General features: G+C 66.2%; 206 protein-coding genes and 5 tRNA genes (2 of these 211 cut by a window edge). 127 read left to right on the forward strand and 84 right to left on the reverse strand.

What is annotated here, in order from left to right; translation table 11 throughout:
- On the reverse strand, positions 1-498 hold the 5' portion of the coding sequence (gene yihA, locus PO605_RS13655; RefSeq protein ID WP_047473552.1) for a ribosome biogenesis GTP-binding protein YihA/YsxC. 273 nt of this gene lie to the left of the window's left edge; only the first 498 of its 771 coding nucleotides appear in the window; its start codon is at positions 496-498; its stop codon lies beyond the left edge, outside the window.
- A 218-nt stretch (positions 499-716) separates the two neighbouring features.
- Positions 717-2,171 (reverse strand): glucose-6-phosphate dehydrogenase, encoded by a 1,455-nt coding sequence (gene zwf / locus PO605_RS13660; protein WP_272206550.1) that lies wholly within the window; start codon positions 2,169-2,171, stop codon positions 717-719.
- A gap of 154 nt (positions 2,172-2,325) precedes the next feature.
- Here zwf and pgi point away from each other — a divergent pair, with 154 nt between their 5' ends.
- Complete coding sequence (pgi, locus tag PO605_RS13665; protein ID WP_047473556.1) at positions 2,326-3,870, forward strand: glucose-6-phosphate isomerase; 1,545 nt, start codon at positions 2,326-2,328, stop codon at positions 3,868-3,870.
- Positions 3,871-3,893: 23 nt separating this feature from the next.
- Here pgi and PO605_RS13670 read toward each other — a convergent pair whose 3' ends face one another.
- The gene (locus PO605_RS13670; protein WP_026062015.1) at positions 3,894-4,796 is read right to left on the reverse strand and encodes an SMP-30/gluconolactonase/LRE family protein; all 903 of its coding nucleotides are present in this window, start codon (positions 4,794-4,796) and stop codon (positions 3,894-3,896) included.
- 231 nt (positions 4,797-5,027) lie between these two features.
- On the opposite strand from PO605_RS13670, the gene PO605_RS13675 reads away from it, so the two are divergent.
- From PO605_RS13675 to PO605_RS13730, 12 genes are all read left to right on the forward strand, one after another.
- Complete coding sequence (locus tag PO605_RS13675; RefSeq protein ID WP_047473560.1) at positions 5,028-6,338, forward strand: ABC transporter substrate-binding protein; 1,311 nt, start codon at positions 5,028-5,030, stop codon at positions 6,336-6,338.
- A 35-nt stretch (positions 6,339-6,373) separates the two neighbouring features.
- Positions 6,374-7,231, forward strand: coding sequence for a carbohydrate ABC transporter permease (locus tag PO605_RS13680; RefSeq protein WP_016445524.1), 858 nt, complete (start codon positions 6,374-6,376; stop codon positions 7,229-7,231).
- Between the two features lie 4 nt (positions 7,232-7,235).
- A complete protein-coding gene (locus tag PO605_RS13685) occupies positions 7,236-8,057 on the forward strand; it encodes a carbohydrate ABC transporter permease (protein WP_026062016.1) in 822 nt (273 codons plus the stop codon).
- Positions 8,058-8,080: 23 nt separating this feature from the next.
- A complete protein-coding gene (locus PO605_RS13690) occupies positions 8,081-9,133 on the forward strand; it encodes an ABC transporter ATP-binding protein (protein ID WP_047473565.1) in 1,053 nt (350 codons plus the stop codon).
- Between the two features lie 62 nt (positions 9,134-9,195).
- On the forward strand, positions 9,196-10,635 hold the full coding sequence (gene dalD, locus PO605_RS13695; RefSeq protein ID WP_047473575.1) for a D-arabinitol 4-dehydrogenase: 1,440 nt from the start codon (positions 9,196-9,198) through the stop codon (positions 10,633-10,635).
- A gap of 1 nt (position 10,636) precedes the next feature.
- Positions 10,637-11,605, forward strand: a complete 969-nt coding sequence (locus PO605_RS13700) for a carbohydrate kinase family protein (RefSeq protein ID WP_047473577.1) — start codon at positions 10,637-10,639, stop codon at positions 11,603-11,605.
- Positions 11,606-11,666: 61 nt separating this feature from the next.
- Positions 11,667-12,599 carry an AraC family transcriptional regulator gene (locus PO605_RS13705; protein ID WP_047473579.1) on the forward strand — a complete coding sequence of 311 codons (933 nt, stop codon included), beginning with the start codon at positions 11,667-11,669 and terminating at the stop codon, positions 12,597-12,599.
- A 279-nt stretch (positions 12,600-12,878) separates the two neighbouring features.
- On the forward strand, positions 12,879-13,529 hold the full coding sequence (locus PO605_RS13710) for a c-type cytochrome (RefSeq protein WP_016445530.1): 651 nt from the start codon (positions 12,879-12,881) through the stop codon (positions 13,527-13,529).
- 139 nt (positions 13,530-13,668) lie between these two features.
- Positions 13,669-15,852: a cytochrome c biogenesis protein ResB gene (locus tag PO605_RS13715; RefSeq protein ID WP_272206551.1), complete on the forward strand. Its 2,184-nt coding sequence runs from the start codon at positions 13,669-13,671 to the stop codon at positions 15,850-15,852.
- Positions 15,849-17,186 carry a c-type cytochrome biogenesis protein CcsB gene (ccsB, locus tag PO605_RS13720; protein ID WP_272206552.1) on the forward strand — a complete coding sequence of 446 codons (1,338 nt, stop codon included), beginning with the start codon at positions 15,849-15,851 and terminating at the stop codon, positions 17,184-17,186. Before PO605_RS13715 ends, ccsB begins: the two co-directional genes overlap by 4 nt.
- A gap of 192 nt (positions 17,187-17,378) precedes the next feature.
- Entirely contained in the window at positions 17,379-18,359 is a 981-nt protein-coding gene (gene msrP, locus PO605_RS13725) for a protein-methionine-sulfoxide reductase catalytic subunit MsrP (RefSeq protein ID WP_016445533.1), read from the forward strand.
- 13 nt (positions 18,360-18,372) lie between these two features.
- On the forward strand, positions 18,373-18,993 hold the full coding sequence (locus tag PO605_RS13730) for a sulfite oxidase heme-binding subunit YedZ (protein WP_026062808.1): 621 nt from the start codon (positions 18,373-18,375) through the stop codon (positions 18,991-18,993).
- Here PO605_RS13730 and PO605_RS13735 read toward each other — a convergent pair.
- Positions 18,990-19,817: an MBL fold metallo-hydrolase gene (locus PO605_RS13735; protein WP_272206553.1), complete on the reverse strand. Its 828-nt coding sequence runs from the start codon at positions 19,815-19,817 to the stop codon at positions 18,990-18,992. The genes PO605_RS13730 and PO605_RS13735 overlap by 4 nt on opposite strands.
- A gap of 91 nt (positions 19,818-19,908) precedes the next feature.
- Positions 19,909-20,190 (reverse strand): LPS translocon maturation chaperone LptM, encoded by a 282-nt coding sequence (gene lptM / locus PO605_RS13740; protein ID WP_082254145.1) that lies wholly within the window; start codon positions 20,188-20,190, stop codon positions 19,909-19,911.
- Between the two features lie 12 nt (positions 20,191-20,202).
- Here lptM and cyaY point away from each other — a divergent pair, with 12 nt between their 5' ends.
- Positions 20,203-20,541, forward strand: coding sequence for an iron donor protein CyaY (gene cyaY / locus PO605_RS13745; RefSeq protein ID WP_017406663.1), 339 nt, complete (start codon positions 20,203-20,205; stop codon positions 20,539-20,541).
- 70 nt (positions 20,542-20,611) lie between these two features.
- Here cyaY and PO605_RS13750 read toward each other — a convergent pair whose 3' ends face one another.
- Entirely contained in the window at positions 20,612-22,936 is a 2,325-nt protein-coding gene (locus PO605_RS13750; protein WP_017406662.1) for a penicillin-binding protein 1A, read from the reverse strand.
- 371 nt (positions 22,937-23,307) lie between these two features.
- Between PO605_RS13750 and PO605_RS13755 the strand changes: the two genes are divergently transcribed.
- From PO605_RS13755 to PO605_RS13805, 11 genes are all read left to right on the forward strand, one after another.
- The gene (locus PO605_RS13755; protein WP_047473589.1) at positions 23,308-24,387 is read left to right on the forward strand and encodes a pilus assembly protein PilM; all 1,080 of its coding nucleotides are present in this window, start codon (positions 23,308-23,310) and stop codon (positions 24,385-24,387) included.
- Positions 24,384-24,995, forward strand: a complete 612-nt coding sequence (locus tag PO605_RS13760) for a PilN domain-containing protein (RefSeq protein WP_016445538.1) — start codon at positions 24,384-24,386, stop codon at positions 24,993-24,995. Before PO605_RS13755 ends, PO605_RS13760 begins: the two co-directional genes overlap by 4 nt.
- A complete protein-coding gene (locus PO605_RS13765) occupies positions 24,995-25,675 on the forward strand; it encodes a type 4a pilus biogenesis protein PilO (protein WP_016445539.1) in 681 nt (226 codons plus the stop codon). Before PO605_RS13760 ends, PO605_RS13765 begins: the two co-directional genes overlap by 1 nt.
- Positions 25,672-26,220, forward strand: a complete 549-nt coding sequence (locus PO605_RS13770; RefSeq protein ID WP_034364816.1) for a pilus assembly protein PilP — start codon at positions 25,672-25,674, stop codon at positions 26,218-26,220. Before PO605_RS13765 ends, PO605_RS13770 begins: the two co-directional genes overlap by 4 nt.
- Positions 26,217-28,370: a type IV pilus secretin PilQ gene (pilQ, locus tag PO605_RS13775; RefSeq protein WP_016445541.1), complete on the forward strand. Its 2,154-nt coding sequence runs from the start codon at positions 26,217-26,219 to the stop codon at positions 28,368-28,370. The genes PO605_RS13770 and pilQ overlap by 4 nt, the downstream gene beginning before the upstream one ends.
- 22 nt (positions 28,371-28,392) lie before the next feature.
- Positions 28,393-29,820, forward strand: a complete 1,428-nt coding sequence (locus PO605_RS13780) for an Ig domain-containing protein (RefSeq protein ID WP_016445542.1) — start codon at positions 28,393-28,395, stop codon at positions 29,818-29,820.
- A 65-nt stretch (positions 29,821-29,885) separates the two neighbouring features.
- Positions 29,886-30,416, forward strand: coding sequence for a shikimate kinase (locus PO605_RS13785; RefSeq protein ID WP_016445543.1), 531 nt, complete (start codon positions 29,886-29,888; stop codon positions 30,414-30,416).
- Between the two features lie 129 nt (positions 30,417-30,545).
- Complete coding sequence (gene aroB, locus PO605_RS13790; RefSeq protein ID WP_047473592.1) at positions 30,546-31,664, forward strand: 3-dehydroquinate synthase; 1,119 nt, start codon at positions 30,546-30,548, stop codon at positions 31,662-31,664.
- Between the two features lie 65 nt (positions 31,665-31,729).
- Positions 31,730-32,908, forward strand: a complete 1,179-nt coding sequence (locus PO605_RS13795; protein WP_047473594.1) for a deoxyguanosinetriphosphate triphosphohydrolase — start codon at positions 31,730-31,732, stop codon at positions 32,906-32,908.
- A 138-nt stretch (positions 32,909-33,046) separates the two neighbouring features.
- Positions 33,047-33,667, forward strand: coding sequence for a DUF1415 domain-containing protein (locus tag PO605_RS13800; RefSeq protein WP_016445546.1), 621 nt, complete (start codon positions 33,047-33,049; stop codon positions 33,665-33,667).
- The gene (locus PO605_RS13805) at positions 33,664-34,545 is read left to right on the forward strand and encodes a class I SAM-dependent methyltransferase (RefSeq protein ID WP_017406651.1); all 882 of its coding nucleotides are present in this window, start codon (positions 33,664-33,666) and stop codon (positions 34,543-34,545) included. The genes PO605_RS13800 and PO605_RS13805 overlap by 4 nt, the downstream gene beginning before the upstream one ends.
- A gap of 19 nt (positions 34,546-34,564) precedes the next feature.
- Here the strand turns inward: PO605_RS13805 and PO605_RS13810 are convergent, their stop codons facing one another.
- Positions 34,565-35,662 carry an MBL fold metallo-hydrolase gene (locus PO605_RS13810; protein WP_047473597.1) on the reverse strand — a complete coding sequence of 366 codons (1,098 nt, stop codon included), beginning with the start codon at positions 35,660-35,662 and terminating at the stop codon, positions 34,565-34,567.
- 194 nt (positions 35,663-35,856) lie between these two features.
- Between PO605_RS13810 and PO605_RS13815 the strand changes: the two genes are divergently transcribed.
- From PO605_RS13815 to PO605_RS13825, 3 genes are all read left to right on the forward strand, one after another.
- Positions 35,857-37,272: an alkaline phosphatase gene (locus PO605_RS13815; RefSeq protein WP_034364801.1), complete on the forward strand. Its 1,416-nt coding sequence runs from the start codon at positions 35,857-35,859 to the stop codon at positions 37,270-37,272.
- Between the two features lie 206 nt (positions 37,273-37,478).
- Positions 37,479-38,996 carry an alkaline phosphatase gene (locus PO605_RS13820; RefSeq protein ID WP_047473600.1) on the forward strand — a complete coding sequence of 506 codons (1,518 nt, stop codon included), beginning with the start codon at positions 37,479-37,481 and terminating at the stop codon, positions 38,994-38,996.
- 95 nt (positions 38,997-39,091) lie between these two features.
- Entirely contained in the window at positions 39,092-39,889 is a 798-nt protein-coding gene (locus PO605_RS13825; protein WP_047473602.1) for a hypothetical protein, read from the forward strand.
- Between the two features lie 189 nt (positions 39,890-40,078).
- Here the strand turns inward: PO605_RS13825 and PO605_RS13830 are convergent, their stop codons facing one another.
- From PO605_RS13830 to PO605_RS13850, 5 genes are all read right to left on the reverse strand, one after another.
- On the reverse strand, positions 40,079-41,086 hold the full coding sequence (locus PO605_RS13830) for a Bug family tripartite tricarboxylate transporter substrate binding protein (protein ID WP_047473603.1): 1,008 nt from the start codon (positions 41,084-41,086) through the stop codon (positions 40,079-40,081).
- A 164-nt stretch (positions 41,087-41,250) separates the two neighbouring features.
- A complete protein-coding gene (locus PO605_RS13835) occupies positions 41,251-41,991 on the reverse strand; it encodes an SDR family NAD(P)-dependent oxidoreductase (protein WP_047473605.1) in 741 nt (246 codons plus the stop codon).
- A gap of 7 nt (positions 41,992-41,998) precedes the next feature.
- The gene (pcaF, locus tag PO605_RS13840; RefSeq protein ID WP_012207361.1) at positions 41,999-43,210 is read right to left on the reverse strand and encodes a 3-oxoadipyl-CoA thiolase; all 1,212 of its coding nucleotides are present in this window, start codon (positions 43,208-43,210) and stop codon (positions 41,999-42,001) included.
- 71 nt (positions 43,211-43,281) lie between these two features.
- Positions 43,282-43,941, reverse strand: coding sequence for a 3-oxoacid CoA-transferase subunit B (locus PO605_RS13845; protein ID WP_026062883.1), 660 nt, complete (start codon positions 43,939-43,941; stop codon positions 43,282-43,284).
- A 26-nt stretch (positions 43,942-43,967) separates the two neighbouring features.
- Entirely contained in the window at positions 43,968-44,669 is a 702-nt protein-coding gene (locus tag PO605_RS13850; RefSeq protein ID WP_012207359.1) for a 3-oxoacid CoA-transferase subunit A, read from the reverse strand.
- 86 nt (positions 44,670-44,755) lie between these two features.
- Here PO605_RS13850 and PO605_RS13855 point away from each other — a divergent pair, with 86 nt between their 5' ends.
- The 4 genes from PO605_RS13855 (at position 44,756) to PO605_RS13870 (ending at position 52,865) form a co-directional block, all read left to right on the forward strand.
- Positions 44,756-45,595: an IclR family transcriptional regulator domain-containing protein gene (locus PO605_RS13855; RefSeq protein WP_034364792.1), complete on the forward strand. Its 840-nt coding sequence runs from the start codon at positions 44,756-44,758 to the stop codon at positions 45,593-45,595.
- Between the two features lie 95 nt (positions 45,596-45,690).
- Complete coding sequence (locus PO605_RS13860; protein ID WP_017407350.1) at positions 45,691-46,401, forward strand: transposase; 711 nt, start codon at positions 45,691-45,693, stop codon at positions 46,399-46,401.
- Between the two features lie 188 nt (positions 46,402-46,589).
- Positions 46,590-51,320 (forward strand): glutamate synthase-related protein, encoded by a 4,731-nt coding sequence (locus tag PO605_RS13865; protein ID WP_272206554.1) that lies wholly within the window; start codon positions 46,590-46,592, stop codon positions 51,318-51,320.
- Between the two features lie 69 nt (positions 51,321-51,389).
- The gene (locus PO605_RS13870) at positions 51,390-52,865 is read left to right on the forward strand and encodes a glutamate synthase subunit beta (RefSeq protein WP_016445557.1); all 1,476 of its coding nucleotides are present in this window, start codon (positions 51,390-51,392) and stop codon (positions 52,863-52,865) included.
- Between the two features lie 218 nt (positions 52,866-53,083).
- Here PO605_RS13870 and tatC read toward each other — a convergent pair whose 3' ends face one another.
- The 10 genes from tatC to galE form a co-directional block, all read right to left on the reverse strand.
- On the reverse strand, positions 53,084-53,908 hold the full coding sequence (gene tatC / locus PO605_RS13875) for a twin-arginine translocase subunit TatC (RefSeq protein WP_272206555.1): 825 nt from the start codon (positions 53,906-53,908) through the stop codon (positions 53,084-53,086).
- A 150-nt stretch (positions 53,909-54,058) separates the two neighbouring features.
- On the reverse strand, positions 54,059-54,556 hold the full coding sequence (gene tatB / locus PO605_RS13880) for a Sec-independent protein translocase protein TatB (protein WP_012207353.1): 498 nt from the start codon (positions 54,554-54,556) through the stop codon (positions 54,059-54,061).
- Between the two features lie 21 nt (positions 54,557-54,577).
- A complete protein-coding gene (gene tatA, locus PO605_RS13885; RefSeq protein ID WP_016445560.1) occupies positions 54,578-54,817 on the reverse strand; it encodes a Sec-independent protein translocase subunit TatA in 240 nt (79 codons plus the stop codon).
- Between the two features lie 155 nt (positions 54,818-54,972).
- The gene (locus tag PO605_RS13890) at positions 54,973-55,335 is read right to left on the reverse strand and encodes a histidine triad nucleotide-binding protein (RefSeq protein ID WP_016445561.1); all 363 of its coding nucleotides are present in this window, start codon (positions 55,333-55,335) and stop codon (positions 54,973-54,975) included.
- A 42-nt stretch (positions 55,336-55,377) separates the two neighbouring features.
- On the reverse strand, positions 55,378-56,409 hold the full coding sequence (locus tag PO605_RS13895) for a patatin-like phospholipase family protein (protein WP_272206556.1): 1,032 nt from the start codon (positions 56,407-56,409) through the stop codon (positions 55,378-55,380).
- A 19-nt stretch (positions 56,410-56,428) separates the two neighbouring features.
- Positions 56,429-56,821, reverse strand: a complete 393-nt coding sequence (locus tag PO605_RS13900) for a DUF4870 family protein (RefSeq protein ID WP_047473621.1) — start codon at positions 56,819-56,821, stop codon at positions 56,429-56,431.
- Positions 56,818-57,231, reverse strand: a complete 414-nt coding sequence (locus tag PO605_RS13905) for a phosphoribosyl-ATP diphosphatase (protein ID WP_047473622.1) — start codon at positions 57,229-57,231, stop codon at positions 56,818-56,820. Before PO605_RS13905 ends, PO605_RS13900 begins: the two co-directional genes overlap by 4 nt.
- Positions 57,228-57,626, reverse strand: coding sequence for a phosphoribosyl-AMP cyclohydrolase (gene hisI / locus PO605_RS13910; RefSeq protein WP_174538852.1), 399 nt, complete (start codon positions 57,624-57,626; stop codon positions 57,228-57,230). The genes PO605_RS13905 and hisI overlap by 4 nt, the downstream gene beginning before the upstream one ends.
- 245 nt (positions 57,627-57,871) lie before the next feature.
- Positions 57,872-58,672 (reverse strand): imidazole glycerol phosphate synthase subunit HisF, encoded by an 801-nt coding sequence (gene hisF / locus PO605_RS13915; protein WP_017406260.1) that lies wholly within the window; start codon positions 58,670-58,672, stop codon positions 57,872-57,874.
- 76 nt (positions 58,673-58,748) lie between these two features.
- Positions 58,749-59,759, reverse strand: coding sequence for a UDP-glucose 4-epimerase GalE (galE, locus tag PO605_RS13920; protein WP_047217108.1), 1,011 nt, complete (start codon positions 59,757-59,759; stop codon positions 58,749-58,751).
- A gap of 234 nt (positions 59,760-59,993) precedes the next feature.
- Here galE and PO605_RS13925 point away from each other — a divergent pair, with 234 nt between their 5' ends.
- The 28 genes from PO605_RS13925 (at position 59,994) to hisA (ending at position 88,968) form a co-directional block, all read left to right on the forward strand.
- Positions 59,994-62,813 (forward strand): bifunctional glycoside hydrolase 114/ polysaccharide deacetylase family protein, encoded by a 2,820-nt coding sequence (locus PO605_RS13925; protein ID WP_272206557.1) that lies wholly within the window; start codon positions 59,994-59,996, stop codon positions 62,811-62,813.
- Positions 62,779-66,627 carry a tetratricopeptide repeat protein gene (locus PO605_RS13930; protein WP_272206558.1) on the forward strand — a complete coding sequence of 1,283 codons (3,849 nt, stop codon included), beginning with the start codon at positions 62,779-62,781 and terminating at the stop codon, positions 66,625-66,627. The genes PO605_RS13925 and PO605_RS13930 overlap by 35 nt, the downstream gene beginning before the upstream one ends.
- 25 nt (positions 66,628-66,652) lie before the next feature.
- Positions 66,653-67,204: a transporter gene (locus tag PO605_RS13935; protein ID WP_047473036.1), complete on the forward strand. Its 552-nt coding sequence runs from the start codon at positions 66,653-66,655 to the stop codon at positions 67,202-67,204.
- A gap of 22 nt (positions 67,205-67,226) precedes the next feature.
- Complete coding sequence (locus tag PO605_RS13940) at positions 67,227-68,606, forward strand: PelD GGDEF domain-containing protein (protein WP_016445569.1); 1,380 nt, start codon at positions 67,227-67,229, stop codon at positions 68,604-68,606.
- Positions 68,599-69,621: a hypothetical protein gene (locus tag PO605_RS13945; RefSeq protein WP_016445570.1), complete on the forward strand. Its 1,023-nt coding sequence runs from the start codon at positions 68,599-68,601 to the stop codon at positions 69,619-69,621. The genes PO605_RS13940 and PO605_RS13945 overlap by 8 nt, the downstream gene beginning before the upstream one ends.
- A complete protein-coding gene (pelF, locus tag PO605_RS13950; protein WP_047473035.1) occupies positions 69,618-71,174 on the forward strand; it encodes a GT4 family glycosyltransferase PelF in 1,557 nt (518 codons plus the stop codon). The genes PO605_RS13945 and pelF overlap by 4 nt, the downstream gene beginning before the upstream one ends.
- Positions 71,174-72,547: an exopolysaccharide Pel transporter PelG gene (gene pelG, locus PO605_RS13955; RefSeq protein WP_016445572.1), complete on the forward strand. Its 1,374-nt coding sequence runs from the start codon at positions 71,174-71,176 to the stop codon at positions 72,545-72,547. Before pelF ends, pelG begins: the two co-directional genes overlap by 1 nt.
- Positions 72,548-72,755: 208 nt before the next feature.
- Positions 72,756-73,562 (forward strand): amino acid ABC transporter substrate-binding protein, encoded by an 807-nt coding sequence (locus PO605_RS13960; protein WP_016445573.1) that lies wholly within the window; start codon positions 72,756-72,758, stop codon positions 73,560-73,562.
- Positions 73,563-73,693: 131 nt separating this feature from the next.
- On the forward strand, positions 73,694-74,347 hold the full coding sequence (locus tag PO605_RS13965) for an amino acid ABC transporter permease (RefSeq protein ID WP_012207336.1): 654 nt from the start codon (positions 73,694-73,696) through the stop codon (positions 74,345-74,347).
- Positions 74,328-75,116, forward strand: coding sequence for an amino acid ABC transporter ATP-binding protein (locus PO605_RS13970; RefSeq protein ID WP_269431530.1), 789 nt, complete (start codon positions 74,328-74,330; stop codon positions 75,114-75,116). Before PO605_RS13965 ends, PO605_RS13970 begins: the two co-directional genes overlap by 20 nt.
- 218 nt (positions 75,117-75,334) lie before the next feature.
- Positions 75,335-76,174, forward strand: a complete 840-nt coding sequence (locus tag PO605_RS13975; protein ID WP_016445575.1) for an ABC transporter ATP-binding protein — start codon at positions 75,335-75,337, stop codon at positions 76,172-76,174.
- Positions 76,171-76,953 carry a lipid asymmetry maintenance ABC transporter permease subunit MlaE gene (gene mlaE / locus PO605_RS13980; RefSeq protein ID WP_016445576.1) on the forward strand — a complete coding sequence of 261 codons (783 nt, stop codon included), beginning with the start codon at positions 76,171-76,173 and terminating at the stop codon, positions 76,951-76,953. The genes PO605_RS13975 and mlaE overlap by 4 nt, the downstream gene beginning before the upstream one ends.
- 43 nt (positions 76,954-76,996) lie before the next feature.
- On the forward strand, positions 76,997-77,482 hold the full coding sequence (gene mlaD / locus PO605_RS13985; protein ID WP_016445577.1) for an outer membrane lipid asymmetry maintenance protein MlaD: 486 nt from the start codon (positions 76,997-76,999) through the stop codon (positions 77,480-77,482).
- On the forward strand, positions 77,479-78,279 hold the full coding sequence (locus PO605_RS13990; protein WP_047473033.1) for an MlaA family lipoprotein: 801 nt from the start codon (positions 77,479-77,481) through the stop codon (positions 78,277-78,279). The genes mlaD and PO605_RS13990 overlap by 4 nt, the downstream gene beginning before the upstream one ends.
- A gap of 115 nt (positions 78,280-78,394) precedes the next feature.
- The gene (locus PO605_RS13995; protein WP_016445579.1) at positions 78,395-79,036 is read left to right on the forward strand and encodes an MlaC/ttg2D family ABC transporter substrate-binding protein; all 642 of its coding nucleotides are present in this window, start codon (positions 78,395-78,397) and stop codon (positions 79,034-79,036) included.
- A gap of 20 nt (positions 79,037-79,056) precedes the next feature.
- Positions 79,057-79,344, forward strand: coding sequence for an STAS domain-containing protein (locus PO605_RS14000; RefSeq protein WP_047473032.1), 288 nt, complete (start codon positions 79,057-79,059; stop codon positions 79,342-79,344).
- Positions 79,345-79,417: 73 nt separating this feature from the next.
- The gene (locus PO605_RS14005; protein WP_013800798.1) at positions 79,418-80,347 is read left to right on the forward strand and encodes an ABC transporter ATP-binding protein; all 930 of its coding nucleotides are present in this window, start codon (positions 79,418-79,420) and stop codon (positions 80,345-80,347) included.
- A complete protein-coding gene (locus PO605_RS14010; RefSeq protein WP_016445581.1) occupies positions 80,344-81,099 on the forward strand; it encodes an ABC transporter permease in 756 nt (251 codons plus the stop codon). Before PO605_RS14005 ends, PO605_RS14010 begins: the two co-directional genes overlap by 4 nt.
- A 127-nt stretch (positions 81,100-81,226) precedes the next feature.
- A complete protein-coding gene (locus tag PO605_RS14015; RefSeq protein WP_012207326.1) occupies positions 81,227-81,475 on the forward strand; it encodes a BolA family protein in 249 nt (82 codons plus the stop codon).
- A 104-nt stretch (positions 81,476-81,579) separates the two neighbouring features.
- Positions 81,580-82,848: a UDP-N-acetylglucosamine 1-carboxyvinyltransferase gene (gene murA, locus PO605_RS14020; RefSeq protein WP_016445582.1), complete on the forward strand. Its 1,269-nt coding sequence runs from the start codon at positions 81,580-81,582 to the stop codon at positions 82,846-82,848.
- Positions 82,845-83,489, forward strand: a complete 645-nt coding sequence (gene hisG, locus PO605_RS14025) for an ATP phosphoribosyltransferase (RefSeq protein WP_017405470.1) — start codon at positions 82,845-82,847, stop codon at positions 83,487-83,489. The genes murA and hisG overlap by 4 nt, the downstream gene beginning before the upstream one ends.
- 13 nt (positions 83,490-83,502) lie before the next feature.
- Entirely contained in the window at positions 83,503-84,819 is a 1,317-nt protein-coding gene (gene hisD / locus PO605_RS14030; protein ID WP_034364866.1) for a histidinol dehydrogenase, read from the forward strand.
- A 77-nt stretch (positions 84,820-84,896) separates the two neighbouring features.
- On the forward strand, positions 84,897-85,202 hold the full coding sequence (locus tag PO605_RS14035) for a hypothetical protein (RefSeq protein ID WP_197065160.1): 306 nt from the start codon (positions 84,897-84,899) through the stop codon (positions 85,200-85,202).
- Positions 85,199-85,636, forward strand: a complete 438-nt coding sequence (locus tag PO605_RS14040; RefSeq protein WP_047473031.1) for a PIN domain-containing protein — start codon at positions 85,199-85,201, stop codon at positions 85,634-85,636. Before PO605_RS14035 ends, PO605_RS14040 begins: the two co-directional genes overlap by 4 nt.
- A gap of 53 nt (positions 85,637-85,689) precedes the next feature.
- On the forward strand, positions 85,690-86,814 hold the full coding sequence (gene hisC / locus PO605_RS14045; protein ID WP_047473030.1) for a histidinol-phosphate transaminase: 1,125 nt from the start codon (positions 85,690-85,692) through the stop codon (positions 86,812-86,814).
- Positions 86,811-87,416: an imidazoleglycerol-phosphate dehydratase HisB gene (gene hisB, locus PO605_RS14050; RefSeq protein WP_016445588.1), complete on the forward strand. Its 606-nt coding sequence runs from the start codon at positions 86,811-86,813 to the stop codon at positions 87,414-87,416. The genes hisC and hisB overlap by 4 nt, the downstream gene beginning before the upstream one ends.
- Positions 87,417-87,497: 81 nt before the next feature.
- Entirely contained in the window at positions 87,498-88,166 is a 669-nt protein-coding gene (gene hisH / locus PO605_RS14055) for an imidazole glycerol phosphate synthase subunit HisH (RefSeq protein ID WP_017405475.1), read from the forward strand.
- A 61-nt stretch (positions 88,167-88,227) separates the two neighbouring features.
- Complete coding sequence (hisA, locus tag PO605_RS14060) at positions 88,228-88,968, forward strand: 1-(5-phosphoribosyl)-5-[(5-phosphoribosylamino)methylideneamino]imidazole-4-carboxamide isomerase (RefSeq protein WP_016445590.1); 741 nt, start codon at positions 88,228-88,230, stop codon at positions 88,966-88,968.
- A gap of 85 nt (positions 88,969-89,053) precedes the next feature.
- On the opposite strand, the gene PO605_RS14065 is transcribed toward hisA, so the two are convergent.
- Positions 89,054-90,238 (reverse strand): spherulation-specific family 4 protein, encoded by a 1,185-nt coding sequence (locus PO605_RS14065; RefSeq protein WP_272206584.1) that lies wholly within the window; start codon positions 90,236-90,238, stop codon positions 89,054-89,056.
- A gap of 85 nt (positions 90,239-90,323) precedes the next feature.
- Between PO605_RS14065 and PO605_RS14070 the strand changes: the two genes are divergently transcribed.
- A complete protein-coding gene (locus tag PO605_RS14070) occupies positions 90,324-91,226 on the forward strand; it encodes a D-hexose-6-phosphate mutarotase (RefSeq protein ID WP_272206559.1) in 903 nt (300 codons plus the stop codon).
- Positions 91,227-91,297: 71 nt separating this feature from the next.
- On the opposite strand, the gene PO605_RS14075 is transcribed toward PO605_RS14070, so the two are convergent.
- Positions 91,298-92,449 (reverse strand): S1C family serine protease, encoded by a 1,152-nt coding sequence (locus PO605_RS14075; protein WP_012207313.1) that lies wholly within the window; start codon positions 92,447-92,449, stop codon positions 91,298-91,300.
- A gap of 300 nt (positions 92,450-92,749) precedes the next feature.
- Between PO605_RS14075 and PO605_RS14080 the strand changes: the two genes are divergently transcribed.
- The 3 genes from PO605_RS14080 (at position 92,750) to pdxA (ending at position 96,074) form a co-directional block, all read left to right on the forward strand.
- Positions 92,750-94,075, forward strand: a complete 1,326-nt coding sequence (locus tag PO605_RS14080) for an MFS transporter (RefSeq protein WP_272206560.1) — start codon at positions 92,750-92,752, stop codon at positions 94,073-94,075.
- Between the two features lie 74 nt (positions 94,076-94,149).
- The gene (locus tag PO605_RS14085) at positions 94,150-94,911 is read left to right on the forward strand and encodes a Nif3-like dinuclear metal center hexameric protein (protein WP_047471319.1); all 762 of its coding nucleotides are present in this window, start codon (positions 94,150-94,152) and stop codon (positions 94,909-94,911) included.
- Between the two features lie 101 nt (positions 94,912-95,012).
- Complete coding sequence (pdxA, locus tag PO605_RS14090; RefSeq protein ID WP_047471321.1) at positions 95,013-96,074, forward strand: 4-hydroxythreonine-4-phosphate dehydrogenase PdxA; 1,062 nt, start codon at positions 95,013-95,015, stop codon at positions 96,072-96,074.
- 92 nt (positions 96,075-96,166) lie between these two features.
- Here pdxA and mscL read toward each other — a convergent pair whose 3' ends face one another.
- Positions 96,167-96,595, reverse strand: a complete 429-nt coding sequence (mscL, locus tag PO605_RS14095; RefSeq protein WP_012207302.1) for a large conductance mechanosensitive channel protein MscL — start codon at positions 96,593-96,595, stop codon at positions 96,167-96,169.
- A gap of 149 nt (positions 96,596-96,744) precedes the next feature.
- On the opposite strand from mscL, the gene petA reads away from it, so the two are divergent.
- The 6 genes from petA (at position 96,745) to PO605_RS14125 (ending at position 101,076) form a co-directional block, all read left to right on the forward strand.
- Positions 96,745-97,341, forward strand: a complete 597-nt coding sequence (gene petA, locus PO605_RS14100; RefSeq protein ID WP_016445597.1) for a ubiquinol-cytochrome c reductase iron-sulfur subunit — start codon at positions 96,745-96,747, stop codon at positions 97,339-97,341.
- Between the two features lie 14 nt (positions 97,342-97,355).
- Positions 97,356-98,771, forward strand: a complete 1,416-nt coding sequence (locus PO605_RS14105; protein ID WP_016451018.1) for a cytochrome b — start codon at positions 97,356-97,358, stop codon at positions 98,769-98,771.
- A 17-nt stretch (positions 98,772-98,788) separates the two neighbouring features.
- Positions 98,789-99,544 (forward strand): cytochrome c1, encoded by a 756-nt coding sequence (locus tag PO605_RS14110; protein WP_016445599.1) that lies wholly within the window; start codon positions 98,789-98,791, stop codon positions 99,542-99,544.
- Positions 99,545-99,648: 104 nt separating this feature from the next.
- On the forward strand, positions 99,649-100,260 hold the full coding sequence (locus PO605_RS14115; protein ID WP_012207298.1) for a glutathione S-transferase N-terminal domain-containing protein: 612 nt from the start codon (positions 99,649-99,651) through the stop codon (positions 100,258-100,260).
- 110 nt (positions 100,261-100,370) lie between these two features.
- On the forward strand, positions 100,371-100,901 hold the full coding sequence (locus PO605_RS14120) for a ClpXP protease specificity-enhancing factor (protein ID WP_017405520.1): 531 nt from the start codon (positions 100,371-100,373) through the stop codon (positions 100,899-100,901).
- Between the two features lie 99 nt (positions 100,902-101,000).
- Positions 101,001-101,076 (forward strand) — tRNA-Thr (locus PO605_RS14125).
- A 69-nt stretch (positions 101,077-101,145) separates the two neighbouring features.
- Here the strand turns inward: PO605_RS14125 and PO605_RS14130 are convergent.
- Positions 101,146-101,451: a hypothetical protein gene (locus PO605_RS14130; protein ID WP_016445601.1), complete on the reverse strand. Its 306-nt coding sequence runs from the start codon at positions 101,449-101,451 to the stop codon at positions 101,146-101,148.
- 310 nt (positions 101,452-101,761) lie between these two features.
- On the opposite strand from PO605_RS14130, the gene secA reads away from it, so the two are divergent.
- The 4 genes from secA to PO605_RS14150 all read left to right on the forward strand — a co-directional run bounded on the left by secA (position 101,762) and on the right by PO605_RS14150 (position 107,571).
- Entirely contained in the window at positions 101,762-104,509 is a 2,748-nt protein-coding gene (gene secA / locus PO605_RS14135; protein WP_272206561.1) for a preprotein translocase subunit SecA, read from the forward strand.
- 150 nt (positions 104,510-104,659) lie between these two features.
- A complete protein-coding gene (gene argJ, locus PO605_RS14140) occupies positions 104,660-105,892 on the forward strand; it encodes a bifunctional glutamate N-acetyltransferase/amino-acid acetyltransferase ArgJ (RefSeq protein WP_272206562.1) in 1,233 nt (410 codons plus the stop codon).
- A 165-nt stretch (positions 105,893-106,057) separates the two neighbouring features.
- Positions 106,058-107,014, forward strand: a complete 957-nt coding sequence (locus tag PO605_RS14145; RefSeq protein ID WP_047471330.1) for an ATP-binding protein — start codon at positions 106,058-106,060, stop codon at positions 107,012-107,014.
- Positions 107,015-107,064: 50 nt separating this feature from the next.
- Positions 107,065-107,571 (forward strand): (deoxy)nucleoside triphosphate pyrophosphohydrolase, encoded by a 507-nt coding sequence (locus PO605_RS14150; protein WP_016445605.1) that lies wholly within the window; start codon positions 107,065-107,067, stop codon positions 107,569-107,571.
- A gap of 10 nt (positions 107,572-107,581) precedes the next feature.
- On the opposite strand, the gene PO605_RS14155 is transcribed toward PO605_RS14150, so the two are convergent.
- The 8 genes from PO605_RS14155 to PO605_RS14190 all read right to left on the reverse strand — a co-directional run bounded on the left by PO605_RS14155 (position 107,582) and on the right by PO605_RS14190 (position 114,391).
- A complete protein-coding gene (locus tag PO605_RS14155; protein WP_016451023.1) occupies positions 107,582-107,836 on the reverse strand; it encodes a DNA gyrase inhibitor YacG in 255 nt (84 codons plus the stop codon).
- Complete coding sequence (zapD, locus tag PO605_RS14160) at positions 107,836-108,591, reverse strand: cell division protein ZapD (protein WP_016445607.1); 756 nt, start codon at positions 108,589-108,591, stop codon at positions 107,836-107,838. The genes PO605_RS14155 and zapD overlap by 1 nt, the downstream gene beginning before the upstream one ends.
- An 89-nt stretch (positions 108,592-108,680) precedes the next feature.
- Complete coding sequence (coaE, locus tag PO605_RS14165; protein WP_016445608.1) at positions 108,681-109,319, reverse strand: dephospho-CoA kinase; 639 nt, start codon at positions 109,317-109,319, stop codon at positions 108,681-108,683.
- Positions 109,320-109,333: 14 nt separating this feature from the next.
- A complete protein-coding gene (locus PO605_RS14170) occupies positions 109,334-110,227 on the reverse strand; it encodes a prepilin peptidase (protein WP_047471333.1) in 894 nt (297 codons plus the stop codon).
- Entirely contained in the window at positions 110,227-111,444 is a 1,218-nt protein-coding gene (locus PO605_RS14175) for a type II secretion system F family protein (RefSeq protein WP_016445610.1), read from the reverse strand. Before PO605_RS14175 ends, PO605_RS14170 begins: the two co-directional genes overlap by 1 nt.
- A 38-nt stretch (positions 111,445-111,482) precedes the next feature.
- Entirely contained in the window at positions 111,483-113,225 is a 1,743-nt protein-coding gene (gene pilB, locus PO605_RS14180) for a type IV-A pilus assembly ATPase PilB (protein WP_034364744.1), read from the reverse strand.
- A gap of 128 nt (positions 113,226-113,353) precedes the next feature.
- Positions 113,354-113,430 (reverse strand) — tRNA-Pro (locus tag PO605_RS14185).
- 31 nt (positions 113,431-113,461) lie between these two features.
- The gene (locus PO605_RS14190) at positions 113,462-114,391 is read right to left on the reverse strand and encodes a polyprenyl synthetase family protein (protein ID WP_043789750.1); all 930 of its coding nucleotides are present in this window, start codon (positions 114,389-114,391) and stop codon (positions 113,462-113,464) included.
- A gap of 230 nt (positions 114,392-114,621) precedes the next feature.
- On the opposite strand from PO605_RS14190, the gene rplU reads away from it, so the two are divergent.
- From rplU to proB, 4 genes are all read left to right on the forward strand, one after another.
- Positions 114,622-114,933 (forward strand): 50S ribosomal protein L21, encoded by a 312-nt coding sequence (rplU, locus tag PO605_RS14195; protein WP_012207284.1) that lies wholly within the window; start codon positions 114,622-114,624, stop codon positions 114,931-114,933.
- 15 nt (positions 114,934-114,948) lie between these two features.
- Positions 114,949-115,206, forward strand: a complete 258-nt coding sequence (gene rpmA, locus PO605_RS14200) for a 50S ribosomal protein L27 (RefSeq protein ID WP_012207283.1) — start codon at positions 114,949-114,951, stop codon at positions 115,204-115,206.
- 149 nt (positions 115,207-115,355) lie between these two features.
- Positions 115,356-116,471 (forward strand): Obg family GTPase CgtA, encoded by a 1,116-nt coding sequence (cgtA, locus tag PO605_RS14205; protein WP_016451026.1) that lies wholly within the window; start codon positions 115,356-115,358, stop codon positions 116,469-116,471.
- Between the two features lie 83 nt (positions 116,472-116,554).
- Positions 116,555-117,703, forward strand: a complete 1,149-nt coding sequence (proB, locus tag PO605_RS14210) for a glutamate 5-kinase (protein WP_016445651.1) — start codon at positions 116,555-116,557, stop codon at positions 117,701-117,703.
- A 71-nt stretch (positions 117,704-117,774) separates the two neighbouring features.
- Here proB and PO605_RS14215 read toward each other — a convergent pair whose 3' ends face one another.
- Complete coding sequence (locus PO605_RS14215; protein ID WP_016445652.1) at positions 117,775-118,461, reverse strand: RNA pyrophosphohydrolase; 687 nt, start codon at positions 118,459-118,461, stop codon at positions 117,775-117,777.
- Positions 118,462-118,554: 93 nt separating this feature from the next.
- Between PO605_RS14215 and PO605_RS14220 the strand changes: the two genes are divergently transcribed.
- Both PO605_RS14220 and PO605_RS14225 read left to right on the forward strand, forming a co-directional pair.
- Complete coding sequence (locus PO605_RS14220) at positions 118,555-120,300, forward strand: proline--tRNA ligase (RefSeq protein WP_047471337.1); 1,746 nt, start codon at positions 118,555-118,557, stop codon at positions 120,298-120,300.
- Positions 120,297-120,950, forward strand: coding sequence for a lytic transglycosylase domain-containing protein (locus tag PO605_RS14225; RefSeq protein ID WP_016451028.1), 654 nt, complete (start codon positions 120,297-120,299; stop codon positions 120,948-120,950). The genes PO605_RS14220 and PO605_RS14225 overlap by 4 nt, the downstream gene beginning before the upstream one ends.
- A 54-nt stretch (positions 120,951-121,004) precedes the next feature.
- On the opposite strand, the gene PO605_RS14230 is transcribed toward PO605_RS14225, so the two are convergent.
- The 5 genes from PO605_RS14230 to hemA all read right to left on the reverse strand — a co-directional run bounded on the left by PO605_RS14230 (position 121,005) and on the right by hemA (position 126,445).
- Entirely contained in the window at positions 121,005-122,378 is a 1,374-nt protein-coding gene (locus tag PO605_RS14230) for a hemolysin family protein (protein WP_047471338.1), read from the reverse strand.
- A gap of 213 nt (positions 122,379-122,591) precedes the next feature.
- Positions 122,592-122,915 carry a Grx4 family monothiol glutaredoxin gene (grxD, locus tag PO605_RS14235; RefSeq protein WP_012207276.1) on the reverse strand — a complete coding sequence of 108 codons (324 nt, stop codon included), beginning with the start codon at positions 122,913-122,915 and terminating at the stop codon, positions 122,592-122,594.
- Positions 122,916-123,031: 116 nt separating this feature from the next.
- A complete protein-coding gene (gene prmC / locus PO605_RS14240; RefSeq protein WP_047471340.1) occupies positions 123,032-123,901 on the reverse strand; it encodes a peptide chain release factor N(5)-glutamine methyltransferase in 870 nt (289 codons plus the stop codon).
- Positions 123,902-123,911: 10 nt separating this feature from the next.
- On the reverse strand, positions 123,912-124,994 hold the full coding sequence (gene prfA, locus PO605_RS14245) for a peptide chain release factor 1 (RefSeq protein WP_016445657.1): 1,083 nt from the start codon (positions 124,992-124,994) through the stop codon (positions 123,912-123,914).
- Positions 124,995-125,119: 125 nt separating this feature from the next.
- The gene (gene hemA / locus PO605_RS14250) at positions 125,120-126,445 is read right to left on the reverse strand and encodes a glutamyl-tRNA reductase (protein ID WP_017405531.1); all 1,326 of its coding nucleotides are present in this window, start codon (positions 126,443-126,445) and stop codon (positions 125,120-125,122) included.
- A 72-nt stretch (positions 126,446-126,517) separates the two neighbouring features.
- Between hemA and PO605_RS14255 the strand changes: the two genes are divergently transcribed.
- Positions 126,518-126,793, forward strand: coding sequence for a hypothetical protein (locus tag PO605_RS14255; protein ID WP_016445659.1), 276 nt, complete (start codon positions 126,518-126,520; stop codon positions 126,791-126,793).
- Positions 126,794-126,848: 55 nt separating this feature from the next.
- Here PO605_RS14255 and PO605_RS14260 read toward each other — a convergent pair whose 3' ends face one another.
- The gene (locus PO605_RS14260; RefSeq protein ID WP_047471343.1) at positions 126,849-127,772 is read right to left on the reverse strand and encodes a LysR substrate-binding domain-containing protein; all 924 of its coding nucleotides are present in this window, start codon (positions 127,770-127,772) and stop codon (positions 126,849-126,851) included.
- Between the two features lie 140 nt (positions 127,773-127,912).
- Between PO605_RS14260 and PO605_RS14265 the strand changes: the two genes are divergently transcribed.
- Positions 127,913-128,905, forward strand: coding sequence for a tripartite tricarboxylate transporter substrate binding protein BugE (locus tag PO605_RS14265; RefSeq protein WP_047471346.1), 993 nt, complete (start codon positions 127,913-127,915; stop codon positions 128,903-128,905).
- The gene (locus PO605_RS14270) at positions 128,905-129,810 is read left to right on the forward strand and encodes an N-formylglutamate amidohydrolase (RefSeq protein ID WP_016445662.1); all 906 of its coding nucleotides are present in this window, start codon (positions 128,905-128,907) and stop codon (positions 129,808-129,810) included. Before PO605_RS14265 ends, PO605_RS14270 begins: the two co-directional genes overlap by 1 nt.
- Here the strand turns inward: PO605_RS14270 and PO605_RS14275 are convergent.
- The 6 genes from PO605_RS14275 to ugpB all read right to left on the reverse strand — a co-directional run bounded on the left by PO605_RS14275 (position 129,807) and on the right by ugpB (position 137,487).
- Positions 129,807-132,224, reverse strand: a complete 2,418-nt coding sequence (locus PO605_RS14275) for a DUF3772 domain-containing protein (RefSeq protein ID WP_272206563.1) — start codon at positions 132,222-132,224, stop codon at positions 129,807-129,809. The two genes, PO605_RS14270 and PO605_RS14275, sit on opposite strands and share 4 nt — an antisense overlap.
- Before the next feature lie 150 nt (positions 132,225-132,374).
- Complete coding sequence (gene ugpQ, locus PO605_RS14280; RefSeq protein WP_016445664.1) at positions 132,375-133,139, reverse strand: glycerophosphodiester phosphodiesterase; 765 nt, start codon at positions 133,137-133,139, stop codon at positions 132,375-132,377.
- Between the two features lie 90 nt (positions 133,140-133,229).
- Entirely contained in the window at positions 133,230-134,240 is a 1,011-nt protein-coding gene (ugpC, locus tag PO605_RS14285; RefSeq protein WP_034364052.1) for a sn-glycerol-3-phosphate ABC transporter ATP-binding protein UgpC, read from the reverse strand.
- An 86-nt stretch (positions 134,241-134,326) separates the two neighbouring features.
- Entirely contained in the window at positions 134,327-135,175 is an 849-nt protein-coding gene (gene ugpE / locus PO605_RS14290) for a sn-glycerol-3-phosphate ABC transporter permease UgpE (RefSeq protein ID WP_016445666.1), read from the reverse strand.
- A 2-nt stretch (positions 135,176-135,177) separates the two neighbouring features.
- Complete coding sequence (ugpA, locus tag PO605_RS14295; protein WP_016445667.1) at positions 135,178-136,059, reverse strand: sn-glycerol-3-phosphate ABC transporter permease UgpA; 882 nt, start codon at positions 136,057-136,059, stop codon at positions 135,178-135,180.
- 123 nt (positions 136,060-136,182) lie between these two features.
- Positions 136,183-137,487 (reverse strand): sn-glycerol-3-phosphate ABC transporter substrate-binding protein UgpB, encoded by a 1,305-nt coding sequence (ugpB, locus tag PO605_RS14300; RefSeq protein ID WP_012207263.1) that lies wholly within the window; start codon positions 137,485-137,487, stop codon positions 136,183-136,185.
- A 421-nt stretch (positions 137,488-137,908) separates the two neighbouring features.
- On the opposite strand from ugpB, the gene PO605_RS14305 reads away from it, so the two are divergent.
- The 21 genes from PO605_RS14305 to PO605_RS14405 all read left to right on the forward strand — a co-directional run bounded on the left by PO605_RS14305 (position 137,909) and on the right by PO605_RS14405 (position 161,652).
- On the forward strand, positions 137,909-141,823 hold the full coding sequence (locus PO605_RS14305; RefSeq protein ID WP_016445668.1) for a DUF3683 domain-containing protein: 3,915 nt from the start codon (positions 137,909-137,911) through the stop codon (positions 141,821-141,823).
- Positions 141,823-142,278: an HIT family protein gene (locus PO605_RS14310; protein WP_272206564.1), complete on the forward strand. Its 456-nt coding sequence runs from the start codon at positions 141,823-141,825 to the stop codon at positions 142,276-142,278. The genes PO605_RS14305 and PO605_RS14310 overlap by 1 nt, the downstream gene beginning before the upstream one ends.
- Positions 142,279-142,288: 10 nt before the next feature.
- Positions 142,289-142,711, forward strand: a complete 423-nt coding sequence (locus PO605_RS14315; protein WP_047217082.1) for a gamma-butyrobetaine hydroxylase-like domain-containing protein — start codon at positions 142,289-142,291, stop codon at positions 142,709-142,711.
- Positions 142,712-142,950: 239 nt separating this feature from the next.
- Positions 142,951-143,682, forward strand: coding sequence for a bifunctional demethylmenaquinone methyltransferase/2-methoxy-6-polyprenyl-1,4-benzoquinol methylase UbiE (ubiE, locus tag PO605_RS14320; RefSeq protein ID WP_016445671.1), 732 nt, complete (start codon positions 142,951-142,953; stop codon positions 143,680-143,682).
- A 53-nt stretch (positions 143,683-143,735) separates the two neighbouring features.
- Positions 143,736-144,758 carry a Tim44 domain-containing protein gene (locus PO605_RS14325; RefSeq protein WP_016445672.1) on the forward strand — a complete coding sequence of 341 codons (1,023 nt, stop codon included), beginning with the start codon at positions 143,736-143,738 and terminating at the stop codon, positions 144,756-144,758.
- A gap of 30 nt (positions 144,759-144,788) precedes the next feature.
- Entirely contained in the window at positions 144,789-145,427 is a 639-nt protein-coding gene (locus PO605_RS14330) for a ubiquinone biosynthesis accessory factor UbiJ (RefSeq protein ID WP_047468142.1), read from the forward strand.
- Positions 145,424-146,989: a ubiquinone biosynthesis regulatory protein kinase UbiB gene (gene ubiB, locus PO605_RS14335; RefSeq protein WP_016445674.1), complete on the forward strand. Its 1,566-nt coding sequence runs from the start codon at positions 145,424-145,426 to the stop codon at positions 146,987-146,989. The genes PO605_RS14330 and ubiB overlap by 4 nt, the downstream gene beginning before the upstream one ends.
- 58 nt (positions 146,990-147,047) lie before the next feature.
- Positions 147,048-148,502 carry a sodium:solute symporter family protein gene (locus tag PO605_RS14340; protein WP_047468141.1) on the forward strand — a complete coding sequence of 485 codons (1,455 nt, stop codon included), beginning with the start codon at positions 147,048-147,050 and terminating at the stop codon, positions 148,500-148,502.
- A gap of 1,132 nt (positions 148,503-149,634) precedes the next feature.
- The gene (locus PO605_RS14345; protein ID WP_442874719.1) at positions 149,635-150,774 is read left to right on the forward strand and encodes a DUF7933 domain-containing protein; all 1,140 of its coding nucleotides are present in this window, start codon (positions 149,635-149,637) and stop codon (positions 150,772-150,774) included.
- Between the two features lie 219 nt (positions 150,775-150,993).
- On the forward strand, positions 150,994-151,311 hold the full coding sequence (locus PO605_RS14350; protein WP_016445677.1) for an FmdB family zinc ribbon protein: 318 nt from the start codon (positions 150,994-150,996) through the stop codon (positions 151,309-151,311).
- 16 nt (positions 151,312-151,327) lie between these two features.
- On the forward strand, positions 151,328-151,951 hold the full coding sequence (locus PO605_RS14355; RefSeq protein ID WP_016445678.1) for a DUF502 domain-containing protein: 624 nt from the start codon (positions 151,328-151,330) through the stop codon (positions 151,949-151,951).
- 41 nt (positions 151,952-151,992) lie between these two features.
- Positions 151,993-153,795, forward strand: coding sequence for an aspartate--tRNA ligase (gene aspS, locus PO605_RS14360; RefSeq protein WP_016445679.1), 1,803 nt, complete (start codon positions 151,993-151,995; stop codon positions 153,793-153,795).
- A gap of 78 nt (positions 153,796-153,873) precedes the next feature.
- Positions 153,874-154,695: a CsgG/HfaB family protein gene (locus tag PO605_RS14365; protein WP_047468137.1), complete on the forward strand. Its 822-nt coding sequence runs from the start codon at positions 153,874-153,876 to the stop codon at positions 154,693-154,695.
- An 8-nt stretch (positions 154,696-154,703) separates the two neighbouring features.
- Positions 154,704-155,180, forward strand: a complete 477-nt coding sequence (nudB, locus tag PO605_RS14370; RefSeq protein WP_047468134.1) for a dihydroneopterin triphosphate diphosphatase — start codon at positions 154,704-154,706, stop codon at positions 155,178-155,180.
- Positions 155,181-155,207: 27 nt separating this feature from the next.
- Positions 155,208-155,978 (forward strand): endonuclease/exonuclease/phosphatase family protein, encoded by a 771-nt coding sequence (locus tag PO605_RS14375; protein ID WP_016445682.1) that lies wholly within the window; start codon positions 155,208-155,210, stop codon positions 155,976-155,978.
- A gap of 129 nt (positions 155,979-156,107) precedes the next feature.
- Positions 156,108-156,830: a GTP cyclohydrolase I gene (gene folE / locus PO605_RS14380; protein WP_016445683.1), complete on the forward strand. Its 723-nt coding sequence runs from the start codon at positions 156,108-156,110 to the stop codon at positions 156,828-156,830.
- Positions 156,831-156,935: 105 nt separating this feature from the next.
- Complete coding sequence (locus PO605_RS14385) at positions 156,936-157,817, forward strand: EamA family transporter (RefSeq protein ID WP_047468131.1); 882 nt, start codon at positions 156,936-156,938, stop codon at positions 157,815-157,817.
- A gap of 14 nt (positions 157,818-157,831) precedes the next feature.
- The gene (locus PO605_RS14390; protein ID WP_047468129.1) at positions 157,832-158,686 is read left to right on the forward strand and encodes a DUF429 domain-containing protein; all 855 of its coding nucleotides are present in this window, start codon (positions 157,832-157,834) and stop codon (positions 158,684-158,686) included.
- Positions 158,687-158,728: 42 nt separating this feature from the next.
- Positions 158,729-159,373, forward strand: a complete 645-nt coding sequence (locus PO605_RS14395; protein WP_016445686.1) for a LysE family translocator — start codon at positions 158,729-158,731, stop codon at positions 159,371-159,373.
- A 97-nt stretch (positions 159,374-159,470) separates the two neighbouring features.
- Positions 159,471-160,496, forward strand: a complete 1,026-nt coding sequence (locus PO605_RS14400) for an AraC family transcriptional regulator (RefSeq protein ID WP_272206566.1) — start codon at positions 159,471-159,473, stop codon at positions 160,494-160,496.
- A 142-nt stretch (positions 160,497-160,638) separates the two neighbouring features.
- Positions 160,639-161,652 (forward strand): Bug family tripartite tricarboxylate transporter substrate binding protein, encoded by a 1,014-nt coding sequence (locus PO605_RS14405; RefSeq protein ID WP_047472238.1) that lies wholly within the window; start codon positions 160,639-160,641, stop codon positions 161,650-161,652.
- Here the strand turns inward: PO605_RS14405 and PO605_RS14410 are convergent.
- The 6 genes from PO605_RS14410 to PO605_RS14435 form a co-directional block, all read right to left on the reverse strand.
- On the reverse strand, positions 161,639-163,090 hold the full coding sequence (locus PO605_RS14410; protein WP_272206567.1) for an amidase: 1,452 nt from the start codon (positions 163,088-163,090) through the stop codon (positions 161,639-161,641). The two genes, PO605_RS14405 and PO605_RS14410, sit on opposite strands and share 14 nt — an antisense overlap.
- 100 nt (positions 163,091-163,190) lie before the next feature.
- Complete coding sequence (locus PO605_RS14415) at positions 163,191-164,684, reverse strand: ABC transporter substrate-binding protein (RefSeq protein WP_034364072.1); 1,494 nt, start codon at positions 164,682-164,684, stop codon at positions 163,191-163,193.
- A 136-nt stretch (positions 164,685-164,820) separates the two neighbouring features.
- A complete protein-coding gene (locus PO605_RS14420; RefSeq protein ID WP_016445691.1) occupies positions 164,821-165,663 on the reverse strand; it encodes an ATP-binding cassette domain-containing protein in 843 nt (280 codons plus the stop codon).
- Positions 165,660-166,715 carry an ABC transporter ATP-binding protein gene (locus PO605_RS14425; protein WP_047470545.1) on the reverse strand — a complete coding sequence of 352 codons (1,056 nt, stop codon included), beginning with the start codon at positions 166,713-166,715 and terminating at the stop codon, positions 165,660-165,662. The genes PO605_RS14420 and PO605_RS14425 overlap by 4 nt, the downstream gene beginning before the upstream one ends.
- Positions 166,716-166,729: 14 nt before the next feature.
- On the reverse strand, positions 166,730-167,647 hold the full coding sequence (locus PO605_RS14430) for an ABC transporter permease (protein WP_016445693.1): 918 nt from the start codon (positions 167,645-167,647) through the stop codon (positions 166,730-166,732).
- Positions 167,644-168,606 (reverse strand): ABC transporter permease, encoded by a 963-nt coding sequence (locus PO605_RS14435; RefSeq protein WP_272206568.1) that lies wholly within the window; start codon positions 168,604-168,606, stop codon positions 167,644-167,646. Before PO605_RS14435 ends, PO605_RS14430 begins: the two co-directional genes overlap by 4 nt.
- Positions 168,607-168,896: 290 nt before the next feature.
- On the opposite strand from PO605_RS14435, the gene PO605_RS14440 reads away from it, so the two are divergent.
- Positions 168,897-169,160, forward strand: coding sequence for a YfhL family 4Fe-4S dicluster ferredoxin (locus PO605_RS14440; protein ID WP_016445695.1), 264 nt, complete (start codon positions 168,897-168,899; stop codon positions 169,158-169,160).
- Between the two features lie 4 nt (positions 169,161-169,164).
- Here the strand turns inward: PO605_RS14440 and pth are convergent, their stop codons facing one another.
- From pth to PO605_RS14475, 7 genes are all read right to left on the reverse strand, one after another.
- Complete coding sequence (pth, locus tag PO605_RS14445) at positions 169,165-169,788, reverse strand: aminoacyl-tRNA hydrolase (protein ID WP_016445696.1); 624 nt, start codon at positions 169,786-169,788, stop codon at positions 169,165-169,167.
- A gap of 124 nt (positions 169,789-169,912) precedes the next feature.
- A complete protein-coding gene (locus tag PO605_RS14450; protein WP_016445697.1) occupies positions 169,913-170,542 on the reverse strand; it encodes a 50S ribosomal protein L25/general stress protein Ctc in 630 nt (209 codons plus the stop codon).
- Between the two features lie 172 nt (positions 170,543-170,714).
- The gene (locus tag PO605_RS14455) at positions 170,715-171,674 is read right to left on the reverse strand and encodes a ribose-phosphate pyrophosphokinase (RefSeq protein WP_026063011.1); all 960 of its coding nucleotides are present in this window, start codon (positions 171,672-171,674) and stop codon (positions 170,715-170,717) included.
- A gap of 44 nt (positions 171,675-171,718) precedes the next feature.
- Positions 171,719-171,795, reverse strand: a tRNA-Gln gene (locus PO605_RS14460).
- A gap of 29 nt (positions 171,796-171,824) precedes the next feature.
- Positions 171,825-172,688 (reverse strand): 4-(cytidine 5'-diphospho)-2-C-methyl-D-erythritol kinase, encoded by an 864-nt coding sequence (gene ispE / locus PO605_RS14465; protein WP_047470554.1) that lies wholly within the window; start codon positions 172,686-172,688, stop codon positions 171,825-171,827.
- A gap of 72 nt (positions 172,689-172,760) precedes the next feature.
- Positions 172,761-173,273 (reverse strand): outer membrane lipoprotein LolB, encoded by a 513-nt coding sequence (locus PO605_RS14470; RefSeq protein ID WP_047326560.1) that lies wholly within the window; start codon positions 173,271-173,273, stop codon positions 172,761-172,763.
- Between the two features lie 44 nt (positions 173,274-173,317).
- Positions 173,318-175,105 carry a tetratricopeptide repeat protein gene (locus PO605_RS14475; protein ID WP_026062311.1) on the reverse strand — a complete coding sequence of 596 codons (1,788 nt, stop codon included), beginning with the start codon at positions 175,103-175,105 and terminating at the stop codon, positions 173,318-173,320.
- Positions 175,106-175,167: 62 nt separating this feature from the next.
- Here PO605_RS14475 and mutM point away from each other — a divergent pair, with 62 nt between their 5' ends.
- The 3 genes from mutM to mutY all read left to right on the forward strand — a co-directional run bounded on the left by mutM (position 175,168) and on the right by mutY (position 179,405).
- On the forward strand, positions 175,168-175,995 hold the full coding sequence (gene mutM, locus PO605_RS14480) for a bifunctional DNA-formamidopyrimidine glycosylase/DNA-(apurinic or apyrimidinic site) lyase (RefSeq protein ID WP_047470559.1): 828 nt from the start codon (positions 175,168-175,170) through the stop codon (positions 175,993-175,995).
- A gap of 337 nt (positions 175,996-176,332) precedes the next feature.
- Complete coding sequence (locus PO605_RS14485) at positions 176,333-178,330, forward strand: dynamin family protein (protein WP_017405122.1); 1,998 nt, start codon at positions 176,333-176,335, stop codon at positions 178,328-178,330.
- 4 nt (positions 178,331-178,334) lie between these two features.
- Positions 178,335-179,405: an A/G-specific adenine glycosylase gene (gene mutY, locus PO605_RS14490; RefSeq protein ID WP_017405123.1), complete on the forward strand. Its 1,071-nt coding sequence runs from the start codon at positions 178,335-178,337 to the stop codon at positions 179,403-179,405.
- Between the two features lie 22 nt (positions 179,406-179,427).
- Here mutY and PO605_RS14495 read toward each other — a convergent pair whose 3' ends face one another.
- The 7 genes from PO605_RS14495 to PO605_RS14525 form a co-directional block, all read right to left on the reverse strand.
- Positions 179,428-179,688, reverse strand: a complete 261-nt coding sequence (locus PO605_RS14495; protein WP_047470562.1) for a hypothetical protein — start codon at positions 179,686-179,688, stop codon at positions 179,428-179,430.
- Complete coding sequence (gene creD / locus PO605_RS14500) at positions 179,685-181,118, reverse strand: cell envelope integrity protein CreD (RefSeq protein ID WP_047326563.1); 1,434 nt, start codon at positions 181,116-181,118, stop codon at positions 179,685-179,687. Before creD ends, PO605_RS14495 begins: the two co-directional genes overlap by 4 nt.
- Positions 181,119-181,227: 109 nt before the next feature.
- On the reverse strand, positions 181,228-182,688 hold the full coding sequence (gene creC / locus PO605_RS14505) for a two-component system sensor histidine kinase CreC (RefSeq protein ID WP_047470564.1): 1,461 nt from the start codon (positions 182,686-182,688) through the stop codon (positions 181,228-181,230).
- Between the two features lie 16 nt (positions 182,689-182,704).
- Complete coding sequence (gene creB / locus PO605_RS14510) at positions 182,705-183,427, reverse strand: two-component system response regulator CreB (protein WP_016445708.1); 723 nt, start codon at positions 183,425-183,427, stop codon at positions 182,705-182,707.
- Positions 183,428-183,457: 30 nt separating this feature from the next.
- On the reverse strand, positions 183,458-184,360 hold the full coding sequence (gene rapZ, locus PO605_RS14515) for an RNase adapter RapZ (protein ID WP_272206569.1): 903 nt from the start codon (positions 184,358-184,360) through the stop codon (positions 183,458-183,460).
- 4 nt (positions 184,361-184,364) lie between these two features.
- Positions 184,365-186,140 (reverse strand): DNA repair protein RecN, encoded by a 1,776-nt coding sequence (gene recN, locus PO605_RS14520; protein ID WP_047326565.1) that lies wholly within the window; start codon positions 186,138-186,140, stop codon positions 184,365-184,367.
- A gap of 2 nt (positions 186,141-186,142) precedes the next feature.
- Entirely contained in the window at positions 186,143-187,039 is an 897-nt protein-coding gene (locus PO605_RS14525) for an NAD kinase (RefSeq protein ID WP_046239612.1), read from the reverse strand.
- 30 nt (positions 187,040-187,069) lie between these two features.
- Between PO605_RS14525 and hrcA the strand changes: the two genes are divergently transcribed.
- From hrcA to PO605_RS14540, 3 genes are all read left to right on the forward strand, one after another.
- Complete coding sequence (gene hrcA, locus PO605_RS14530; protein WP_016445711.1) at positions 187,070-188,074, forward strand: heat-inducible transcriptional repressor HrcA; 1,005 nt, start codon at positions 187,070-187,072, stop codon at positions 188,072-188,074.
- A 67-nt stretch (positions 188,075-188,141) separates the two neighbouring features.
- Positions 188,142-188,220 (forward strand) — tRNA-Ile (locus PO605_RS14535).
- Between the two features lie 178 nt (positions 188,221-188,398).
- Positions 188,399-188,475, forward strand: a tRNA-Arg gene (locus tag PO605_RS14540).
- Between the two features lie 79 nt (positions 188,476-188,554).
- Here PO605_RS14540 and PO605_RS14545 read toward each other — a convergent pair.
- From PO605_RS14545 to PO605_RS14565, 5 genes are all read right to left on the reverse strand, one after another.
- Positions 188,555-190,933 carry a CHASE2 and HATPase_c domain-containing protein gene (locus PO605_RS14545; protein ID WP_272206570.1) on the reverse strand — a complete coding sequence of 793 codons (2,379 nt, stop codon included), beginning with the start codon at positions 190,931-190,933 and terminating at the stop codon, positions 188,555-188,557.
- A 27-nt stretch (positions 190,934-190,960) separates the two neighbouring features.
- On the reverse strand, positions 190,961-192,751 hold the full coding sequence (locus tag PO605_RS14550; RefSeq protein WP_047468113.1) for a FecR family protein: 1,791 nt from the start codon (positions 192,749-192,751) through the stop codon (positions 190,961-190,963).
- Positions 192,748-193,461 (reverse strand): response regulator transcription factor, encoded by a 714-nt coding sequence (locus tag PO605_RS14555; protein WP_016445714.1) that lies wholly within the window; start codon positions 193,459-193,461, stop codon positions 192,748-192,750. The genes PO605_RS14550 and PO605_RS14555 overlap by 4 nt, the downstream gene beginning before the upstream one ends.
- 95 nt (positions 193,462-193,556) lie before the next feature.
- Positions 193,557-194,849: a tryptophan--tRNA ligase gene (locus PO605_RS14560; RefSeq protein ID WP_017404606.1), complete on the reverse strand. Its 1,293-nt coding sequence runs from the start codon at positions 194,847-194,849 to the stop codon at positions 193,557-193,559.
- A 75-nt stretch (positions 194,850-194,924) separates the two neighbouring features.
- On the reverse strand, positions 194,925-195,602 hold the full coding sequence (locus PO605_RS14565) for a site-2 protease family protein (protein WP_016445716.1): 678 nt from the start codon (positions 195,600-195,602) through the stop codon (positions 194,925-194,927).
- A gap of 176 nt (positions 195,603-195,778) precedes the next feature.
- Between PO605_RS14565 and PO605_RS14570 the strand changes: the two genes are divergently transcribed.
- Positions 195,779-197,104: a methyl-accepting chemotaxis protein gene (locus tag PO605_RS14570; protein WP_272206571.1), complete on the forward strand. Its 1,326-nt coding sequence runs from the start codon at positions 195,779-195,781 to the stop codon at positions 197,102-197,104.
- Between the two features lie 73 nt (positions 197,105-197,177).
- On the opposite strand, the gene PO605_RS14575 is transcribed toward PO605_RS14570, so the two are convergent.
- Both PO605_RS14575 and PO605_RS14580 read right to left on the reverse strand, forming a co-directional pair.
- On the reverse strand, positions 197,178-197,822 hold the full coding sequence (locus PO605_RS14575; RefSeq protein ID WP_016445718.1) for an L-threonylcarbamoyladenylate synthase: 645 nt from the start codon (positions 197,820-197,822) through the stop codon (positions 197,178-197,180).
- 25 nt (positions 197,823-197,847) lie between these two features.
- Positions 197,848-198,711 carry a 3',5'-nucleoside bisphosphate phosphatase gene (locus PO605_RS14580; RefSeq protein ID WP_016445719.1) on the reverse strand — a complete coding sequence of 288 codons (864 nt, stop codon included), beginning with the start codon at positions 198,709-198,711 and terminating at the stop codon, positions 197,848-197,850.
- Between the two features lie 211 nt (positions 198,712-198,922).
- Between PO605_RS14580 and PO605_RS14585 the strand changes: the two genes are divergently transcribed.
- Positions 198,923-200,695, forward strand: a complete 1,773-nt coding sequence (locus tag PO605_RS14585; RefSeq protein WP_046984442.1) for a methyl-accepting chemotaxis protein — start codon at positions 198,923-198,925, stop codon at positions 200,693-200,695.
- Positions 200,696-200,752: 57 nt separating this feature from the next.
- On the opposite strand, the gene PO605_RS14590 is transcribed toward PO605_RS14585, so the two are convergent.
- The 7 genes from PO605_RS14590 to PO605_RS14620 form a co-directional block, all read right to left on the reverse strand.
- Positions 200,753-201,415 carry a DUF799 domain-containing protein gene (locus tag PO605_RS14590; RefSeq protein WP_017407772.1) on the reverse strand — a complete coding sequence of 221 codons (663 nt, stop codon included), beginning with the start codon at positions 201,413-201,415 and terminating at the stop codon, positions 200,753-200,755.
- A gap of 1 nt (position 201,416) precedes the next feature.
- Positions 201,417-201,791, reverse strand: coding sequence for a DUF4810 domain-containing protein (locus PO605_RS14595; protein WP_016445722.1), 375 nt, complete (start codon positions 201,789-201,791; stop codon positions 201,417-201,419).
- Positions 201,788-202,468, reverse strand: a complete 681-nt coding sequence (locus tag PO605_RS14600) for a CsgG/HfaB family protein (RefSeq protein WP_016445723.1) — start codon at positions 202,466-202,468, stop codon at positions 201,788-201,790. The genes PO605_RS14595 and PO605_RS14600 overlap by 4 nt, the downstream gene beginning before the upstream one ends.
- A 98-nt stretch (positions 202,469-202,566) precedes the next feature.
- Positions 202,567-204,285: a single-stranded-DNA-specific exonuclease RecJ gene (recJ, locus tag PO605_RS14605; protein ID WP_047474184.1), complete on the reverse strand. Its 1,719-nt coding sequence runs from the start codon at positions 204,283-204,285 to the stop codon at positions 202,567-202,569.
- Between the two features lie 10 nt (positions 204,286-204,295).
- On the reverse strand, positions 204,296-205,294 hold the full coding sequence (locus PO605_RS14610) for a phosphoglycerate mutase (protein ID WP_047474182.1): 999 nt from the start codon (positions 205,292-205,294) through the stop codon (positions 204,296-204,298).
- Positions 205,295-205,360: 66 nt separating this feature from the next.
- Positions 205,361-206,686 carry a sulfatase family protein gene (locus PO605_RS14615; RefSeq protein ID WP_047474181.1) on the reverse strand — a complete coding sequence of 442 codons (1,326 nt, stop codon included), beginning with the start codon at positions 206,684-206,686 and terminating at the stop codon, positions 205,361-205,363.
- 44 nt (positions 206,687-206,730) lie between these two features.
- Positions 206,731-207,753, reverse strand: a complete 1,023-nt coding sequence (locus PO605_RS14620; protein ID WP_209672028.1) for a tripartite tricarboxylate transporter substrate binding protein — start codon at positions 207,751-207,753, stop codon at positions 206,731-206,733.
- A gap of 179 nt (positions 207,754-207,932) precedes the next feature.
- On the opposite strand from PO605_RS14620, the gene PO605_RS14625 reads away from it, so the two are divergent.
- The 3 genes from PO605_RS14625 (at position 207,933) to lolD (ending at position 210,427) form a co-directional block, all read left to right on the forward strand.
- Complete coding sequence (locus tag PO605_RS14625) at positions 207,933-208,403, forward strand: MarR family winged helix-turn-helix transcriptional regulator (protein WP_016445728.1); 471 nt, start codon at positions 207,933-207,935, stop codon at positions 208,401-208,403.
- A 61-nt stretch (positions 208,404-208,464) separates the two neighbouring features.
- On the forward strand, positions 208,465-209,718 hold the full coding sequence (locus tag PO605_RS14630) for a lipoprotein-releasing ABC transporter permease subunit (RefSeq protein ID WP_026062761.1): 1,254 nt from the start codon (positions 208,465-208,467) through the stop codon (positions 209,716-209,718).
- Complete coding sequence (gene lolD, locus PO605_RS14635; protein WP_047468236.1) at positions 209,711-210,427, forward strand: lipoprotein-releasing ABC transporter ATP-binding protein LolD; 717 nt, start codon at positions 209,711-209,713, stop codon at positions 210,425-210,427. Before PO605_RS14630 ends, lolD begins: the two co-directional genes overlap by 8 nt.
- Before the next feature lie 21 nt (positions 210,428-210,448).
- Here the strand turns inward: lolD and PO605_RS14640 are convergent, their stop codons facing one another.
- On the reverse strand, positions 210,449-211,915 hold the full coding sequence (locus tag PO605_RS14640; protein ID WP_047468238.1) for a methyl-accepting chemotaxis protein: 1,467 nt from the start codon (positions 211,913-211,915) through the stop codon (positions 210,449-210,451).
- A 214-nt stretch (positions 211,916-212,129) separates the two neighbouring features.
- Here PO605_RS14640 and PO605_RS14645 point away from each other — a divergent pair, with 214 nt between their 5' ends.
- The 9 genes from PO605_RS14645 (at position 212,130) to PO605_RS14685 (ending at position 223,819) form a co-directional block, all read left to right on the forward strand.
- Positions 212,130-212,951, forward strand: coding sequence for a TatD family hydrolase (locus PO605_RS14645; RefSeq protein WP_016451088.1), 822 nt, complete (start codon positions 212,130-212,132; stop codon positions 212,949-212,951).
- Between the two features lie 75 nt (positions 212,952-213,026).
- Positions 213,027-213,572: a DNA-deoxyinosine glycosylase gene (locus PO605_RS14650; RefSeq protein WP_047468241.1), complete on the forward strand. Its 546-nt coding sequence runs from the start codon at positions 213,027-213,029 to the stop codon at positions 213,570-213,572.
- A gap of 20 nt (positions 213,573-213,592) precedes the next feature.
- Positions 213,593-214,393, forward strand: coding sequence for a spermidine synthase (locus tag PO605_RS14655; protein ID WP_047468244.1), 801 nt, complete (start codon positions 213,593-213,595; stop codon positions 214,391-214,393).
- Positions 214,394-214,462: 69 nt separating this feature from the next.
- Positions 214,463-216,265 carry a GspE/PulE family protein gene (locus PO605_RS14660; RefSeq protein ID WP_016445734.1) on the forward strand — a complete coding sequence of 601 codons (1,803 nt, stop codon included), beginning with the start codon at positions 214,463-214,465 and terminating at the stop codon, positions 216,263-216,265.
- A 196-nt stretch (positions 216,266-216,461) separates the two neighbouring features.
- Positions 216,462-216,950: a tripartite tricarboxylate transporter TctB family protein gene (locus PO605_RS14665; RefSeq protein WP_016445735.1), complete on the forward strand. Its 489-nt coding sequence runs from the start codon at positions 216,462-216,464 to the stop codon at positions 216,948-216,950.
- Positions 216,951-216,965: 15 nt separating this feature from the next.
- Positions 216,966-218,477: a tripartite tricarboxylate transporter permease gene (locus PO605_RS14670; RefSeq protein ID WP_047326576.1), complete on the forward strand. Its 1,512-nt coding sequence runs from the start codon at positions 216,966-216,968 to the stop codon at positions 218,475-218,477.
- 153 nt (positions 218,478-218,630) lie between these two features.
- On the forward strand, positions 218,631-219,947 hold the full coding sequence (locus tag PO605_RS14675; RefSeq protein ID WP_016445737.1) for a DUF3422 family protein: 1,317 nt from the start codon (positions 218,631-218,633) through the stop codon (positions 219,945-219,947).
- Between the two features lie 140 nt (positions 219,948-220,087).
- On the forward strand, positions 220,088-220,885 hold the full coding sequence (locus tag PO605_RS14680) for an SDR family oxidoreductase (protein WP_016445738.1): 798 nt from the start codon (positions 220,088-220,090) through the stop codon (positions 220,883-220,885).
- A 183-nt stretch (positions 220,886-221,068) separates the two neighbouring features.
- On the forward strand, positions 221,069-223,819 hold the full coding sequence (locus PO605_RS14685; RefSeq protein WP_272206572.1) for a bifunctional diguanylate cyclase/phosphodiesterase: 2,751 nt from the start codon (positions 221,069-221,071) through the stop codon (positions 223,817-223,819).
- On the opposite strand, the gene PO605_RS14690 is transcribed toward PO605_RS14685, so the two are convergent.
- A complete protein-coding gene (locus PO605_RS14690; protein ID WP_016445740.1) occupies positions 223,794-224,705 on the reverse strand; it encodes a DMT family transporter in 912 nt (303 codons plus the stop codon). The genes PO605_RS14685 and PO605_RS14690 overlap by 26 nt on opposite strands.
- A gap of 141 nt (positions 224,706-224,846) precedes the next feature.
- Here PO605_RS14690 and PO605_RS14695 point away from each other — a divergent pair, with 141 nt between their 5' ends.
- Both PO605_RS14695 and PO605_RS14700 read left to right on the forward strand, forming a co-directional pair.
- Positions 224,847-225,827, forward strand: coding sequence for a quinone oxidoreductase family protein (locus PO605_RS14695; protein ID WP_047475343.1), 981 nt, complete (start codon positions 224,847-224,849; stop codon positions 225,825-225,827).
- Positions 225,824-226,648 carry an NUDIX hydrolase gene (locus PO605_RS14700; protein ID WP_016445742.1) on the forward strand — a complete coding sequence of 275 codons (825 nt, stop codon included), beginning with the start codon at positions 225,824-225,826 and terminating at the stop codon, positions 226,646-226,648. The genes PO605_RS14695 and PO605_RS14700 overlap by 4 nt, the downstream gene beginning before the upstream one ends.
- A 21-nt stretch (positions 226,649-226,669) precedes the next feature.
- Here PO605_RS14700 and PO605_RS14705 read toward each other — a convergent pair whose 3' ends face one another.
- Positions 226,670-226,745: the final stretch of a Na/Pi cotransporter family protein gene (locus tag PO605_RS14705; protein WP_016445743.1), read on the reverse strand. The gene runs 1,589 nt beyond the window's last position; the window shows 76 of its 1,665 coding nt (coding positions 1,590-1,665); its start codon lies off the right edge, out of view; it ends in the stop codon at positions 226,670-226,672.

A 226,745-nucleotide genomic window follows, 5' to 3' on the forward strand; every position in this document is an offset into this window, starting at 1 on the left:
TTTCAGGCCTTCCTGCACGCGCGGGCGCATGGCGTCGAGCAGGGCTTCGTCCAGCTCCGTCAGGCCCAGGCGCGGATCGCACAGCAGCACGATGGCCGACAGGCTCTCGCGGCTGACCAGATAGTTCAGCATCACGCGCTGCCAGCGCTGCTTGTCCGTGCGCGAGACGGCGGCATAGCCGTAGCCGGGCAGGTCGGCCAGCACGGCGTCGGTCACGCCCTGCTTGCCCAGGGAAAACAGGTTGATGTGCTGCGTGCGGCCAGGCTTCTTGGAGGCGAAGGCCAGCTGCTTTTGCTGCGTCAGCGTGTTGATGCAGGTGGACTTGCCGGCGTTGGAGCGGCCCACGAACGCGATCTCGGGCACATCGACCTTGGGAAGATGGTGCAACTGCGCAGCCGTCGTCAAAAAGCGCGCCGTGTGCATCCAGCCCATGGCCAGCTTGGGATCGATCAGGGAGGAAGTGGGGGCGGCATCGCCAGCCGGCGCAGCAGGATTCATGGTGTGGTCAGTCTCTCGGGGCCTCATTGTAGGTTCCCCCATGGAACCGGCGCGCCCAGCGGGCTATAGGCAACGGTGCTGACAAAGAGTGGCGCACGAAACTGGCGCACTCCAAAGTCGGAGACAGCGAGCAAGGGCCGCCCCGCCGCGAAGCTGTCGTCCCCCTCCCCCGCGAAGCGGGCAGGGAGGGGGAAGGCGCGAAGCGCCTCAGGGGGAGCCTAAACCTCTTCGCTCCAGCAAAAACCATCCCTCGCAATCATGGCGCTGGCTGCGCTGGGCCCCCAGCTGCCCGCCGCATAGCCGCGCGGCCCCGAGATGTCGCTGCGCCAGTGCTGGAGGATGGGTTCCACCCAGCGCCAGGCCTGCTCCTGCTCGTCGCTGCGCACAAAGAGGTTCAGCCTGCCGGCGATCACGTCCAGCAGCAGGCGCTCGTAGGCGCCCACGCGCTTGGCACCGAAGCGCTGGTCGAAGTCCAGGTTCAGGTGCACGGGGGCCAGCGAAGGCTCGGCCTGCTGCTGGGTGGCGCCCTGTGCCAGCAGGTGCAGCTCCAGCCCGTCCTTGGGCTGCAGATTGATCACCAGGCGATTGGCTTCGGACAGGGGCGAGCGGAAGATCGGGTGGGGCACGGGCCGGAAGTTCACGACGATGCGCGCGTCCCTTCCTGCCAGCCGCTTGCCGGTGCGGATGTAGAAGGGCACGCCGGCCCAGCGCCAGTTGCAGATCTCGGTGCGCAGGGCGACGAAGGTCTCGGTCTGGCTGCCCGCCGCCACGCCTTTTTCCTGCTGGTAGGCGGATACGGGCTGGCCCTGGCTGGCGCCGGCCAGGTACTGGCCGCGCACCACGTGCTGGCTCAGGGTTTCCGGCGTCCAGGGCCTGAGCGACTGCAGCACCTTGAGCTTTTCGTCGCGGATGGCATGGGCCGATGCGTTGATCGGCGGCTCCATGCCGATGGCGCACAGCAGCTGCAGCGCATGGTTTTGCACCATGTCGCGCAGCGCGCCGGTCTGGTCGTAGAACGCGCCCCGGCTTTCCACGCCCAGTTCCTCGGCGATGGTGATCTGGATGTTGGCAATGGTCTCGCGCCGCCACAGCGGCTCGAACAGCGCATTGCCAAAGCGCAGCGCCAGAAGGTTCTGCACAGAGGGCTTGCCCAGGTAGTGGTCTATGCGGAACACCTGCTCTTCGCGCAGCACCTTGCGCAGCGTGGCATTGATGGCCTGGTTGGAGGCCAGGTCGTGGCCCAGCGGCTTTTCCAGCACCACGCGGGTGCGCGGGCCGTTCAGGCCCACGGCGGCGATCTGCTCGCAGACCGTGGTGAACAGGCTGGGGGCGGTGGCCACGTACATCACCACCGTTTCTGCGTCGCGCGCGGCCAGCGCCTGTGCCAGCTTCCCGTAGTCGGCGGGCTGCGACAGGTCCATGCGCAGGTAGTGCAGCAGGTCTGCGAAGCGGGCGAATTCCTCGGGGCTGGGGCGCTTGGACAGCTCGACGCCGTCAAAGCGCGACTGGATGAGGGCGCGGTACTGGTCGTCGCTCAGGTCATCGCGGGCCACGCACAGGATGCGGCCGCCCTCGGGCAGGGTGCCGTGGCGAAACGCCTGGAACAGCGCCGGCATGAGCTTGCGCCATGCCAGATCGCCCGTGCCGCCAAACAAGACCAGATCGAAACCCATGTTGCCTCCCGAGGTGAATATTTTGGTAACTTAGTTACCAATTTTTGAGGAAATCGAATAAATTATAGAGGCACCACGTCATTTGATTGAAGCTTCAGATGATGATTGTTGTAATTTGATTACTTCTCTGCAAGCAGCCCTGTCGGTGAACCCCATGCTTATCCGTTGCGATCACGCCCTCGCCTGGCCTCTTTTGCAAAACCACGCCCGGGCCGTGATGCCCGATTTCGACCTGCGCGGTGCCTTCGCCTCTGACCCCGCCCGGTTCGCGCGCTTCAGCCAGGAGGCTCCGCACTGCTTTGCGGACCTGTCCAAGAATCTGTGGGACGCGCAGGCCGAAGACCTGCTGCTGCAGCTGGCCCGCGATTGCGAGGTGGAGCGCCAGCGCGACGCCATGTTCGCGGGCGAGGCCGTCAACTCCACCGAGGGGCGTGCGGCGCTGCACACGCTGCTGCGCCATCCGCCCGGCAATGCGCCGCCGGGTCTGGCCTGGGCGCTGGCCCAGGTGCACGAGACGCTGGATGCCATGCTGGCCTATGCCGAGCGCGTGCGTGCGGATGCGGATATCACCGACGTGGTGTGCATGGGCATAGGCGGATCGGGTCTGGGGCCGCAGATGGCGGTCCAGGCGCTGCAAGGCCTGGGCGATGCGCGCCGGCGCATGCACTTCGTCTCGAACGTGGATGGCCACGCGCTGCAGGCCGTGCTCGTGGGCCTGCAGCCGCGCAGCACGCTGTTCATCGTGGCCTCCAAGGTGTTCAACACGCAGGAGACGCTGACCAATGCGCGCAGCGCACTCGACTGGTTCCACGCAAACGGCGGCAGCGAGGTGTCCCGCCATTTCGTCGCGCTGACCACCCATGCCGCTGCGGCGGCGCAGATGGGCATCACCACCACCTTCGGCTTCTGGGACTGGGTGGGCGGGCGCTATTCGCTGTGGTCGTCCATCGGACTGCCGGTGGCCGTTGCCGTAGGCGCTGCCGCGTTTCGCGCCATGCTGGCCGGTGCGCACGCCATGGACATGCATTTCCGCACGTCGCCGCTGCAGGCCAATCTGCCCGTGCGCCTGGGCCTGCTCGACGTCTGGTACCGCAATCTGCTGGGCTTTGGCAGCCGCTGCATCGCGCCCTACCACGCAGGCCTGCGGCGCCTGCCGGCCTATCTGCAGCAACTGGAGATGGAGAGCAACGGCAAGCGCGTGGACCGGCAGGGCCGGCCGCTGGCGCTGGGCTCGGCACCCGTGCTCTGGGGTGAGCCCGGCACGGATGGGCAGCATGCCTTCTTCCAGATGCTGCACCAGGGCAGCGACATCGTGCCGCTGGAGATCATTGCGGTGAAGCAGGCTTCGCACACCTTGCCAGGCCACCAGGAACAGTTGCTGGCCAACGCGCTGGCCCAGGCCCAGGCCCTGATGCAGGGGCGCGCCAGCGACGACGGGCACCGCCATTTCCCCGGCAACCGTCCCAGCAGCTTCCTGCTGCTGGACGCGCTCACGCCTGCGGCGCTGGGCGCGCTGGTTGCGCTGCAGGAGCACCGCGTGTTCGTGGCCGGCGCGCTGTGGGGCATCAACAGCTTCGACCAATGGGGGGTGGAGCTGGGCAAGCTGCTGGCGCGTGACCTTCAGCTGCGCCTGGGCAATGGCGACATGGCGGGGCTGGACGCCTCCACCGCCGGCCTGCTGCAGCGGCTGCGGGCCTGATGGCCTGAGGGCCTGGCCCCGCTCTACGCCTCCCGGAAGCAGTTGACCGGCAGCCCTGGCACCTCGACGCGGCAATGCATCAGCGCCCCGGCAGGCACGGCGGCCCGGCGTTCTTCCTCGGGGCGGCCGTGCGCGGCGGAGGTGATGTAGAGCGTGCGCAGGTCTTCTCCGCCCAGGCAGACCATGGTGGGGCAGCGCACGGGCGTCTCGATGCGCTGCACGACTTCGCCCTGCGGGTCCAGCCGCAGCACGCAGCCGCCTTCGTACATGGCCACCCAGTAGTGGCCCCGGGTGTCGACGCAGGCACCATCGGGCCGGCCGCCGTACAGGCGCCCTTGCGTGCGGGGCGCGAAGGCCTTCCACAGTGCGCGGGCGCCCAGCGTGCCGGTGTCCAGGTCGAAGGCAAAGCGGTCTATGCGGTGTGCGGGCGTGTCGGCCCAGTACAGCCATGCGTCGTCGGGGCTGAAGGCCAGCCCGTTGGCCGTGGTGCAGTCGCCTGCCATGCGCTGGACCGCGTAGCCGCCGTTGTCCACCGCGCGCAGGCACCACAGTGCCGCCTCGGGCGCGGTCTTGGGCGCGAACAGGGAGCCCGCCCAGAAGCGGCCGGCTCGGTCGCAGCGGCCGTCGTTGAGGCGGAACTGGCGTGGATCGTGGTCCAGGCCGGCCAGCATGGTGATGTGGCCGGTGGCCGGCTCCAGCAGGCCGAAGCCGTCTCGCAGGCCGATGACGATGCGGCCCTGGTCCGTGGGCGCGCAGCAGCCGGGCTCGCTGGGCGTGGCCCAGCTTTGCTGCTGGCCGCTGGCCGGGTCCCAGGCATGGATGCGCAGGCCCTGGATATCGCACCAGTAGAGCCGGCGATCAGCGGGGTGCCAGAAGGGCGATTCGCCCAGGGCGCTGGGAGGAACCGGGGCGATCTGCATGGCCATGGTCTGCTCGCTGGAAGTCATGGCCAGCATTCTAGGAGCGGCTCCCGCCAGACCGCTGCTCGCAGATAGTGTGTTGCGCAGATCAGGGATATCTCTAGCCAGGCATGTGCATAGAAGTATCGGCGGCCGGGCTGCCCGTACCAATGCACCCGCAGGCCTGTCCCCACAATCGGTCACCAGCGGCAGGGATGGACCGCGAAGACCACAGCATTCATTGCGAAGGAGACAGACATGCACAGCTTGCTCAGGGCGGGCGCGGCGCTGGCGGTGGCCGCATCGGCCGCCGGCGCACAGGCCGACACCGAACTCGTGATTGCGACCGTGAACAACGGCCACATGATCGAGATGCAGAAACTCTCTGCCCGCTTCGAGCAGGCCCATCCCGGCATCACGCTCAAATGGGTCACGCTGGAAGAGGGCATGCTGCGCCAGCGCGTGACCACCGACATCGCCACCAAGGGCGGCCAGTTCGACGTGATGACGGTGGGCCTGTACGAGGTGCCGATCTGGTCGAGGAATGGCTGGCTGCTGCCGATTGCCACCGATGCCGCCTATGACGCAGACGACTTGCTGCCTTCCATCCGCAAGGGCCTGTCGCACGAAGGCAGGCTCCACGCCCTGCCGTTCTATGGCGAGGCATCGATGCTCATGTACCGCCGTGATCTGGCCGAAAAGGCGGGTTTCACCATGCCCGCGCAGCCGAGCTGGGAGCAGGTGCTGGAATTTGCCGCCAAGGCCCATGATCCCAAGGCTGGCGTCTACGGCATCTGCCTGCGCGGCAAGCCGGGCTGGGGTGACAACATGGCCCTGGTCACCACCATGGTCAACACCCACGGTGGCCAGTGGTTCGACATGCAATGGAAGCCGCAGCTGGACACACCGGCCTGGAAGAAGGCGGTGGGTTTCTATGTGGAGCTGCTGAAGGCCTACGGGCCGCCCGGCGCATCGGCCAACAGCTTCAACGAGAACCTGGCGCTGTTCAACGAGGGCAAGTGCGCGGCCTGGGTCGATGCCAGCATTGCGGCCTCGTTCGTGGGCGATCCACGGCAGTCCAAGGTGGCCGGCAAGGTGGCGTATGCGGCCGCTCCCGTGGCTTCCACGCCCAAGGGGGCGACGTGGCTGTGGACCTGGAACCTGGCCATTCCCGCCAGCTCCAGGAAGGTGGATGCGGCCCAGGCCTTCATCAAATGGGCCACTTCCAAGGAGTATGTGCAGCTGGTGGCGCGCGAGCATGGCTGGCGCGCCGTTCCCACGGGCACGCGGCAGTCCACCTATGCGAGCGCCGAGTTCCAGAAGGTCGCGGACTTTGCCGGCGCCGAGAAAAGCGCCATCGACAGCGTGAGCCTGAGCGATGCGACCGAGCCGCGCTCACCCTACATCGGCGTGCAGTACGTGGCCATCCCCGAGTTCCAGGCCATAGGCATTGCCGTGGGGCAGCAAGTCAGTGCGGCGCTGTCGGGCAAAGCCACGGTGGAGCAGGCGCTCAAGACCTCGCAGACCCTGGCGGACCGCGAGATGAGGAAAAGCGGCTACTACAAGTGATGGCTGCCTCGATGCTTCGACCAAGCCCCGCGCCCATGACGCGCCTGCTGCCCCGCGCGCTCATGGCTCCCGCCGTGGCCGTGCTGCTGTGCTGGATGCTGGTGCCGCTGCTGATGACGGTGTATTTCTCGTTCGTCGACTACAACCTCATGCAGCCGGGCGGCCACCCCTTCGTGGGCCTGCGCAACTACGAGTTCTTCGTCACCGACCCGGACTTCATGCCCGCCGTGCGCCAGACCCTGGTGTTCCTGGCCAGCGTGGTGTCGATCACCGTGGTGCTGGGCGTGCTGCTGGCGCTGCTGGTCAACGAGCCATTTCCGGGCCGCGGCATGGTGCGCGTGCTGCTGATCTCGCCCTTCTTCGTGATGCCCGCCGTCAACGCGCTGCTGTGGAAGCACATGATGATGAATCCCATCTACGGCGTGCTGGCCAGCCTGTGCAGGGCGCTGGGCCTGGAGCCTGTGGACTGGCTGACCGAGGTGCCGCTGCTGTCCGTGGTCATCATGGTGTCCTGGCAGTGGCTGCCTTTTGCCTGCCTGATCTTCATCACCTCGCTGCAGTCGCTGGACCGCGAGCAGATGGAGGCGGCGCGCATGGACGGCGCCAATGCCCTGCAACGTTTCCACCACCTCACGCTGCCCCATCTGGCCCGCCCGATGGCGGTGGTGGTGATGATCGAGATGATCTTCCTGCTGGGCGTGTTTGCGGAGATCGCCATCACCACGGCGGGCGGCCCGGGCAACGAGAGCACCAACCTCACCTATCTCATCTACAAGCAGTCGCTGATGCATTTCGACGTGGGCGTGGCCTCTGCGGGGGCATTGTTCGCCGTGGTGCTGGCCAACATCGTTGCCGTCTTCCTGATCCGCATCGTCGGCAAGAGCCTGGACTGAGCGCATGACGGCCCCTTCACTTTCCACCGCCTTGCGTGCCGCCGCGGCCTGGGCGCTGGCGCTGCTGCTGTTCTTTCCGCTGGGCTGGCTGTTCCTGACCGCGTTCAAGACCGAGCTGCAGGCCATTGCCGTGCCGCCGCTGTTCGTGTTCGAGCCCACGCTGGCCAACTTCGGCGAGGTGCAGCAGCGCAGCAACTACCTGCTGCACGCGCGCAACTCCTTGGTCACCAGCCTGGGGTCCACCCTGGCGGGCCTGGCCATCGCCGTGCCCGCCGCCTACTCGATGGCCTTCTTTCGCACGCGGCGCACACGCGATGTGCTGATGTGGATGCTGTCCACCAAGATGATGCCCGCCGTGGGCGCATTGCTGCCCATCTACGTGCTGGCCCAGGGCGCCGGCCTGCTGGACACGCTCACGGTGCTGACCGTGGTCTTCACGCTGTCCAACCTGCCCATCATGGTGTGGATGCTCTACAGCGCGTTCAAGGACATCCCGCACGAGATCCTCGAAGCCGCGCGCATGGATGGCGCCGGCCTGTGGGCCGAGTTCCGCCATGTGGTGCTGCCGCTGGCGCTGGGCGGCATTGCCTCCACGGGCCTGCTGTGTCTGGTGCTGAGCTGGAACGAGGCCTTCTGGTCGCTCAACCTCAGCAGCGCGCGCGCCGGCACGCTGGCCACGCTGATCGCCTCCTACTCCAGCCCCGAGGGGCTGTTCTGGGCCCGTCTTTCGGCCGCCTCGCTTTTGGCCATCGCGCCCATCGTGGTGTTCGGCTGGTTCAGCCAGAAGCAACTGGTGCAGGGCATGACCTTCGGCGCCGTCAAGTAGCCGCTCTTCAAACCAAGAAAACCATGGCCTATCTGCAACTGCAAGACATGCGCAAGAGCTTTGGCGAGGCGCACATCATCCGTGGCGTGGACCTCGCCATCGAGCGCGGCGAGTTCATCGTCTTCGTCGGCCCCTCGGGCTGCGGAAAATCCACGCTGCTGCGCCTGATCGCGGGGCTGGAGTCCGTCAGCGCGGGCCATCTGCTGCTCGATGGGCGCGACATCACGCACGCGCCCTCGGGCCGGCGCGATCTGGCCATGGTGTTCCAGAGCTATGCGCTGTACCCGCACATGAGCGTGTACGACAACATGTCCTTTGCGCTGCGCCTGGCGGGCGTGCCGCGCAAGGAGATATTGCGCAAGGTCGGCCGGGCGGCAGAAACGCTCAATCTCACGGCCTGCCTGGAGCGCCGCCCGGGCGAGCTGTCGGGCGGGCAGCGCCAGCGCGTGGCCATCGGACGCGCCATCGTGCGCGAGCCCAAGGTCTTCCTGTTCGACGAGCCGCTGTCCAATCTGGATGCGGCGCTGCGCGGCAACACGCGCGTGGAAATCCTCAAGCTGCACCGTGCATTGGGCGCCACCACCATCTATGTGACGCACGACCAGGTGGAGGCCATGACCCTGGCCGACCGCGTGGTGGTGATGCGCGACGGCGCCATAGAGCAGGTGGGCTCTCCTCTGGAACTCTATGACCGCCCGGCCAACCGCTTTGTCGCGCAGTTCATCGGCATGCCGCCGATGAACCTGCTGGCGGCCCATGCCGTGCCGGGCCTGTCGGCCAGCACGCAGGGGCGCTTGCCGCGGGACGGCACGCTGGGCATACGCCCCGAGGCGCTGCGCCTGTCCCGGGCAGATGCAGGTCCCGGTGATGGGGCTGGCGTCCAGGGGCGCGTGGACCTGATCGAAGCCTTGGGTGCCGACACGCTGGTCCATGTGGATGTGGCCGGCGTGCCGCTGGTGGCACGCCAGACCGAGCGCATGCCGCTGGCCGTGGGCGATGGGGTGAGGGTGTCCCTCGACCCGGGCTGCATGCTCCATCTGTTCGACCGCGATGGCCGTGCGCTGGCGGCCTGCTGAGCCTGGCGGCCGAGCCCTGCCTTCTTCTTTCCGTCTCTTCCCATCCCTTTGTCCGGGACACCATGAACGCGACTGCCCCATCCCTTTCCCGCCCCACGGTGCTGCACCTGGGGCTGGGCTCTTTCCATCGCGCGCACCAGGCTGCCTACCAGCAGCGATTGATGGATGCGGGCGACACGCAGTGGGCGCTGGTGGGCGCCAACCTGCGCCCTGACATGGCGCAGACGCTGGACGCCCTGGTGCGACAAGGCGGTGCCTACACGCTGGAGACGATTGCACCCAACGGCACGGTGCACTACCAGTGGATGGATGCCTTGAGCGAGGTGATTCCGTACGCGCCCGGGCTGGCCGCCGTCGTGCAGCGGGGCGCCTGGCCGGCCACCCGCATCATCTCCTTCACGGTCACCGAGGCCGGTTACTGCCTGGATGGTCAGGGAGCGCTCGACGCCGCGCATCCCGATCTGGCGCAGGACCTGGAGCGCGCACGCCGGGGCGAGGCGGGGACCACCCTCTATGGCGTGCTCTGCGCCATCCTGCAGGCGCGCCGCGCCACCGATGCCGGCCCCGTCACGCTGCTGAGCTGCGACAACCTGCGCCACAACGGCGACCGCCTGCGCGCCGGCCTGCTGGCCTTCATGCGCCAGGCACAGCTGCATGGGCTGGCCGACTGGGCACAGCGGCATACCAGCTGCCCCAACGCCATGGTCGATCGCATCACTCCCCGCCCGCCACCGGAGCTGCGCGCGCGCGTGCTGGCCGCCACCGGCCGCGACGACGAGGCCGCGGTGATGGCCGAGCGCTTCACGCAATGGGTGATCGAGGACCGCTTCATTGCCGGGCGCCCCGCCTGGCAGACGGTGGGCGTGGAGCTGGTGCCCTCAGTGGCGCCTTACGAAGAGGCCAAGATCCGCATCCTCAACGCCAGCCACAGCTGCATCGCCTGGGCCGGGACGCTGGCGGGCCTGGAGCATATCCACGAAGGCTGCGCCGTGCCCGCGATACGCCAGATGGCCTGGGACTACGTGACCCGGGATGTGATCGCCTGCCTTTGCGCACCGGGCCGGCCCAGCCCGCTGGACCTGCCGGCCTACCGTGACACGGTGCTGGAGCGCTTTGGCAATGCGGCCCTGCGCGACACCAACCAGCGCGTGGCGGCCGATGGGTTTGCCAAGATCCCCGGCTTCATCGCGCCCACGCTGCGCGAGCGGCTGGAGGACAACGCCGCCATCGATGCCGCGGCCATGCTGCCAGCGCTGTTCCTGGCCTTCCTGCAGCGCTGGCACCGGGGCACACTGCCCTATGCGTACCAGGACCAGGCCATGGACCCGGCGGTGGCGCATGCCATCTGCGCGGCGCCCGATCCCGTGGCCTCGCTGTGCGCCGAGCCGCTGCTGTGGGGCGAGGTGGCAGGCCATCCGCAGCTGGTGGAGTCGGTGCGCCGGGCCTCGGAGCGGGTACGGGCATTTGTGGACAGAACCGAAACATGCACAAGGCGGAGCTGACATGCGCATAGCCATCGTGGGCGAGGCCCTGATCGATTTCACCGCCACGGGTGGCCTGGCCTTCCAGGGCCATGAGGGCGGGGCGCCCGCCAATGGCGCCATCGCGGCGGCGCGGCTGGGGCAGGCCACGGGCCTTGTCTCGCAGCTCTCGGAGGACCTCTTTGGCGAGCGCCTGTTCGCGCACCTGCAGCGCAACGGCGTGGACATGCGCCTGGTGCAGCGCTGCAGCGCGCCCAGCACGCTGGCCTTTGTGGAGCGCGGCGAACACACCAACCGCTATGCCTTCTACATGCAGGGCACGGCCGACACGCTGTGGGCGCCTGCCGAGCTGCCGAAGTTGCCGGACGAATGCCGCATCCTGCAGTTCGGCTCCATCGCGCTGCTGCATGCGCCGGCGGGGCCGCGCATCCTGGATCTGGTGGCCGCGCAGCGCGGTCGGCGCCTCATCGTCTTCGACCCCAATGTGCGCCCTACGCTGATCCGCGATGCGCAGGCCTTCCGGCGCGACTGCCGGGACTGGCTGGCCCTGGCCGACCTGGTCAAGCTCAGCGACGAGGATGCGGCCTTCATCGCGCCCGGTCAGCCGGTGCTGGAGGCTGCCGGGAGCTGGCTGTCGCGCGGGCCCAGGGCCGTGGTGCTCACGCAGGGGGCCGAGGGCGCCACCTTGCTGCGCGCAGGCCGCGCTCCGCTGTCGGTGCGCCCGCCTGCAGTGCCGCTGGCGGACACCATCGGCGCGGGCGACACCTTTGGCGCGGCACTGTCCGTGGCGTTGCTCGAGCGCGGCGTGAAGCAGGCGCAGCAGTTGCAGTCCCTGCCAGATGCCGCGTGGCGCGAGGTGCTGCGCTTTGCGGCCACGGCAGCCGCGCTCAACTGCACGCGCGCCGGCGCCCAGCCGCCCTGGCGTGCGGAGCTGGATGCCGCGCTTGCGGGCCTGGATGCTGCGCAGGCGCAGCAGCACCACAGGGCGTAGCGGCCGCCGGTGTTACCGTGCGCCCTGTGCCCGTCTCATCGTCCCTGATTGACCGACTGCCATGCCCAGCACACGCCGCCGCCCGCCGCGCCAGCGCCATCCCGAACTGGAGCGCGACTTTGTCCGCACGCCCGCCCTCGGCTATGAAGACGTGGAGGGCAGTGGCCTGGTGCGCTGCCTGGCGCATGGTTTCCCGAGTCCGCTGGTGCGCTGGCATTTCCATGACGAGTACGAGCTGCATCTCATCACCCACACCTCGGGCCGTGCCTTCGTGGGTGACTGGATAGGGCCGTTCGAGCCGGGCCACCTCGTGCTGTGCGGGCCGCGCCTGCCGCACAACTGGATATCGTTCGACGTGCCCGAGGCCGGCGCGCCCGAACGCGATCTCGTCATCCTGTTCAACCACGATCCCATTGCCCGTGCGGCCGAGCAGATCCCCGAGATGCGCGAGGTGCTGCAGCTGCTGGACCGCGCGCGCCACGGCATCGAGTTCTTCGGCATGGCCGAGGCAGCGCGCGTGCACTGGGAGGCGGTCCGGGGTGCGCGCGGCATGCGCCGCTTCACGGCCTTTTGTGATCTGCTGTCCGATCTTTCCGAATGCACCGACTACCGGCTGCTGTCGGCCGTGCAGATGCAGGGCGTGCAGGCCGAGGCCCAGGTGGACCAGATCAACGAGGTGGTCAACCGCATCATGGCGCGCGTGAACGAGCCGCTGAGCCTGGCGGACGTGGCGGCCGAACTGGGCATGAGCGAAAGCCGCTTCAGCCGTTTCTTTCGCCGTGCCACAGGCAACAGCTTCACCGACTTTGTCAGCCGCGTGCGCATCAACAGTGCCTGCCATCTGCTCATGCAGACCGATTGCTTCATCGCCGATATCTGTTTTCAGGTCGGCTTCAGCAATCTGGCCAACTTCAACCGGCGCTTCCTTGAAATCAAGGGGATGACGCCCTCGGAATTCCGCAGGCAGGCCGAAAGCCGCTTCGGCGCGGGCTGAGGCGGGCGAGGGACCTGGAATCCGGGAAAGAAGGGGTGTGGTATTGCGCGCCACATGGGTAGAGCCCTTATTGCCGCGCTGGCACAGATCGATATGCTGGGTTGCGAAAAACACATGTTCCGCACCGGATCCGTGGCCAGTTTGTGACCACGATCAAGGAATGTGTCTTCCTCTGCGCGCAGGGGCGAAAGCAGGGTTCCTGACGATATCAATCACAGGGGGCCCCATTGTAGAATCCGCCGAATTTTGCGCTTTCAACAACAGAACCACGCCCTCGATATGAAGTTGCTTGCCTCTTTGCTGACGGCTGCCATTCTTGCTGCAGCCCCCGCCTTTCCCGCTTTCTCCGCTGGCGAGGCACCTGCTGCCCCGGCTCAGCCGAAGGCGGCCAAGGCCGATCTGGCGAAGGGCGAGGCCAGCTACACCGCCGTCTGCGCGGCATGCCATGCGGCCGACGGCAATTCGACGGTGCCCATCCAGCCCAAGCTTGCCGGCCAGCATCCCGAGTACCTGGTCAAGCAGTTGCTGGAGTTCAAGGACGACAAGCGCAAGGACCCGGTGATGAAGGGCTTTGCCAGCATGCTCAGCGAGCCTGACATGAAGAACATCGCCGCCTGGCTGCATGCGCAAAAGCCCAAGGACGGCTTTGCCAAGGACAAGGACCTGGTGGCCATGGGCGAGCGCATCTACCGTGGTGGCATCCAGGAGCGCAACATCGCCGCCTGCGCAGGCTGCCACAGCCCCAACGGCGCCGGCATCCCGGCCCAGTACCCGCGTCTGGCCGGCCAGCACGCCGACTACACCACCACCCAGCTCACGGCCTTCCGTGACGGCAAGCGCGGCAATAGCATTCAGATGACGCAGGTTGCTGCCAAGCTTAACGATCGCGAAATCAAGGCCGTGGCAGACTACATCGCTGGCCTGCGTTGATGTGCTCCCGGAACCGATGCGGTTCCCAGGGTAATCACCGGGAACCTATTGCCCTATAGACGCCCCAAGCCAGGCGGGTCCATCGCATGAATGCAGATGGTCCCGCTTTTTTCATTCGGGTTTTGGTTTTTCGCTCTTCATGTCAGACAACTCTTCCGGTGCCGCTCTTGCCTCCCCCCGCCCGCAGGCCGCGCGCGCGATGCTGGAGCTGCTGGCATCGATGCGCTTTGCGATCTCGCTGCTGACGGTCATCTGCATTGCCTCGGTGATCGGCACCGTGCTCAAGCAGCATGAGCCGGTGGGCAACTACGTCAACCAGTTCGGACCGTTCTGGGCCCAGCTGTTTCTTGCGCTCAAGCTCAATGCGGTCTACAGCGCCTGGTGGTTCCTGCTGATCCTGGCCTTTCTGGTGATCAGCACCTCGCTGTGCGTGGCACGCCATGCGCCCAAATACCTGGCCGATCTGCGCAATTTCAAGGAAAACGTTCGCGAGCAAAGCCTCAAGGCCTTCAGCCACCGTGCGCAGAATGTGGTGCCCGGCAGCACCGAGGAAGCCGCCAGGCGCCTGGGCCAGCAGCTGGTGTCGGGCGGCTGGAAGGTGCGGCTGCAGCAGCGCGATACGGCGGCCGGTCCCGGCACGGGCTGGATGCTGGCGGCCAAGGCGGGCGCGGCCCACAAGCTGGGCTACATCGCCGCCCATGGCGCCATCGTGCTGATCTGCCTGGGGGGGCTGTTCGACGGTGACCTTATCGTGCGTGCGCAGATGTGGCTGGGAGGCAAAACACCTTATACCGGCGGTGGCCTGATCTCCGAGGTGTCCGAGCAGCACCGGCTGAGCGAACGCAACCCCACCTTCCGCGGCAACCTGCTGGTGACCGAGGGCGGCACGGCGGGCACGGCCATCCTGTCGCAGTCCGATGGCGTGCTGCTGCAGGAGCTGCCCTTTGCGGTGGAGCTCAAGAAGTTCATCGTCGAGTACTACTCCACGGGCATGCCCAAGCTGTTTGCCAGCGAGGTCGTCATCCACGACAAGGCCACGGGCGAGAAGCTGGAAAAGCGCATCGAGGTCAACCACCCGGCCAGCTACCGCGGCATCGAGATCTACCAGTCCAGCTTTGATGACGGCGGCTCGTCGGTGAAGCTGCATGCCGTGCCGCTGGAGGCCGGGACCAAGCCCTTCGATGTCGAAGGCGTGATTGGCGGCTCCAGCCAGTTCACGCGCAAGCTCGCCGACGGCAAGGACGAGGCGCTGACGCTGGAGTTTGCCGAGCTGCGCACCATCAACGTCGAGAACTTCGGCGGTGCGGGCGGCGCCAGTGGCAGCGCCACCGATGTGCGCAAGGTGGACCTGAAGCAGGCCATCGACGAGCGCCTGGGCGCGGCCCACAAGACCGTGACCAAGAAGGAGCTGCGCAACATCGGCCCCAGCATCCGCTACAAGCTGCGCGATGCCGCGGGCCAGGCGCGCGAGTTCCAGAACTACATGCTGCCCGTGGACACGGGCGACGGCCAGCGCGTGTTCCTGCTGGGCGTGCGCGAAAACCAGGCCGACGCCATGCGCTATCTGCGCATTCCCGCCGACCCCGAAAGCGAAATGGGCACCTTCCTGCGCCTGCGCAGTGCGCTGCAGGATCCCAAACTGCGCGAGCAGGCGGCCCGGGCCTATGTGGCCAAGGCCATCGATTCCTCGCGCTCCGAGCTGAGCGGTGCGCTGGCGCAGTCGGCCACCAAGGCGCTGGAGCTGTTCGCGGGACAGACCGACAAGAAGGGTCCCGATGGCAAGCCACTGGGCGGGCTGCAGGCCATCTCCGATTTCATGGAAAGCAATGTGCCCGCGGCCGAGCGTGAACGCGCGGGCGAGGTGCTGGTGCGCATTCTCAATGGCGTGCTGTTCGAGATGGCCCAGATCGTGCGGGCCCAGGCCGGCCAGGCACCGCTGGAGCCCAGCGAGCAGACGCAGTCCTTCATGACACAGGCCGTGTTCTCGCTCAGCGACGCGCAGTTCTACCCCGTGCCCATGGTCTTCATGCTGCAGGACTTCAAGCAGGTGCAGGCCAGCGTGTTCCAGGTGGCGCGTGCACCGGGCAAGAACGTGGTGTATCTGGGCTGCCTGTTTCTCATCATCGGCGTGTTCTGCATGCTGTACGTGCGCGACCGCCGCATCTGGATCTGGCTCACGCCTCGCGATGGCCAAAGCCATGCCGAAATGGCCTTGTCCACCAATCGCAAAACGCTCGATGGTGATAGAGAATTCGCCATGCTGGCCGGCAAGCTGATAGGCGCCGAGCCCATCCACAAGAAACCCCCCGGAGGTTCCGCATGAACACCGCCACCACGACGACTTTGACGCTCAACGAGGGCTTCTTCGCCCGCCGCAACTGGTTCGACTGGGTGTTTGCGGCCCTCGTGGCGGCGGGGCTGCTCTATGCGCTGCAGCGCTATGGCGAGTACATGGACGTCTACGAGAAGTGCATCCTGGTCGGCACCATTCCCGCGGCCATCTGGCTGGGCTGGTTCTGGCGCTCGCTGCGGGCGCTGATGCTGGTGGTGGCCGGGCTGTCGCTGCTGGCCATTGCGCTGTACCAGGGGCCGGAGGGGGCGCAGCTGGCGCGCTCGGACACGGTGTTCGGCCTCAAGTACTTCCTGTCCAGCCAGTCGGCCATCCTCTGGATGAGCATGGTGTTCTTCATCAGCACCGTCTTCTACTGGATCGGCATGTTTGCGCGGGGCGAGGGCATGGCGCTGTCGCTGCTGGGCTCGCGCCTGGCCTGGCTGGCCGTGACGCTGGCGCTGGTGGGCACCATGGTGCGCTGGTACGAGAGCTATCTGATCGGCCCTGACGTGGGGCACATCCCGGTCAGCAACCTCTATGAAGTGTTCGTCATGTTCTGCTGGATGACGGCGCTGTTCTATCTGTACTACGAACAGCACTACGACACGCGCGCCCTGGGTGGCTTCGTGATGCTGGTGGTCAGCGCGGCCGTGGGCTTTTTGCTGTGGTACACGCTGGTGCGCGAGGCGCACGAGATCCAGCCCCTGGTGCCGGCGCTCAAGAGCTGGTGGATGAAGCTGCATGTGCCGGCCAACTTCATCGGCTACGGCACCTTCGCGCTGGCTGCCATGGTCTCCTTCGCCTACCTCATCAAGCAGCAGGCCACGGAGACGCGCTGGTACAAGCTCGCCCCGCTGTGGATGCTGGGCGTGGTGCTGTGCTTCGAGCCCATCGTTTTCCGCAAGGGTGCGACCGACAACGGCGGCAGCTACTGGATGGTGTACTTCGGCGTCTCGGCGCTGATCGTGGCCGGCATCCTGCTGGCGCGCAAGCGCATCGCCGAGCGGCTGCCCAGCTTCGAGCTGCTGGACGATGTGATGTACAAGTCCATCGCCGTGGGCTTTGCCTTCTTCACCATCGCCACCGTGCTGGGCGCGCTGTGGGCGGCCGAGGCCTGGGGCGGCTACTGGAGCTGGGACCCCAAGGAAACCTGGGCGCTGATCGTCTGGCTCAACTACGCGGCCTGGCTGCACATGCGCCTGGTCAAGGGCCTGCGCGGCACCGTGTCCGCCTGGTGGGCGCTGGGCGGGCTGGCCATCACCACCTTCGCCTTCCTGGGCGTGAACATGTTCCTGTCGGGACTGCACAGCTACGGCGAGCTGTGATCCGCTGCTGATTCGGACCGCCGCCGAACAAAGGGCTGCATGCGCCGGCGCGCATGCAGCCCTTTTTGTATCCGGCTCTTTTTCATGGCAGTTGAGGCTGGGGCGTAGCATGGAACTTGCGCGGGCCTGCAAGGCTCCCAATCGTCATGCCGCCCGGTACCCCTGCCGCAGCAGGCACTTTCGGAGATTCCCATGCTGATCCGCTCCCACGACAACGGCTTCCAACATCCGCAAGGCAGCGAAATCACGCCCCGGGCGAGCTACCTGCAGCGCCGGGCCTGGCTGCAGTACCTGGCCGCAGGTTCGGCCGGTGCCGCCTTGCCGGGCTGGGCGGCAGGCGTGCAGCGCCCCGGCAAGCTGGCGGCGCTGGCTTCCGTGCCTTCGCAGGTGCCGGGTGCGAACTCCATGGAGCGCGTCACCGCCTATGCCGATGCGTCGCAGTACAACAACTTCTACGAATTCGGCCTGGACAAGGACGATCCTGCCAAGAACGCCCACACGCTCAAGACGCGGCCGTGGACAGTGAAGATCGAAGGCCTGGTCCAGCAGCCGCAGACACTGGACCTGGATGCGCTGCTCAAGCTCGCACCGCTGGAAGAGCGCATCTACCGGCTGCGCTGCGTGGAAGGCTGGTCCATGGTGATTCCCTGGGTCGGCTATTCCCTGGCCGAGCTGCTGCGCAAGGTGCAGCCGCTGGGCAGTGCCAAGTACGTGGAATTCGTGACCCTGGCCGACAAGGCGCAGATGCCGGGCCTGCGCAGCGGCGTGCTGGACTGGCCTTACACCGAGGGGCTGCGCCTTGATGAAGCCATGCACCCGCTGACGCTGCTGGCCTTCGGCATGTATGGCGAAGTGCTGCCCAACCAGAATGGCGCGCCCGTGCGGCTGGTCGTGCCGTGGAAATACGGCTTCAAGAGCGCCAAGAGCATCGTTGCCATCCGCCTGACCGACAAGGAGCCGGGCACGGCCTGGAACAAGGCGGCGCGCAACGAGTACGGCTTTTATTCCAATGTGAATCCGGACGTGCCGCACCCGCGCTGGAGCCAGGCCACGGAGCGGCGCATTGGCGAGGATGGCCTGTTCGCCAAGAAGCGCAAGACGCTGCTGTTCAACGGCTACGAAGCCCAGGTCGGCCAGCTCTACACGGGCATGGATCTGAAGAAGTTCTATTGATGCGGCCCATGCAATGACGGTGTTACAGCGCCTTTTGCTGCACCGGGCGGCCAAGCCGCTGGTGTTTCTTGTGTGCCTGCTGCCGTTTGCGTGGCTGCTGGCCGGAGCCATCCTGAACACTCTTGGCGCCAATCCGGCCGAGGCCCTGCTGCGCTCCACGGGCGACTGGACGCTGCGCTTTCTTTGCGTGGTGCTGGCCGTGACACCGCTGCGCCAGGCGCTGGGGCTGACGGCGCTGGCGCGCTTTCGGCGCATGCTGGGCCTGTATGTGTTCTTCTACGCCGTGCTGCACCTGCTGTGCTATGCGTGGTTCGACATGGGGCTGGACTGGGGCGAGATCGTGCTCGACATCCCCAAACGCCCGTTCATCCTCGTGGGCTTTGCGGCCCTGCTCTTGCTGACCGCGCTTGCCGCCACATCGCCGCACCGTGTGCTCCGGGCCATGGGCGCAAAGCGCTGGCAATGGCTGCACCGCTGCATTTATGCGGTGGCGCCGCTGGCCCTGCTGCATTTCTTCTGGATGCGCGCGGGCAAGAACAACTTCGCCGAGGTCGGCGTATACGCCGCCATTCTTGCGCTGCTGCTGGGCTGGCGTGTGGCCCATGCACTGCGCCGCCGGCGCGCCAGAAGCTAGCCCGCGACGGCGCGCAGGGCAGGGCGCAGTTGGCGGGTGACGGGGTCGATGTCCGCCATGGGCAACTGGTAGTTGCGCTGGTCGAACAGATCAATGCCGCACTGCAGGCCTTCCAGCCAGTTGAACAGGTCGGCAATCGCCTTGGCGCCCATGATGGGCGCGCCGTGCTGGGGCACGATCATGTCGATGGGCAGCTGGCGCGCCATCTGCACCCACAGCCGCAGGATCTTGTTGGAGACCATGTAGCGGCGGTGAAAACCTTCCATGCGCGCGATGTGCGGCACCAGATCGGTCACCGGCTCCTGTGCCTCGATGCCGTTCATCAGGGACACGCCCAGGTCGCCCGTGAACAGGATGCGGCTGACGGGATCGTAGAAGTGGAAGTTGCCCTCGGCATGCAGGAAGTGGGCGGGCAGCAGGTGCAGCTCATGGCGGCCCAGCGGCAGCCGGCCGCCGGCGTCCGGCACGCCGATCACGCGGTTCTCGGTCTTGCCGACCTTGGTGAAGTGGGGCGCAAAGCGCTCCCAGATGCGCGAGATCACCAGCTGGGCCTTGGTGCTGGTCATCCAGCGATCCAGCGAGGCAATGATGTCGGGATCGGCGTGGGAGGCAATCAGATAGGAAAGCTTGTGCGGCGCGAAATGCCGCGACATGCCCATGAACAGCTCGTTGAACGCGAGATTGCCGCCCGGGTCGATGATGGCGCCCGTGTCGTCATCGACGATGAGGAACTGGTTGGCCTGTATGGCCTGTCCATCTTCCTCGATGAGGTCGGTGAACATCAGGCAGGCGTGGTTTTTGTCTCGGTAAAGCTCTACGGGCATGGCGGGTTGTCGAGGGACAAGATGCGGTCACTCTAAGCGCCATGCCATGCAGCGGGGTTGACGTGCATCAAGCCGCAGTGCGGCTGCCGCGTCAGTCGGCCTGTGGCCTGCGGGAGTCCGAGGCGCCCGTGGGCGTGGAGCTTTCCTCGACGGCTGCATTGGAGGGGCCGGTCGGCAAGGTGGTGGGCGCCGGTGCGGGCGTTGCCCGCTCGGCCGGGCTGGAGATGCCCAGGGTCTGCGGCAGCGTGGCGCGGTGGCTGGCGGCTGGCGAGCTGGGCAGGAACAGAGGCCCCTTCTGCCCACAGGCCGCAAGGGACGCCGCACAGGCCCCAAGGGCAATGCACCTGACTAGAATTTGCGAGGCTTTCAACATAAGCGAATTGTAATGACCGACCAAGAATTTCTGGACCTTGCCGAACGACTGCTGCTGGCGGTGGAGCAAGACTGCGATCGCATCAACGATGAAACCGATGCCGACCTCGATGCCCAGCGCGTGGGAGGCATGGTGACCCTGGTCTTTGCCAACCGCAGCCAGATCGTGATCAACCAGCAAAAGCCGCTGCACGAGATCTGGCTGGCCGCCAAGGCCGGCGGCTTCCACTACCGCTACGACGCGTCGCAGGGCGCCTGGCTCGATACCAAGGGCGCGGGCGAGTTCTTCGCCAACCTGAGCCGCTACGCCACCGAGCAATCGGGCCTGGCGCTGCAGTTCTCGGCGCGCTGAGACCCCGGCTTTCGGCTGGCTCCAAAAGAAAAGCCCGGCATGGCCGGGCTTTCTTGCGTGGTCGACCGCCTCAGTTGCGGAACAGGTCGAGGATGCGGTTGCGCTCCTCGGTGGCGGGCGGGGGCGTGGCGCCTGCGGCGCTGCCCGTGGATGCACTGTCCATGCCCAGGCTGCTGACGCCGCCGTTGCGCGCGTTTTCCTCGTAGTACCACTCGCCGCCCATGTTCACGACGCCGGGCGGCACGGGCATCTCGGCCACGGGAACGCCCTTGAGCGCGTGCTGCATGAAGCTGATCCAGATCGGCAGGCTCAGGCCGCCGCCGGTCTCGCGGCTGCCCAGGTTGCGCGGCGTGTCGTAGCCGATCCAGGATACGGCGGCCAGCGTGGGCTGGAAGCCCGCAAACCAGGCATCCACCGAATCGTTGGTCGTGCCGGTCTTGCCATACAGGTCGGGGCGCTTGAGCGTGGACTGCGCGCGCGCTGCCGTGCCCACGCGCGCCACGTCCTGCAGCAGGCTGTCCATGATGAAGGCGTTGCGCGCGTCGATGGCCTGGGGCAGTTCCTGCACCGGGGGCGGTGTGAATTCGGACAGGATGCGGCCCTTGTGATCGGTGACGCGGGAAATCAGCCAGGGATTGACGCGGTGGCCGCCGTTGGCGAACACGGAGTAGCCGGCCGCCAGCTGCAGCGGCGTGACGGCACCTGCGCCCAAAGCCATGGTCAGGTAGGCCGGGTGCTTGGCGGCATCAAAGCCGAAGCGCGTGACCCACTCCTGGCCCTGCTTGGGTCCCACGGCCTGCAGCAGCCGGATGGAGATCATGTTCTTGGACTTGTTCAGGCCCGTGCGCATGGTCATCGGCCCGTCGTAGCGGCTGTCGTAGTTCTTGGGCTCCCAGGGCTGCCCCCCAGTCACGCCCGCACTGAAGAACAGCGGCGCGTCATTGATCATGGTGGAGGGCGAGAAGCCCTTTTCCAGCGCCGCGGAGTAGATGAAGGGCTTGAAGGCCGAGCCGGGCTGGCGCCAGGCCTGGGTCACATGATTGAACTTGTTCTTCTGGAAGTCGAAGCCGCCGATCAGGGCGCGCAAGGCGCCCGTCTGGGGAACCAGGGCCACGAAGGCGCCTTCCACCTCGGGCAGCTGCGTGATTTCCCAGGTGTTCTTGGGCGTCTTGACCACCCGGATCACGGCGCCGGGACGGATCTTGATGTTGGGCGGTGCCTTGGGGTTCAGGCCCGATTCGGCAGGCTTGAGGCCTTCGCCCGTGATCTCGATCTGCTCGCCGTCGGCACGGGCCGCCAGGATCTTGCGCGGGTTGGCATCCAGCACCACGGCGGCGAGCACGTCTCCGTTGTCGGGGTGGTTGGCCAGGGTGTCGTCGATGGCGTCTTCACGGTCCTCGGCGTCGGCGGGCAGGGCCACGAACTTCTCGGGGCCGCGGTACTTCTGGCGGCGCTCGTAGTCCATGATGCCGCGGCGCAGCGCGGCGTAGGCGGCTTCCTGTTCGCCGGCATTGATGGTGGTGTAGACGTTCAGGCCGCGCGTGTAGGCCTCGTTGCCGTACTGGGCAAAGATCAGCTGGCGCGCCATTTCGGCCACGTACTCGGCATGCACCCGGGTGTTGAAGGAGCCTGTGCGGATCTTCAGCGGCTCGGCCTTGGCTTCAGTGGCCTGGGCCGCCGTGATGAAGCCGTTTTCCTCCATGCGCTCGATGATGTAGAGCTGGCGCGAGCGGGCGCGCTTGGGGTTGCTGATCGGGTTGTAGGCCGAGGGCGCCTTGGGCAGGCCGGCCAGCATGGCCGCTTCGGCGACGGTGATGTCCTTGAGCGGTTTGCCGAAATAGGCTTCACAGGCGGCGGCAAAGCCATAGGCCCGATTTCCCAGATAAATCTGGTTCATGTAGATCTCGAGAATCTGGTTTTTGCTCAGCAGATGCTCTAGCTTGAAAGTCAGTAAGACTTCGTAAATTTTGCGTGTAAAAGTTTTCTCGGAAGACAGATAGACATTGCGTGCCACCTGCATGGTGATGGTCGATGCGCCCTGGCTTTTCACGCGGCCCAGATTGGCCAGCGCGGCGCGCGCCATACCTTTGTAGTCGACGCCACCGTGCTCGAAAAAGCGGGTGTCTTCAATGGCCAGCACCGCGTCGGTCATCACTTTGGGGATGTCCTGGATGGGTGTCAGCGTGCGCCGCTCCTCGCCGAACTCGCCCAGCAGGGCGCCTTCGCTGGAGTACACGCGCAGCGGCAGCTTGGGCCGGTAGTCGGCCAGCTCGGACACGTCGGGCAGGTTGGGGTAGGCCATGGCCAGGGCCACGGCCACGGTCAGCATCAGGGCCAGCGCGCCGGCGACGGCGATGCCCGCCAGCCATAGCAAGGCCTTGGGAAACCAATGCATGGGCTTGGACGGAGCGGAGCGAGGCTTTCCAGCCTGGGGTTCTCGGGAGTCTGAGGACGGCATGTCGCAGGGAGTGCTGAGGAGTGCCGCATTATAAAAATGCGTTCCCCAGGGGGTCGGTAGGAGGCGGCTGCACACGGTTGCCAGCATGGCCGCAAGCCTCGCATCCTAAGCCAGGCGTACAGGCCGACATGCAAGCAGGGGTGCATTCCTGTCGCATTTGATGGCCCGCAACAATGTCTGTTTTTGGCCACTACCGTCAACCGTGCTCCGGCAGGCATGGTGAGTTGCGCGCAGTCTTGCTGATAGCATTCAACCTATATGTGAAGGTTTGTTGCGTTCTTTACATACACAAGAAGAGGGAGGGCAAGTTGATTGCTATGGGATCCTTATTCAGTCGCCAGCCCGCACCTTTGCTAGGCATCGACATCAGTTCTTCGAGCGCCAAGCTCGTTGAGCTGTCTCGTGCCAGGTCGGGCGAACTGTTGCTGGAGCGCTGTGCCATCGAGCCGCTGGAGCGGGGATGGATCACGGATGGCAACATCGAAAAGTTCGACGAAGTGGCAGAGGCTGTACGGCGGCTGGTCAAAAAAAGCGGCACGCGGACCAAGAACGTGGCCATGGCATTGCCGGCTTCGGCCGTGATCACCAAGAAGATTTCGCTGCCCGACGGCATGAGCGAGCAGGAACTGGAGGTCCAGGTCGAATCCGAGGCCAATCAGTACATTCCTTTTTCGCTCGACGAAGTGAGTCTGGACTTCTGTGTCATAGGCCCGTCATTGAATTCGCCTGGCGACGTGGATGTGCTCATTGCCGCCTCCCGCCGCGAGAAGGTGCAGGACCGCCAGGGCCTGGCCGAGGCGGCCGGCCTCAAGCCGATGGTCATCGACATCGAGCCCCATGCCTCCCGCATGGCCGCCGGACGGTTGATCGAGCGCCTGCCCAATCAGGGCAACAACGCTTTGGTGGCACTGTTCGAGGTAGGCGCCATGACGACCAGCATGCAGATCCTGCGTGACGACGAGGTGCTGTACGACCGTGACCAGGCCTTTGGCGGCGCCCAGCTGACGCAGCTGATCGCGCGCCAATATGGCTTCTCCCTTGAAGAGGCCGAGTCCAAGAAGCGCAACGGCGAACTGCCGGAGGACTACGCCTCCGCCGTGCTCAAGCCCTTCGTGCAGAGCATGACGCAGGAAGTGTCGCGCGCACTGCAGTTCTTTTTCACCAGCACGCCCCACAACCGCATAGACCACATCCTGCTGGCTGGCGGCTCGGCACCGCTTTCCGGCCTGTCCGAGGCCATCACGCAGCAGACCGGATTCGCCTGCAGCCTTGCCAATCCCTTCGATGGCATGGAAGTCGGCAGCGGCGTGCGCCTCAAGCGCATGTCGCGCGAGGCCCCCGCCTACCTGACCGCCTGCGGTCTGGCCATGCGGAGGTTTGTGTCGTGATCCTGATCAATCTGCTTCCTCACAGAGAAGCCACACGCAAGCGACGCAAGGAAGCATTCCAGGCCACGATGGTCCTTTCGGCCCTGATAGGGGTTTTGATCATTGGTGCTGTCTACTGGTGGTACCAGATGATGATCGAAGCCCAGCAGGCGAAGAACAGCATGCTGCGCGCCGAGATCACGGTGCTGGAGTCCCAGATCAAGGAAATCGCCGGGCTGGAGGATGAGATCACTGCCCTGCGCGCCCGGCAAAAGGCCGTGGAAGACCTGCAGTCCGATCGCAATCTGCCGGTGCACATGCTCAACGAGCTGGTGTCCCAACTGCCCGATGGCGTCTATATCACGAGCATCAAGCAGGAAGGTCTGGCCGTGACCATGCAGGGCACGGCGCAGTCCAATGAGCGGGTGTCCGAGATGCTGCGCAATCTGTCCGAGGGAACGCCCTGGATCTCCAAGCCGGAACTGGTGGAGATCGTGGCCAAGACGGTCAACGTCACGCCCAAGGACCAGCGCCGTGCTGCAGCGTTCAATCTGCGCTTCCAGCTCACGCGCGCCAGCGTTGCGGAGAAAGGCCTTCCGACGGCGGCCAACCCAGGAAAGTCCCAGTGATGGCCAAGAAGAAAAAGAACGACATCGACTTCTCCGCACTGCAGGAGAACATCCAGCGCCAATTCCGTGGTCTTGATCCCAATGATCCTTCGCGGTGGCCCTTGCTGCCGCGTTTTCTGTTGTGCGTTGCCATTGCGTTGGGCGTTGCCGCCTTGCTCTGGTACGTACTGATCAAGGACTATGAGGACATGCTGGAGCAGGAGCGCAACACCGAAGTCACGCTGCGCCAGGACTTCAGCCAGAAGCTGTCCAAGGCGGTCAGCCTGGATGGCCTGAAGAAGCAGCGTGAACAGGTCCAGCAATATGTGACACAGCTGGAAAAGCAGTTGCCCAGCAAGGCGGAAATGGCTGCGCTGCTCTCGGACATCAACCAGGCCGGACTGGGGCGCAGCCTGCAGTTTGAAACGTTCCGCCCCGGGGCGATGGTGGTCAAGGAGTACTACGCCGAGCTGCCCATTGCTTTGAAGGTCACAGGACGCTTTCATGACATCGGTTCATTCGCTTCCGACGTGGCCTACCTGTCTCGCATCGTGACCTTGAACAACTTGTCGATTGTCCCTGTGGGCAAGGACGGAAGCGAGGTCCTGAGCATGGAGGCGACGGCGCGAACCTTCCGCTATCTGGATGCCGATGAAGTGCAGGCGCAGCGCGCGGCTGCCGGGAAGGGCAAGAAGAAATGAGACACATGCGCTGCAGCGTCTTGCTTATGTTGTCTGGCTGTTTGGCCGTCTCGGGCTGCACTTCTTCTGATCAAGAGGAGTTGCAAACCTGGATGGCTCAGGAGAAAGCCAATGCAAAGCCTCGGGTCAAGCCTTTGGAAGAGCCCAAAGCGTTTACGCCCCAAGCCTACCTGGGGGCTGATGGCATGGACCCCTTCAATCCCTTGAAACTGATGCAGGTGCTGCGCAAGGAATCGGCCCAGACCAATGCGAATACCAGCCTGATTGCCGCAGAACTCAACCGCCGCAAGGAGCCGCTGGAAGCAGAGCCCCTGGATGCAATGACCATGGTGGGCAGCCTGGACAAGAAGGGTGTGCCTACGGCGCTGATCAAGGTAGGAGCCTTGCTATATCAGGTTCGTGCAGGAAATTACCTGGGACAGAACTACGGAAAGATCACCCGGATCACGGAGACTTCCATCCAGTTGCGGGAAATCGTCCAGGATGGCAGCGGCGACTGGATAGAAAGAAATAGCACACTGGAGTTGCAGGAGGGAAGGAAATGATGGGTACACATCGCAGCATGTCTCATAAAGCTCGCTGGGGAATCGCCTTGGGCGGTTGGTTGCTGGGCTCTTTTGCATGGGCGCAGTCCGCGATAGAGTCGGTCTCCGGTTCCCTCCAGGGGAGCACCGAGGTGGTGCGCATCGAGCTTTCCGAAGCGCTGGCTGCGGACCCGACCGGATTTGCGATCCAGTCGCCTGCACGGATCGCGCTGGATTTTCCTGGCGCAACCAATGCGACGGGCAAATCGATGGTCGAGCTCAACCAGGGCAACCTGCGTTCCATCAATATCGTGGAGGCCTCGGGCCGTTCCCGGCTGGTGCTGAATTTGAAAACGGCGACTTCCTACCGCACTGAGCGCCAAGGCAAGGCGTTGCTGATCCTGCTGGATCCTGTAGCTGCGTCTGCTGCGGTGAAGCCTTCTGCACAGCAGGGTGTGTTCGAAGCCAAGACAGCCGTCGGTAGCGATGTCCAACCCATTCGGGATGTTGATTTCCGTCGTGGCAGCGATGGCTCGGGCCGCATCGTCGTGGGATTGAGCAATAGCCAGGTCGGCGTGGACCTGCGCCGCGAAGGCAAGGAACTGGTCGTCGATTTTCTGCGTTCCTCCCTGCCTGAAGGCTTGCGCCGCAAGCTGGATGTTGCGGATTTCGGAACACCGGTGCAGACAATCTCATCGGTGCAGCAGGGGGAATCCGTGCGCATGCGTATCGCTCCCGTCGGTGACTGGGAGCACAGTGCCTACCAAAGCGACAGCCAGTTTGTGATCGAGGTCCGCCAGAAAAAGGTGGATGTGAGCAAGCTCACGCAGGGCCCCGGCTACAGCGGTGAAAAGCTCTCCCTGAATTTCCAGAACATCGAAGTGCGGTCCCTGCTGCAGGTGATTGCCGACTTCACGAACTTCAACATCGTGACCTCGGACACGGTTTCCGGGGCGCTGACCCTGCGTCTGAAGGATGTTCCCTGGGACCAGGCGCTGCAGATCATCATGGATGCCAAGGGCCTGGGCATGCGCAAGTCGGGCTCGGTGCTCTGGATTGCGCCCAAGGATGAGATCGATGCGCGCACCAAGCGTGACTATGAAGCCGCCATGGAAATCCAGAAACTGGAGCCGCTGCGGACCCAGAGCTTTCAGCTGAACTATGCGAAGGCAGCCGATATTCTTCAACAGATCAGCGCAAGCAGCGGTGGTGGCGGCGGGACTGGCGGAACCTCCACCAGATTTCTGTCTGAGCGCGGATCTGCGATTTCGGAGCCCCGAACCAACCAGCTGTTCGTGACCGACACAGCCACGAAACTGGAAGAAGTGAAGGTGCTGCTGGCGACACTGGACGTGCCTGTTCGCCAAGTGCTGATCGAAGCTCGTATCGTTGAAGCCCGTGACACATTTGGCCGTGCACTGGGCGTCCGTCTAGGCGGCGGGGATTTGCGGGCTCAACGCGGTGGCGATGGGGGATACAGCATTGGTGGGGATAACCGCGTGGCCATCGGTACGGGTTTTGACAATGCCAATGCTTCAGCTGGGGCAAGCGGGCAGGCTGTGAATACCTCGGGAAATTTTGTCAATCTGCCTGGGAAGCTGTCAAACGTGGCGAACTCCGGGACGTTTGCCATGTCTATTTTCAATGCGGCTGCAAATCGATTCCTGACTCTTGAGCTTTCTGCCATGGAGTCCGATGGCCAGGGAAAGATCATTTCCAGCCCGAGGTTGGTAACGGCTGATCAAACCAAGGCATTGATTGAGCAGGGTACTGAGTACCCCTACTCTGTGACTGCGCCTAACGGTGCGACGACCATTGCTTTCAAAAAGGCTGTTCTGAAACTGGAGGTGACGCCTCAAATCACTCCCGAAGGCGATATCATTCTGGACCTCGATGTCAACAAGGATTCACGTGGTGAGAGCACGTTGCAAGGCGTTGCCATCGATACCAAGCATGTGCGTACCCAGGTTCTTGTCCAGAATGGTGGAACTGTAGTGATCGGCGGTATCTTCGAGATGGAGGAGACCAATACGGAAAACAAGATTCCGCTATTGGGCGATGTCCCTGTTCTGGGGCATCTTTTCAAAAGTCGCGTGAGAGAGTCCCAGAAGCGGGAAATGCTGGTATTTATTACACCGAAGATGTTGGCTGACATCAGAAGTGCTCGTTGAATGTAGTAGGAGATAGATAATCATGCAAAAAATCATGTTCGGTGCCATGCTGGCACTCGGTCTGGCCGGGTGTGGTGGTGGTGGAGGGAGTGCTGGTGAGACAAATCAGCCGTATACCATTTCGCTGCGCGCAGATAAGACGCAGCTGCCGGTGAATATTGGAAATGCCGGTCCTGGTATTGGTGCTGATGCGGCATATACGACAACAATGTATGTCGAGGCTCGTCAAGGAAATATGCCTATTCCTGGTGGGGATGGCATTTTTCAATGCGCCGTAACTGCAGGTCTTGATTCGGCAGTTCTGTATTATCTTGATGGAACGGATAAAAAAGACGATAAAGGAAATATCTCAGCCAGTCGTTCCATTGTGCTGGGCTCCAACTCTGGTAGTGCCACTTTCCACTTGCACGCAATCGACAAGGCTGGTGTAGCAAGCGTGACTTGCACGGTGACCGATCCCCGCGATAAGCGCCAGGTGAGTGCTGTGACCAGTGTTAATGTCGGTGGCGCTGCGCAGGGCATTCCTGCCAGCACGCTGGCCGTGACCCAGACGCCTGGCTATCTGGGATCCCGCGACAACCTCTCCAATCTGCGAAATAACGTAGCACTGGAAGTGAAGGTGGTCGACGACCGCAATCAACCGGTCACTGGTACCAGCCCCAATGTGCAGGTTCGGATTTTGCCCAGCTCGGCTTATGAAGGTGCGCGCCTGATCTCTGGATCCAAGGCTGGCTCTTCGTTGCAAGTCAATTCGCTCAACGGCATCGCACAGCTGTCGCTTTCCAGTGGCCCCGATAGCGGCGCCATCGTGCTGGAAACGACCGTGGACCGCCGGGACAATGATGTCAGCAATGGCATTCAGGATCCCATCAGGGCCTATACCGTTGTGGGTGTCTACCATGAGATCGCCAAGACGCCTCTGGCCCTGCCTGATGGCTTGAGCATCACGGGTGTCAAGGACCAGCCTCTGGTGTACGGCTTTGCAGCAACAGGCGGCATTCCTCCTTACCGCTGGTCGACACTGGGCGGTGTTCCAGACGGTATGCGCCTGAGCAGCGACGGCGTGCTTTCCGGTACGCCGACGGTGGTCGGAACCTTCAACATGCTGGTACGTGTGCAGGACGCACAGGGCACCGTGGTCGACAAGACCGTGACCGTGACCATTGCGGCCAAGGCACCTCTGGCCTTCACTGCACCGACCATCTCTGGCGTCCGTGGTGTGGCCCTGGCGTACGCACTGTCGGCAACCGGCGGTACCGCTCCCTACACGTGGGTGAGTCTGGGTGGCACTCCCGAAGGGCTGGCGTTGTCCAGCGACGGCATCTTGTCGGGTACTCCGACGGCGGATGGCACCTTCAACATGATCGTGCGCGTCACGGATGCCGACAACACGGTGATCACGAGGAACATGACCATCACGGTGGCCAAGCCGGCAACCACGACGCCGTAAAGGCGATGCCGTTCACGGCCATGGGAGATAATTTTGATTTCCCATGGCCCGTGCGGTAGCAGCAAATGGATGTTTCAGGCTTGGTAACCCGGGTGGCCCTGATCGGCCTGCCCGGCTCCGGCAAATCGACCATAGGGCGCCAGCTGGCGCGCCTGTGGTCGATGCGTTTTGTGGATTCGGACCATGTGATCGAGCAGCGCCTGGGCTGCAGCATCCGGGAGTTTTTCGAGCGTGAGGGCGAGCAGGCTTTTCGCGACATGGAGTCGCAGGTCATTGATGAGCTGTCGGCCTCCACATCCAGCCTGCTGTTGTCCACGGGCGGCGGCGTGGTGCTGCGCGAGCAAAATCGCCGCCATCTGCATGAGCGCACCCAGGTCTTCTATCTGGATTGCACGCCAGAGGACATCGCCGCGCGGCTGCGCAACGATGTGACGCGGCCCTTGCTGCAGGTGGAGGATCCGGCGTTGCGCCTGCGCGAGTTGCTGCTGCAGCGCGAGCCCCTGTATCTGGAGACGGCGCACTTCGTGATCCAGACATCCGGCCTGTCTGTGGCGCAGGCCGCCCAGCGCATACGCATGCAGGCTGAGCTGGCCTGAACGCTGCCCGCTGGAACACCAAAGGCCTCGGCACTTGCCGAGGCCTTTTTCTTTAAGATCGGCAGTTGCCGGGCGCGCTGCCGTGTCGCGGAAACCTTTTCATTCTTTCTCCCCTGGAGCGACATCATCTTGCCCCACGCCTCCTCCTCGCCTGCTGCCCAGGTCGTGACCATTGACCTGGGTGAGCGCTCCTATCCGATTGCCATCGGCACCGGCCTGCTGGACCAGGCGGCCACCTATGCCGCGCTGCCTTCTGCGGCACAGGCCGTCATCGTCAGCAACGATGTGGTCGCACCGCTCTATGAGCCCGCACTGCGCCGCGTGCTGGAGCAGCGCTACCGCAGCGTGCGGACCGTGGTGCTGCCCGATGGCGAGGCCCACAAGGACTGGCAGACGCTGAATCTGATCTTCGATGACCTGCTGTCCGGTGGTTGCGACCGCAAGACCGTGCTGTTCGCGCTGGGCGGCGGCGTCATCGGCGACATGACGGGCTTTGCTGCCGCCAGCTACATGCGCGGCGTGCCCTTCGTGCAAGTGCCCACCACGCTGTTGTCGCAGGTGGACTCGTCGGTGGGCGGCAAGACCGCCATCAACCATCCGCTGGGCAAGAACATGATCGGCGCCTTCTACCAGCCGCAGCTGGTGGTTTGCGATCTGGCCTCGCTGGACACGCTGCCCGTGCGCGAGCTGAGCGCCGGCCTGGCCGAGGTCATCAAGTACGGGCCCATCGCCGACATGGACTTCCTGGCCTGGCTGGAGGAGAACATGGATGCCTTGCTTGCCCGCGACCGCACTGCACTGGCGCACGCGATCAAGCGCAGCGTGGAGATCAAGGCCTGGGTGGTGGGGCAGGACGAGAAAGAGGCCGGATTGCGCGCCATTCTCAATTTCGGCCACACCTTCGGGCATGCGATCGAAGCCGGCATGGGCTACGGCAACTGGCTGCACGGCGAAGGCGTGGGCGCCGGCATGGTCATGGCGGCCGAGCTGTCGCAGCGCCTTGGCCTGGTGGATGCCGCCTTTGTGCAAAGGCTGCGCGTGCTGATCGAACGTGCGGGCCTGCCGGTGCGCGGCGCCGTGCTGGATGAGCGTGACAACGCTGGCCGCTATCTGGAGCTGATGCGCGTGGACAAGAAGTCCGAGGCGGGCGAGATCCGCTTCGTTCTCATTGACGGGCCGGGAAAGGCCGTCATGCGCTCGGCGCCCGATGCCTTGGTGCGCGAAGTCATAGACGCCTGCTGCGCCTGACGCGCGGCGCTGGGGGGCAAGCCAGAACTGCTAGAGTGCCCTTGTCAGCATGATGAGGCGATCGAATGCAGAAACAGGCCCTGGCCCCCTATGCCTGCAACCCGGCGCTCAGCCGGGGGCGGCGTTTCCCGGAGGCGCCTGCGCCCACGCGCAGCGACTTCCAGCGCGACCGGGACCGCATCGTCCATTCCTCGGCCTTCCGGCGCCTGGTCTACAAGACCCAGGTCTTCGTCAACCATGAGGGCGACCTGTTCCGCACCCGCCTGACGCACTCGCTGGAAGTGGCCCAGCTGGGCCGCTCGGTGGCCCGATCGCTGCAACTTGACGAAGATCTGGTCGAGGCCATCTGTCTGGCCCACGACCTGGGCCACACCCCCTTCGGCCATGCGGGCCAGGATGCGCTCAATGCCTGCATGCAGCCGCATGGCGGCTTCGAGCACAACCTGCAAAGCCTGCGCGTGGTGGACCGGCTGGAAGAGCGCTATCCAGCCTTTGACGGCCTGAACCTGAGCTTCGAGACGCGCGAGGGCGTTCTCAAGCATTGCTCGCGCACCAATGCCGAGCACCTGGAGGCGCGCGAGCCCGGCGGGGTGGCGCAGCGTTTTCTGCTGGGCCGGCAGCCTTCGCTGGAGGCCCAGCTGTGCAACCTGGCCGATGCCATTGCCTACAACGCCCATGACGTGGACGATGGCGTGCGCTCCGGCCTGATCACCATGCCCCAGCTGTGCGAGGCTGTTCCCCTGTTCGCGCGCTATCACGACGCAACACTGGCCGAGCATCCTCAACTGGGCATGCCACTGGCCGAGCGGCGCCTGCTGTACGAAAGCATCCGCCGCATGCTCAGCGATCAGGTCTATGACGTGATCGCCGCCACGCAGCAGCGCATTGCGCAGGCGCGGCCCTGTTCGGTGGACGAGGTGCGCGCCCAGCCTGGCCCTCTGGTGGGCTTCAGCGATACCATGAGGCAGCAGTCGCAGCAGCTCAAGCAGTTCCTGTTCCGCAATCTCTACCGCCATGAGCAGGTGGTGAAGACCATGGAAGGCGCGCAGCAGGTGGTGGCCGAGCTGTTTGCGGCCTACATGGTCGAGCCCGACCGCATGAAGCCGCGCTTCGTGCAGCGGGCCATGCTGGCCGAGGACGTATCGGCGCGTGCGCGGGTGGTGGCCGACTTCATCGCCGGGATGACGGACCGCTACGCGGCCCGCGAGCATGAGCTGCTGACAGGCCTGCGCCTGCTGGGCTGAGAAATCCGAGCAACGGCGTCGCCGGGGCGGCGCGGCTAGAATGCGGACCCTGCGTGACAGGGCAGGGAAGGGTTCCTGGACGGTTTCGCAATGTCTGGGGGCGCAGTGCCCCCGTTCGCATTTTTGAAGGGCACAGCCATGACCGATACCAACCACGAGATTCGCGCGGCCGAGTTTCCGCCTGTCACCGTGATCGAGGATACGGTGCACTGGCTCGAAAAGGCCGTGATCGGCCTGAACCTGTGCCCCTTCGCCAAGGGCGTGCACATCAAGGGCCAGATCCACTACACGGTCAGCCAGGCCACCGACGCCGAAGGCGTGGCGGCAGACCTGCACCGCGAGCTGGAGGCGCTGGCCGAGGCCTCCCCGGACAAGCGCGACACCACGCTGCTGATCCTGCCGCACGCATTGCAGGACTTCCTGGACTTCAACGACTTTCTCGAAGTGGCCGACGCCATGGTCGAGGAGCTGGACCTGGGCGGCATCCTGCAGGTGGCCTCGTTCCACCCGCAGTTCCAGTTCGAGGGCACCGAAGCCGACGACGTCACCAACTGCACCAACCGCTCTCCCTATCCCACGCTGCACCTGCTGCGCGAGGACAGCATAGACAAGGCGGTCGAGGTGTTCCCCGAAGCCGAATCCATCTACGAGCGCAACATGGAGACGCTGGAGAAGATCGGCATCGAAGGCTGGCTGGACCTGGGTGTGGGCGCGCGCTGCCCTATGGCGCACGCAGCCAAGCCGGGCGCTGCCGAATGAAGGCGCGCCAGGGCAAGCCTGCCGCAAAGCCCGAGCAGGATGTGACCGCGCAACTGGGCCTCAAGCCCGGCCAGTCCATTGAACTGCTCAAGGCACTGCACATCCTCACGCGCGAAGGCAAGATCAACCAGGATTCGCGCCGCAAGCTCAAGCAGGTCTACCACCTCTACCAGTTCATCGCGCCCATCCTCGAAGAACTGTCGGCCGACGGCCATGCGGTCACCCTGGCCGACCACGGCGCCGGCAAGTCCTACCTGGGATTCATCCTCTACGACCTGTATTTCAAGCCGCTGGGGCGCGGCCATATCTACGGCATAGAAACGCGCGCGCCGCTGGTGGAGGCTTCGCAGAAGCTGGCTGCCGAGCTGGGCTTCGAGCGCATGGGCTTTCTGAATATGTCGGTGGCCGAGTCCACGCATGCCGACTTCATGCCTGCGCAATTCGACGTGGTCACGGCCCTGCACGCCTGCGACACCGCCACCGACGACGCCATCGCCTTCGGCCTGGAGAAGAAGGCCAAGGCCATGGTGCTGGTGCCCTGCTGCCAGGCCGAGGTCGCAGCCTGCCTGCGCCAGACCAAGGCGCTGAGCCTGACGCGCACGCCGCTGGCCGAACTGTGGCGCCATCCCATACACACCCGCGAAATGGGCAGCCAGCTCACCAACGTGCTGCGCTGCCTGTACCTGGAGGCCTGCGGCTACCAGGTCACCGTGACCGAGCTGGTGGGCTGGGAGCACAGCATGAAGAACGAGCTGATCATTGCGCGCTACACGGGGCAGAAAAAGCGCAGTGCGGTCGAGCGCATGCGCGCCATCCTGGCAGAGTTCGGCCTGCAGGATGCGATGGCGCAGCGCTATCCGCTGCTGCAGGCAGCCTGAGCCGGTTGCCGCTGCAGTCTCAGGCCCCCGCCACGGCGCGGTACCAGGCGATGCCATCGGCATCGATGCTGCGCTGCACCTGCCCCGCATGCATCAAATGATTCAGGCAGGCCAGGCTTTCGCCCGTGGCCATGCCCAGCAGGGCGGGGCTGGATTCGCTGATCGGGCGTGAGAAGAGGGCGCCGAAGACATCGACGGCGCGACGCGGCTCGGCCAGGGCGGCCAGCAGCCGGTCGCTGGCACGTTCCTGGCCTGCCACCAGCGAATCGATGCGCGCATGCAGGCCGCGAAAGCAATCGCCGTGCGCGGGCAGGACGAGCACATCGTCGGGCACTTCGCGCCTGACCTTTTCCAGAGACTCCATCCAGTCGGCCATGGGGTTGGCGTCGGGTTCCATGGGGTGGACCGAGACGTTGGACGAGATGCGCGGCAGCACCTGGTCGCCCGAGATCAGCAGCTTGAGATCGGGGCAGTACAGGCTGGCGTGCTCGGGCGAGTGGCCGCTGCCGACCACCACGCGCCACAGGTGTTTTCCTATGCGCAGTTCCTCTCCATCGTGCAGGCGGCGGTAGCTGTCGGGCAGGGCATGGATGTGCTTGCCGAAGTTGCCGAAGCGGGCGCGGTAGGACTCCAGTGCGCTGTCGCTCCAGCCTGCGCGGCGGTAGAAGGCGATGGCGTCGGGCGGGGCCTCGCGGCTGCAGTCCGAGACCACGACGCGGCAGTTGAGGTACTCCAGGCGCGTCATGTACAGGGGCACATGGAACTTGCGCGTCAGCCATCCGGCCAGACCCACATGGTCGGGGTGCATGTGGGTGACGAAGACGCGCGTCAGCGAGCGGCCATCGGTGGATTGGGAGAACAGCGCGCGCCAGGTGGCCACGCCTTCGTCGGTGCGCGCACCCGTATCGACGATGGCCCAGCCCTGGCCGTCATCGATGGCCCAGAGATTGATGTGGTCCAGCGCATAGGGCAGGGGCATGCGCAGCCAGAGCACGCCGGGCGCCACCTCCAGCGTCTGCCCGCGCTGCGGCGGCGCCTCGAACGGGTAGTCGAGCACCGGCCTGGGCGGCGCTTCCGGGGCCTGCGAGGCGATCGGGTCTTGGGCTGTCTGGTTCATGGGGTTCCTTGTTCCGTCGCTGGGTTGGCCGCAATGCTATCCGGCCCTCAGCGCCTTGCCTGCAACGATACGCCTGCCGGCCTGGGCTGACTGTCACTGGCTCGTCACGGGCTGTTCCTACAGTGCACAAATCAATCAACAGGGGGAGGGCGCGGCCTTGCCGCGGGGTCCCCTGCCTACAGAGGGATATCCGCATGAAACTGAAGATGTTGTGCAGCGCGCTGGCCGGTGCGTCGCTGCTGTTGAGCGCCTGTGGCGGCAGCGATGGATCGTCCGCTGCCACCCCGACCAAGAACGTGCTGTTCTTCCTGGGTGACGGCATGGGCATCACCACCATGACCGCCGCGCGCATCTACAGCGTGGGCGAAGACGGTGAGCTGACCATGGACAAGCTGCCCGAGACGGCCTTCGTCCACACCTTCTCGAACGACGCCCAGGTGACGGACAGCGCGCCCTCGATGGCCGCCTACATGACCGGCGTGAAGATGAACAACGAAGTCATCTCCATGACGCCCGACACCAAGGCCACGGATGCCAGCGGCAAGGCCTATCACACCAACTACGACAGCACCTGCCCCAGCGGCAACGGCCAGGCCGTTCCCACGCTGCTCGAGCAGATGAAGTCCGCCGGCTACGGCACGGGCGTGGTCTCCACCGCGCGCATCACGCATGCCACGCCGGCAACCACCTATTCGCACGTCTGCCACCGCGATGCGGAAAACACCATTGCCGCGGCCCTGGTGCCTGGCGGATCCGGCTACAACAGCAAGCTCGGCGACGGCGTGGACGTGATCCTGGGCGGTGGCTCGTACTACTTCACGCCCAAGGCCGACGGCGGCCGCCGCAACGACAGCCGCAACCTGATCGCCGAGTTCAAGACGCAAAAGTACAGCTACGCCGCCAACAAGAGCGAGTTCGACAAGCTGCCCGTGGACGGCAGCAAGATCGCCGGCCTGTTCACCAAGGACCACATGGCCTATGACCTGGACCGCGACGCGACCAAGGAACCGAGCCTGGCCGAGATGACGGGCAAGGCCATCGACGCGCTGTCGGCCAAGAAGAAGGGCTTCTTCCTGATGGTGGAAGGCGGCCGCATCGACCATGCACTGCACGCCACCAACGCGCGCCGCGCGCTGCAGGATACCGTGGCCTTCGACAACGCCATCCAGACCGCGCTGGACAAGATGGCCAAGCTCGATCCGGGCCTGAAGAACACGCTGATCGTCGTCACAGCCGACCATGACCACACGCTGCACCTGAACGGCTATGCCGCGCGCACCGGCAAGACCGAGGCCGGCAAGCCCGGCGTGCTGGGCCTGGTCAAGAACTACGTGGACGGCAAGGCCTCCACCGATGTGGATGGCAATCCCTACACCATCCTGGGCTTCGGCAACGGTCCCAAGCGCCTGGCCACGCGCGGCCCCATCGACGCGGCTTCGCTGGAGAGCCCCGACTACCTGCAGGAGGCCGTGGTGCCCCTGGCCTCCGAAACCCACGGCGGCGGCGACGTGTTCCTGGGGGCTCAAGGCATGGGTGCCGATACGTTCTCGGGCGTGATCGACAACACGGCCGTGTTCAACCTGATCAAGAAGAGCATCGGCTTGCAATGAAACACCCCCTGAGCGACTGCGTCGCTTCCCCCTCTCTCGCTTCGCGGGAGGGGGGCGTGCGGGCAGCCGACGACGCCCTCGCTGCGGGGCGGCCCTTGCTCGGCGTCCGCCGCCTGGGCCACGCCGGTTTCATGCGGTCCTAGCACGCTGTACGACCGGGGTCTTGTACCGCAATCAAGGCATTCAAAGTATTCAAGGAATTCCACATGCATCCGATCCTCCAAAAGACCTCCCTCGCCCTGGCGGTGGCCGGCGCGCTGGCGCTGCTGGCGCCTGCAGCCCATGCGGCTGGCGAGGCCAAGAACGTCATCTTCTTCCTTGGCGACGGCATGGGCCCGGTCACCGTGACCGCCGCGCGCATCTACAAGGGTGAAAAGCAGCTGGCCGAAAAGGCCGGCTCCCTGGCCAGCAGCGAACGCGCCACGCTGACCATGCAGTCCCTTCCCTACGCCAGCCGCATCAAGACCTTCTCGCGCGATGGCCAGACCACGGACAGCGCGCCCTCGATGGCCGCCTACATGACCGGCGTGAAGATGAACAACGAAGTCATCTCCATGTCGGCCGAGACCATGGCCTACGCGGCCAACGGCCAGCAGTACATCAACGGCGAGGACACCACCTGCCCGGCCGGCAACGGCCAACCCGCGCAGACCCTGCTGGAGCTGTCCAAGGCCAAGGGCCGCGCCGTGGGCGCCATCTCCACCACGCGCGTGGGCCATGCCACGCCTGCGGCCACCTATGCCCATATCTGCAACCGCAATGGCTACAACAGCATTGCCGAGCAGTCCGTGCCCGGCCATGCCAACTACAACGCCAGGCTGGGCGATGGCATCGACGTGCTCATGGGTGGCGGCCAGCGCAACTACCTGCCCAAGTCGGTCAACCCCAGCAGCAAGCGCACGGACACGGCCAACCTCGTGGACATGATGAAGGCCAAGGGCTACGCCTATGTCGCCAAGGGCAGCGAGCTGGCGGCCCTGGACGCGACCAAGGCGCCCAAGCTGCTGGGCCTGTTCACGCAAAGCGAAATGGCCTACGAGCTGGACCGCGTCAAGCAAAGGCTGGACGAGCCCAGCCTGTCCGACATGACCGGCAAGGCGCTGGACGTGCTCAGCCGCAATGACAAGGGCTTCTTCCTGATGGTGGAAGGCGGCCGCATCGACCACGCACTGCACGGCACCAATGCCAAGCGTGCGCTGGAAGACACGTTGGCCTTCGACCGCGCCATCGAGACCGCCATGGCCTACATGGAAAAGAAGGATCCGGGCCTGAAGAACACGCTGATCGTCGTCACCGCCGATCACGACCACAACATGGTGTTCAACGGCTACTCCAAGATCGGCAACCCCATCCTGGGCAAGGTGCAGGACTACCAGAGCGGCCAGATGGCCAAGGCCCAGGACGGCAAGCCCTACACCACGCTGGCCTTCGGCAATGGCGGACGTCCCAACGCCACGGCCTCCAGCCAGGTCAATGCCGAAGATGGCAACAAGCCCTGGATCGCGCCCACGCGCGGCGCGGAGCGCCAGGACCTCCGCGGCGTGGACACCACGGACGACAACTACCTGCAGGAGGTGGGCCTGAACCTGGGCACGCCGGGCTCCGAGACCCATGGCGGTGGCGACGTGATGCTGTTCGCTGGCGGCGCGGGAGCCAGGATCTTCAAGGGCACGATGGACAACACCAAGGTGTTCTCCAAGGTCCGCGAAGCCGCTGGCCTGTAATTGTTTCTTCCTTCGTTGGCTGCTTGCCAACCCCTGGCCGGAGCCGTGGCACATGCGTGTGCCCGGCCCCGGTTTTTTCGCATTGGCTGGATTCCATGACGCTTTCCCTTCCGGCGCCGCGCGCGGCGCGCCACATCTACGCGGCCGCGCTGCTGGCCTGCTCCGTCTCCGCAGCATGGGCCGCCGAGCCGGCCAAGGCGGCGGCATCCGCACCCACGGCCGCAGTCCCCGCTGATTCCGTGGCACGCACCACGGCCGCCGTGCAGGCCACGCCCGAAGCCGACCTGCGCATCACCTATGAAGCCATGAGCGTGGGCAGCGACGGCGTGCAGCGCAGCAGCGTCTATACCAACCGCGTCTACCGTCGCAAGGCCCAGCTGTGGATAGAGCGCGAAATGCCCGCCGCCCTGCGCCAGAGCCAGGAGCACGGTCACGACCATGCCCACGGCCCGCACGCCGGCCACGCCCATGACGAAGCCCGCGCCGCACCCCTGTCCATCCGCCGTGCCGATGACGGCAAGGTCGGCGTGGAAGTCATCCTGGCCAAGCTGCGGCGCGTCATCAGCGTGGACCTGGCCCACCACGGCAACGTGGGCTACGGCGGCTCCTTCGACAACGTGTACTGGATCGTGCCTCCCACCGCGCTGCAGGGCATGGAGCGCGTGGGCAAGCCGCACAACGGCGTGCAGCGCTACCGCGGCACGGCAGGCGAGCAGACCACTGTCATCGACTGGGACGTGGCCAACCAGTTCGCCCGCCGCGTGGAGCGCAGCGACTCCCACGGCACCGAGCGCATCGTCGTCACCGCCAGCAAGCTGCCCGCACCGCTGGCCCAGCCCTGGAAGGCCATCGAAGGCTACGACAAGGGCGACTACTCCGATCTGCTGGATTGAGCACCTGACACCCCAATGCAAAGAGCTGCCCGGAGGCAGCTCTTTTTTATTCCCCATTTCAATGCTCAAACGCATGGCGCTGGAAACCGGCGCAGCCTAACACCAGGGGCGCCGAGCAAGAGCCGCCTCGCGGCGATGGCGCCGTCCCCCTTCAGGGGGAAGCCGCGCAGCGGCTCAGGGGGAGGCCAGTTACACCTGTGCTCCGGAGTCTTTTACGACCTTGCTCCACTTCGTCGATTCGGCCTTGATGTAGGCGAGGAATTCGGCCGGCGTGTCGATCACGACGTCACCGCCCTGGTCGTTGATCTTCTTGACCACGGCCGGGTCCTTGAGCACCTTGGCAATGGCCGTGTACAGGCGCTGCTGCACGGCAGCGGGCGTCTTGGCCTGGGTCCACAGGCCGAACCACGAAGTGGCTTCGTAGCCGGGCACGCCGGCTTCGGCCACGGTGGGCACATCGGGCAGTTCCGGCGAGCGCTTGGCCGTGGTCACGGCGATGGGACGCAGCTTGCCCGAGCGCACATGCTGGATGGCCGAGGGCATGTTGTCGAACATGATGGCGATCTGGTTGCCCAGCAGGTCGGTGATGGCCGGGGCGCTGCCCTTGTAGGGCACGTGCACCATGTCCAGGCCCGTCATGGAGCGGAACAGCTCGCCCGACAGGTGGATGGAGCTGCCGCTGCCCGAGGAGCCGTAGTTCAGCTTGCCGGGGTTGGCACGCGCATAGGCGATCATTTCCTTGACGGTCTTGAACGGCTGGCTGGGGTGGGCTACCAGCAGGTTGGGCACGTTGGCCACGCGCGTCAGGGGCGAGAAGTCCTTGATGGGGTCGAAGCCGGGCTTGGCGTAGAGCGCGGCATTGATGGCATGCGTGCCCACGGTGCCCATGAACAGCGTGTAGCCGTCGGCCGGCGCACGTGCGGCGGCCACGGCGCCGATGTTGCCGCCCGCGCCGGGCTTGTTGTCCACGATCACGGTCTGGCCCAGCTCCTGCTGCAGCGCCTGGGCGACGATGCGCGCCAGGATGTCGGTGGTGCCGCCAGCGGCGAAGGGCACGAGGATGGTGATGGGCTTGCTGGGGAAGCCGTCCTGGGCCAGGGCGGCGGTGCCGGACAGGGCGCCGAGCGCGGTCAGGGATGCGGCGGCCAGCGTCTGCAGGCCACGGCGGCGGGTGAAACGGGTGGTTTGATCAAACATCGAGAGGTCTCCTGATTCGGCAATAAGGTGGATGGCCGGGCCCGGCAACGCCGGGCTGGGCCAGGGCAATGCCCTGTGTGGCGCACGCCTGTGCAGGCGGGCGCTTCCAGTGGTTCTTCTTGAAGGGGGTTGTGCCTGGGAAGGCGTTCGGTTAAACGGGTCGGTCAGACGGGCGCCACGCCCAGCGTGGTGCCGCCGCAGATGTAGAGCACCTGGCCGGTGACGAAGCCGTTGTCGGGCGACAGGAAGAACAGCGCGGCGCGCGCCACGTCTTCCGGTGTGCCCATGCGGCCCACGGCAATGCTGTTGAGGATGCGCTGGGTCTGCGGCGCGCCTTCGGGGTTGCTCTTGGTGAACAGCTCGGTGGCGATGGGGCCGGGGCCCAGGGCATTGACCGTGATGCGGTCGCGGCCCAGCTCCATCGCCAGGGTGCGCGTCAGGCCGATCAGGCCCGCCTTGGTCGCCGAGTAGACGATGCGGTCGGGCTTGCCCAGCGCGGCGCGCGAGGACATGTTCACGATGCGGCCCTCGCCGCAGGCACGCAGCGTGGGCAGGAAGGCCTGCACCAGCAGCATGGGCGCGCGCAGGTGCAGTCCCACCACATCGTCCAGATGCCGGGTGCTGGCGTTGTCGATGGTGCCGGGACGCGTGGCGCCCGCGTTGTTGACCAGGGCCACCACGTTGTGCGCGGCGGCAATGCGGGCCGCCGCCTCGGCGGTGGCCTGCTCGCTGGTCAGGTCGGCCTGGTAGCTCACCAGCAGCGGATGGCTCCAGTCGGGCAGCACGTAGTCGAGATTGACCACGGCGCGGCCCTGGGCCAGCAGGGCCTCGGCGATGGCGCGGCCGATGCCGTTGCTGGCGCCGCTGACCACGGTGACGGGTGTCTTGTTGTCCACGGTGCTCATCGCTGTCTCAGACCTTTTCCAGGATCACGGCAATGCCCTGGCCCACGCCGATGCACATGGTGCACAGCGCGTAGCGGCCGCCCAGCGTGTGCAGCTGGTTCACGGCCGTGGTAGCCAGGCGGGCACCGGAGGCGCCCAGCGGATGGCCCAGCGCAATGGCGCCGCCCCATTGGTTGACGCGGCGGTCATCGTCGGCAATACCCAGATCGCGCAGCACGGCCAGGCCCTGCGCGGCGAAGGCTTCGTTCAGCTCGATCACGTCCATCTGCTCCAGCGTCAGGCCGGTCAGGGCCAGCACCTTGCGCACGGCAGGCGCGGGGCCGAAGCCCATGATGCGCGGGGCCACGCCGGCCACGGCCATGCCGACCACGCGGGCGCGGGGCACCAGGTTGTATTGCCTGGCGGCTTCCTCGTTGGCCAGCAGCAGGGCGCAGGCGCCGTCGTTCACGCCGCTGGCATTGCCGGCCGTCACCGTGCCATCCGGGCGCACCACGCCCTTGAGCTTGGCCAGCGCCTCGATGGTGGTGGCGCGCGGATGTTCGTCCTGGCTCACCACGATGGCGTCGCCCTTCTTCTGGGCAATGGACACGGACACGATTTCCTTGGCCAGGTAGCCGGCCGCGATGGCGGCGGCCGCCTTTTGCTGGCTGGCCAGGGCCATGCGGTCCTGGGCTTCGCGCTCGATCTTGAAGTCGTCGGCCACGTTCTCGGCCGTCTCGGGCATGGAGTCCACGCCGTACTGCTGCTTCATCAGCTTGTTGACGAAGCGCCAGCCGATGGTGGTGTCGTACACGGCGTTGCTGCGGCTGAAGGCGCTTTCGGCCTTGGGCATGACGAAGGGGGCGCGGCTCATGCTTTCCACGCCGCCCGCGATCATCAGGCGGGCCTCGCCCGCCTTGATGGCGCGCGCGGCCGTGCCCACGGCGTCCAGGCCCGAACCGCACAGGCGGTTGATGGTGGCGCCCGGCACATCGATGGGCAGGCCGGCCAGCAGGGCGGACATGCGCGCCACGTTGCGGTTGTCTTCGCCGGCCTGGTTGGCGCAACCGTAGAGCACGTCGGCCACGGCCGTCCAGTCCACGCCGGGGTTGCGCTCCATCAGCGCCTTGATCGGCACGGCGCCGAGGTCATCGGCACGCACCGGGGACAGGGCGCCGCCGTAGCGGCCGAAGGGGGTGCGGATGGCGTCGCAGATGAAGGCCTGGTTGGACTGGCTCATGGTGTCTCCTGGGAAAAGAATGAAGAGGTGCCGGGGTGCGCCGCAGCGCACCCACTGGGGGAGCGGAGGGATCAGGCCGTGGCCGTCGCGTCCTTGATGGGCAGGCCCACGATGGACTGCAGCTCGGCGTGCGAGAGGCCGGGCACGGTGTCGATCAGGCGCAGGCCCTCGGGCGTGCATTCCAGCGTGCACAGGTCGGTGTAGATGCGCTTGACGCAGGACAGGCCCGTGAGCGGATAGCTGCAGGCCTCGACGACCTTGCATTCGCCGGTCTTGGTCAGCAGGTCCATCATCACCCAGGTCTGGCGTGCACCCACGGCCAGGTCCATGGCGCCGCCCACGGCGGGAATGGCACCGGCCTCGCCCGTGCTCCAGTTGGCCAGGTCGCCCGTGGCCGAGACCTGGAAGGCGCCCAGCACGCAGATGTCCAGGTGGCCGCCGCGCATCATGGCGAAGCTGTCGGCATGGTGGAAGTAGCAGCCGCCCGGCAGCAGGGTGACGGGCTGCTTGCCGGCATTGGTCAGGTCATAGTCCTCCTGGCCTTCGGCGGGCGCCGGGCCCATGCCCAGGATGCCGTTCTCGCTTTGCAGGATGACCTCGCGGCCGGCCGGGATGTGGTTGGCCACCTGGGTGGGCATGCCGATGCCCAGGTTGACGTAGGCGCCGTCGAAGATGTCTTCGGCCACGCGCCGGGCCAGCTCTTGCTTGCTGCGTTTCTGGTAGCTGCTCATGCTCTTGCTTTCGGCGGTTGGGGCGCTCATGCGGTTTTCTTGAAGCCGCCGGCCTGGGTGGCCACGCGGTCGATCTTCACGATCTGGCTCACGTAGATGCCGGGCGTGACCACGGCCTCGGGGTCCAGCGCGCCCAGCTCCACGATCTCGTGCACGGTGGCGATCGTGTGCTTGGCCGCCGTGGCCATCACGGGCCCGAAGTTGCGGGCCGACATGCGGTAGGTGAGATTGCCCCAGCGGTCGCCCTTCTCGGCCTTGACCAGTGCCACGTCGCCGTGGATGGGATGCTCCAGCACATAGTGCTTGCCGTTGATCTCGCGCGTTTCCTTGCCGTTGGCCAGCTCCGTGCCATAGGCCGTGGGGCAGAAGAAGCCGCCGATGCCGGCGCCGGCGGCGCGCAGGCGCTCGGCCAGGTTGCCCTGGGGCACGAGTTCCAGCTCGATCTTGCCGCTGCGGTACAGGTCGTCGAACACCCAGCTGTCCACCTGGCGGGGGAAGCTGCAGATGATCTTGCGCACCTGGCCGCTCTTGAGCAGCGCGGCCAGGCCCTGGTCGCCGTTGCCCGCGTTGTTGTTGACCACGGTCAGTTCGCGTGCGCCCTGGGCGATCAGGCCGTCGATGAGTTCGGTGGGATTGCCCGAGGTGCCGAAGCCCCCGATCAGCACGGTGGAGCCGTCCTGGACGCCCGACAACGCCTCGGCGATGGTGTCGGTGATTTTGTTGATCACTTGCTTGTCTCCGGTATGCAGGCCGCTGGCGCTGCGCTAAGATGTTCGTATGTAGAACAAAAGTTCGCAGAAAGAATTATAGAGCCATGGAAAAAAATGCCGCTTCCGTAATTTCCACAGGTGGGGTTGAAGAAGAGGGCGGTACGCCGCGCCCCGGCGACAGCTATGTGCAGTCCTTTGCGCGCGGCCTGGGCGTGATCCGCTCGTTCAGCGCCGAGGCGCCTGCGCAGACGCTCAGTGAGGTGGCGGCGCGCACGGGGCTCACGCGCGCCGGGGCCCGGCGCATCCTGCTGACGCTGCAGACGCTGGGCTATGTGAAGAGCGATGGCAAGCTGTTCCAGCTCACGCCGCGCATCATGGAACTGGGCTTTGCCTACCTCAGTTCCACCCCGGTCTGGAACCTGGCCGAGCCCGTGATGGAGAACCTGGTCGACGAGGTCAAGGAGTCCTGCTCGGCCGCCGTGCTCGATGGGGGCGACATCGTCTATGTGCTGCGCGTGCACACCCACAAGATCATGAGCACCAACCTCAGCGTGGGCTCGCGCCTGCCGGCCTGCTGGACCTCGATGGGGCGCGTGCTGCTGGCCGGCGAGAGCGATGAATCCCTGCAGGCCCTGCTGGATGCGCGCGAGCGCCGCCAGTTCACGGCGCTGACTGAGCAGGACGACGAGCGCCTGCGCCAGCGCATTCTGGAGGTGCGCGCCCAGGGCTGGGCCCTGGTGGACCAGGAATTGGCCGAAGGCCTGATCTCCATCGCGGCGCCCGTGAAGAACGCGGCAGGGCGCACCGTGGCCGCGCTCAACATCAGCGGCCAGGCCAACCGCAACAGCGCCGAGATGATGCGCGTGCAACTGCTGCCCCGGCTGCTGGCCGCCACGCAGCTGGTGAGCCAGCTGTTGAGGGCCTCGTCGCGTCTTTCCCTGTAAAACGGAGTGTGGCGCAGTGCGGCAGCGCGGGGCGGGGCGGGGCGCTCCATAATTGCCGCTCCACGCCCTGCACCCGCTTGCCTGCACCCAGCACCATGGCCCGCCTGCCCAGACTCACCATTGCGGATCTGCCGCACCACATCATCCAGCTCGGCAACAACGGCGCGGACATCTTCATCGATGCCCAGGACCGGGAGACCATGCTGGAGCTGCTGCGCGAGATGGCGCGCAGCTGCGAGCTGGCCGTGCATGCCTACGTGCTCCTGCCCAGCCAGTTCCACCTGCTGGCCACGCCGCGCACCGACGATGGCCTGCCCAGGTTCATGCAGGCCGTGGGCCGGCGCTATGTCCGCTACTTCAACGACCGCCACGGCCGCAGCGGCACGCTGTGGGAAGGCCGCTATCGCGGCACGGTGCTGCAGCCCAGCTGGCTGCTGCCCACCATGGTCTTCATGGACGACAGCCCCGTGCGCGCCGGCCTGGTCCAGCGGCCGGCCGACTGGCCCTGGTCCAGCTACGCGCACAACGCCGGCCTGCGCAGCGACGCGCTGATCCAGCCGCATGCCGTGTTCTGGGAACTGGGCAACACCCCGTTTGCGCGCGACGCGGCGTATGTGTCGGCCGTGGAAGAGGGCGTCAGCAGCGATGACGGCGAACGCATCAGCCAGTCGGCGCTGCGGGGCTGGGCGCTGGGCGATGAGCAATTCATTGCCGATTTACAACAGCGCACCGAGCGCCGAGTGACCCGCCAGCGCGCCGGCCGTCCGCCAGGACGGACCAATGAGCGCACCACAACAGTGCGTTAGTACCCACTGATGGCCTGCAAGTGCTTGATTCCTCATCGCAGGCCTCTGTGAAATAAATATGTCCCTCATTAATTTCCGATTTTTTTGTTCTGGAATTAATTGGGATCTGACCCTTATATAAATTTATTGCATGAGGTGATGCCTTGCCTTAATCTTGCGTTCCCTGCGAAAAATTTGAGGATTCCGCCATGACGACGGCTGCCGAGATCAAGCATCTCCAAGACCACGGTCTGTACTCCAAGAGCAACGAGCACGACGCCTGCGGCCTCGGCTTTGTTGCGCATATCAAGGGCGTCAAGCGCCATGACATCGTCACCGGCGCGCTCAAGATCCTCGAAAACATCGACCATCGCGGTGCCGTGGGTGCCGACAAGCTCATGGGCGATGGCGCGGGCATTCTGATCCAGATTCCCGACCAGCTCTACCGCGAAGAGATGGCAAAGCAGGGCGTGGCCCTGCCGCCCGCGGGCGAGTACGGCGTGGGCATGATCTTCCTGCCCAAGGAACACGCCTCGCGCCTGGCCTGCGAGCAGGAGATGGAACGCGCCATCAAGGCCGAAGGCCAGGTCCTGCTGGGCTGGCGCGATGTGCCCGTGAACCGCGACATGCCCATGTCGCCCACGGTCCAGGAAAAGGAACCCATCCTGCGCCAGGTCTTCATCGGCCGCGGCGCGGACGTGATCGTGCAGGACGCGCTGGAGCGCAAGCTGTACGTGATCCGCAAGACGGCCAGCGCCGCCATCCAGAACCTCAAGCTCAAGCACAGCAAGGAATACTACGTTCCCAGCATGAGCAGCCGCACCGTGGTCTACAAGGGCCTGCTGCTGGCCGACCAGGTGGGCGTGTACTACAACGACCTGTCCGACGAGCGCTGCGTCTCGGCCATCGGCCTGGTGCACCAGCGCTTTTCGACCAACACCTTCCCCGAGTGGCCGCTGGCCCACCCCTACCGCTACGTGGCCCACAACGGTGAAATCAACACCGTGCGCGGCAACTACAACTGGATGCTGGCGCGCGAAGGCGTGATGGCCTCGCCCGTGCTGGCCGAGGACCTCAAGAAGCTCTATCCCATCAGCTTCGCCGGCCAGTCCGACACGGCAACGTTCGACAACTGCCTGGAACTGCTGACCATGGCCGGCTACCCCATCAGCCAGGCCGTGATGATGATGATTCCCGAGCCCTGGGAACAGCACGAGTCCATGGACGAGCGCCGCCGCGCCTTCTATGAATACCACGCCGCCATGATGGAGCCCTGGGACGGCCCGGCCTCCATCGTGTTCACCGACGGCCGCCAGATCGGCGCCACGCTGGACCGCAACGGCCTGCGCCCCTCGCGCTACGTGATCACCGATGACGACCTGGTCATCCTGGCGTCCGAAGCTGGCGTGCTGCCCGTGCCCGACAGCGCCATCGTGCGCAAGTGGCGCCTGCAGCCCGGCAAGATGCTGCTGATCGACCTGGAGCAGGGCCGCCTGATCGAGGACGACGAGCTCAAGGCCAACATCGTCAACACCAAGCCCTACAAGCAGTGGATCGAGAACCTGCGCATCAAGCTGGGCAGCGTGGGCGGTGACACCCATGCCGGCCCCGAGGCCGCCAGCCTGCCGCTGCTCGAGCGCCAGCAGGCCTTCGGCTTCACGCAGGAAGACATCAAGTTCCTGCTGGCCCCCATGGCCAAGAACGGCGAGGAAGGCATCGGCTCCATGGGCAACGACAGCCCGCTGGCCGTGCTGTCGGACAAGAACAAGCCGCTGTACAACTACTTCCGCCAGATGTTCGCGCAGGTGACCAACCCGCCGATCGACCCCATCCGCGAAGCCATCGTGATGTCGCTGGTGTCCTTCATCGGACCCAAGCCCAACCTGCTGGACATCAACCAGGTCAACCCGCCCATGCGCCTGGAAGTGCACCAGCCCGTGCTGGACTTCGCCGACATGGCCAAGCTGCGCGACATCGAACGCCACACGCAGGGCAAGTTCAAGAGCGCAACGATCGACATCACCTACCCGCTGTCCTGGGGCAAGCAGGGCGTGGAAGCCAAGCTGGCATCGCTGTGCGCGCAGGCCGTGGACGCCATCAAGGGCGGCGCCAACATCCTGATCATCAGCGACCGCCATGTGAGCGCCACGCAGGTGGCCATCCCCGCGCTGCTGGCGCTGTCGGCCATCCACCAGCACCTGGTGCGCGAGGGCCTGCGCACCACGGCCGGCCTGGTCGTGGAAACGGGCACGGCGCGCGAAGTGCACCACTTCGCCGTGCTGGCAGGCTACGGCGCCGAGGCCGTGCATCCCTACCTGGCCATGGAAACCCTGGCCGACATGCACAAGGAGCTGGGTGGCGACCTGTCGGCCGACAAGGCCATCTACAACTACGTCAAGGCCATCGGCAAGGGCCTGTCCAAGATCATGTCCAAGATGGGCGTGTCCACCTACATGTCCTATTGCGGCGCCCAACTGTTCGAGGTGATCGGCCTGAACAGCGACACCGTGGACAAGTACTTCACCGGCACGGCCAGCCGCGTCGAGGGCATCGGCGTCTTCGAGATCGCCGAGGAAACCATCCGCAACCACCGCGCGGCCTTCGGTGACGATCCCGTGCTGGAGACCATGCTGGACGCCGGTGGCGAATACGCCTGGCGCGCCCGTGGCGAAGAGCACATGTGGTCGCCCGACGCCATCGCCAAGCTGCAGCATTCCACGCGCTCCAACAACTGGAGCACGTACAAGGAATACGCCCAGCTGATCAACGACCAGAGCAAGCGCCACATGACGCTGCGCGGCCTGTTCGAGTTCAAGGTCGACCCGGCCAAGGCCATCCCGCTGGACCAGGTCGAGTCGGCCAAGGAGATCGTCAAGCGCTTTGCCACGGGCGCCATGTCGCTGGGCTCCATCAGCACCGAGGCCCATGCCACGCTGGCAGTGGCCATGAACCGCATCGGCGGCAAGAGCAACACCGGCGAAGGCGGGGAAGATCCCCAGCGCTACCGCAACGAGCTCAAGGGCATCCCGATCAGGAAGGGCGAGACCCTGGGCTCCATCATCGGCGCCGACAAGGTCGAGGCCGACATCGAGCTGCAGGACGGCGACTCGCTGCGCTCCAGGATCAAGCAGGTGGCCTCGGGCCGCTTCGGCGTCACGGCCGAGTACCTGTCGTCCTCGGACCAGGTGCAGATCAAGATGGCCCAGGGCGCCAAGCCCGGCGAGGGCGGCCAACTGCCCGGCGGCAAGGTGTCCGACTACATCGGCAAGCTGCGCCACTCCGTGCCCGGCGTCGGCCTGATCTCGCCCCCGCCCCACCACGACATCTACTCCATCGAGGATCTGGCCCAGCTGATCCACGACCTGAAGAACGTGGCGCCGCACGCCGACATCTCGGTCAAGCTCGTGTCCGAAGTGGGCGTGGGCACCATCGCGGCCGGCGTGGCCAAGTGCAAGAGCGACCACGTGGTCATCGCAGGCCATGACGGCGGCACGGGCGCATCGCCCTGGTCGTCCATCAAGCATGCGGGCTCGCCCTGGGAAATCGGCCTGGCCGAGACCCAGCAGACCCTGGTGCTCAACCGCCTGCGCGGCCGCATCCGCGTGCAGGCCGACGGCCAGATGAAGACCGGCCGCGACGTCGTCATCGGCGCGCTGCTGGGCGCCGACGAGTTCGGCTTCGCCACGGCGCCCCTGGTCGTCGAGGGCTGCATCATGATGCGCAAGTGCCACCTGAACACCTGCCCCGTGGGCGTGGCCACGCAGGACCCGGTGCTGCGCGCCAAGTTCTCGGGCAAGCCCGAGCATGTGGTGAACTACTTCTTCTTCATCGCCGAGGAAGTGCGCCAGATCATGGCCCAGCTCGGCGTGGCGAAGTTCGACGACCTGATCGGCCGCTCCGACCTGCTGGACACCCGCAAGGGCCTGCAGCACTGGAAGGCTCAGGGCCTGGACTTCTCGCGCCTGTTCGCCCAGCCCGAAGTGCCCGCAGACGTGGCACGCTTCCATGTCGAAAAGCAGGACCACCTGCTGGACAAGGCGCTGGACGTGAAGCTCATCGAGCGCTGCAAGCCCGCCATCGAGAACGGCGAGCGTGTGCGCATCATGGAAGTGGCGCGCAACGTCAACCGCTCCGTGGGCGCCATGCTCTCCGGTGCCGTGACGCGCGTGCATCCCGAAGGTCTGCCCGATGACACCATCCGCATCCACTTCGAGGGAACTGGCGGCCAGTCCTTCGGCGCCTTCCTGTGCAACGGCATCACGCTGAACCTGCGCGGTGACGCCAACGACTACACGGGCAAGGGCCTGTCCGGCGGCCGCGTGGTGGTGCACGCCAGCCATGAGTTCCGTGGCGATACCACCAGCAACACCATCGTGGGCAACACCGTGATGTTCGGTGCCACCAGCGGCGAGGCCTTCTTCGGTGGCGTGGCCGGCGAGCGTTTCGCGGTCCGCCTGTCTGGCGCCACCGCCGTGGTCGAAGGCGTGGGCGACCACGGCTGCGAATACATGACCGGCGGCACCGTGGTGGTGCTGGGCAAGACCGGCCGCAACTTCGCCGCCGGCATGAGCGGCGGCGTGGCCTATGTCTACGACGAGGATGGCCGCTTCGCCGAGCGCTGCAACAAGGCGTCCGTCTCGCTGGACCAAGTGTTGCCCCACGACGAGCACCTGGCCCAGGTCTCGCCCGCCGTCTGGCACCGCCGCGAAACCGACGAGCGCCAGCTGCGCGCGCTGATCGAGGCGCACAGCCGCTGGACGGGCTCCAAGCGCGCCCGCGATCTGCTGGACAACTGGGCGGCGGCCCGCTCCAAGTTCGTCAAGGTCTTCCCCAGCGAGTACAAGCGTGCCCTGTCCGAGATGTACGAGCGCCAGGTGATGGAAGAGCCCGCCACGCCCGAGGTCGAGGAACACGCCAAGGAGGCGGTGGCCGCCAAATAACAAGGAAGCGAAGGATGCGGGCAGCAGCCCGCATCCATCCCTGCACCCCACACATCAGGACAACGAATCATGGGAAAGACCACCGGCTTCATGGAATATGAGCGCCTCGAGGAGGGCTATGCGCCCGTCGCCGAGCGCGTGAAGCACTACAAGGAATTCGTCATCGGCCTCGATGACAGCCAGGCCAAGATCCAGGGCGCGCGCTGCATGGACTGCGGCACGCCGTTCTGCAACAACGGCTGCCCGGTCAACAACATCATTCCGGACTTCAACGACCTGGTCTTCCACGGCGGCTGGAAGAGCGCCAGCGCCGTGCTGCACAGCACCAACAACTTCCCCGAGTTCACGGGCCGCATCTGCCCCGCGCCCTGTGAGGCCGCCTGCACCCTGAACATCAACGACGACGCCGTGGGCATCAAGTCCATCGAGCACGCCATCATCGACCGTGCCTGGGCCGAAGGCTGGGTCAAGCCGCTGCCCAGCAGCCGCAAGACCGGCAAGAAGGTGGCCGTGGTCGGCGCCGGCCCCGCAGGCCTGGCGGCCTCGCAGCAGCTGGCCCGCGCCGGCCATGATGTCACGCTGTTCGAGAAGAACGACCGCGTCGGCGGCCTGCTGCGCTACGGCATTCCCGACTTCAAGATGGAGAAGTCGCACATCGACCGCCGTGTCGAGCAGCTCGTGGCCGAAGGCGTCAAGATCCGCACCGGCGTGCTGGTGGCGGGCAAGGACGGCCTGGGCGAAGACTCCAAGGTCACCAACTGGGCCAAGGAAACCGTCAGCCCCGAGCAGCTCATGGCCGAGTTCGACGCCGTGCTGCTGACCGGCGGTGCCGAGCAGTCGCGCGACCTGCCCGTGCCCGGCCGTGAACTCAAGGGCATCCATTTCGCCATGGAGTTCCTGCCGCAGCAAAACAAGGTCAATGCCGGCGACAAGCTCAAGGGCCAGCTGCGTGCCGATGGCAAGCATGTCATCGTCATCGGTGGCGGCGACACGGGCTCCGACTGCGTGGGCACCAGCAACCGCCACGGCGCCGTCAGCGTGACCCAGTTCGAGCTGATGCCCATGCCGCCCGAGCAGGAGAACAAGCCCCTGGTCTGGCCCTACTGGCCGATCAAGCTGCGCACCAGCTCCAGCCACGAGGAAGGCTGTGAGCGCGAGTTCGCCATCGCCACCAAGGAGTTCATCGGCGAGAAGGGCCAGGTCACGGCCGTCAAGACCGTGCGCATCGAAATGAAGGACGGCAAGATGGTCGAGGTGCCCGGCAGCGAGCAGGTGCTCAAGGCCGACCTGGTGCTGCTGGCCATGGGCTTCGTCAGCCCCGTGCAGGCCGTGCTCGATGCCTTTGGCGTGGACAAGGACGCACGCGGCAACGCCAAGGCCACCACCGACTTCACGGGCGGCTACGCCACCAGCGTGCCCAAGCTCTTCGCCGCCGGCGACGTGCGCCGCGGCCAGTCCCTGGTGGTCTGGGCCATCCGCGAAGGCCGCCAGGCCGCTCGCTCCATTGACGAGTTCCTCATGGGCACGTCCGACCTGCCTCGGTGAGGTAGGCTCCCCCTGAGTCGCTTCGCGCCTTCCCCCTCTCTACTCGCTGCGCGAGGGAGGGGGACGACAGCCTTGCTGCGGGGCGGCCCTTGCTCGCTGTCCCTGGGTTTGAAGTGCGCCAGTTTCGAATGCTCCGGACTGATATGAGAGAGTACGGTGGCTAAAGAAAAAGCCCTTGGTGATGAACCAAGGGCTTTTTGCTTTTCGTGCTGCGGGGACTATTGCGCGGGCTTGTCGTCTGCGGGCTTGTCCACTGCGGTGCCGGGTTCGGCTTCTCCTTCCGGCGCCTTGGAGACGCGGCTGAACCAGCCGGCACCCAGGATGCCGATCTCGTAAAGAATGCACATGGGCACGGCCAGGGCCAGCTGGGAGATCACGTCGGGCGGCGTGACCACGGCGGCGATGATGAAGGCCACCACGATGAAATAGCCGCGGAAGGACTTGAGCTTGGCGATGTCCACCAGGCCGAAGCGCACCAGCAGCATGACCACGATGGGCACCTGGAAGGCCAGGCCAAAGGCCAGGTACAGCGACAGGATGGCCTCCACATACGATGCAATGTCCGGCGTGGCCGCCACGCTGTCCGGGGTGAAGCCCTGGATGAAGGCGAACATCTTGTCGAGCACGAAGAACTGCACGAAGGCGATGCCGATATAGGCCAGCAGGCTGCCGAAGATGATCAGCGGCAGCGCAAAGCGCTTTTCATGGCTGTACAGGCCGGGCGCCACGAAGGCCCACATCTGGTACATGATCCAGGGCAGCACGGCCAAGATGCCCACCATCATCAGTACCTTGAGCGGCACGAAGAAGGGGGTGAACACGCCGACTGCGATGAGCTTGGCATCGGGCGGCATGTGGGCCTTGATCGGGTGGGCGATGAAGTCGATCAGCCCGTTGGGGCCAGGCCATATGGCCAGCACGGCGATCGCCAGACCGATGCCGTAGATGCAGTAGAGCAGGCGGTCGCGCAGCTCCATCAGGTGCTGGACGAAAGGCTGCTCGGTGCCTGCCAGCTCGTCGTCTTTAGGTGGAATGTCGGACATGGTGCGAAACCGCGGCGGGCCGCAAGGGCGTCCACGGACCTGGTATGAAAAGCAGAAAGCCCGACGGATCGGGCAGGGTGGGGCGATGGCGGGTGCCCGGGTGGCAGAGGCTGGGCCGGTTGCCTCGTGGCCCGCTGCGCGCCAGCATCTTCAGCGGGACTTCTGGGGACGAAAGCGCGCCACGCGCGCCGCGCCCGACTGCGCCTTGGTGCGCACGCCGGCACGGGCCTTGTACCACTGGGGCACGGCGGCACGCTTGAGGCGCCAGTTCTTGCCCGGGTGGCGGTAGGCCGGCGCCACGGCGCTGTACGTATCGCTGTCGGAGCCGTAGGAAGAGGAGTCGTACGAGGAAGACGTGCCGTTGAGCGATGCCGTGGACTCGTTCCAGTCCTTCTCGAAATTGGCGGCCGAAGTGTGGATGGACTGCTCGACGTCACGCGCCGCGCCTTCCACCGTGTCCTTCATCTTGCGCAACTCGTCGAGTTCCATCGAACGGTTGACCTCGGCCTTCACATCGGAGACGTAGCGCTGGGCCTTGCCCAGCAGGGTACCGACGGTGCGCGCCACGCGCGGCAGCTTCTCGGGGCCGATGACCACGAGAGCCACGGCGCCGATCAGCGCCATCTTGGACAGACCGATATCAAACATGGAGGCTTGGCGTGCGGAGCATCAGCTCTTTTGCTTGGCTTCGACGTCGATGGTGGCCTTGTCGGTGGCTGTCTGGCCTGCAACCTGGCCAGGGGCAGCTGCGGGGGTGTCGGTGGAGGTCGAGCCGTCCTTCACACCGTCCTTGAAGCCCTTGACTGCACCGCCAAGGTCGGAACCGATGTTCTTCAGCTTCTTGGTTCCGAACACCAGAACCACGATGGCCAGGACGATCAGCCAATGCCAGATGGAAAACGAGCCCATGAGAATCTCTCCTAAGAATTGCAGATCATTTTAGACGCCGGGCCATGGCGGCAGTTCGCAAGGCCCCACAAAAGCCGTTCGGCCGGCGCATGTACGCAGAAGCCGCAAGCAAGAGGCGGGCCATCTTGCGCGCAAGCCTGCGTCCAGCAAAGGCTTCAGCCCTTCAGCCAGGGGCGGGGGCCGCCCATGACATGGATGTGCAGATGGTGGACTTCCTGTCCGCCCTCGGTGCCGGTGTTGACCACCAGACGGAAACCGCCATCGGGATACGGATTGCAGCCTTGCTCGGCGGCCAGGCGGGGCGCCAGCACCATCATGCGGCCCAGCAGCGCAGCGTCGTCGGCCTGGACCTGGGCCATGGAGGGGATGTGCTTCTTGGGCACCATCAGAAAGTGGATGGGCGCGCCGGGATGGATGTCGTGGAAGGCGAAGACTTCATCGTCCTCATAGACCTTGCGGGAAGGGATCTCGCCTTTGATGATGCGGCAAAACAGGCAGTTCGGGTCGTGGTCGTGCATGGCGCTACGGGAGTCCTGGGAAGCTGGCGGTGGATCGAAAAATCAGGGTGAATTGTCGTTGATGTGCAGTGTCTGGCGCACGCCGATGTCGCTGCGGTGCTGCTGGAGCCAGTGCTGTCCTTGCTCGCGCCCCAGTTCGAACAGCTCGCGCACGAAACGCATGTCGGAGCGCGTCTTGGTCGAGGCGCCGTAGCCCTTGAGCACCGCGCCGCCGTCCACGCGGTGCAGCAGCACCTTTTTGTAGCGTGCCGGGTCCAGCTTGCCCTGCTCCAGCAGGCGCTTGACGAACTCGATGGCGCGCAGCTCGGACAGCAGGCCGGCGTTGAAGGTGACCTCGTTCATGCGGTCCATGATGTCGGCCGCCGTGTTGGGCAGGTCGGTGTGCTCGATGGGATTGATCTGCACCAGCAGGATGTCGCTGGAGGCCGTGCCGTAGATCAGGGGATACAGGGCGGGATTGCCCGAGAAACCGCCGTCCCAGTAAGGCTCGCCATCGATTTCCACGGCCTTGAACAGCTGGGGCAGGCAGGCCGAGGCCATGACCGCGTCGGCACTGAGCCTTCTGCCCGAAAAGATGCTTCCCCGGCCCGTGCGCACATTGGTGGCGCAGACAAAGACCTTGGGCACCACGCCCTCCACGGGCGGATGCGTCAGCGCCTCGAAATCCACGACCCGTTCGAGCAGCTTGCGCAGCGGGTTGATGTCCAGCGGGTTGGTCTGGTAGGGCGAGAAGAACTGGTTGAGCACGCCCATGAAGGGGCTGCCCGGCAATGGCGCGCCCCACATCAGGCTGCCCATGGTGCCCACGCCTTCCCACAGTTCGGTCAGCGAGGCGCGGGCCAATTGGGCGCCCAGCGCCTGGGCGGCCACAGGATCGCTTTCCTGGCGCGCGGCCTGGGCAAAGCCCTGTGCCAGGGCCACGGCATTCATGGCGCCGGCGCTGGTGCCGCTGATGCCGTCGAAGACAAGGCTGCCGTCTTCAAGCAGTGCGTCCAGCACGCCCCAGGTCAGGGCGCCGTGCGAGCCCCCGCCCTGCAGGGCGAGGTTGATCTTGCAGGTCGGGGTGGAGGACATGGCGGGCGGGCCGGCGGCTTCAGCGGTCCACGGCCTGGTTGCGGTTCATGGCGACCATGCCGCGCACGATGCGGTACAGGAACCAGATGGAGATCACCGTCCAGGCGATCCAGCCGGGCACGAAGAACAGCAGCCACAGCGGTGCCGTGACCAGGTACAGGATGCCGGCCCAGACCACGCTGCGGATGCGCCACGAGAAATGGTTGGCCATCCAGCTGCCTTCGGCGTCGCCGCGCTTGACCAGGTCGATGATCAGGGCGATCACCAGCAGCGCGATGCTGGGCTGGGCGCCGGGCACGACGGCGGCCACGGCCACCACCAGGTGCAGCAGGTAGCTGACCCAGCCCCAGGCCTTGAGGCCTTCGATGCGGGACTGGTCCAGGGCACGGACTTCGATGTAATCGTCATTCATGGCAGCGGTCCTTTCTCGTTCACATCACGTTCCTGGGCCTTGCGCAGCGCCTTTTCCTCGATGCCGCTGGTGCCTTCGCGGCGCTCCAGCTCGGCGACGACCTGGGCGGGCGTCAGGCCATAGTGGGCCAGGGCGATCATGCTATGGAACCACAGATCGGCCACCTCGTAGAGGATTTTGCCGGCGTCCCCGCCATGGTCTGCGTCCTTGGCGGCCATGACGACTTCGGTGGCCTCTTCGCCGATCTTCTTCAAAAAGGCATCCGGGCCCTTGTGCAGCAGGCGGGCGACGTAGCTCTTGTCGGGGTCGCCGCCGTTGGCGGGCTTGCGGCTTTCGATGACGGCGGCCAGGCGCGCCAGGGCGTCCTGCGAGGAAGTGCTTGTGGTGTCGTTCATGTTCGTGGAATTCATTTGTAGATCGATTCGGGGTCTTTCAAGACCGGATCGACGGCCTGCCACTGGCCATCGCGCAGCACGCTGTAGAAGCAGCTGTGGCGCCCCGTGTGGCAGGCAATGCCGGGCTCGTGGCCGGTCTGGGTGATCTTGAGCAGGACCACGTCGTTGTCGCAGTCGATGCGCACCTCGTGCACGGTCTGCACGTGGCCCGATTCCTCGCCCTTGAACCACAGCTTGTTGCGCGAGCGGCTGAAGTAGACGGCGCGGCCCAGCTCGGCCGTCTTGGCCAGGGCCTCGCGGTTCATCCAGGCGAACATCAGCACGTCGCCCGTGTCCTTTTCCTGCGCGATCACGGGCACCAGGCCCTGCGCATCCCATTTGACTTGATCTAGCCAGTTCATTGCCTGCATTGTGAATATCCTGGGTTGGAATCCCTGTGACAGCATTGTCAGGAATTGCCTGGATTGAAAATACACCCCCTGAGTCGCTTCGCGCCTTCCCCCCTCTCTCGCTGCGCGGGAGGGAGACGACAGCCTTGCTGCGGGGCGGCCCTTGCTCGCTGTCCCTGGTCCCTTGGGCCGCGCCGGTTTCATGGGTTGTGGGCGGCGCGGGCGCCATGGAAAACTGAAATGAAGGAGTCCGCCGACGCGCCGTATCAGAGGCGCACGGGCACGCCGCGCTCGGCCATGCGCTGCTTGGCCTGGCCCACGGTGAATTCGCCATAGTGGAAGATGCTGGCGGCCAGCACGGCGTCGGCGCCGCCCAGGGTCACGCCATCGGCCAGGTCGTCCAGCGAGCCCACGCCGCCGGAGGCGATCACGGGCACGGGCACGGCGTCGCTGACGGCGCGCGTGAGCTTCAGGTCGAACCCGGACTTGGTGCCGTCGCGGTCCATGCTGGTCAGCAGGATCTCGCCCGCGCCGCGGCGCGCCATTTCTGCGGCCCACTGCACGGCGTCCAGGCCGGTGTTCTTGCGTCCGCCGTGGCTGTAGACATCCCAGCCGGGGCCGGCGGCGCGGCCGTCGGTGCCGATGCGCTGCTCGTCTTCGGCGGTGCGGCGCTTGGCGTCGATGGCCACGACGATGCACTGCGCGCCGTACTTGTCGGAGGCGGCATTGATCACATCGGGATTGGCGATGGCGGCCGAGTTGAAGCTGGTCTTGTCGGCGCCCGCGTTGAGCAGGCGGCGCACGTCCTCGACGGTGCGCACGCCACCGCCCACGGTCAGCGGAATGAAGACCTGGCTGGCCACCGATTCGATGATGGGCAGGATCAGGTCTCGGCCATCGCTGGTGGCCGTGATGTCCAGGAAGGTCAGCTCGTCCGCGCCCTGGGCGTTGTAGCGCGCGGCGATCTCCACCGGGTCGCCCGCATCGCGCAGCTCCACGAAGTTCACGCCTTTGACGACGCGCCCTCCCGTGACGTCAAGACAGGGGATGATGCGTTTGGCAAGCATGGGCAGACTCGTGGCTAGGGCGTGAAACAAGGGCGAAAAGATACCACGCCCTCGGCGCCCGCAGGCGCTGCGGGGTTCAGCGCTTGAGACCTGCGGCCTGGCTTTGCCAGCGCCATGCGTCCTCGCACATGCGGTCCAGGTCCAGCATGGCCTTCCAGCCCAGCAGGCGCTCGGCCTCGGCGGGGTCGGCCCAGCACTGGGCCACGTCGCCGGGGCGGCGCGCCACGATCTGGTAGGGCACGGGGCGGCCGCTGGCGCGCTCGAAGGCCTTGACCATCTCCAGCACCGAGACCGGGCGCCCCGTGCCCAGGTTCACGGTCAGCAGGCCTTGCTGTTCACGCAGATGGCGCAGCGCCGCCAGGTGGCCGCGCGCCAGGTCGGTGACGTGGATGTAGTCGCGCACGCCCGTGCCGTCCGGCGTGGCGTAGTCATCCCCATAGACACTGAGCTGCTGGCGCTGGCCGATGGCGACCTGCGACACATAGGGCATGAGGTTGTTGGGGATGTCGCGCGGGTCCTCGCCGATCAGGCCGCTTTCATGGGCGCCCACGGGATTGAAGTAGCGCAGCCGTGCCAGGCGCCACTGGCCGGGCTCGGCGCGGTCCAGGTCGGCCAGCATTTCCTCGATCCACAGCTTGCTGCGGCCGTAGGGGTTGGTGGCAGACAGCGGGAAATCCTCGCGGATCGGCAGGCTGGCCGGGTCGCCGTAGACCGTGGCCGAGGAGGAGAACACCAGGCTGTGCACGCCCGCCGCCTGCATGGCCTGCAGCAGGGCGACCGTGCCGCCCACGTTGTGTTCGTAGTAGCGCAGTGGCTGGGCCACGGATTCGCCCACGGCCTTGAGTGCGGCGAAGTGGATCACCTCGCGGATGGAGTGCTCGGCAAACAGCCGGTCCAGCGCGGCGCGGTCGCGCACATCGCCTTCCACGCACAGCGGGCGCCGGCCCGTGATGCGTTCCATGCGGTCGAGCACGTCGGCGCTGCTGTTGCTGAAGTTGTCGTAGATCAGGTAGGGCTCGCCTGCGGCGGCCAGCTCCACGCAGGTGTGGGAGCCGATGAAGCCGGCGCCGCCTGTGACCAGGATCATGAATACCTCTCATTGGTGATTTTTTGGCGTGCCTAGTATCGCAATAACCCAGCTTCTCCCCGGGTTCAAGTGGGCTGAGCACAAAAGTAGGGAGAAAACACATTTGTAGACAAACAACGTTATGCTCGGCCCGCTTTTCGTCGGATTGACGATAGCTTTCATCAAATTGTTAAGAAATTTGATGCATAAAAACTATGAATTGATGGGGCATCACCACGCCCTGAGGAGAAGGCCGTGAACGGTTTCCTGCGAAGCTGCCTGGTCTGCTGGGGGTTGCTGTGCGGCTGGGTGGTGCAGGCTGCCGAACCCGCGGTGGCTGTCTATTACGGGAACAAGGCATCGCTCAGTGAATTGAGCCTCTACGACATTGCCGTCGTGGAGCCGGGCCATGGCTATGACCCGGTCCGGTTTCGCAAGCAGGCCCCGGGCAGCGAGCTGTATGCCTACGCTTCCGTGGCCGAGGTGCTGCCCGAGCGCGCCTACTTCGGCAAGATTCCCGAGGCCTGGAAGATGGCGCGCAACGGCGCCTGGCAGTCCATCGTCCTGGACCAGACACCTGCGCAGTGGCCCGCCTTCTTTGCCGACGAGGTGATCGCGCCGCTGTGGAAGCAGGGCTTTCGCGGCTTCTTCCTGGACACGCTGGACTCCTACCGCCTGGCCAAGAATTTCGACGAAAAGGCCCAGCAGGACGGTCTGGTGCGCGTCATCGAGACGCTGCACCAGCGCTATCCCGGCATCCGCCTGATCCTGAACCGGGGCTTCGAGATCGTGCCGCGCGTGAGGGACAAGGTACAGATGGTGGCGGCCGAGTCGCTGTTGCGGGGCTGGGATGCCAGCCTCAAGCGCTATGTGAACGTGCCCGAGAAAGACCGCGAATGGCTGCTGCAGCAACTGCAGACCATCCGCGAGCGCGACCGCCTGCCGGTGCTGTCCATCGACTACGTGGCCCCGCATGACCGCGACGCCACGCGCGAGACCGCCCGCCGCATTGCGCAGCTGGGCATCATCCCCTGGGTTTCCGATGCCGGGCTGCAGACCCTGGGCATAGGCCAGGTGGAGGCGGTGGCGCGCAGGGTGTTGATTCTCTACAACGGTGCCGACTATCCGACCATCAACGGCGCATCGGCGCACCGCTTCCTGGAAATGCCCCTGAACTACATGGGCTACGTCGCCGACTACGCCGATGTGCGCGAGCCCCTGCCCGAAGGCGTGTCGCGCGACCGCTATGCCGGCGTGGTGAGCTGGTTCGGCGGCGCGGTGCCCGAGATGCGGGCCAAAAGCGTGCGGCAGTGGCTGGCCAACCAGGTGCAGCATGGCATGCCGCTGCTGGTGCTCAATACGCTGGGCCTGTCCCAGGACCGCACCATGTCGGCCGCCCTGGGCACGCGCAGCACGGAAGCGGCACCCGTGTTCCCGCTGCGGCGCGCCGAAAAGGCGCCGGTCATGGGTTTCGAGATACAGCCGGCCGAGCCAGCGCACGATTACGAAGGCTGGGAGTTCACGCCGCAGATGGCCAGGGGCAGCCGCGAGTTGCTGTCCTTCGACGACAAGCGGGGGCGCCGCTTCGTGTCAGCCGCCATCACGCCATGGGGCGGCTTTGCACTCATGCCCTATGTGGTGGTGGGCATGCCGGGCACCGACCAGTCGCGCTGGGTGATCGACCCCTTCGCGCTGTTGCGCGAGGCGCTGCGCCTGCAGGACTTTCCGGTGCCCGACGTCACCACCGAGAACGGCCGCCGCCTGCTGCTGGCCCATGTGGACGGGGACGGCTTTCCTTCCAAGGCCGAGCTGCCGGGCACGCCCTTCGCGGGCGAAGTGCTGCGCCGCGAGATCCTGGAGCGCTACAGGATTCCGCACACCATCTCGGTCATCGAGGCCGAAGTCTCGCCGCAGGGCCTGTATCCGCAGTGGGCCGACCAGCTGGAGGGCATTGCCAAGCGCATCTTCGCCATGCCCCATGTCGAGATCGCCAGCCATTCCTATTCCCATCCCTTCTTCTGGGAGCCCGGGGCAGCGCCCGACGGGGATGACAGCAAGGAGGTGAACCTCAACCTCCACATCCCCGGCTACCAGATGGACATGAACCGGGAGATCAATGGCTCGGTCGACTACATCCGCAAGCGCCTGGCGCCGCCCGGCAAGCCGGTGGACGTGTTCCTGTGGACCGGCAATACGGCGCCCAGCGCCGAGGCCCTGGCCATCTCCGACGCGGCGGGACTGCTCAACATGAATGGCGGCGACACGGCCATCACGCGCAGCAATCCCTCGCTGACGGAGGTGCGCAGCTGGGGCCTGCGCAAGGGCGGCCATCTGCAGATCTATGCGCCCGTCACCAACGAGAACATCTACACCAATCTCTGGCACGGGCCGTTCTACGGCTTCGAGCGCGTCATCGAAACCTTCGAGATGACCGACGCGCCCCGGCGCATGAAGGCCGTGGACATCTACTACCACTCCTACTCCGCCAGCAAGCAGGCCAGCATCAAGGCCCTGCACAAGGTCTACCAGTGGGCGCTGGCGCAGCGGCTGAACCCGGTCTACAGCTCCGAGTACATCCGCAAGGTGCAGGATTTCTACGAATTCGCCATCGGCCGCGACGCGCAGGGCTGGCGCCTGCGGGGCCCGGGCCAGTTGCGCACGCTGCGCATGCCGCCCGGCATGGCCCTGCCGTCCATGGCTGCCAGCCGCGGCATTGCCGGCTATGCCAAGGGCACGGACGGCAACTACCTTCACCTGGCCGGCGGCGCCGGATACCTGGTGCAGCAGGATGCCGCAGGCGCGGCCGCCTCCGCGGCGCGTCCCTATCTGGTGGATGCCAATGCCCGGCTCACGCAATGGCTGCCCCAGGCCGATGGCGGCGTGCGCTTGACCCTGCAGGGCCATGTGCCGCTGGAGCTGCGCATGCACCTGCCGTCCGGCTGTGCGCTGAGTTCCCTGAATGCCGCCAATCCCCTCATTGCCGTGGCGGGTGCCGATACGGGCAGCTCCAACCTCCGTTCCTTCAGAAGTACCCAAAACAGTGTTGAACTCCAAGCGCAATGCCGGGGGCTCTGAGCGCCCCGTCACGGTTCCCTTCTGGCTGATCGTGCTGCTGGCGGTACTGATCGGCGGTGCCCTGTGGATGCTGTTTCCCAAGCAGGATCTGGAGCGCCGGCTCTCCGTCACCGGAGATGATTCCGAGCTGTCCTACAACTACCTGAGCAACCTGCTCAAGAGCGACCCGGGCAATGAAAACCTGCGCGCCCTGCTCAAGGCCAAGGAGGAGCGCCTGAAAGCCATCAAGCTGGCGCGCGAAGAGGCAGCCAAGCAGGCGCTGCCCAGCGCCGCCGTCCAGGCCTGGGAGCGCTGGCAGGCCGCCTACCAGAACTATCTGGAGGCGCAAAAGCAGGACCATCGCGCCGGAGGGCAGGCCGATGCCCTGGCGCTCCAGGTGATGCAGGCGCTCAAGGAGGTCCCGCTGGCGGGTCTGACCCAGGAGCAGGCGCTGTACCTGGCCTCTTCGGCGCTGGTACTCAAGGACGCACCGCTGGCCCTGGGCATCTACGACGATGTGGCCGCCCGCCAGGGCGATCCCGCGCGCAAGGCGCAGGTCTATGAGTCCGCAGCGCGGCAGGCGCTGGGCATGTCGCTGTACGAGGAATCGGCCCGGCTGCTGCGCCAGGCCAGTGCCACCACCGACGATGTCCCGCAGTCGCGCGCCTACCTCTGGCAGGCCCTGCAGGTGCTGCAGTCCGGCAACCGTGCCAGCGAAGCGCTGGCGCTGGCGCGCCAGCAGGAAGAACTGTTGGGCAGCGACCCGGAAACGCTGCGAAGGCTCATCGGCCTGGCGCGTGCGGCCGGCAACCGGGCCGAGGCCGAGCGCTATGCCAAGCGGCTGCTGCAGCTGTCCCTGCTGCAGCAATGGCAGGTGCAGGTGGCAGGCGCTTCGGGAGCCGGCCCGGCCGTAGCGTCCACAGTGGCCGATGACGGCGCCTGGGCACTGCAGCCCGTGGCCTGGACCGCCCCGGGCTGGCGCATGCTGCGCACGGCCGACCCCGCGCGCAAGCCGCCGCCGGGCCTGCCCTTTGACGACAAGACCTACCAGCTGGGCTACGAGGTGTTCCTCGAGAACCGCAACCTGGAAGATGCCTGGCGCGTGGCCACGGCCGCCGTGCGCCAGGCGCCGCAGGACATGGCCTGGCGCGAGCGCCTGGCCCAGGTGTCCGAATGGATGGGGCAGCAGCAGCAGGCCCTGGACAACTGGCTGGTCATTGCGCAGAACACGGGCCGTGAAGATGCCTGGAAGACGGTGATGCGCCTGGCGCCGGGCCTGTTCGACGACCGCGCCCTGATTGCCGGCCTGCGCCACCAGTTGAGCCGCCGTCCCCAGGATGCCGCGCTGCTGCAGGCGCTGGTCCAGGCCTATGAGCGCCAGGCCGAGCCGGGCGCGGCCATCGACTATCTGCAAAAGCACGGCAGTACGCCGCAGTCGCAGATTCTGCTGGCCCAGCTGGCCGAGCGCGCAGGCCGTCCGCCGCTGGCGCTGCAGGCATGGAAGCGCGTGCTCAGCGATCCCGAGCAGCGCACGCCGGCCCATGTCATGCCCGCCGCCGTGCTCGCGCTGCTGCAGGGCGAGCCGGCGCTGGGCCTGCGCTGGCTGGAAGACGCACAGACGCGCGTTCCGGCCGGCATGCAGGACGAAGGCGAGTACTGGCGCCTGCTGGGCGACCTGGCCCAGGACCAGCGCCAGGAGGCGCTGACGCTCAAGGCCTACCGCCGCCTGCTGCAGACGCCGCACGCCGGCATCAGCGACTACGACGAAGTGATCCGCCTGCTGCAGCGCACCGACCGGCGCGAGGCGGCCCAGATGTCCCTGCATGCCTGGGAGCAGTTCCAGGACGTGCGCCATCTGACACAGGCCTTCTACCTGCTGGAGGATCAGGAGGACTGGACGCAGATCGGCCGCCAGGTCGAGCGCATCATGGCCGACCCGGCCTTGCTCAAGCGCCTGATGGGCCAGCCCACCTTTTTCCAGATCCTGGGCGCCTACTACCAGCGCACTGCGCAGCCGAAAAAGGCCATGGAAGCCTTCGAGAAGGGCCTGGCGCTGGACCCCGGCTCCACGCCGCTGCGCCAGGGCCTGATGTGGCTGCTGATCGACACGCAGAACGCGGCGGCCCTCAAGCTGCTGCTGGCGGCGGCCGAGCCCGTGTGGGCGCGTGATGCCGACATGCACGGCGCCCTGGCGGCGGCCTACATGACGCTGTCGCGCCCGGCTGTTGCGCTGGAGCGGTATCTGAAGCCGCACCGCACGGAGCATGCCGACGACTTCCTGTGGATGATGCAGTACGCGGACGCGCTGGAGCAGAACCAGCAGGCGGACCAGGCCTGGAACCTGAGGCAGCAGCTGTGGCAGCGCGAGAAGGCGCGCACGCGTGCGCAGCAGGGCCCTTCGGCCGATGCGGCCCGCCGCTGGCTGACCGCCGAGGGCCTGGACGAGGTCCAGCGCCAGGCACGCAGCCGGCTCATGCTCTTTCATACCCAGGGCGATGCCGAATTCGCCCTGATGCGCGAGCTGCTGCGCATGGACCTGGAAGGCGGGCGCCGCGAGCATTCCGCTGCTGCGGCCGAGCTGGCCATCGCCTGGCTGCAGGAGCGCGGCGAATACCAGGCCGAGCGCGGCTACCTTTGGCAGCAGTACGCGCGCAGCCGCAGCAAGAGTGCCAGCGCACCGCTGTGGGCCGAGATCACGGTGGCCCTGGCGGAAAAGGATGTGGCCCAGGCCGGGCAGCTGCTGCAGCGCCATGACGAGGCACTGCCGCGCTACGACCGCATCAACGCGGCGGCCATGGTGGGCGATGTGCGGCTGGCGCAGACCGCGGGCTTCGAGAGCATGGCCTACCAGCCCGACGACGATCCCCTTCACCTGGGGCTGACCGAGCAGTTGCTGGCCTTCAGCGACTACGGCGGCCTGCAGTTGCGCAATCGCCGCATGGACGCCATCGACGAGCAGGTCTCGCGGCTGCGCTGGCATGTGGGTCTCAACCCCCGCTGGGCGCTGGACCTGGATGCCGAGGACGTGCGCCGCACGGTCAACAAAAGCACCCTGGTGCGCGGACCCTCCCAGGAGCGGGGCATCGGCCTGCGCCTGACGCGCAAGACGCAGTCGGCCTCCAGCGAGTTCATGCTGGGCCGGCGCGAAAGCCTGGAGAGCTACACGCCGATGCAGTTCACGCAGACCTACAACGTGGACAGCCGCTGGAGCCTGCAGGCATCGCTGGGCCGGCACCTGGCCACGCAGGAAACGCTGGCCATGCGCATGGGCGGCATGAAGGACCGCGTGTCGCTGGGCAGCAGCTACCAGCTCTCACGCCTGGACCAGATCACGCTGGAGCTGGCATCGGAGCGCTACCGCGTGCAAAGCGGCGCCCGCGTGGGCTCCGGCAACCATGCGATGCTGCAATACCTGCACACCTATCGCAGCGAGGCACCCACCCTGCAGTTCGGCGCCTTCACCTCCTGGCACCGCTACAGCCGCACCGACCCGGCGCTGCTGCAGGGCAGGGATGCGGCCATCCTGGGCTACCTGCCTGCGTTCAACGATCCCACCATCGACTATCTGTTGCCGCGCAGCTTCCGCTTCTCGGGCCTGCAGATGATGTTCAACACGGGCTACGAGCAGCAATACACGCGCGCGCTGCGGCCCTATGCCAGCCTGGCCCTGACGCACCACAGCATCAACGGCGCGGGCTACGAGCTGGGCATGGGCCTGGCCACCAGCCTGTTCGGTGCGGACCACCTCGCGCTGGGCCTGAACCTGTCCAAGTCGGGCATCAACACCGTGGGCAATACCCGCGAGCTGTTGCTCACCTACCGCCTCCACTACTGATCCGAAGACTTCAAGGAGCCTTTCCATGACACACCGCACTTCTTTTGCCTCCCGCCTTCGCGTGCTCACGGGTATGGCCCTTGTCGGCCTGCTGTCTGCCTGCTCGACCATCGACCGGGGCACGGCGCCCGCTCTGGAGACGAACGCCAGCTGGGCCGTGCTGCCCTTCGAGAACCACACCGAGACACCCATGGCCGGCAACCGCGCCGCCGCCATCGCCACGGCGCTGATCAATGCGCGCGGCGTGGGCCAGGTCAAGCGCTACACGGGCGATGCGCTGCAGGAGACGCTGTTCGACGGCCGCGACGCCAAGCGCCGCGAGGACGCCCTGGCCTGGGCGCGCGGCGAAGGCGTGCGCTATGCGCTGACGGGCGCGGTGGACGAATGGCGCTACAAGGTCGGAGTGGATGGCGAACCGGCCGTGGGTGTGACGCTGGAGATCGTGGAGGTGGGCACCGGCGCCACCGTGTGGAGCGGCGCGGGCGCGCAAAGCGGCTGGAGCCGCGAGGCCCTGGCCGCCGTGGGCCAGAAGCTGATCCGCAATCTGCTGGGCACGGGCCTGGCCAACGCCCGATAAGCGCATCGAGGAACGATTTTCCATGCCAGACCAAGCCACCACGCCCAAGGCGGCACCGCATCCCGATGCACCGCGCCGAGCCGGCATTGCCGCGGAATTCAGGGGTTCGCCCCTGGGCCTGCTTGTGCAGACAAGCGCCAAGCCCTGGGTGGTGGTGGGAGAGACGCTGCTTTTGCCGTTGCTGGCCCTGTTGGTCGGCATGTGGGCCAACCCCGCCAACCCCCTGTGGGTGGAGGCGGAGTTTCCCTGGGCCTGGCTGGCGCCCGTGGTCGTGGCCCTGCGCTACGGGCCCGTTGCCGGCCTGTCGGCGTCCGGTGTGCTGCTGCTGGCATGGCTGGGCGTCAACCAGCGGGATCTGTCGCTGTTTCCCGAACAGTATTTCCTGGGCGGCCTGATCCTGGTCATGGTCGTGGGCGAGATCTCCAGCCTGTGGCGCGCGCGCATACGCCGTGCGCGCACGGCGCAGAACTACATGGACCAGCGCACCGAGCAGCTGATCCGCCAGCATTACCTTCTGCGCCTGTCGCATGACCGCCTCGAGCAGGAGCTCATAGGCCGTCCCGTGTCCATGCGCGACGCCATCAACGTGCTCAGCGGCCTCAGCGGCGCCGAGGGCGATGCGCAAAGCCTGCTCAACCTGCTGGCGCGCTTCAGCCAGATCAGCGTGGCCAGCCTGGTGCCCGTGCGCAACGATGTGCTGGACCCCACGCCCATTGCCCAGCTGGGCGGCGAGCGGCCCATCCATGTCCATGACCCGCTGGTGCGCCAGGCGCTGGACAGCCATGTGCTGTGCCATATCTCGCAAAGCATGGCGCAAGGCCAGCAGACGCAGTACATCGTCGTGGCGCCCATGCTGGACCTGGAGGGCGAGATCTACGGCCTGCTGCTGGTCGAGGAAATGCCTTTCTTCGCACTGCAGGAAGAAGCGCTGCAGACCATCAACCTGCTGCTGGGCTACTACACCGACAGCGTGGCCGCCAACAGCCTGGCCGCACCGCTGCTGCAGGCCTATCCCGACTGCCCGCCGCACTTCGCCTTCGAGGTGCAGCGCATGGAGCATGTGAACCGCAGCGCGCGCCTGAGCAGCGTGGTGGTGGCGCTGGAGCTGTCGCCATCGGCCGTCCAGGCGCAGATGGCCCAGCAGATCATGCGGCTGGAGCGCATGCTGGACCGCTCCTGGCTGCAGGAGCGCGATGGCCGGCAACTGCTGGCCATCTTCATGCCGCTGGGCACCAACGCCACGGCCGAGGGCTACCTGAACCGCATCGAGGCCTGGCTGGCCCAGCGCGGCGTGGCCTCGCTGGCCGATGCGGGCATCTTCCCGCGCACCATCTTGCTGGACCGCTGCTCGGCCATCAGCGTGCTGGAGCGGCTGCACCAGATGGGGCAGGGCCATGCTTAACCTCAAGCTGGCCCTGGGCGCGCTGGCCGCGGAAATCGCCTCCTGGAGCAGCCTGTGGCTGCTGCGCAGCCAGTCGGATGCCGCCCTGCTGGGCTATCTCATGGCCCATGGATTGGCCAGCGGCCTGCTGGCGCTGTGCCTGGCGCCGTTCCTGGCCACCTCGGCCAGGTCGGTGCGCCAGCGCCTGGCCCTGGTGGCGCTGATGGGGCTGTTTGCCTATGCCGTGCCGGTGGCCGGCATCCTGGGCGCCGTCGTGGCCACCATTGCGCTGCACACGCAGCGCGGCCCGCGCGGTGGCCAGCGCTTTCCGGTGATGCCCCTGCCCGATTTCGACCCGCACCAGCAGTCCGGAACCAGCCGCCGCCAGGCGGGCCTGCAGTCCTTCCTGGCCAATCCCAATGTGCCCGTCGCCTCGCGCATGCGGGCCATGGTGGCGCTGGGCAGCGTGCCGGGGCGCATTGCCTCGCCCATGCTGCGCACGGCGCTGGGCGATTCCAGCGAGGACCTGCGCCTGCTGGCCTACAGCATGCTGGACGCCAAGGAGCGCGAGATCAGCAAGACCATCCACCAGGAGCTGCAGCTGTTCGAGCATGCCCGCCAGTCCGAGGGCGATGCGCCCTGCGGGCCGCGCGGACTGCAGGCGGCTCGGGCGCTCACCGACCTGTATGCGGAGCTGGTCTACCAGGGCGTGGCGCAGGGCGATGTGCGTGACCACGCCATCCAGCAATCCCTGCACTACTGCGACCTGGTGCTGGCCCAGCGGCCCGACAACGCGCTGCTGCTGTTGCGCCGTGGCCGGTTGTTGCATCTGCAGGGCAGGCAGGTGGAGTCGCTGGCCTGCTACGAGCGCTCGCTGGCGCTGGGCATGGAGCCCGCGCGCGTCGTGCCCTACCAGGCCGAGCTGCTGTTCGAGCGGCGCGAGTTCGCCAAGGCGCAGGCGCTGATGCGATCGCTGGACATCGAGCATGCCCTGCCGCGCCTGAAGCCCAGCATCCGCTACTGGAGTGCCTCATGAGCCGTGCGAGCCAGTTCCCCACGGCGGCCAGTGCGGACATCGCGCTGTTGCTGGAGGGCACGTTTCCCTATGTCAGCGGCGGCGTGTCCAGCTGGGTCAACCAGATCCTGCAGGCCTATCCCGAGCACCGTTTCGCCATCGTCTTCCTGGGAAGCCGGCGCGAGGACTATGGCGATTTCCGCTACGCGCTGCCGCCCAACGTGGTGCACTTCGAGCAGCATTTCCTCTTTGACGCCCTGCACTCCAACATCCAGCCCGCGCCCTCGCGCGGCCATCCCGAAGCCCTGGCCAAGGCCCGGGAGTTCCTGCAAGCGCTGGAGGCGCATGACGGCAGTGACGAAAGCCGGGCCAAGGTGCTGGCGGCCATGCGCTCGATTGCGCTGGAACTGCAGCCCGGCGGCAGCCTGCCGCTGGAGGATTTCCTGCACAGCGAATTCGCCTGGGACCTGATCCGCGACAGCTACCGGCGCCACTGCACCGATCCATCGTTCGTGGACTTCTTCTGGACCGTGCGCATCATGCTGCAGCCGCTGTGGCTGATGGCGCGCATCGCCCACGGGCTGATCCCGGTGCGCGTGCTGCATACGGTCTCCACGGGCTATGCGGGGTTTCTGGGGGGGCTGCTGCACCATTCGCGCGGCCTGCCGCTGGTGCTGTCCGAGCATGGCATCTACACCAAGGAACGGCAGATTGACCTGCTGCAGAGCACCTGGATACGCGACAACCGCAACATCTTCCAGCGCGACCCCATGGAGGTGTCGTTCTTCCGGCAGATGTGGATACGGTTTTTCGACTGGATGGGGCGCTTTTGCTATGGCGCGGCCGACCCCATCATTGCGCTGTACGAGAACAACCGCCTGCGCCAGGTGGCCGATGGCGCGGCGGCAGAGCGCACGGTCAGCATTCCCAACGGCATCCGCATAGAGCGCTTTGCGCCGCTGCGCGCCCAGCGGCTGGCCGAGACGCCGCCCGTGCTGTGCCTGATCGGCCGCGTGGTGCCCATCAAGGACATCAAGACCTTCATCCGCGCCATGCGCCGCGTGGTCAACCGGATGCCCCAGGCCCAGGCCTGGGTGGCCGGCCCCACGGCCGAAGACCCGGCCTATGCCGATGAATGCCAGAACCTCGTGGACAGCCTGGGCCTGCAGGCCAACGTCCGCTTTCTGGGCATGCAGAAGGTGGAGGAGTTGCTGCCCAAGGTGGGCGTGGTCGTGCTGTCGTCCATCAGCGAGGCGCTGCCCCTGGTGATTCTCGAAGCACAGGCCGCCGGCGTGCCCGTCGTCAGCACCGACGTGGGCTCGTGCCGCCAGCTCATCGACGGGCTGGGGCCCGAGGACCAGGCCCTGGGCTCGTGCGGGCGCGTGGTCGGCATTGCCAACCCCGAGGCACTGGCCGATGCCTGCCTGGAGCTGCTGGCATCGCCCGGGCAATGGCAGGCCGCCAGCGCGGCCGGGATTGCGCGCGTGGAGCGCTACTACTCCGACCGGCTGCTGTTCGAGCGCTACAGGCAGGTCTATGACAGGGCGCTGCAACAGTCCGAGGAAAAACACTGATGGCCGGCATTGGATTCGAACTGCGCCACCTGCTGCGCAAGAACACGCTGACCAGCGTGCTCCAGGCCTACGCCTATGCGGGCGTCATCGGCTCGGGGCCGTGGGTGTTCTCCATCATCGGCATCCTGCTGGTGGGGGTGTTCAGCGTCAGCGTGGTGGCGCCGCCGCTGCTGGTCACGCAGTTCCAGACCTCGGTCACCTACCTGGTGGCCAGCAGCCTGATCCTGACCGGGGCGGCGCAGCTGGCATTCACGCGCTTTGTCTCGGACCAGCTGTTCCTCAAGAAGGACGAGAGCATCCTGCCCAACCTGCATGGCCTGCTGCTGGTGGTCGTGGCCACTGCCAGCGCGCTGGGCACGCTGGCGCTTTTCGTGGTGCTGCCGGGCCAGGGCCTGCTGTACCGCGTGCTGATGCTGGCCGGCTTCACGCTGATGTGCGTGGTCTGGGTCATGACCGTGCTGCTGTCGGGCCTCAAGCACTACCGGGCCATTGCCGGGCTGTTCGGCGCCACCTACCTGCTCATCGTGCTGCTGGCGCTGCCGCTGCGGTACTGGGGGCTGGAAGGGCTGCTGGCCAGCTTCGTGATCGGCCACGTGCTGCTGCTGGCCGGCATGTGGCTGATCGTGCTGCGCAGCTTTCCGCTGCAAAAGCGCTGGATCGCCTTCGACTTCACGCAGCGCTCGCTGATCTTTCCGGCGCTGATCGCCATCGGCGTGCTCTACAACCTGGGTATCTGGATCGACAAGTTCATGTTCTGGTACTACCCGCCGACCTCGCAGCAGATCATCGGCGGGCTCAGGGCCTCGCTGATCTACGACCTGCCGGTGTTCCTGTCCTACCTGTCCATCATTCCGGGCATGGCGGTCTTTCTGGTGCGCATCGAGACCGACTTCGTCGAGTACTACGACAAGTTCTTCGATGCCGTGCGCGGCGGCGGATCGCTCGAGTACATCGAGTCCATGCGCAACGAAATGGTCTACGCCATCCAGGCGGGCCTGGGCGAGATCGCCAAGGTGCAGACGCTGGCCGTCCTCGTCACCCTGGTGGCCGGACCGGCCATCCTGCAGTTGCTGGGCATCTCCCAGCTGTACCTGCCGTTGCTGCATGTGCAGGTGGTCGGCGCCGGGCTGCAGGTGGGCGTGATGGCCGTGCTCAACGTGTTCTTCTATCTGGACGAGCGGCGCATCGTCTTCATGCTGTGCCTGCTGCTGGTGGTGCTGAACATCGCCTTCACGGGCATTTCGCTGGCGCTGGGCGCCGCGTTCTATGGCTACGGCTTTTGCCTGGCCATGCTGGTGACGCTGTGCGTGGGCCTGTTCATGCTCTCGCGCGAACTCAACCGGCTCGAGTACAAGACCTTCATGCTGCAGTGACCGGCAGGCATCTCTCGCCCTTTGCCGATTTGCACGGTCTTGATCCAGCGTGTTGGCGGGGGGCGCCGGTCTGCGCGACAATACGGGATTCGGCGCCGGCACCCAACCGAGACAAAGGTTCCGCCAAGGAACCATTCATTACAACGATTGCGCACCTTGCGTGCAGCGGCCGCCGCCTTTCGCTTTTTCCACTCCAAAGCTTTAAGCCATGAAAAAACGCACCCTCTTGGCCATGGTGGCCCTGTCTGCACTGCTGGCAGCCTGCGGCAAGAACGAGTCCGCATCGACCGCCGCCGCGCCGGTTGCCGCCCCCGTGCCGGCAGCCATGACCAAGTTGGTGATCGGCCTGGACGACAACTTCCCGCCCATGGGCTTTCGTGACGACAAGAACGAGATCGTCGGCTTCGACATCGACATGGCGCGTGAAGCCGCCAAGCGCATGAACGTGGAGGTGGACTTCAAGCCCATCGACTGGAGCGCCAAGGAGGCCGAGCTGGTCGGCAAGCGCGTCGACGCGCTGTGGAACGGCCTGACCATCACCGAAGAGCGCAAGAAGAACATCGCCTTCACCGCGCCCTACATGGAGAACCACCAGATCATCATCGTGCGCGCCGACTCCGACATCAAGGACAAGGCCGGCCTGGCCGGCAAGGTCGTGGGTGCGCAGGATGGCAGCTCGGCCGTGGACGCCATCAAGAAGGACGCCGCCGTGGCCGCCAGCTTCAAGGACCTGAAGACCTTCGGCGACAACATCACCGCGCTGATGGACCTGTCGGCCGGCCGCCTGGACGCCGTCGTGGTCGACGAGGTCGTGGGGCGCTTCCACGTGGCCAAGAAGGCTGGCGAATACCTGGTGCTCGAGGACAACTTCGGCACCGAGGACTACGGCGTGGGCCTGCGCAAGGAGGACACCGAAGTTCTGGGCAAGCTCGAAGCCGCGCTGGCCGAGATGAAGAAGGACGGCAAGGCCGCCGAAATCGCCTCCAAGTGGTTCGGCAAGGACATCATCAAGTAAATCCGGCACACCATGCGACCGGCAAGGCCAGCCTGGCATTGCCGGTCTTTTGCGTTCTGGGACGCACGCGCCCGTGGCTGCCCGGATCCTGCCGATGCCGGCGGGGCCGCGCACCGCACTGAGGCCATTCGATGGAATATGTAATCTCGCTCATGGGGCCGCTGTCCGCCGGCGCCCTGGTCACCCTCAAGCTCTTCGTCATCACCCTGGCGCTGTCCATTCCCCTGGGACTGTCGCTGGCGCTGATGCGCATCTCCCGCTTTCCCGCCCTGAGCCGGCTGGTCGGCGGCTACATCTGGCTGATGCGCGGCACGCCGCTGATGCTGCAGATGCTGTTCATCTACTTCGCGCTGCCCTTCGTGCCCGTGATCGGCGTGCGCCTGCCCGATTTCCCGGCCGCCGTGGTCGCCTTCGCGCTGAACTACGCCGCCTACTTCGCCGAAATCTTCCGCGCGGGCATCCAGTCCGTGGACCGCGGCCAGTACGAGGGCGCCAAGGTGCTGGGCATGAGCTACGGCCAGACCATGCGCCGCATCATCCTGCCGCAGATGTGGGCGCGCATCATCCCGCCTGTGAGCAACGAGACCATCACCCTGGTCAAGGACACCTCGCTGATCTACGTGCTGGCCCTGAACGATCTGCTGCGCGCCGCGCGCGGCATCGTGCAGCGCGATTTCACCATCACGCCCTTCGTGGTGGCCGCAGGCTTCTATCTGGTCATGACTCTCGTGTTGACCTGGATCTTCCAATACCTAGAAAAACGCCATGCCAAATACGACGCGTGATAACGCGCCCGAGACCATGATCTCGGCGCAGAACATCTGCAAGGGCTTTGGCGGCGTGCCGGTGCTGCGCGGCGTTTCGCTGGAGCTGGCGCGTGGCGAGGTGGTGGCCATCATCGGTCCCTCGGGATCGGGCAAGAGCACCTTTTTGCGCTGCCTCAACCACCTGGAAACCATTGACAGCGGCCGTGTCGCCGTCGAGGGCGAGGTGCTGGTGGACAGCGGCGCGGACGGCCGCGCCCACTACGTGCCCGAGGCGCAGATCCGCCAGATCGGCCGCAAGATGGGCATGGTGTTCCAGTCCTTCAACCTGTTCCCGCACCTCACGGTGCTGGAGAACATCATCGAGGCGCCGATCGTCGTCAAGGGCCTCAGGCGCGAGCAGATCGTGCCCAAGGCCGAGGCGCTGCTGCACAAGGTGGGCCTGCTGGAAAAGCGCGATGCCTATCCCAACCGTCTGTCGGGCGGGCAAAAGCAGCGCGTGGCCATTGCCCGGGCCCTGGCCATGGAGCCCGACATCCTGCTGTTCGACGAGCCCACCTCCGCGCTGGACCCCGAGCTGACCGGCGAGGTGCTGCGCACCATGCGCGAGCTGGCGCAGGAGCACATGACCATGCTGGTCGTGACCCACGAGATGGGCTTTGCCCGTGAAGTGGCCAATCGCGTGATCTTCATGGACAAGGGGGAGATCGTCGAGCAAGGCCCTGCGGAAGCATTCTTTGCGGCGCCGCAGCACACGCGGACCCAGGCATTCCTGCAGAACATGTTGTAAAAAAACATCTGTCCAGTCCGGATTTTCCCCAGGTCCAGAGAGCGTGCAACGCTTGTGTAGCAAGCAAAGCATGCTCTTTTTTTTATGGCGGTTTCTGCCATGACTTTTTGAGAAACATACACGGATGTATGTTTATCTCGGGCGGTGGTGAGCAAGCAGCGGCACCTGTCTGCACAATAGCGGGCTTGCCTGCGAACATTTATCGACCGCACCACAGCATGATCCCAACCGCCTCTTTCGTGGAGTTGCGCAACGTCACCTTCGGCTATGGCGAGCGTGTGATCCTGCGCGACCTGTCGCTGCAGGTGCCGCGCGGCAAAGTCACGGCCCTGATGGGCGCATCGGGCGGGGGCAAGACCACCGTGCTGCGCCTGATCGGCGGCCAGCAGCATGCCCAGCAGGGGCAGGTGCTGTTCGATGGCAAGGACGTCACCACCATGGACGCCGCGGGCCTGTATGCTGCGCGCCGGCGCATGGGCATGCTGTTCCAGTTCGGCGCCCTGTTCACCGACATGAGCGTGTTCGACAACGTGGCCTTCCCGCTGCGCGAGCACACCGACCTTCCCGACGAACTGGTGCGCGACATCGTGCTCATGAAGCTGCATGCCGTGGGTCTGCGCGGTGCGCGCGACCTCATGCCCAGCGAGATATCGGGCGGCATGGCCCGCCGCGTGGCGCTGGCGCGGGCCATTGCACTGGACCCCGAACTGGTCATGTACGACGAGCCCTTCGCCGGGCTGGATCCCATTTCCCTGGGCACCGCTGCCCAACTGATCCGAGAACTCAACGACGCCATGGGCCTGACCTCCATCCTGGTGTCCCATGACGTGGAGGAAACCTTCCATGTGGCCGACCATGTGGTCATTCTGGGCAACGGCGGTGTCGCCGCCCAGGGCTCGCCCGAGGAAGTCAAGGCCAATCCCGATCCGCTGGTGCAGCAGTTCATCCACGCACGCGCCACCGGCCCCGTACCCTTCCATTACCCCGGCGTGAGTGCCGAAGAGGATTTCGGCACGCCTGAAAGCCCGGTCAAGGCCAACGGCCGGAGGCGCGCATGAACCGGCTGCATCCCGCTCGCATCGGCGCGGCAGTGCGCCACCAGTTGACCCAGCTGGGCATGGGGACCCGCCTGTTCGGCCGCCTGCTCGCGCTGATGGGGCCGGCGCTGGGCAGGCCGCGGCTGATTGGCGACCAGATCCATTTCCTGGGCAACTATTCGCTGGCCATCATCGGCGTGTCCGGCCTGTTCGTCGGTTTCGTGCTGGGCCTGCAGGGCTACTACACCCTGCAGCGCTACGGCTCGGCCGAGGCGCTGGGCCTGCTGGTGGCGCTGTCCCTGGTGCGCGAGCTCGGCCCCGTCGTCACGGCGCTGCTGTTTGCCGGCCGTGCCGGCACGGCGCTGACGGCCGAGATCGGCCTCATGAAGGCCGGCGAGCAGTTGTCGGCCATGGAAATGATGGCCGTGGACCCCGTGCGCCGCATCCTGGCGCCGCGCTTCGTGGCCGGCCTGATCGCCATGCCGCTGCTGGCCGCTGTCTTCAGCGCCGTCGGCGTGATCGGCGGCTGGCTGGTGGGCGTGGTCATGATCGGCGTCGATGGCGGTGCCTTCTGGGGCCAGATGCAAAACGGCGTGGACTGGTGGTATGACCTGGGCAACGGCGTTCTCAAGAGCCTGGTGTTCGGCGTGGCGGTGACCTTCATCGCGCTGCTGCAGGGCTATGCAGCCAAGCCCACGCCCGAAGGCGTGTCCCGCGCGACCACGCGCACGGTGGTGATGGCCTCGCTGGCCGTGCTGGGGCTGGACTTCCTGCTCACGGCCACGATGTTCAGCCTTTGACCCGTCACCGAAGCCACCCCCGCAAAACAAGGAAAAACAAACCATGCAGCAATCCAAGAGTGATGTCTGGGTCGGACTGTTCGTGCTGATCGGCGCTGCGGCGCTGGTGTTCCTGGCGCTGCAGTCGGCCAACCTGCTGAGCCTGAGCTTCCAGAAAACCTACACGCTGACCGCGCGCTTCGACAACATCGGCGGACTCAAGCCCAAGGCGGCCGTGCGCAGCGCGGGCGTCGTCGTGGGCCGCGTGGAATCCATCACCTTCGACGATCAGGTCTTTCAGGCCAGCGTGACCATGGCCATGGAAAACCGCTACGCGTTTCCCAAGGACAGTTCCCTGAAGATCCTGACCAGCGGCCTGCTCGGCGACCAGTACATCGGCATCGAAGCCGGCGCAGATGACCACAACCTCAAGGATGGCGACCGCGTCGTCGCAACCCAGTCGGCCGTTGTGCTGGAAAATCTGATCGGACAGTTCCTCTACGGCAAGGCCGAGCAGGGTGGCAGCTCCGGTGCAGGAGGCAAAGAATGACAACCAACCATGAACAGGCGACCGTGGGTCGCCCTGCAGTCCAGGCAGCATCCTGGCAGCGCGCAGCCATGCTGGGCACATTGGCCGCCGCTTCGCTGCTCGCCGGCTGCGCCACCGCGCCGGGCGAGGCCCGCAATCCCCAGGACCCGTTCGAGCCGTTCAACCGCAGCGTCTACTCGTTCAACGACGGCCTGGACCGTGCCGTCCTGAAGCCGGTGGCCACGGCCTACCGCGACGTCACTCCGCGTCTGGCCCGCGATGGCGTGAGCAATTTCTTCTCCAACCTCAGCGATGTCTGGTCCTTCGTGAACAACGCGCTGCAGGGCCAGGCCGAAGGCGCCTACAACTCCGTCGTGCGGTTCTCGGTGAATACGGTCTTCGGCCTGGGCGGCTTGCTCGACATCGCCAGCGAGGCCGGCATCGAGCGCCAAAAGCAGGACTTCGGCCAGACCCTGGGTCGCTGGGGCGTGCCCACCGGGCCGTACCTGGTGCTGCCGCTGCTGGGCCCGTCCACGGTGCGTGACACTGCGGCTCTTCCGGTGGATGCCTGGGGCAACCCCATGTCGGCGATCAACGACATCCCGGTTCGCAACAGCCTGTATGTGCTGCGACTGGTGGATACACGTGCCCGCCTGCTCAATGCCTCCGACACGCTGGACTCCGTCGCGCTCGACCGCTACAGCCTGACGCGCGATGTCTACCTGAACCTGCGGCGTGGCAAGTCGGGTGATGACGGTCGCATCGAGGATTACGACGACGATGCCGGCAAGCTGCCGCCCGAAGACGGCGCGAAGTAAGCAGTTCGTAACATCCCGAGATGAAAAACGGCCGCTGCCTGACATGGCGCGGCCGGAAAAATGTGCAATATCAACCCGGTCCGGGGCATGAGGCCCTGCTGGGAAAGGAAGAGTGATGATCAATCGACGTGCCTGGAGCGCTGCCGCTGCAGCCATGCTGGCCATGGGAACCCTTGGCGCGGCACTGCCGGCCCGCGCAGCCGGCGAGACCCCCGATGCGCTGATCAAGCGTGTCTCCACCGACGTGCTGGAAACCATCAAGAAGGACCCCTCGCTGCGCGAGGGCGATGTCTCCAAGGTCAATGCGCTGGTCAATGACAAGGTCATGCCGTATGTGAATTTCCGCCGCATGACCTCCGCCTCGGTGGGGCCGGCCTGGCGCCAGGCCACGCCTGCGCAGCGCGAGAAGCTGGAGACCGAGTTCAAGGCCCTGCTGATCCGCACCTATTCGGGCGCGCTGACGCAGGTCAGCAACCAGACCATCAACGTCAAGCCCCTGCGCGCGGCAGCCGGCGACACCGATGTGCTGGTGCGCACCGAGGTGCTGGGCCGCGGCGAGCCCGTGCAGCTGGACTACCGGCTCGAGAAGTCCGGTGACGGCTGGAAGATCTACAACCTGAACGTGCTGGGCGTGTGGCTGGTGGAAACCTACCGCAACCAGTTCAGCCAGGAAATCAATGCCCGCGGCATCGACGGCCTGATCGAGACCCTGGCCACGCGCAGCAAGATGCCGGCCACGCCGCCCTCCAAGGGCTGACAGCCTCGGACGCACGCGCCATGCTGCAGCTCCCCCGTGAACTGACCTACCGCCAGGCACGCAGCTGTCTCGTGCAGCTGCGACCCCAGGTGCAGGCCTTCGACGGCGCCCAGGTGCGTGTCGATGCCAGCGGTGTCGAGGTCTTCGACTCGGCCGCACTGGCCGTGCTGCTGGCCTGCCGCCGCACCGCGAAGGCGGCAGACAAGCAATTGGTGGTCGTGGGCCTGCCGCAGGGCCTGCAGTCCATGGCGGCGCTGTATGGCGTCGACGGGCTGCTGGCCGACACGGCCGCATCCTCCCCCTCCTGAGCCGGCGCAGCGCGCCGCTGCAAAGAGCCCTGCAAGGCAGGTTTGGCTGCAAGGGCCTAGAATCGCGCCTCGCATGTCTGCCGTCTCATTCCAATCCATCTCCAAGACCTACCAGACCCCCAAGGGGGCCTTCCAGGCGCTCAACCACGTGAGTCTGGACATCGAGGAGGGCGAGTTCTTCGGCCTGCTCGGTCCCAATGGCGCTGGCAAGACCACGATGATCAGCATCCTGGCCGGCCTGTCGCGCGCCACCAGCGGCCGCGTGCTGGTCCAGGGCAGCGACGTGCATGCCGACTACTCGGCTGCCCGGCGCAAGCTGGGCATCGTGCCGCAGGAGCTGGTCTTCGATCCCTTCTTCAATGTGCGCGAGGCGCTGCGCTTTCAGTCCGGCTATTTCGGCGTCAGGAACAATGACGACTGGATCGACGAGCTGCTGCACAGCCTGGGGCTGACCGACAAGGCCAATTCCAACATGCGCCAGCTGTCCGGCGGCATGAAGCGCCGCGTGCTGGTGGCCCAGGCGCTGGTGCACAAGCCGCCCATCATCGTGCTCGACGAGCCCACGGCCGGCGTGGACGTGGAGCTGCGCCAGACGCTGTGGCACTTCATCGCACGCCTGAACCGCGAAGGCCATACCGTGCTGCTCACCACCCACTACCTGGAAGAGGCCGAGGCGCTGTGCAGCCGCGTGGCCATGCTCAAGCAGGGCAACATCGTCAAGCTCTCGACCATGTCGGATCTGCTCAAGTCCGCCTCCTCCAACGTGCTCCAGTTCAAGACCGATACCGCCTTGCCGCCGGCCCTGGCCGCGCGGGCGCGGGTGACCGGCCGCATCGTGCAGATACCCGCCAACGACGCCAGCGATGTGGAACGCCTGCTCGCCGCGCTGCGCGAGGGCTCCGTCGTGCCCGAGGACGTGGAAATCCGCCGCGCCGATCTGGAGGACGTCTTCATCCATGTGATGAATGAGCAGGGACAGACTTCGCAGGGAGCTTCGGCATGAACGGCTGGCAGACCCTGCTCAAGAAGGAAGTGCTGCGCTTTTGGAAGGTCAGCTTCCAGACCGTGGCCGCACCCGTGCTCACGGCCGTGCTCTATCTGCTGATCTTCGGCCATGTGCTCGAAGGCCGGGTGCTGGTGTACGACCGCATCAGCTACACGGCCTTCCTGATCCCTGGCCTGGTGATGATGAGCGTGCTGCAGAACGCCTTCGCCAACAGCTCCTCCAGCCTGGTGCAGAGCAAGATCATGGGCTCCATGGTCTTCGTGCTGCTCACGCCGCTGTCCCACTGGGCCTGGTTCGGCGCCTACGTGGGAGCGTCGGTGCTGCGCGGGCTGCTGGTGGGCGCGGGCGTGTTCGTCGTCACGCTGTACTTCGCCATTCCCGAATTCACGGCACCGCTGTGGATTCTGGTCTTCGGCCTGCTGGGCGCGGCGCTGCTGGGCACGCTGGGTGTGATCGCCGGCCTGTGGGCTGACAAGTTCGACCAGATGGCGGCCTTTCAGAACTTCCTGATCATGCCCATGACGTTCCTGTCGGGCGTGTTCTATTCGATCCAGTCCCTGCCGCCTTTTTGGCAAAAAGTCAGCCATCTGAACCCGTTTTTCTACATGATCGACGGTTTCCGCTACGGCTTCTTCGGCCAGAGCGACGTATCGCCCTGGGTCAGCCTGGCCATCGTCGGCTCGGCCTGGCTGGCGGTGAGTGCCCTGGCCGTGCACCTGCTGCGCATCGGCTACAAGATCCGCGGCTGAGGTTTTTCCACAGGCTGCGGCGGGCGCTGTGCCCGCATTGTTGAATCCACCCATGAACAGGCGGCCGGCGCCCGGCGCCGCCGCCAACCAAGGCCATGCCACGATGCATGGCAGGAAAGCTTCCCCCATGACTGCAGACCAACTCAAGGAACTGATCGCCACCGGCCTGCCTTGCGAACACATTGCGCTGGAAGGTGATGGACGGCACTGGTTTGCCACCATCGTCTCGGCCCAATTCGAGGGCCAGCGCCTGCTGCAGCGCCAGCGCCTGGTCTACGCCACGCTGGGCCAGCGCATGCATACCGACGAGGTCCATGCGCTGTCCATGAAGACCTACACGCCCGCCGAGTGGGCTGCCCAGGCCGGCCAGGCCTGAGCGCACAGCCCGGTCACGACGCCTCAGACTTTCTGCCGCAACTGGTCGATACGGCCCGTGCGGCATCTCCTTTTTCCCGATTTCCAGATTCAAGTCTGTCAGCCATGGACAAACTCCTGATTCGCGGTGGCCGAGCGCTGCATGGCGAGGTGACGGTCTCCGGCGCCAAGAATGCCGCCCTGCCCGAGCTGTGCGCCGCGCTGCTGTCGTCCGAGCCCGTCACCCTGCGCAATGTGCCGCGCCTGCAGGACGTGGCCACCATGCTCAAGCTCATCCGCAACATGGGTGTCGGCGCCGAGCACGATGACAGCGGCACCGTGCGCATCCACGCCGGCTCGCTGTCCAACCCCGAGGCACCCTACGAACTGGTCAAGACCATGCGCGCCTCGGTCCTGGCCCTGGGCCCGCTGCTGGCCCGATTCGGCCAGGCCCGCGTGTCGCTGCCCGGCGGCTGCGCCATCGGCTCGCGCCCCGTGGACCAGCACATCAAGGGCCTGCAGGCCATGGGTGCCGAGATCGTTGTCGAGAACGGCTACATGCACGCGTGCCTGCCCGGGCATCTCAAGCGCCTGCAGGGCGCCCGCATCACCACCGACATGGTGACGGTCACGGGCACCGAGAACTTCCTGATGGCCGCCGTGCTGGCCGAAGGCGAGACGGTGCTGGAAAACGCCGCCATGGAGCCCGAGATCGGCGACCTGGCCGAAATGCTCATCAAGATGGGCGCAAGGATCGAAGGGCACGGCACCAGCCGCATCGTCATCCAGGGTGTGGAGCGGCTGAGCGGCTGCGAGCACCAGGTGGTGGCCGACCGCATCGAGGCCGGCACCTTCCTGTGCGCCGTGGCGGCCACGGGCGGCGAGGCGCTGCTGCGCAATGGCCGTGCCGACCACCTGGGCGCGGTCATCGACAAGCTCAAGGACGCTGGGGCCGAAGTGTCCGCCGAGGAGGGCGGCATCCGCGTGCGCGCTGCCGGCAAGCTCAAGGCCCAGAGTTTCCGCACCACCGAGTACCCGGGTTTTCCCACCGACATGCAGGCGCAGTTCATGGCGCTGAACCTGGTGGCCGAAGGCTGCAGCATGGTCACCGAGACCATCTTCGAGAACCGCTTCATGCACGTCGACGAGATGCTGCGCCTGGGCGCGCAGATCACCACCGACGGACGCGTGGCCACCATCACCGGCAGCCAGTCGCTGTCGGGCGCGGCCGTCATGGCCACCGACCTGCGCGCTTCGGCCAGCCTGGTCATCGCCGGCCTCGTGGCCAAGGGCGAGACCCTGGTCGATCGCATCTATCATCTGGACCGCGGCTACGATCGCATGGAAGACAAGCTGCGCGGCCTGGGTGCCGACATCGAAAGAGTTTCCCAATGACCATCACGATTGCCCTGTCCAAGGGCCGCATCTACGACGAAACCGTGCCGCTGCTGGCCGCTGCCGGCATCTCGGTCACCGAAGACATTGAAAAGTCGCGCAAGCTGATCTTCGAGACCAACCAGAGCCATGTGCGCGTGGTGCTGGTGCGCGCCTCCGACGTGCCGGTCTACGTGCAGTACGGCGGCGCCGACCTCGGCGTGGCCGGCCTGGACTCGCTGATCGAGCATGGTGCCCAGGGCCTGTACCAGCCCCTGGACCTGAAGATCGCGCGCTGCCGCGTCAGCGTCGCCGTGCGCAACGGCTTCGACTACGCGCTGGCCGTCAAGCAGGGCGCCCGTCTGCGCATCGCCACCAAGTATCCCGAGATCGCGCGCAACTTCTTCGCCACCAAGGGCGTGCACGTGGACATGGTCAAGCTCTACGGCTCCATGGAACTGGCTCCGCTGACCGGCATGGCCGACGCCATCGTCGACCTGGTGTCCACCGGCAACACGCTCAGGGCCAATGACCTGGTCGAGGTCGAGCCCATCATGGAGATCAGCTCGCGCCTGGTGGTCAACCAGGCCTCGCTCAAGCTCAAGCAGGCCCCTCTGCGCAAGATCATCGATGCCTTTGCATCGGCCATTCCCCAAGACTGAAGCCCTCTGCACCATGGAATACCAAGCCGCTCCCGCCCGCCTGTCCACGCTTGACGCCAACTTCGAACACGATTTTGCGCAGCGCCTGCATTGGTCGGCAGACACGGACGCGGCCATCGAGCAGCGCGTGGCCGACATCCTGGCCGATGTGCAAAAGCGCGGCGATGCGGCCGTGCTGGAGTACACGGCGCGTTTTGACGGATTGCAGGTGGACGGCATGGCAGCGCTGGAGCTGACGCAGGCCGAGCTAAAGGCCGCCTTCGACAGCCTGGGCGACGAGCAGCGCGATGCGCTGACGGCCGCCGCCCAGCGCGTGCGCACCTACCACGAGGCACAAAAGCGCGCCAGCGGCGAGAGCTGGAGCTACCGCGACGCCGATGGCACCCTGCTGGGCCAGAAGGTCACGCCGCTGGACCGCGTGGGCATCTATGTGCCCGGCGGCAAGGCGGCCTATCCGTCCAGCGTGCTGATGAATGCCATTCCCGCCCATGTGGCTGGCGTGCAGGAAATCATCATGGTCGTGCCCACGCCGCGCGGCGAGAAGAATGCCCTGGTGCTGGCGGCAGCCTATGTGGCGGGCGTCACGCGCGGCTTCACCATCGGCGGCGCCCAGGCCGTGGCGGCCCTGGCCTACGGCACGGCCACCATCCCCAAGGTGGACAAGATCACCGGCCCCGGCAATGCCTATGTGGCCAGCGCCAAGAAGCGGGTGTTCGGCACCGTGGGCATCGACATGATTGCCGGCCCCAGTGAAATCCTGGTGCTGGCCGACGGCAGCACGCCGCCCGACTGGGTGGCCATGGACCTGTTCAGCCAGGCCGAGCATGACGAGCTGGCGCAGAGCATCCTGCTGTGCCCCGATGCCGACTACATCGCCGCCGTCCAGCGCGAGATCGACCGCCTGCTGCCCGAGATGCCGCGGCGCGCCATCATCGCCAAGAGCCTGAGCGACCGGGGTGCCCTCATCCTCACGCGCGACATGCAGGAGGCCTGCGCCATCAGCAACCGCATCGCGCCCGAGCACCTGGAAGTCTCCAGCAACGATCCCCACCAGTGGGAGCCGCTGCTGCGCCATGCAGGCGCCATCTTCCTGGGGGCCTACACCAGCGAGAGCCTGGGCGACTACTGCGCCGGCCCCAACCATGTGCTGCCCACCAGCGGCACGGCGCGCTTTTCCTCGCCGCTGGGGGTCTATGACTTCCAGAAGCGATCCAGCCTCATCGAGGTCAGCGAGCAGGGCGCCCAGACCCTGGGCCGCATCGCCTCGGTGCTGGCGCATGGCGAAGGCCTGCAAGGCCATGCGCGTGCGGCCGAAATGCGCCTGAAGTAGACACTCGCTTCCTGCTGGATGAAGGCGCCGTCACCGAAAGGGGCGGCGCTTTTTGCTGCCTGAGCGCTAGAGCAAGTATGTCAAGAATCGACACGAAATCAGTGGAGCACGAATTTCGTGTAGACTTGCACCCTGTGAAGAACCTCACCATCACCGTCGAAGACAGCGTGCTCGAATGGGCCCGCATCGAGGCCGCGCGCCGCGGCACCAGCGTCTCGCGCATGGTGGGCGACTTCATGGCCGAGATGCAGCGCCGCGAGGACGCCTACGAGCGCGCCTACCTGGCCTGGCGCACCGACGAGCGCGGCTGGGACGGCGGCCAGCCGTCATCCACGCAGCCCGCCCAGCGCAGTGTCGCGCTGCGCCGCGAGGGCCAGGCATGAACACCGTCTTCGTCGATACCTCCGTGCTGGTCGCTGCCGAAGACACGGGGCAGGGCGCCTTGCATGCCGCCGTGCTGCAGTGGCTGGACCTGCTGTGGCGCACGCGCAGCGGGCGCACCGGCAGCCAGTCGCTGTGCGAGTTCTATGAACAGGTCACTACGGCCGCCCAGCCTTTGCCGCAGGGCGATGCGCGCGCCGCCATTCGCCGCTACCAGACCTGGACGCCCTGGAAGACCGATGCCGCCACGCTGGAGACCGCCTGGGCCGTGCAATCGCGCCACCAGCTGGCCTTTGGCGACTGCCTGGCCGTGGCCTGTGCCCAGCACAGCGGCTGCGAGCAGATGCTGACCCTGCACCTGCCGCACGGCGCCCAGTTCGGCGGCGTCGCCATGGTGCACCCGCTGCACCAGACGCCGCCGCAGCAGCAGGCCTGAGCGGCTTCGCTGATGGATTTCTTCCCCCACTGACTCGTGAAAGTGTGCATGCCATGACAGCTTCCATTCCGCAGGTTCAGGCCCTGGCCCTGGAGCGCATCCGCGCCGATGTCCGCTCCATGCATGCCTACCATGTGCAGCCCTCGCAAGGCCTGCTCAAGATGGACACGATGGAGAACCCCTTCCGACTGCCACCCGAGCTGCAGGCCGCGCTGGGCGAGCGCCTGGGCCGGCTGGAGATCAACCGCTACCCTGGCGAGCGCCAGGAAGTGCTCAAGGACATGCTGGCCCGCTACGCGCAGGCGCCGGCCGGCAGCGCCGTGCTGCTGGGCAACGGCTCGGACGAGATCATCACGCTGCTGGCACTGGCCTGTGCCCAGCCCCACGCCGAAGGCCGCGCCACCATGCTGGCGCCCATGCCGGGCTTCGTCATGTACCCCATGAGCGCCAGGCTGCAGGGCCTGGACTTTGTGGGCGTCAACCTGACGGCCGACTTCGAGCTGGACGTGCCCGCCATGCGCACCGCCATTGCCGAGCACCGCCCCGCCATCACCTATATCGCCTATCCCAACAATCCCACGGCCACGCTCTGGGCCGAGGCCGATGTGCAGGCCGTGATCGACGCGGTCGGCGCCATCGGCGGCCTGGTCGTCATGGACGAGGCCTACCAGCCCTTCGCCCGCCGCAGCTGGGCAGAGAACATGCGCGCCGACCCGGCCCGCAACGCCCATGTGCTGCTGATGCGCACGCTCAGCAAGTTCGGCCTGGCCGGCGCGCGCCTGGGCTATCTGATCGGCCCGGCCGCCATCGTCGGCGAGATCGACAAGGTGCGCCCGCCCTACAACATCAGCGTGCTCAACTGCGAGACGGCCATCTTCGCGCTGGAGCACGAGGCGCTGTATGCGCAGCAGGCCGTGGCCATCCGCGCCGAGCGCCAGCCGCTGATCGACGCGCTGACCGCGCTGCCGGGTGTGGAAAAGATCTGGCCATCCGAGGCCAACATGGTCTTGCTGCGCGTGCGCGATGCCGCGCGTGCCCAGGCCGAGATGAAGGCCCGGGGCGTGCTGGTGAAGAACGTCAGTGCCATGCACCCGCTGCTGGCCAATTGCCTGCGCCTGACCGTGGGCACCCACGAAGAAAACGCCCAGATGCTGGCGGCCCTGAAGGAATCCCTATGAGCAATGCAGTCCCCGCACGCACCGCCGAAGTGCAGCGCAACACCGCCGAGACCCGGATCAAGGTCGCCATCAACCTGGACGGCACGGGCAAGGCCAGCCTGCACTCGGGCATCGGCTTTCTGGATCACATGCTCGACCAGATCGCGCGCCACGGCCTGATCGACCTGGACATCGAGTGCGAGGGCGACCTGCACATCGACGGCCACCACACGGTGGAGGACATCGGCATCACCCTGGGCCAGGCCTTCGCCAAGGCCGTGGGCGACAAGAAGGGCATCCGCCGCTACGGCCACGCCTATGTGCCGCTGGACGAGGCCCTGAGCCGCGTGGTCATCGATTTCTCGGGCCGTCCCGGGCTGCACATGGACGTGAAATTCACGGCCGGCAGCATCGGCCAGCTCGACACCCAGCTGGTCTACGAATTCTTCCAGGGCTTCGTCAACCATGCGGGCGTGACCCTGCACATCGACAACCTCAAGGGCTTCAATGCCCACCACCAGTGCGAGACCATCTTCAAGGCCTTCGCACGCGCCCTGCGCTTTGCGCTGGAGCATGACGAGCGCATGGCCGGCGTCATCCCCTCGACCAAGGGCGCTCTGTAAAGAGAAGCGATTGGCATCGGCCAGAACTTGATCTGACCGGGCAATCCCGCCGAAAATCCGACAGAACACGCGCCACACGCTATGAGTTTGACTGACAACACCGTCGCCGTCGTCGATTACGGCATGGGCAATCTGCGCTCGGTTTCACAGGCCGTGCGCACGGCCGCCGCCGATTCCGGCTGGCAGGTCGTGGTGACCTCAGATCCCGAAGTGGTCCTGGCCGCCGACCGCGTCGTGCTGCCGGGCCAGGGCGCCATGCCCGACTGCATGCGCGAGCTGCGCGAATCCGGCCTGCAGGAAGCCGTGCTGCATGCTGCTGCCAACAAGCCCCTGTTCGGCGTCTGCGTGGGCATGCAGATGCTGCTGGACCACAGCGACGAAGGTGACGTGCCCGGCCTGGGCCTCATCCCCGGCAACGTGCGCAAGTTCGATCTGGCGGGCCGCACCCAGGCCGATGGCAGCCGCTTCAAGGTTCCGCAGATGGGCTGGAACCGCGTGCACCAGACGCACAACGCCGGCCATGCCCACCCGCTGTGGCGTGGAATTCCCGAAGACAGCTTCTACTACTTCGTGCACAGTTTCTATGCCGTGGTGCAGCAGCCGCAGCATTGCGCTGCGCAGGCCGACTACGGCGGGCGCTTTGCCTGCGCCATCGCGCGCGATAATATTTTCGCCACGCAGTTTCACCCCGAAAAAAGCGCTGACCAGGGCCTGGCCCTGTTCCGCAACTTTCTGGGCTGGAAGCCCTGAATCCCCTTTTCTTCCCCGCACCGGCCGCTGAATCCCAGGCCTTCATTGCTCGCAAACCATCATGCTGCTCATTCCTGCCATCGACCTCAAGGACGGCCACTGCGTACGCCTCATCCAGGGTGATATGGACCAGTCGACCACGTTCGGCGAAGACCCGGCCATCATCGCCCGCCGCTGGCTCGACGCCGGCGCGCGCCGCCTGCACCTGGTGGACCTCAATGGCGCGTTTGCGGGCCAGCCCAAGAACCTTGCGGCCATCAAGGCCATCCTCAAAGAGGTGGACGGCCGGATTCCGGTGCAGCTCGGCGGAGGCATCCGCGATCTGGACACCATCGAGAAATACATAGATGCCGGCATCAGCTACGTGATCATCGGCACCGCTGCCGTGAAGAATCCCGGCTTTCTGCAGGATGCCTGCAGCGCCTTCGGCGGCCATGTGATCGTCGGACTCGACGCCAAGGACGGCAAGGTCGCCATCGACGGCTGGAGCAAGCTCACGGGCCAGGACGTGCATTCGGTGGCCAAGCGCTTCGAGGACTGGGGTGTGGAGTCCATCATCTACACCGACATCGGCCGCGACGGCATGCTCACGGGCATCAACATCGATGCCACCGTCAATCTTGCCCAATCGCTGAAGATCCCCGTCATCGCCTCGGGTGGCCTGGCGGGCATGGCCGACATCGAGGCGCTGTGCAAGGTCGAGGACGAAGGCATCGAGGGCGTGATCTGCGGTCGCGCCATCTACTCGGGCGATCTCGACTTCGCCGCAGCGCAGGCTCGCGCCGACGAACTCACGGCCTGAGCGGCCTGCGCCTTCTCGATATTCGCGGGCGCCTGTCCCTGACAGGCGCCCGCGCTGCATTCAGCGCCGGGGTTTCAAGCGGCCTCTACGAGCAGGCGGGAAGGGCTTGCCCGGCATTGGTGGCGCGCACGGTCTGCACAAAGGCTTCCCAGTAATTCGGCAGCCCGGCCCAGGGGTTGCCCACGCCGGTGCTGGGCTCGAACTCCAGCTGGGTCACATAGATCCATCCCGCCTGATAGCGTGCCGAGGCGGCCGACTGCACGGTCGTCTGCATGGCCGCGCAGCCCGACACGTTGTGCACCAGCGAGGCCTGGTGGCTATTGGCCAGCCCGTACAGCCAATCGAAACTGGTCGTGCGCGGATCGTAGGTGGCGTACGTGGAGCCCTTGCCCTCGAACGTGGTCAGCACATCGGCCACATCGGCATAACCGGCCACGGGCACGAGGCCTGGGTTGCCGATCACGATCAGGTCGGGATTCTTGGCCTTGATGTACTGGTAGATGCTGCGGTAGAAGTCCAGTCGGTTGGCGGTGGCCGCCATCTCGTCAATGAAGAAGCCCTTGACCAGGCCTGCGCCGTAGTGCGTGAAATAGTTGTCGATATTGGCCTGGATGCTGGCCAGCGATCGCGTGCCCGTGCCATAGCTGGAGCTCACATAGCCCACCAACTGCCCGCCGGCGTTGGCAAAAGCGGTTGCGGCGCGCGTGATGTTCGCATCCGGGCCACTGAAAATGCCGTTGGCCGGGTTCAGGATGGCCGTCATCTGCACGGTCGGATTCGCCTGTGCGCTGGCCGTCAGCGCATTCCAGGCCGTGGCCCCCGCGCCCGTGGGATAGAAATACGCAGGCACCAGCACCCGCAGCGGCGCAGGAGCCGGGCGCAGATAGAAGGTCTGCGAAGCGCTGCCCGTGCGGCTTCCCACGGTGGCGCTGGCCTGCACCTGCTGGCGGCCCGGCGTGGCGCCGGTCAGGGAGGCAGTTGCCACGCCGGAGCTGGTCAGCGCCGAGGTGCTGACGCCTGTGGCTGCGCTGAAGCTCACCACGGTTCCATCGGCGGCATTCACGCCATCTGCGAGAACACCTGCGCGCAGGGTCAGTGCCGAGCCTGCAGTCACCACATCCCTGGCGGCAGGGGCCGTCCATTGCACGGTGACCGAGGTCACTCCGGGCTGGCCGGTGCCGCCGCCATCGCCCCCGGTGCCGCCGCCAGCGCTGCTGTCACCACCACCGCCTCCGCCGCAGGAAGCCAAGGAGGCGGCCAGGGCGAGCATGCCGAGTCGCAGGACAAGAGGAGAGGGAGCGTGGGAGCGTTGCATGACAGAGGAAGGCTGGGCGGGGGAAAGGCTATATTCAAGCATGAAAGTTACATCTTCCTTTCCCGCAGTAACAGCTTTACCTGCGGCCGCGCAAGCTCCCGGCGCCTGCGCTGATGCATGGCAGGGCCTGCCCGCCATCCGCCTGCGCCTGGCCTGCGGCGATGCTGCCCTGGTGGCCTTGCAAGGGGCGCAACTGCTTTCCTGGCAGGCAGGTGGCGAGGAGCAACTGTTCCTGAGTCCCCTGGCGGCCCATGACGGCCACACACCCATACGCGGCGGTATTCCGGTCTGCTTTCCCCAATTCAACCAACGCGGCCCGCTGGTCAAGCACGGCTTTGCGCGCACCCTGCCGTGGCAGGCTGATGCAGCACAGGCCGAGGTTCTTGCCGGCGATGGCTTGTTCCTGCGGCTCAGGCTCGCCGACACGCCGCAGACGCGCGCCGTCTGGCCGCATTCCTTCGAGACCTGGCTGGAGGTGACGCTGTTGCCCGGCCGGCTTGACGTGGAGCTGGTAGTGCACAACCGGGGCGACACGCCTTTGGCTTTCACTGCCGCCTTGCACAGCTACCTGCGCGTGGCGGACGTGGAGCAATGCCGGCTGCAAGGCCTTGACGGCCTGCCTTACTGGGATGCCGTGGCCGACACCCATCCCACGCAGCACGGTGACGTGCGCTTTGGCGAAGAGCTCGATCGCGTCTACCCCCGGCCCGGGAACGCCATGGAGCTGGCCGCACTTGGCGGCGGCTTGCGGATCTCGCAGGATGCCGCCTGGACCGAGACCGTGGTCTGGAACCCCGGCCCCGCGCTGTGTGAACGTCTGCCCGACATGCCGCCGCAGGGGTGGCGGCAGATGCTGTGCGTGGAGGCCGCCGCCATCGATGCGCCCGTGCATGTGGCGCCCGGCGCGCAATGGCGCGCGGCCCAGCGCCTGCACAAGCTGTAGCTCAGCACCGGCCCTGCAACGAAAAAAGCGCCTGTTCACAGGCGCTTTTTTCGTTGGGGCGGGGGGCCGGGTCAGCGGCGCTGCATGCGCTGTGCCGACTGCGCAGGGCGCAGGCCCGGGGTGATCTGCAGCTCCACAGGGCCTTCGCCACGGCGCACATCGAATTTCGCGGCCTCGCCGGGCTTGAGCGCGGCCACGGCGGTCAGCAGTTCGGACACATTGCGGATGGGCTTGTCGCCCACCTGCACGATCACATCGCCCGGGCGCATGCCGGCCTGGGCGGCGGGGCCTGCCTGCAGCACGCCCGTGATGATCACGCCGGAGTCGGCCTTCACGCCAAAGGTCTCTGCCAGCTCCGGCGACAGCTCATTGGGCTCCACGCCGATCCAGCCGCGCACCACGCGGCCGTCCTTGACGATGCCGTCCAGCACCAGCTTGGCCGTGGACACGGGAATCGCAAAGCCGATGCCCATGCTGCCGCCCGAGCGCGAATAGATGGCGGTATTGATGCCCAGCAGATTGCCGCTGGCATCCACCAGCGCGCCGCCCGAATTGCCGGGGTTGATGGCGGCGTCGGTCTGGATGAAGTTCTCGAAGGTATTGATGCCCAGCTGACTGCGGCCCAGTGCACTGACGATGCCGCTGGTCACCGTCTGGCCCACGCCGAAGGGGTTGCCGATGGCCAGCACGCGGTCGCCCACGTCGATCTGGTCGGAATTGCCCAGAACGATGACGGGCAGCTTGTCCAGGGCGATCTTGAGCACGGCCAGGTCGGTCTCGGGATCGGTACCGATCACCTGGGCCTTGGCCTGGCGGCTGTCGGTCAGCGTGACCTCGATGTCATCGGCGCCCTCGACCACGTGGTTGTTGGTCAGGATGTAGCCGTCGGTGCTGATGATCACGCCGCTGCCCAGGCCTGCCTGCTCCTGCGTGCCCTGGTCGCCGAAGAAGAACTGGAACCACGGATCGTTGCTGCGCGGATGCCGTACCGCCTTGCTGGTGTTGATGCTCACCACGGCAGGCGCCGCCTTCTTGGCCGCAGGTGCAAAGCTGCCCGGGCTGACTTCTCCGACGGGCGTGGCCGGCGCCTCCAGCAACGCAATGCCCGCGTTGCTGCGCACGGCGCCGCGGCGCAGCCAGTCCGGCTGCAGGGTGGCAACGACGAAGTAGGCAGCCACCAGGATGGTGACCGCCTGCGAAAACAGCAGCCAGGTGCGTTTCATGAAGTGTGGTGTTCTGTGCGGGAGGACAAGGCCCCATTGTGAGGCATGTCGTGAGCGGGGCGGTGGGCCGGCGGGCGAGCGCCAAAGCCGCGCTCCCCACACAGCTACAGTACAAACCCTAGAATCCCCGGACGACTGCGCCACGCCGCGTTCGCTGTTGCGCCGGCCCACAAGCCGGCCCCAAGAGAGAGCCAAGTCCTCCGATCCCGAAGTCTTGCAGAACGATCTGCCGCCGCACGCCCATCCGTTGCCGTGGCATCCACCGCGCCGTCCTGCTGTTCGATCCCTGGAAAAAAAACCATGACTACGCTTGACCAAGCGCAGCCGGGCATGCCCCCTGCTGTTGCGACCGCACGTCCTCTCAACCGACAGGACTACAAGACCCTGGGCCTGTCGGCCCTGGGTGGCACCCTGGAGTTCTACGACTTCGTCGTTTTCGTTTTCTTCGCCAATGTCATCGGCAAGCTGTTCTTCCCGGCCGAGATGCCGGACTGGCTGCGCCAGCTGCAGACGCTGGGCATTTTTGCGGCGGGCTACCTGGCCCGGCCCATCGGCGGCATTCTGATTGCGCACTTTGGCGACATCCTGGGCCGCAAGAAGATGTTCACGCTGTCCATCTTCCTGATGGCCGTGCCCACGCTGGTGATCGGCCTGCTGCCCACCTATGCTTCCATCGGCATTGCCGCGCCGATTTTGCTGCTGGCCATGCGCGTGCTGCAGGGCGCGGCCATTGGTGGCGAGATGCCGGGCGCCTGGGTCTTCGTGGCCGAGCATGCGCCGGCGCGCCACTATGGCTTTGCCATCGGCTCGCTGACTTCGGGCATCACGGGCGGCATTTTCCTGGGCTCCATCATCGGTGTCTGGCTCAACAGCACCTACAGCGCCGAGGAGATCCACGACTGGGCCTGGCGCATGCCCTTCATTCTGGGCGGCGTGTTCGGTCTGGTGTCGGTCTATCTGCGCAAGTTCCTGCACGAGACACCCATTTTCCAGGAGCTGATGGCGCGCAAGCAGGCCGACCGCGAACTGCCGCTCAAGACCATCGTGCGCGACCACCGCCAGGCCTGCGTGCTGGTGGCGCTGATGACCTGGGTGCTGTCCACGGCCATCGTGGTGGTGGTGCTGTTCACGCCGGCCTATCTGCAGAAGGTCTTCCACATCGACGCGGCCCTGGCCATGAAGGCCAACGCCGTGGCCACGGTGACGCTGACGCTGGGCTGTGTGTTCTGGGGCTGGCTGTCCGACCGGATGGGCACGCGTGTGGCCATGGTCACGGGCTGGCTGGGCATGACAGTGACGGCCTATGCGTTCTATCTGAACCTGCCGGGCACGGCGTCCTCGCTGGTGTGGAGCTACGCGCTGGTGGGCTTTTTCGTGGGCAGCATTGCGCTGCTGCCGGTGGTGGGCGTGCGCGCTTTCCCGGCCGAGGTGCGTTTCACGGGCCTGTCCTTTGCCTACAACATGGCCTATGCGGTGTTCGGCGGCATGACGCCCATGCTGGTGTCCGTGTGGCAGCAGGTGGATGTGATGGCGCCGGCCCACTATGTGGCGGCCATGGGCATCCTGGGCGCGGCCATCGGCTTCTGGCCCCTGGCCTGCCGTGGTTGGCAACCCAGGCGCGGCTGAGCTTGGCAGTGGAATGAAGGGCAGCATGGCTGCCCTTTTTCCTGGGCGCCGCATGGATCGCTGACAATCCTTTCATGAGCACCACGCGACAAGAACTCCTGGCCCACTTCGACGGTTTGCTGCAGCCCGAGCGCTTCAAGGACTATGGTCCCAACGGCCTGCAGGTGGAGGGGCGCGGCGAGATCCGCCGCATCGTCAGCGGGGTGACGGCCAGCCGCGCGCTGATCGAGGCGGCCATCGAGGCGCAGGCCGATGCCATCTTCGTGCACCACGGCCTGTTCTGGCGCGGCATGGATGGCCGCATCACGGGCTGGCTCAAGGAGCGTATCCGCCTGCTGCTGGCCCACGACATCAACCTCTTTGCCTACCATCTTCCGCTGGATGCCCATCCGCAATGGGGCAACAACGCGCAGCTGGGCGTGCAGTTGGGGCTTGAGGGCCAGGCAACGTTTGGCGAGCAGAACCTGGGCTGGATGGCCGCGGCGGAGTTTGCCGACGCGGCGGCGCTGGGCAGGCATGTGGAGCAGGCGCTGGGGCGCACTCCTGTCTGCGTGGGGGGAGAGCGCCTGCGCCCCAATCACCCCATTCGCCGCATTGCCTGGTGCACGGGCGGCGCGCAAGGTTTCTTCGAGGCTGCGATTGCCGCTGGGGCCGATGCCTTCATCACGGGCGAGATTTCCGAGCCGCAGGCGCACCTGGCCCGGGAAACGGGCGTGGCCTTTCTGGCGGCAGGCCACCATGCCACGGAGCGCTATGGTGCGCCGGCCCTGGCAGGGCAGGTGGCATTGGAGCTGGGGCTGGAGCACCGTTTCATCGAGATCGACAATCCGGCCTGATGCTGGCCTGTTAGTGGCCCACTATTGGCCCGCCCAGGGGGCGAGGCCTTTTGCTGCAAGCGCGGCGCGAATGACCGGCTTGCCTGATCCGGATACTGAAAATGCCTGATTCCACACAGTCCACGACCTTGATGGCCATCACCCAGGGCGACTCTGCCGGGGTGGGGCCCGAGACCATCGCCAAGGCGTTCATGGGCGCGCCCGAGCAGATGCGCGGCTGCTTCGTCGTCGGCGAGTTGCAGACGCTGCGCCGGGCAGCCGCCGTGGCGGCGCGTGCGCGCGATGGCGACAACGCCATTCCCATGCCCGTGGCCGTCATCGAGTCGGCTGAGCAACTGTGGCAGGTGCCGCCCCATTGCATCCCTTTGCTGGAGCTGCCCGGGCTGCCCGGTCCTGCGCCCTGGGGCCAGGTGAGTGCCAGCGCCGGTGACGCGGCTGCGCGCTGCGTGGTCTGGGCCGCGCGGGCTGCCTTGCGAGGCGAAATCGCGGCTCTTGTGACGGCGCCTCTGCACAAGGAGGCGCTGCATGCTGCAGGCGTGGACTTTCCTGGTCATACCGAGCTGCTGCAGTTCGAGGCTGCGCAGCATGCGGGTGTGGGCCTTGACCGCATGCCGGTGCGCATGATGCTGGCCAACGATGAGCTGCGCACGGTGCTGGTCAGCATCCATACCTCGCTGCGCAAGGCGATCGATGCGGTAACGAAGGACAACCTGCTGCAGACCTTGCGCATCACGCATGAGGCCCTGTCTCGCAGCCTGGGCCGCCTGCCGCGGATAGGTGTGGCAGGGCTGAACCCGCATGCGGGCGAGGGCGGCCTGTTCGGCAGCGAGGAGGTGGAGATCATTGCCCCGGCCATCGCCCAGGCGCGCGCCGAGGGCCTGGACGCCCACGGGCCTTTTGCGCCCGATACGGTGTTCATGCGCGCCCGCAATGCTCCCGGCCATCCCGGCGAGTTCGACGCGGTGCTGGCCATGTACCACGACCAGGGACTGATTCCCGTGAAGTACCTGGGCGTGGAAAAAGGCGTGAATGTCACATTGGGGCTGCCGCTGGTACGCACCAGTCCGGACCACGGCACGGCTTTCGATATTGCGGGGCAGGGTGTTGCAGAGGCCGGAAGCCTGATTGAGGCCGTGCGAATGGCGCGCAAATTGGCGGCTTGAATGGCTAGCCCAAGCATCGGGAATTTGCAGTAATGGAAAACGCCCGTGGCAACCGTGCCACGGGCGTTTTGATTTGCGTCAAAACACGGATTTCAGCGCTTGAGGCTGTCGCGAATCTCGCGCAGCAGCACGATGTCTTCGGGGGTGACGGGCGCGGGAGCGGGGGCTGCCGGTGCCTCGCGGCGCAAGCGGTTGATCTGCTTGACCATCATGAAAATGATGAAGGCCAGGATGATGAAGTTCACTGCCACCGTGATGAAGTTTCCATAGGCAAATACGGGGACGCCGGCCTTCTTGAGCGCATCGAGCGTCATCGCCGTTCCGGGGGGTACGCTGCCCAGCACGACGAACAGATTGGAGAAGTCCAGCTTGCCGAAAACCAGGCCCACGACCGGCATGATCAGGTCGTTTACCACGGAATCGACGATTTTGCCAAACGCTCCACCAATGATGACGCCCACGGCGAGATCTACCACGTTTCCCTTAACTGCGAACTCACGAAATTCCTGCATCATGCCCATGGCTGGCTCCATCTGGAAAGAGTTTGAGATAGCGCAGTATTGCGCGGCTTTGGAGCCTGTCAACGGCACAAGCAGCATGGAATAACCATACTCGCCCCGCTACAATTTATTGTTGACCCCAACTCAAGCGACGTAGTTCGAGGAACCCCATGAGTGACACTCCAATCGACTCCAGCAAGCGGACGTGGATCATCACGTCGGCGTGCGCTGGTGCGGTGGGCGGCGTGGCGACAGCCGTCCCGTTCGTGAGCACCTTCCAGCCATCCGAGAAGGCCAAAGCCGCCGGGGCTGCAGTGGAGGTCGATATCTCCGCCCTCAAGGACGGCGAGAAGCTCACGGTCGAGTGGCGCGGCAAGCCCGTCTGGATCATCAAGCGCACGCCTGACCAGATCAAGGAGCTGCCCGAACTGGACAGCCAGTTGGCCGATCCCCAATCCAAGCGCCACCCTGAAGAGTTCACGCCGCCCTATGCGATGAACGAGGCCCGCTCGATCAAGCCCGAAGTGCTGGTCGTCGTCGGCATCTGCACGCATCTGGGCTGCTCGCCTTCCGACAAGTTCCAGCCGGGCGCCCAGCCCTCGCTGCCCAGCGACTGGAAGGGCGGCTTCCTGTGCCCCTGCCATGGCTCGACCTTCGACATGGCTGGCCGTGTCTTCAAGAACAAGCCGGCTCCCGACAACCTGCAGGTGCCGCCGCACATGTACCTGTCGGAGACCAAGCTCCTCATTGGTGAAGACAAGGCTTGAGGGAGACAAGAACAATGGCCCACGAATTCAAGGACATCGATCCGAATGCGCCCGCCGGCGCCAAGCTCACGAACTGGTTCGAGAACCGTTTTCCCACGGCTTTCGACGCCTATCGCGTGCACATGTCGGAGTACTACGCTCCGAAGAATTTCAACTTCTGGTACATCTTCGGCTCGCTGGCGCTGCTGGTGCTGGTGATCCAGATCGTCACCGGCATCTTCCTGGTGATGCACTACAAGCCCGACGCCGAAAAGGCGTTCGCCTCGGTGGAGTACATCATGCGCGATGTGCCCTGGGGCTGGCTGATCCGCTACATGCACTCCACGGGTGCGTCGGCCTTCTTCGTCGTCGTCTATCTGCACATGTTCCGCGGTCTTCTGTACGGTTCGTACCGCAAGCCGCGCGAACTGGTCTGGATCTTCGGCTGCGCCATCTTCCTGGTGCTGATGGCCGAGGCCTTCATGGGCTACCTGCTGCCCTGGGGTCAGATGTCGTACTGGGGCGCTCAGGTGATCGTGAACCTGTTCTCGGCGATTCCCTTCATCGGCCCTGACCTGGCGCTGCTGATCCGTGGCGACTACGTGGTGGGCGATGCCACGCTCAACCGCTTCTTCAGCTTCCACGTGATCGCCGTGCCCCTGGTGCTGCTGGGCCTGGTCGTGGCCCACTTGCTGGCGCTGCACGATGTGGGCTCCAACAACCCGGATGGCATCGAGATCAAGGGCCCCAACGCGCCCAAGGACGCCAAGGGCCATCCGCTGGACGGCATTCCCTTCCATCCCTACTACACGGTGCACGACATCTTCGGCGTGACGGTGTTCCTGTTCCTGTTCTCGGCCGTGGTGTTCTTCGCGCCCGAGTTCGGCGGCTACTTCCTGGAGTACAACAACTTCATCCCGGCCGATCCGCTGAAGACGCCTTCGCACATTGCGCCGGTCTGGTACTTCACGCCGTTCTACTCGATGCTGCGTGCCATCACCAGCGAGATGATGTACGTGCTCATCGCCTGCGTGGTGCTGGGTGCGGGCTTTGGCGTGCTCAAGTCGCGCCTGCCGGCCGCCGTCAAGGGTGTGGTCGCCATCGTGGCCCTGGGCGTCATCGCCATGATGCTGTCCATCGATGCCAAGTTCTGGGGTGTGGTGGTGATGGGCGGTGCCGTGATCATCCTGTTCGCGCTGCCCTGGCTCGATTGCAGCCCGGTCAAGTCCATCCGCTACCGCCCGAGCTGGCACAAGTATCTCTACGGCATCTTCGTGATCAACTTCGTGATCCTGGCCTATCTCGGCGTGCAGCCGCCTTCGCCCATCGGCGAGCGCGTGTCCCAGGTCGGAACGCTGTTCTACTTCGGCTTCTTCCTGCTGATGCCCTGGTGGAGCCGTCTGGGCAAGACAAAACCCGTTCCCGATCGTGTGACGTTCAAGCCGCACTGAAGCTGGAGAGAACAACAATGAAGAAACTGATTCTCACGTTGATCGCGGCCCTGGGCATCGTGACCGGTGCACAGGCTGCCGAAGGCGGCATCGCCTGGGACAAGGCCCCGGGCAAGACGAATGACACGGCATCGCTGCAAAACGGCGCCAAGCTGTTCGTCAACTACTGCCTGAGCTGCCACTCGGCCGCATTCATGCGCTTCAACCGGCTGCAGGACATCGGGCTGACCGAGCAGGAAATCAAGGACAACCTGCTTTTCACCACCGATAAGGTCGGCGAGACCATGAAGGCGGCCATCAACCCCAAGGAAGCCAAGGAGTGGTTCGGCGCCAATCCTCCGGACCTGACGGTGATCGCACGTTCGCGTGCTGGCCACAACGGCACGGGCGCCGACTACCTCTACACCTTCCTGCGCACCTTCTACCGCGACGACACCAAGGCCACGGGCTGGAACAATCTGGCCTTCCCCAGCGTAGGCATGCCCCATGCGCTGTGGCAACTGCAGGGCGAGCGCCGCGCCATCTTCGAAGAAGCCGAGGAGCACGGTGTGAAGACCCAGGTTTTCAAGGGGTGGGAGCAGGTCTCTCCTGGCAGCATGAGCGCAGTGCAGTACGATCAGGCAGTTGGCGATCTGGTGAACTACCTGCAATGGATGGGTGAGCCGGCACAGAACAGCCGCACCCGCATTGGCGTGGGTGTGCTGCTTTTCCTGGCGGTCTTCATCTTCATCGCATGGCGCCTCAACGCCGCGTTCTGGAAAGACGTCAAATAAAACCGTGACTGCAGAAGGCCGTGCAAGCAATTGCTGCGGCTGAACTGTGTGCAGAGTGGGCGCCGCGAGCGACCCACTCTTTTTGATTTTTAGGAGCCTCCACCATGATGGTGCTTTATTCGGGAACGACCTGCCCCTTTTCACACCGTTGCCGCTTCGTCCTGTTCGAAAAAGGCATGGACTTCGAGATCCGCGATGTGGACCTGTTCAGCAAGCCTGAAGACATCAGCGTGATGAATCCGTACGGCCAGGTGCCCATCCTGGTCGAGCGCGACCTGATCCTGTACGAATCGAACATCATCAACGAGTACATCGACGAGCGCTTCCCGCACCCCCAGCTGATGCCCGGCGACCCGGTGGACCGCGCCCGCGTGCGCCTGTTCCTGCTGAATTTCGAAAAGGAACTGTTCGTCCACGTGAGCACGCTCGAGGAGCGCAACGTCAAGGGCAACGAAAAGGCCATCGAGAAGGCCCGCGCCCACATCCGCGACCGCCTGACGCAGCTGGCTCCCGTGTTCCTCAAGAACAAGTACATGCTGGGCGAGAACTTCTCCATGCTGGACGTGGCCATCGCCCCGCTGCTGTGGCGCCTGGACTACTACGGCATCGAGGTGTCCAAGAACGCCGCCCCGCTGCTCAAGTACGCCGAGCGCATCTTCTCGCGCCCTGCCTACATCGAAGCGCTGACGCCTTCCGAGAAGGTGATGCGCAAGTAATTCGCATCGGTTGGCGACTGATTGCGCGGGCAGGGAAGGCGGTCAACCGGTCGCCATCCTGCCCGTTTTCGTGTTCCGACCACTCAGACCACTCATTTCCTGGGATCGTCATGACTGCCCCCGAAGCAACTTCCACCCGCCCCTACCTGATCCGGGCACTGTACGAGTGGTGCACCGACAACGGCTTCACGCCCCACATCGCCGTGCGTGTGGACCGCAATGTGCAGGTGCCGCGCGAGTTCGTGCGCGACGGCGAGATCGTGCTCAACGTCAGCTACGACGCCACCAGCGGCCTGCAGATGGGCAATGATTTCATCAGCTTCACGGCCCGCTTTGGCGGCAAGCCCCGCGAAATCATGGTGCCCGTGGAGCAGGTGATGGCCATCTACGCACGCGAGACCGGGCAAGGCATGGCTTTCCCGGCGCCGGAGCCCGAGGCCGAAGCCGACAACGATGTTTCGCCCGGGCAGGCGTCCGATGAGCCTGTGCCACAGGACGCCGCCGCTGAGGTGCCGGCCGAGCCTGCATCCGACGAGCGCGTGGTGCAGCTGGTGAGCATCCACAGCGAAGGTGATGACGAAGAGCCACCGCGCACGCCGCCGCCTTCGGGCACGCGGCCTTCGCTGAAGCTGGTCAAGTAGGTTTTTCGCATCGGCGCGCATGCCGTTGCTCCCGCAAGCGTGCTTGGCCCCATCGGGAAAGTCTGAGGCGGCATTTTTCTGCGCTAGAATGCGTGCTTCGCCGGTTTAGCTCAGTTGGTAGAGCACCCGCCTTGTAAGCGGTAGGTCGTCAGTTCGAATCCGACAACCGGCACCAGAAGGTCTCCTCAGGAGGCCTTTTTTCATTTCCGCGCCCCGATTCCGGCAGCCGCTCTTCAGTGGCCGGTCAGGCCTGGACCTTGAGGCGGATCTCGGCCACATCCCAGCCCTTGGTGCGCAAGTGGGCGGCCATGGCCGGCAGCAGCTGGCGTATCTTGGCCGCTGCCGCGTTGTTGCGCACCAGCAGGCACCAGGTGCTGCCCTCGATGGGGCCTGCCTGCAGGCTGTCGCGCAGCAGCGGTGGCACCAGGGGCAGGATGGCCGTCAGGCGATTGCTGGAGTCGCGTGTGAGCTGGGCGAGCCGGGCCAGTGTCGGCGAGTTCTCGACAGCGTGCAGGGCGGTGACGGCGTGATTGCGGCGTGTGAAGGTCATGGGCTTGAAGGCTGGTCAGGCAGCGTAGGCATGCGCCAGCCGGGACCCTCGTTATAGCAGCATCTGCAGGGCGGCGCGGGTCCGGGAATTCGGGTTCAGGGCTCTGCGGCCGCATGCGTCGGCCTGCCTGGAAGAGGGTTGGGCAGAGACAGTTAGAATCAATTGTTCGGTTCTCGCTTCAGCCCGGCCGCATGTGTTCTCCAGCAGGGTACTTGCAGGCAGGTGGAGCGGCCCCATCTGAAATCCAACAATCTAGGGATTCCAGGCACACCGCAGTCCGCTTCAGCGGGTGGCGGTGTGTCTTTTTCGCATGGCCACCAACTTCCTCACCAAACTATTCGGCAGCCGAAACGATCGGCTTCTCAAGCAATACCGCAAGACGGTCGTTCGCATCAATGCGATGGAGCCCGACTACGAGAAGCTCAGCGACGAGGATCTGCGCGCAAAGACGCAGGAATTCAAGGAGCGTGTGGCCAAGGGAGAGTCGCTGGACGACCTGCTGCCCGAAGCCTTCGCCGTGGTGCGCGAAGGGTCCAAGCGTGTCATGAAGATGCGCCACTTCGACGTCCAGTTGCTGGGCGGCATGGCACTGCACTACGGCAAGATCGCGGAAATGCGCACCGGCGAAGGCAAGACGCTGACCGCCACGCTGCCGGTCTACCTGAACGCACTGTCGGGCAATGGCGTTCACGTGGTGACCGTGAACGACTATCTGGCCAACCGCGATGCCACCTGGATGGCCAAGCTGTACAACTTCCTCGGCCTGTCGGTGGGCATCAACCTGCCCAACATGCCGCGCGAGGAAAAGCAGGCCGCCTACAACAGCGACATCACCTACGGCACGAACAACGAATACGGCTTCGACTACCTGCGCGACAACATGGTCTACGAGTCGGGCGACCGCGTTCAGCGCGTGCTCAACTACGCCATCGTCGACGAGGTGGACTCCATCCTGATCGATGAGGCCCGCACGCCGCTGATCATCAGCGGTCAGGCCGAGGACCACACGGCCATGTACGTGGCCATGAACAAGATCGTGCCCAACCTGGTGCGCCAGGAAGGCGAGGCCGATCCCCGCACGGGCGAAGGCGTGACCAGGCCCGGCGACTTCACGGTGGACGAAAAGAGCCACCAGGTATTCCTGACCGACCAGGGCTACGAAGCCGCCGAGCGCCTGCTGGGTCATGCCGGCATGATTGCCGAGGGCGCCTCGCTCTACGACCCGGCCAACATCACCCTGGTCCACCATCTGTATGCGGCGCTGCGCGCCAACAACCTCTACCACCGTGACCAGCACTACGTGGTGCAGAACGGCGAGATCGTCATCGTCGACGAGTTCACGGGCCGCCTGATGGCGGGCCGGCGCTGGAGCGATGGCCTGCACCAGGCTGTCGAGGCCAAGGAAGGCGTGACCATCCAGGCCGAGAACCAGACCATGGCCTCGATCACCTTCCAGAACTACTTCCGTCTCTACGGCAAGCTGGCGGGCATGACGGGTACGGCCGATACCGAAGCCTACGAATTCCAGGAAATCTACGGCCTCGAAACCGTGGTGATTCCGCCCAACCGTCCCAGCAAGCGCGACGACCAGCTCGACCGCGTCTACAAGACCACGCGCGAGAAGTACGAGGCGGCGATCCGCGACATCCGCGAATGCCATGAGCGCGGCCAGCCCGTGCTGGTGGGTACGACCTCGATCGAGAACTCGGAAATCATCGACGAGCTGCTCAACAAGGAAAACCTGCCCCACCAGGTGCTCAACGCCAAGCAGCACGAGCGCGAGGCTGACATCGTGGCCCAGGCTGGCCGTCCCGGCATGATCACCATTGCCACCAACATGGCCGGTCGTGGTACCGACATCGTGCTGGGCGGCAACATCGAAAAGCAGGTTGCGGCTGTCGAGGCCGATGAATCCCTGTCCGAAGCCGAACGCCAGCAGCGCATCGAACAGATGCGCGCTGACTGGAAGATCGAGCACGACAAGGTCTCGGCCCTGGGTGGCCTGCGCATCATCGCCACGGAGCGCCACGAATCTCGCCGTATCGACAACCAGCTGCGTGGCCGTTCGGGCCGCCAGGGCGACCCCGGCTCCTCGCGCTTTTACCTGAGCCTGGACGATGCGCTGATGCGCATCTTTGCGGGCGACCGTGTGCGCGCCATCATGGACCGCCTGAAGATGCCCGATGGCGAAGCCATCGAAGCCGGCATCGTGACCCGCTCCATCGAAGGCGCTCAGCGCAAGGTCGAGGCCCGCAACTTCGACATCCGCAAGCAGCTGCTCGAATACGACGACGTGTCCAACGACCAGCGCAAGGTGATCTACCAGCAGCGCAACGAGATCCTCGATGCCTCGGACCTGCACGAGATGATCACGGTGATGCGCGATGACGTGGTGTCCGACCTGGTGCGCCAGTACGTGCCCGCCGAGTCCATGGAAGAGCAATGGGACCTGGCCGGCCTGGAAAAGGCGCTGGAAAGCGAGTGGCGCATCCAGCTGCCGCTGCAATCGCAAGTGCAGTCCGCGCATGCCATCACCGACGAGGAGATCCTCGAGAAGGTGCTGCAGGCTGCCCGTGAAGTGTTCGAGGCCAAGGTCGAGCTGATCGGACGCGAGAACTTCACTCAATTCCAGCGCGCCGTGCTGCTGCAAAGCTTTGATACCAACTGGCGTGACCACCTGTCCGCGCTGGACTATCTGCGCCAGGGCATCCACCTGCGTGGCTATGCCCAGAAGCAGCCCAAGCAGGAATACAAGCGCGAGGCTTTCGAGCTGTTCCGCCAGCTCATCGACCAGGTCAAGACCGAAGTCACGCGCGTGCTGATGACCGTGCAGGTGCAGTCGCGCGAACAGGTGGAGCAGGCCACCGAGGCCATGGAGCAGCGCAGCGCCCACAGCCTGGAGCACATGACCTATGGCGCTCCCTCGGATGGCGACATCGGTGGCTCCGTCGAAGACGAGCCGCTGGAGTTGCCCGAAGGCGCTCGCGTGGGCCGCAATGATCCCTGCCCCTGCGGCAGCGGCAAGAAGTACAAGCAGTGCCACGGCAAGCTGTCGTGATGCGGCCGGCGTCGTAAGACGCCGCAAGACACGGAAAACGGCACGGATGCACTCCGTGCCGTTTTCTTTTTTAAGGTCGATGAAATACGTGCCGCCCCGGTTTGTTCCGATAATGGAGCGCGTTTTTCTTTCACTGTAGGAAGCCCCTCAATGCCTGTGAATCTCTCCGCTCCCGTGCACGCCGACCTGTTGGCGATCAACGGCGTTCGCATCGGCGTCACCGAAGCCGGTGTGCGCAAGGCCAACCGCAAGGACCTGTCCGTGTTCCTGCTCGACGAGGGCGCTTCGGTGGCTGGCGTGTTCACACAGAACCGTTTCTGCGCAGCGCCTGTGCAGGTCAGCCGCGAGCATCTGGTTCAGACAGCGGGCGCCATCCGTGCCATGGTCATCAACACAGGCAATGCCAATGCCGGCACCGGCGCTGACGGACTGGCGCGCGCACGTCGCACCTGTGCGGATCTGGCTGCGCTGCTGCAGCTCAAGCCCGAGCAGATCCTTCCGTTCTCCACTGGCGTGATCATGGAAGAGCTGCCCGTGGATCGCATCGCCGCCGGCCTGCCAACTGCCATCGCAGCAGCCAAGGCCGACAACTGGGGCACGGCCGCCGAAGGCATCATGACCACCGACACCCTGCCCAAGGCCTTCAGCCGCGCCGTGGATATTGGCGGCAAGCGTGTGAGCATCACCGGCATCAGCAAGGGTGCGGGCATGATTCGCCCCAACATGGCGACCATGCTGGGCTTTCTGGCCACCGACGCCGCCATCGCACCCGAACTGCTGCAGCCTCTGGTCAAGGAACTGGCCGACGGATCTTTCAACCGCGTGACCATCGACGGCGACACGTCGACCAACGACTCCTTCGTGCTGGTGGCCACGCACAAGGCCGGCAATGCGCAGATCACTTCGCTGACCAGTGCCGAAGGCCTGGCCCTGAAGGCTGCATTGCTGGATGTGTCGCGCCTGCTGGCCCAGGCCATCGTGCGCGACGGCGAAGGCGCCACCAAGTTCATCACCGTCAAGGTGGAGGGCGGCAAGACCGAGGCTGAGTGCCGCCTCGTGGCCTATTCCATCGCGCATTCACCCCTGGTCAAGACGGCGTTCTTTGCCAGCGATCCGAACCTGGGCCGCATCCTTGCGGCGGTGGGCTATGCTAGCATCGACGATCTGGACCAGACCAAGATCGACCTGTACCTGAACGATGTGCATGTCGCAGTCAATGGCGGCCGCAACCCTGCCTATCAGGAGGAAGACGGCCAGCGCGTGATGAAGCAGCAGGAGATCATCGTGCGCGTGCTACTGGGCCGAGGGCAGGCCGAGCAGACCGTGTGGACCTGCGATCTGAGCCACGACTACGTGAGCATCAACGCCGACTACCGCTCCTGACTCTCCACCCACCGTGCCGCCGGCAGCCGCAGGCCTTGTGCTTGGCTGCTGCCAGCTTTCAATGGCGGCCGGCGCGCAAAAGCTCTGGCGTTGGCATGAGATCCATCTCGATTCCCGGGCATATCCAGCGTCGGTGGCCGTGAGATCCGTATTCGAGAGACATCCATGACATTGCCCACAGAAGCCGTCGCCGCCCCCTTGCTGCAACTTGTGCAGCGCGCCGAGCAGCTGATGCAGCGCATCGAGGCCATCCTGCCCCAGCCGCTGCAATCCCCCGCAGACTGGAATACCGCCATCGCCTGGCGCTATCGCAAGCGCGCCAACGGCTGCGGTTTGCTGGAGCCCGTGCGCCATGTCGGCGCCATGCAGCTGTCCGACCTGCAGAACATCGATGTGCAAAAGGACAAGATCGCGCGCAACACCGAGCAGTTCGTGACCGGCCGCACGGCCAACAACGTGCTGCTCACCGGCGCGCGCGGCACGGGCAAATCCTCGCTGATCCGTGCCTGCCTGCATGCTTTTGCTTCGCAGGGCCTGCGCCTGATCGAGGTGGACAAGGCCGATCTGACCGACCTGCCCGACATCGTCGATGTGGTGGCCGGCCGGCCCGAGAAGTTCATCATCTATTGCGACGATCTGAGCTTTGAGGAAGGCGAGCCTGGCTACAAGGCCATGAAGTCCATTCTGGATGGATCGGTCAGCGCCGCCAGCCCGAACGTGCTGGTCTATGCGACCAGCAATCGCCGCCACCTGCTGCCGGAGTACCAGTCCGAGAATCTGACCTACCAGCGCGGCGAGGATGGGGAGCTGCATCCCGGCGAGGTGATTGAGGAAAAGATCTCGCTGTCCGAGCGTTTCGGCCTGTGGGTGAGCTTCTACCCGTTCAGCCAGGACGAGTACCTGCGCGTGGTGGCACAGTGGCTGGAGGCCCTGGGCCTGGATCAGGCCACGATCGAGGCGGCACGCCCGGAGGCCCTGGTCTGGGCGCTGGAGCGCGGTTCACGCAGCGGTCGCGTGGCCCACCAGTTTGCGCGCGACTATGCGGGCCGTGCCGAGCGCCCGAGTCAGCGCCAGACCGGCATCGCCGATGTCCAGGGGTTGGTTGAAGAGGCTGAACTCTGAGCACCTGCTGCCTGGCCCTGGGCTGGGCAGACTTTTTTGCGAAAGATCAAGTGACTGAAAAAGAAATCTCCCCCAAGGCCCGCGCTGAGGCGGCCGAGTCGCAGGCGCCAGTGCGGCGCAAGCACACCGAGGTCGCCGTCGGCGTGCTGCTTCGCGAGTCCGATGGCGCGTTGCTGATCACCAGCCGTCCGCCGGGCAAGCCGTATGCAGGCTACTGGGAGTTTCCGGGCGGCAAGATCGAAGCCGGTGAGACCGTGGAGCAGGCCTTGCGCCGCGAGATGCAAGAGGAACTGGGCGTAGAGATCGCGGCCGCTGAAGTCTGGAAGGTGACCGAGCATGACTATCCGCATGCCCTGGTGCGCCTGCACTGGTGCAAGGTCACGCGCTGGAGCGGGGAGTTCGAGATGCGTGAAGGCCAGCAGATGGCTTGGCAGCAACTTCCGCTGCAGGTGCATCCGGTGCTGCCAGGTGCCTATCCGGTGCTGCAGTGGCTGAGCGAGGAACGCGGGCTGCCTTTCGATGCCGGGTTCTACGAGGCAGGCCAGCCGAAAGCCTGATCGGGCCTGATCAAGGCTCGGTGCGAGGATCGCCGAAGGGCGCATCCTCGGGCGGCATCGGTGCAGGCACGCGGAATTCCTCATTGGCCCATGCGCCCAGGTCGATCTGGCGGCAGCGTTCGCTGCAGAAGGGGCGGAAACGGTTGGCTGGTGCGAACAGGCTGGGGCCTGCACAGGTCGGGCAGCGCACCGTGGGGCCGGCAGAAGAGAGGCTGGCGGGCTGGGGGGCGGGGGCGCTCGAGGGCATGTCGGCCGTCTTGTCCATCAGCTGCAAAGCGTGACCTCGAACGAGGCATCTTCGCTGCAGGGTTGAGGCTTGGCGCCGTTCTCGGGGCGGAGCAGGCGCACCGAAACCAGCAGGCGGTTGCCGCTGATCTCCGGAACCAGATTCAACGACGGGTCTATGCGCAGGCGCAGCAGCTGAAAGCTGCGGCCGGGCGGCATGGCCTGCTGGAACACGCCTTTTTCGGCAGCCACCCATTGCGGCACGCCGGTTTCGCGCAGCAGCTTGAGCAGCAATTGCAGCGACTGACCCAGCGGGGTCAGGGTGCTGGCCCAGTCCTCCAGATCGCGCAGGCGTATCTGGGGATCATGGAACTGCCAGGCGTGATAGGCAGGAAGGTCGAAGCCGCAGGTGCCGCCGGGGATGCCGATGCGGCTGCGCACGGCCATCAGCCATTCGTTTTCAGTCAGGGTCTGGCCAGCCTTGCCGTTCTGGGCATTGAGCTGGGCAAAGCACTGCTCCACATGGCGTGAGACCTGGTCAAGCATGTGCTCGGCAATGTCGGGATTGCCGCGCAGGCTGTCGAGCAGGCTTTTGTGGCGCTCAAGGTCCTTGAGCACGTCCGTCTTCAGGTCGGTACGTGCCGCCACGTCCATGATCTCGAAGATGGTGACCAGCGCAAAATGGTGATCGATGGAATGAGCGCGCGACAGCAACTCGCTCAGGCGGCGATATAGCTGTTCCAACCGGAGGTAGGTCCTCAGGCGCTCATTGAAAGGATATTCGTACAGGATCACGCTTGCTGGGCTCCTCGGGGTGCACAGGAATCAGCTGTCTACGTCGTGCACATGCTGAATTACACGCACAGGCCAAGCCATGGCGTGCATCATAGCCCGAACCATGCAGAGATTCGATCGGTGCATGCGCGCAAAGCCTCTATCGTCATGGCCTCGTCGTTGTAGAGCACCCAGTCGGCGGCTGCCAGCCGTGCCGCACGTGTGGCCTGGGCCGAGATGATGGCCTGCACCGCCTCGCGTGGCAATCCGTTGCGCGCGATCACGCGAGCGATCTGCGTTTCGGTGCGGCAGTCAACGACCAGCACCGCATCAAGCATGGCAGGCCAGCGGCCGGACTCCACGAGCAAGGGAATGTCATGCACGATGAGTCGGCACCCAGCCACTGTGGCCTGCTCCACTTGCCGGGACGTCTGCTGCGCCACGAGGGGATGGACGATGGCCTCCAGCTGCTGTCGTGCCGAGGGCTGCTGAAAGACCAGTTCGCGCATGCGCGTGCGGTCCAGGGCGCCGCTGGCATCAATCAGTTCGGGCCCGAAGACGCGCGCTATCTCGGGCAGAGCAGCACCTTCGGGGGCGGTGAGGCTGCGAGAGATCTGGTCGGCATCGATCACGGCCGCTCCGCGCAAGCCCAGTTGCGCTGCGACGGTGCTCTTGCCGCTGCCAATGCCGCCCGTCAGGCCCAGCCGAAACGGGCGTGCAAGCAAGGGCGGGGCGATGCTGGGGGCCATGCCGCAGTGTTGAATCAAAGGCCCAAGGCCGCCAATAGGGATTGCAGCATCTGCTGCGGTCCGAACACCATGGCTGCAAAGCCGGCGCCCGCCAGAAAGGGGCCGAAGGGAACATAGCCGCCCTCACGCAGGCGGCTATTGATCTTCAACGCGATGCCCACGATGGCGCCAATCACCGACGAGATCAGGATGATGGGCACGAGTGCCTGCCAGCCGAACCAGGCGCCCAGCGCGGCAAACAGCTTGAAGTCGCCGTAGCCCATGCCTTCCTTGCCGGTGGCCAGCTTGAAGGCCCAGTAAACCAGCCACAGCGAGAGATAGCCCGCTGCAGCGCCCCATACCGCGTCGGCCAGAGACACGGCGGTCCAGTGCAGCGCCGACGACAGCAGTCCGGCCCACAGCAAGGGCAGGGTGATGTCGTCGGGAAGCAGTGTGGTGTCCCAGTCGATCAATGCCAGGCTCAGCAAGGCCGCACTGAAAAGGCACCAGGCAGCGCCTGTAGGCGTGATGCCCCATTGCGCCGCACAGTAGGCAAACAGCGCGGCGCAGGCCAATTCCACCAGCGGATAGCGGATGCTGATCGACGCCTTGCATTCGGAGCACCGGCCCCGCAGCGCCAGATAACTGAGCACGGGAATGTTTTCGTACCAGTGGATGGCATGGCCGCAATGCGGGCAGCGCGAGCGGGGGCGGCTCAGGCTCAGGGGCGCCTCGGCAGGCGGCGGCGCTGTGGCGGGCGATGGCGTGGCGGAGGATGAAGATTGCTCTTGCGCCCATTGGGCGCATTCCGCATTCCATTGCTGCTCCATCATGCGGGGCAGCCTATGCACCACCACGTTGAGAAAGCTGCCAACCAACAGGCCCAGCAGGCCGCCCAATGCAGCCTGCATCCAGAGCTCCAAAACCATCAGACCACCTGGCCCAGCTTGAAGATGGGTAGATACATCGAAACCACGATACCGCCGATGAGGGTGCCCAGGAAAACAATGATGATGGGCTCCATCAGGCTGGACAGGCCAGCCACCATGTCATCGACCTCTTCTTCATAGAAATCGGCCGCCTTGCCCAGCATATGGTCGATGGAGCCGGATTCCTCGCCGATGGCGCACATCTGCAGCACCATGGACGGAAAGACATTGGCATTGGTCATGGCCACGGTGAGACTGGTGCCGGTGGAGACTTCCTGCTGGATCTTTTCCGTGGCATTGGCATACACGGCATTGCCGGATGCGCCGCCGACAGAATCCAGTGCCTCGACCAATGGGACGCCCGCGGCAAACATGGTCGACAGCGTGCGCGTCCAGCGTGCGACGCAGGATTTCTCGATCAGCACGCCAAAGACCGGCACCTTCAGCAGCGTACGGTCCATGAATTGCTGCATGCGCTCGTTGCGCTTCCAGGCCTGCATGAAGAAGTAGAGACCGCCGCCAATCACGCCGAAGATCAACCACCACCATTGGACAAAGACATCGCTGATGCCCATCACGAACAGCGTCGGTGCCGGCAGGTCGGCGCCGAACGAGGTGAACACTTCCTTGAAGGCCGGGATCACGAAAATCATGATGATGGTCACGACGATGAAGGCCACTACGATGACCGAGATCGGGTACATCAGCGCCGATTTGATCTTGGACTTGATGGCCTCGGTCTTCTCCATGTACGTGGCCAGGCGGTCCAGCAGGGCTTCCAGGATACCGGCCGCTTCGCCCGCCTCCACCAGATTGCAGTAGAGGCTATCGAAGTACATGGGGTGCTTGCGATAGGCTGCGTTCAGCGAGGTGCCGGTCTCCACGTCGGCGCGAATATCGGCCAGAAGGCGCGTCACGCTGGGGTTGGTGTTGCCCCGTCCGACAATGTCGAAGGCCTGAAGCAGCGGGACGCCCGCCTTCATCATCGTTGCCATCTGGCGGGTGAACAGCGCAATGTCCTTGGGCTTGATCCTCTTGCCGCCGCGTGTGCGGCGCTTCTTGATCTTGCTGGGCAGCACGCCCTGGCGGCGCAGCATGGCCTGGACCTGGTTGATGCCCCCGGCCCGGGTCTCGCCTCGGATGATCTTGCCGTTGCGATCCTTGCCTTCCCATTCGAAGACAAATTCCTTGATTCCCTTGGACGCGGCTGTGGCCATCGTGCTCCCTCGTTTGTTGTCTGCGCTGTCCGCGCTATTTACTCATTGGTGACTGCCAGCACTTCTTCGAGCGAGGTCAGTCCCTGTCTGGCCTTGTGCAAACCCGAGCCACGCAGCGACCGCACGCCTTCGCGCTTGGCCTGTGCGGCGATCTCCAGCGCACTGCCGTCCTGCAGGATGATGCGCTGGATTTCCTCGCTGATAGGCATCACCTGATAGATGCCTACGCGGCCCTTGTAGCCGTTGTTGCATGCCGGACAGCCGACGGGCCTGTAGGTGACCCAGCTGCCGTCAATGTCCGCATCGTCGTAGCCTGCATCGATCAGGGCCTCCCGCGGAATGTCAGCCGGCTCCTTGCATTGAGGGCACAGGCGTCTGGCCAGGCGCTGGGCGGTGATCAGGATCACGCTCGATGCGATGTTGAAGGGCGCAATGCCCATGTTGCGCATGCGCGTCAACGTGGTCGGTGCGTCATTGGTGTGCAGGGTGGACAGCACCAAGTGGCCGGTTTGCGCTGCCTTGATCGAGATGTCGGCCGTTTCCAGATCGCGGATTTCACCGACCATGATGATGTCGGGATCCTGGCGCAGAAAAGCCTTGAGCGCAGTGGCAAAGGTGAGGCCGGCCTTTTCGTTCACATTGACCTGGTTGACGCCGGGCAGGTTGATTTCCGAAGGATCTTCCGCCGTGGCGATGTTCACGCCGGCCTTGTTCAGCAGGTTCAGGCAGGTGTACAGCGACACTGTCTTGCCCGAGCCGGTGGGGCCTGTGACCAGAATCATTCCGTAGGGGCGGCTGATGGCTTCAAGCAGGCGTGCCTTCTCCTCGGGTTCATAGCCCAGGGCGTCGATGCCCATCCTGGCCGAGCTCGGGTCCAGGATACGGATCACGATCTTCTCGCCGAAAAGCGTGGGCAGCGTGCTGACGCGAAAGTCGATGACGCGGTCCGGGCCGACCTTGAGCTTCATGCGCCCGTCCTGCGGGACACGCTTTTCCGAGATGTCCATGCGCGAGATCACCTTGATGCGCGAGGCCAGCTTCTCCTTGATGGCAATGGGCGGCGATGCAATTTCACGCAGCTCGCCGTCAATGCGAAAGCGCACGCGGTACTGGTGCTCGTAGGGTTCGAAATGCAAGTCCGACGCGCGCATGTTGAAGGCGTCGAGCAGCATTTTGTGCAGGAACTTGACAATGGGCGCATCTTCGACGTCTGCTGCGGCCGAGTTGTCCTTTTCCTCTGCCACCTCATCAGGCTTGAGGTCGCCGAACTCGAAGTCGCCGCTGCCGCCATAGCTGTCCATGGCCTCGCTGGCGCTTTTGTTCTGCTGCGCGATCAGTCGCTCCAGCTTGTCGGCCTCGACGATGATCCAGTCCACGCCCAACTGGGTGGTGAACTTGATCTGCTCGGCGGCTTCCTGCTGCGTCGGGTCGGCGGTGGCCACCGTGAGGCGGTTGCCGCGCTTGCTCAGAGGCAGGACGCGATAGGTGCTGATGATCTTGGCGTCCAGCAGATCCTGCGGCAGGCGCATGGCGTCGACCGCATCAAGATCGAGCAGCGGCGCGCTGAACATGGTGGAAACCGTCTCCGCCACTTCCAGGGCAGAGAGGGTGCCGGCGACGCTCAGCTCTGCAATGAACGAGGTGCGATTGGTGGCGGCCTTGCCGGCAGCCGCTTCCGCTGCCTGTTGCGATACCTTGCCTGCTGAAATCAAGGCCCGCCCGATGCCGGGAAGCGATGCGACAGCGGATGCATTCTTGAGCGAGGAGTCAGCAACAGCCATGTAGCAAGACGTGTGAGAGGAAAGGACATTTATCCTATCATCACTGAGCACTTGGAATACCAGACACACTGTTACACGCCTGGGTCTTGAACCTGGCGCAATGGTGTGATGGAGATGGAGTGACCAGATGGTCGGGGTGAGAGGATTCGAACCTCCGGCCTCTACGTCCCGAACGTAGCGCTCTACCAGGCTAAGCTACACCCCGTTGCTTTTGTAGAAAAAGCAAGCAGCCTGAATCAGGTGCGTCGCTCCAAAAGCTGAGACGCCAATTGTAGCAAACTTGCCGTATGCAAATTGCTTGGGAGCACATTTATTGCGTCGATGGCGCGGCGTGCCTCGGCATGTGCGGCCTCGCGTGCCACGTCCAGCGCACCTGTGCTGCGCACGATATCCACTACGGCGGTCAGTTGCTCGGTGGAGCCCTGTTCGATGGCGGCGCGCACGATGGCGGCCTGTTCAGGTGTGCCGCGTTGCATGGCGGCAATCAGGGGGAGGGTGCATTTGCCTTCGCGCAGGTCATCGCCCAGGTTCTTGCCCATTTCCTGAGCATCGCCTGCATAGTCGAGTACGTCGTCAATGATCTGGAAGGCCGTGCCCAGCGCCTGGCCATAGCTGGCGCAGGCCTGCTCGATTTCGCGGGGCGCGTCGGCCAGCACGGCGCCCAGCTGGGCGCTGGCTTCGAACAACTGGGCGGTCTTGGAGCGGATGACGTGCAGATAGCCTGCTTCGTCCAGCGAGGCATCGTGCGTGTTGATCAGCTGCTGGACCTCGCCCTCGGCGATCACGTTGGTGGCATCCGAGAGAATCTTGAGCACGCGCATGCTGCCGACTTCCACCATCATCTGGAAGGAGCGCGAGTGCAGGAAGTCGCCGACCAGCACGCTGGCCGGATTGCCGAAGGTCTCGTTGGCCGTCGGGCGGCCGCGACGCAGCGTGGATTCATCCACGACGTCGTCGTGCAGCAGGGTGGCTGTATGAATCAGTTCGACCACGGCAGCCAGGACATGCCTGTCCTTGCCTTCGTATCCCAATGCATTGCAGACCATGAGCAGCAGGGCGGGCCGCAGGCGCTTGCCGCCTGCAGCGATGATGTACTGGGAGATCTGGGCAATCAGCGGGACGGTGGTCGTCAGGCGCTGGGCAATCACATGATCCACCTCGCGCATGTCGTCAGTGATCAGGGCAAGCGGATTGGGGGTGGAGAGAGCTGTGGTCAAGGTACTGCGGGCGCCAAGTGGATCGTCAATTATAGGAAGAGCGACCCTGCCTGCGACCCGCTCTGGCGGTTGTTTGGGCGAAGGAGGGGAGCGCTTCATGCAAGGAATGTGAGTGCGTGCTAGAATCTCCGGCTTCCGTGGAAATTCGTTCGCGGAACTCTCAAATTCAAGAGGTTTAAATGTACGCAGTCATAAAAACCGGCGGCAAGCAGTATCGCGTTGCAGCTGGCGAAAAGATCAAGGTAGAACAGATTGCTGCGGACGTAGGCCAAGAAGTTGTGATCGATCAGGTTCTGGCAGTCGGCAACGGCGCTGAAATCAAGGTCGGCACACCTCTGGTGTCCGGTGCGTCTGTCAAGGCAACCGTGGTTGCTCACGGCAAGCACGACAAAGTGCACATCTTCAAGATGCGCCGTCGTAAGCATTATCAGAAGCGCCAAGGCCATCGCCAGCAGTTCACCGAGCTGCAGATCGTGGCGATCGCTGCTTAATCCAGGAGCTGAGTCATGGCACAGAAAAAAGGCGGCGGCTCTACGCGAAACGGGCGCGATTCCAAGCCCAAAATGCTCGGCGTGAAGGCTTTTGGTGGTGAGTTGATCACCGCCGGCTCGATCATCGTGCGCCAACGTGGCACCAAGTTCCACCCCGGCGACAACGTCGGCGTGGGCAAGGACCACACCCTGTACGCTCTGGTGGACGGCCACGTGTCGTTTGCTGTCAAGGGTGCACTGTCCAAGCACACGGTCAACGTGACGGCTGCCTAAGCTCTGTCACTTCGACGCTCGAAGCCCCGACCTGTCGGGGCTTTGTCGTTTCAGGAGGGCGGTGCATCGTGCGCTCGTCCCCTTTTCCGTCTCTGAGGTGTGGCCTGGGGCTGTCTGGTGCACACTGCTTTTTGTAAACTGGATGCCTCATGAAGTTCGTCGACGAAGCTTATATCGACATTGCTGCCGGTGATGGCGGCAATGGCTGCGTGTCATTCCGGCACGAAAAATACAAGGAATTCGGTGGTCCCGATGGAGGAGATGGCGGCCGTGGAGGCCATGTCTACGCGGTGGCCGACGTCAATCTCAACACCCTGGTGGACTACCGCTTCTCGCGTCGCCACGATGCCACGCGCGGCGAGCACGGCAAGGGCTCGGACATGTTCGGTGCCGCAGGCAACGACATCACGCTGCGCATGCCGGTTGGCACCATCATCAGCGATGCCGAAACCGGGGAGGTGCTCTACGAACTGTTGACGCCCGGCGAGGTGGTGACCATTGCCAAGGGCGGGGATGGCGGCTACGGCAACCTGCGCTTCAAGAGCGCCATCAACCGCGCGCCACGGCAAAAGACGCCTGGCTGGCCCGGTGAGCGCAAGAACCTCAAGCTGGAGCTCAAGGTTCTGGCCGACGTGGGTCTGCTGGGCATGCCCAATGCGGGCAAATCCACCTTCATCGCCGCAGTCTCCAATGCGCGTCCCAAGATTGCCGACTATCCGTTCACCACGCTGCATCCCAATCTGGGCGTGGTTCGTGTTGCCGCCGAGCAAAGCTTTGTGGTGGCCGATATCCCCGGGCTGATCGAAGGCGCGTCGGAAGGTGCCGGCCTGGGCCACCAGTTCCTGCGTCACCTGCAGCGCACCCGATTGCTGCTGCATGTGGTGGACCTGGCGCCGTTCGATGACAGCGTGGATCCCGTGGCCCAGGCCAAGGCCATCGTGGGCGAGTTGCAGAAGTACGATGCCGAGCTGTACAACAAGCCGCGCTGGCTGGTGCTCAACAAGCTGGACATGGTGCCGGCCGAGGAGCGCGCCGCACGCGTCAAGGACTTCGTCAAGCGCTTCAAGTGGAAGGGTCCGGTGTTCGAGATTTCCGCCCTGACGCGCGAAGGCTGCGAAGTGCTGATCCGCACCATCTACAAGCATGTGCATGAACAGCAGCAGATCGAGGCCGGTCCCAAGGAAATCGATCCACGCTTCGTCGAAGTCGAGGGTGATGGCGTGGATCTCACCGACCCGCGTTTTGCTCCCCGCGATTCCGAGTAAGAGCGGCCTGTCCCACCCATTGCCTTGATCACAACAGCGGCGGGGTCTGCCTCGGCCTGCGCTGCAAGAATCACTATCCATCCATGTCTTCCAACTTGTTGCGTGATGCCCATCGCATCGTGGTCAAGGTCGGCTCCAGCCTGGTGACCAATGAAGGTCGCGGTCTTGATGAGGCCGCGATCCAGGAATGGAGCCGCCAACTGGCGGCCCTGGTGCGCGGGGATGAAAGCCATGGAGGCCGGCGGCGCGAGGTAATCATGGTCTCCAGCGGCGCGGTGGCCGAAGGCATGAAGCGTCTGGGCTGGATTGCACGGCCCAAGGAGATTCATGAACTGCAGGCCGCTGCGGCCGTGGGGCAGATGGGCCTGATACAGATGTACGAGTCCAAGTTGCGCGAACAGGGCATGGGCAGTGCGCAGGTGCTGCTCACGCATGCCGACCTCGCGGACCGCGAGCGCTATCTCAACGCGCGCAACACCTTGCTGACGCTGCTGGAGCTGGGCATCGTGCCGGTGATCAACGAGAACGACACCGTGGTCAACGACGAGATCAAGTTCGGTGACAACGATACCTTGGGCGCTTTGGTTGCCAATCTGATCGAGGCCGATGCCCTGGTCATCCTGACCGATCAGCGAGGCCTTTACAGCGCCGACCCGCGCAGCAATCCCGATGCGCGTTTCATCGATGTGGCCAATGCCGGCGACCCGGCGCTGGAGGAGATGGCCGGAGGCGCGGGCTCGTCCATTGGCAAGGGCGGGATGATCACCAAGATCCTCGCGGCCAAGCGCGCGGCGGGCTCGGGTGCTTCAACCGTCATCGCCTGGGGGCGTGAGCAGGACGTGCTGGTGCGTCTGGCGGCAGGCGAGTCCATCGGCACGCTGCTCCTGGCGCAGACGCACAAGAACCAGGCGCGCAAGCAGTGGATTGCAGACCATCTGCAACTGCGCGGCTCCGTGTCCGTGGATGCCGGCGCCGTGGCCAAGCTGCGCGACGAAGGCAAGAGCCTGCTGCCCATCGGCATGGTGAATGTGGATGGCGAGTTCGCCCGTGGCGATGTGATCGCGGTGCGCGATGCCCTGGGTATCGAGGTGGCGCGTGGGCTGGCCAACTATGCAAGTGCCGAGGCGCGGCTGCTGTGTCGCAAAAGCTCGGTGGAGATCGAGCGCCTGCTGGGCTATTCCGCAGGCCCGGAGATGGTGCACCGCGACAACATGGTGATTGCGGGGCACTGAGGCGCCAGACCCTCAAGGCCAAGAAAAAGCGCACCCTCGGGTGCGCTTTTGCGTATGGCTCTGGCCCGATTTCAGGCCTTGCCTGGATCGGGTTGCAGGGCTTGCTGCCCCGACTGTGGATCAGGATCGAAACAGGCGCCAGGCGGCAACTCCATGCCGGGATTGACGCGAAAGCTGCCTGAGCGTGCTGGATGCAAACCCGGCGCAGTGTATGTCTCAGGACCCTGCTCATGGGCTTCCCTGGGGCGCATGCCACTGCGCAGATAACGGTTGCGTTGCTGTTCGCCGCGCGGCAGGAACCGGGCCAGCTCGGTCAGGGCCATCTCATAGACGCCGCGCTTGAACTCCACCACTACGTCCAATGGCACCCAGTAGTCATTCCAGCGCCAGGCGTCGAATTCGGGGTGGTCGGTGGCACGCAGGTTCAAATCCCAGTCGTGACCCATGAGCTGCAGCAAATACCAGATCTGCTTCTGGCCTTTGTAGTGTCCGCGCGCATCGCGGCGGATGTACCGGTCTGGCACCTCGTAGCGCAACCAGTCCCGGGTGCGGGCGACCACGCGAACGTGGTTGGGCATCAACCCCACTTCCTCGTGCAGTTCCCGGAACATGGCCTGTTCGGGTGTCTCCCCCCGGTCAATGCCGCCCTGTGGAAACTGCCAGCTGTGGGTGCGGATGCGCTTGCCCCAGAACACCTGGTTCTTTTGGTTGAGCAGGATGATGCCGACGTTCGGGCGAAATCCGTCCCGGTCAAGCATAATCGAACCCCAATTTTCTGAATTGTGTCCATTATGCACGGTGCCTTGCCAGCGGCAAGCACGCTGCCCCGATTCCCGCGAAGTCCCTGATCCATGAAAGCCTCCCAATTTTTCATCTCCACCCTCAAGGAAGCTCCGGCCGATGCCGAAGTGGTCAGCCACAAGCTCATGACGCGGGCCGGCCTGATCAAGAAGCTGGGCGCAGGCATCTATAACTACATGCCCATGGGGCTGCGCGTGATCCGCAAGGTCGAGGCCATCGTGCGCGAGGAAATGAACCGTGCCGGTGCCGTGGAAGTGACCATGCCCGTGGTCCAGCCTGCCGAGATGTGGGAGGAGACCGGCCGCTTCGAGAAGATGGGCCCCGAGCTGCTGCGCATCAAGGACCGCCATGGCCGTGACTTCGTGATCCAGCCCACCAGCGAAGAGGTGGTGACGGACATTGCGCGCCAGGAGCTCAAGAGCTACAAGCAGCTGCCCAAGAATTTCTACCAGATCCAGACCAAGTTCCGCGATGAGCGCCGCCCGCGCTTTGGCCTGATGCGCGGCCGCGAGTTCATCATGAAGGACGCCTATTCCTTCGACAAGGACCGCGATACCGCCCAGATCAGCTACCAGACCATGCGCGCGGCCTATAAGCGCATCTTCGATCGCTTCGGCCTGCAGTACCGTGCCGTGCGTGCCGACAGCGGCGCCATCGGCGGTGATCTGAGCGAGGAATTCCAGGTGATCGCCTCCACGGGCGAAGACGCCATCGTCTACTGCCCCAGCAGCGACTACGCCGCCAATATCGAGAAGGCCGAGGCCCTGGCGCCTGCAGGCCCCCGTCCCGCTGCAGCCCAGGCCATGGCCCGTGTGGCAACGCCGGGCAACAGCACCTGCGAATCCGTGGCCGCCCAGCTGGGCCTGCCGCTGTCGCAGACGGTGAAGTCCCTGGTGCTGGCCACCGACAAGCTCGACGACAAGGGCGAGGTGGCAGGCAGCCAGATCTGGCTGCTGCTGCTGCGCGGTGATCATGAAATGAACGAGATCAAGGTGGCCAAGGTGCCGGGCCTGGACGTGGGCTTCCGCTTTGCCACTGTGGCCGAAATCGAGGAGCACTTCGGCTGCCAGCCCGGCTACCTGGGGCCCATCGGCCTGAAGCAGCCCGTGAAGCTGGTCGTGGACCGCGAGGTGGCCGTGATGGCCGACTGGGTTTGCGGTGCGAACGAGGCCGACTTCCACATCACCGGCGTGAACTTCGGCCGTGACCTGCCCGAGCCCGATGTCGTGGCTGACCTGCGCAATGTGGTGGCCGGCGACAAGTCGCCCGATGGCGCAGGCGAGCTGGCCATTGAGCGCGGCATTGAAGTCGGCCATGTGTTCTACCTGGGCACCAAGTACTCCCAGGCCATGAACGCCACCTTCCTGGCCGAGAACGGCAAGCCCTCGCTGTTTGAAATGGGCTGCTACGGCATTGGCGTGACACGCCTGCCGGCTGCCGCCATCGAGCAGAACCATGATGAGCGCGGCATCATCTGGCCCGACGCGATTGCACCCTTCACCGTGGTGGTCTGTCCCATCGGCATGGACCGCAGCGAGCCCGTGAAGGAAGCCGCCGAGAAGCTGCATGCCGAGTTGCTGGCACTGGGCGTGGACGTGATCCTGGACGACCGCGGCGAACGCCCGGGCGCCATGTTTGCCGACTGGGAACTGATTGGCGTGCCGCACCGCGTGGTGCTGTCCGACCGGGGCCTCAAGGAAGGCCAGGTCGAGTACCAGCATCGCCGCGACACGGAAGCGACCAAGATGGCCGCTGCCGATGTGCTGGGCCATCTCAAGCAGAGGCTGGGTCTGTGAGCCAGGCCCCCGTGATAGCGCGCCGCGATTGCCTGCGCCTGGCGGCTTCGCTGGGTGCTGCGCCCTTGCTGGGCGCGGTGGCCGCGCCCGCCTGGGCCGGTGGCCAGCTGGAGGAGCCGCTGGCCGATTCGGTGCGCACTGCGCTGAGTTCCGCCGTCACGGGATCGGCGCCGCCCGAGCTGCGCTTTGCCTCCACCGAGGCCCGGCTGGACTACCTTCGCTGGCTCACGGCCAGCAGCGAGCGCCTGCGTTCGCGCAAGCCGGAGCTGGCGACGAGGCTGGAGTTCCTGCAAACCGTCTGGTACGAGTCCAAGCGTGCCGGCCTGGAAGTCTCTCTGGTGATGGGGCTGGTGCAGGTGGAGAGCGCGTTCCGCAAGTTCGCCATCTCCAGCGTGGGTGCACGCGGCTACATGCAGATCATGCCGTTCTGGATGCGGCTGATCGGCGATGGAGACATCGGCAAGCTGTTTCACATGCAGACCAATCTGCGCTTTGGCTGCGTGATCCTGCGCCACTATCTGGACCGCGAAAAAGGCGATGCCTACATGGCGCTGGGCCGCTACAACGGCAGCCGGGGACAGCCCCAGTACCCGAATGCGGTGTTCGCTGCGCAGCGCCGCTGGGAGATCGAGCCCTCGCGCTCGGCCTGAGGGGCCGCAGGCTGGCGCCTGGCGGCAGTCCTGCAGGCCTGCCTTGCTGCGTTTTCAGGACGACGTGTCCGGCGACATGCTGGACACCTTGGCCACGGCGGCGGCCGTGTCGCCTGCGTTGGGCGGGGCGGCCGGGCTGCTGCCCGACATGCGTGTGACCAGCACCTGGTCGATGCGGTAGCTGTCCACGTCCATGACCTCGAAGCGGTAGCCGCCCCATTGCACGGTGTCCGTGCGCCTGGGAATGCGCCGAAGCATGACCATGAGGAAGCCCCCCAGGGTTTCGTAGTCCTCGGAATGCGGCAACTCGTCGAGCTCCAGGGCCTGCATCACATCCTCGACCGGCGTGACGCCATCGATCAGCCAGGAGTTCTCGTCGCGGCGCAGGATCTGTTCCTCGTCGCCCGGGCTGACCAAGCCGCCCATCACCGTGCTCATCACGTCATTGAGCGTGACCACGCCGACCACCAGGCTGTATTCGTTGACGATGACGGCAAAGTCCTCATGTACCTGGCGGAACTGCTCCAGCACCTCGGCCAGCGTCAGGCGGTCCGGCACGACCAGCACCTTGTGGACCAGGGAGTCGTCCATGAGCGACAGGGGCTGGTTGTTCAGCGCGCGCTGGAACAGGTCCTTGGCATCGACATAGCCGACGATGTGGTCGATGTCGCCGTCGCAGACGGGGTAAGTGGAAAAAGGCTCCTCGGCAATGCGGACCCGGATCAGTTCATCGGGGTCGTCGCGGTGGAAGTAGGCGATGCGGTCGCGCTGCGTCATGGCCGAGCCGATGGTGCGCGAGTCAAGTTCGAACAGGTTGGCGATCACCTGCTGCTCCTTCGCGGCCAGCACGCCTGCGCGTGCGCCGGCTTCGGTCATGGCCAGGATGTCTTCGTGCGTGATGCGGTCATCGCGCACCGTGGGCAGGCCGAACAGCTTGGCAACGGCGTCGGCCAGGTGGTTGAAGCACCAGACCAGGGGCTTGAGCACGGCCATGCACCAGAGCATGGGGCGCAGCACGCGGATGGCCAGGGCCTCGGGCTCGGCCATGCTCAGGCGCTTGGGCAGCAGGTCGGCGAACAGAATGAACAGGGAGGTGACGCTGGCGAACGAGAGCAGGAAGCCCACGGTCTGCGCACGGCTGTCAGGCAGCCAGAGCATCAGCAGCTCGGCCAGATAGGGGGTCAATGCCCCTTCGCCCACCACGCCGCCCAGGATGGCGACGGCATTCAGCCCAATCTGCGTGACCGTGAAGTACTCGCCCGGCTGGGCCTGCATCTTCATGACCTGTTCGGCGCGTGGCTCCCCGTCCTCCGCCATCTGCCGAAGCCGCAGGCGCCGCGAGGCGGCCAGCGAGATCTCGGCCACGGAGAAGAAGGCACTGGTCAGTATCAGTGCGACGATCAACAGCAGACTTTGGGACAGACTCATAGGCAAGGCGGAGAAGCGGGCGCAGGCGCGGTTTTCCGGATGTGAAAGATGTGTCCATTCGACCACACATCACATGCCCCTGGCCTTGTGGCATGCCCGGGCAGTGCGCTGGCAGTCCGGCACGGGCGAAAAAAAGCCACCCAAGGGTGGCTTGATTCTGCGCAGCAGCGGGCGCAGGCGGGTGCTGCGCGCGAGTCGCAAGCCTGCGAACTCTCAGGCCTTGGGTGCCAGCAGCTGCTGCAACTCGCCGGATTCGTACATCTCCATCATGATGTCCGAGCCGCCGATGAACTCGCCCTGCACGTAGAGCTGGGGGATCGTGGGCCAGTTGCTGTAGTCCTTGATGCCCTGGCGGATTTCCTGGTCCTCCAGCACGTTGACGGTGGAGATGTCCTTGGTCTCCACGCCGCAGGCCTTGAGAATCTGGATGGCGCGGCCCGAGAAACCGCACATGGGAAAGCTGGCGCTGCCCTTCATGAACAGCAGGATGTTGTTGCTTTTGACCAGTTGGTCGATGCGTTGCTGGGTGTCGCTCATCTGTGTGGTGCTCCGGGGTCGTGGTGGGCGCCGCAGGCGCGGCGGCATGGATGGGATTATTTCACTCTCGGCGCGGACTTTGAAAGCATGCGGGATTGCTACGCCCAGGCCAGAGCTCAGGTCAGAGCTCTGGCCTGCCCTTGCCATTGCCCGCCCGTGCAGCGGGCAATGCCGCCCAGGTCGTGGCGATGCTGCACGTCGCCAAAGCCGGCATTGCGCAGCAGGGCGGCCACGGCATCGGCCTGGTCCCAGCCATGCTCGAGCAGCAGCCAGCCGCCGCTGGCCAGCAGCGCAGGCGCCTGCGCGACGATGGCGTGGATGTCGGACAGGCCATCGGCGCCGCTGGCCAGAGCCGACAGCGGCTCATGCTCCAACGCCAGCAAGTGCGGATCGCCGTCGCGGATATAGGGCGGATTGCTGACGATGAGGTTGAACGGCGCCTGGCCTGCCAGCGGCTCCAGCCAGCTGCCATGCGCAAACCGCACGCCCAGCTGCAGGTGCGTGGCATTGGCGCTGGCCACGGCCAGCGCGTCGGCACTGGCATCCACGGCCCACACGGTGGCGCCGGGGCGCTGGCTCTGCAGGGCCAGGGCAATCGCTCCGCTGCCGGTGCCCAGATCCGCCACACGGCATGCGGGGCCGCTCGGGGCCTGGGCGGGTATCAGCTCCAGCGCCCAGTCCACCAGGGTTTCGGTATCGGGGCGAGGGTCGAGCACGCGTGCGTCCACGGCCAGATCCAGCCCGTAGAACTCCTTGTGGCCCACCAGGTAGGCGACGGGCTCCCCGCGCAGTCGGCGTGTGCACAGCGCGGCATAGACGCCGGCCTGGGGCGCGGTCAGCGCGTCCCCGTCGTGGGTGAGCAGCCAGGCGCGGCCGCCGGCCTGGCGTCCGAGCACATGCAGCAGCAGCATTTGCGCATCGATGCGAGCAAGCCCCTGGGCCTGGGAGTGCTGCAGAGCCTCTTTGATGGTGGGTAGGTTGACCATGGCCCGCGCCTCAGCTGTTGACCTGCAGCTCGGCCAGCAGTTCGGCCTCGCGTGCGGCCTGCAGCGCGTCGAGCACGTCGCCCAGGTCGCCTTCCATCACGGCCAGCAGCTTGTAGATGGTGAGGTTGATGCGGTGGTCGGTGAGCCGGCCCTGGGGGAAGTTGTAGGTGCGGATGCGGTCGCTGCGGTCGCCGCTGCCGATCAGGCCCTTGCGCAGCGCGGCCTCCTTGGCCTCGCGCTCGCTGCGCTCCTTTTCCTGCAGGCGCGCCTGCAGCACCTGCAGGGCCTTGGCCTTGTTGCTGTGCTGGCTGCGGCCGTCCTGGCACTCGGCGACGATGCCCGTGGGCAGGTGGACCACGCGCACGGCCGAGTCGGTCTTGTTGATGTGCTGGCCTCCGGCGCCGCTGGCACGGAAGGTGTCGATGCGCAGGTCGGCCGGGTTGAGCGTGATGGCCTGGGTTTCGTCGGGCTCGGGCATGACGGCCACGGTGCAGGCACTGGTGTGGATGCGGCCCTGGGTCTCGGTGGCAGGCACGCGCTGCACGCGGTGGCCGCCGGATTCGAAGCGCAGGCGGCCATAGACGTCGGTGCCTTCCACGCGCAGCACCACTTCCTTGTAGCCGCCCAGCTCGCTTTCGTTGGCGCTCATGATCTCGACCTTCCAGCCCACGGCGTCGCAGTGGCGCGTGTACATGCGTGCCAGATCGCCTGCGAACAGGGCAGATTCATCGCCACCCGTGCCCGCGCGGATTTCCAGGTAGGCGTTGCGCGCGTCATCGGGGTCCTTGGGCAGGAGCAGGCGCTGCAGTTCATCTTCCAGCTGCACCAGCTCGATCTCTGCGCCGGAGATTTCCTCGCGCGCCATTTCCTCCATGTCGGGATCGTCCAGCATGTCCCTGGCAGAGGCCAGATCGGCCTCGCGCTGGCGGTAGCGTGCATAGCGGCCGGCAATGGCCGTCACATCGGCATGCTCGCGCGAGATGGCACGGTACTGCTTCATGTCGCCCATGATGTCTTCGCGCGAGAGCAGGAAGTCGAGTTCTTCAAGGCGCTGGGCGTAGCGCTCCAGTTGTTGGCGCAGAAAGTCTTGCATGGTGTGAGGCGATGGTGCGAAGGGCTGCGCGGGGCAGCGCTGCGGCGGGGGAACGAGGTGGCCGGAAGTGGGCCGAGGCGCCAGAGACCCGCGGGCGCGCGGCTCTCTGAAGGGGGCGAGCGCCGCTAGAGCGCCTTGTCGGGAGTCGTGCCGCGCGGACCGCCTGGCGCGGAGCGCAGGAACAGGCGCGAGACCGTGTCCATGGTCTGGGTGCGCTGGTCGGCGTCACCCTTGTGCAGCTCGGCCAGGGTGCCGTGCAGCATTTTCTGCGTGAGGCCGCGCGACAGGGCCTCCAGCACGGTGTCGATGTCTTCGCCCTTGGCCAGCAGCTTCTTGGCGCGCGCAATCTCCAGCGCACGCCATTCATCGGTCTGGGTGTTGAGCTGGCGGATCAGCGGCACCACACCGGCCTGCGGGCGGCGCTGGTCCAGCCAGTGCATGAAGCTTTGCACGCCGTGGTCGATGATGACTTCTGCCTGCTCGACCGCTGCCTGGCGCTGGGCCTGGCCCGTGCGCACCACGGTGGCCAGATCGTCCACGGTGTAGAGGTAGACGTCGCGCAGGTCCTTGACCTCGGATTCGATATCGCGCGGCACGGCCAGATCGACCATGAACATGGGGCGGTGCTTGCGCTTCTTGAGCGCGCTTTCCACGGCGCCCAGGCCGATGATGGGCAGGCTGGAGGCCGTGCAACTGATCACGGCATCGTATTCATGCAGATGCTCGGGCAAGTCGGCCAGCCGCATGGTGCCGGCGCCAAACTGGGCGGCCAGCTTTTCGCCGCGCTCCAGCGTGCGGTTGGCGATCATGATCTGCTTGGGGTGGCGGGCCGCGAAATGGGTGGAGACCAGCTCGATCATCTCGCCCGCGCCCACGAACAGCACGCGGATCTGGGACAGGTCTTCGAACAGCTGGCCGGCCAGCCGCACGGCGGCAGCGGCCATGCTGATGCTGTGGGCGCCGATCTCGGTGGAGCTGCGCACTTCCTTGGCCACCGCGAAGCTGCGCTGGAACAGCTGGTTCAGCGTGCTGCCCAGGGCGCCTGCGTTCTCTGCGGCGCGCACGGCATTCTTCATCTGGCCCAGGATCTGGGCCTCGCCCAGCACCATGGAATCGAGCCCGCTGGCCACGCGGAAGGCATGGCGCGCCACATGGCCGTCTTCCAGCAGATAGGAGTGCGAGCGCAGTAATTCGGACGAGATGCCGCCGCTGTTGGCCAGCCAGTGCAGCGTGTGGTCCATGGCCGGCATTTCGGCCGCGCAGTAGATCTCGGTACGGTTGCAGGTGGAGAGAATGGCGGTCTCTACCGCACTGTGCTGGCGGCCGGGGCCGGTCAGCGATTCGCGCAGGCCCTGCAGCGTGGGCACGATCTGGTCGAGCGCGAACGCGAAACGTCCCCGCATATCGAGCGGAGCCGTGTGGTGGTTGATGCCGAGTGCCCAGACTGCCATAACCCGGGATTATAAAATTTCGCGCAGTTTCAGGCATCCCTGATCACAACACCCTGGAATCGGAGCCCGCAGATGGGATGGATTGCGAGTACGAATCATTGGCTGAACTTCCTGGCGCCTGCACTTTTCCTGTCGCCGGCCCTTATGTTGTGCGCGCTTTTGATCTATGGGAAATCGCAGCAATCCATGGCCTGGTGGTCACAGGTTGCTATCAATTTCATTGTTGGTGCACTGGTGCTGCTGGCGGGGCTGTGGTGGTTCGGGCGCGATGCAAAGATGGCCACCTATGCTGCGCTGGTCGTGGTGATGGCGCTTTGCCAGTGGGTGTTTTCACGCGGCTGGCGCTGATGGCTGACAGCAAAGATTGATGCAGATCAACGGAAGAGGGCGTTTCTCCTGGCGATCAGGGGCCTGAGACTGCGGCTGGAGGCACGGCGCCCGGCGCGGCCTGCTCCAGCAGCCATTCGCGGAACTGCGCAAAGGCTTCGGAAGGTGCCCGCGTGGCGGGACGGCACAGAAAGTAGCCGCGTTCGATGTGGACGGGCGCAGGCAAGGCAAGGGCCACGCGGCCGGCGGCCAGGTCTTCCTCGACCAGGCAGCGCTGCACCAGGGCCACGCCCATGCCGGCGGCCACGGCCTGTACCAGCAGGGCCACCAGCTCGAAATCGGCTGCCGGTGCGGGGCAGGGTCCGGGCAGGTTCAGATGGGACATCCAGCGGGCCCAGTTGCCCGGATAGTTGGTGTGGAACAGCAGCGGGCGTGCTAGCACGTCCCGGGGGCTGCGGATGGGCCGCGGGCCCTGCAGTTCTCTCGGATGGCAGATGGGCACCAGATCGCGGCCCACCACATAGTCGGCCACCACGTGGGCGGGCCAGGGCTCGCTGCCCACGCGCAGCCAGCCGTCTATCTCGGCGGCCGACAGCGGATCGTCGCGCCGATAGGGCGCGAACGACAGGGCGATGCCCGGATGCAGGGCGTTGAAGTGTGGCAGGCGCGGAATCAGCCAATGGCTGAACAGCGTGGGCACCACCGACAGCCGCAGTTGCGGGCCGAAGTGGCGCCTGCGTGCGGCCGCGGATGCCGATTCGATGGCGTGTACGGCGGGCTCCACGGCCTGCAGGTATTCGCGGCCGGCTTCGGTCAGCACGCTGCCCCGGCCCTGACGCTCGAACAGCGCAAAGCCCAGGTGCTCTTCCAGCCGGGCGATGGCGCGGCTGATGCCGCCCTGGGTGACATACAGCTCCCGGGCCGCCAGCGAATAGCTGCCCAGGCGCGCGGCCGCCGCGAAGGCGTGCAGCTCGGAAAGCGAGGGGGAGTGCATGCGCATGACGGGCGCAATTATGACGGTTGGTCATGGTTGCTTGCCGTCTTGTCTCTTTTCGCGGATGCGGCGGCTGTCCAGAATCGGCGCCTGTTCCGCAGAGCCCGTGCTTTGCCGCCACCCCCAACCAAGATAGGAAACATCCCATGGCAATGCGCCGCACCCTGTTGTCCAGCCTGGCCGCCTGCGCCGCCACCGCTCTTCTGGCTCCCGCCGCTTGGGCCCAGGGCCCGGCGGCCGACTATCCCAGCCGTCCGATCCGCCTGGTCGTGCCGTTCGGAGCCGGTGGCTCCACCGACATGGTGGCGCGCCTGCTGGCCGAGAAGATGAGCGTGATCCTCGGCAAGCCCGTGGTGGTGGACAACCGCGGCGGAGCCGGCGGCTCCATCGGCGCTTCCGAAATCGCGCGTGCCGCGCCGGACGGCTACACCATCGGCATGGCCACGGTGAGCACGCACGGCTCCAACCCGGCGATCTTCCGCAAGCTGCCCTATGACCCGATCAAGGACTTCGCGCCCATCACCAATGTGATGTCGGTGCCCAGCGTATTCGTGGTCAACGCCAGCGTGCCCGCCAAGACCATGAAGGAGTTCATCGCCCTGGCCAAGGCCAACCCGGGCAAGTACAGCTTTGCCTCGCCGGGCACGGGTTCGCTGGGCCACGCCAATATCGAGAACTTCATGAACCTGGCGGGCATCGACCTGCTGCACATCCCCTACAAGGGCGCGGGCCAGGCCATCACCGACGCGCTGGGCGGCCAGGTCAACGCCATGACGGACAACCTGCCCTCCACGCTGCCCCACATCAAGGACGGCAAGCTGCGCCCGCTGGCCGTGCTGGCCTTCAAGCGCGCCGACGTGCTGCCCGACGTGCCTACGTACACCGAGCTGGGCTTTGCGCAGATGGGCGATGGCGGCTGGTTCGGCCTGGTTGCGCCGGCCGGCACGCCGCGCCCCATCATCGACAAGCTCAATGCCGCCGCGCACAAGGCCATGGCCATGCCTGACTACCTGGAAAAGCAAAAATCCATCTCGGGCGAATCCATGGGCAACACGCCCGAGGAATTCGCCAAGCAGATCAAGGCCGCCATCGAGCGCTACACGGCCGTGGCCAAGCGCGCCAACATCAAGCTCGACTGATGGACCGCATGGCACAGTCGGATTTCCTGCGCCCCCGGCCGGACACCCCGGTCGTGGTGCATCCCGCAATGGGCGAGGCGCTGCCCATCGTCTGCGACTCGCCGCACAGCGGCACCTCCTATCCCGAGGATTTCGGCCACGCCGTGCCCATGTCCCTGCTGCGCCGTGGCGAGGACACGCATGTGGCCGCGCTCTGGGACCAGTGGCCCGCGCATGGCGCGACGCTGATCGAGGCCACCTTTCCGCGCACCTACATCGACCCCAACCGCAGCGAGGCCGACCTGGACCCGGCCCAGATCGACGGCCAGTGGCCCGTGCCCCTGGCGCCCAGCGTCAAGACGCGCCAGGGCCTGGGCCTGATCTGGCAGCGCATCAGCCGCGACGGCGTGGCAACGCCGCTGTATGACCGTCCGCGCACGGTGGCCGAGGTGGAGCACCGCATCGCGCGCTACTGGCGCCCCTACCATGCGGCGCTGGCGCAGGCCATCGATGGCAGCGTGCAGCGCTTTGGCGGCGTCTGGCACCTGAACCTGCACTCCATGCCCAACGATGTCTACAAGCGCCTGGGCCGTACCGACGCGCCGCCGCTGGCCGACTTCGTGCTGGGCGACCGCGACGGCACGACCTGCGCGCCCGAGTTCATCCAGCTGGTGGGCGAGACGCTGGCGGGCTTTGGCTATAGCGTGGCCTACAACGAGCCCTACAAGGGCGTGGAGCTGATCGGGCGCATAGGCCAGCCGCACCTGGGCCGGCACAGCCTGCAGATCGAGATCCGCCGCCCGGTCTACATGGACGAGGACACGCGCGAGCCCAATGCGGGATTCGAGCCGCTGCGCGGCCATCTGCGTGAGCTGATGGCCGTGGTCGCGGCGCATGTGCGATCGGAAATGGCAAGGCGCGGCTAGGCCGGGCTGGCCGGATCACCGGGCATGGTCGGCGAGCCCGGCGTACCTGTCACCACGGGTGCCGCCACCGAAGTGGTGGCCGGTGGTGACAGGTACAGGCCTGCGCCCTTGAGCGAGGCCAGGATGCTGAACAGCACATCGCTGCGCACGCCACCCGCATTGCGCGGATTGCCGACGTAGCCGATGGCCAGGAAGGTCAGCGTGCCGTTGGCGATGCCTTCGAGCTGCACCAGGGGCTCGGGCGTGTCCAGAATGCCTTCATGCGCGCGAAAGGCTTCCAGGATCAGGGTGCGCATGCGCTCGGCATCGGTGTCCAGCGGTGCGGGAAGGCGCAGCAGCACCCGCCCGGGCGCGCCGGCCAGCGTCATGTTGCGCACGGTCTTGGTGATGAATTCCGAGTTGGGCACGATGACGGTGGAGCGGTCGCCAAGCTGGATCTCGGTCGCGCGCACGTTGACGCGGCGCACGTCGCCCTCGGTATCGCCCAGCACCACCCAGTCGCCCACCTTGACGGGCCGCTCGGCCAGCAGGATCAGGCCCGAGATGAAGTTCTGCACGATGGCCTGCAGGCCAAAGCCAATGCCCACCGACAGCGCACTGGCCACCCAGGCGATGCGCTCCACGCTGATGCCCAGCCCCGCCAGCGCCACGGCCACCACGAAGATGCCGCCCACATAGCCCAGCAGCGTGGTGATGGAGCTGCGCATGCCAGGCTCCAGCGAGGTGTTGGGGAAGTAGCGGTCCGTCAGCCAGCGCTTGATCACGCGGATCACGATCAGGCCCGTGACGATCACCGCAAACGCGGTGAACAGGGCCTGGGGCGCCATGGTGAAGTCGCCCACCTTGAGGCTGTGATTGACCGTGCTGCCACGGCGGAACACCTCGTCGGGCCCCGTGCCCAGCGGGGCCAGCAGGGCGATCACCATGTAGAACAACAGGGCCACGCGCAGCAGGCCCGAGACCAGGACCGAGGCCTGGTCCAGCAGCCGGCCCTCGATGCCCAGGCTCTGGTTCAGCCGGGTGCCGAAGCTGCCCTTGGACGACAGCAGGGCCTCGCACAGATCGTCGCCCAGCTGGAACAGCAGGTAGGTGGTGGCAAAGACCACACCGGTCCACACCATCTGGCGCGCCAGCGTTCCCGCCAGCGCCACGTAGCCGGTCACGGCCAGCGCAATGGTGGCAATGCTGGCCACCGCCGCACAGGCCACCAGCAGCCCCACCCACAAGGGCCGGGGCGGCGCAGGCTCTGCCGGGACGCCGTCTTCCTGTGCCATCGGCGCCGGCGCGCGCAGATGCCGCAGGGCCAGCATGACCACGGCCGAAATCAGCAGGGCCGACAGGGCGTGCACCGTGACCTCGGCGGCCAGGCTGGCGCCGATGATGGCGTTGACCTCGGTCACCAGGCCGTTGATCGCGGCACCTGCCGCAAGCCACCAGGGGTAGGGGCTGAGCCGCTCGGCCAGCTCGTCCGACACGCCGGGCAGGCGCCATGAGCTGCGCTTGCGCGACAGCAGGGTCTGGCCCAGCGACACCACGAAGGCGCCGAACAGCGTGACCTGCACGCTGGCCTTGGCCAGCGCGTCCAGCGATTCGCTGAAGCCATCGCCGGCCTTGAGCACGCTCCAGGCCAACTGCGCCGCCAGGCCGATCAGCAGCGTGTTGATCACCACCGTGGCTGCCGCGCGCAGCGAGCGGCGCAGGCGGCCGCTGGGCAGGCGTGCGGGCGCGGCGCGCACCAGCAGGCGCTCGGCCAGCCAGGGGCCGAGCAGGGCGATCAGCAAGGCAGCGGCCAGGCTGGCGATAAAGCCGCCCCGGCGATCGGAGGCCAAGGTGGAGCTCACCGATTGGCGCAGCTCGCGCCCCAGCCCCTGCAGGCGCGCCGCGTCCAGGGGCGCGGCGGTGCTCAGATTGCGCCAGAAGGGGCGGCCCAGCGGTGAATCGGTGCGGGCCGTCAGCGCGGCCTGGAATTGTTCGCGGCGCTGGCGTATCAGCTCGTTGCCGCGCTGGTCGGCATCGACCGACACCAGCCGCGCGAGTTTGAGTTCGGAATCCACGGCACTGCGTTGCTTGGCCAGGCTGGCGCGCTGCTCGGCCACATCGGGCGCATCGGCGGGGGCGCCTTTTTCGGGCGCCGGTCCCAGGCCGGCCAGGCGCGAATCGATATCGGCCAGTTCCTCGGTGCGGCGGGCCGCCACCTGGTCGGCTGCCGTGCCAATGGCTGCAGCCTCGTCCAGCAGCTTGCGGCCGTCATCGTCCTCGGCCAGCTTGCGGGGAATGGCGTCCAGCTGCTTGCGCAGATCGTCTACGCTGGGAAGGGCGGGCCGGCCGTCTTCTGCGGTCGCGCCCGCGGCTGTGGCGCCGTCCTGGGCCTGGGCCGGGCCGGGTGCAGACAGGAGCAGCATCGCCAGAGCCATCAGCCAGATGGCCAGGCATGGGCGAAGGGCCTGTGCCCACGTGGGGCGCTGCGGAAGAGGGCTGCAGGGCGGTGTCATGGACGCACATTGTGCGGCGGGCCGCTGCAGCGGTTGTTTCCAAAGGTCCGGCCCCGCCAGCCGGCAGCCGTCTCAGCGCGATGCGGGACTGAACATATCGACACGGTCGGTGATGACGCCGTCCGTGCCCAGGTCGATCAGGCGCTGTGCGGCCCATTCGTCGTTGACCGTGTAGCTGCTGCAGCGCAGGCCCGCGCCATGCACCTTGGCGACCAGGGCTGCATCCCACAGCGCGTGGTTGAGCACCATGGCTGCGCAGCCCAATTCCAGCGCGGTGCGCAGGTCGGCGTCGCCCGTGGCGTCTGCCAGCCTGTCCACCAGCAGGCCGCGCGGAATGTGGGGCGCCGTGTCGCGTGCGCCCTTGAGGGCATCGGTCTTGAACGAGGTGAACAGCGGCGGGACCCGGTCCTGGGGCCAGATGCGGTTCATCAGCTCGCCCGTGGCGCGGCCCGTGGCCTCTTCCTGGCCCGGCGTGGGCTTGATCTCCACGTTCAGGAAAAAGTGGTTGGCCAGGCACCAGCGCGCCAGGGCTTCCAGCGTGGGCAGGGCCTCGCCCGCATATGCGCGCGAGTGCCAGCTGCCGGCGTCGAGCTGGGCGATCTCGCCCATGGACAGGTCGCCACCCGTGCCGTGGCCGTTGGTGGTGCGCTCCAGCGTGGCGTCGTGCATCAGGAACAGCACGCCGTCGGCAGACAGCTTGGCATCGCACTCGAACATGCGATAGCCGTGCGCGGCGCCCAGGCGGAAAGCGGCCATGGTGTTTTCGGGCGCCAGCTTGCCGGCGCCACGGTGGGCCACCCACAGGGGGTAGGGCCAGGATTTCAGGTTCTCGGTCATGGCGAGTCCGTCAAAAGAAGGGAGCTTGGATGGAAAAAGAGAGCCTCTGGGGCTCTCTTGGAAAAGGTCGGAGAGCCGGCCTTCAGGGGATCAGATCCGCTTGCCGCTTTCTGCGTCGAACCAGTGCAGGCGACGCTCTTCGGAAGGACGCACGCGCATGGTCTCGCCGGACTTGGGGAAGGGCGCGCCTTCGTCGATGCGTACCGTCATCGTCTCGCCATTGAGCGAACCATAGACCAGGCGCTCGGCGCCCAGCATTTCCACGGTGTCCACCTTGATTTCCCAGCCGCCTTCGTTGACGACGACCAGGTGCTCGGGGCGGATGCCCAGGATGCGGCCGGTCGTGCCGCCGGGCGCGTTCTTGAGCAGGTTCATCGGGGGCGAGCCGATGAAGCTGGCCACGAAGGTGGAGGCAGGCGTGTGGTAGACCTCTTCGGGCGTGCCGAACTGCTCCATCACGCCGCCGTTCATGACGATCATGCGCTGGGCCAGGGTCATGGCCTCGACCTGGTCGTGGGTCACGAACAGGCTGGTGATGCCCAGCTCGGCGTGCAGCTTCTGGATCTCGATGCGGGTCTGGCCGCGCAGCTTGGCGTCCAGGTTGGACAGCGGCTCGTCGAACAGGAAGACCTTGGGCTGGCGCACGATGGCACGGCCCATGGCCACGCGCTGGCGCTGGCCGCCCGACAGCTGGCGCGGCTTGCGGTCCAGCAGGTGCGACAGCTCCAGGATCTTGGCGGCCTTGTCCACGCGGCGCTTGATCTCCTCGGGCGGCACCTTGGCGATCTTCAGGCCGTAGGCCATGTTCTCGTAGTTCGACATATGCGGGTACAGCGCATAGTTCTGGAACACCATGGCGATGTCGCGCTTGGCCGGTTCCACGTCGTTGACGACCTTGTCGCCGATCAGCAGCTGGCCGTCGGAGATCTCTTCCAGGCCCGCCACCATGCGCAGCAGGGTGGACTTGCCGCAGCCCGAAGGGCCGACGATGACGACGAACTCGCCGTCCTGGATTTCGGCGTTGACGCCGTGCAGTACCTGGTTGGCCGACGGGCCGTGGCCGTAGCGCTTGATCAGGTTGCGAAAGGAAATGGATGCCATACGAAGATTCTGGTTGAGTCGCAGAGCGAAGGGCGCTGGCGCTTGCTCTGCGGGGTTCTATACGGTGGGTGGGGGCGGTGGACGGCTTACTTTTCGGTGTCCACCAGGCCCTTGACGAACCAGCGCTGCATCAGGATCACCACGGCAGCGGGCGGCAGCATGGCCAGCAGGGCCGTCGCCATCACCACGTTCCAGTCGTTGCCGGTATCGCCGCTGGCCACCATGCGCTTGATGCCGATGACCACGGGGTACATGTCTTCCGAGGTGGTCACGAGCAGCGGCCACAGGTACTGGTTCCAGCCGTAGATGAACTGGATCACGAACAGCGCCGCGATCGAGGTCTTGGACAGCGGCACCAGCACATCCTTGAAGAAGCGCATGGGGCCGGCGCCATCGATGCGGGCGGCCTCCACCAGCTCGTCCGGCACCGTCAGGAAGAACTGGCGGAACAGGAAGGTGGCCGTGGCCGAGGCGATCAGCGGAATCGTCAGGCCGGCGTAGCTGTTGAGCATGCCCAGCGTGGAGACGACTTCGTAGGTGGGGCCGATGCGCACTTCCACGGGCAGCATCAGGGTCACGAAGATCAGCCAGAAGCAGATCTTCTTGAACGGGAAGCGGAAGTACACCAGTGCGAAGGCCGACAGCAGCGAGATCGCGATCTTGCCCACGGTGATCACCATGGCCGAGACGAAGCTGATCCACATCATGCGTGCCACGGGCGCGCTGGAGCCAGGGCCCGAGCCGCCGAACAGCGCGGCCTTGTAGGTTTCCCAGAAGTTGCTGCCGGGCACCAGGGGCATGGGCACCTGGATGATGTCCTGCGGCGTGTGCGTGGAGGCCACGAAGGCCAGGTACAGCGGAAAGCCGACGATCAACACGCCCAGCACCATGATCAGGTGCGAGAAAAAGGTCAGAAGAGGACTGCGTTCAACCATGATCAGTACTGCACTTTCTTCTCAACATAGCGGAACTGGATCACGGTGAGTGCAACCACGATCACCATCAGCACGACGGATTGGGCAGCCGAGCCGCTCATGTCCATAGCCTTGAAGCCATCGTGATAGACCTTGTAGACTAGGATGGAGGTGTCCTGGCCCGGACCGCCCTGGGTCGTGGCGTCCACGATGCCGAAGGTGTCGAAGAAGGCATAGACCACGTTCATCACCAGCAGGAAGAAGGTGGTGGGCGACAGCAGCGGGAACTGGATGTCCCAGAAGCGGCGCATGGGGCCCGCGCCGTCGATGGCGGCGGCCTCGATCAGCGACTTGGGGATGGACTGCAGGCCCGCAAGGAAGAACAGGAAGTTGTAGGAGATCTGCTTCCAGATCGCGGCGATGACGATCAGCGTCATGGCGTTGCCGGAGTTCAGCAGGTGGTTCCAGTCATAGCCGATCATGCGCAGCGCATAGGCCACGACGCCGATGGACGGCGAGAACATGAACACCCACAGCACGCCTGCCACGGCGGGCGCCACCGCATAGGGCAGCAGCAAGGCGGTCTTGTAGGCGAGCGCACCCTTGATCACGCGGTCCGCAAAAATGGCCAGCATCAGCGACAGCGCGATGCCGAACACCGCCACCAGCAGGGAAAAGATGGCCGTGGTCTTGAACGAGGCCAGGTAGGCAGGGTCATCCAGCAGATGCTGGAAGTTGGCGAAGCCCACCCATTCGGTGGAAAAGCCAAACGTATCCTGCGCCTGGAAAGACTGCACGATGGCCTGGCCTGCGGGCCAGAAAAAGAAGACCAGCACGATGACCATCTGTGGTGCTATCAGCAGCCACGGCAGCCAGGCGGATCGAAAAAGAACGCGTTTTTCCATGACGGAACTCGGTAGAACAAAACAGCCCGCAAACCGGATGGCCGTGGGGCCGCCGGTTGCGGGCCTGTGATGCACGGTGCGGGCTGCCTGCGCAGCGGCCACGCCGCAGATCACATGGGAGGATTACTTGTTGGCCCGGGCGAAGCGGCCCAGTTGCTCGTTGCCACGGGTGACAGCGGTGTCCAGTGCCTGCTGGGGAGTCTTCTTGCCGGTCCAGATCTGTTCGGTTTCCTCATCGATGATGGTGCGGATCTGAACGAAGTTGCCCAGGCGGATGCCGCGCGACTTGTCGGTGGTCTTGCGGATCATCTGCGTCACGGCGGTGTCGGTGCCGGGATGCTTTTCGTAGAAGCCCGAAGCCTCGGTCAGCTTGTACGCAGCGGTGGTCACGGGCAGGTAGCCGGTGCGCTGGTGGCTGGCGGCCTGGATCTTGGTGTTGTTCAGGAAGTTGAAGAAGTCAGCCACGCCCTTGTAGCGTTCGGCGCTCTTGCCAGCCATCACCCACAGGGAAGCACCGCCGATGGCCGTGTTCTGGGGGGCGCCCTTCACATCGGCGTAGTAGGGCAGCTGCGACTGGCCGAAGGCGAACTTGCCTTCCTTGACCACGCGGGCGTACAGGCCGGAGGAGCCCGTGATCATCGCGCACTCGCCGGAAGCGAAGGCGGCGTCGGGCACGTTGCCGCGGCCCTTGTAGACGAAGCTGCCGTCCTTGGCGGCCTTGGCCAGGTTCTCGAAGTGCTTGACGTGCAGCGGCGAGTTGAACACCAGCTTGGCATCGGTGCCGTCAAAGCCGTTGTTCTTGGTCGCGTACAGGGTGTTGTGCCACAGCGAGAAGCTCTCCAGCTGGGTCCAGCTCATCCAGCTCGTGGTCAGTGCGCAGCGGTGGCCCGAGGCCTTGAGCTTTTCAGCGGCGGCGAACACTTCGGGCCAGGTCTTGGGCGGCTTGTTCTCGTCCAGGCCCGCCTTCTTGAAGGCGTCCTTGTTGTAGTAGAAGATGGTGGTCGAGCTGTTGAGCGGGTAGCTCATCATCTGGCCGTTGGGGGCGGTGTAGTAGCCGGCCACGGCGGAGATGTACTCGCCCTGGTCGAACTTGAAGCCGCCGTCGTTCATGACCTTGGTGACCGGAACCACGGCACCTTTGGAGGCCATCATGGTGGCCGTGCCCACTTCGAAGACCTGCAGGATGTCAGGTGCATTGCCGGCGCGGAACGCGGCGATGGCAGCTGTCATGGACTCGTCATACTGGCCCTTGTAGGTCGGCACGATCTTGTACTGGGTCTGGCTGGCGTTGTACTCCTTGGCCAGGTCGTTCACCCAGTCGCCCAGGGCCGCGCTCATCGAGTGCCACCACTGGATTTCGGTTTGGGCTTGTGCCGAGATGGTGGTGGCCGCGATCGCGGCCGCCATGGCCAGTTGCTTCAGTTGCATGAGGACTCCTCTAGTTCGGTGACGGTTTCAGACCGCTGCCACGGTAAGGCAGGGGCATGACATTTCTGTGTCATTGTTTTCGGATGCTTCTTACCGCACTACAGGCCAAACCCGGTGAGCCGCTGGTCCCGTATGTCAGTCGTGTGACAAAAAATGACACGCGAAGCGGCGCTATTTTAGGTCAATACCATTTCGTTTCAAAAGCACGGGTTGTTCGTATTGGCTCGTTTGTGCTCTTTCTGTATAAGGCCGGTTCGCCGGGGCGTGTCTGCCCCGTGGTGTTGGCGAGGGCTGGCGTCTCAGTGCAAGACGGCGAGCCGCCCAGAGCCCCGTAGGAAGCGGGCCTTCGAGGGGCTCGCTTAAAATTGCGCTCCCACTTGGCTTAGCGGCGCCCCTAGAGCGCCAGACACGGTCTACCCCCATGAATGTACCGATTGCGTTGGCGGCCCTGCAGGCACAGGCAGCCGAACCTGCACGTCTGCGAGAGATTCCCTACAACTACACCTCGTTTTCCGATCGCGAGATCGTGATCCGCCTGCTGGGTACTTCCATGTGGGATGTGCTCAACCAGCTGCGCCAGGAGCGGCGCACGGGCCGCTCCGCCCGCATGCTCTACGAGGTGCTGGGGGACATCTGGGTCGTCCAGCGCAATCCCTACCTGCAGGACGACCTGCTGCACAGCCCCGACCGCCGCAAGGCGCTGGTGGAAGCCCTGGAGCACCGCCTGGGCGAGATCGACAAGCGCCGTGCTCCGCAGCAGGACCCCGTGCGCGATGCGCTGGTGGGCCAGCTGGTGGATGCGGCGCGCCGCGCCGTGCATGAGTTCAACGCCACCTTCGTCGAGGCCGAGCAACTGCGCCGCCGGGTGCAAAAGAGCCTGGGCCGCCACACGGCCAAGGACAACATCAAGTTCGACGGCCTGTCGCGCGTGGCCCATGTGACGGACGCCACCGACTGGCGCGTCGAGTACCCCTTCGTCGTGCTCACCCCCGATACCGAAGCCGAGATGGCCGCCCTGGTGCGTGCCTGCATCGAGCTGCGCCTGACCATCATTCCGCGCGGCGGCGGCACGGGCTACACGGGCGGCGCGATCCCGCTGACCTGGCGCAGCGTGGTGATCAACACCGAAAAGCTCGAGGCCATGACGGAGGTGGAGATGCGCCGCATCCCCGGCGTGGACCACGAGGTGCCCACCATCTTCACCGAGGCCGGAGTGGTCACGCAGCGCGTGGCCGATGCGGCCGAGCGCGCGGGCTTCGTCTTCGCCGTGGACCCCACATCGGCCGAGGCCTCGTGCATCGGCGGCAACGTCGCCATGAATGCGGGCGGCAAGAAGGCCGTGCTCTGGGGCACGGCGCTGGACAACCTGGTGTCCTGGCGCATGGTCACGCCCGATGCGCAGTGGCTGGAAGTCACGCGCGTGGGCCACAACCTCGGCAAGATCCATGACGCCGAGATGGCCAGCTTCGAGCTGCAGTACTTCGAGGCCGACGGCAAGACCCCCATCCGCAGCGAGCGGCTGGACATTCCCGGCCAGAAATTCCGCAAGGAAGGCCTGGGCAAGGACGTGACCGACAAGTTCCTGTCGGGCCTGCCCGGCATCCAGAAGGAAGGCTGCGACGGCCTGATCACCAGCGCGCGCTGGGTGGTGCACCGCATGCCCGAGCACACGCGCACGGTCTGCATGGAGTTCTTCGGCAACGCCAAGGACGCCGTGCCCAGCATCGTCGAGATCAAGGACTTCATGTTCGCCGAGCAAAAGCGCTCGGGCGTGCTGCTGGCCGGCCTGGAGCACCTGGACGACCGCTACCTGAAGGCCGTGGGCTACGCCACCAAGAGCAAGAAGGGCAACGGCCATCTGCCCAAGATGGTGCTGCTGGGCGACATTGCCGGCGACAACGCCGACGATGTGGCCCGCGTGGCCGCCGAGGTGGTGCGCATCGCCAACTCGCGCAACGGTGAAGGCTTCACCGCCGTCAGCGCCGAGGCGCGCAAGAAATTCTGGCTGGACCGCAAGCGCACGGCCGCCATCTCGCGCCACACCAACGCCTTCAAGATCAACGAAGACGTGGTGATCCCGCTGCCCCGCATGTGGGAGTACACGGACGGCATCGAGCGCATCAACATCGAACTGTCGCTGCGCAACAAGCTCAAGCTGTGCGACGCGTTGACGGACTTCTTCCAGCACGGCGACCTGCCCCTGGGCAAGCAGGACGATGCGGGCGACATCCCTTCGGCCGAACTGCTGGAGGACCGCGTGCAGCAGGCCCTGGCCCTGGTGGCCGATGTGCGCACGCTGTGGCAGGGCTGGCTGGACAACGTGGAAAACCTCTTCCAGCAACTGCAGGATCACACGCTGCGCGCCAGCTGGAAGACCCAGCTGAAGGCGCCCATGGCCCAGATCTTCGCGGGCGCGGCCTTCCAGCCGCTGCTGGCCGAAGTCAACGCCATTCACCAGCGCGTGCTCAAGGGCCGTGTCTGGGTGGCGCTGCACATGCACGCCGGCGACGGCAACGTGCACACCAACATTCCGGTCAACAGTGACGACTACGAGATGCTGCAGACCGCCCATGAGGCCGTGGCGCGCATCATGGTGCTGGCCCGCCATCTGGACGGCGTGATCTCGGGCGAGCACGGAATCGGCATCACCAAGCTGGAATTCCTCAGCGACGACGAACTGGCGCCCTTTGCCGCCTACAAGCAGCGCGTGGACCCCGAAGGCCGCTTCAACAAGGGCAAGCTGATCCGCAACGAGAAGCTGCAGGCCGTGGTGGGCCAGAGCCATGACGGCCGCTCGCCGCGCGAATCGCTGATGTTCGCCGACCTGACCAACGCCTACACGCCCAGCTTCGGCCTGATGGGGCACGAGTCGCTGATCATGCAGCAAAGCGACATCGGCGCCATTGCCGACTCGGTCAAGGACTGCCTGCGCTGCGGCAAGTGCAAGCCCGTGTGCGCCACCCATGTGCCGCGCGCCAACCTGCTGTACAGCCCGCGCAACAAGATCCTGGCGACCTCGCTGCTGGTCGAAGCCTTTCTGTACGAGGAGCAGACGCGCCGCGGCGTGTCGCTGCGCCACTGGCAGGAGTTCGAGGACGTGTCGGACCACTGCACGGTCTGCCACAAGTGCTTCAACCCCTGCCCGGTGAAGATCGACTTCGGCGACGTGACCATGAACATGCGCAATCTGCTGCGCAAGATGGACAAGAAGAGCTTCCGGCCCGGCAACAAGCTGGCCATGGCCATGCTCAACGCCACCAATCCGGACACCATCAAGTTCATGCGTTCGGCCATGGTCGGCGTGGGCTTCAAGGCCCAGCGCCTGGCCTCCGACGTGCTCCACAGCCTGGCCAGGAAGCAGACCCAGCATCCGCCGGCCTCGGTGGGGCGCGCGCCGCTCAAGGAGCAGGTGATCCACTTCGTCAACAAGAAGCTGCCGGGCGGCCTGCCCAACAAGACGGCGCGTGCCCTGCTGGACATCGAGGACAAGGACTACGTGCCCATCATCCGCAGCCCGCAGACCACGAACGCGGACACAGAGGCGGTGTTCTACTTCCCCGGCTGCGGCTCCGAGCGCCTGTTCAGCCAGGTGGGCCTGGCCACGCAGGCCATGCTCTGGCATGCCGGCGTGCAGACCGTGCTGCCACCCGGCTACCTGTGCTGCGGCTATCCCCAGCGCGGCAGCGGCCAGTTCGACAAGGCCGAGAAGATGATCACGGACAACCGCGTGCTCTTCCACCGCGTCGCCACCACGCTCAACTACCTGGACATCAAGACCGTGGTGGTCAGCTGCGGCACCTGCTACGACCAATTGCAGGGCTACGAGTTCGGCAAGATTTTCCCGGGCAGCCGCATCATCGACATCCACGAGTACCTGCTGGAAAAGGGCGTGACGCTGCAGGGCAAGGAGGGCTACCTCTACCACGACCCCTGCCACTCGCCCATGAAGCTGCAGGACCCCATGAAGACCGTCAAGGCCCTGGTCGGCGACGGCGTGATCAAGAGCGAGCGCTGCTGCGGCGAATCGGGCACGCTGGGCGTCACGCGCCCCGACATCTCCACGCAGATCCGCTTCCGCAAGGAAGAGGAACTCAAGAAGGGCGAGGCCGCGCTGCGCGCCAGCGGCGCCCTGGCCGAGAAGGACAATGTGAAGATCCTCACCAGCTGCCCCAGCTGCCTGCAGGGCCTGTCGCGCTACGGCGGCGACATGAACAACGGCCTGCTGGAGGCCGACTACATCGTGGTCGAGATGGCGCGCCAGATCCTGGGCGAGAACTGGATGGCCGAATATGTTCAGCGCGCCAACGCCGGCGGCATCGAACGGGTTCTGGTCTGATGGCTGCTTCCGCTTCCTGCCCCCTGTGCGCCACAGAAGGCGGCTTGCCCGTCTGGCGCGGCCGGTGCCTGCGAGTGATCCGCGCCCAGGAAGAGGGCTTCCCGGCCTTCTACCGCGTGGTCTGGAATGCGCATGTGGCCGAGTTCTCCGACCTGGATGCCGCCGACCGTCAGCACTGCATGGATGCCGTGGTCGTGGTCGAGCGCGTCTTGCGTGAGCGCCTTGCGCCGGCCAAGATCAACCTGGCGGCGCTGGGCAACATGGTGCCGCACCTGCACTGGCATGTGGTTGCGCGCTTCGAATGGGACAGCCATTTCCCGGGCTCGGTCTGGGCTGCTGCCCAGCGCCCGCGCAATGGCGAGCGCGAGGCCGAGGTGGCAGCGCGCTTGCCAGCCATAGACACGGCGCTGTCGCAGGCTCTCGATGCCTGGCAGCAGCACCCCGCCACTGAATGAGGAGCACCGCATGGCCGGCCTGACCCCTGACACCCCAACTCCCGAAGCCCTGACCGTGCACGGCGCATCGCGCGTGCTGGAAGTGGCCTATTCCGACGGCGCAAGCTTTCGCATTCCCTTCGAGCTGCTGCGCGTGTACTCCCCCTCGGCCGAGGTGCAAGGCCATGGCCCGGGCCAGGAAGTGCTGCAGACCGGCAAGCGCGACGTGGCCATCACGGCCATCGAGCCCGTGGGCAACTACGCCATCAAGCCCTTCTTCAGCGACGGGCATGAAAGCGGCCTGTACACCTGGGAATACCTCTACGAACTGGGCCGCCGCCAGGACGAGTTCTGGGCGCAGTACCTGGACCGGCTACAGGAGTCCGGCATGGACCGCGACACGCCCATGCCCGGCAAGGCCGGCGGCGGCGGGCACGGCTGCGGCAGCCACTGACGCAGTACGCACGCAGGGGCCGGGGCGCGGCGTCTGCCGCGCCGTTCCCACAGCGCCACATTCAGGACCTTTGCACAGCACAGGGTTATTGGGGGTGGTGCTATATTAAAAATAGCTTGAAAGTCTTTGTTTGAAGGCGTTTCAAGCTGTTTGTTCTTGATAACCCTTGCCCGGCAAAGCCCGCGGCCACACGGGGTTGTCGCTGTACGCATTACTACTGCTTGCTTAGCATCGTTGTTATGAGCACCACACATTTCGGATTCCAGTCGGTGGACGAGCGCGAGAAGGCCAGCCGCGTGCGCGGCGTGTTCGACTCGGTCGCTTCGCGCTACGACGTCATGAACGACCTGATGTCGGGTGGTCTGCACCGTGCCTGGAAGGCCTATACGGTGATGGTGGCCAACCTCAAGGAAGGCGACAGGGCGCTGGACATCGCGGGCGGCACGGGCGATCTGGCCCTGGCCTTCGCCAAGAAGGTCGGCTCCACCGGCCAGGTGGTGCACACCGACATCAACGAAGCCATGCTGCGCGTAGGCCGGGACCGGCTGATCAACAAGGGCGTGATCCTGCCCACCATGGTCTGCGATGCCGAGGCCCTGCCGTTTCCGGACAACCATTTCGATCTGGTCAGCGTGGCCTTCGGCCTGCGCAACATGACGCACAAGGATGCGGCGCTCAAGGAAATGAACCGCGTCCTGCGCCCCGGCGGCAAGCTGCTGGTGCTGGAATTCTCCAAGGTGGCCAAGCCCCTGGAGAAAGCCTACGACTGGTACTCCTTCAAGATTCTTCCGGCCATGGGCAAGCTCGTGGCGGGCGATGACGCCAGCTACCGCTATCTGGCCGAGTCCATCCGCATGCACCCCGGCCAGGAAGATCTCAAGCGCCTGATGCAGGAATGCGGCTTCGGCCATGTGGACTATCACAACATGACGGGCGGCATTGCCGCGCTGCATGTGGGAATCAAGTGCTGAGCGCGTGAGGTGCTCGGTGAGGTGACGGCAACACGATTATTCGAGGAGATGACATGAAAAAGCTATGGTCTATGGTCTTGGTCGCAATGCTGGTGGTGGTCCACGGCACGGCCGACGCCAAGCGCATGGGCGGTGGCGGATCGGTGGGCAAGCAGTCGAGCAACGTGACGCAGCGTGAAGCCGCGCGCGCGCCGACACAGAACACGCCGCCGCAGAACGCCGCCACACAGAACGCTGCAGGCAAGCCGGCCACTGCACCGGCAGCTGCTCCCGCCAAGAAGCCCTGGGGCGCCATGCTTGGCGGCCTGGCCGCTGGCCTGGGCCTGGCCTGGCTGGCGAGCTCGCTGGGCCTGGGCGCCGCCTTCGGCCAGTTCCTGCTGATCGGCCTGCTGGCCCTGGTCATCATGGTGGTGGTGGGCATGGTCATGCGTTCGCGCCGTGCAGCGGCTGGCGCGCAGCAGGCATCGTCCAGCCCCTTTGCCTTCCAGAACGCAGCGCCTGCCGGTGCCGGCAATATCGGTGGCAACGTGGACAGCGCACCGCTGGCACGCCAGTACAACCCCGAGAAGGTCGGCAACGACGCATCGGCCCGTCCCTGGGAGCAGAACCATCAGCCGGCCGCCCTGGCTGCAGGCTCGGGCTCCGGCGTGCAGATCGGCTCGGCCCTGGCAGGCTCGCAGAACTGGGGTGTGCCTGAAGGCTTCGATACCGAGGGCTTCCTCACCGCTGCCAAGCGCAACTTCGTCACGCTGCAATCGGCCTGGGACCGCTCCGACATCGCGTCGCTGCGCGCCATGATGACCGACGAGATGCTGACCGAGATCCGTGGCCAGCTCAGCGAACGCGAGGCCCAGCGTCCCGGCCAGCCCAACCAGACCGACGTGGTCATGATCGACGCCCAACTGCTGGGCATCGAGGACCTGGGCAATGACTACATGGCCAGCGTGGAATTCTCGGGCATGATCCGCGAGGACGCCTCGGCAGGTCCCACACCCTTCCGCGAAGTCTGGAACATGACCAAGCCCAAGAGCGGCAGCAGCGGATGGCTGGTCGCCGGAGTCCAGGCATTGCAGTAATTCCTCTCACTTCGGGAATAATCGGGGACTATGGCAACACAGTCCCCTTTTTCTTTCCTGAACGGCCTCATGGAACGCGTGATGGCCGGCCCGCAACCGCCGCAATGGCTGGTCAGCGAGGTGCATCAGCGCATCGTGCTGTTCCTCAACCATGTGCTGATGCAGGAAAAGGAGGCCACCGAGCGCCTGGTGCGGCAAAAGGGCCGCGTGGCGCGCGTGCAGTGGCGCGGCTACTCCATGGCCCTGCAGATCACGCCGGCCGGCCTGTTCAACGTGGCGCCTGAAGACGCGCAGCCCGATCTGCTGCTCGAAGTGACCGAGACCTTCGCACTGGCCCTGGCCCAGGTGGCCCTGCGCGGCGACAAGCCCTCCATCCGCATCGAAGGCGACGTGCAACTGGCCGCCGACATCAACTGGCTGGTGGACCACGTCGAATGGGATGTGGAGGAAGACCTCGCCCGCATCATCGGCGATGCACCCGCGCACACCGTGGCCAAGGTGGCCCGCAGCGCTGCCCAGGCACTGCGCCAGTTCGTGGGCGCCCGCATGGCCGGCAAGCCCGATGCCGATGCCCCCGCCCCTGAAGCCGCACGTTCGGCAGCGCCCGCCAGCGCGCCCGTTGGTTCCCCCGTGGTGTCCCTGCCCGGTTTCGAGAACGACAAGCCATGAGCCGGTTTCTTCGCGGGCTGACCATCCTCTGGGTGGTGTTCCGCTACGGACTCGACGAGCTGGTGCTGTCGAGCTTCGAGCATCCCTGGATGCGCCGCGCACGCGCGGTGCTCACCCTGGGCCGCCGGCTGGACAAGCCGCGCGGCCAGCGCCTGCGCGAGGCGCTGGAGGAGCTGGGCCCCATCTTCGTGAAGTTCGGTCAGGTGCTGTCCACGCGCAGCGACCTGATGCCGCCCGACGTGGCCGAGGAGCTGGCCCGGTTGCAGGACCGCGTGCCGCCCTTCGATTCGCAGATTGCGGTGGACACCATAGAGCGTGCCTTCCGCAAGAAGCTGGACCAGATCTTCGTGAGCTTCGAGCGCGAGCCGGTGGCCAGTGCCTCCATCGCGCAGGTGCACTTTGCCGTGATCAGCGACCGCAACGGCGTGCAGCGCGATGTGGCCGTCAAGGTGCTGCGCCCGGGCATGAAGGCCGTGATCGACAAGGACCTGGCGCTCATGCACATGATGGCGCGCTGGGTCGAGCGCCTGTCGGCCGACGGCAAGCGCCTCAAGCCCCGCCAGGTCGTGGCCGAGTTCGACAACTACCTGCACGACGAGCTGGACCTGATCCGTGAAGCCTCCAACGCCGCGCAGCTGCGCCGCAACATGGAAGGCCTGGACCTGGTGCTGATCCCCGAGGTGTACTGGGATTTCTGCCGCAACGACGTGATGGTCATGCAGCGCATGAAGGGCGTGCCCATCAGCCAGGTCGAGCGCCTGCGCGAGGCCGGGGTCGACATCCCCAAGCTCGCACGCGACGGCGTGACCATCTTCTTCACCCAGGTGTTCCGCGACGGTTTCTTTCACGCCGACATGCACCCGGGCAACATCATGGTCAGCCTGGAGCCCGAGACCTTCGGGCGCTACATCTCGCTGGACTTCGGCATCGTCGGCACGCTGACCGAGTACGACAAGGAATACCTGGCGCAGAACTTCACGGCGTTCTTCCGCCGCGACTACAAGCGCGTTGCCGAGCTGCACATCGAAAGCGGCTGGGTGCCGCCGAGCACGCGCGTGGACGAGCTGGAAGCCGCCATCCGCGCGGTGTGCGAGCCGTATTTCGACCGTCCGTTGGCAGAGATCTCGCTGGGCATGGTGCTGATGCGCCTGTTCCAGACCTCGCGCCGCTTCCATGTCGAGATCCAACCGCAGCTGGTGCTGCTGCAAAAGACGCTGCTCAACATCGAAGGCCTGGGCCGCCAGCTGGACCCCAATCTGGACCTGTGGAGCACCGCCAAGCCCTTCCTCGAAAAATGGATGCTGGACCAGATGGGCCCGCAGCGGCTGTGGCGCGAGCTGCAGGCCGAGGCGCCGCGCTACGCCAAGCTCATTCCCGAGCTGCCGCGCCTGATCCATCGCCGGCTCACGCGCAACTCCGGCGAGCACGACGAACTGCTCAAGGAACTGCTGCAGCAGCAAAAGCTCACCAACCGCCTGCTTCAGGCCATCGTCAGCGCGGGCATAGGCTTTGTGATCGCGCTGATCCTGCTGCAACTGGTGGTGCGCCTGCGCTGGTACTGAGAACACCGACGGGTTTCAAGCCCTCTGACTTTTCCCACTTTGAATCAGGAGTGCCAGCGTGCTGCTCTCAATGGTGATCGCCTACCTGTTCGTGACCATAGCCATTGGCCTGTGGGCGGCCAGGCGGGTAAAGAACACGGCCGACTTTGCAATTGCCGGGCGCCATCTGCCCATGTACATGATCATCACCACCACGTTTGCCACGTGGTTCGGCTCGGAGATCGTGCTGGGCGTGCCCGCCAAGTTCATCGAGGGCGGCCTGCGCGGCGTGGTCGAGGACCCGTTCGGCGCGGGCATGTGCCTGATCCTGGTGGGCCTGTTCTTCGCGGGCAAGCTGTACCGCATGACGCTGCTGACCATCAGCGACTACTACCGCCACCGCTATGGGCGCTCCATCGAGATCGTCTGCTCGCTGATCATCATGCTCAGCTACCTGGGCTGGGTCTCGGCCCAGGTCACGGCGCTGGGCCTGGTTTTCAACCTGCTGTCGGGCGGCACGGTCAGCATTCCCGTGGGCATGGCCATCGGCGTGGTGTCCATCCTGGCCTACACGCTGTTCGGCGGCATGTGGTCGGTGGCCGTGACCGATTTCCTGCAAATGATCATCCTCGTGGTCGGACTCGTGGTACTGGCCTGGTTTGCGGGCGACATGGCCGGTGGTGCCGACAAGGTCATCGACCTGGCCGTGAGCCGCGACTTGTTCCAGTTCTGGCCCGAACCCAGCTGGCATGACATCCTCTTCTTCTTTGGCGCGGCCATCACCATGATGCTGGGCTCCATCCCCCAGCAGGACGTGTTCCAGCGCGTGATGTCGGCCAACAGCGAAAAGGCCGCCACGCGCGGTACCGTCATCGGCGGCACGGCCTATATCTTCTTTGCCTTCGTGCCCATGTTCCTGGTGACCAGCGCGCTGATCATCATGCCGCAGGAGGCGGCGGAACTGCTCGGGCAGGACCCGCAGAAGGTGTTGCCCACCCTGGTCATGGACAAGATGCCCTTCGTCATGCAGGTGCTGTTCTTCGGCGCGCTGCTGTCGGCCATCAAGTCCTGTGCCTCGGCCACGTTGCTGGCACCCAGCGTGACCTTCACCGAGAACATCTGGCGCCAGTTCCGCACCCAGGCCAGCGACCGGGAAATGCTGCTGGCCATGCGCATCAGCGTGCTCGTCTTCAGCATCTGCGTGCTGGCCTACTCGATCAAGATGGAAGGAACGCCCATCTATGAGTTGGTCTCCAGCGCCTACCAGGTGCCGCTGGTCGGTGCCTTCGTACCGCTGGTCTTCGGGCTGTACTGGAAGCGCGCCACCACGCAGGGCGCCATTTGCGCCGTGGCACTGGGCATTGGCGTGTGGGTGGTCTTCATGGCCACGCCAGCTTTGCACGAGGCATTTCCGCAGCAATTGGCGGGCCTGTTGGCGGCTGTGACGGGGATGTTGGCTGGTTCGTTGGCTCCGCAATGGATGGCTAACCGATCCGAGAAAATTCAGGAGTTCAGTGCAGTGCACATCAACTAGAAATACTAAATATATTGCTATAAGTTTTATTGTGTATCTTTTTGTGTGAAGTTTCCCTGGGTTGAGGGCGCTGTTGTATTTAGGTGAAGCCTAGAGCGTCACAAAAATTGACTTTGGTTTTCTGAATGTTTCTGTATATTTTCTCCATGCAAGGGGCATATTTTTCCCGCTCGTAAATGAAGCACTCAATGCCAATTCCGGACAGAAGTGCGGTTGCGTGAAAAACCCTTGTCTAATCAGAGGGGGTCATATGCATAGGAAAAATCCGGCGATTCAAGCTTCGCCGATCCAGGGTCGTCCTGCTTTCAGTTTTTATAGCACCTTGTCACGCGCTTTCCTCAGCGGAGGAATTGCATTTTTTGCGTTATCTATCGGCGCCATGGCTGCACCGGGAACGCCAGTTGCGCCAATCCCCATCTGGAGCGAGGATTTTGAGAATCTTCCCGCACCCACCGGCAGTATGGATGGCACGGATTTGCTTGCATATCTGGGAGCTAGCCCGAGCGGCCAGCGGTATATAGCAGAATCACCCTGGCGTATGACAGACAGCTTCTGCAACGGAGTGCTGGTAGCCTTCAATCTGAATTCGAGCTCCGCGGCGATGTCTGCCGTCTGTGCCAATGTTCCCAGACGTTGGAACGGTTTGCAGCAATTTGCTCAGATGGCGGGCCAGCATGGTGGTCAGTCCTCGGCGGCTGCCAGAAACAATCATGTGTTGGGTGAACATACGGAAGGGGGCGTGTATCCGCTGAACAGATTGGTATTCGGGACGGCTGCCAATGTTCCGCTCAGTGTCGGCAATCGTTTCCTGGCTGCCAGCGTGGATACAGTCACGGCTTTTTGCAACCTCCCGACGCACCCATTGGTGCGGTTTGCTTTGGTCAACGGCTTGGGCAGCGACTTGTCCTTGGGTGCTACGCCTGTGGATACCTGCTTGGGCGGCACGAACCGGAGTGCCGATGCGATAGGTTTGATGGGTACGAGCGGCGCGGTTACGAAAACGGTGATCTCCGCCGGGGCGTTGCTCTATACGGGCAGTTCGGTTGGGTTCAGGCTGTACAACAACCAAACTTCCAGTGCTGGCAATGATTGGGCCATAGACAATCCCCGCATCCTCGACGTGACTCCCCAGATGGACAAGGCTTTCACACCTGCCAGCATCAACCTAGGCCAGGTTTCCCGGCTGACCATGACCATGACGAATACGACCGATCTGCTGCGCAAGCAAGGCTGGTCATTCACCGACAACCTGCCTGCAGGACTGGTTGTCGAGGGCAATGCCAGCACCACCTGCCCCGGCACGACCGTGCAGGCTGCAGCAGGCGGCAGCACCGTGACCGTGTCCAACGGAGACCTGGCCCAGGGCGCCGCCTTCTGCGAGGTGAGCCTCGACGTGCGCCCGACCGCGACAGGCAGCTTCACCAATGGCGCTTCCAACCTCAGTCTGATCGGCCTGAACCAGCCGGCCAGCCCGGCCGTGCTGGCGGTTGCGCCAGCGGCCGACATGCAGGCCACCTCCATCACGCTTCCCCTGACCATGACGGTGGGCGCGCCGGTGTCCGGCAGCTTCAGCTGCACCAATGCCGGCCCCAGTGAGGCCACGGCGGCCTCGTGCGTGATCTCCGGCCTGCCCGCCGGGGCGACCACGTCCTGCACACCCAGCGTTCCCACGGCCTCGCCATTGGCATCGGGCGGCAGCATTGCCTGCACGGTGCAGTTCACGCCCACCACAACGGGCACCATCGCGGCCTTGGTGACCGCGAGCAGCAGCACCGTGGATCCGGTGCCGGCCAACAACACCAAGGCACACCCCTTCAATCCCGTGGAGCGGGCCGACATGCAGGCCACCAGCGTCACGCTGCCGGCCACCGCCAACGTGGGTGTTCCCGTGAAGGGCTCTTTCGTCTGCACGAATGCCGGCCCCAATGCGGCGGCCTTTGCCAATTGTTCCATCGCAGGGCTGCCGGCAGATGCCAGCACCTCATGCATGCCTGCGGTGCCGACAGGCACGCCGCTGGCCTCGGGTGCCAGCATTTCCTGCACGGTGAGCTTCACGCCCACCACGCAGGGCAGCCTCACAGCCACCGTGACGGCGGTCAGTGGAACCACGGACCCGGAGCCGGCCAACAATTCGCGTGACCAGGAGTTGGTGGTTGCTGCCGCGTTGGCGCCGGAGCCGGTCCCCGCCACCGGGGTGCCTGCCCTGGTGCTGATGGGCCTGGCCGTCATGCTGGCGGGCCTGGGAACGCAGCGAGGCCGGGTACGGCGCTGAGCACGGATGCGGCAAGCCCCCGGCAGCGGGGGCGGTCGGGCCTGATGGAATGCCAGTCTCCGCGACTGGCATTTCTCATTGGAGGCCACCAGTTGCCGGCCCTGTACGCGCGCCTTGTGGCCTGCCCCGCCTGGGCCATTGGGCTTGAGACAGCCGCAGTATCGGACGGATGCCTATAATCGAAAGTTTTGCATCTTCCCTCGTATTAGCATTAGCGCCATGCCTATTTATGCATACAAGTGTGGCTCCTGCGGTCATGCCAAGGACGTGCTGCGGAAAATCTCGGATGCCCCGCTGACGACCTGTCCGGCCTGCGGGGCCGAGACCTTCTCCAAGCAGCTGACAGCTGCCGGCTTCCAGCTCAAGGGCTCGGGCTGGTATGCGACCGACTTCAAGAACAGCGGTGGCAAGAGCGCCGCCGCACCGGCTCCCGCAGCCGATGCTCCTGCCTCGGATACTTCTGCCGCACCAGCGGCAACTGCGTCCGCGCCCGCTGCGGCCCCTGCATCTGCCTCCGCGCCCGCAACGGCCCATTGATCAAGGCTTGCATTTCATGTCCGCTCTGCGCAAATGGCTGTTCGCCGGCCTGCTGGTGATCGTTCCGCTGGTGATCACGCTGGGCGTGCTCAACTGGATCATCGGCACGCTCGACCAGACGCTGACCATCCTGCCCGAGGCCTGGCATCCGGATCGGTTGCTGGGCTTCCATATCCCCGGCTTCGGTGTCGTGCTGACGCTGCTGATCCTGCTCGTGGTCGGTGCGGCGGCCAGCAACTTCATCGGCCGCAAGCTCGTGTCCTGGGGCGATGCGGTGGTCAGCCGCATTCCTGTGGTGCGCTCCATCTATTCCAGCGTCAAGCAGGTGTCCGATACCGTGTTCTCGGACAGCGGCAATGCGTTTCGCACCGCCGTGCTGGTGCAGTGGCCTCGTGAAGGCGTCTGGACCGTGGCCTTCGTCACTGGCTCGCCCAGCGGGGAGGTTGCCGCCTACCTGCGCGACGAATACCTGAGCGTCTTCGTGCCGACCACGCCCAACCCGACGGGCGGCTATTTCGTCATCGTTCGCAAGAGCGATTGCATCGAACTGGAAATGAGCGTGGATGCCGCGCTCAAGTACATTGTTTCCATGGGCGTGGTGACTCCACCGGATCTCGCAGTGCCCGCGGAACCCAAATAACAAACTGTCGCGCCCTTGCCGGGCGCAGGAAGCTTTTCATCATGGCCATGCGCTCCCACTACTGCGGTCTCGTGACCGAAGCCCTGATGGGCGAAACCGTTACCCTGTGCGGCTGGGTGAACCGTCGCCGCGACCATGGCGGTGTGATCTTCATCGACCTGCGCGACCGCGAAGGCTATGTGCAGGTGGTCTGCGATCCTGATCGCGCCGAGATGTTCAAGACCGCCGAAGGCCTGCGCAACGAGTTCTGCGTGCAGGTCAAGGGCCTGGTGCGCGCACGTCCCGAAGGCACGACCAACGACAAGCTCAAGAGCGGCCAGATCGAAGTGCTGTGCCATGAGCTGAACGTGCTCAACGCCTCGGTCACCCCGCCGTTCCAGCTGGACGACGAGAACCTGTCCGAGACCGTGCGCCTGACCAACCGCGTGCTGGACCTGCGCCGCCCCTACATGCAGCGCAACATGATGCTGCGCTACCGCACGGCCATCCAGGTGCGCAACTTCCTGGACAAGGAAGGCTTCATCGATATCGAAACGCCCATGCTGGGCAAGAGCACGCCCGAAGGCGCGCGCGACTACCTGGTGCCCAGCCGCGTGCACGACGGCGAGTTCTTCGCTCTTCCGCAGTCGCCCCAGCTGTACAAGCAGATGCTGATGGTGGCCGGCTACGACCGCTACTACCAGATCACCAAGTGCTTCCGCGACGAAGACCTGCGCGCCGACCGCCAGCCCGAGTTCACGCAGATCGACTGCGAGACCTCGTTCCTGGGCGAAGAGGAAATCCGCGCCATCTTCCAGCGCATGATCACCGAGGTCTTCAAGACCCAGCTGAACGTGGATCTGGGCGAGTTCCCGATGATGACGTACCAGGAAGCGGCCTTCCGCTTCGGCTCGGACAAGCCCGACCTGCGCGTCAAGCTCGAGTTCACCGAACTGACCGAGGTCATGAAGGACGTGGACTTCAAGGTGTTCTCCACGCCCGCCACGACCAAGGGCGGCCGCGTGGTGGCACTGCGCGTGCCCGGCGGCTCGCAGATCTCGCGCGGCGAGATCGACCAGTACACCGAATTCGTCAAGATCTACGGCGCCAAGGGCCTGGCCTGGATCAAGGTCAACGAAGTGGCCAAGGGCCGCGATGGCCTGCAGTCGCCCATCGTCAAGAACCTGCATGACGCGGCCCTTGCCGAGATCCTCAAGCGCACGGGTGCACAGGACGGCGACCTCATCTTCTTCGGCGCCGACAAGGAAAAGATCGTCAACGACTCCATCGGCGCGCTGCGCCTGAAGGTGGGCCACAGCGATTTCGGCAAGGCCAACGGCCTGTTCGAGGACCGCTGGGCGCCGCTGTGGGTGGTGGACTTCCCCATGTTCGAGCACGACGAGGAAAACGACCGCTGGGCGGCCGTGCACCACCCGTTCACCTCGCCCAAGGATGGCCACGAGGAACTCATGGTCACCGATCCGGGCAACTGCCTGGCCAAGGCCTACGACATGGTCCTGAACGGCTGGGAGCTGGGCGGCGGCTCGGTGCGTATCCACCGCGCCGACGTGCAGAGCAAGGTGTTTGACGCGCTCAAGATCTCGCCCGAAGACGCACGCGCCAAGTTCGGCTACCTGCTGGACGCGCTGCAGTACGGCGCCCCCCCGCACGGCGGCCTGGCCTTCGGCCTGGACCGCCTGATCACGCTGATGACGGGCGCCGACTCCATCCGCGACGTGATCGCCTTCCCCAAGACCCAGCGCGCCCAGGACCTGCTGACGCAGGCACCTTCGCCCGTGGACGAAAAGCAGCTGCGCGAGCTGCACATCCGCCTGCGCAATCCGCTGGCGGCCACGCAGGGCTGAGGAGCAGGCTTCACGGCTTGACAGGAACGGCAGGAGCTGGCGCAGCTTCTGCCGTTTTTCTTTTTGCGGAGAGCTTTCATGCGTTTTCAAGGCATTGCATCGGTGGCGCTGGCGTTGGTGGTGTCGGCAGGGCTGGGCCTGTCCGGTTGCGGCGAGAAGAAGACCGAGCTGGGGCAGGGCGGTTCGGAGATCACGGGCTCTGCCGGGCCGCTGGGGGCGAACAACGGGTCGCGCGAACTCGTGCGCTGCGATGCGCCCGTGGCCACGCTGGCCCTGGCCGAGAATCCCAACGGCTACGTCATGGGCTCGGGCTATCAGCTGCCGGCCTCGCCCGTTCCGCTGGTCAAGCTGCTGGCCCAGCAAAGCGGCTGCTTTCGCGTGGTGGACCGGGGAGCGGGCCTGCGCGGCACGGTGCAGGAGCAGGACCTGAAGAATGCCGGCGTGCTGCGCGAGAACTCCACGGTGCGCAAGGGCCGGGGCTACGAGGCCCAGTACACGCTGACGCCCAGCCTGACCTTCAGCGAGCAGGACGCGGGCCGCGGGCTGGCCGGCGTGGTCGCCATGATCCCGGTGCTGCGAGACATTGCAGGGCTGGCCGGCCTGGTCGAGCAGGTCAAATTCAAGGAGGCGCAGACCGCGCTGCTGCTGTCGGACAACGAAACCACCGAGCAGGTGGCCGCTGCCACGGGCGCAGCCCGCACCACCGATCTGGGCGTGGGCGGCATGGTGCTGGGCCGCCTGGGCGCTGCGGGCGCGGGCTGGAGCAATACCAACGAGGGCAAGGTCATCGCCGCTGCCTTTCTGGATGCGCACAACCAGCTGGTCTTCCAGGTGCGCGCGCTGCAGGCCAAGGAGCTGCCACCGCCGGTGGCCACCAAGGCCGGGCAGGGCAGGAGCTGAGGCCAGCCATGGCCGGCCACAAGATCCCCGAGTCGGTGCTGGTCGTCATCCACCGTGATGACGGGCAGGTGCTGCTGATGCGTCGCACGGCACCGGCGCCTGAGGGCGGGGAGTTCTGGCAGTCGGTGACGGGCAGCAAGGACCATGAGGGCGAGTCCTGGCGCGAGACCGCGGTGCGCGAGGTGCGGGAAGAAACCGGCATCGATGCCGAGGCGCCCGGCTGCCTGCTGCAGGACTGGGCGCTGGAGAACATCTACACCATCTACCCTGCCTGGCAGCACCGCTATGCGCCCGGTGTATGGCACAACCGCGAGAGGGTTTTCGGGCTGCGGATTCCGTCCTACACCCCTGTGTTCTTGAATCCGAGGGAACATACCGCATCTGCTTGGCATCATTGGCGTGAGGCTGCCCAGCGCTGCTATTCACCGTCCAATGCGGAGGCCATCTTGCTGCTTCCACGTTTTTCCCCAACGAAGCCGGACTGAACCCCTCACCTGCGTTCCCGAACCGCCATGACTGAAAACGCGAATTCCCATCAGGTGGACCCCGGCCCGTCGATACTGCGCGTCGCGACCTACAACATCCACAAGGGCGTGCAGGGCATGGGTCCCGCGCGCCGCCTTGAAATCCACAACCTGGGCCACGCCGTGGAGCAGCTCGATGCCGACATCGTCTGCCTGCAGGAAGTGCGCAAGATGAACCACAAGGAGGCCGCGTACTTCGAGCGCTGGCCCCAGGTCTCGCAGGCGGAGTATCTGGCTCCCCTGGGCTATGAGGCCGTCTACCGCACCAACGCCTACACCCGCCACGGCGAGCACGGCAACGCGCTGCTGACCCGCTGGCCCGTGGTGGGCCACCAGCACGAGGACATCTCCGACCACCGCTTCGAGCAGCGTGGCCTGCTGCATGTGGAGGTGGAAGTGCAGAACCGGCGCGTGCACACCATCGTGGTGCACCTGGGGCTGATCCCCGGCAGCCGCGTGCGCCAGGTCTCCCAGCTCAAGCGCTTCATCGAGCGAGAGGTGCCGCCGGGCGCGCCCGTGGTGGTGGCTGGCGACTTCAACGACTGGGGTGGCCAGATCAAGCGCATGCTGGGCGGTTTCGGCCTGTACGAATACGACGAATTGCCCAGCGTGCCCACCTATCCTTCGCGCCTGCCGCTGGCCCAACTGGACCACGTCTATGTGCGCGGCCTCACGCCGCTGGGCCTGCATGTGCCCAAGGGGCGCATCTGGTGGCGCATGTCGGACCATCTGCCGCTGATTGCGGAATTCCGCCTCTAGCCCTGGCCGCTCTGACACACGCCACTCTTTTGCTATTGAATTGATAGCTTTCGGGGCGGGCAGAACCTGCGTTTGGGTGGAAAATCCCTTGCGTGCCATGCTGCGGGTTTCGCTGTTACCATGCCAGCCATGTTCAGAGAACTCGTCGACATGAAACAAGACAGCCAGGCCGAGGGCACCCCCGTCTCGGTCAAGATCCGCGAACGACTGAAGCAGGCGCAAAAGCGCTTTCATGCGAACGACAACATCTCCGAATTCATCGAGCCCGGTGAACTCGAGCAACTGCTCGACGAAGTCCAGGAAAAGATGCAGGGCGTGCTCGACAGCATGGTCATCGACACCACGCACGACCACAACACGCGCGCCACGGCGCGCCGCGTGGCCAAGATGTATGTCAACGAGGTGTTCCGGGGCCGCTACGTGGCGCAGCCCGCCATCACCGAATTCCCCAACGCCGAGCACCTCAACGAGCTGATGATCGTCGGCCCGATCACGGTGCGCAGCGCCTGCAGCCACCATCTGTGCCCGGTGATCGGCAAGATCTGGATCGGCGTGCTGCCCAACAAGAACACCAATGTCATCGGCCTGTCGAAGTACGCGCGGCTGGTGGACTGGATCATGGGCCGTCCCCAGATCCAGGAAGAGGCCATCATCCAGCTGGCCGACCTGATCCTCGACAAGACCCGCCCCGACGGCCTGGCCGTGGTCATGGAGGCTTCGCACTTTTGCATGTCCTGGCGCGGTGTGCGCGAGATGGACAGCAAGATGCTGAACTCCGTCATGCGCGGCGCCTTCCTCACCAACCCGGAACTGCGCCGCGAGTTCCTCTCGCTGGTGTCCAGCCGCAAGTAAATCCCCGGGGTGGCGTCCCCGGACGCCTCACACAACACCCCAGGCTGCGCAGTGCGCGGCCTTTTTTCTTTCCCGCGCCACGCCCCGCTTTCCCCGGACCTGCCCATGTCGCTGCAAGCCTTTGCCCTGATCATCATTGCCGGCCTCATCCATGCCGGCTGGAACATCGTGGCCAAGAAGGCGGGCGGTGATTCGCGCTTTGCCTTCTTCACCTCGCTCATCATGATGGTGATCTGGGCACCGCTGGGCTGGTGGGTGGGGCGCGATGTGGTGCCGACATGGGGGCGCAGCGAATGGCTGGTGGTGCTGGCCAGCGGCCTGCTGCACGTGGCCTACTACGTGACCTTGCTGCGCGGCTACCGCAGCGCGGACCTCACCGTGGTCTATCCGCTGGCGCGCGGCTCGGGGCCGCTGCTGTCGTCCATGGTGGCCATCCTCTTTCTGGGTGAGCGGATTTCCTCGTTGGGCGTGCTGGGCATTGCCGGCGTGGTGGTCGGCGTCTTCCTGATCGCGGGAGGCCCCGGCCTGCTGCGCGCGCGCCATGATCCCGAAGCCCGCGAACGGCTCAGGATGGGCCTGTGGTACGGCCTGCTGACGGGCGCCTTCATCGCCAGCTACACCGTGGTGGACGGCTATGGCGTGAAGCTGCTGCTGATGTCGCCCATCCTCATCGACTACATGGGCAACTTCGTGCGCGTGTTCCTGCTGGCGCCCGTGGTGCTGCGCGACCTGCCCACGGCCCGGCATCTGTGGCGCGCGCAGTGGCGCTTCGCGGCCCTGGTGGCGCTGATCAGCCCCATTGCCTACGTGCTCGTGCTCTACGCCATGCAGGATGCGCCCATGTCGCACGTGGCGCCTGCGCGCGAAGTCTCCATGCTGTTCGCGGCGCTGATCGGCGGGCACATGCTGCGCGAAGGCGATCGCCTGGCACGCATTGCGGGCGCCGTGTGCATTGCCGTCGGTGTGACGGCGCTGGGCCTGGGCTGAGCACCATGGCGGCAATGCGGGTACTGGGCTGCGATTTCAGCAGCCGACCTACGGCGCGCAAGCCCATCACCATGGCCCTGGGCCGCCTGGTGGCTGGCGACACGGTGGTCCTGCAGGATTTGCTGGAGTTCGCCTCGCTGGACGCATGGGCCGCCTGGCTGGCCCGGCCTGCCGATTCGGCGCAGTCGGCCTGGGTGGGCGGTTTCGACCTGCCTTTTGCCCTGCCGCGCGAACTGGTGGAGCAGCTGGGCTGGCCCACGGAATGGGCGGCCTGCATGGACCACTATGCCGGCCTCACGCGCCAGGCCATACGCGAGCAGTTCAAGGCCTTTTGCGCGGCGCGGCCCGCAGGCGGAAAGTTCGCGCACCGGGCCACGGACGGGCCTGCCGGTGCCAGCCCTTCCATGAAATGGGTGAACCCGCCCGTGGCCTACATGCTGCATGCCGGGCTGCCCTTGCTGCGCGCGGCCGGCGTGCACCTGCCGGGCCTGCAGCCTCCCGGCAAAGGCGATGCGCGCCGCGTGGCGCTGGAAGCCTACCCGGGCATGCTGGCGCGCGCCGTGATCGGCCGCCTCAGCTACAAAAGCGACGAACCCGCACGGCAAACGCCCGAACGCCATCAGGCGCGCGTGCAATTGCTGGCGGCGCTGGAGCGCGGCGACAACCCGCTGGCGTTGCGCCTGCGTATCGACGCCGAAGAAACCCGCAACCAGTTGCTGGCGGACGGCAGCGGAGACCGGCTGGACGCCGCAATCTGCATGCTGCAGGCCGCCTGGGCTGCGGCCCGCCATGCGCAGGGCGATGCGCTCTACGGGTTGCCGCACGACCTGGACCCGCTGGAAGGCTGGATCGTCACGGCCCAGGCCTGATCTGCGCCGCACTGAAATACTCGAATCGGGAAGAGACAAGCGATGCCCACCTTTGAAACCTTGCTGGCCTTTTTCGGCGTGGCCGTGCTGCTGGGCCTGAGCCCGGGGCCTGACAACCTGTTCGTGCTCATGCAATCGGCCCAGCGCGGCTGGCGCGTGGGCCTGTGCGTGGTACTGGGTCTGTGCCTGGGGCTGGTGGTGCATACGGCGGCGGTTGCGCTGGGTTTGGCGGCACTGGTGGCTGCGTCGCCCCTGCTGTTCACCGCCATCAAGCTGTGCGGCGCCGCCTACCTGGCCTGGCTGGCCTGGGGTGCGCTGCGCGCCGTGGCCCGGCCGGGCGAGATGCCGCAGGCCGGCGCAGCCGACCCGCTGACCCCCGCACGGGCGCTGCGCTGGGTGGGGCGTGGCGTGGTGATGAACCTCACCAACCCCAAGGTGCTGATCTTCTTCCTGGCCTTTCTACCGCAGTTCGCGGACCCCGCGCGCGGCGGCGTGGCCACGCAGGTGATGGTGCTGGGCTGCGTGTTCATGCTGGCGGCGCTGCTGGTGTTCGGTGCCATCGCATGCTGCTCGGGCTGGTTCGGCGTGCTGCTGCAGCGATCCGTGCGTGCGCAGAACTGGCTCAACCGCGTGGCCGGGCTGGTGTTCCTGGGCATGGCGGTGCGGCTGGCGCTGGTGCAGCGCTAGGGCCTGTTCACACTAGTGCGGGGCCGTGGCACAGTCCCTCCATGCTTTTTCGCTCACGCCCCTTGGCGCCATGAGCAGCGGCGTCCTCATCCAACCCATGCCACAGACCACGGCCCACACCATTGCCATTGCCCAGGTCCTGCAGATCGTGCAGGGCGTGCAGCGCAATGGCATGGATGTGCCAGCCATCCTGCGCCGCGCCGGCATTGCGCCTGCTCTGCTGGATGCGCCGCTGTCGCGCGTGACCCAGGCGCAGTACGCGGCGCTGATCCGCGTGCTGCGCCGCGTCTGCCGCGACGAGCTGTGGGGCCTGTGCCGCCATCCGCTGCCCGTGGGCAGTTTTGCCCAGGCCTGCCGCACCATGCTGCCTTGCCGCACGCTGGGCGAGGCATTGCAGGCCGGGCTGCGTTTCTACCGCCTGGTGCTGCGCGACTTCGCGCCCCGGCTGCAGGTCGTGGACGGCGTGGCCCGCATCGCCATGGTGTCGCTGCGCGAGCGCGATGCGCCGCTGGCCTATGCCGAGCGGTCCTTCTGCTTTCTGGGCTATGGCGTCATGTCGTGGCTGGTGTCGCGCAGGATAGAGCTGACGGGCGTGTGCGCGCCGTCCGGAGCCAGCATGCCGTATGGCACGGAGGCGCAGCGCCTGTTCCTGGCGCCGCTGCAGCGCGACCGCGACTTCACGGGGCTGGAGTTCGATGCGCGCTGGCTGGAGCTGCCCGTGGTGCAGACCCCGGAGAGCCTGGCCGAATTCCTGGACCAGGCGGCCATGGGCCTGGTCATCCGCTACCGCGACCGCACGCGCCTGGGCGAGCGCATCCGCCGCCTGCTGCGCCGCGATCTGGCGGGCGAGCTGCCTTCGCTGGAGCAGGTCGGCGCCGCGCTGTCCATGACGCCGCAGACGCTGCGCCGCCGCCTGCGCGACGAAGGCCTGGGCTTCCAATCTCTCAAGGACGACCTGCGCCGCGACGCGGCCATCGAGCTGCTGAACCGGCCGGAGCTGACGCTGGCCGATATCGCCGCGCGCGTGGGGTTTGCCGAGGCCAGCACCTTCCACCGCGCCTTCAAGGGCTGGACCGGCCTGCCGCCGGGCGCCTACCGGCAGGCCCAGCATCGCGGCCGCTGATCTTTTTTGCCAATCATTTTGAGACGATCGGCGATTGGTGGCTGAAGGCCTGGTGGCCACACTGTCCATGGACCCTGCCACTGCGGCAGGGCACACCGCCCCGCCAACGAGGGCGGAGCACCGAAGGACAAGGAGACAAGCCATGGAATCGAGCCGACGCGGCTGCCTGCGGGCGGCGCTGGCATGCGCTGCCAGCGCCTCACTGGGTGCCGCCCTGGGAACGGCATCGCCGATCGCCTTTGCACAGCCGGCAGGCGGTGCCTACCCGTCCAAGCCGCTGCGCATGGTGATTCCCTACCCGGCAGGCGGCGGCACCGACATCATCGGGCGCATCATTGCCCAGCAACTGAGCCAGGCCTGGGGCCAGCCCGTGGTGGTGGAGAACCGGCCGGGCTCCAGCGGCATCATCGGCGGCGACGTGGTGGCCAAGTCGCCGCCAGACGGCTACACGCTGCTGCTGGGGATCACGGCCATGATCCAGTCGCCTGCGCTGTACGCCAGGATGCCCTATGACGTGCTCAAGGACTTTGCCCCCGTATCGCAGGTGGCCCTGTCCTCGGACCTGTTCGTGGTGCCGCGCGACGTGTCGGCCACGACGTTGCAGGAGTTCATCGCCCTGGTCAAGGCCCATCCGGGCAAGTACAGCAACGGCAACTACGGCAACGGCACCTCCTCGCACATGCATGGTGAGCTGCTGCGCGCCAGGGCCGGGCTGGACCTGGCGCTGATTCCCTACAAGGGCGCGGCGCCGCTGGTCAACGACGTGCTGGGCGGGCAGCTGTCGTCGGGCTTCATCGATGTGTCCTCGGCCAATGCGCACCTGAAGTCGGACAAGATCCGCATCCTGGCCATCACCGGCATGCAGCGCCACCCGGCGCTGCCCGAGGTGCCCACGTTTGCCGAGCTGGGCCTGGCCGGCTTCGAGGCCAATGGCTGGTTCGCCACCTTCGTGGCGGCGGGAACGCCGCGGCCCATCGTGGACCGGCTCTCGGCGGAGGTGCGGCGCATCGTGGCCACGCCCGAACTCAGCGGCCGCCTGGCCTCCATGGGCCTGCGCCCGGTGGGCGGCACGCCCGAGGAATTGGCCTCCGTCATGGCGCGCGACATGCCGCGCTGGGCGCGCATCGTGAAGGAGGCGGGAATCAGGCTGGAGTAGCCGATGCAGTCTGCGCCCGGTCCTGGCCCGACTGAACGGGCTGTGGCCAGGCGGGCTGGGGTGGGCGCAACTGCTCCAGCACCCGGCTGAGCCGGAGCACGCCCAGGTCGTCGAACCGGCGGCCTGCGATCTGCACGCCTATGGGCAGCTGCCCGTCATGCCCGCAGGGCACGGATGCGGCGGGCTGTTCGGACATGTTGTAGGGCACGGTAAAGGCAATGTGCTCCAGCGGCCGCAGCGGGTCGTTGGTGGGGCTGGGCAGGTGGGCCGGGAAAGCCGTGATCGGCGCCACGGGCGACAGCACGTAGTCGTAGGCCGCCGTGGCACGCACCGTGGCCGTGCGCAGAAGGTGCGACTGCTGGCTGGCCACGAACAGCTGCGTGGCTGTCAGTGGCGCGGCACTGTCGGCCCATTCGCGGATGAAGGGCAGGATCACGCGGCGCTGCGCGTCCGTCAGCGACTGCATCTCCACATGCGATCGCATGCGCCAGAAATGGTCGAGGCCGTCGAGCATGTCGCGGGTGAGCCAGGGCTCGATGCGCTCGATGTGCGCGCCGGCCGATTCCAGCCAAGCCGCAGCCTGCTCCACCACGGCGCGCACGCGGGGCTGCAGGGGCAGGCCGCAGCCGGCATCCAGCAGCAGGCCTATGCGCAGGCCGCGCGCCTGGGCAGGGTCCATGTCGAAGCTGTGCCATGCAATCTCCTGGTGCGGCAGGCCCATGCTGTCGCGTGCATCGGGCAGGGACAGCACCTGCATCATCAGCGCGGCGTCGGCCACGCTGCGGGTCATGGGACCTGCGCAGCGGCCGGTGTAGGGCGGGTCGATGGGCACGCGGCCCAGGCTGGGCTTGAGGCCGAAGATGCCGCACCAGCCCGCCGGCAGGCGGATGGAGCCGCCGATGTCCGTGCCCACGTGCAGCGGCCCGTAGCCGGCCGCCGCAGCGGCGCCCGCACCGGCGCTGGAGCCGCCCGGCGTCTTGTCCAGATCCCAGGGGTTGAAGGTGTTGCCGTGCAGCGAGGACAGGCCGGACGACAGCATGCCGTAGTCGGGCATGGTGGTCTTGGCGAAAAGGATGGCGCCTGCCTCGCGCAGGCGCGCTGCGGGTGGGGCATCCAGCGGGGCCGCGACCTGCGGCATGGCGGCCGTGCCCACGGGCGTGGGATCGCCGCGCGTGGCGATGTTGTCCTTGACCGTGGCGGGAACGCCGTCGAGCAGGCCGGCCGGCTCGCCGCGCAGCCAGCGGGCCTCGCTCTCGCGGGCCCGGGCCAGGGCGGCCTCGGGGCGCAGCAGGTAGGTGGCGTGCAGGGCCGGCTCCCAGCGCTGCACATGGGCCAGCAGGTCGTGCATGACCTCGACGGGCGAGAGGCTGCGGTTCCGGTAGGCGCGCAGCAGCGCATGGGCGGGCAGGTCGTGCAGGGCCTGTGTCGTTCCAGTCATCGCGGCTTCCTCGAAGATGGCGGTTCTTGCGGCAGATCTGGCGCAGTGTGGCCCGGTGCCACCGGCGCGCCTGTCGCCTGTGGCTCAACCTGTGCGCGGTTCAGGTGGCCCAGGACAGTGCGGAGAGATCGTTGACGAAGACGGGCATGTCCTTCCACAGTCCGCGCAGGTTCTTGTTGGCCACGGTGACCCATTGCGGCGTGTAGAGGAAGGCATGCACGCAATCCTGGGCCAGCAGGCGCTGCGCATCGCCCAGCAGGCGCGAGCGGTCGGCGGGGCGCGAGGCGTTCTTGATCTTGTCGTACAGCTCGTTGAACTGGGACGACTGGTAGCCCCAGTAGTAGTCGGGCTTGGCGAAGTTGCCCAGGTCGAAGGGCTCGACATGGGAGATCAGCGTCAGGTCGTAGTTCTTGAGCGTGTAGGTGCCCGACAGCCACTGCGCCCATTCGACGTTCTGCAGCTTGGCTCGGATGCCGATCTTGGCCAGCTGCGCGGCAATCACCTCGCCGCCCTGGCGCGCGTAGGGCGTGGGTGGCAGGGTCATGGTCAGCTCCAGCGGCGTCTTGACGCCGGCCTCGGCCAGCAGCGCCTTGGCCTTTTCCACGTCGAAGGGGTTGATGCCCGTGGTGTCCACGTAGCCGAAGGCCGTGGGCACGTAGTAGCTGCCAATGGGCAGGCCGTAGCCGTCGCCCGCGCCGTCGATGACGGCCTTGCGGTCGATGGCGGCGGCAATGGCGCGGCGCACCCGCGCATCGTTCAAGGGCTTGCGCGCGTTGTTCATGGCCAGGATGGTCTTGGCCCGCGAGCCGCTGACCACGACCTGGAAGCGCCCGTTGGCCTTGAACTGGGCCACGCTGCGCGGCGTGACGCGCGGGAAGGCGTCGACATCGCCGGCCAGCAGTGCGGCCACCTGGGCTGCAGGGTCGGAGATGAAGCGGAAGGTGGCACGGCGAATGCGCAGGCCGGGGGCCGTGCGGTACCGGGGCCAGGCCGTGAGCGTGACCGAGGCGCCCTTGTTCCAGTTGCCCAGCTGGTAGGGGCCCGTGCCCACGGGGCGCGTGGCGTTGGTGGCAGCGCTCTTGGGTTCCACGATGATGGAGGTCGCCTGCCCCAGCACGAAGAGGAAGTCGGGGTCGATGTCCTTGTTGGTGACGACTACCGTGTGGTCATCCACCACGCGCGTGGACAGGGCGGCGAAGGTGCGCTTGTCCTTGTTGGTGCTCTTGTCGTCGCCCGCGCGGTCGAAGGAATACTTCACGCTGTGGGCGTTGCAGGGCTCGCCGTTCTGGAAACTCACACCCTTGCGCAGGCGGAAGGTGTAGGTCTTGAGGTCGGGCGAGACCTCCCAGCTTTCGGCCAGCAGCGGGGAGACGCTGCCGTCCGGATTGATCTTGGTCAGCGTCTCGAACAGGTTGTAGAGCACGATCTCGCCAATGGACGATGCGGCGCCGGCCGTGGGGTCCAGCCCCGGCGGCTCCAGCGTCATCGCCAGCGTGACACTGTCCTTGCGGCCCTGGGCCAGCGCAGGCCAGGGCATCAGCAGGGGCAGGCCGGCAGCAGCGGAGCTGGCCAGCAGGGAACGGCGATTGAACATGAACAGGTCTCCGGAAATTCTTGCAGATGGGTCATAGGCCGCTGGCTGCGGCCTGCAGCAGTGTTTTTACACCAGGGCGCGCGTGCGCGTGGCCATGAGGACCCGGTCCGCTCCGGTGGTTGTCAGCTTTCGGCTTTCAGGCGCGGTGCTGCAGGGCGATGCGTGGCACGGCCCGTACCAGGGCCTGGGTGTAGGGATGCTGCGGGGCGTGGAACAGTTGCTGCGGAGCCCCGCGCTCGACGATGCGGCCTTCGCTCAGCACGATGGCGTCGTCGCACAGGTGCTGGACCACGGCCAGGTCGTGGCTGATGAACAGGTAGGACAGGCCCAGCTGCTGCTGCAGATCGCGCAGCAGGTTCAGTACCTGGGCCTGCACCGAGACGTCGAGGGCGCTCACGGGCTCATCGGCCACGATGAGGCGGGGCCGCGTGACCAGGGCGCGTGCAATGGCGATGCGCTGGCGCTGGCCGCCCGAGAATTCATGCGGGTACTTGTCCAGGTCCTGCACGCGCAGCCCGACCTGCTCCAGCGTGGCGCGGGCCAGGTCGCGCCGGGCTGCGCGCTCGGGCGGTGCAGGCTGGGCGGTCAGGGGCTCGCAGACGATGTGTTCCACCGTCATGCGCGGGTCCAGCGAACCGTAAGGATCCTGGAACACCATCTGGAAATCGCGGCGCGCCATGCGCAGTGCCTGGTTGCCGAGCCGGTGCAGATCCTGGCCCAGCAGCTGCACGCTGCCGGCGCTGGGAGTGTCCAGCGCCATGACCAGGCGTGCCAGCGTGGACTTGCCGGAACCCGACTCGCCCACCACGCCCAGGCTGCGCCCCGCCGTCAGCGTGAAATCCACGCCGCGCAGCGCATGCACCTGCTCCGGCGCGCGCCACAACGAGCGGCGTGGCAGCCGGTAGCTGCGGGCCAGGTCCGTCACCTGCAGCAGGGGCGGATCGGCAGCGGCCGGTGCCTGGCGGTCGTGCTCCGTCATGTGCTGCGGCCCTGCGTATGCATGCCCGGCGCAATGGCCTCGGAGCGCAGGCAGCGCACCACATGCGGCTGTGCCCAGGCCTGCAGGGCGGTGGGCGTGGGCCGCTGCGGGCGCTCCAGGACCAGGGCGCGCGGGCGCTCGCTGTGGCAGGTGGGCTCGGTATGGCTGCAGCGGCCCGCGAAGGCGCAGCCGGCTGGCAGGTCCACCAGCTCGGGCACGGTGCCGGCAATGGTGGGCAACCGCGCCGGCGGCTGGTGGCCTGGTCCCGAAGGCTCCAGCTGCGGCCTGGCGGCGAACAGGCCGCGCGTGTAGGGATGGGCGCGGCGCGCGAAGATGGCCTCGGTCATGCCGCTTTCGACCACGGTGCCGCCGTACATCACCTGCAGCTGCTCCACGTTTTGCGCGATCACTCCCAGATCGTGCGAGATCAGCAGCAAGGCCATGGAGTGCTCTGCCACCAGTTCCTGCAGCAGATCGAGAATTTGCTGCTGCACGGTCACGTCCAGCGCCGTGGTAGGTTCGTCGGCGATCAGCAGGTCGGGCCCGCAGGCCAGGGCCATGGCGATGGTGATGCGCTGGCGCTGGCCGCCCGAGAACTGGTGCGGATAGTCATCAAAGCGCTGGGCTGCGCGGGCAATGCCCACGCGCTCCAACAGGGCCACTGCGCGCTCGCGCGCGGCCTGGCGGCCCAGGCGCTGGTGGTGGCGCAGCGGCTCGGCCACCTGGCGGCCGATGCCGTGCACGGGGTTGAGGGCCGTCATGGGCTCCTGAAACACCATGGCCATGCGGTTGCCGCGCAGGCGGCACAGCGCGCGCTCGTCCATGTCCAGCAGCTCCTGGCCGTTGAGCCGGATGCTGCCGTCCACCTGCGCATGCTCCGGCAGCAGGCCCATCAGCGCCAGGGCGGTCAGCGACTTGCCGCAGCCCGACTCGCCGATCAGGCCCAGCGTGGCGCCGCGCTCCAGGATGAATTCCAGGTTCTGCACGGCACGCGCGCGGCCGCGCGGGGTCTGCAAGGTGATGGTGAGGCCGGAGACTTCGAGCAGGGGCATGGCGCGTGTCTTCCTCAGCGCTGGCGCGACAGGCGCGGGTCGAGCAGATCGCGCAGCCCGTCGCCCAGCAGGTTGAGCCCGAGCACGGACAGTGCAATGGCCAGGCCCGGCCACACGGCCAGCAGCGGGGCCTGGAACATGAGGGTCTGGGCCTCGCTGAGCATGCGGCCCCAGGAGGCCTGCGGCGGCTGCGTGCCCAGGCCCAGATAGGACAGGGCGGCTTCCGCCAGAATGGCCAGCGCGAACTGTATGGTGGCCTGCACCACCAGCACGGGCAGGATGTTGGGCAGCACATGGCGCCAGGTGATGCTGGCGCGGCCATGGCCGCAGGCGCGTGCAGCCAGCACGTATTCACGTGCCCAGACCGCCTTGGCCGATGCCCGCGTGATGCGCGCAAAGGTGGGAATGTTGAAGATGCCGATGGCAATGATGGCGTTGACGATGCCCGCGCCGAACACGGCCGTGAGCATGATGGCCGATAGCAGCGCAGGAAAGGCGAAACTGAAATCGGCCAGCCGCATGATGGCCTCTTCCACCCAGCCCCGGCAGGCCGCGGCGACCAGTCCCAGCACCACGCCCATCGACAGCCCGATGCCCACGGCGATCACGCCGACCAGGATGGAACTGCGCGCGCCCAGGAACAGCAGCGAGGCCACATCGCGCCCATAGGCATCGGTGCCCAGCCAGTGCAGGCTGCCGGGTGCGGCCAGCTTGGCATCCAGGTCCATGTCGTAGGCCGAGCCCGGCGTCCACCACAAGGACAGCAGCGCGGTGAGCAGCAGCAGCGCGGTCAGCATGGCACCCAGCATGAAGCTGCGGTGGCCCAGCATGCGCCGGCCCAGGCTGGCCGGCCTGCTGAGGGTGACCGCCCGCGTGGGCCGATGGCCCGGTGGCGCAGCGGTCGGCGAAACAGGGTTGCCTGGCTGGCTCATATGTCGCTGGCCTCGATGCGTGGATCAATGGCTGCGTACAGCACATCCACGATGAAGTTGATGACCACCATCATGGCCGCCAGCAGCAGCACGCAGTTGCGCACGACGATGAGGTCGCGGTTGGCGATGGACTGGAAGATCAGCCGGCCCAGGCCCGGCAGGTAGAACACGTTCTCCACCACGATGGTGCCGGCCAGCAACTGGGCAAACTGCAGCCCCATGACCGTGAGCACGGGAATCATGGCATTGCGCAGCACGTGGCCCCAGAGCACGGCGCGGCGCGGCAGGCCCTTGGCGCGGGCCGTGCGCACGAAGTCCTCGCGCAGCACTTCCAGCACGGCCGAGCGCGTGATGCGCGCCAGGATGGCCGCCTGCACCACGGCCAGCGAGATCGCCGGCAGCAGCAGGGCCTGCAGTGCGGGCAGGACGCCGCCGCCATCGGCCTCGCTCCAGCCTGGGAAGCCGCCTGCGGAAAACCATTGCAGCTTCACCGAGAACACCAGGATCAGCAGGATGGCGAACCAGAAATTCGGGATGGCAATGCCGATCTGCGCCAGGCCCATGACGCCCAGGTCGCCCCATCGGTTGTGGCGCGAGGCGGCATAGATGCCCGCTGCCAGGGCCAGCACGGTGGTGATGAGCATGGCCATCACGGCCAGCGGGGCGGTCACTGCCAGGCGCTCCAGCACCAGATCGCTGACCGGTGTGCTGTAGGCGTAGCTCAGTCCCATGTCGCCATGCAGCAGCCCCTGCAGCCACTGCAGGTAACGCTGCCAGGCTGGCTGGTCCAGTCCCAGCTGCTCGGCCAGCGCCTGCACGGCCTCGGGGGCGGCATCGGGCCCCATCAGCGTCTGGGCCGCATTGCCGGGCAGCACTTCCAGCACGCCGAACACCACGGCCGAGGCGCCCAGCAGCGTGGCTGCCAGCATCAGCAGGCGCTTGAGCAGGAAGACGCTCATGGGCAGTCGGCCTTGGCACGGTGTTGGGCTGTCACGTCGGCGGAATGTGTGTGGGTGGTTCTTGGCGGGCCCGAATGGTAATGCGCACGGTCCATGCGCGCAGCATAGCGGCCTTTGAAGGTGCATCGCTACGTGCCGATCCGGCGCGTATGCTTGCCCGTGCAGCCTTCATGCGTATGAAGGGGGCAGGATAATGGCGCAATGACTGATGCCACCTTGCTGCAAGGCCCGTTCGGGGTGCAAGGGCCTGCCCGGCCCGGAGCGTGGCGTGCGCTTGCGAGGGACCTGCCATGGCTTTGATGATCACCGACGAATGCATCAACTGCGATGTCTGCGAGCCCGAGTGCCCGAACGATGCGATCTCCATGGGCGAGGAGTACTACGAGATCGAGCACAGCAAATGCACGGAGTGCGTGGGGCATTTCGATGAACCCCAGTGCGTGCAGATCTGCCCCGTGGCCTGCATTCCCGTGAATCCCGCCCACGTGGAAGACCGCGAGACGCTGATGCAGAAATACCTGCGTCTGCAATCCCAGGCTCCCGCCGCTTCCTGATCGCTCAGCCCTTGTCGCTCTCGGCTGTGGCCGGGCGCACGGGCTTGGGGCGTGGAGGCTTGGTGGTGTGGATCAGCAAGGTCGCCTTGTCCATGTCGCCCGCCTGCAGCTCGGGCCAGGCCTTGAGCGAATGGGCAATGCTGTCCTCGATCAGCTGGCGCTGGTCGGGCGCGGGCTTCTTGAGCACCCAGTTGGCGACTTCGGCCTTGTGCCCCGGGTGGCCTATGCCGATGCGCAGCCGCCAGTAGTCGGCCGAGCCCAGCTGGGCATGGATATCGCGCAGGCCGTTGTGGCCGCCGTGGCTGCCGCCGCGCTTGAGCTTGACCTGGCCTGGGGCGAAGTCCAGTTCGTCATGGACCACGAGGACCTCCTCGGGCTGGATCTTGAAAAAGCGCGCCAGCGCACCCACCGATTTGCCGGACAGGTTCATGAAGGTCTGCGGCTCGAGCAGCCAGACACTCTCGCCACGCACGCTGGCGCGGGCCATGAGGCCGAAGTAGCTGCGCTCGGGCACCAGGTGGACCTTGAGTTCGCGCGCCAGCGCATCTATCCACCAAAAACCCGCGTTGTGGCGGGTGTCCTCATACTCCGGCCCGGGATTGCCCAGGCCGACAAACAATTTGATCATCGGGCGATTATCTCCATGGCGGCCGCAGCAGGCAGGCGATGGTGTTCACCATGCAAAAGGCCCACGCGAGGTGGGCCTTTTGCAGGTTGCGGCAGCCGCAGCCGCCGCAAGGGAAAGCCAAGAATTACTTCTTGCCCTTCTTTGCCGGAGCGGCCGGAGCCGCTGCGGGAGCTGCGGATGCATCAGGAGCCACTTCGGGCAGCTTGATGGAGATCAGGGCCGGGTTCTTGTTGGAGCCGCGCACCACAGCCTTCACGCCGTTGGGCAGCTTGACGTTCTGCAGGCCCAGGGTCGACTTGGAGGTCAGGCCGCTCAGGTCCACCTTGATGAACTCGGGCAGTTGGGCGGGCATGCACACCACGTCCAGTTCATGGATCAGGGGAGTGATGGTGCAGTTCTCGACCTTGACGGCCTGGGACTGTTCCATGCCCTCGAAGTGCAGCGGCACCTTCAGGTGAACCTTGGTCTTGTCGTCAACGCGCTGGAAGTCCACGTGCAGGATCAGCTGCTTGTAGGGGTGGAATTGCACGTCGCGCAGCACGACCTTGGAGGTCTGGCCGTTGACTTCCATGTCCAGAACGCTGGAATGGAACACTTCCTTCTTCAGGGCGTGCCACAGGGCGTTGTGATCGATCTCGATCAGTTGGGCTTCGGCAGCACCGCCGTAGACGATGCCAGGGGCCTTGCCCGAATTGCGCAGACGGCGGCTCGCACCCGTACCTTGCTTGGCGCGCTCAAAAGCGACGAATTGCATAACTAACTCCTAGATGGATGGACCGCGACCAGCCTCATCCGTTGATAAAAGAACGCCTGCCCCGTGCGGAACAGGCTGCTCTTGCGGTGTCCCGGGATGGTCCTGAAACCATCCCGGAACGCGCAAACCTCCCGAAGGAGGTTTGCTGGTTCAGACCACAGGGGCCGATATTTTATTCGGAGAACAGGCTCAGCACCGAATCGCCGGTGGAAATCCGCTGGATTGTCTGGGCAATCAGGGGGGCCACGGACAGTTGGCGGATCTTGCCGCAAGCCTGGGCTTCGGCGCTCAGAGGAATGGTGTTGGTCACCACGACCTCGTCCAGTGCACTGCCGTTGCCGATGCGCTCGATGGCCGGACCCGAGAAAATCGGGTGCGTGCAATAGGCGTAGACGCTCTTGGCACCACGCTGCTTGAGCACTTCGGCTGCCTTCACCAGGGTGCCGGCGGTGTCGATCATGTCATCCATGATCACGCAGTTGCGGCCGTCGATGTCGCCGATCACGTGCATGACTTCGGAGACGTTGGCCTTGGGGCGGCGCTTGTCGATGATGGCCAGGTCGCAGCCCAGCTGCTTGGCCAGCGCACGGGCACGGACCACGCCACCCACGTCGGGCGAGACAACGATCAGGTCTTCGTAGTTCTTCTGGCGCAGATCGCCCAGCAGCACCGGCGTGGCATAGATGTTGTCCACGGGGATGTCGAAGAAACCCTGGATCTGGTCTGCGTGCAAGTCCATGGTCAGCACGCGCTCGACACCCACGGCCTGCAGCATGTTGGCCACGACCTTGGCCGTGATCGGCACGCGGGTGGAGCGCGGGCGGCGGTCCTGGCGGGCGTAGCCGAAGTAGGGAATCACCGCGCAGATGCGCTCGGCCGATGCACGCTTGAGGGCGTCCACCATGACCAGCAGTTCCATCAGGTTGTCGTTGGTCGGTGCGCAGGTCGATTGCACGACGAAGACGTCGCGCGTACGCACGTTCTGCTTGATCTCGACGGCGACTTCTCCATCGGAGAAGCGACCCACGTCGGCTGCACCCAGCGTGGTGCCGAGGTGCTGAACGATTTCAGCGGCCATGCCAGGATTGGCATTGCCGGTGAAGACCATGATGTCAGGATGATGTGAATGCATTGAGCGCCCCAGTACGATGGGTTTGCCTTGACGCGAAAGACGTTTGGCAGGGGAGGAAGGACTCGAACCCTCGCATGCCGGAATCAAAATCCGGTGCCTTTACCAACTTGGCGACTCCCCTACACAGGCCCTCTGCCGCAGGCAGACAGCCTATAAACTCTCATCTTTGAGCCAATCCTTGAGGGGATGGGCCTGCAGATTCCTGCAAACTCTGACATTCCAGATGCCTGGGGCATTCTCGAAGTCGATTGTTTGCGTCAGTGGTGCAAATACTGCACTTCCCGAGCCCGTCATTCTAGCACGCAGTTTGAAGGACTTGAGCCAATCAATGGCTTTTTTCACTTCAGGCTGCAGCCTTTCGGCGACGGGCTGCAAGTCGTTCTGGCCAAAGTCATAGTGATCTGCAGCAAAGTCGGCGATTGTAGCATGGGCATGATCGCGCTTGAGGTCGGGGGCGCGGAAGATGGACAGGGTTTCCAGTCCCGCCTCGGGCTTGACCACCACGAACCGCTGGGGCGGCAGGGCATGGCTTTGCTCCAGCGGCGTGATGTGCTCGCCTATGCCCTCCACCCAGGCGGAGCTGCCGCACAGAAAGAAGGGCACATCTGCGCCCAGGCCCAGTCCAATGCGCTGCAGTTCGCGCCGGGTCAGGTTCAGTTGCCACAGGCGGTTCAGCGCCATGAGGGTGGATGCCGCATCCGACGATCCTCCGCCCATCCCGGCCTGTGCCGGCAGGCGCTTTTCCACGCCTATGTGCACGCCCTGGCTGCAGCCGGTGGCCTGTTGCAGCGCGCGTGCGGCCCGCATGATGAGGTCGTCGGCAGGAAGGGCCATGCCCGAGAGGTCCTCGCGGCTGACGTTGCCGTCGCCGCGCTTGTCGAAGTGCAGCGTGTCGTGCCAGTCCAGCAGCATGAAGACCGATTGCAGCAGGTGGTAGCCATCGTCTCGGCGGCCGGTGATATGGAGGAACAGGTTGAGCTTGGCCGGAGCCGGCACGTCGTGGAGCGAGCGCATGGGCTGGAGAGGATGAGAGGGATGGAGGCGGGTGCGGCGGGATGGGGGTGCAGAGGGCGCGCCCGGCGCAAATCAGGGTGTGTCGAGCACGATGCGCAGCGCTGCCGGCGGCTGCGGGTCATGGCGCCGGGCGGACAGGCGGCCCTGCTCCATGCGGGAGAGATCGACTTGCCAGCCCGCAGCGGCCGTGGCCCGGCCCTGCAGCCAGTCGAACAGGGCGGCGATGGGCAGGTCGCTGCCCGTCAGCTCTTGCACCAGCGTGGGCAGCGAGTCCGAGGTCTTGCGGTCCTCGCCTTGCTGCAGGCTGGCCTGTCCTGGCGCCCAGAGCAGGCGCGCCAGCGTCGATCCCAGGGGGGTGAACAGCAGCAACTCGCCGCGCTGGGGGGTGCCCAGCAGCTCGAAGCCTGCGCTGAAGGATTGGTTCTGCGCATCTTCCACCTGCAGCGCCAGTCGGCCCGACCAGTGCCCGGCGGCGGCCGGTGCTGCTGCATCGGCCTGGAGCTGGCGGGGTGGCAGGGCGCAGCCGGCCAGAGTCAGCAGCGCCGTGGCAGCAGCCGTGGCGCACAGCTGCCGGCGGATGAGCATGGGGTGCAAACGATGGGGCACGGGGTGGGGCACGGCGCGGCGGCTCAAAGCGAGACGCCCAGGCGGCGCAGGGTGTCGCGCAGCGTGGTGTTGTCGGGGCTGGAGGCCAGGCCCTGGCGCCAGATCTTCTGCGCGCGTTCGCGATCGCCCTTGACCCAGAGCACCTCGCCCAGGTGCGCCGCGATCTCCACGTCGGGGCGGGAGGCGTAGGCGCTTTCAAGCAGCTTGAGCGCTTCGTCCAGGTTGCCTTGGCGGAATTTCACCCAGGCCAGGCTGTCGGTGATGAAGGGGTCGCCGGGCGACATCTCCAGCGCCTTGCCCACGAGCTTTTCTGCTTCGTCCAGATGGATGCCGCGCTCGGCGAAGGAGTAGCCCAGTGCGTTGTAGGCATGCTGGAAGTCGGGTCGGCGCGCGATGATGCCGCGCAGCAGCCGCTCCATTTCGTCATGCTTGCCGATGCGCTCCGCGAGCAGGGCCGTGTCGTAGGCCAGTTCGGCGTCTTCGGGGTCCTGTTTTTGCAGCTCGGCCTGCAGCGCATAGGCCTGGGCATTCTGATTGGCGTCGCGCAACAACTGCACTTCGGCCAGGCGCTTGAGCCGTTGCTGGCTGGGGCCGCTGGCAGGCACGGCTTCGATCAGGGCGCGCGCTTCCTTGAGCTTGCCCTGGCGTGCAAGCAGGCTCGCTCGGCGCGCCTGCACGCTCAGCAGGTTGGGGGCATCGTCGATGCGGCGCAGCAGGGCATCGGCCTCGTCGAACCTGCCTTGCTTTTCAGCGATCTGTGATTGCAGCAGGTAGTACTGGGACTGGCCGGCGCTGCGCGCCACGCCGGCAGGAATCTGCGGCACGAGCTTGCCGAAGCGCTCGGTGGACGCCTGCGCCGCACCCACATCGTTCGTTTGCAGCTGCAGGGCGGCCAGCGTGGCCCAGGCTTCGGCGTAGTCGGGCGAATCCATGGTGATGGAGACCAGTTGCTGCCGGGCCTCGTCCAGGCGCTGCTGACCCAGCAGCACGCGGGCATAGGCCATGCGCATCTGGGCTGACGGGTTCTTGGCCAGGTAGCGCTTGACGATGGGTTCCGCCTCCGGCATGCCGGCTTCCAGCAGCTCCATGGACAGCAGGGCCACGGGGCCTGTGTCGGGTGTCAGCGCCTGGGCCTTTTGCACGGCCTGCATGGCTGCGGCCTTTTGCCCGGCGCCCAGGCGCATGTGGCCGATGGTGGCCCAGGCCAGCGGGCCGCTGGCCGGATTGTCGGTTTCGCCGGCCATAGCCTGCTCGACCACATCGGCAGCAAGGGCCTTGTCGCTGGCGTTGTTGTAGAGCTGGGTGATGCCCAGATAGGTGGCGGGCTTGGACGGAGCGGGCGTGGCCTCGATCTCGCGCTTGAGATAGCTGCCGGTATCGGCGATGCGGTTCAGCGCCACCAGGATCTGGAGCACGAAGCGGTTGGCATCGCGTGACTGGGGAAAGGCGTCCAGCCAGGCGCGGGCATTGGCCAGTGCGCGCTCACCGGAGCGCGACTGCAGCGCCAGTTCCGTGCCACGGCGGTACAGCTGCTCGCTGCCGCTGGTGCGCGCAGCCTCCATCATCATGGCCTGGGCATCGCCCAGCGCGCCTTCGCTGGCAGCGATTTCGCCGACCAGGATCTCGTAGAACAGTTCGGCGTTGAGCGCTGCGCGCTCCTCTTCGGCAGACGCGGCGGCGGACGATGGAGGTTCCGGGGATTCCGTCTCGATGGTGGCTGCGGTCTTGCCAGGCAGAGCCCAGGCAGTGGCGGAACCCATGGCCAGGGCTGCTGCCACGGCGAGTCCCTGAAGGCGAAGGCGATGATCCATCGAATCATAATAATCGAAGCCTCGGCCCGCATTTCGCACAACCTCAGTACAACCCGGATCGCATGCCCGAATTGCCAGAAGTAGAAATCACGCGGCGTGCGTTCGCCTCGCAGATCGCCGGAGCGCGCATTGAATCCGTGGCGCTGGGCAAGCCATTGCGCTGGCCTCTGGGCATTGCCCCCGAGCTTCTGACCGGGCGCGAGGTGCACAGCGTGCGCCGGCGCGGCAAGTACCTGTTGATGCAACTGAGCGAAGGCCTGCTCATGCTGCATCTGGGCATGTCGGGCAGCCTGCGTTTCGTGGCGCCGCACGAGTTGCCGCTGGGTCCGGCGGGCGCGCATGACCATTTCGATCTGCACACCAGCAAGGGCCAGCTGCGCCTGCACGATCCGCGCCGGTTCGGTGCGGTGATGTATGTGCCGGCCGAGAACGATCCCTGGGCGCGCAGGCTGCTGGACCATCTGGGAATGGAGCCGCTGGATGACAGCTTCCTGTTCGAGACCTTCAAGGCCGGTCTGAAGGCCAGCCGTACGCCCATCAAGCAATTGCTGCTGAGCGGCAGCGTGGTGGTGGGCGTGGGCAATATCTATGCGTCCGAAGTGCTGTTCATGGCACGCATTGCGCCCACGCAGCCGGCCTGCGAGGTGGGGCCGCGCAAGGTGCGCCGGCTGTTCGAGGAGATTCGCCGCGTGCTGGAACTGGCGGTAGAGCAAGGGGGAACGACGCTGCGTGATTTCTCGGCGCCCGACGGCATGGCAGGCCACTTCCAGCTGCAGGCCAAGGTGTATGGCCGCGAGGGCCAGCCCTGCACGCATTGCGGCTCGCCCATACAGCTGCTGCGCCAGGGCCAGCGCAGCACCTACTTTTGCGCGCGGTGTCAGAAAGCGTGAGATGGCCTCAAAAAGAGGAGCGAATTTTCAACGTCTCGTAACGCTTGTGGAGGCCAATCTGCGCGAGATTCATATCGGGTCTGTGCGGGAGGCTCACATTTCTGAAAATCACCCCTCAGCCGCGCTGGATTGATGGTGAAATATTGTTTCATTTGTAAATAAACGATGTTTTGCCCTGAATCCCCCCGTTCCAGGAGCCGGCCTTGGGGCGCAGCTGCGGGCAAAACGGGGCGACGGTGCTATATTTTGATGAGAAAAGGCATCACGCTTGCGGCGCAATGTCGAGGCGATCACTAAGCATCGGCAGGCATTGGCGATGCAATGGCGGGGGAAACACGTGGGACCATCATTCAACGAGCAATTCGACCAGCATGGCGCATGGCGCCGTGGCTTTGCGCAGCAATTGCATGCGCTGCGCGAATGGTTGCAGTCCCAGGAGCTGCTGGATGTCGCTGTGCAGGAGCGGCTGCAGCGGCTGGAAGCCCAGGTGCGCGGCGACAAGGTCATGGTGGCCTTCGTGGCCGAGTTCTCCCGCGGCAAGTCCGAGCTGATCAACGCAGTCTTCTTCGCCCACTACGGCCGCCGCCTCATGCCGGCCAGCGCAGGTCGCACCACCATGTGCCCGGCCGAGCTGGGCTGGGAAGCCGAACTGCAGCCCAGCCTGCGCCTGCTGCCCATCGATACGCGCGAATCGCTGGAAAGCCTGGGCCAGTGGCGCGCCCGGCCCGAGGCCTGGCTGCAGCTGCCGCTGGATGTGAACAATGCCCAGCAGATTGCCGACACGCTGGCCAAGGTGGCCGAGGTGCGCAAGGTGTCGGTGGATCTGGCGCGAACCTGGGGCTTCTGGCATGACGATGACCAGGGCGGCAATCCCTTCGTGGATGAGCAGGGCCTGGTGGAGGTGCCCATGTGGCGCCACGCGCTGATCAACATGCCCCATCCCCTGCTCAAGCAGGGGCTGGTCATTCTGGATACGCCCGGCCTGAATGCCGTGGGTGCCGAGCCCGAGCTGACCGTCAACCTCATCCCCCAGGCCCATGCCGTGGTCTTCGTGCTGGCGGCCGATACCGGCGTGACCAAGTCCGACCTGGCCATCTGGCGCGACCATGTGCTGCCGCCCGATGCGGCGTCGGGCCAGCAGGCACTGGCCGATTCGCGTCTGGTGGTGCTCAACAAGATAGATACGCTGTGGGATAGCCTCAGCTCCGCGACGCAGGTGCAGGCCCAGTTGCAGCGCCAGCGCCAGGAATCGGCCCAGATGCTGGGCCTGCCTGTGGAGCGGGTGTTGCCCGTGTCGGCACAAAAGGGCCTGGTGGCCAAGGTCTCCGGCAACGAGGCGCTGCTGCAGGCCAGCGGGCTGCCCATGTTCGAGAACATGCTGGCCGAGGGCATCATGGGCCAGCGCCAGAAGGTTCTGCAGACGGCTGTCAGGGCCAATGTGCAGCAGTTGCAGGTCGAGGTGGAGCGCGTGCTCAATATCCGCCGCCGCGACCTGGACGACCAGATGGCCGAGCTGCGCAGCCTGCGCGGCAAGAACGCCAGCGTGATTGCCTCCATGCGCAACCGCATCGAGAGCGAGCAGCGCGATTTCGATGCCAGCGCCGCCAGGATCCAGGCCGTGCGCCTGGTGCACATGCGCATGCTGCGCGACATCTTCCGCCAGCTCGGTTCCAGCGCGCTCAAGCAGGAACTGGTCGATCTCAAGGAGGCGCTGGAGCAGCGCGGCCTGAAGCTGGGCGCGCGCAAGGTCTACGCGGAAACCTTCGAACGCCTGCGCACCGTGGCGACCCGGGCCCAGGCGCAGGCCGGCGAGATCCAGTCCATGCTGGGCGCGACCTTCAAGGAACTCAATGCCGAGTTCGGCTTCTCGCTGCAGGCTCCTGCGCAGCTGGAGCTGACCGAGTTCGGCGGCGACCTGCAGCGCATCGAGGCCAGCTACACCCAGTACCTGGGCCTGGGCCACGCGCTCAGACGCAGCAATCCCGCGTTTGCCCAGCGGCTGATCAAGGCCCTTGCCATGCGTCTGCGCACGGTCTTCGAGTCTGCGGCCAACGACGTGGACATGTGGAGCAAGTCCGCCACGGCCCAGCTGGATGCCCAATTGAAAGAGCGCAAGCGCAGCTTTGCCCGCCGCATCGAAGCGGTGGACCGCATCCAGAATGCGGCTTCGGGCCTGGTCGAGCGCATTGCCGAAATCGAGGCCGCCGACGAACAGCTCACGGCCTTGCAGCTGCAGCTGGGACAGGCCACCATGGAACTGCTGCAACCCCTGTCGCCCACGCCCGCCTTCCCCGGCCTGGCAAAGGCTGCACAGGAAACTTCACTGACTGCTTGATATCTTGACCTTTCCCTCGATTGCCACGCCCGTCGTGCAGTGGCAGGCGTCGCATGGACGCAATCACCTGCCCTGGCAGCAGACGCGCGATCCCTACCGCGTCTGGCTCTCTGAAATCATGCTGCAGCAGACCCAGGTGAGCACCGTGCTGGGCTACTACCAGCGCTTCCTTGATGCCTTTCCCGATGTCGCCAGCCTCGCGGCCGCGCCGCAGGATGCCGTGCTGGCGCTGTGGAGCGGCCTGGGCTACTACAGCCGTGCGCGCAACCTGCACCGCTGCGCCCAGGCCGTGGTCCAGGAGTGGGGGGGGGCCTTTCCACGCAGGGCCGAGGATCTGGCCACGCTGCCCGGCATAGGCCGGTCCACGGCGGGCGCCATCGCGTCCTTTTGCTTTTCCGAGCGCGTGCCCATCCTCGATGCCAATGTGCGGCGCGTGCTCACGCGCGTGCTGGCCTTCGATGCCGATCTGGCCGTGGCCAGGAACGAGCGCGAACTGTGGGACCTGGCCCAGCAGCTGTGCCCCACCGAGGACCTGCAGCAGGCCATGCCCCGCTATACCCAGGGCCTGATGGACCTGGGTGCCACCATCTGCACGCCGCGCAAGCCCAGCTGCCTGGTCTGTCCGCTGCAGCCGCAGTGCCGGGCGGCCCGCTTCGGCAATCCCGAAAACTACCCCGTGCGAACGCGCAAGCTCAAGCGCAGTTCCGAGGCCTGGTGGCTGCTGATCGCCGTGGACGGGCAAGGCCGCGTCTGGCTGGAGCGCCGCCCGCAGCAGGGCATCTGGGCGGGCCTTTATGCGCCTCCCGTGTTCAATGAACGCGAGGCGCTGGAGCAGGCCGCCGCACGGCACTGGCCCGCCGCACGATCCGCCGACTGGACCGAGCTGCCGGCTTTCCTGCATGTGCTCACCCACCGTGATTTGCATCTGCATCCGGTGCGCGTGCCTGTCCATGGCAGCGGCCCGGATGCTGCCATGGCAGACGGCCAGGGCTGCTGGGCCGATGCCAGGGCCTGGGCCGACATGGGCCTGCCGGCCCCGGTGCGCAAGCTGCTGGATGCGCAGTTTGCGGGCTGAAGCCCAAGGCCGCCGCGTCTTCCTAGAACGTGCGGCGCGGCAGGAGCAGGGCGCAGCGCAGCAGCATCCACGCCAGCCATTGTTCACGTGCGCCCGGCTTGCGCCGTGCGCGTGCGGCGGCCTCGGCAATGTGCAGACGCAGGCTGAGCAGGGCCTGGCGGTCGCCCCTTTGCACCGCCTGGTGCCAGGCCTGCTCGCAGCGCTGGCGTTCCAGCGCCTGATCGAGCGGGCTGCGCACGCCGGGCACATCGGCCGTGCCATGGGTGTCGGTGAGGGCGTTCATGGCTGCAGCGCTCCCACGGTTGGGCGGGTGCCTGCGTCTGCATCGCCGCGGTCGCCATCCTGCCGGCCAAAGGCATACCAGTCCACATGCCGTGTGCAGACCATGATCAGGGCCAGCACGGCGAACAGCGCGATGGAGCCCACGATGAGCGCGCTTTGCTCCAGCTGCAGCAGCACATACAGCAGGCCGTAGAGCGAGGCGATTCCCGCAGCAAACGGCAGGCCGCGCTGCAGGCTGCCCAGGATGTGGCTGGCGTAGTAGGCCAGCAGCAGAACGCAGGCCGAGGCAGCAATGCCGTAGGCGCTGGCAAATCCCATGTGCTCCGACAGGCTGATCAGCAGCAGGAAGAAGCTGCACAGCGCCGATCCCACCAGCAGGTACTGGATGGGGTGCACGCGCAATTGCTTGAGCACCTCGAACAGGCCGACGGCCACAAAGGTCAGCACCACGAAGAGCAGGCCGTACTTGGTGGCCCGGTCGCTCAGCGAGTAGGCGTTGATGGGATCCACGAAGTCTGTGTCCAGCGACTCCAGGCAGGGGCCGCTGCTGGGCGCATGCGCCGTGGCGGCGTATTCCTCCATGTCGCGGCGGCCTGGCTGGCACAGCGGCTGCTGGTCGGTGAAGGCCTGGCGCGCCGAAGAGGCCAGTGCCGAGAGATTCCAGCTGGCGTTGAATCCCTTGTCGCTGACTTCACGCCGGTTGGGCAGGAAGCTGCCGCCGAACGAGGGGTGGGGCCAATCGGCCGACAGCTGGACCTGGCTGTGGCTGCCCAGCGGCACGAAGGCCAGCTTTTCGGTGCCCACCAGTTCCAGGGCAATCTTCAGCTCAAGGGGCTCGTCCTTCTTGAGCAGGGCAGGCGCCAGCTCCGCCTGCAGGCCTTGCGAGTAGCGTTCCAGCGAGGTGCCGGGTCCCACGTCCAGGCTCTTGCCGCCGGCCTCGATGGTGGCCGAGCGTATGCCGCGCGGATCGGTCAGCGACAGCGCCACGCGCAGTGCGCCGCAGCGCACGGCCTGGTTGGCTGCCGCTTCGATGGACGGCTTTTCCAGGTACTGCGCGGCATGGGTGAAGCTGGCGCTGATGCTGTCCTGCATGGCGTAGGTGCTGACCTGGTGCAGGCCGCGCGAGCGCTCTTCCATGCGTGCCGTTGCCTCATGGCGCAGTTGGTCGGGCAGCAGCATGCGCTGGAACTGGCGCGTGGTCCATTCCGTCTTGCTGCCCTTTTCTATGCCGGTGGTCTCGGTGCAGTTTTGCACCAGCACCGGTCCCATCAGCGTCTGGCGTCCGGCCAGGCTGGCGACCACGCCCTGCACGGCGTTGTCGCGGTTGCGTATGCGGTCGCGCACCACGTCATGTACCAGGCCCAGGCCCAGCATCAAAAGGCCCAGCATGACCAGCAGGGCCACGCCTTTGGCAAGCAGTCGGTTCTTCATTCCACATCCCGTTCGTTGATCGTGGACGCAGTCTGGGCGGGGGCTGTGTGGCCGGAATGAAGTGTGTGAAGCGGGTGTGAAGTCGGATTCGCAGGACCGATGGGGGGCGTCAGTGTGCCCGCAGTGGCCAGTTCAGCGTGACACGCAGCCCGGGCTGGGCGTTGGTGGCCTGCATGCTGCCGCCGTGCAGCAGCATGATGCGCAGCACGATGGACAGGCCCAGTCCCGTGCCGCTGCGCTCCCCGTTGGGGCGGGGGGTGGTGAAAAAGCGTTCGCCCAGCCGGCCGAGTAGCGCCTCGGGCACACCGGGGCCGTGGTCGCGCACGCTGACGCGGCCGGGCTCCAGGTCCACGTGGATGCTGCTGCCTTCGGGGGCGAAGTCGATGGCGTTGCTCAGCAGGTTGCTGAGGGCCAGCACCACCAGGTCCTGCTCCCAGGGGCCGCTGCTGTCCTGGCCTTGCAGCACCAGCTGGATGCGGCGCTGGTGCGCTGCGCTGTGGACTTGCGCCATGGCCTGTTCGGCACAGGCCTGCAGGCTGCAGGCCGTGTGCGCGTGCAGGGCGCGGCGCTGCTCCAGCTGGCTCAGGCGCAGCAACTGGTCCACAAGGTTCTGCAGGCGCTGGCACTGGTCCACCACCTGGCGCGCGAACAGCTCGCGGTCGGCGGCGGGCAGGTCTTCCTGCAGCAGCTCGCCTGCGCCACGGATGGCAGCCACGGGGCTCTTGAGTTCGTGCGTGAGGGCGCGCACATAGCCCTCGATGTAGTCGCGCCCCTCCAGGCGGCTGCGCATGTTCTCCATGGCGCGGGCCAGTTCGCCCAGCTCGCCGGGCATGCGCGGGGCTTCGGGCATGGGGGGCGCCGTGGTGGGCGAGGCGGCCTCGTTGAGCGTGGGCGCCTGTACCTGCTGGGCATAGCTGCGCAGGCGCCGCACATGGATGACCAGCCACCAGGTCACGGCAAAGCCCACGCCGGCCGACAGCAGGAGGAACAGCAGGCCGCCGCGCAGCATCTTGCTTTCCGCGCTGTCCACGATCTTCTGCACCGAGTGCGCGGGCTTGGAGGCCGTGAGCACGCCCGCAATGCGGCCTTCCACCATGATGGGTGCCGACACATACATGACGCTGCTGGCCTCGTCGTTCTGCACCTCGCGCGTGGTGCGTGCGCCGTATTCGCCGCGCAGCGTGCGGTACACGTCGCGCCAGCGCGAGTAGTCGGCGCCCTGGTCCAGGCCGGCCGAGTCGAACAGCACCAGTCCTTGCTGGTCGGTGATGGTGACGCGCATGTCCAGGCTGGTCTTGCGCGTGTCCCAGATCCAGACCTTGACGGTCTGGTTGGCATAGGCCTGCATGTGGTGCGCGAAGCGGCTGTCCGCGGGGCTTTGCTGCAGCACGCCGCTGGCCATGTCGTCGCTGGCCAGCGCGGCCAGGGCGTAGGCGGTCTCGACCAGCGTGTCCTCGGTCACCTTGCGCACGCTGGGCTTGACCTCGACCATGAAGACGCGCAGCACGAAGAATGCGGCCAGGCCGTTGATGACGAAAAAGGCGAAGAACAGCCGCAGTCCGAGGCGCATGGCGTGCGGCGGCGCGTCAGCCCGGCAGCGTCAGGCTGTAGCCCATGCCGCGGTGGGTGGTGATGAAGTCCTGCTGCGGCACCTGGGCACGCAGCTTGGCGCGCAGGGTCTTGACGTGGGTGTCCACGGTGCGGTCCGTGCTGTCGCTGTCCTGGCCCCAGATGCTGTCGAGCAGGAACTCGCGGCTCAGGATGCGTCCGGGGCGCTCCAGCAGGCAGCGCAGCAGCTGGTACTCGCGCCGCGTCAGCTCCAGGGGCACGCCCTGCATGCGCACGCGCTGGCCTTGCGTATCGATGCTGAACAGGGCATCTGCCGGCGGCGCTGTGCTGGCTGTGGGCGCGGGCTGCAGGCGCTGCGCACGGCGCAGCAGGGCGCGGGTGCGGGCCACCAGCTCGCGCGGGCTGAAGGGCTTGGTCAGGTAGTCGTCGGCGCCCAGCTCCAGGCCCAGCACGCGGTCCATTTCCTCGCCGCGTGCGCTGAGCACCAGCAGCGGCACGGCGGCGCCGGCCTGGCGCAGCTCGCGGCACCAGTCCAGGCCGTTGCCATCGGGCAGGCCCACGTCCAGCAGCAGGGCATCGGGCGGCTGCGCCTGCCATTGCGCGCGTGCGTCTGCCAGCTGCAGGCAGTGGCGCACGGCGATGCCGTCACGCTCCAGCGCATAGCAGACGGTGCGCGCGATGGCGGGGTCGTCCTCCACCAGCAACACGCGCGGGGCGTTCGTCATCGGCATGCCTTGCATCGCAGTACTCCGGGAGCGGACCCTGGCGCTTCAGATGTCGTGCGCAAGCAGGTCGGCAGGCTTGGGGGTGGGCCGGCTGTCCAGCGAGCGGTGCCGGCACAGCGTGGGCCAGCGCGGGGCGAAGTGCCGCGCCAGTTCCTCGACCAGGAAGACCGAGCGGTGCTGGCCCCCCGTGCAGCCGATGGCCACGGTGACATAGCTGCGGTGGTTGCTGGCCATCATGTCCAGCCAGGATTCCAGGAACTGCTGGATGTCGCGGCGCATCTGGTCCACGCCGGGCTGCTGGCGCAGGAACTCGGCCACGGGCGCATCCATGCCGGTCAGCGGGCGCAGCTGGGGTTCGTAGTGCGGGTTGGGCAGCATGCGCACATCGAACACATAGTCGGAATCCGAGGGCAGGCCGTGCTTGAAGCCGAAGGACTGGAAGACCAGCGTCATCTGGCCCACCGGGGCCGCAATCAGCTCCTTGATATAGCTTTGCAGCTGGGACGAGCGCAGGTGGCTGGTGTCGATGACATGCGACTTCTCGCGCAGGTCGCCCAGCAGCTCGCGCTCGGTTTCTATGTCCTGCACCAGGGCGCGGCGGCCCTCGGCGACAGGCCCTTGCGACAGAGGATGGCGGCGCCGCGTTTCGGAGAAGCGCCGCACGAGGGTGCCCGTGGTGGCGTCCAGAAAGACCAGGTGGGGCACGACACCCTGGCGCTGCAGCCGTTCGAGCTGGCCGGGCAGGTGGGGCAGTCCGCCGGCGCTGCGCGCATCCATGGCGATGGCCACCTTGTTGCTGTGGCGGCCGTGCTCCAGTTCGACGAAGGCGGACAGCAGCTCGGGAGGCAGGTTGTCCACGCAGTAGTAGCCGGCATCCTCCAGCGCATGCAGGGCGACGGATTTGCCCGATCCGGACATCCCGGTGATCAGCACGATCTCAAGCGACATGGCATCAGCCTCCATTGGTGTTGCGCGCGCCGTTGGCCGCACGGCCCGGCTTGGGCCGGGTACGCTGCGCGTCGGCCTGCGGCCGCTGCCGGCCGGGCCTGCGCGGCGCCGGGCGGGGCGGGGGTGCCTGGCGCGCCATGGCCAGCATTTCGCGGGCATGGGCCATCGTGGTTTCGGACTGGCGCTCGCCGCCCAGCATGCGGGCCAGCTCTGCCTCGCGCGCGGCGCTGTCCAGCGGCTGCACGGTGCTGAGTGTGCCTTGCCGTGCGCGCTGCTTGGCCACCAGATAGTGGTGGTCGGCACAGGCTGCGACCTGCGGCAGATGGGTGACGGACAGCACCTGGCGCGATCGGCCCAGCGCATGCATGAGGCGGCCCACGGTCTCGGCGACGGCGCCGCCCACGCCCGAGTCCACCTCGTCGAAGATCAGCGTGCCGGCCTCGCCCAGCTCGCTGGTGGTCACGGCAATGGCCAGCGAAATGCGCGACAGCTCACCGCCCGACGCCACCTTGGCAATCGGCTTGGGGCTGGCTCCAGGATGGCCGGCGACCAGGAAGGCCACGCTGTCCACGCCAAAGGCACCGGGGGAGTCGGCCGTGGACAGGGCGGCCTCGAACAGGCCGCCTTCCATGCCCAGGCCCTGCATGGCCTGGGTGATGGCGCGCGACAGGCGCGGCGCAGCCAGGGCGCGTTGCTGCGACAGCACCCGGGCGCTGGCCTGGTAGTGCTGCTGCGCGGATTGCTCTGCAGCGTGCAGGGCCTCGATGTCCACGGCGGCGTCCAGCTGCTGCAGCTCCTGGCGCCAGCCGGCCAGCAGTGCCGGCAGCTCATCGGGCGTGCGGCGGTAGCGGCGCGCCAGCTGCATCCACAGCGACAGGCGTGCATCCAGCTCGGCCAGGCGTTCGGGGTCCAGGTCGGCGCGGCGCAGATAGGCCTGCAGCGAATGGCGCGCATCCTGCACCTGGGCCGTGCACGAGGCCAGCACGTCGGCGATGTTCTGGAACTCGGGCTCCAGGTGTTCCTGGTTCTGTATCAGATGGCTGGCGCGGCCCAGCGGAGTGATCACGCCGGCCTCGTCGTCCTCCAGCATCTGCAGCGTGGTCTGGGCGGTGTCTATCAGGGTCTGGGCATGCGACAGGCGCGTGTGCTGGGCATTGAGCTCGTCCCACTCGTCGGCCTGCGGGGCCAGCTTGTCGAGTTCGGTGATCTGCCACTGCAGCCGCTCGCGTTCGCGCTGCAGGCTGTCCTGGGCGGATTGCGCATGCTGCAGGGCTTGTCGTGCCTGGCTCCAGCGGCTCCAGCAGGCCTGGACCTCGCGGCTGTCTATGCCCGCATAGGCGTCCAGCAGCGCGCGTGCTGCGTCGGGCCGCGTGAGGCTTTGCCAGGCATGCTGGCCGTGGATGTCGATCAACTGCTCGCCCAGTGCGCGCAGCTGCGTGGCCGTGGCCGGCGTGCCGTTGATCCAGGCGCGGCTGCGGCCCTGGGTGTCCACTGTGCGCCGCAGCAGCAGGCTGTTGTCCTCGCAGGCCAGGCCTGCCGCCTCCAGCCAGGGGCGCAGCCGCGCGCAGCCGTCGAACTCCACGCAGATGTCGGCCTGGGGGCAGCCTTCGCGCACCACGTCGGCGTCGGCGCGGGCGCCCAGGGCCAGCTGCAATGCGTCGATCAGGATGGATTTGCCGGCGCCGGTCTCCCCGGTCAGCACGGTGAAGCCCGCATGCCAGTCCAGATCCAGGGCCTGCACGATCACGAAGTCGCGCAGCACGATGCGCTTGAGCGCCATGGTCAGGCGCCTCCCTCGTTCCAGCCCAGTTTCTTGCGCAGCGTGGCGAAGTAGTTCCAGCCCTTGGGGTGCAGAAAGCGCACGCTGTGGTGGGCGCGGCTCACGAGGATGCGGTCGCCGTGCTGCAGCGAGGCCAGCGACTGCATGTCAAAATTGGCGCTGACATCGCGCCCGGCCACGACTTCGATCGTGACCTCGTTGGCATCGGACAGCACGATGGGGCGATTGGACAGGTTGTGCGGCGCAATGGGTGCCATCACCCAGGCGGGGATGGAGGGATGCATCATCGGCCCGCCGGCGGACAGCGCATAGGCCGTGGAGCCCGTGGGCGTGGCCACGATCAGGCCGTCGGCGCGCTGGTTGGAGACAAAGCGGCCGCCGACCTCGATGCGCAACTCCACCATGCCGGAGGTGCCGCCGCGGTTGACCACCACGTCGTTCATGGCCAGGGCCTCGAACACGCATTCGCCGTCGCGGATCACGCGGGCGCACATCAGGGGACGCAGGTCCTCTTCGTACTCGCCCTGCAGCATGGGCGTGAGCGTGGCCTCGAAGTCCTCCAGCGCGATGTCGGTGACAAAGCCCAGGCGGCCCTGGTTCACCCCGATCAGGGGCGTTCCGTATTGCGCCAGGTGCCGGCTCACGCCGAGCATGGTGCCGTCGCCGCCGACGACCAGGCCCAGGTCGCAATGCCTGCCCAGGCCATCGACATCGAGGGTGGGGTAGTCTGTGAGCCCTGCGTGCAGGGCCGATTGGGTATCAAGCACGACTTCGCAGCCCTGGCGCCTGAGGAAGTCCGCAATGCGCTCGAGCGCGTTGCTGGCATTCTCGGACGGGGCGCTTGCGCTGGGAGCGTGGTATTTCCCGATCAAGGCAACGTGGCGAAACGTGGACGTCATTTCTGGAAATTACATCATTAAAATCATCACATGCTCGACGAACGTGCCAAGTTGTTGCTCAAAGCGCTGATCGAGCGTTACATCGCTGACGGCCAGCCTGTGGGCTCGCGGACCCTGTCGCGTGCGTCGGGGCTTGAATTGTCGCCTGCCACGATACGCAATGTGATGGCTGACCTCGAAGACCTGGGGTTGATCATCAGTCCGCACACCTCGGCCGGCCGCATTCCGACCGCCCGGGGCTACCGGCTGTTCGTGGACACCATGCTCACGGCGGACCGTGCAGATATCGTGACGCCCGAGCTCGTGCCCGAGCAGCCGCAGAAAGTCATCGCCAACGCCGCCAACCTGCTGTCCAGCCTTTCCCAGTTCGTGGGCGTGGTGCTGGTGCCGCGCCGCACCTCGGTGTTCAAGCACATCGAATTCGTGCGACTGTCGGAGCGGCGCTTTCTGGTCATCATCGTCTCGCCCGACGGTGACGTGCAAAACCGCGTCATCTTCACCGACGTGGATTACTCAGCCTCCCAGCTGATCGAGGCATCGAACTTTCTCAACAGCCACTACGCAGGCCTGGCCATGGAAGAGGTGCGCGAGCGCCTCAAGGGCGAGGTCGAGCTTTTGCGCGGCGAGGTGGCCACCCTCATGCAGGCAGCCGTCAACGTGGGCACGGAGGCCATGACCAGTGCCCAGGAGGACGTGGTCATCGCGGGCGAACGCAACCTGCTGTCGGTCAGTGATTTCTCCAGCGACATGGGCAATCTGCGCCGCGCCTTCGACCTGTTCGAGCAAAAGACCCAGATCCTCAGACTGCTGGATTTCTCCAGCCAGGCCGAAGGTGTGCGCATCTACATCGGGGGCGAAAGTCAGGTCGTGCCCTTCGAGGAGCTGTCCGTGGTCAGCGCGCCCTACGAGCTCGATGGCAAGGTGGTGGGCACGCTGGGCGTGATCGGCCCCACCCGCATGCACTACGACCGCATGATCCAGATCGTGGACATCACCTCCAAGCTGGTCAGCAACGCGCTGAGCCACAAGCGCTGAGCCGCGCAGGTTAGGATCTACAATAGCCGTTTGCCATGGCGTGCATCCGCGCTGCCCTGGTGAATCAGGGGCCTTAGCTCATGCTTGGTTAGAGCAGCGGACTCATAATCCGTTGGTGCCCAGTTCGACTCTGGGAGGCCCTACCATCCATTGGTATGAGAAAGCCTGCCGCCTTTCCGGGCGGCAGGCTTTTTTGCTGGGCGCGACGCTGCCGGCTGGCATGGCTGCGCCTGGCTGCCATTGAATGCGACTTCCAGGTTTTTTGCAGAAATATGGCGCTTTTGCCTGGAAGCTCCAAAACCCGCTGCTACAATGCGAAGCGTTGCGGCTGTAGCTCAGCTGGATAGAGTACTTGGCTACGAACCAAGGGGTCGTGGGTTCGATTCCTGCCAGCCGCACCAAAAAACGCAAAGCCCTGAAGTTAAAAGACTTCAGGGCTTTTTCGTTTTCACGGGCCACCCGCCGGGATGACACCCCCGGTCAGGCTTGCTGCGCCTTCGGCAGCACGATGCTGAAGGTGCTTCCCTGGCCTGGCGCGCTTTCTATCTGCAGCTGCCCGCCATGGCGGGCAGCCACGGTGCGGACAAAGGCCAGCCCAAGGCCTGCGCCGTCCAGGTGCTGATGGTGGTCCAGGCGCTCGAAGGGCTGGCTCAGGCGGGCGACGGCCTGCGCATCCATGCCGGGTCCGTGGTCCCGGATGGCGATGCGGCAATGGCCGGCGTCCTGCAGCAGCAGGCATTGCACCGTGGCGCCGCTTGCCTGTTGCCCGTGCGCTCCGTACTTGATGGCGTTGCCGATCAGGTTGACGGCTGCGCGGTGGAGCATGCCCGGGTCGCCCAGCACGGGGCATTCCTGCTCGGGCAGGCTGAATTCCAGCTGCACATGGGCGGCGCTGGCCTGGGCCCAGCAGCTTTCCACGGCCTGGTCCAGCACCAGGCCCAGGTCCAGCTGCTGCTGGCGCAGCGCCTGCTGCTGGGCACGAGCCAGGTGCACGAAATCGTCGGCCAGCTGCAGGGAGGCCTGGGCATAGCCTTCGATGCGCGGGAGCAGCATGCCCAGGTCGGGCGCTTGTACGGAACCACGCTGCATCTCCAGCAAGGTGATGATGGATGCCACGGGCGCCCGTATGTCGTGCGAGATGAACTGCATGGCCTGGTCGCGCTGGGCCTGGGCGCTGCGCAGATCGCTGATATCGACCAGGGTGATCAGCCAGCCTGCGGTGGGCGGAGCCTCGAAGGCCTGGACCAGCAGCATCAGGCTGCGGCCGCGGCCGTCGCGCCCCTCGCTGCTGAGCGGCAGGCCGCCGGCGGCAAGCGCCCTGGCCGTGAGCAGTGGGCTGCCGGCTTGTGGGCCGGGCGCCGTGTCCAGCGCCCGCAGGCCATCGAGCAGCCTGGGAAGGGAGTCGCCAGCGCGCAGGTCGTGATCCAGGCTGCGCGCATAGGCATGGGCCGCGGCATTGGCCAGCAGCACATGGCCCTGGCGGTCGCAGACAAAGGTGGGCGAGGGCAGCTGGCGCAGGCTTTCGCTGACGAAATGATGCAGGGCGCGTAGTTGCCGCGAAGCCTGCTCGACGGCGGCAATGCGCTGGTCCAGCAGGTCGCCGCCCAGGCGCAGCGCGGTGGGCAGGCCCTGGCCCTGCAGGTCTCGCAGTTCCAGTGCCAGAAAGCGGGCGGCGGCGCGCAGGCGCAGCCAGCTCCACAGCGGATAGGCCAGGGCCAGGCCCAGCAGGGCTGCGGCAGGGGCCGTCTGCACCTGCCAGATGCGTGGTGCCAGCCCGGCCAGCGACAGGCAGGCCAGGGCCAGCAGCGCGCAGGCCAGCATGCCGCCCGAAGGGCCCAGCCAGGCCAGGGCCAGCAGGGCCAGCAGCACGGCTGCGGTGTTGAGCGCACGGTCCAGCCCCGCCGAAGCGCGGTGTACGTGCGAGCCCTGCAGGCTGCCGTTGAGCACATGGGCCAGCATTTCCACGCTGGAGATGGGGCGCGCGCTGGCACCCAGCGGTGCGGTGAACTGCGCTCCCAGTCCGGCGGCCGTCGTTCCTATGAGCACGTATTTGCCGCGAAATGCCGCAGCAGGAATGCGGCCGCGCAGCACGTCGATGTACGAATAGGTGGTGAAGGGCGAGCGGTCACGCGCGCCCTGCTCGGGCCTGGCCTGTGCGAAGGCAATGATCTCCCGCTGGCGGCGCTGCCATGCGGGTGTGCCGGGGTCCAGCGGCGGCACGGGTTCGGGGCGGGCGCATGCGCGGCCGTGCTGGCCCACGCAGTGCAGGGCCAGCGCCATGTGCCACCAGGGCTGCTGCGCGCTGCCTTCAATGGCATGGAAGCTGCGCACGGCGCCGTCGGAATCCACGGGCAGCTGGGTGTGGCCCAGCGCTGCCGCAGCCTGTGCAAAGGCCGGCAGCGGATCCGTGCCCGGCGCCACGGGCAAGGCGGTGCGGCCGCTGCGCTGCAGGACGCGCGCCAGCAGCAGGTCATCGCCGGGATAGTCCAGATCTTCTTCGCTGAGCATCACGTCCAGGCCGATGGCGCGCGGCGGGGCCTGGCTGATGCGCTCCAGCAGGCCCGCGTGCAGGGCACGCCTCCAGGGCCAGCGGCCTATGGCGTCGATGCTGGCATCGTCGATGGCCACGATGACGATGTCCTGAGATGCCTTGGGGCGGTGCAGCCAGCTGGCCGTGTCCTGCACCAGTCCGTTGATGCGCTCCAGCTGCCCGTCACCGCTGAGCCAGAACACCAGGGACAGCAGTCCCGCCGCCAGCAGCAGCCAGTCCCGCCGCAGCCCCCGGCCACGCGCGGGCGCCGGCTGCACCTGCTGCGCCGGCGTGGCGGGACTGTCAGGCGAAGGCGGCAGGGTGGACAAGCGCGGTCAAGGATTGAACGGGTGCGGTTACTGGCGCTGCAGGCGCTCTCCGCTGCCCGATTGCATCATCTCGCCGCTGGCATCGACGATCCAGCTGCCGGTGCGGAACTGGCGTGCGGCCGAGAAATCGCTGCGCAGGCCGTTGGCGTCCTCGATCTGCAGCCGCAGGTAGTAGCTGCCTGCGGGCAGGTCCTCGGTGCTCCATTGCGGCTGGTCGGTCCAGAGGTCAACCAGCGGCGCGGTGAACTCCTGGTCGCGCGCCACCATCACGTGGTAGCACTGGCCGGGCTCGCCACTCCAGCGGATCTGGCGGCTGCCCTCGGCGGGGCCGTCGCCCATCTGCAGCGCGCTGGCCGAGGGCTGGGGCGGCACGGCCGCCAGCTGCATGGCCTGGGCTGCGGCGAACGGGCCCTGGTCGGGCTTGCCGTCGGCCAGTGTGCGGATGCTGGCGGCGCGCCAAAGATAGCGGCCGGCCGGCAGCCGGGCCAGCGCGGCTGCGGGCAATGTGCAGTCGTTCAGGTCGCGCGCGTCGATGGCGGGTTCGGCAAAGCCGGCCTGGGCATCGGCAGAAACGACCTGGATGCGGTAGCGCACGGCGCCCACCACCTTGGTGCACTGCAGGCCGGCGCGGCCCAGGCCCACGGTGGCGTCGGCCTGCGGTGATTCGTACAGCGGCGGCACGGGATGGGCCTTGACGCGCAGGGCGCGCCGGCTGGCTGCACCCGGAATGCCCTGGGCGTCGATGCCGCGCAGGGACAGTACATAGTCGCCATCGTCCACGCCTGCCAGGCGCAGCGGTGAGGCCGTGGCCTGGAAGCTGGCGCTGCGCAGCACCTGGGTCATGTCTGCGTCGCGCGACAGCTGCAGCTGGTAACGCACGGCGCCGGGCAAGGCCGGCAGGGGCAGGCTGATCCAGTTGGCGTCTTCCGCCAAGGCGGGCCAGGCGGTGATGTCGGGCGCACCCAGCATGGGGCGGGGTTGGCCGACGCGGCCGTCTGCCGTCACGGCCACGCCCTGGCCGGGGTGCAGCAGCGCATCTCCGGAAGGTGCGCCAGAGGCGTCAGAGCCCACGGCGACCGTGCCTTCGTCGACGGCGGCCGCTGTCCTGCCTGCCGCATCGGTCTGCACCAGGAAACGCGTGCCGCGCACGCTGGTCGATGCCGCAGGCGTGCGCACTTCGAAGCGGCGCTGGGCATTGCCCTGCTCGGGGGGGACCGAGGCCTCCACGCTGCCTTCTCGCAGGTCGATCACGGACTGCAGGCTGCCGGCCCGGCCCTTGCGGCGCATCTGGCGCAGCAGGACATCGGACTGCGACTGCACGCGCACCAAAGAGCCGTCGGCCAGGCGCACGGCCACAAAGGCGTCCGGCGCAAGCTGCAGTCGATCGCCTTCCTGCAGCGTCTGTCCCTTGCGCAGGACCTGGCCTGCGTCTTCGGCCGAGCCGCCTTGCGTGTCGGCCAGATGGTCGAGCGCGCGTGTGCTGCGCGCATCGCCCTGCACGAATTCCACGGAGGCCACGGCGGCGCGCAGCAGGCGCACGGGAATCTCCAGCACGGAGCCGGGCCGCAGACGGTACGGGTTGGCCACGCCGTTGTGCTGCTGCAGCTGGGTCCACTGGCGTGCATCGCCCAGGTAGCGGCTGGCCAGCTGTTCCAGGGTGTCGCCTGTGGCCACGCGGTGGGCGAGCATGTCGCCGCCGCTGGCGGCGGGTTTGATCTGGGCCTGTGTGGCGGCAGCGCCCAGCAGGGCCAGGCTTGCCAGCAGGCAGGCCCGCGCGACGGGCCCGCGCAGGCTGGCGGCGAGCAAAAGTCTGTTCATGGTGTTTGAGGTGCCGCCTGCAATGCCTCGTCAGGCACGTCCAGGCGGTAGCCGTAGCCGTACACGGCGCTGATGGCGTAGGGCTGACCGGCGCGCAGGTTCAGCAGCGCGCGCAGGCGCGAGATATGTGTGTCCAGCGAGCGTGACTGCACTTCGGCGTTGTGGCCCCACACGGCTTCGCGCAGGTGTTCGCGCGACAGCAGGCGGCCCTGGTTCTGGAACAGCGTCAGGGCCAGCGTGTACTCGCGGTGCGTCACCTCGATGGGCTGGCCATTCATTTCCAGGCTGTTGGTGGTGGTGAGGAATCGGAAGGGGCCGAACTCCAGCACGCTTTGCGTATTCACCGGATAGGCGCGGCGCAGCAGGGCGGCCATGCGCGCGCGCAGCTCGCCGTGGCGCACGGGCTTGACCATGAAATCGTCTGCGCCGCAGGACAGGCCTTCGACGATGTCGGCCTCTTCGCTGCGGTGGGTGATGATGAGGATGGGCAGCTCGCGGCTCACATGGCCGCGCGTCCACCGCACCAGGTCCGTTCCTTCCATGTCCGGAAGGTGCCAGTCCACGATCAGAAGGTCGAAGCTCTCGCGGCGCAGTTCCAACTGCAGGGCCGAGCCCGTCTGGTAGGTGTGGCAGCTGTGGCCCGTCTCCAGCGCAACCTGACGCAGCATCTCCAGTTGCAGCGGATCATCGTCCAGAGCAGCGATACGCATCCCAATGTCCTTTCACGCAAGCGCCAGAATCCCGGGCGCAGGGCTTGCGGGCAAGACTGCCCGCAAATATGCGGTTTCTCAAGCGAAGCTTACCCTTACTCCGAAGCATCGCGCAGTTGCTGCAGGGCGGCCAGCACCAACTGCGCGTCGGCGGGCTGCAGCCGGGACTGCAGTGCGGACAGGGCCGCCTCGCCTTCCCTTTGCAGTTGGCCGATGGCCTGGCCGGCTTCCTTGGGGGCGTCGAAGCCCAGGCTTTGCAGCAGCAGCTGGCCGTCGGCAGCCACGAGCTTGAAGTAGAACTTGCCGTCGGCTTCGCGGTATTGCTTGAACTGGGGCAGGGCCTGCTTCGCGGCCTTGGCCTTGGCGGCCACGGGGGCCTGGGCCAGGCTGCGCAGGCCGACGGCCGAGCGCAGTTCTCGGATCAGGGGCAGGGTCTCGCGTCGGGCCTTGGTGGCGCCGGCCTGCAGGATGTCCTCCAGTTCGCCCGGATGGGCCACCAGGTGCTCGTAGCGTTCGCGCATGGGGGCCAGCTCGCGGTCGATGCGCTCGAACAGCTGCTGCTTGGCGTCGCCCCAGGCAATGCCTTCGGCGTACTGGCGGCGCAGCGCCTCGGTTTCTTCCTCGCTGGCAAAGCCCTGGTAGATCTGGAACAGGGCCGAGCCCTCGACTTCCTTGGGCTCGCCGGGCGTGCGCGAATCGGTGGTGATGCTGCCGATGAGCTTGCGCAGCTGCTCGCGCGTGGAGAACAGCGGGATGGTGTTGTTGTAGCTCTTGCTCATCTTGCGGCCGTCCAGGCCGGGCAGCGTGGCCACGTTGTCCTCGACCTGTGCCTCGGGCAGCGTGAAGAACTCGCCGCCATAGATGTGGTTGAAGCTGGAGGCCATGTCGCGCGCCATCTCGATGTGCTGGACCTGGTCGCGGCCCACGGGCACCTTGTGGGCGTTGAAGGCCAGGATGTCGGCAGCCATCAGCACGGGGTACATGAACAGGCCGGCAGTCACGCCGTCATCGGTCTCGGCGCCGTCCGCGTGGTTCTTGTCCACGGCCGCCTTGTAGGCGTGGGCGCGGTTGAGCAGGCCCTTGCCGGTCACGCAGGTCAGCAGCCAGCACAGCTCGGGGATCTCGGGGATGTCGGACTGGCGGTAGAAGGTCACATGCTCGGGGTCCAGCCCCGCCGCCAGCCAGCTGGCCGCGATCTCGATGGTGGAGCGCTGCACGCGCGCCGGGTCCTGGCACTTGATCAGTGCGTGGTAGTCGGCCAGGAAGTAGAAGTTCTCCACCTCGCGCGAGCGGCTGGCCGCGATGGCCGGGCGCAGCATGCCGGCATAGTTGCCGAGGTGCGGGGTTCCGCTGGGAGTGATGCCGGTGAGGAAACGGATAGTGCTCATGACGGGAGACTGCGACAGGCAATAGAGAGAAAAGAAGGGAATCTGACGGGCAGGCTGGGCGGGTCTGCCGCGCGTTCAGCGCAGCAGCGCGATCAGCGGCGTCAACGCGAGATCGATCACGGCATAGCCGAGATCCATCAGCGGCCGCAGCCACAGGCTGCCGACCACGCCGGCGATGACCAGTCCCATGACGATGAAGAATCCCCAGGGTTCGATCCGCGCCACCCATTGCGCCTGGCGCCAGGGCAGCAGGCCGACGAGGATGCGCCCGCCGTCCAGCGGCGGCAGCGGGAAGAGGTTGAAGGCCCACATCACCAGATTGACCAGGATGCCGGCGCGGCACATTTCAATGAAGAAGCGCTCGCCCACTCCCGATCCGACCAGAACCACGAGCAGCACGCCCCACATCAGCGCCTGCACGAAATTGGAGGCCGGGCCCGCCAGGGCCACCCAGATCATGTCGCGCTTGGGGTTGCGCAACTGGTCGAAGCGCACGGGCACGGGCTTGGCGTAGCCGAACAGGAAGGCGCCCGAGGTGGCGAAATACAGCAGCAGCGGCATCAGGATGGTGCCGATGGGGTCGATGTGCTTGATGGGGTTGAGCGTGATGCGTCCCATCATGGCGGCCGTGTTGTCGCCGAAGTGGCGTGCGGCATAGCCGTGGGCAGCCTCGTGCACCGTGATCGCGAAGAGCACGGGCAGGGCATAGATGAGTACGGTCTGGATGAGGTTGGAGATGTCCACGGCGGGCATTGTCTCAGACGGCGGCCACCCTTGCCGCTGGGCACCGCCAGAGCCCGTGCGCAGCGCTGCGGCCGACCGGATATGGTGGTTTCCCGCGGATTGGCAACAGCCGCCTCTATGTTGCAAAATGAAACAGCAATGCGATGGGCGAATCAACAGGTTTTTCACCAAGGCCCTCGGGCCATATGGACAAGAGGTGGCACGTGGGCGTACTGGGCTTGGGCAGGCTGCCGATAGGCTGGCGGCTGGTGATTGCGTTCGGCGGTATCAATCTGCTGGTGTTCACGATGATGGCGGTCACGGTGCTCTCGCTGGGGCAGGCCGAGCAGGCGCTGGCGGCCGGCGGGGCGACCACGGTGGCCGAGCAGGCGCTGGTGCACACGCGCTGGTGGGTGCTGGGCCTGGGGGCGGCCGTCTGCACACTGGCCCTGGTGGCCTGGTTCAGCCTGCGGCGCGGCATCGTGCAGCCGCTGGGCCAGGCCATCCTGATTGCCGAAACGGTGGCCGCCGGCGACCTGAGTCAGGAGTTTTCGACCGAGCTGCAGGGCGACTTCGGCCGCCTGCTGGGCGCGCTGGGCACCATGGAAGACACGCTGACCGAGCTGGTCGGCCGCATCAAGCAGTCCACGGATTCCATCGGCCTGTCGGCCGGTGAGATCGACGCCGGCAACACCGACCTGTCGCGCCGCACCGAGGCCCAGGTCTCGGCGCTGGCCCAGACGGCGGCCAGCATGGAGCAACTCACGGCCACCGTGCGCCAGAACGCGGAGCGCGCGCATTCGGCCAGCGGCCTGGCCGTCGATGCATCGTCCACGGCCAGGCGCGGGGGGGCCGTGGTGGGCGAGGTGGTGCAGACCATGGAGGCCATCAGCGGCAGCTCGCGCAAGATCGTGGACATCATCCAGGTCATCGAAGGCATTGCCTTCCAGACCAATATCCTTGCGCTGAACGCGGCCGTGGAGGCGGCACGCGCGGGCGAACAGGGTCGGGGCTTCGCCGTGGTGGCCAGCGAGGTGCGCAGCCTGGCCGGCCGTTCGGCCGAGGCTGCCAAGCAGATCAAGGAACTGATCACCACCAGCGTGCGCCAGGTGGAAAGCGGCGCGGGCCTGGTCAACCAGGCGGGCGCCACCATGCAGGAGATTGTCGGCGCCGTGGGCCAGGTCTCGGGCCTGCTCGGCGAAATGTCGCAGGCCCTGCGCGAGCAAAGCGAAGGCATTGCCCAGGTCAACGCCGCCGTGGGCCACATGGACAGCGCCACCCAGGAGAACGCGGCCCTGGTGCATCAGGCCTCGCGTGCGGCCTCAGCGCTGAGCGAGCGCGCCCAGGAGCTGGAGCAGGCCGTGGGTGCCTTCAAGCTCGATGACGAGCCGCAGGATGCTGGCGCTGGCGTGCGGGTGCAGCCGCAGAAGCCGTCGATGGCTCCCGCCGCAGCCTTGTCCGCCGCTGTGACGAGGCCGTTGCAGCGCGTGTCGGCTGCTGCACCCCGGCCCCTGGAGTGGGCACAGCACTGAACGCCTTTCAGGATCAAGCTGCAAAAACAGACGCCGGGCATGCCCGGCGTTGATGCTTGTGCGGGGGGGGGATTCAGGTCATTTCCAGGCCCAGGGCCTCCAGGCTGCCCCGGCCTTGCCGCACCACGGTGGGCGGATTGCCCAGGGCCATGGGCACCAGGTCGATCACCGTGGTCGGCTCCGAGGGGCAGGCACCTGCATCGACGATGGCATCGAGCTCGTGGGGAAAGCGCTCCAGGATGGCATCCGCGTCATGCAGGGCCTCGGTCTCTCCGGGCGGGATCAGCGTGGTGGCGATCAGCGGCTCGCCCAGCTGCTCCAGCAGCAGCTGCGTGCCCTTGCGGTCCGGCACGCGCAGGCCGATGGTCTTGCGCGAGGGGTGGCTCAGGCGCTTGGGCACTTCCTTGGAGGCTTCCAGGATGAAGGTGTACGGCCCCGGTGTGGCCAGCTTCAACAGCCGGTACTGGCGGTTGTCCACGCGCGCATGGCTGGACAGCTCCGACAGGTCGCGGCACAGCAGCGTGAGGTGGTGCTTGTCGTTGATCTGGCGGATGCGGCGAAGCCGCTCCACCGCAGGGCGGTCGTCCAGATGGCAGACCAGGGCATAGCTGGAGTCCGTTGGAATGGCCAGGATGGCGCCCTGGCGCAGCATGTCGGCGGCCTGCTTGATGAGACGGGGTTGGGGATTGTCGGGGTGGGCTTCGAAGCGTAGGACCATGGTGTGCGTTGTTTGCGGGAAGGGCTCAGGCCGGCTGAATGCGCTCGCCCAGCAGTTCCCATACCGGCGTCAGCTGGCCCGGCAGGTAGGGCAGGTCGCCCAGGTCGGTATGCGACTCCTCGGGGCTGTGGAAGTCGCTGCCGCGCGAGGCGGCCAGGCCGAACTCGCGGGCCATGTCGGCATAGACGGCGTACTCGCTGGGGCGGTGGCTGCCGGTGACGACCTCCACGCCCTGGCCCCCATGGGCCTTGAATTCGGAAAACAGCGCGTACTCCTCGTTGGCCGTCAGCGCATAGCGGGCCGGGTGGGCGATCACCGCCACGCCGCCGGCCTGCGTGATCCAGCGCACGGCGTCGGCCAGGCGCGCCCAGGTATGGGGCACGTAGCCGGGATGGCCTTCGGTCAGGTAGTGGCGGAACACCTCGCCGGTGTCGCGGCAGCGGCCGGATTCCACGAGAAAGCGCGCGAAATGCGTGCGCGAGATCAGCGCGGGATTGCCGGCAAAGCGCAGCGCGCCTTCGTAGCTGCCTTCAATGCCGGCCAGCTCCAGCTGGCGGGCCATCTCGCGGGCGCGGGGACCGCGTCCGTCGCGCGTGGCATGCAGGCCTTCGACCAGGGCCGGGTCGTCTGCGTCAAAGCCCAGGCCCACGATGTGCACCGTGGTGCCTGCAAAGCTCACCGAGATCTCTGCGCCCGTCAGGTAGTCCAGGCCGCAGGCGCGCGCTGCGGCGGCTGCGCGGTGCTGGCCGCCGACCTCGTCGTGGTCGGTCAGCGCCCACAGCTGCACGCCGCGGGCTGCGGCACGTTCGGCCAGTTGTTCAGGCGTCAGCGTTCCATCCGAGACCACGGAGTGGCTGTGCAGATCGGCATTCAGATAGGACTTGGGCACCGGCCCATTGTAGGTGTCGGTCCTTTTCCGAGCCTGGCGCTGCGGCTGGGGACTTCCCTGAGTGCGGGTTTACCGCCCTCAATAGTGACAGCGGCATGACGATGATCAGCCAGGCGCCGTCAAGGGTGGACAAGAATGATTGCCCGGAGCGAAGGTCGGCGGGGCGCCATGGCCAGGCTCCGGCATTGTTAGAAAAAAGATCGGTTTTTCCATGAATCTGAATCAAATCACCGTCGCCCAGAAACTCTGGGCCCTGGTGCTGGGACTGCTGGTGAGCATGCTGGCGGTCAACGGCGGCATCCTGTTCTATCTGCACGGAGTCAACGAGAAGATCAACACCGACGTGATGACCGCGCAGCGCGGCGCCACGCTGGCGCGCGAGTGGCGGCATCTGACTCAGATGAGCGTGGAGCGCTCCATCGTCGCGGCCATGTCGCCCGACGAGACGCTGGCCGCGCAGCAGCGCGCGCTGATGAGCAAGGGCATAGAACGCATCAACGTGCTGCAAAAGCAGGTGGGCGAGCTGCAGCTCGATGCCAAGGGCAAGCAGGCGCTGGAGGCCGTGGCGGCCGAGCGCCGGGAAACGCTCAAGGCCAACTCGGCGGCCCAGGATGCGCGCAAGGCCAGCGACTTCGCCTCCACCTTCGACATCGTGGAAAAGCAGCTGCGCCCGGCGGCCGAGCGCTACAACACGGCGCAGGAAGCCTTTGTGCAGCAGCAGGAGCGCCAAAGCGAGCTGGCGCGCGAGGAGGGCGTCGCCCACCGCACCCGGGCCTACTGGATCGGCGCCCTGGCCAGCGCGCTCATCGTGGCCCTGGGCCTGTTCATGGGCATGGCCATCATGCGTTCCATCACACGTCCGCTGGATCAGGCCGTGGCGCTGGCCGACGGCATTGCCGCAGGCGACCTCACGGGGTCGGTGCAAAGCAACCGGGGCGATGAGCTGGGCCATCTGCTGCAGGCGCTCAACGGCATGGCCCAGCGGCTGCGCGGCGTGGTGGGCGAGGTGCGTTCGGGCGTGGAGTCCGTGTCCACGGCCTCCAACCAGATCGCCAGCGGCAACCAGGACCTGTCCTCGCGTACCGAGCAGACGGCGGCGAATCTGGAGGAGACGGCGGCCAGCATGGAAGAGCTGACGGCCACCGTCACCCAGTCGGCCGATACGGCGCGCCAGGCCAACCAGCTGGCCGCCACGGCCGCGCAGGCGGCCGAGCAGGGTGGCGCCGTGGTGGCCCAGGTGGTCACCAGCATGCAGCAGATCACGGACAGCAGCCGCAAGATCGCCGACATCATCGGCGTGATCGACGGCATTGCCTTCCAGACCAACATCCTCGCGCTCAACGCCGCCGTGGAAGCGGCCCGCGCAGGCGAGCAGGGCCGGGGCTTTGCCGTGGTGGCCGGCGAGGTGCGTTCGCTGGCGCAGCGCAGTGCCGAGGCCGCCAAGGAGATCAAGCTGCTGATCACCACCAGCGTGGACAACGTGCAGTCGGGCTCGCAGCAGGTGGAGCAGGCGGGGCGCTCCATGGAGGAAATCGTCTCCAGCGTGCGCCGCGTCAGCGACCTCATCGGCGAGATCACCGCCTCGTCCACCGAGCAGCGCGACGGCATTGGCCAGGTCAACCAGGCCGTGAGCCAGCTCGACCAGATGACGCAGCAGAATGCGGCCCTGGTCGAGGAATCCAGCGCGGCTGCGCTGGCCATGCAGGACCAGGCGCGGCGCCTGTCCGAGGTGGTGGCGGTGTTCAAGCTGGGGCAGGAAGGCAGTGCGCTGGCACCGGCCCGGGCGCAGGCGCCCGCCAGTTCAGCCGCCGTGGCGCGCCGACCGGCAGCAGCCCCTGCAGCGGCGGCGCGCCCCGCGCCCGCGGCACGCCCGGCTGCCGCCGTGCGCAATGCACCGGCGCCCCAGATCCAGCCGCCTGTGGCCAAGGCGCCCGCCCGGGCACCTGCCAAGGCCGGCGCGGACGACGACTGGGAGACCTTCTAGCGGGAGGAGCGGGGATGCAGGCCGGCGCGTGCATGTGCGCCGGCCTGCAGGCCTTCGTCAGTTGCGCGGTTTGCCGTAGTCGGGCGAGCGCGGGCCCGGCAGCAGTCCGCGCTGCGCCATGGGCGACAGCAGGCGCTGGTTGGCGATGGAGGCGATCTGCACGCTGCGGTCGTTCATGGTGTCCAGGATCTGGTTGAGCAGTGCCGTCACCAGAATGCCGACCAGTCCGCCGCCCGAGCTTTGGCCTTCGGCACTGGAGGCCGTGGCGCTGCCGTCCCACAGCTGTGTGCCGGTACGCAGGTCCACCAGTTTGGCGTCCAGCGTGACCACCGAGGCGCTGCTGATCACCGCATAGCTGGTGCCGTAGTTGCGGATGTTCAGGTACAGGGCCGCATCGGCGCCAAAGATTTCACGGAGCTTGGCCACGGGCAGTTCCTGCGCATCGTCGGCGCTGACGATGCCGTTCTGGCGGAACATTTCCTCGGTGACCGCCACGGGCAGGACGTAGTAGCCAGCCTCGGCCAGCGGCAGCGTGATCTGCGACAGCACGCCGGCCGGCGCATTCACTTCCGGCGACTGGTTCAGCGCGGGCATGACCAGGATGGATGCAGGCTTGGATGCCCGCAGTGCCGAATAGTCATAGGGCGCAGTGGTGGCGCACCCGGTCAGTGCGACGGTCATGGCCAGGGCCAGGGTCTTGATGTGTGTGCTCAGGCGCATCTCAATCCTTGCGGGCCGTGAAAGTTTGCAGCAGCGTGTCCATGAACTTGGCGGATTCGGGGAAATGCTGCTTTTCCTCTGCCAATTGCTGCACCGTCTTTTCGTTGTTGCCGGTCCGGGAATACAGCATGGCCATATGGGCGCGATAGCCGGGGGGCAAAGCCTTTCCCTCGGCCTGCACCTTCAGGCGGGTTTCTTCCAGCTTGAGCAATTGGTCCTCGGCGCCTGTGCTTCCATCATCCTTGAGGTATTGATAGACCTGGGGCTGGTAATCGTTCCAGGCATACAGCGGCTGGCGCGGTGCGGCGCAGCCGGCCAACGAGGCGCAAATGGCCAGTGCAGCCAGGGTTGCGGCCGAATGGGGAATCTGCTTCATTGCGCGGGCTTCCATGCACCGCTGTCCATGCCGGCCGCCAGCTTGTCCACGGCTTCGCGGATGGCCAGATCCAGCACCTTGCCATTGAGTGTGGAGTCATAGCCGGCCGTGCTGCCGAATCCCACGATTTCCCGGTTCGACAGGCTGTATTCGCCTGCGCCCTGCACCGAATAGACGACTTCGGAGGTCTGCACCCGGACGATGTTCAGGCTGACCTTGGCATAGGCCACCTGCTCCTTGCCACGGCCGAGCACGCCGAAGAACTGGCGGTCCCCGACCACCTTGCGGCCGAACTCGCTCACGTCGCCGGTCACGACGTAGGTGGCGCCCTTGATCGCCTGCTCCTGCCGGTTGAAGCCCGCTTCCTGGCGGGTCTCGGACATGTTGTCGCGGTCCAGCACGCTGAATCGGCCGCTTTGCTGCAGGTGGGTTACCAAGATGGTTCTGGCCTGGCCACCGAGGCGGTCGACTCCGTCCGAGAAAATGCCGCGCTGGAAGCTGGAGCGGTTGTCGAACTTGCCCACGGAAATGGGGCTGCGCGGGCCTTGATAGGCGCTGTATGCAGAAGCGGGTTTGGCCGTTTCAAGCGTGCGCGATTGCTCGGTGGTGGCGCAGCCGGAAAGGCCGGCGGCCAGGGTGATGGCAATGGCCGTGCAAGGCCACAGGCGAGAAGTCATGAGTTTTTCCCCGGTTTTCTTGGAATGAATTTGCAATAAATTGTTGCAAAAAACCGGGGATATTAACCGAGCGGCGCCGTGAAGGGCCGGTGGAATCTCTAGGAAACGTCCGAATGAACGCCCTCGATCAGGAATTGCACCTTGCGCTCTCCGCGCCATTCATTGATGTCCATGCGAAATGCAATGCAGGCCGATGGCGGCAGCGGGTCGGTATGGCCGAACCAGATGCCGTCCACGGTTTCGCCCTGATGGCGCAATTGCAGTTTCAGGTGCTTTTCACCGACCAGGCGCTGTGAGAGCACTTCCAGCTGTTCGCTGAAGGTGGGCGGGGCAAAGCCCTGGCCCCAGACCGCGAGATTGAGCTGCTCGACCATTTCGGGCTTGCGGAAATCCGGGTCCAGCGGTCCGTCGGTCTCTATGCGGCGCGTCAGCGTGGCCGCGTCCAGCCATTCCTGTGCCACCTGGGCCAGGGCCTTTTCGAACACCGCGAAACCGGCCTCGGCAATGGTGCAGCCGGCCGCCATGGCGTGGCCGCCAAAGCGCAGCAGCAGGCCGGGGTGGCGCTTGGATACGAGGTCCAGCGCGTCGCGCAGGTGAAAGCCGGGAATGGAGCGGCCCGAGCCCTTGAGTTCATGCTCGTGCCCCGGCGCGCCGCTGGCGGCGAAGACGAAGCTGGGCCGGTGCATGCGGTCCTTGATGCGCGAGGCCACGATGCCGACCACGCCCTCGTGGAAGTCGGGGTCGAACACGCTGATGGCGGCCGGCGGCGTCATGCCGTCCTCGCACAGGCCTTCGGCCATGAGCAGGGCCTGCTCGCGCATGCCGCCTTCCAGCTCGCGGCGCTCGCGGTTGATGGCGTCCAGCATCTGCGCCAGGTTGGCGGCGCGGCCCGCATCGTCCGTGGTCAGGCACTCGATGCCGATGGTCATGTCGGACAGCCGGCCGGCCGCATTGATGCGCGGACCCAGCGCGAAGCCGAAGTCGAAGGTGGTGGCCGCAAAGGCCTTGCGGCCGGCCGCGTCGAACAAGGCCTGCAGGCCCGGCTGCATCTGGCCCCGGCGTATCTGCTTGAGGCCCAGGGCGACCAGGCGGCGGTTGTTGGCGTCCAGCTTCACCACGTCGGCCACGGTGCCCAGGGCGACCAGGGGCAGCAAGGCCTCCAGACGGGGCTGGCTGGTCTTGTCGAAGCGGCCGCGCGCGCGCAGTTCGGCTCGCAGGGCCAGCAGCACGTAGAACATCACGCCGACACCGGCCATGGACTTGCTCTCGAAGCTGCAGCCGGGCTGGTTGGGGTTGACGATGGCATCGGCCAGCGGCAGGTGGTTGCCGGGCAGGTGGTGGTCGGTGACGACCACCTGCAGGCCCAGGGACTTGGCCTCGGCCACGCCTTCGACGCTGGCAATGCCGTTGTCCACGGTGACCATCACGTCGGCGCCGGTTTCCTTGACACGGCGCGCGATGGGGGGCGTCAGGCCGTAGCCGTCCACCACGCGGTCGGGCACCAGGTAGCCGACCTCGGTCGCGCCCAGCATGCGCAGGCCGCGCCAGCCCACGGCGCAGGCGGTGGCGCCGTCGCAGTCGTAGTCGGCCACGATGCACAGGCGCAGGCCGCGTTCTATGGCGTCGGCCAGCAGTTGCACGGCGGCCTCCATGCCCAGCAGGCCGGAGGGGGCCAGCAGGCGTGCAGGCGTGTCGTCCAGTTCGTCGGCGGAGCACACGCCGCGTGCGGCGTAGAGCTGGGCCAGCAGCGGGTGGACGCCGGCCTGGCGCAGTGCCCAGGCCTGCTGTGCAGGAATCTCGCGGGGGATGATTTTCATGGGCAATGTGTCAGAGCATGCGGCCCAGGTCGGGCAGGGCGCGGGGGCCGAAAAGGCCCGTCAGCCTGTCCAGCCAGCGCGGCGGGCGGCTGCTCCATGCGATGGCATGGCGTTCGCCGCACAGCGTCAGCGTGAGCGGGTGGCCTGCGCGCACGCGCTCCAGCAGGCGGGCGATGAGCCCGGCGTCCAGCGCCTTCCAGGCCTCGCGCCACGCAGCGGGGTTGCCCTGCAGGGCTGCGGCGTGAAGGTCGTCCAGGCATTGCACGGCGGCCTTGGCGCCGGTGGCCGTGCCGGGCTGCAGGCGCCCGGCGCCGTGGACCCAGAAGGCGTTGATGGGCACCTGGCCGCGGGCGGCGCGGGCGTCGTTGAAGACATGGGTGTAGAGCAGCATCTGCACCTCGCTTTGCAGGCGGTGCAGGGCGCGCGCCTGCTGCGCATCGGGCAGCCAGGGCCGCACGTCGCGGCCGATGACGCGGTCCATGGAGGCCGTGGCCAGGTCATCGAACAGCGCACCGCGCGCCAGCCAGCGCTGCGGCTGCTGGTACTCCAGCACGATGCCGTCGTCAGCGAACCAGGGCGCCAGCAGGGCCCGCAGCTGGCGGGATTCCTCATCGCTGAGGGGGGTGGTGGCGGGATCGCTCTGGTGCACCTGGTCTGCGCCTATGTGCCAGTGGCAGGGCGTGACATAGGCGCAGGCCTGTGCCGTCTCACCGGCCTGCCAGGCGGCCCAGGCAATCAGGCCCGGCGCATCGGGCAGGCCCAGCGAGCGCGCCAGGGCGCGTTCGTGGGGAGGAGAAAAATCCATCTCCGTGCCGGTCTGTGCGGGCGCGGGCTGCATCAGCGCCAGCAGGGATTGGAGATGGGGCAGCTCCAGTCCGCCCCAGACGGCCGCGACGGCAGCGTCATCCGCTGCATCCGAGGACGGACCGCCGGCATAGGGAATGATCCATTCGGTTGTTTCCTCCAGCGGGGCTTGGGTGGAGGACACCAGGGGCGCGGTCAAAAGCATGGCCGCTATTGTCGGGCATGGGGTGCCGCAGTGCCGGCGCCTTCGTTTTTCCCCTTGGAGCGCGGTTCAGCGCTGGGGCATGTCCCGGGCCGAAGAGACCAGGCTGACCGTGGCGTCCTCGGGGATGGGCGGCATGCCCTGGTTCCAGTCTTCCCAGGCGCTGCGCATGGCGGCCAGACGCTCGGGCGCGCGCACTGCCTGGTTGGCGCGCTCGCGCTCGTCGGCGGCCAGGTCGAACAGGTAGTCGATGCCGTCCACGCGCAGGTACTTCCAGTCGCCATCGCGCAGGGCACGTTGGCCGCGGTGCTTCATGCGCCAGTGCAGGGTGCGCGGGAATTCGGCATCTTCGGCGCGCAGCACGGGCAGCAGGGAGACGCCGTCCAGCGCATGGCCGGCCGGCGCCTGCACGCCGGCGGCATCCAGCACCGTGGCCGACCAGTCCATGCTCATGCAGTGCTGGGGGCTGCTGCGGCCCGGTGCGATCACGGCCGGCCAGTGCGCGATCCAGGGCACGCGTATGCCGCCCTCGGTCAGGTCCATCTTGCCGCCGACCAGGGGCCAGTTGTCGGAGAAGCGTTCGCCGCCGTTGTCGCTGGTGAAGACGATGAGGGTGTTGTCCAGCTGCCCGTTGGCGCGCAGCGCCTCGACGATCCAGCCTATGCCTTCGTCCATGTGGTGGATCATGCGGCGGTACTGGTGGATGTTGCCGCCGTCCAGGTGGGCAATGCCTGCGCCCAGGGCCTCGGCCGTGCTGCGGTCCTCGCGCGTTTCCCAGGGCCAGTGCGGCGCCGTATAGTGCAGGCTCAGGAAGAAGGGCGCATCGCCTTGGGCCATGCGGTGGACGAAGTCCACGCTGCGCTGCGACAGCAGGTCGGTCAGGTAGCCCTCGTCATGGTGTTCCTCCTCGCCCACCCACAAGTCGTGCTGGCCCGAGCTGCTCAGGTGGGTGAAGTAGTCCACGCCGCCCGACATGGGGCCGAAGTATTCCTCGTAGCCCGAGCGCAGCGGGCCGAAGTGCGGCGGGTAGCCCAGGTGCCATTTGCCGATCAGCGCCGTGCGGTAGCCCGCATCCCTGAGCATGGAGGCGACGGTGGGCATGTCCGGCGGCAGGCCCAGCTTCTCGCCCAGCGGCGTGCCGCGTGTCTTGCTGTTGATGGGCTCCTCGGCCGCACCGCGCAGGCGGTACTGGTAGCGCGCCGTGGCCAGGGCAAAGCGCGTGGGAGAGCACACGGGCGAGTTGGCATAGCCCTGGGTGAGCCTGAGGCCGCTGGCGGCCAGGCGGTCGAGCACCGGGGACACCGCTCCGAAGTCGGCCGCGCGGCCGCCGTAGCAGCCGAGGTCGGCATAGCCGAGGTCGTCGGCCACGATGAAAAGGATATTGGGACGGGACATGGAAATGCGCTCTGTGCAGGGTCGTGGGCGGGAAGCGGCGGCGCTCATTCCATCTTCATTCCGGTGGACTGGATCACGGTCCGGTAGCGGTCGGCCAGCGCCTGTATGCGTTCGGCGGCGGCCGGGCCGGTCAGGCCTTCGTAGAACAGGTCGTTGGCGCGCATGCGCTCGCGCAGCGCCGCATCCTTCATGGCCTTTTCCAGCGCGGACTGGATCCTGGCGACCAGCGGCTCGGGCGTGGCGGCCGGCACCCACAGGGCGAACAGCACTTCCTGCTCCAGGTCCTTGTGGCCCAGCTCGCCCACGGTGGGCACGCCGGGCACCAGCGGGTTGCGCTGGCGCGTGGTCACGGCCAGCGGCACGACCTTGCCGGCCGCCACCTGGCCCAGCATGGCCGAGGAGCTGATGATGCCGCCGTCCACCTCGCCCGCCAGCACGGCCGTGCTGGCCGGGGCGTTGCCCTTGTAGGGCACGTGGCTGACCTTGGCGCCCGTGGCATGGGTGAGGATGGCCGAGGCCAGGTGGCCCGGCGTGCCGTAGCCGGCCGAGCCCAGCGTCAGCCCGCTTCTCTTGCCCTGGGCGATGAACTGGTCCAGCGTCCTGAGGCCGGTGCGGGGATTCACGGCCACCATCATTCCCTGCGAGGCGATCATCATCACGGGACGCAGGTCCGTGCCCTTGAACGGCATGCTCTTGTAGATGAAGGGATTGACGGTGAAGGTCGTGTCTATGCCGACCAGCAGCGTGTAGCCGTCGCCGGGTGCCTTGGCCGCGTTGTCGGTGCCGATGTTGCCGCCCGCGCCGGGCCGGTTGTCCACGACGAAGGGCTGTTTGAGTTCACGCTGCAGTACCTCGCCCAGGCTGCGCGCAAGAATGTCGGCGGCGCCAGCGGGCGCGAAGGCGACGACGATGCGCACGGGTTTGGCGGGCCAGGCGGCAGCATCGGCGGCCGCATCGGCCCGGGCGCCAGCGCCGGAGCCCAGGCCCAGCAGAAGGGCCAGGCCGGCCCGCAGCAGCGGGCCGCGCAAGGCATGGGTAGCATGGGTGGCTTGGAACAGGGAAAACATGGTGGCGAACTTTCTGCGCTGCGGGGGCGCCGGGCTTTGCGAGAATCCCCAGGCCGGCTCCGGACGGTGGCTCCCGTTGTCTCCTTTCCGGACGGGGCCACTGTAGAAGTCCCTGCAGCAATTGATCTAATCAACTGTTCCCCGTGAATACCCGTCCAGCCCCCACGTCCATCCAGCAGATGCTGCTGTTTCGCATCAACCGCTACTTTGGTGCGGCCGGCGGCGTGGCCATGCGCATGTGCGAGGCGCATTTCGGCATCACGCGCCGCGAGTGGGGTGTGATGGCCACGGTGGCTGCCAACGAGGGCCTGCTGTCGTCGGAGCTGGCCGAACGCGCGCAGCTGGACCGCGCACGCACCTCGCGCGCCCTCAGCGGGCTGGAGGAAAAGGGCTGGGTGCAGCGCAGCCCCCTGCCCGGCGACCGCCGCCGCGTGGCCGTGTCGCTGACCGCCGAGGGGCGGCGCATGTACGGCCTGATCCTGCCGCGCATGGCCCAGATCCACCTGGACCTGGTGTCCGTGCTCAGCGACGAGGAACTTGAACAATTCGACACCTTGCTGGCCAGGCTGCAGCGCCATGCGCTGACGCTGGAGGCAGAGGGCCGCTACGACGCCCTGCCGCGCGTGGACCGCGGACGGCACCGGCGCTGACACGCCGACGGCAAAGCCTGCCGCCATGCAGGGCCTGCGGGCGATGACACAATGCATGCCCATGCAATTTCCCTACGAACTGGCCGTCGGCTGGCGCTACACCCGGGCCGGGCGCGCCACGCGCCGCAACGGCTTCATCTCGTTCATCTCCGGCGTCTCCATGCTGGGCATCGCCCTCGGTGTCGCGGCGCTGATCATCGTGCTCAGCGTGATGAACGGCTTCCAGAAGGAAGTGCGCGACCGCATGCTCAGCGTGGTCTCGCACATCGAGATCTTCGCGCCCCAGGGTGCGGCGCTGCCCGATCTGGAGCGCACCATGCGCGAGGCGCGCGCCAACCCCGACGTGCTGGGCGCCGCACCCTTCGTCGCGGCCCAGGCGCTGCTGGCGCGTGGCGAGGACATGAAGGGCACGCTGGTGCGCGGCATCGATCCGGCGCGCGAGGGCGAGGTCACCGACGTGGCCGCCACCAATGCCGAGGTGCTCAAGCGCCTGGTGCCTGGCGAGTTCAACGTGGTGCTGGGCGTGGAGCTGGCGCGCTCGCTGGGCGTACGCCAGGGCGACATGGTCACGCTGATCGCCCCGGGCGGCCAGGTCACGCCGGCCGGCGTGGTGCCCCGCCTCAAGCAGATGCATGTGGCCGGCACCTTCGACTCCGGCCACTACGAATACGACTCGGCCCTGGTGATGATGCATTACGAGGACGCGCAGCGCCTGTTCCGCCTGGAAGGGCCGACCGGCATCCGCCTGAAGCTCAAGGACCTGCACGAGGCGCCGCGCGTGGCCATGGAGCTGGCCCACACCATCACCGACCGCCTGCTGATCCGCGACTGGACCCAGCAGAACCGCACCTGGTTCGCGGCCGTGCAGCTGGAAAAACGCATGATGTTCATCATCCTCACGCTCATCGTGGCCGTGGCTGCGTTCAACCTCGTGTCCACGCTGGTGATGACGGTGACCGACAAGCGCGCCGACATCGCCATCCTGCGCACGCTGGGCGCCTCGCCGTCCAGCATCATGGGAATCTTCATGGTGCAGGGCGCCATGGTGGGCGTCATCGGCACCTTCGCGGGCCTGCTGCTGGGCCTGGGCATTGCCTTCAACATCGATGTCATCGTGCCGGCCATCGAGCGCCTGCTGCATGCCAACTTCCTGCCCAAGGACATCTACCTGATCAGCAAGATGCCCAGCGATCCGCAGTACAGCGACATCATGCCCATCGCCGTGATCTCCCTGGTCCTGGCCTTTGTCGCCACCATCTATCCCAGCTGGCGCGCCAGCCGCGTGAACCCCGCCGAGGCGCTGCGCTATGAATGAAGTGAATGTGATGCCCGGTTTCGAAGTGTCCCAGCAGGGCGCCGTGGTCCTCGATGCGCGCGGCCTGACCAAGCGCTTCGCCGAAGGACGGCTCAACGTGCAGGTGCTGGCAGGGGTCGACCTGCAGGTGCGTGCGGGCGAGACGCTGGCCATTGTCGGCGCCTCGGGCTCGGGCAAGAGCACGCTGCTGCACCTGCTGGGCGGGCTGGATGCCCCCACCAGCGGCAGCGTCACCCTCAAGGGCGAGCCCCTGCATGAACTCAGCGCCCAGAAGCAGGGTGCGCTGCGCAACAGGCACCTGGGATTCATCTACCAGTTCCACCATCTGCTGCCCGAATTCAGCGCCCAGGACAACGTGGCCATGCCGCTGCTCATACGCCGCGACGACCGGGCCGAGTGCATGGAGCGCGCCGCACGCATGCTGGCGGCCGTGGGCCTGGGCGAACGCATGCTGCACCGGCCGGCCGAGCTGTCGGGGGGCGAGCGCCAGCGCGTGGCCATTGCCCGCGCCCTGGTCACGCAGCCTGCCTGCGTGCTGGCCGACGAGCCCACCGGCAACCTGGACCGCAGCACGGCCGACACCGTGTTCCGCCTGATGCTGGAGCTGGCGCGCAGCCATGGCACGGCCTTTGTGATGGTCACGCACGACGAGCAGCTGGCGGCGCGCTGCGACCGCATGGTGCGTCTGGTGCAGGGCCAACTGGCCTGACCGGCAGGCCTGAGTCTGGACTCAGGCCATGCGCAGCAAGGTGCCCGGCAGGCGCTGGGCGCCTACGGGAAGCACGGCCGCTGCCGGGGCCGACTTGATCTGCGGCGCAGCGGGAACGATGGATGCCGGCAGCGGCTTGCGCTGCACCTGTTCCCTGGATGCATCCGCGACGGCCGCGCTCTGCGCCGTCAGGTCGGCCGTCACCTCGCGCAAGCGTGCCGACTGGGCCATGGACGCCTGCACCACATCGCCCATGATGGCCGTGACCTGGTGGGAGGAATCCACGATTTCCTGCATGGTCCCGCCGGCCTGTCGCACCTGCTCGGCGCCCAGAGCCACCTGCTCCACCGAGGTGTGGATGAGCTGCTTGATCTCCTTGGCGGCGGCGGCGCTGTTCTGCGCCAGTGCCCGCACCTCGCCGGCCACCACGGCAAAGCCCCGGCCCTGCTCGCCGGCGCGGGCCGCCTCCACGGCGGCGTTCAGCGCCAGGATATTGGTCTGGAAGGCGATGCCGTCCATCACGCCGATGATGTCGTTGATCTTGCGCGAGCTGGCGCTGATGGACTCCATGGTGCCCATGACCTCGTGCACCGTGCGCCCGCCCTGCTCGGCCACCCGGCAGGCCTGGCGGGCCAGTTCATTGGCCTGGCCTGCGTGCTCGGCGCTTTCGCTCAGGCCCTGCATGGCCTCGCCCAGGGTCTGCGCGGCCGTGAAGCGGCGCGTGATATCGCGGGCGTACTTGACTACCTTGAAGGGCCGGCCGTCGGCATCGAGGATGGGGTTGTAGCTGGCCTCGATCCAGACCTGGCGGCCGTGCTTGCCGATGCGCAGGTACTGGCCTGCATCGTGCTGGCCGCTGCCCAGCTTTCGCCAGAACTGCGCGTATTCGGCGCTTTGGCGCTCATGGGGCTGGACGAACATGCTGTGGTGCCGCCCGACGACCTCGTCCAGCGTGTAGCCCATGGCCTGCAGGAACAGGCGGTTGGCATGGAGGATGTTGCCGTCCAGGTCGAACTCGATGATGGCCTGCACCTTGGAGATGGCCGCCAGCTGGCCTTCGGCATCGGCGTTGCGGCGCTGCTGCTCGGTGATGTCGGTGGCGTACTTCACCACCTTGAAGGGCCGGCCATGCCGGTCGAAGATGGGGTTGTAGCTGGCCTGCAGCCAGACATCGCGCCCATCCCTGGCGATGCGCCGGTAGCGCCCCGCATCGTGGATGCCGCTGCCCAGGCGCTGCCAGAACTGGGCGTATTCGGGGGATTCGCTGACCTGGCTGTCCACGAACATGCGGTGGTGCTGGCCGATGACCTCGTGCGCCTCGTAGCCCATGGTGTCCAGGAAGTTCTGGTTGGCAGCCAGCACATGGCCTTGCAGGTCGAACTCGATCACCGCCTGGGACTTGTGTATGGCGGCCAATTGCCCGTCAAGCTCCGCCTTGCGGCGTGCGCCACCGAGGTCCAGGATTCGACTCCATGCTGAGCGCTTCATGGGAATTCCTCTCTCCAAAGCATGCCGGCCGGTGATGCGGGAGCCCGATGCGGGGTGTAAGTGTTACTTTATGTATTTTTATGGAGGCGCAAGCCATTCGTGTATTGATTTTGTCAAACGGAGCCGACTCGCAATAAGCCAAGGGTTTGCCCTTGCTCCGGGCCTCGTCTGCCCCTTGGACGGGCGCCGCCCGGGCCGGTGGCATGATGCGGCCATGCCCGCCTGGATAGACACCCATTGCCACCTCGATGCCCCCGAATTCGATGCCGACCGCGATGCCGTGCGCGCGCAGGCGGCCGAGACAGGCGTTGCGCATCTGGTGATTCCGGCCGTGGCGCGCGAGCACTGGGACACCGTGGTGGCGCTGGCGCGGCGCCATGGCGACAGCTATGCGCTGGGCATCCATCCGCTGTACACGCCCAATGCCCGCGAGCAGGACATTGCCGCATTGCGCGAGACGCTGGACCGGCTGCGTGGCGATCCCCAACTGGTGGCCGTGGGCGAGATCGGGCTGGACTTCTTCGTGCCGGGGCTGGACGCACAGCGGCAGGTCTGGTTCTACGAGCAGCAGATCGCGCTGGCGCGCGAGTTCGATCTCCCGGTCATCCTGCATGTGCGCAAGTCCAGCGACCGGCTGCTCAAGACCCTGCGCGCGCGGCCTGTGGCGGGTGGCATTGCCCATGCCTTCAACGGCAGTGTGCAGCAGGCCCAGGCCTTCATCGACCTGGGTTTCAAGCTGGGCTTCGGCGGCGCCGTGACCTATGACCGCGCGCTCAGGCTGCGCGAGCTGGCAGCCAGCTTGCCGCTGGACGCGCTGGTGCTGGAAACCGACGCTCCCGACATTCCGCCGCACTGGCTCTACACCACGGCCGGGCAGCGTGCCCAGGGCCAGGCCCAGGGCCGCAACACGCCGGCCGAGCTGGCACGCATTGCGGATGTGATTGCGCAACTGCGCGGCATCACGCCCCAGGCCCTGGCCGAGGCCACGGGCCGCAACGCGCGTGCCGCGCTGCGAGGCCTGCCCGCCATGGCCTGAACCAGGCTTGAGCGGAACCTGAACCTGAGCGGTCTTGCCGCCCGCTGCCAGCAGCCCGGCGACCGCTGGGCGACAATGCCGGCCATGTCCTTGACCGTTCCCGACCTGCCGCCCCCCGACACCCTGCGCTGGCAGGGCCTGGCGCCGGTGGCCGATGCGCGGACCCGGGCCCTGGTGCTGGGTAGCTTTCCGGGCCTGCGATCGCTGCAATTGCAGCAGTACTATGCCCATCCGCAAAACCAGTTCTGGCCCCTGCTCCAGGCCTTGTGGCCCGAGTATCCGCAGCCCGGCCGCGACGACTATGCGGGCCGCTGCGAATGGCTGTTGGCCCGGGGCCTGGGGCTGTGGGATGTGTACGCCAGCTGCGAGCGCGAAGGCAGCCTGGACAGCGCCATCCGCGCTGCCGAGGTGAACGACTTCGCTGGGCTGCGCACGCACTGCCCGCAGTTGACGCTGGCCTTGCACAACGGTGGCGAGAGCTACAAGCACGCCGGCCGAACGCAGGCCCTGGGCCTGGCTGCCGTGAAGCTGCCATCGACCAGCCCGGCCAACGCGAGCTGGCGTTTCGAACGCAAGGTCCAGGCCTGGCGCGAGGCGCTGGCTCTCCATCAACTGCTCTGAATCTTTCCATTTTTCCCGACGTGATACGCAAGACCCGTGGCGCCGCCAAGGCCGCCCCTTCCTCTCCCGCCAACGCCGCAGATGCCGAGCTGCCCGAAGTCAGCGTCTCCGACGATGGCGATGTGCGCCACCTGCACCTGGGCACGCCCTGGATACAGGGCTCCATGCGCATACGCGAGCCCTTCGAGATCGAGCTGGAGTACGTGCAGCGCATGATGGCCTGGCTGCTGTTCATGGAACCCGCCAGCGTGGCCGGCCGCCATGCCATGCAGCTGGGCTTGGGCGCCGCGGCCATCACCAAGTTCTGCCACAAGAAGCTGCGCATGCGCACCACGGCCATCGAGCTGAACCCGCAGGTGCTGGCCGTGTGCCGCAGCTGGTTCAAGCTGCCGCCCGACAGCGACACGCTGCGCGTGGTGCTGGCCGATGCGGCCCAGGAAATCCGCAAGAGCCAGTGGCTGGGCACGGTCGATGCGCTGGCCGTGGATCTCTATGACCACGATGCGGCCGCGCCCGTGCTGGACAGCGCCGAGTTCTATGCCGACTGCCGCAATCTGCTGACCGAGGACGGCATCATGACCGTCAACCTGTTCGGCCGCACCTCCAGCTACGAGCGCAGCCTGGCACGCATGGCCGAAGCCTTTGGCGAAGAGGCCATGTGGGCCTTCCGCCCCACGCGCGAAGGCAACACCGTGGTACTGGCCCAGCGCACGCCGCGCGCGCTCGACCCCGCAGCGCTGCAGGCCGCCAGCGCCCAGGTGCAGGCCCGCTGGGACCTGCCCACCACGCGCTGGCCCAAGATCTTCGTGCGGCCCTGGTAGAGCGGGCTGGCCGGGCAGGGAGGCCGGCAGGCTTACCATAGGGCGCAGTTCAGCTTCCGGCCCAACGCCATGTCCGACCCGACCTCCACCGCACAGCCCACAACCGCCGTCGCTCCGCGCAATCCTTCGGGGCCCCTGGACTGGCGCAGGCTGGTGCAGTGGCTGCAGGCCGACGGCGTGATCACGGCCGAAGAGGCCCAGCGCACCGTGGCGCGCTGCTCGCAGGCCGAGAGCACCCAGCACCCGCTGGTCCGGCTGGCCAACGTGGGCGTGGCCCGGGCCGGTGACGGGCGCGCGCTGGACATCGAGGAGCTGACCCAGTACCTGGCGAGCCGCAGCGGCCTGGCCTACCTGCGCATCGACCCGCTGCGCGTGGATGCGGGCCGCGTGGGCGAAATCATGAGCGCCAGCTATGCCGAGCGCCACAAGGTGCTGCCCGTGCAGGTGTCGCCCCAGGAAGTGGTGGTGGCCACGGCCGAGCCGTTCATCGACGACTGGGTGGCCGAGGTCGAGCGCCAGGCGCGCCGCAAGGTGCGCCGCGTGCTGGCCAGTCCGGTGGACCTCAAGCGCTACACGGGCGAGTTCTTCGCCTTGGCCAAGTCGGTGCGCGCTGCCGAGAAGGCCGGCGGTGCGGCCAGCGCGGCCAGCTTCGAGCAGCTGGTGGAGCTGGGCAACAGCAGCAAGCAGCTCGATGCCAACGACCAGGGCGTGGTGCGCGTGGTGGACTGGCTGTGGCAATACGCCTTCGACCAGCGCGCCAGCGACATCCACATGGAGCCCCGACGCGACCAGGGCGTGATCCGCTTTCGCATCGACGGCGTGCTGCATCCGGTCTACCAGGTGCCCATGGGCGTGCTCAACGCCATGGTCTCGCGCGTGAAGCTGCTCGGGCGCATGGACGTGGTGGAAAAGCGCCGTCCCCAGGATGGGCGCATCAAGACCCGCAACCCGCGCGGCGACGAGGTGGAAATGCGCCTGTCCACGCTGCCCACGGCCTTTGGCGAAAAGCTGGTGATGCGGATCTTCGACCCCGACAACACGGTCAAGGACCTGGATGCCCTGGGCTTCACCAGCCATGACGCCCAGCGCTGGAACGAGCTGGTGCGCCGCCCGCACGGCATCATCCTCGTGACCGGTCCCACGGGCTCGGGCAAGACCACCACGCTGTACTCCACGCTCAAGCGCGTGGCCACGGAGGAGGTCAACGTCAGCACCGTGGAGGACCCGATCGAAATGATCGAGCCCAGCTTCAACCAGACCCAGGTGCAGACGCAGCTGGACTTCGGCTTCACCGAGGGACTGCGCTCGCTGATGCGCCAGGACCCGGACATCATCATGGTGGGCGAAATCCGTGACCTGGCCACGGCCGAGATGGCCGTGCAGGCTGCGCTGACCGGCCACCTGGTGTTCTCCACGCTGCACACCAACGATGCGCCCAGCGCCGTGAGCCGGCTGATGGAGCTGGGCGTGCCGCCCTACCTGATCAACGCCACGCTGCTGGGCGTGCTCGCCCAGCGCCTGGTGCGCACGCTGTGCCCGCAATGCAAGCAGCGCGACGAGGAGACTTCGGCCGCCACGCTGGCCGAGGCCGTGCGGCCCTGGAAACTGTCAGGCAGCTACCAGCCCTACAAGCCCGTGGGCTGCGTGGATTGCCGCATGACGGGCTTTCGCGGGCGCATGGGCCTGTACGAGCTGCTGACCGTGAGCGAGGCGCTCAAGCAGCAGATCCACACCTCGCCGTCCATGGATGCGCTGCGCCGCCAAGCCGTGCAGGACGGCATGCGTCCGCTGCGTCTGGCCGGAGCCCTGCGCGTGGCCGAAGGCGTGACCACGCTGCAAGAGGTCATGGCCAGCACGCCCCTGCTGGGCTGACTGGCGGATAAAAACGTAAGTGCCTGCTCTTGCGCAGGCCGTTGCCGATGATGGATGGGGTGCCTGGCATGGGCACCCTTTTTTCCTCATGCGGGTAGGACATGAGGGTATGCCCTTTGTAGGTGGAATCCACATTCGGACACAGTTTTTCTGAACGCAAAATCGCCGGGTCGTGATTCCGTAAGGAGACATTCTCGTGAAAATCAAGAGTCAGAAAGACTTTTTTTCCGGCGTGATGTTTTTGGTTGTCGGCCTCGCTTTTGCGATCGGCGCAACCAACTACACCGTCGGCACCGGTGCCCGCATGGGCCCGGGCTACTTCCCGCTGATCCTGGGTGTGCTGATGTCCATTCTGGGCACGGCCATCTGCTTCTCCGGCCTGACCAAGGGACCCTCCGGCGGTGACAAGATCGGCAAGTGGGCGTGGAAGCAGGTGTTCTTCATCCTGGCCGCGAACTTTGCCTTCGGCATCCTGCTGGTCGGCGTTCCCAATCTGGGCATTCCCCAGTTCGGTCTGATCGTCGCCATCTACGCGCTGGTGTTCATCGCCAGCCTGGGCGGCCATAGCTTCAACTTCAAGGAAGTGGCAATTCTGGCCACCGTTCTTGCCGTAGGCAGCTATGTGGCCTTCGTGTGGGCACTGAATCTGCAGTTCCCCGTCTGGCCCAGCTTCATCACCGGCTAAGCAGGAGCATCGTCCGTGGAACTTTTTCAGAACCTGGCGACCGGCTTCGGCGTCGCCTTCACTTTCCAGAACCTGATCTACTGCTTCGTCGGCTGTCTGCTCGGTACGCTCATCGGCGTGCTTCCAGGCATCGGCCCCGTGGCAACGATCGCCATGCTGCTGCCAGCGACCTACGCCCTGCCTCCGGTGGCGGCGCTGATCATGTTGGCCGGTATCTACTACGGTGCGCAGTACGGTGGCTCGACCACCGCCATTTTGGTGAACCTGCCGGGTGAATCCTCGTCCGTGGTGACCGTGATCGACGGCTACCAGATGGCCAGAAAGGGGCGAGCGGGACCTGCTCTCGCTGCCGCAGGAATCGGCTCGTTCTTCGCAGGCTGCGTGGGCACCGTGATCCTGGCCGCCTTCGCGCCTCCGCTGACGGAAGTGGCCTTCAAGTTCGGCCCTGCCGAGTACTTCTCGCTGATGACCCTGGGCCTGATCGGCGCCGTGGTGCTGGCTTCGGGCTCGCTGCTCAAGGCCATTGCGATGATCGTGCTGGGCCTGCTGCTGGGCATGGTCGGTACCGACGTGAACTCCGGTGTGGCCCGCTACAGCTTCGACATTCCCGAACTGACCGACGGTATCGACTTCGTCGTGATCGCCATGGGCGTGTTCGGCTACGGCGAAATCATTGCCAACCTGTCCAAGCCCGAGGACGAGCGCGAAGTGTTCGCAGCCAAGGTGACGGGCCTGATGCCCACCGCCGAGGACTTCAAGCGCATGCTGCCTGCCATGCTGCGCGGCACGGCCCTGGGTTCTGCCCTGGGTATCCTGCCCGGTGGCGGTGCCATGCTGTCGGCCTTTGCTGCCTACACCATCGAGAAGAAGACCAAGCTCAAGCCGGGCGAAGTCCCCTTCGGCCAAGGCAACATCCGTGGCGTGTGCGCGCCCGAGTCGGCCAACAACGCAGGTTCGCAGACCTCCTTCATCCCGCTGCTGACGCTGGGCATTCCGCCCAACGCCGTGATGGCACTGATGGTGGGCGCGATGACCATCCACAACATCCAGCCGGGCCCGCAGGTGATGACCAGCAACCCCGAGCTGTTCTGGGGCCTGATCGCCTCGATGTGGATCGGCAACCTGATGCTGATCGTCCTGAACCTGCCGCTGATCGGCGTCTGGATCAAGCTGCTGACCGTGCCCTACCGCTGGCTGTTCCCGTCCATCGTGCTGTTCTGCGCGATCGGCGTGTACGGTACCAACAACAACACCTGGGACGTGTGGATGGTGGGTATCTTCGGCTTCGTGGGCTATGTGTTCCACAAGCTGGGCACCGAACCGGCTCCCTTGCTGCTGGGCTTCATCCTGGGCCCGATGATGGAAGAAAACCTGCGCCGTGCGCTGCTGCTGTCGCGTGGCGACTGGAGCGTGTTCGTGACCCGTCCGATCTCGGCCGGCCTGCTGCTCGCCGCCGTGGTGCTGCTGGTGGTGGTGCTGATGCCCGCAGTGAAGAACAAGCGCGAAGAAGCATTCGTCGAGGATTGATCGCCTCAGCGCTGCAACCATGTTGCTTGACGGCCCTTCGGGGCCGTTTTTTTTTGCGTCGACGAGAAATGCACGTGAAAGCTGTTGATCCCGGATGGCGGGAGGACGCAGCGCCCGTGCCTGCACAATAGCGCGCAGTCTTTCGAGGTCACGATGTCCCCACTTCTGTCATCCCAGCACCCGCTGCGCGTGCTGCTGCACAACGAGATCCATGCGCGTCCCGCCGAGGAAATGCAGGCGCCGCTGGCCATCACCCATGTGGTGATGCTCACCGACGCGGCCCAGCGCGAGGCCAGCCGCGCCCATGTGGCCACCCTGCTGCGCAACCACCACCTGCCCCCGCCCGATGCGGCGACCACGCATGTGCTCATCGATCTGGGCGCCTTTCACCTGCGCTGGGAGCTGCACACGGAATTCGTCTGCTGGACCTTCAGCAAGCCCATGTCGCAGGCCGGCATGGACGATGTGCGCGAGCCCGAGGCCGCCATCGACTACGTGCCGCGCGACTGGCTGGCTGCATTGCCTGGCCAGTGCCTGAGCGGCCTGCACCTGTGGGCCTTGCAGGAACAGGCGATCAACGAGCCGCACCTGGTGCGCCACCTGCTGCAGGAAGACACGCTGGTGGGCGCACGTGTGGCCGGCGATGCGGGCAAGGTCTACACGGACTTCGCCATCCATGCCGATGGCTTCTCGCGCATGCTGCTGCTGGCCGGCGAATCGCTGTCGCCGCGCCGCCTGGGGCGGTTGGTGCAGCGCCTGCTGGAGATCGAGACCTACCGCATGGCGGCCTTGCTGGGCCTGCCGGCAGCCCGCCAGGCCGCTGCCGTTCTGGCCACGGCCGAGCGGGACCTGGCGGCCCTGGCCCATTCCATCCGCCTGGCGGACCGCGATGCCGAGCCGGCGCTGCTGGACCGGCTCACGCGCCTGGCCGGGCAGGTGGAGAGCGAGTACGCCACCACGCACTCGCGCTTTTCCGCCAGTGCGGCCTATTTCGAGCTGGTGGATAAGCGCATTCAGGACATCCAGGAATCACGCATCGACGGCATACAGACCATCCGCGAGTTCATGGACCGGCGCCTGACGCCGGCGCGCAGCACCTGCGAATGGGCGGCGCGGCGGCAGAACGCGCTGTCCGAGCGCGTCTCGCGCGTCAGCAGCCTGCTGCGCACGCGCGTGGAGATCGAGCAGCAGCAAAGCAGCCAGCAACTGCTGGGCGCCATGAACCAGCGCCAGGACATGCAGCTCAAGCTGCAGTCCACGGTGGAAGGCCTGTCCGTGGCCGCCATCACCTACTACTTCACGGGCCTGATCAGCTATCTGGCCAAGGGCGCCAAGGCCCTGGGCTGGCCCTGGTCGCCGGAGAGCACGGCCGCCGTCGCCATTCCCGTGGTGGCGCTGGGTGTGTGGTGGTCCTTGCGCAGGCTGCACCACAGGCTGTTCCGTGGCCAGCACGGCGGCGGCGCGCATTGAAGGCAGCGCCAGGGGCTCGCCGGTGTGCCGGCGAGTTCACGTTTTCTCACGTTTGGCGTGAAAGCGTCGAAGCCTCGCGCACAATGTGCGCTGCCGTTCTGCAAGGATCGAGCAAGGTTGTGTTTGTTCAGGAGTGAGACATGGATCTGGGAATCGCGGGCAAGTGGGCCCTGGTATGTGGCGCCAGCAAGGGCCTGGGCTTTGGCTGTGCCAAGGCGCTGGCGCAAGAGGGTGTGAACCTGGTGATCAATGCGCGCAATCCCGAGGCCCTGCAGGAGGCCGCGGCCAGCCTTGCGGCCCTCGCGCCGCAGGTGAAGGTGCTGGCCGTTGCCGCCGACATCACCACCGAGGAAGGCCGTGCCGCCGTGCTGTCGGCCGCCGGCGGCCCGGGCGTGGATTTCGATATCGTCATTACCAATGCGGGCGGCCCGCCTCCCGGCGATTTCCGTGACTGGGACCGCGCGGCCTGGCTCAAGGCCGTGGACGCCAACATGCTCACGCCCATCGAGCTGATCAAGGCCACGGTGGACGGCATGGCGGCACGCGGCTTCGGCCGCATCGTCAACATCACGTCCAGCGCCGTGAAGGCGCCCATCGACATCCTGGGCCTGTCCAACGGCGCGCGCAGCGGCCTCACGGGCTTTGTGGCGGGCCTGGCGCGTAGCGGCATCGCGGCCAAGGGCGTGACCATCAACAACCTGCTGCCCGGCAAGTTCGACACCGACCGCCTGCGCACCACCTTCACGGCCGCCGCCAACAAGAGCGGCAAGAGCCTGGACGATGTGCGCCTGGTGCAGCAATCCCAGGTGCCGGCGCGCCGCTTCGGCACGCCCGATGAATTCGGCGCCATCTGCGCCTTCCTGTGCAGCGCCCACGCAGGCTACATGACGGGCCAGAACATCCTGCCCGACGGCGGCCTGTACGCAGGAACCTTCTGATGCGCCAGGGCACTGCGACCATGACCGCCTCCGGAGCATGCAAGCCCCGGACAGTGCCAGGCATGGCCGCGCAGTTGCAAACGGGCGGCGGACAGGGGCGGTCTTGAAAACCCCGGCCCTGCATTGCGGCCAGCGGCCTCGCCGCAGCCTGCCCATGTCGCATGCCATGCAGGGAGCCGGGAGATGAGCGAACTGTCCCACCAGACGGACTGGTCGCAGGCGATTGCAGGCCCCTCCGCGCGCCCGGCGGCTGCGCTCAGTCCCCCAGGCATGCGCCATACCCTGGGCCTGATGCTCGTGCTGCTGACGGTGGCCCTGGCGGCCGCCGTCGTCTGGCTGCTCAGCGGCATGCGCACCACCGCGCAGGAAGAGGCATCGCTGCGCCTGGTACGCTTTGTGCTCGGTACCGAGGCGGCCATCAGCCGCAGCCTTGAATCCCTGGACGCACTGGCCATGGGGGTGGATGAATGGCTGGGTTCGCGCGATCACGCATCGGCCTCGCAGCCGCAACTTCAGGAGATGCTGCACGCCATGGAGCGGCAGAACACGCTGGCGCGCCGCGCCTCCGTGCACGACTCCAAGGGCCGCGAGCTGGCGGCTTCGGGCGATGGCCTGGCCATTGATCTGCCGGCCCAGGCCTGGGAGCGCCTTGCGGCCCAAAGCCGCTCAGAATTGCTGGCCAGCCCGCCCTCCTTGGCGCCGCAGCCGCCGGGCGGCGAGCGCATGCTCTATCTGGTGCGCCCGCTGAGCCGTGCGCAGCAGGGTGGCTATGTGCTGATGCAGGTGCCGGTGGCGGCGCTGGGCGCGGTGCTGGCCCAGGGCGGCGTGCTGGACGGACTGGAAGTCACGCTGGAGCAGGGCAGCGGCGAGCTGCTGCTGTCCATGCCCCCCTACGGCGAGGCCTCGGCTGCGCGGTTGCTGCCGGCGACATCGCAGTTGGCGTCCAGCGGCGTCATGCCCATGGCCGCACGCCTGAGCCGCGTGCCCGCCCTGGTGGCCGCGCATCCGCTGCCCAAGGGCAATCTGTGGGTCACGGCCAGCCTGCCCATGTCCTCCGTGCTGGCGGGCTGGCGTGTGGCGGCCTGGCTGATGGTGCTGGCCGTGATGATCTTCGGCGTGCTGCTGGCCATACTGGGCTGGACGGTCCACCGCTACATGGACCGCCTGCATGCCGCGCGCCGTCAGGCACAGCGCTCCGAGCAATGGCTGGACCAGGCGCTGGACAGCATGGTCAGCGGCTTTTTGCTGCTGGATTCACAGCAGCGCGTGCTTCGCTGGAATCGCTGTTACGAGGAGATGTTTCCATGGCATGCGGATCAGCTGGAGCCCGGCCGGCCCCTGCAATCCCTGCTGGATGCCAGCCCCAGCGCGGTGGGTCTGGTGGCGGCGCCGGAGCAGATCGATGAGGCGAAGGACCTGCACCGGCAACTGGTGCTGCGTCCTGGCGTCCCCCTGGAGCAGCAACTGGCCAGCGGCCGTTTCGTGCAGATGACGGCGCGCCCGGCTGCCGAGGGCGGCGTGGTCATCACCTACAACGATGTCACCGATATCCGGCTGGCCACGGCCGAGATCGAAAGCCTGGCCTTCTACGATCCTCTGACCAGCCTGCCCAATCGCCGCCTGCTGCTGGATCGCCTGGCCCAGGCCACGGTGCTGGCTGCGCGTGAAGGCTGGACCGGGGCGCTGCTGTTCCTGGACCTGGACCAGTTCAAGATGCTCAACGACACGCTGGGCCATGAAGTGGGCGACCAACTGCTGCAGCAGGTGGCGCACCGGCTGCGCAGCGCCGTGCGCTCTTCGGACACGGTGGCGCGCCTGGGGGGCGATGAATTCGTGGTCATGCTCTGCGAGCTGTCGCACGAGCCTGCCGAGGCGGCCACGCTGGCCCAGCGCATTGGCGAGAAGATCCTGGCGCGGCTCAACCAGTCCTATGTGCTGGGTGCCCACCTGCACCGCAGCGCCTGCAGCATTGGCGCCACGCTGTTCGGCCGCCAGCCGCAGTCGGCGGCCGAGCTGCTCAAGCAGGCGGACATCGCCATGTACCAGATCAAGGCGCGCAACGGCAGCGGCCTGTGCTTCTTCGATCCGCAGATGCAGGTGGAGATCCACCAGCGCGTGCGCATGGAGGGCGACCTGCGCCAGGCCCTGGCGCAGTCCCAGTTCGAGCTGCACTACCAGCCCCAGTTCACGCTGGCAGGCGAGGTCATCGGTGCCGAAGCCCTGCTGCGCTGGCGCCACCCCGAGCGCGGCCTGGTGCCGCCCGGCATGTTCATCGCCGTGGCTGAGGAAAGCGAGATCATCGTGCCGCTGGGCATGTGGGTGGTGCGCACGGCCTGCGAGCAGCTGGCTGCCTGGCAAAAGGATGCGCGGCTGCGCCATCTGCAGGTGGCCGTGAATGTCAGTGCCCGCCAGTTCCGCCACCAGGACTTTGCCTCCCAGGTCATCGAGCAGGTGCGCAGCGCAGGCATCGCCCCCCATCTGCTCAAGCTGGAGCTGACCGAGTCGCTGGTGATCGAGAACGTGCAGGAGTCCATCGCCAAGATGAAGCAGCTGCGCAGCCATGGCGTGTGCTTTTCCATGGACGACTTCGGCACAGGCCATTCCTCGCTGACCTACCTCACCCAGCTGCCGCTGAACCAGCTCAAGATCGACCAGTCCTTCGTGCGCCACCTGGGCATGCGCCATACCGACGATGTGATCGTGCAGACCATCATCGGCATGGCTCGCAACCTCAACCTGGATGTGATCGCCGAAGGCGTGGAAACGCTGGAGCAGCGCGCCCTGCTGGCGCACTACGGCTGCGAGTACTTCCAGGGCTATCTGTTCAGCCCGCCCGTTCCCATCCGCGCGTTCGAACAGCTGCTGGCCAAGGTGCCCGTGCGCACCGCGGCACACGGCCTGCCCAAGGCTATCCCCGGCGCGAAGACACCATGATGCCGCCCACGATGAGTACGAACGCCAGGCCGTGGTACAGGCGCGGCGCTTCGCCCAGCAGCGCGATCGACAGCAGGGCGGTGAACAGCGGGATCAGATTGCCGAAAAAGCCCGCCACGGCCGGGCTGCTGCGCTGCACGCCCAGCCCCCAGAAACGGTAGGCCAGGATGGCCGGGCCCAGGGCGATGAATAGCAGTGCCCCGCCCAGAGGCCAGCCCCACTGAATGTGGAACTGGCCCATGGCCATCTCGCCGCCCGTGAACAGGCCGGACCAGACCAGGCCGAAGACCATCTGGGCCAGCAAAAAGCCTGCCCAGTCCGAGCGCAGCCGCTGCGGGACCTGCGCCTTGGACAGCAGCCAAGTGTAGAGGGCCCAGACCATGGTGGCCAGCACCATGAACAGATCGCCGGGCACGAGCTGCAGATGCAGCAGCAGCTCGGGATCTCCGCGCGACAACACCACGGCCACGCCCAGCATCGACAGCAGTGCGCCCAGCAGTTGGCGCCGGCTGACGGGAATGCCCCAGACGATGCGGCCCAGGGCCAGCATCCACACCGGCATGCTGGAGCTGACCAGGGTGACGTTCAGCGGCGTCGAGGTCTTGAGCGCCAGATACAGCAGCGCGTTGTAGCAGCCGATGCCAAGCAGGCCCAGCACGGCGAACTGCCGCCAGTGGCTCCAGGTGCCGCTGCTGCGGCCCAGTGCCCATCCTGCCAGCGGCACAAGCAGGACAAAGGCAATGGCCCAGCGCAGGAAGTTCAGCGCAAACGGCGAGATCAGGTCATGGACCAGGCGACCCACGATGGCGTTGCCGGCCCACAGCAGGGGCGGCAGCGTCAGGATGGCGGCGGTGGACAGCTTCAGCGGCGGGCTCGTGTGGCTCATAGGCCCGCCACTATAGGTGCTGCGAACGCTCTTTGCCGGCCTTGCGCCAGTCCTGTGCGGGCCCGGTGCAGCGTCTTGCGCGTGGCCTCCCGAAACATGGCACGATGCCGCTCTTGTTGGTTTTTTGCAGGAGTGCATCCCATGGGTATTGCAGTGCAGATCCGCCACAACGGCGGCCCCGAAGTCCTGGAGCTGGTGCAGGTCGCCGTGGGCGAGCCCGGGCCGGGCCAGGTGCGCATACGCCACCATGCGGTGGGCCTGAACTTCATCGATGTCTACCAGCGTTCGGGCCTGTACTCGCTGCCCATGCCCTTGAACCTGGGCATGGAGGGCGCAGGCGTGGTCGAGGCCGTGGGAGAGGGCGTGCAGCACCTGGGCGTGGGCGACCGCGTGGCCTATGCCAGCAATCCGCCGGGCAGCTACAGCGAAGTGCGTGTCATGCCCGCCATGTGCGTGTGCCGCCTGCCCGACGCCATCGCGTTCGAGACGGCTGCCGCCATGATGCTCAAGGGCCTGACGGCCCAGTACCTGCTCAAGAAATGCATTCCGGTGGAGGGCCTGGCACCGGGTGATGCCGTGCTGTTCCATGCGGCGGCCGGTGGCGTGGGCCTGATTGCCTGCCAATGGGCCAGGGCCATGGGCCTGCAGCTCATCGCCACGGCAGGCTCGGACGAGAAGTGCGCGCTGGCCCTGGCCAACGGCGCGGCCCATGCCATCAACTACCGCAGCGAGAACTTCGCCGAACGCGTGCAGGAAATCACGGGCGGCCAGGGCGTGAAGGTGGTCTACGACAGCGTGGGCAAGGACACCTGGGAAGGCTCGCTGGCCTGCCTGCGGCGCTTTGGGCTGATGGTCAGCTTCGGCAACGCATCCGGTCCCGTGGCGCCTTTCGCTCCTGCCGTGCTGGCGGCCAAGTCGCTGTATGTGACGCGCCAGACCCTGTTCTCCCACATCACCAGTCGCGAGGCCACCCAGGCCATGGCCGACGATTTGTTCGCCGTGGTGGAAAGCGGTGCCGTGAAGATCCACATCGACCAGCGCTATCCGCTGGCCGAGGTGCGCCAGGCCCATCTGGACCTGGAGGCACGCAGGACCACGGGCTCCACCATCTTGCTGCCATGAACGGGGAAAAGAGCCCAGCCGACCCAGGCGTGCAGGCATGGCTGAACCGGGTGCGTGCCGCAACCCGCCAGCCTGCGCTGCAGCCGCGCCGGCCGCTTCAGGTGGCGGCAGAGGAAATCGGTTCGCTGGAAGATGGGCTGGCTGCGCAGTTGCCGGACGGGGTGATGCAGGCCCATGGCGTGGCGCTGCGGCAGCAGGCCGGCCACTGGCACCTGCAGGGCGAAGGTGATGCCACGGCCCTGCTCAACGCCCTGGCACGCGTGCTGCGAGCCTGCGGCCACAGCGGCCCCTGGCGCAATGAGCAACTGGCCGTGTGCAACGTGCAGGGTCAGCGCATTGGCACCGTGGAGCGTGGCGCCGTGCGTCCGCTGGGCATTGCCACCCTGGCCGTGCACCTGGTGGGCGAGACGGCCGACGGCCGCATCTGGGTGCAGCAGCGCGCCGACAGCAAGCCCACCAACCCCGGCATGTGGGACACGCTGATGGGCGGCATGGTGGCCGCGCACGATACCCTGGAACAAGCCGTGCAGCGTGAAACCTGGGAAGAGGCCGGCCTGCGCGTGGGCGAGCTGCAGGGCCTGCGCCATGGCGGCCACGTACTGTTCGAGCGCCCCAGCGACGAGGCCGAGGGCCGTGGCTTCATGCGCGAACGCATCGACTGGTTCAGCGCCACCGTGCCGGCTGCGCTGGAGCCCAGCAACCAGGATGGCGAGGTGCAGGCCTTTGCACTGATAGAGCGCGACCAGCTCGTGCAATGGCTGCTGCAGGACCGCTTCACGCCCGAGGCCGCCCAGGTGCTGGCGGCCTGGCTGGGCTGGTGAACGGGCAAGGCTTGCGGCGCCTCAGCGCGCCGCCTTGTCCAGCGCCGATTCCTTGAGCCGGCTGGGCGCCAGGGCGCCGGCCGATTCCAGGATGGGA

It is taken from the genome of Delftia sp. DT-2 (genome assembly GCF_028401915.1).
Lineage (GTDB): Bacteria > Pseudomonadota > Gammaproteobacteria > Burkholderiales > Burkholderiaceae_C > Comamonas > Comamonas tsuruhatensis.

What these genes read in the sequence shown, in the direction of transcription:
- zwf (WP_272206550.1), bottom strand. Translation starts at nt 2,171, where the DNA reads ATGGGTTTCGATCTGGTCTTGTTTGGCGGCACGGGCGATCTGGCATGG.
- pgi (WP_047473556.1), top strand. Translation starts at nt 2,326, where the DNA reads ATGCTTATCCGTTGCGATCACGCCCTCGCCTGGCCTCTTTTGCAAAAC.
- PO605_RS13670 (WP_026062015.1), bottom strand. Translation starts at nt 4,796, where the DNA reads ATGGCCATGCAGATCGCCCCGGTTCCTCCCAGCGCCCTGGGCGAATCG.
- PO605_RS13675 (WP_047473560.1), top strand. Translation starts at nt 5,028, where the DNA reads ATGCACAGCTTGCTCAGGGCGGGCGCGGCGCTGGCGGTGGCCGCATCG.
- PO605_RS13680 (WP_016445524.1), top strand. Translation starts at nt 6,374, where the DNA reads ATGACGCGCCTGCTGCCCCGCGCGCTCATGGCTCCCGCCGTGGCCGTG.
- PO605_RS13685 (WP_026062016.1), top strand. Translation starts at nt 7,236, where the DNA reads ATGACGGCCCCTTCACTTTCCACCGCCTTGCGTGCCGCCGCGGCCTGG.
- PO605_RS13690 (WP_047473565.1), top strand. Translation starts at nt 8,081, where the DNA reads ATGGCCTATCTGCAACTGCAAGACATGCGCAAGAGCTTTGGCGAGGCG.
- dalD (WP_047473575.1), top strand. Translation starts at nt 9,196, where the DNA reads ATGAACGCGACTGCCCCATCCCTTTCCCGCCCCACGGTGCTGCACCTG.
- PO605_RS13700 (WP_047473577.1), top strand. Translation starts at nt 10,637, where the DNA reads ATGCGCATAGCCATCGTGGGCGAGGCCCTGATCGATTTCACCGCCACG.
- PO605_RS13705 (WP_047473579.1), top strand. Translation starts at nt 11,667, where the DNA reads ATGCCCAGCACACGCCGCCGCCCGCCGCGCCAGCGCCATCCCGAACTG.
- PO605_RS13710 (WP_016445530.1), top strand. Translation starts at nt 12,879, where the DNA reads ATGAAGTTGCTTGCCTCTTTGCTGACGGCTGCCATTCTTGCTGCAGCC.
- PO605_RS13715 (WP_272206551.1), top strand. Translation starts at nt 13,669, where the DNA reads ATGTCAGACAACTCTTCCGGTGCCGCTCTTGCCTCCCCCCGCCCGCAG.
- ccsB (WP_272206552.1), top strand. Translation starts at nt 15,849, where the DNA reads ATGAACACCGCCACCACGACGACTTTGACGCTCAACGAGGGCTTCTTC.
- msrP (WP_016445533.1), top strand. Translation starts at nt 17,379, where the DNA reads ATGCTGATCCGCTCCCACGACAACGGCTTCCAACATCCGCAAGGCAGC.
- PO605_RS13730 (WP_026062808.1), top strand. Translation starts at nt 18,373, where the DNA reads ATGACGGTGTTACAGCGCCTTTTGCTGCACCGGGCGGCCAAGCCGCTG.
- PO605_RS13735 (WP_272206553.1), bottom strand. Translation starts at nt 19,817, where the DNA reads ATGCCCGTAGAGCTTTACCGAGACAAAAACCACGCCTGCCTGATGTTC.
- lptM (WP_082254145.1), bottom strand. Translation starts at nt 20,190, where the DNA reads ATGTTGAAAGCCTCGCAAATTCTAGTCAGGTGCATTGCCCTTGGGGCC.
- cyaY (WP_017406663.1), top strand. Translation starts at nt 20,203, where the DNA reads ATGACCGACCAAGAATTTCTGGACCTTGCCGAACGACTGCTGCTGGCG.
- PO605_RS13750 (WP_017406662.1), bottom strand. Translation starts at nt 22,936, where the DNA reads ATGCATTGGTTTCCCAAGGCCTTGCTATGGCTGGCGGGCATCGCCGTC.
- PO605_RS13765 (WP_016445539.1), top strand. Translation starts at nt 24,995, where the DNA reads ATGGCCAAGAAGAAAAAGAACGACATCGACTTCTCCGCACTGCAGGAG.
- PO605_RS13770 (WP_034364816.1), top strand. Translation starts at nt 25,672, where the DNA reads ATGAGACACATGCGCTGCAGCGTCTTGCTTATGTTGTCTGGCTGTTTG.
- pilQ (WP_016445541.1), top strand. Translation starts at nt 26,217, where the DNA reads ATGATGGGTACACATCGCAGCATGTCTCATAAAGCTCGCTGGGGAATC.
- PO605_RS13780 (WP_016445542.1), top strand. Translation starts at nt 28,393, where the DNA reads ATGCAAAAAATCATGTTCGGTGCCATGCTGGCACTCGGTCTGGCCGGG.
- PO605_RS13785 (WP_016445543.1), top strand. Translation starts at nt 29,886, where the DNA reads ATGGATGTTTCAGGCTTGGTAACCCGGGTGGCCCTGATCGGCCTGCCC.
- PO605_RS13795 (WP_047473594.1), top strand. Translation starts at nt 31,730, where the DNA reads ATGCAGAAACAGGCCCTGGCCCCCTATGCCTGCAACCCGGCGCTCAGC.
- PO605_RS13800 (WP_016445546.1), top strand. Translation starts at nt 33,047, where the DNA reads ATGACCGATACCAACCACGAGATTCGCGCGGCCGAGTTTCCGCCTGTC.
- PO605_RS13805 (WP_017406651.1), top strand. Translation starts at nt 33,664, where the DNA reads ATGAAGGCGCGCCAGGGCAAGCCTGCCGCAAAGCCCGAGCAGGATGTG.
- PO605_RS13810 (WP_047473597.1), bottom strand. Translation starts at nt 35,662, where the DNA reads ATGAACCAGACAGCCCAAGACCCGATCGCCTCGCAGGCCCCGGAAGCG.
- PO605_RS13815 (WP_034364801.1), top strand. Translation starts at nt 35,857, where the DNA reads ATGAAACTGAAGATGTTGTGCAGCGCGCTGGCCGGTGCGTCGCTGCTG.
- PO605_RS13820 (WP_047473600.1), top strand. Translation starts at nt 37,479, where the DNA reads ATGCATCCGATCCTCCAAAAGACCTCCCTCGCCCTGGCGGTGGCCGGC.
- PO605_RS13825 (WP_047473602.1), top strand. Translation starts at nt 39,092, where the DNA reads ATGACGCTTTCCCTTCCGGCGCCGCGCGCGGCGCGCCACATCTACGCG.
- PO605_RS13830 (WP_047473603.1), bottom strand. Translation starts at nt 41,086, where the DNA reads ATGTTTGATCAAACCACCCGTTTCACCCGCCGCCGTGGCCTGCAGACG.
- PO605_RS13835 (WP_047473605.1), bottom strand. Translation starts at nt 41,991, where the DNA reads ATGAGCACCGTGGACAACAAGACACCCGTCACCGTGGTCAGCGGCGCC.
- pcaF (WP_012207361.1), bottom strand. Translation starts at nt 43,210, where the DNA reads ATGAGCCAGTCCAACCAGGCCTTCATCTGCGACGCCATCCGCACCCCC.
- PO605_RS13845 (WP_026062883.1), bottom strand. Translation starts at nt 43,941, where the DNA reads ATGAGCAGCTACCAGAAACGCAGCAAGCAAGAGCTGGCCCGGCGCGTG.
- PO605_RS13855 (WP_034364792.1), top strand. Translation starts at nt 44,756, where the DNA reads ATGGAAAAAAATGCCGCTTCCGTAATTTCCACAGGTGGGGTTGAAGAA.
- PO605_RS13860 (WP_017407350.1), top strand. Translation starts at nt 45,691, where the DNA reads ATGGCCCGCCTGCCCAGACTCACCATTGCGGATCTGCCGCACCACATC.
- PO605_RS13865 (WP_272206554.1), top strand. Translation starts at nt 46,590, where the DNA reads ATGACGACGGCTGCCGAGATCAAGCATCTCCAAGACCACGGTCTGTAC.
- PO605_RS13870 (WP_016445557.1), top strand. Translation starts at nt 51,390, where the DNA reads ATGGGAAAGACCACCGGCTTCATGGAATATGAGCGCCTCGAGGAGGGC.
- tatC (WP_272206555.1), bottom strand. Translation starts at nt 53,908, where the DNA reads ATGTCCGACATTCCACCTAAAGACGACGAGCTGGCAGGCACCGAGCAG.
- tatB (WP_012207353.1), bottom strand. Translation starts at nt 54,556, where the DNA reads ATGTTTGATATCGGTCTGTCCAAGATGGCGCTGATCGGCGCCGTGGCT.
- tatA (WP_016445560.1), bottom strand. Translation starts at nt 54,817, where the DNA reads ATGGGCTCGTTTTCCATCTGGCATTGGCTGATCGTCCTGGCCATCGTG.
- PO605_RS13890 (WP_016445561.1), bottom strand. Translation starts at nt 55,335, where the DNA reads ATGCACGACCACGACCCGAACTGCCTGTTTTGCCGCATCATCAAAGGC.
- PO605_RS13895 (WP_272206556.1), bottom strand. Translation starts at nt 56,409, where the DNA reads ATGTCCTCCACCCCGACCTGCAAGATCAACCTCGCCCTGCAGGGCGGG.
- PO605_RS13900 (WP_047473621.1), bottom strand. Translation starts at nt 56,821, where the DNA reads ATGAATGACGATTACATCGAAGTCCGTGCCCTGGACCAGTCCCGCATC.
- PO605_RS13905 (WP_047473622.1), bottom strand. Translation starts at nt 57,231, where the DNA reads ATGAATTCCACGAACATGAACGACACCACAAGCACTTCCTCGCAGGAC.
- hisI (WP_174538852.1), bottom strand. Translation starts at nt 57,626, where the DNA reads ATGCAGGCAATGAACTGGCTAGATCAAGTCAAATGGGATGCGCAGGGC.
- hisF (WP_017406260.1), bottom strand. Translation starts at nt 58,672, where the DNA reads ATGCTTGCCAAACGCATCATCCCCTGTCTTGACGTCACGGGAGGGCGC.
- galE (WP_047217108.1), bottom strand. Translation starts at nt 59,759, where the DNA reads ATGATCCTGGTCACAGGCGGCGCCGGCTTCATCGGCTCCCACACCTGC.
- PO605_RS13935 (WP_047473036.1), top strand. Translation starts at nt 66,653, where the DNA reads ATGACACACCGCACTTCTTTTGCCTCCCGCCTTCGCGTGCTCACGGGT.
- PO605_RS13940 (WP_016445569.1), top strand. Translation starts at nt 67,227, where the DNA reads ATGCCAGACCAAGCCACCACGCCCAAGGCGGCACCGCATCCCGATGCA.
- PO605_RS13945 (WP_016445570.1), top strand. Translation starts at nt 68,599, where the DNA reads ATGCTTAACCTCAAGCTGGCCCTGGGCGCGCTGGCCGCGGAAATCGCC.
- pelF (WP_047473035.1), top strand. Translation starts at nt 69,618, where the DNA reads ATGAGCCGTGCGAGCCAGTTCCCCACGGCGGCCAGTGCGGACATCGCG.
- pelG (WP_016445572.1), top strand. Translation starts at nt 71,174, where the DNA reads ATGGCCGGCATTGGATTCGAACTGCGCCACCTGCTGCGCAAGAACACG.
- PO605_RS13960 (WP_016445573.1), top strand. Translation starts at nt 72,756, where the DNA reads ATGAAAAAACGCACCCTCTTGGCCATGGTGGCCCTGTCTGCACTGCTG.
- PO605_RS13965 (WP_012207336.1), top strand. Translation starts at nt 73,694, where the DNA reads ATGGAATATGTAATCTCGCTCATGGGGCCGCTGTCCGCCGGCGCCCTG.
- PO605_RS13970 (WP_269431530.1), top strand. Translation starts at nt 74,328, where the DNA reads ATGCCAAATACGACGCGTGATAACGCGCCCGAGACCATGATCTCGGCG.
- PO605_RS13975 (WP_016445575.1), top strand. Translation starts at nt 75,335, where the DNA reads ATGATCCCAACCGCCTCTTTCGTGGAGTTGCGCAACGTCACCTTCGGC.
- mlaE (WP_016445576.1), top strand. Translation starts at nt 76,171, where the DNA reads ATGAACCGGCTGCATCCCGCTCGCATCGGCGCGGCAGTGCGCCACCAG.
- mlaD (WP_016445577.1), top strand. Translation starts at nt 76,997, where the DNA reads ATGCAGCAATCCAAGAGTGATGTCTGGGTCGGACTGTTCGTGCTGATC.
- PO605_RS13990 (WP_047473033.1), top strand. Translation starts at nt 77,479, where the DNA reads ATGACAACCAACCATGAACAGGCGACCGTGGGTCGCCCTGCAGTCCAG.
- PO605_RS13995 (WP_016445579.1), top strand. Translation starts at nt 78,395, where the DNA reads ATGATCAATCGACGTGCCTGGAGCGCTGCCGCTGCAGCCATGCTGGCC.
- PO605_RS14000 (WP_047473032.1), top strand. Translation starts at nt 79,057, where the DNA reads ATGCTGCAGCTCCCCCGTGAACTGACCTACCGCCAGGCACGCAGCTGT.
- PO605_RS14005 (WP_013800798.1), top strand. Translation starts at nt 79,418, where the DNA reads ATGTCTGCCGTCTCATTCCAATCCATCTCCAAGACCTACCAGACCCCC.
- PO605_RS14010 (WP_016445581.1), top strand. Translation starts at nt 80,344, where the DNA reads ATGAACGGCTGGCAGACCCTGCTCAAGAAGGAAGTGCTGCGCTTTTGG.
- PO605_RS14015 (WP_012207326.1), top strand. Translation starts at nt 81,227, where the DNA reads ATGACTGCAGACCAACTCAAGGAACTGATCGCCACCGGCCTGCCTTGC.
- murA (WP_016445582.1), top strand. Translation starts at nt 81,580, where the DNA reads ATGGACAAACTCCTGATTCGCGGTGGCCGAGCGCTGCATGGCGAGGTG.
- hisG (WP_017405470.1), top strand. Translation starts at nt 82,845, where the DNA reads ATGACCATCACGATTGCCCTGTCCAAGGGCCGCATCTACGACGAAACC.
- hisD (WP_034364866.1), top strand. Translation starts at nt 83,503, where the DNA reads ATGGAATACCAAGCCGCTCCCGCCCGCCTGTCCACGCTTGACGCCAAC.
- PO605_RS14035 (WP_197065160.1), top strand. Translation starts at nt 84,897, where the DNA reads ATGTCAAGAATCGACACGAAATCAGTGGAGCACGAATTTCGTGTAGAC.
- PO605_RS14040 (WP_047473031.1), top strand. Translation starts at nt 85,199, where the DNA reads ATGAACACCGTCTTCGTCGATACCTCCGTGCTGGTCGCTGCCGAAGAC.
- hisC (WP_047473030.1), top strand. Translation starts at nt 85,690, where the DNA reads ATGACAGCTTCCATTCCGCAGGTTCAGGCCCTGGCCCTGGAGCGCATC.
- hisB (WP_016445588.1), top strand. Translation starts at nt 86,811, where the DNA reads ATGAGCAATGCAGTCCCCGCACGCACCGCCGAAGTGCAGCGCAACACC.
- hisH (WP_017405475.1), top strand. Translation starts at nt 87,498, where the DNA reads ATGAGTTTGACTGACAACACCGTCGCCGTCGTCGATTACGGCATGGGC.
- hisA (WP_016445590.1), top strand. Translation starts at nt 88,228, where the DNA reads ATGCTGCTCATTCCTGCCATCGACCTCAAGGACGGCCACTGCGTACGC.
- PO605_RS14065 (WP_272206584.1), bottom strand. Translation starts at nt 90,238, where the DNA reads ATGCTCGCCCTGGCCGCCTCCTTGGCTTCCTGCGGCGGAGGCGGTGGT.
- PO605_RS14070 (WP_272206559.1), top strand. Translation starts at nt 90,324, where the DNA reads ATGAAAGTTACATCTTCCTTTCCCGCAGTAACAGCTTTACCTGCGGCC.
- PO605_RS14075 (WP_012207313.1), bottom strand. Translation starts at nt 92,449, where the DNA reads ATGAAACGCACCTGGCTGCTGTTTTCGCAGGCGGTCACCATCCTGGTG.
- PO605_RS14080 (WP_272206560.1), top strand. Translation starts at nt 92,750, where the DNA reads ATGACTACGCTTGACCAAGCGCAGCCGGGCATGCCCCCTGCTGTTGCG.
- PO605_RS14085 (WP_047471319.1), top strand. Translation starts at nt 94,150, where the DNA reads ATGAGCACCACGCGACAAGAACTCCTGGCCCACTTCGACGGTTTGCTG.
- pdxA (WP_047471321.1), top strand. Translation starts at nt 95,013, where the DNA reads ATGCCTGATTCCACACAGTCCACGACCTTGATGGCCATCACCCAGGGC.
- mscL (WP_012207302.1), bottom strand. Translation starts at nt 96,595, where the DNA reads ATGGGCATGATGCAGGAATTTCGTGAGTTCGCAGTTAAGGGAAACGTG.
- petA (WP_016445597.1), top strand. Translation starts at nt 96,745, where the DNA reads ATGAGTGACACTCCAATCGACTCCAGCAAGCGGACGTGGATCATCACG.
- PO605_RS14105 (WP_016451018.1), top strand. Translation starts at nt 97,356, where the DNA reads ATGGCCCACGAATTCAAGGACATCGATCCGAATGCGCCCGCCGGCGCC.
- PO605_RS14110 (WP_016445599.1), top strand. Translation starts at nt 98,789, where the DNA reads ATGAAGAAACTGATTCTCACGTTGATCGCGGCCCTGGGCATCGTGACC.
- PO605_RS14115 (WP_012207298.1), top strand. Translation starts at nt 99,649, where the DNA reads ATGATGGTGCTTTATTCGGGAACGACCTGCCCCTTTTCACACCGTTGC.
- PO605_RS14120 (WP_017405520.1), top strand. Translation starts at nt 100,371, where the DNA reads ATGACTGCCCCCGAAGCAACTTCCACCCGCCCCTACCTGATCCGGGCA.
- PO605_RS14130 (WP_016445601.1), bottom strand. Translation starts at nt 101,451, where the DNA reads ATGACCTTCACACGCCGCAATCACGCCGTCACCGCCCTGCACGCTGTC.
- secA (WP_272206561.1), top strand. Translation starts at nt 101,762, where the DNA reads ATGGCCACCAACTTCCTCACCAAACTATTCGGCAGCCGAAACGATCGG.
- argJ (WP_272206562.1), top strand. Translation starts at nt 104,660, where the DNA reads ATGCCTGTGAATCTCTCCGCTCCCGTGCACGCCGACCTGTTGGCGATC.
- PO605_RS14145 (WP_047471330.1), top strand. Translation starts at nt 106,058, where the DNA reads ATGACATTGCCCACAGAAGCCGTCGCCGCCCCCTTGCTGCAACTTGTG.
- PO605_RS14155 (WP_016451023.1), bottom strand. Translation starts at nt 107,836, where the DNA reads ATGGACAAGACGGCCGACATGCCCTCGAGCGCCCCCGCCCCCCAGCCC.
- coaE (WP_016445608.1), bottom strand. Translation starts at nt 109,319, where the DNA reads ATGGCCCCCAGCATCGCCCCGCCCTTGCTTGCACGCCCGTTTCGGCTG.
- PO605_RS14170 (WP_047471333.1), bottom strand. Translation starts at nt 110,227, where the DNA reads ATGGTTTTGGAGCTCTGGATGCAGGCTGCATTGGGCGGCCTGCTGGGC.
- PO605_RS14175 (WP_016445610.1), bottom strand. Translation starts at nt 111,444, where the DNA reads ATGGCCACAGCCGCGTCCAAGGGAATCAAGGAATTTGTCTTCGAATGG.
- pilB (WP_034364744.1), bottom strand. Translation starts at nt 113,225, where the DNA reads ATGGCTGTTGCTGACTCCTCGCTCAAGAATGCATCCGCTGTCGCATCG.
- PO605_RS14190 (WP_043789750.1), bottom strand. Translation starts at nt 114,391, where the DNA reads ATGCGCGAGGTGGATCATGTGATTGCCCAGCGCCTGACGACCACCGTC.
- rplU (WP_012207284.1), top strand. Translation starts at nt 114,622, where the DNA reads ATGTACGCAGTCATAAAAACCGGCGGCAAGCAGTATCGCGTTGCAGCT.
- rpmA (WP_012207283.1), top strand. Translation starts at nt 114,949, where the DNA reads ATGGCACAGAAAAAAGGCGGCGGCTCTACGCGAAACGGGCGCGATTCC.
- cgtA (WP_016451026.1), top strand. Translation starts at nt 115,356, where the DNA reads ATGAAGTTCGTCGACGAAGCTTATATCGACATTGCTGCCGGTGATGGC.
- proB (WP_016445651.1), top strand. Translation starts at nt 116,555, where the DNA reads ATGTCTTCCAACTTGTTGCGTGATGCCCATCGCATCGTGGTCAAGGTC.
- PO605_RS14215 (WP_016445652.1), bottom strand. Translation starts at nt 118,461, where the DNA reads ATGCTTGACCGGGACGGATTTCGCCCGAACGTCGGCATCATCCTGCTC.
- PO605_RS14220 (WP_047471337.1), top strand. Translation starts at nt 118,555, where the DNA reads ATGAAAGCCTCCCAATTTTTCATCTCCACCCTCAAGGAAGCTCCGGCC.
- PO605_RS14230 (WP_047471338.1), bottom strand. Translation starts at nt 122,378, where the DNA reads ATGAGTCTGTCCCAAAGTCTGCTGTTGATCGTCGCACTGATACTGACC.
- grxD (WP_012207276.1), bottom strand. Translation starts at nt 122,915, where the DNA reads ATGAGCGACACCCAGCAACGCATCGACCAACTGGTCAAAAGCAACAAC.
- prmC (WP_047471340.1), bottom strand. Translation starts at nt 123,901, where the DNA reads ATGGTCAACCTACCCACCATCAAAGAGGCTCTGCAGCACTCCCAGGCC.
- prfA (WP_016445657.1), bottom strand. Translation starts at nt 124,994, where the DNA reads ATGCAAGACTTTCTGCGCCAACAACTGGAGCGCTACGCCCAGCGCCTT.
- hemA (WP_017405531.1), bottom strand. Translation starts at nt 126,445, where the DNA reads ATGGCAGTCTGGGCACTCGGCATCAACCACCACACGGCTCCGCTCGAT.
- PO605_RS14255 (WP_016445659.1), top strand. Translation starts at nt 126,518, where the DNA reads ATGGGATGGATTGCGAGTACGAATCATTGGCTGAACTTCCTGGCGCCT.
- PO605_RS14260 (WP_047471343.1), bottom strand. Translation starts at nt 127,772, where the DNA reads ATGCGCATGCACTCCCCCTCGCTTTCCGAGCTGCACGCCTTCGCGGCG.
- PO605_RS14265 (WP_047471346.1), top strand. Translation starts at nt 127,913, where the DNA reads ATGGCAATGCGCCGCACCCTGTTGTCCAGCCTGGCCGCCTGCGCCGCC.
- PO605_RS14270 (WP_016445662.1), top strand. Translation starts at nt 128,905, where the DNA reads ATGGACCGCATGGCACAGTCGGATTTCCTGCGCCCCCGGCCGGACACC.
- PO605_RS14275 (WP_272206563.1), bottom strand. Translation starts at nt 132,224, where the DNA reads ATGGCTCTGGCGATGCTGCTCCTGTCTGCACCCGGCCCGGCCCAGGCC.
- ugpQ (WP_016445664.1), bottom strand. Translation starts at nt 133,139, where the DNA reads ATGACCGAGAACCTGAAATCCTGGCCCTACCCCCTGTGGGTGGCCCAC.
- ugpC (WP_034364052.1), bottom strand. Translation starts at nt 134,240, where the DNA reads ATGGCATCCATTTCCTTTCGCAACCTGATCAAGCGCTACGGCCACGGC.
- ugpE (WP_016445666.1), bottom strand. Translation starts at nt 135,175, where the DNA reads ATGGTTGAACGCAGTCCTCTTCTGACCTTTTTCTCGCACCTGATCATG.
- ugpA (WP_016445667.1), bottom strand. Translation starts at nt 136,059, where the DNA reads ATGGAAAAACGCGTTCTTTTTCGATCCGCCTGGCTGCCGTGGCTGCTG.
- ugpB (WP_012207263.1), bottom strand. Translation starts at nt 137,487, where the DNA reads ATGCAACTGAAGCAACTGGCCATGGCGGCCGCGATCGCGGCCACCACC.
- PO605_RS14305 (WP_016445668.1), top strand. Translation starts at nt 137,909, where the DNA reads ATGAATGTACCGATTGCGTTGGCGGCCCTGCAGGCACAGGCAGCCGAA.
- PO605_RS14310 (WP_272206564.1), top strand. Translation starts at nt 141,823, where the DNA reads ATGGCTGCTTCCGCTTCCTGCCCCCTGTGCGCCACAGAAGGCGGCTTG.
- PO605_RS14315 (WP_047217082.1), top strand. Translation starts at nt 142,289, where the DNA reads ATGGCCGGCCTGACCCCTGACACCCCAACTCCCGAAGCCCTGACCGTG.
- ubiE (WP_016445671.1), top strand. Translation starts at nt 142,951, where the DNA reads ATGAGCACCACACATTTCGGATTCCAGTCGGTGGACGAGCGCGAGAAG.
- PO605_RS14325 (WP_016445672.1), top strand. Translation starts at nt 143,736, where the DNA reads ATGAAAAAGCTATGGTCTATGGTCTTGGTCGCAATGCTGGTGGTGGTC.
- PO605_RS14330 (WP_047468142.1), top strand. Translation starts at nt 144,789, where the DNA reads ATGGCAACACAGTCCCCTTTTTCTTTCCTGAACGGCCTCATGGAACGC.
- ubiB (WP_016445674.1), top strand. Translation starts at nt 145,424, where the DNA reads ATGAGCCGGTTTCTTCGCGGGCTGACCATCCTCTGGGTGGTGTTCCGC.
- PO605_RS14345 (WP_442874719.1), top strand. Translation starts at nt 149,635, where the DNA reads ATGGACAAGGCTTTCACACCTGCCAGCATCAACCTAGGCCAGGTTTCC.
- PO605_RS14350 (WP_016445677.1), top strand. Translation starts at nt 150,994, where the DNA reads ATGCCTATTTATGCATACAAGTGTGGCTCCTGCGGTCATGCCAAGGAC.
- PO605_RS14355 (WP_016445678.1), top strand. Translation starts at nt 151,328, where the DNA reads ATGTCCGCTCTGCGCAAATGGCTGTTCGCCGGCCTGCTGGTGATCGTT.
- aspS (WP_016445679.1), top strand. Translation starts at nt 151,993, where the DNA reads ATGGCCATGCGCTCCCACTACTGCGGTCTCGTGACCGAAGCCCTGATG.
- PO605_RS14365 (WP_047468137.1), top strand. Translation starts at nt 153,874, where the DNA reads ATGCGTTTTCAAGGCATTGCATCGGTGGCGCTGGCGTTGGTGGTGTCG.
- nudB (WP_047468134.1), top strand. Translation starts at nt 154,704, where the DNA reads ATGGCCGGCCACAAGATCCCCGAGTCGGTGCTGGTCGTCATCCACCGT.
- PO605_RS14375 (WP_016445682.1), top strand. Translation starts at nt 155,208, where the DNA reads ATGACTGAAAACGCGAATTCCCATCAGGTGGACCCCGGCCCGTCGATA.
- folE (WP_016445683.1), top strand. Translation starts at nt 156,108, where the DNA reads ATGTTCAGAGAACTCGTCGACATGAAACAAGACAGCCAGGCCGAGGGC.
- PO605_RS14385 (WP_047468131.1), top strand. Translation starts at nt 156,936, where the DNA reads ATGTCGCTGCAAGCCTTTGCCCTGATCATCATTGCCGGCCTCATCCAT.
- PO605_RS14390 (WP_047468129.1), top strand. Translation starts at nt 157,832, where the DNA reads ATGCGGGTACTGGGCTGCGATTTCAGCAGCCGACCTACGGCGCGCAAG.
- PO605_RS14395 (WP_016445686.1), top strand. Translation starts at nt 158,729, where the DNA reads ATGCCCACCTTTGAAACCTTGCTGGCCTTTTTCGGCGTGGCCGTGCTG.
- PO605_RS14400 (WP_272206566.1), top strand. Translation starts at nt 159,471, where the DNA reads ATGCCACAGACCACGGCCCACACCATTGCCATTGCCCAGGTCCTGCAG.
- PO605_RS14405 (WP_047472238.1), top strand. Translation starts at nt 160,639, where the DNA reads ATGGAATCGAGCCGACGCGGCTGCCTGCGGGCGGCGCTGGCATGCGCT.
- PO605_RS14410 (WP_272206567.1), bottom strand. Translation starts at nt 163,090, where the DNA reads ATGACTGGAACGACACAGGCCCTGCACGACCTGCCCGCCCATGCGCTG.
- PO605_RS14415 (WP_034364072.1), bottom strand. Translation starts at nt 164,684, where the DNA reads ATGTTCAATCGCCGTTCCCTGCTGGCCAGCTCCGCTGCTGCCGGCCTG.
- PO605_RS14420 (WP_016445691.1), bottom strand. Translation starts at nt 165,663, where the DNA reads ATGACGGAGCACGACCGCCAGGCACCGGCCGCTGCCGATCCGCCCCTG.
- PO605_RS14425 (WP_047470545.1), bottom strand. Translation starts at nt 166,715, where the DNA reads ATGCCCCTGCTCGAAGTCTCCGGCCTCACCATCACCTTGCAGACCCCG.
- PO605_RS14430 (WP_016445693.1), bottom strand. Translation starts at nt 167,647, where the DNA reads ATGAGCCAGCCAGGCAACCCTGTTTCGCCGACCGCTGCGCCACCGGGC.
- PO605_RS14435 (WP_272206568.1), bottom strand. Translation starts at nt 168,606, where the DNA reads ATGAGCGTCTTCCTGCTCAAGCGCCTGCTGATGCTGGCAGCCACGCTG.
- PO605_RS14440 (WP_016445695.1), top strand. Translation starts at nt 168,897, where the DNA reads ATGGCTTTGATGATCACCGACGAATGCATCAACTGCGATGTCTGCGAG.
- pth (WP_016445696.1), bottom strand. Translation starts at nt 169,788, where the DNA reads ATGATCAAATTGTTTGTCGGCCTGGGCAATCCCGGGCCGGAGTATGAG.
- PO605_RS14450 (WP_016445697.1), bottom strand. Translation starts at nt 170,542, where the DNA reads ATGCAATTCGTCGCTTTTGAGCGCGCCAAGCAAGGTACGGGTGCGAGC.
- PO605_RS14455 (WP_026063011.1), bottom strand. Translation starts at nt 171,674, where the DNA reads ATGCATTCACATCATCCTGACATCATGGTCTTCACCGGCAATGCCAAT.
- ispE (WP_047470554.1), bottom strand. Translation starts at nt 172,688, where the DNA reads ATGCGCTCGCTCCACGACGTGCCGGCTCCGGCCAAGCTCAACCTGTTC.
- PO605_RS14470 (WP_047326560.1), bottom strand. Translation starts at nt 173,273, where the DNA reads ATGCTCATCCGCCGGCAGCTGTGCGCCACGGCTGCTGCCACGGCGCTG.
- PO605_RS14475 (WP_026062311.1), bottom strand. Translation starts at nt 175,105, where the DNA reads ATGGATCATCGCCTTCGCCTTCAGGGACTCGCCGTGGCAGCAGCCCTG.
- mutM (WP_047470559.1), top strand. Translation starts at nt 175,168, where the DNA reads ATGCCCGAATTGCCAGAAGTAGAAATCACGCGGCGTGCGTTCGCCTCG.
- PO605_RS14495 (WP_047470562.1), bottom strand. Translation starts at nt 179,688, where the DNA reads ATGAACGCCCTCACCGACACCCATGGCACGGCCGATGTGCCCGGCGTG.
- creD (WP_047326563.1), bottom strand. Translation starts at nt 181,118, where the DNA reads ATGAAGAACCGACTGCTTGCCAAAGGCGTGGCCCTGCTGGTCATGCTG.
- creC (WP_047470564.1), bottom strand. Translation starts at nt 182,688, where the DNA reads ATGCGCCTCGGACTGCGGCTGTTCTTCGCCTTTTTCGTCATCAACGGC.
- creB (WP_016445708.1), bottom strand. Translation starts at nt 183,427, where the DNA reads ATGCAAGGCATGCCGATGACGAACGCCCCGCGCGTGTTGCTGGTGGAG.
- rapZ (WP_272206569.1), bottom strand. Translation starts at nt 184,360, where the DNA reads ATGTCGCTTGAGATCGTGCTGATCACCGGGATGTCCGGATCGGGCAAA.
- recN (WP_047326565.1), bottom strand. Translation starts at nt 186,140, where the DNA reads ATGGCGCTCAAGCGCATCGTGCTGCGCGACTTCGTGATCGTGCAGGCC.
- PO605_RS14525 (WP_046239612.1), bottom strand. Translation starts at nt 187,039, where the DNA reads ATGACGTCCACGTTTCGCCACGTTGCCTTGATCGGGAAATACCACGCT.
- hrcA (WP_016445711.1), top strand. Translation starts at nt 187,070, where the DNA reads ATGCTCGACGAACGTGCCAAGTTGTTGCTCAAAGCGCTGATCGAGCGT.
- PO605_RS14550 (WP_047468113.1), bottom strand. Translation starts at nt 192,751, where the DNA reads ATGAACAGACTTTTGCTCGCCGCCAGCCTGCGCGGGCCCGTCGCGCGG.
- PO605_RS14555 (WP_016445714.1), bottom strand. Translation starts at nt 193,461, where the DNA reads ATGCGTATCGCTGCTCTGGACGATGATCCGCTGCAACTGGAGATGCTG.
- PO605_RS14560 (WP_017404606.1), bottom strand. Translation starts at nt 194,849, where the DNA reads ATGAGCACTATCCGTTTCCTCACCGGCATCACTCCCAGCGGAACCCCG.
- PO605_RS14565 (WP_016445716.1), bottom strand. Translation starts at nt 195,602, where the DNA reads ATGCCCGCCGTGGACATCTCCAACCTCATCCAGACCGTACTCATCTAT.
- PO605_RS14570 (WP_272206571.1), top strand. Translation starts at nt 195,779, where the DNA reads ATGGACAAGAGGTGGCACGTGGGCGTACTGGGCTTGGGCAGGCTGCCG.
- PO605_RS14575 (WP_016445718.1), bottom strand. Translation starts at nt 197,822, where the DNA reads ATGGTCCTACGCTTCGAAGCCCACCCCGACAATCCCCAACCCCGTCTC.
- PO605_RS14585 (WP_046984442.1), top strand. Translation starts at nt 198,923, where the DNA reads ATGAATCTGAATCAAATCACCGTCGCCCAGAAACTCTGGGCCCTGGTG.
- PO605_RS14590 (WP_017407772.1), bottom strand. Translation starts at nt 201,415, where the DNA reads ATGCGCCTGAGCACACACATCAAGACCCTGGCCCTGGCCATGACCGTC.
- PO605_RS14595 (WP_016445722.1), bottom strand. Translation starts at nt 201,791, where the DNA reads ATGAAGCAGATTCCCCATTCGGCCGCAACCCTGGCTGCACTGGCCATT.
- PO605_RS14600 (WP_016445723.1), bottom strand. Translation starts at nt 202,468, where the DNA reads ATGACTTCTCGCCTGTGGCCTTGCACGGCCATTGCCATCACCCTGGCC.
- recJ (WP_047474184.1), bottom strand. Translation starts at nt 204,285, where the DNA reads ATGAAAATCATCCCCCGCGAGATTCCTGCACAGCAGGCCTGGGCACTG.
- PO605_RS14610 (WP_047474182.1), bottom strand. Translation starts at nt 205,294, where the DNA reads ATGCTTTTGACCGCGCCCCTGGTGTCCTCCACCCAAGCCCCGCTGGAG.
- PO605_RS14615 (WP_047474181.1), bottom strand. Translation starts at nt 206,686, where the DNA reads ATGTCCCGTCCCAATATCCTTTTCATCGTGGCCGACGACCTCGGCTAT.
- PO605_RS14620 (WP_209672028.1), bottom strand. Translation starts at nt 207,753, where the DNA reads ATGTTTTCCCTGTTCCAAGCCACCCATGCTACCCATGCCTTGCGCGGC.
- PO605_RS14625 (WP_016445728.1), top strand. Translation starts at nt 207,933, where the DNA reads ATGCTGCTGTTTCGCATCAACCGCTACTTTGGTGCGGCCGGCGGCGTG.
- PO605_RS14630 (WP_026062761.1), top strand. Translation starts at nt 208,465, where the DNA reads ATGCAATTTCCCTACGAACTGGCCGTCGGCTGGCGCTACACCCGGGCC.
- lolD (WP_047468236.1), top strand. Translation starts at nt 209,711, where the DNA reads ATGAATGAAGTGAATGTGATGCCCGGTTTCGAAGTGTCCCAGCAGGGC.
- PO605_RS14640 (WP_047468238.1), bottom strand. Translation starts at nt 211,915, where the DNA reads ATGAAGCGCTCAGCATGGAGTCGAATCCTGGACCTCGGTGGCGCACGC.
- PO605_RS14645 (WP_016451088.1), top strand. Translation starts at nt 212,130, where the DNA reads ATGCCCGCCTGGATAGACACCCATTGCCACCTCGATGCCCCCGAATTC.
- PO605_RS14650 (WP_047468241.1), top strand. Translation starts at nt 213,027, where the DNA reads ATGCCGGCCATGTCCTTGACCGTTCCCGACCTGCCGCCCCCCGACACC.
- PO605_RS14660 (WP_016445734.1), top strand. Translation starts at nt 214,463, where the DNA reads ATGTCCGACCCGACCTCCACCGCACAGCCCACAACCGCCGTCGCTCCG.
- PO605_RS14675 (WP_016445737.1), top strand. Translation starts at nt 218,631, where the DNA reads ATGTCCCCACTTCTGTCATCCCAGCACCCGCTGCGCGTGCTGCTGCAC.
- PO605_RS14680 (WP_016445738.1), top strand. Translation starts at nt 220,088, where the DNA reads ATGGATCTGGGAATCGCGGGCAAGTGGGCCCTGGTATGTGGCGCCAGC.
- PO605_RS14685 (WP_272206572.1), top strand. Translation starts at nt 221,069, where the DNA reads ATGAGCGAACTGTCCCACCAGACGGACTGGTCGCAGGCGATTGCAGGC.
- PO605_RS14690 (WP_016445740.1), bottom strand. Translation starts at nt 224,705, where the DNA reads ATGAGCCACACGAGCCCGCCGCTGAAGCTGTCCACCGCCGCCATCCTG.
- PO605_RS14695 (WP_047475343.1), top strand. Translation starts at nt 224,847, where the DNA reads ATGGGTATTGCAGTGCAGATCCGCCACAACGGCGGCCCCGAAGTCCTG.
- PO605_RS14700 (WP_016445742.1), top strand. Translation starts at nt 225,824, where the DNA reads ATGAACGGGGAAAAGAGCCCAGCCGACCCAGGCGTGCAGGCATGGCTG.